Annotated in this window: 223 protein-coding genes, 4 tRNA genes, 1 other RNA gene, 5 pseudogenes and 1 riboswitch (1 of these 234 running past the window's edge); of the genes and pseudogenes, 115 read left to right on the plus strand and 118 right to left on the minus strand. The window is 53.5% G+C overall.

The window, feature by feature from the left end; genetic code table 11:
* Positions 1–84: 84 nt before the first annotated feature.
* Both yqhD and dkgA read left to right on the plus strand, forming a co-directional pair.
* Positions 85–1,248, plus strand: coding sequence for an alcohol dehydrogenase (gene yqhD / locus OGY35_RS05145; RefSeq protein ID WP_286631594.1), 1,164 nt, complete (start codon positions 85–87; stop codon positions 1,246–1,248).
* Positions 1,249–1,352: 104 nt separating this feature from the next.
* Complete coding sequence (gene dkgA / locus OGY35_RS05150) at positions 1,353–2,180, plus strand: 2,5-didehydrogluconate reductase DkgA (RefSeq protein ID WP_286631595.1); 828 nt, start codon at positions 1,353–1,355, stop codon at positions 2,178–2,180.
* A gap of 47 nt (positions 2,181–2,227) precedes the next feature.
* Here dkgA and OGY35_RS05155 read toward each other — a convergent pair whose 3' ends face one another.
* The 6 genes from OGY35_RS05155 to OGY35_RS05180 form a co-directional block, all read right to left on the minus strand.
* Positions 2,228–2,632 carry a carboxypeptidase-like regulatory domain-containing protein gene (locus OGY35_RS05155; protein ID WP_286631596.1) on the minus strand — a complete coding sequence of 135 codons (405 nt, stop codon included), beginning with the start codon at positions 2,630–2,632 and terminating at the stop codon, positions 2,228–2,230.
* Between the two features lie 120 nt (positions 2,633–2,752).
* Entirely contained in the window at positions 2,753–4,924 is a 2,172-nt protein-coding gene (locus tag OGY35_RS05160; protein ID WP_286631597.1) for a YgiQ family radical SAM protein, read from the minus strand.
* Positions 4,925–5,033: 109 nt separating this feature from the next.
* Entirely contained in the window at positions 5,034–6,446 is a 1,413-nt protein-coding gene (gene ftsP, locus OGY35_RS05165) for a cell division protein FtsP (RefSeq protein WP_152406040.1), read from the minus strand.
* Between the two features lie 122 nt (positions 6,447–6,568).
* On the minus strand, positions 6,569–7,306 hold the full coding sequence (plsC, locus tag OGY35_RS05170; RefSeq protein ID WP_042324229.1) for a 1-acylglycerol-3-phosphate O-acyltransferase: 738 nt from the start codon (positions 7,304–7,306) through the stop codon (positions 6,569–6,571).
* 267 nt (positions 7,307–7,573) lie between these two features.
* Positions 7,574–9,832, minus strand: a complete 2,259-nt coding sequence (gene parC, locus OGY35_RS05175; protein ID WP_286631598.1) for a DNA topoisomerase IV subunit A — start codon at positions 9,830–9,832, stop codon at positions 7,574–7,576.
* 130 nt (positions 9,833–9,962) lie between these two features.
* A complete protein-coding gene (locus tag OGY35_RS05180; protein WP_152406042.1) occupies positions 9,963–10,355 on the minus strand; it encodes a YgiW/YdeI family stress tolerance OB fold protein in 393 nt (130 codons plus the stop codon).
* Between the two features lie 152 nt (positions 10,356–10,507).
* Between OGY35_RS05180 and qseB the strand changes: the two genes are divergently transcribed.
* From qseB to OGY35_RS05200, 4 genes are all read left to right on the plus strand, one after another.
* The gene (gene qseB / locus OGY35_RS05185) at positions 10,508–11,173 is read left to right on the plus strand and encodes a quorum sensing response regulator transcription factor QseB (RefSeq protein ID WP_152406043.1); all 666 of its coding nucleotides are present in this window, start codon (positions 10,508–10,510) and stop codon (positions 11,171–11,173) included.
* Positions 11,164–12,513, plus strand: coding sequence for a quorum sensing histidine kinase QseC (qseC, locus tag OGY35_RS05190; RefSeq protein WP_286631761.1), 1,350 nt, complete (start codon positions 11,164–11,166; stop codon positions 12,511–12,513). The genes qseB and qseC overlap by 10 nt, the downstream gene beginning before the upstream one ends.
* Positions 12,514–12,621: 108 nt before the next feature.
* Complete coding sequence (locus tag OGY35_RS05195; protein ID WP_178823310.1) at positions 12,622–13,203, plus strand: NAD(P)H-dependent oxidoreductase; 582 nt, start codon at positions 12,622–12,624, stop codon at positions 13,201–13,203.
* Positions 13,204–13,233: 30 nt separating this feature from the next.
* Entirely contained in the window at positions 13,234–13,548 is a 315-nt protein-coding gene (locus tag OGY35_RS05200; RefSeq protein ID WP_046496927.1) for a putative quinol monooxygenase, read from the plus strand.
* 54 nt (positions 13,549–13,602) lie between these two features.
* Here OGY35_RS05200 and OGY35_RS05205 read toward each other — a convergent pair whose 3' ends face one another.
* From OGY35_RS05205 to OGY35_RS05220, 4 genes are all read right to left on the minus strand, one after another.
* The gene (locus tag OGY35_RS05205) at positions 13,603–14,787 is read right to left on the minus strand and encodes an aminotransferase-like domain-containing protein (RefSeq protein WP_178823314.1); all 1,185 of its coding nucleotides are present in this window, start codon (positions 14,785–14,787) and stop codon (positions 13,603–13,605) included.
* A 176-nt stretch (positions 14,788–14,963) separates the two neighbouring features.
* Entirely contained in the window at positions 14,964–16,154 is a 1,191-nt protein-coding gene (locus OGY35_RS05210; protein ID WP_286631599.1) for a glycoside hydrolase family 88 protein, read from the minus strand.
* Positions 16,155–16,177: 23 nt separating this feature from the next.
* Positions 16,178–17,446 carry an oligosaccharide MFS transporter gene (locus OGY35_RS05215; RefSeq protein ID WP_286631600.1) on the minus strand — a complete coding sequence of 423 codons (1,269 nt, stop codon included), beginning with the start codon at positions 17,444–17,446 and terminating at the stop codon, positions 16,178–16,180.
* 10 nt (positions 17,447–17,456) lie between these two features.
* The gene (locus OGY35_RS05220) at positions 17,457–19,277 is read right to left on the minus strand and encodes a DUF2264 domain-containing protein (RefSeq protein WP_286631601.1); all 1,821 of its coding nucleotides are present in this window, start codon (positions 19,275–19,277) and stop codon (positions 17,457–17,459) included.
* A 171-nt stretch (positions 19,278–19,448) separates the two neighbouring features.
* Between OGY35_RS05220 and OGY35_RS05225 the strand changes: the two genes are divergently transcribed.
* Positions 19,449–20,297 (plus strand): helix-turn-helix transcriptional regulator, encoded by an 849-nt coding sequence (locus OGY35_RS05225; protein WP_371895856.1) that lies wholly within the window; start codon positions 19,449–19,451, stop codon positions 20,295–20,297.
* 47 nt (positions 20,298–20,344) lie between these two features.
* Here OGY35_RS05225 and parE read toward each other — a convergent pair whose 3' ends face one another.
* The 5 genes from parE to nudF are packed head-to-tail and all read right to left on the minus strand — an operon-like array spanning position 20,345 to position 24,749.
* The gene (gene parE / locus OGY35_RS05230; protein ID WP_152406051.1) at positions 20,345–22,237 is read right to left on the minus strand and encodes a DNA topoisomerase IV subunit B; all 1,893 of its coding nucleotides are present in this window, start codon (positions 22,235–22,237) and stop codon (positions 20,345–20,347) included.
* Positions 22,238–22,264: 27 nt separating this feature from the next.
* Positions 22,265–22,846: an esterase YqiA gene (gene yqiA / locus OGY35_RS05235; protein WP_042324257.1), complete on the minus strand. Its 582-nt coding sequence runs from the start codon at positions 22,844–22,846 to the stop codon at positions 22,265–22,267.
* A complete protein-coding gene (gene cpdA, locus OGY35_RS05240; RefSeq protein ID WP_152406052.1) occupies positions 22,846–23,673 on the minus strand; it encodes a 3',5'-cyclic-AMP phosphodiesterase in 828 nt (275 codons plus the stop codon). The genes yqiA and cpdA overlap by 1 nt, the downstream gene beginning before the upstream one ends.
* A 24-nt stretch (positions 23,674–23,697) precedes the next feature.
* Entirely contained in the window at positions 23,698–24,120 is a 423-nt protein-coding gene (locus tag OGY35_RS05245; protein ID WP_042324260.1) for a DUF1249 family protein, read from the minus strand.
* Positions 24,117–24,749: an ADP-ribose diphosphatase gene (gene nudF, locus OGY35_RS05250; protein ID WP_046496890.1), complete on the minus strand. Its 633-nt coding sequence runs from the start codon at positions 24,747–24,749 to the stop codon at positions 24,117–24,119. The genes OGY35_RS05245 and nudF overlap by 4 nt, the downstream gene beginning before the upstream one ends.
* A 205-nt stretch (positions 24,750–24,954) precedes the next feature.
* On the opposite strand from nudF, the gene tolC reads away from it, so the two are divergent.
* The 3 genes from tolC (at position 24,955) to OGY35_RS05265 (ending at position 28,417) form a co-directional block, all read left to right on the plus strand.
* Positions 24,955–26,436 carry an outer membrane channel protein TolC gene (tolC, locus tag OGY35_RS05255; protein WP_178824897.1) on the plus strand — a complete coding sequence of 494 codons (1,482 nt, stop codon included), beginning with the start codon at positions 24,955–24,957 and terminating at the stop codon, positions 26,434–26,436.
* A gap of 149 nt (positions 26,437–26,585) precedes the next feature.
* On the plus strand, positions 26,586–27,251 hold the full coding sequence (locus tag OGY35_RS05260) for a DUF1190 family protein (protein WP_046496880.1): 666 nt from the start codon (positions 26,586–26,588) through the stop codon (positions 27,249–27,251).
* A gap of 5 nt (positions 27,252–27,256) precedes the next feature.
* On the plus strand, positions 27,257–28,417 hold the full coding sequence (locus tag OGY35_RS05265) for a glutathionylspermidine synthase family protein (protein WP_152406055.1): 1,161 nt from the start codon (positions 27,257–27,259) through the stop codon (positions 28,415–28,417).
* A gap of 34 nt (positions 28,418–28,451) precedes the next feature.
* Here the strand turns inward: OGY35_RS05265 and ygiD are convergent, their stop codons facing one another.
* Positions 28,452–29,240, minus strand: a complete 789-nt coding sequence (ygiD, locus tag OGY35_RS05270; protein ID WP_286631602.1) for a 4,5-DOPA-extradiol-dioxygenase — start codon at positions 29,238–29,240, stop codon at positions 28,452–28,454.
* A gap of 132 nt (positions 29,241–29,372) precedes the next feature.
* On the opposite strand from ygiD, the gene zupT reads away from it, so the two are divergent.
* Complete coding sequence (gene zupT, locus OGY35_RS05275) at positions 29,373–30,146, plus strand: zinc transporter ZupT (RefSeq protein ID WP_152406057.1); 774 nt, start codon at positions 29,373–29,375, stop codon at positions 30,144–30,146.
* Positions 30,147–30,165: 19 nt separating this feature from the next.
* Here the strand turns inward: zupT and OGY35_RS05280 are convergent, their stop codons facing one another.
* Together OGY35_RS05280 and ribB are read right to left on the minus strand one after the other, a co-directional pair.
* Positions 30,166–30,342: a hypothetical protein gene (locus OGY35_RS05280; RefSeq protein ID WP_178824522.1), complete on the minus strand. Its 177-nt coding sequence runs from the start codon at positions 30,340–30,342 to the stop codon at positions 30,166–30,168.
* 212 nt (positions 30,343–30,554) lie between these two features.
* Complete coding sequence (ribB, locus tag OGY35_RS05285; RefSeq protein ID WP_046496857.1) at positions 30,555–31,208, minus strand: 3,4-dihydroxy-2-butanone-4-phosphate synthase; 654 nt, start codon at positions 31,206–31,208, stop codon at positions 30,555–30,557.
* A 105-nt stretch (positions 31,209–31,313) separates the two neighbouring features.
* Positions 31,314–31,463, minus strand: a riboswitch (FMN riboswitch).
* A 132-nt stretch (positions 31,464–31,595) separates the two neighbouring features.
* On the opposite strand from ribB, the gene ubiK reads away from it, so the two are divergent.
* Positions 31,596–31,892, plus strand: a complete 297-nt coding sequence (ubiK, locus tag OGY35_RS05290) for a ubiquinone biosynthesis accessory factor UbiK (protein ID WP_152406058.1) — start codon at positions 31,596–31,598, stop codon at positions 31,890–31,892.
* A 33-nt stretch (positions 31,893–31,925) separates the two neighbouring features.
* Here the strand turns inward: ubiK and glgS are convergent, their stop codons facing one another.
* The 4 genes from glgS to OGY35_RS05310 all read right to left on the minus strand — a co-directional run bounded on the left by glgS (position 31,926) and on the right by OGY35_RS05310 (position 38,030).
* The gene (gene glgS / locus OGY35_RS05295; protein WP_080343280.1) at positions 31,926–32,132 is read right to left on the minus strand and encodes a cell surface composition regulator GlgS; all 207 of its coding nucleotides are present in this window, start codon (positions 32,130–32,132) and stop codon (positions 31,926–31,928) included.
* Between the two features lie 164 nt (positions 32,133–32,296).
* Positions 32,297–33,730: a bifunctional D-glycero-beta-D-manno-heptose-7-phosphate kinase/D-glycero-beta-D-manno-heptose 1-phosphate adenylyltransferase HldE gene (hldE, locus tag OGY35_RS05300; RefSeq protein ID WP_152406059.1), complete on the minus strand. Its 1,434-nt coding sequence runs from the start codon at positions 33,728–33,730 to the stop codon at positions 32,297–32,299.
* Positions 33,731–33,781: 51 nt separating this feature from the next.
* Positions 33,782–36,619 (minus strand): bifunctional [glutamate--ammonia ligase]-adenylyl-L-tyrosine phosphorylase/[glutamate--ammonia-ligase] adenylyltransferase, encoded by a 2,838-nt coding sequence (gene glnE / locus OGY35_RS05305; protein WP_286631603.1) that lies wholly within the window; start codon positions 36,617–36,619, stop codon positions 33,782–33,784.
* A gap of 109 nt (positions 36,620–36,728) precedes the next feature.
* Entirely contained in the window at positions 36,729–38,030 is a 1,302-nt protein-coding gene (locus tag OGY35_RS05310) for a CYTH domain-containing protein (protein WP_286631604.1), read from the minus strand.
* Between the two features lie 241 nt (positions 38,031–38,271).
* Here OGY35_RS05310 and OGY35_RS05315 point away from each other — a divergent pair, with 241 nt between their 5' ends.
* Both OGY35_RS05315 and OGY35_RS05320 read left to right on the plus strand, forming a co-directional pair.
* Positions 38,272–38,892 carry a TIGR04211 family SH3 domain-containing protein gene (locus OGY35_RS05315; protein ID WP_152406062.1) on the plus strand — a complete coding sequence of 207 codons (621 nt, stop codon included), beginning with the start codon at positions 38,272–38,274 and terminating at the stop codon, positions 38,890–38,892.
* A 65-nt stretch (positions 38,893–38,957) separates the two neighbouring features.
* On the plus strand, positions 38,958–40,199 hold the full coding sequence (locus OGY35_RS05320; RefSeq protein WP_286631605.1) for a multifunctional CCA addition/repair protein: 1,242 nt from the start codon (positions 38,958–38,960) through the stop codon (positions 40,197–40,199).
* 104 nt (positions 40,200–40,303) lie between these two features.
* On the opposite strand, the gene bacA is transcribed toward OGY35_RS05320, so the two are convergent.
* Positions 40,304–41,125, minus strand: a complete 822-nt coding sequence (bacA, locus tag OGY35_RS05325) for an undecaprenyl-diphosphate phosphatase (RefSeq protein ID WP_042998185.1) — start codon at positions 41,123–41,125, stop codon at positions 40,304–40,306.
* A gap of 231 nt (positions 41,126–41,356) precedes the next feature.
* Positions 41,357–41,722 (minus strand): bifunctional dihydroneopterin aldolase/7,8-dihydroneopterin epimerase, encoded by a 366-nt coding sequence (gene folB / locus OGY35_RS05330; RefSeq protein WP_042324296.1) that lies wholly within the window; start codon positions 41,720–41,722, stop codon positions 41,357–41,359.
* Positions 41,723–41,828: 106 nt separating this feature from the next.
* Between folB and plsY the strand changes: the two genes are divergently transcribed.
* Entirely contained in the window at positions 41,829–42,446 is a 618-nt protein-coding gene (gene plsY, locus OGY35_RS05335) for a glycerol-3-phosphate 1-O-acyltransferase PlsY (protein WP_042324298.1), read from the plus strand.
* Positions 42,447–42,479: 33 nt separating this feature from the next.
* On the opposite strand, the gene ttdR is transcribed toward plsY, so the two are convergent.
* Positions 42,480–43,412: an L-tartrate utilization transcriptional activator TtdR gene (gene ttdR / locus OGY35_RS05340; protein ID WP_286631606.1), complete on the minus strand. Its 933-nt coding sequence runs from the start codon at positions 43,410–43,412 to the stop codon at positions 42,480–42,482.
* A 210-nt stretch (positions 43,413–43,622) separates the two neighbouring features.
* Here ttdR and ttdA point away from each other — a divergent pair, with 210 nt between their 5' ends.
* The 10 genes from ttdA (at position 43,623) to ureG (ending at position 51,704) form a co-directional block, all read left to right on the plus strand.
* The gene (ttdA, locus tag OGY35_RS05345) at positions 43,623–44,534 is read left to right on the plus strand and encodes a L(+)-tartrate dehydratase subunit alpha (RefSeq protein WP_094464815.1); all 912 of its coding nucleotides are present in this window, start codon (positions 43,623–43,625) and stop codon (positions 44,532–44,534) included.
* Complete coding sequence (gene ttdB / locus OGY35_RS05350) at positions 44,531–45,136, plus strand: L(+)-tartrate dehydratase subunit beta (RefSeq protein ID WP_042324302.1); 606 nt, start codon at positions 44,531–44,533, stop codon at positions 45,134–45,136. Before ttdA ends, ttdB begins: the two co-directional genes overlap by 4 nt.
* A gap of 48 nt (positions 45,137–45,184) precedes the next feature.
* Positions 45,185–46,648, plus strand: a complete 1,464-nt coding sequence (locus OGY35_RS05355) for an anion permease (protein ID WP_286631607.1) — start codon at positions 45,185–45,187, stop codon at positions 46,646–46,648.
* Positions 46,649–46,771: 123 nt separating this feature from the next.
* Positions 46,772–47,596: an urease accessory protein UreD gene (locus OGY35_RS05360; protein ID WP_286631764.1), complete on the plus strand. Its 825-nt coding sequence runs from the start codon at positions 46,772–46,774 to the stop codon at positions 47,594–47,596.
* A gap of 10 nt (positions 47,597–47,606) precedes the next feature.
* Entirely contained in the window at positions 47,607–47,909 is a 303-nt protein-coding gene (locus tag OGY35_RS05365) for an urease subunit gamma (protein WP_152406067.1), read from the plus strand.
* A gap of 9 nt (positions 47,910–47,918) precedes the next feature.
* On the plus strand, positions 47,919–48,239 hold the full coding sequence (locus OGY35_RS05370) for an urease subunit beta (RefSeq protein ID WP_286631608.1): 321 nt from the start codon (positions 47,919–47,921) through the stop codon (positions 48,237–48,239).
* Positions 48,232–49,935, plus strand: coding sequence for an urease subunit alpha (ureC, locus tag OGY35_RS05375; RefSeq protein WP_286631609.1), 1,704 nt, complete (start codon positions 48,232–48,234; stop codon positions 49,933–49,935). Before OGY35_RS05370 ends, ureC begins: the two co-directional genes overlap by 8 nt.
* A gap of 9 nt (positions 49,936–49,944) precedes the next feature.
* Complete coding sequence (ureE, locus tag OGY35_RS05380) at positions 49,945–50,403, plus strand: urease accessory protein UreE (RefSeq protein ID WP_152406070.1); 459 nt, start codon at positions 49,945–49,947, stop codon at positions 50,401–50,403.
* Positions 50,403–51,077: an urease accessory protein UreF gene (locus OGY35_RS05385; protein ID WP_286631610.1), complete on the plus strand. Its 675-nt coding sequence runs from the start codon at positions 50,403–50,405 to the stop codon at positions 51,075–51,077. Before ureE ends, OGY35_RS05385 begins: the two co-directional genes overlap by 1 nt.
* A gap of 9 nt (positions 51,078–51,086) precedes the next feature.
* Complete coding sequence (gene ureG, locus OGY35_RS05390; protein WP_152406072.1) at positions 51,087–51,704, plus strand: urease accessory protein UreG; 618 nt, start codon at positions 51,087–51,089, stop codon at positions 51,702–51,704.
* 133 nt (positions 51,705–51,837) lie between these two features.
* On the opposite strand, the gene tsaD is transcribed toward ureG, so the two are convergent.
* A complete protein-coding gene (tsaD, locus tag OGY35_RS05395) occupies positions 51,838–52,851 on the minus strand; it encodes a tRNA (adenosine(37)-N6)-threonylcarbamoyltransferase complex transferase subunit TsaD (protein ID WP_286631611.1) in 1,014 nt (337 codons plus the stop codon).
* A 227-nt stretch (positions 52,852–53,078) separates the two neighbouring features.
* On the opposite strand from tsaD, the gene rpsU reads away from it, so the two are divergent.
* From rpsU to OGY35_RS05420, 5 genes and pseudogenes are all read left to right on the plus strand, one after another.
* A complete protein-coding gene (gene rpsU / locus OGY35_RS05400; RefSeq protein ID WP_001144069.1) occupies positions 53,079–53,294 on the plus strand; it encodes a 30S ribosomal protein S21 in 216 nt (71 codons plus the stop codon).
* A gap of 236 nt (positions 53,295–53,530) precedes the next feature.
* Positions 53,531–55,276: a DNA primase gene (gene dnaG / locus OGY35_RS05405; protein WP_286631612.1), complete on the plus strand. Its 1,746-nt coding sequence runs from the start codon at positions 53,531–53,533 to the stop codon at positions 55,274–55,276.
* A gap of 171 nt (positions 55,277–55,447) precedes the next feature.
* Positions 55,448–57,295 carry an RNA polymerase sigma factor RpoD gene (gene rpoD / locus OGY35_RS05410; RefSeq protein ID WP_046495899.1) on the plus strand — a complete coding sequence of 616 codons (1,848 nt, stop codon included), beginning with the start codon at positions 55,448–55,450 and terminating at the stop codon, positions 57,293–57,295.
* A 197-nt stretch (positions 57,296–57,492) separates the two neighbouring features.
* Positions 57,493–57,768 (plus strand): annotated as a pseudogene (tnpA, locus tag OGY35_RS05415) (IS200/IS605 family transposase); the annotation flags it as partial.
* Between the two features lie 270 nt (positions 57,769–58,038).
* Positions 58,039–58,488: a YuaE family lipoprotein gene (locus OGY35_RS05420; RefSeq protein ID WP_286631614.1), complete on the plus strand. Its 450-nt coding sequence runs from the start codon at positions 58,039–58,041 to the stop codon at positions 58,486–58,488.
* A gap of 33 nt (positions 58,489–58,521) precedes the next feature.
* Here OGY35_RS05420 and mug read toward each other — a convergent pair whose 3' ends face one another.
* Entirely contained in the window at positions 58,522–59,028 is a 507-nt protein-coding gene (gene mug, locus OGY35_RS05425) for a G/U mismatch-specific DNA glycosylase (RefSeq protein ID WP_286631615.1), read from the minus strand.
* A gap of 125 nt (positions 59,029–59,153) precedes the next feature.
* Here mug and OGY35_RS05430 point away from each other — a divergent pair.
* Positions 59,154–59,229: transfer RNA gene (locus tag OGY35_RS05430), tRNA-Ile, on the plus strand.
* Between the two features lie 774 nt (positions 59,230–60,003).
* On the opposite strand, the gene OGY35_RS05435 is transcribed toward OGY35_RS05430, so the two are convergent.
* The 8 genes from OGY35_RS05435 to tssD form a co-directional block, all read right to left on the minus strand.
* Entirely contained in the window at positions 60,004–60,252 is a 249-nt protein-coding gene (locus tag OGY35_RS05435) for a hypothetical protein (RefSeq protein ID WP_286631616.1), read from the minus strand.
* On the minus strand, positions 60,252–60,731 hold the full coding sequence (locus tag OGY35_RS05440; protein WP_286631617.1) for a DUF2778 domain-containing protein: 480 nt from the start codon (positions 60,729–60,731) through the stop codon (positions 60,252–60,254). The genes OGY35_RS05435 and OGY35_RS05440 overlap by 1 nt, the downstream gene beginning before the upstream one ends.
* Positions 60,728–61,210, minus strand: coding sequence for an Hcp family type VI secretion system effector (locus tag OGY35_RS05445; protein WP_286631618.1), 483 nt, complete (start codon positions 61,208–61,210; stop codon positions 60,728–60,730). The genes OGY35_RS05440 and OGY35_RS05445 overlap by 4 nt, the downstream gene beginning before the upstream one ends.
* 535 nt (positions 61,211–61,745) lie before the next feature.
* Entirely contained in the window at positions 61,746–61,949 is a 204-nt protein-coding gene (locus tag OGY35_RS05450; RefSeq protein ID WP_286631619.1) for a hypothetical protein, read from the minus strand.
* Between the two features lie 35 nt (positions 61,950–61,984).
* A complete protein-coding gene (locus OGY35_RS05455; RefSeq protein WP_286631620.1) occupies positions 61,985–62,419 on the minus strand; it encodes a hypothetical protein in 435 nt (144 codons plus the stop codon).
* Between the two features lie 21 nt (positions 62,420–62,440).
* Positions 62,441–62,872 (minus strand): Shiga toxin A subunit, encoded by a 432-nt coding sequence (locus OGY35_RS05460; RefSeq protein ID WP_286631621.1) that lies wholly within the window; start codon positions 62,870–62,872, stop codon positions 62,441–62,443.
* Positions 62,869–63,237: a tlde1 domain-containing protein gene (locus OGY35_RS05465; RefSeq protein WP_286631622.1), complete on the minus strand. Its 369-nt coding sequence runs from the start codon at positions 63,235–63,237 to the stop codon at positions 62,869–62,871. Before OGY35_RS05465 ends, OGY35_RS05460 begins: the two co-directional genes overlap by 4 nt.
* Before the next feature lie 11 nt (positions 63,238–63,248).
* Positions 63,249–63,740 (minus strand): type VI secretion system tube protein TssD, encoded by a 492-nt coding sequence (gene tssD / locus OGY35_RS05470; protein ID WP_286631623.1) that lies wholly within the window; start codon positions 63,738–63,740, stop codon positions 63,249–63,251.
* A gap of 702 nt (positions 63,741–64,442) precedes the next feature.
* Here tssD and OGY35_RS05475 point away from each other — a divergent pair.
* Positions 64,443–64,555: transfer RNA gene (locus tag OGY35_RS05475), tRNA-OTHER, on the plus strand.
* Between the two features lie 85 nt (positions 64,556–64,640).
* On the opposite strand, the gene OGY35_RS05480 is transcribed toward OGY35_RS05475, so the two are convergent.
* Positions 64,641–64,979 carry a DUF1889 family protein gene (locus tag OGY35_RS05480; RefSeq protein WP_152406402.1) on the minus strand — a complete coding sequence of 113 codons (339 nt, stop codon included), beginning with the start codon at positions 64,977–64,979 and terminating at the stop codon, positions 64,641–64,643.
* 85 nt (positions 64,980–65,064) lie between these two features.
* Positions 65,065–65,829, minus strand: a complete 765-nt coding sequence (locus OGY35_RS05485; RefSeq protein WP_286631766.1) for a siderophore-interacting protein — start codon at positions 65,827–65,829, stop codon at positions 65,065–65,067.
* A 227-nt stretch (positions 65,830–66,056) separates the two neighbouring features.
* On the opposite strand from OGY35_RS05485, the gene OGY35_RS05490 reads away from it, so the two are divergent.
* Positions 66,057–66,617 (plus strand): PadR family transcriptional regulator, encoded by a 561-nt coding sequence (locus tag OGY35_RS05490; RefSeq protein ID WP_152406078.1) that lies wholly within the window; start codon positions 66,057–66,059, stop codon positions 66,615–66,617.
* On the opposite strand, the gene OGY35_RS05495 is transcribed toward OGY35_RS05490, so the two are convergent.
* Positions 66,614–68,179: a methyl-accepting chemotaxis protein gene (locus tag OGY35_RS05495; protein WP_152406079.1), complete on the minus strand. Its 1,566-nt coding sequence runs from the start codon at positions 68,177–68,179 to the stop codon at positions 66,614–66,616. The genes OGY35_RS05490 and OGY35_RS05495 overlap by 4 nt on opposite strands.
* Before the next feature lie 310 nt (positions 68,180–68,489).
* Positions 68,490–70,010 carry a methyl-accepting chemotaxis protein gene (locus OGY35_RS05500; RefSeq protein WP_286631624.1) on the minus strand — a complete coding sequence of 507 codons (1,521 nt, stop codon included), beginning with the start codon at positions 70,008–70,010 and terminating at the stop codon, positions 68,490–68,492.
* A 431-nt stretch (positions 70,011–70,441) separates the two neighbouring features.
* Here OGY35_RS05500 and ygjG point away from each other — a divergent pair, with 431 nt between their 5' ends.
* On the plus strand, positions 70,442–71,833 hold the full coding sequence (gene ygjG, locus OGY35_RS05505) for a putrescine aminotransferase (RefSeq protein WP_286631625.1): 1,392 nt from the start codon (positions 70,442–70,444) through the stop codon (positions 71,831–71,833).
* Positions 71,834–71,870: 37 nt separating this feature from the next.
* Here ygjG and OGY35_RS05510 read toward each other — a convergent pair whose 3' ends face one another.
* From OGY35_RS05510 to OGY35_RS05535, 6 genes are read right to left on the minus strand one after another with little or no spacing between them, the layout of a single operon-like run.
* Positions 71,871–72,791, minus strand: a complete 921-nt coding sequence (locus tag OGY35_RS05510) for a DUF1861 family protein (protein ID WP_286631626.1) — start codon at positions 72,789–72,791, stop codon at positions 71,871–71,873.
* Positions 72,791–73,849, minus strand: coding sequence for a glycoside hydrolase family 130 protein (locus OGY35_RS05515; protein WP_286631627.1), 1,059 nt, complete (start codon positions 73,847–73,849; stop codon positions 72,791–72,793). The genes OGY35_RS05510 and OGY35_RS05515 overlap by 1 nt, the downstream gene beginning before the upstream one ends.
* Positions 73,830–75,416, minus strand: a complete 1,587-nt coding sequence (locus OGY35_RS05520; RefSeq protein ID WP_286631628.1) for an alpha-glucosidase — start codon at positions 75,414–75,416, stop codon at positions 73,830–73,832. The genes OGY35_RS05515 and OGY35_RS05520 overlap by 20 nt, the downstream gene beginning before the upstream one ends.
* 11 nt (positions 75,417–75,427) lie before the next feature.
* Positions 75,428–76,255, minus strand: a complete 828-nt coding sequence (locus tag OGY35_RS05525) for a carbohydrate ABC transporter permease (protein WP_286631629.1) — start codon at positions 76,253–76,255, stop codon at positions 75,428–75,430.
* Positions 76,256–77,122 carry a carbohydrate ABC transporter permease gene (locus tag OGY35_RS05530; protein WP_178823252.1) on the minus strand — a complete coding sequence of 289 codons (867 nt, stop codon included), beginning with the start codon at positions 77,120–77,122 and terminating at the stop codon, positions 76,256–76,258. It lies immediately after the preceding gene.
* Positions 77,123–77,131: 9 nt separating this feature from the next.
* On the minus strand, positions 77,132–78,394 hold the full coding sequence (locus OGY35_RS05535; protein ID WP_286631767.1) for an ABC transporter substrate-binding protein: 1,263 nt from the start codon (positions 78,392–78,394) through the stop codon (positions 77,132–77,134).
* A gap of 286 nt (positions 78,395–78,680) precedes the next feature.
* Here OGY35_RS05535 and OGY35_RS05540 point away from each other — a divergent pair, with 286 nt between their 5' ends.
* The 4 genes from OGY35_RS05540 (at position 78,681) to OGY35_RS05555 (ending at position 84,312) form a co-directional block, all read left to right on the plus strand.
* Positions 78,681–79,670, plus strand: a complete 990-nt coding sequence (locus OGY35_RS05540) for a LacI family DNA-binding transcriptional regulator (protein ID WP_353655475.1) — start codon at positions 78,681–78,683, stop codon at positions 79,668–79,670.
* Positions 79,671–79,699: 29 nt separating this feature from the next.
* A complete protein-coding gene (locus tag OGY35_RS05545) occupies positions 79,700–81,088 on the plus strand; it encodes a phosphohexomutase domain-containing protein (RefSeq protein ID WP_286631631.1) in 1,389 nt (462 codons plus the stop codon).
* Positions 81,085–82,155, plus strand: a complete 1,071-nt coding sequence (locus OGY35_RS05550) for an ABC transporter ATP-binding protein (protein WP_286631632.1) — start codon at positions 81,085–81,087, stop codon at positions 82,153–82,155. Before OGY35_RS05545 ends, OGY35_RS05550 begins: the two co-directional genes overlap by 4 nt.
* A gap of 138 nt (positions 82,156–82,293) precedes the next feature.
* Complete coding sequence (locus OGY35_RS05555; RefSeq protein ID WP_286631633.1) at positions 82,294–84,312, plus strand: oxidoreductase; 2,019 nt, start codon at positions 82,294–82,296, stop codon at positions 84,310–84,312.
* Between the two features lie 56 nt (positions 84,313–84,368).
* On the opposite strand, the gene OGY35_RS05560 is transcribed toward OGY35_RS05555, so the two are convergent.
* From OGY35_RS05560 to rlmG, 3 genes are all read right to left on the minus strand, one after another.
* On the minus strand, positions 84,369–84,785 hold the full coding sequence (locus OGY35_RS05560; protein WP_286631634.1) for a helix-turn-helix domain-containing protein: 417 nt from the start codon (positions 84,783–84,785) through the stop codon (positions 84,369–84,371).
* Positions 84,782–85,096: a type II toxin-antitoxin system HigB family toxin gene (locus OGY35_RS05565; RefSeq protein WP_286631635.1), complete on the minus strand. Its 315-nt coding sequence runs from the start codon at positions 85,094–85,096 to the stop codon at positions 84,782–84,784. Before OGY35_RS05565 ends, OGY35_RS05560 begins: the two co-directional genes overlap by 4 nt.
* A gap of 205 nt (positions 85,097–85,301) precedes the next feature.
* Positions 85,302–86,438, minus strand: a complete 1,137-nt coding sequence (rlmG, locus tag OGY35_RS05570) for a 23S rRNA (guanine(1835)-N(2))-methyltransferase RlmG (RefSeq protein ID WP_286631637.1) — start codon at positions 86,436–86,438, stop codon at positions 85,302–85,304.
* 86 nt (positions 86,439–86,524) lie between these two features.
* Between rlmG and OGY35_RS05575 the strand changes: the two genes are divergently transcribed.
* From OGY35_RS05575 to sstT, 4 genes are all read left to right on the plus strand, one after another.
* Positions 86,525–87,028, plus strand: a complete 504-nt coding sequence (locus OGY35_RS05575) for a M48 metallopeptidase family protein (protein ID WP_152406083.1) — start codon at positions 86,525–86,527, stop codon at positions 87,026–87,028.
* 69 nt (positions 87,029–87,097) lie between these two features.
* Positions 87,098–88,096, plus strand: a complete 999-nt coding sequence (locus tag OGY35_RS05580; RefSeq protein ID WP_152406084.1) for a Gfo/Idh/MocA family protein — start codon at positions 87,098–87,100, stop codon at positions 88,094–88,096.
* A 269-nt stretch (positions 88,097–88,365) separates the two neighbouring features.
* Entirely contained in the window at positions 88,366–89,331 is a 966-nt protein-coding gene (locus tag OGY35_RS05585) for a TerC family protein (protein WP_152406085.1), read from the plus strand.
* Between the two features lie 252 nt (positions 89,332–89,583).
* Complete coding sequence (sstT, locus tag OGY35_RS05590) at positions 89,584–90,828, plus strand: serine/threonine transporter SstT (RefSeq protein ID WP_286631638.1); 1,245 nt, start codon at positions 89,584–89,586, stop codon at positions 90,826–90,828.
* Between the two features lie 16 nt (positions 90,829–90,844).
* Here the strand turns inward: sstT and OGY35_RS05595 are convergent, their stop codons facing one another.
* The 3 genes from OGY35_RS05595 to uxaC all read right to left on the minus strand — a co-directional run bounded on the left by OGY35_RS05595 (position 90,845) and on the right by uxaC (position 94,476).
* Complete coding sequence (locus tag OGY35_RS05595; protein WP_061076238.1) at positions 90,845–91,399, minus strand: YgjV family protein; 555 nt, start codon at positions 91,397–91,399, stop codon at positions 90,845–90,847.
* A gap of 162 nt (positions 91,400–91,561) precedes the next feature.
* The gene (locus tag OGY35_RS05600; RefSeq protein ID WP_152406087.1) at positions 91,562–93,049 is read right to left on the minus strand and encodes a UxaA family hydrolase; all 1,488 of its coding nucleotides are present in this window, start codon (positions 93,047–93,049) and stop codon (positions 91,562–91,564) included.
* A gap of 14 nt (positions 93,050–93,063) precedes the next feature.
* Positions 93,064–94,476 (minus strand): glucuronate isomerase, encoded by a 1,413-nt coding sequence (gene uxaC, locus OGY35_RS05605; protein WP_178827502.1) that lies wholly within the window; start codon positions 94,474–94,476, stop codon positions 93,064–93,066.
* Positions 94,477–94,946: 470 nt separating this feature from the next.
* Between uxaC and exuT the strand changes: the two genes are divergently transcribed.
* From exuT to OGY35_RS05660, 11 genes are all read left to right on the plus strand, one after another.
* Entirely contained in the window at positions 94,947–96,248 is a 1,302-nt protein-coding gene (exuT, locus tag OGY35_RS05610) for a hexuronate transporter ExuT (RefSeq protein WP_152406089.1), read from the plus strand.
* Between the two features lie 137 nt (positions 96,249–96,385).
* Entirely contained in the window at positions 96,386–97,162 is a 777-nt protein-coding gene (exuR, locus tag OGY35_RS05615) for a transcriptional regulator ExuR (RefSeq protein WP_061076235.1), read from the plus strand.
* 338 nt (positions 97,163–97,500) lie between these two features.
* Positions 97,501–98,163, plus strand: a complete 663-nt coding sequence (gene yqjA / locus OGY35_RS05620; RefSeq protein WP_042998225.1) for a DedA family general envelope maintenance protein YqjA — start codon at positions 97,501–97,503, stop codon at positions 98,161–98,163.
* Positions 98,164–98,166: 3 nt separating this feature from the next.
* Positions 98,167–98,550, plus strand: a complete 384-nt coding sequence (gene mzrA, locus OGY35_RS05625) for an EnvZ/OmpR regulon moderator MzrA (RefSeq protein WP_152406090.1) — start codon at positions 98,167–98,169, stop codon at positions 98,548–98,550.
* A gap of 148 nt (positions 98,551–98,698) precedes the next feature.
* The gene (locus OGY35_RS05630; protein WP_152406091.1) at positions 98,699–99,067 is read left to right on the plus strand and encodes a DUF1090 domain-containing protein; all 369 of its coding nucleotides are present in this window, start codon (positions 98,699–98,701) and stop codon (positions 99,065–99,067) included.
* Positions 99,068–99,099: 32 nt separating this feature from the next.
* The gene (locus tag OGY35_RS05635; protein ID WP_042325238.1) at positions 99,100–99,405 is read left to right on the plus strand and encodes an ElaB/YgaM/YqjD family protein; all 306 of its coding nucleotides are present in this window, start codon (positions 99,100–99,102) and stop codon (positions 99,403–99,405) included.
* 2 nt (positions 99,406–99,407) lie between these two features.
* Entirely contained in the window at positions 99,408–99,812 is a 405-nt protein-coding gene (locus OGY35_RS05640) for a phage holin family protein (RefSeq protein ID WP_042325334.1), read from the plus strand.
* Positions 99,802–100,095: a YqjK-like family protein gene (locus OGY35_RS05645; protein ID WP_152406092.1), complete on the plus strand. Its 294-nt coding sequence runs from the start codon at positions 99,802–99,804 to the stop codon at positions 100,093–100,095. The genes OGY35_RS05640 and OGY35_RS05645 overlap by 11 nt, the downstream gene beginning before the upstream one ends.
* 444 nt (positions 100,096–100,539) lie before the next feature.
* Positions 100,540–100,932 (plus strand): DoxX family protein, encoded by a 393-nt coding sequence (locus OGY35_RS05650; RefSeq protein ID WP_040073926.1) that lies wholly within the window; start codon positions 100,540–100,542, stop codon positions 100,930–100,932.
* A gap of 69 nt (positions 100,933–101,001) precedes the next feature.
* On the plus strand, positions 101,002–101,991 hold the full coding sequence (locus tag OGY35_RS05655) for a glutathione S-transferase family protein (protein WP_286631640.1): 990 nt from the start codon (positions 101,002–101,004) through the stop codon (positions 101,989–101,991).
* Positions 101,992–102,275: 284 nt separating this feature from the next.
* The gene (locus OGY35_RS05660) at positions 102,276–102,647 is read left to right on the plus strand and encodes a DUF805 domain-containing protein (RefSeq protein ID WP_286631641.1); all 372 of its coding nucleotides are present in this window, start codon (positions 102,276–102,278) and stop codon (positions 102,645–102,647) included.
* Positions 102,648–102,704: 57 nt separating this feature from the next.
* Here OGY35_RS05660 and yhaJ read toward each other — a convergent pair whose 3' ends face one another.
* Positions 102,705–103,601, minus strand: a complete 897-nt coding sequence (gene yhaJ, locus OGY35_RS05665) for a DNA-binding transcriptional regulator YhaJ (RefSeq protein ID WP_042325229.1) — start codon at positions 103,599–103,601, stop codon at positions 102,705–102,707.
* A 104-nt stretch (positions 103,602–103,705) separates the two neighbouring features.
* Between yhaJ and OGY35_RS05670 the strand changes: the two genes are divergently transcribed.
* On the plus strand, positions 103,706–104,407 hold the full coding sequence (locus tag OGY35_RS05670) for a pirin family protein (RefSeq protein ID WP_152406095.1): 702 nt from the start codon (positions 103,706–103,708) through the stop codon (positions 104,405–104,407).
* 18 nt (positions 104,408–104,425) lie between these two features.
* On the plus strand, positions 104,426–104,587 hold the full coding sequence (locus OGY35_RS05675) for a protein YhaL (RefSeq protein ID WP_042325225.1): 162 nt from the start codon (positions 104,426–104,428) through the stop codon (positions 104,585–104,587).
* A 101-nt stretch (positions 104,588–104,688) separates the two neighbouring features.
* Here OGY35_RS05675 and OGY35_RS05680 read toward each other — a convergent pair whose 3' ends face one another.
* The 13 genes from OGY35_RS05680 to garP all read right to left on the minus strand — a co-directional run bounded on the left by OGY35_RS05680 (position 104,689) and on the right by garP (position 121,965).
* The gene (locus tag OGY35_RS05680; RefSeq protein WP_286631642.1) at positions 104,689–106,002 is read right to left on the minus strand and encodes an L-cysteine desulfidase family protein; all 1,314 of its coding nucleotides are present in this window, start codon (positions 106,000–106,002) and stop codon (positions 104,689–104,691) included.
* 21 nt (positions 106,003–106,023) lie between these two features.
* Positions 106,024–107,355: an SLC5/6 family protein gene (locus tag OGY35_RS05685; RefSeq protein ID WP_152406097.1), complete on the minus strand. Its 1,332-nt coding sequence runs from the start codon at positions 107,353–107,355 to the stop codon at positions 106,024–106,026.
* A 485-nt stretch (positions 107,356–107,840) separates the two neighbouring features.
* On the minus strand, positions 107,841–109,205 hold the full coding sequence (gene tdcG, locus OGY35_RS05690) for an L-serine ammonia-lyase (protein WP_152406098.1): 1,365 nt from the start codon (positions 109,203–109,205) through the stop codon (positions 107,841–107,843).
* Between the two features lie 85 nt (positions 109,206–109,290).
* A complete protein-coding gene (gene pflB / locus OGY35_RS05695) occupies positions 109,291–111,585 on the minus strand; it encodes a formate C-acetyltransferase (protein ID WP_286631643.1) in 2,295 nt (764 codons plus the stop codon).
* A gap of 33 nt (positions 111,586–111,618) precedes the next feature.
* Positions 111,619–112,827, minus strand: coding sequence for a propionate kinase (gene tdcD / locus OGY35_RS05700; RefSeq protein ID WP_178824150.1), 1,209 nt, complete (start codon positions 112,825–112,827; stop codon positions 111,619–111,621).
* Between the two features lie 31 nt (positions 112,828–112,858).
* The gene (tdcC, locus tag OGY35_RS05705; RefSeq protein WP_152406100.1) at positions 112,859–114,190 is read right to left on the minus strand and encodes a threonine/serine transporter TdcC; all 1,332 of its coding nucleotides are present in this window, start codon (positions 114,188–114,190) and stop codon (positions 112,859–112,861) included.
* A gap of 34 nt (positions 114,191–114,224) precedes the next feature.
* On the minus strand, positions 114,225–115,214 hold the full coding sequence (gene tdcB / locus OGY35_RS05710) for a bifunctional threonine ammonia-lyase/L-serine ammonia-lyase TdcB (RefSeq protein ID WP_286631646.1): 990 nt from the start codon (positions 115,212–115,214) through the stop codon (positions 114,225–114,227).
* Between the two features lie 99 nt (positions 115,215–115,313).
* A complete protein-coding gene (gene tdcA / locus OGY35_RS05715) occupies positions 115,314–116,252 on the minus strand; it encodes a transcriptional regulator TdcA (protein WP_042325209.1) in 939 nt (312 codons plus the stop codon).
* Between the two features lie 1,007 nt (positions 116,253–117,259).
* Positions 117,260–117,636: RNase P RNA component class A (gene rnpB, locus OGY35_RS05720), an RNA gene on the minus strand.
* A 32-nt stretch (positions 117,637–117,668) separates the two neighbouring features.
* Complete coding sequence (garK, locus tag OGY35_RS05725) at positions 117,669–118,814, minus strand: glycerate 2-kinase (protein ID WP_286631648.1); 1,146 nt, start codon at positions 118,812–118,814, stop codon at positions 117,669–117,671.
* A 97-nt stretch (positions 118,815–118,911) separates the two neighbouring features.
* Positions 118,912–119,802, minus strand: a complete 891-nt coding sequence (gene garR / locus OGY35_RS05730; RefSeq protein ID WP_286631649.1) for a 2-hydroxy-3-oxopropionate reductase — start codon at positions 119,800–119,802, stop codon at positions 118,912–118,914.
* 29 nt (positions 119,803–119,831) lie between these two features.
* On the minus strand, positions 119,832–120,602 hold the full coding sequence (gene garL, locus OGY35_RS05735) for a 2-dehydro-3-deoxyglucarate aldolase (RefSeq protein WP_046487582.1): 771 nt from the start codon (positions 120,600–120,602) through the stop codon (positions 119,832–119,834).
* A gap of 28 nt (positions 120,603–120,630) precedes the next feature.
* Positions 120,631–121,965 carry a galactarate/glucarate/glycerate transporter GarP gene (gene garP, locus OGY35_RS05740; RefSeq protein ID WP_152406104.1) on the minus strand — a complete coding sequence of 445 codons (1,335 nt, stop codon included), beginning with the start codon at positions 121,963–121,965 and terminating at the stop codon, positions 120,631–120,633.
* A 382-nt stretch (positions 121,966–122,347) separates the two neighbouring features.
* On the opposite strand from garP, the gene garD reads away from it, so the two are divergent.
* The 7 genes from garD to OGY35_RS05775 all read left to right on the plus strand — a co-directional run bounded on the left by garD (position 122,348) and on the right by OGY35_RS05775 (position 130,818).
* Entirely contained in the window at positions 122,348–123,919 is a 1,572-nt protein-coding gene (gene garD, locus OGY35_RS05745) for a galactarate dehydratase (RefSeq protein ID WP_152406105.1), read from the plus strand.
* Between the two features lie 355 nt (positions 123,920–124,274).
* Complete coding sequence (locus OGY35_RS05750) at positions 124,275–125,534, plus strand: ABC transporter substrate-binding protein (protein WP_286631653.1); 1,260 nt, start codon at positions 124,275–124,277, stop codon at positions 125,532–125,534.
* 80 nt (positions 125,535–125,614) lie between these two features.
* A complete protein-coding gene (locus OGY35_RS05755; protein WP_152406112.1) occupies positions 125,615–126,559 on the plus strand; it encodes a carbohydrate ABC transporter permease in 945 nt (314 codons plus the stop codon).
* Between the two features lie 10 nt (positions 126,560–126,569).
* Positions 126,570–127,394, plus strand: a complete 825-nt coding sequence (locus tag OGY35_RS05760) for a carbohydrate ABC transporter permease (protein ID WP_286631655.1) — start codon at positions 126,570–126,572, stop codon at positions 127,392–127,394.
* 11 nt (positions 127,395–127,405) lie between these two features.
* Positions 127,406–128,518 (plus strand): ABC transporter ATP-binding protein, encoded by a 1,113-nt coding sequence (locus OGY35_RS05765; protein ID WP_286631657.1) that lies wholly within the window; start codon positions 127,406–127,408, stop codon positions 128,516–128,518.
* A gap of 104 nt (positions 128,519–128,622) precedes the next feature.
* On the plus strand, positions 128,623–129,879 hold the full coding sequence (locus OGY35_RS05770) for a Gfo/Idh/MocA family protein (RefSeq protein ID WP_286631658.1): 1,257 nt from the start codon (positions 128,623–128,625) through the stop codon (positions 129,877–129,879).
* Positions 129,880–129,897: 18 nt separating this feature from the next.
* Positions 129,898–130,818 carry an ROK family protein gene (locus OGY35_RS05775; RefSeq protein WP_286631659.1) on the plus strand — a complete coding sequence of 307 codons (921 nt, stop codon included), beginning with the start codon at positions 129,898–129,900 and terminating at the stop codon, positions 130,816–130,818.
* 39 nt (positions 130,819–130,857) lie between these two features.
* On the opposite strand, the gene agaR is transcribed toward OGY35_RS05775, so the two are convergent.
* Positions 130,858–131,628 (minus strand): transcriptional repressor AgaR, encoded by a 771-nt coding sequence (gene agaR / locus OGY35_RS05780; RefSeq protein WP_046487608.1) that lies wholly within the window; start codon positions 131,626–131,628, stop codon positions 130,858–130,860.
* A gap of 321 nt (positions 131,629–131,949) precedes the next feature.
* Positions 131,950–132,753, minus strand: a complete 804-nt coding sequence (locus tag OGY35_RS05785; RefSeq protein ID WP_152406117.1) for a DeoR family transcriptional regulator — start codon at positions 132,751–132,753, stop codon at positions 131,950–131,952.
* Between the two features lie 251 nt (positions 132,754–133,004).
* Here OGY35_RS05785 and kbaZ point away from each other — a divergent pair, with 251 nt between their 5' ends.
* The 12 genes from kbaZ (at position 133,005) to OGY35_RS05845 (ending at position 143,447) form a co-directional block, all read left to right on the plus strand.
* Positions 133,005–134,300: a tagatose-bisphosphate aldolase subunit KbaZ gene (kbaZ, locus tag OGY35_RS05790; protein WP_152406118.1), complete on the plus strand. Its 1,296-nt coding sequence runs from the start codon at positions 133,005–133,007 to the stop codon at positions 134,298–134,300.
* Positions 134,301–134,318: 18 nt separating this feature from the next.
* Positions 134,319–134,792 (plus strand): PTS N-acetylgalactosamine transporter subunit IIB, encoded by a 474-nt coding sequence (agaV, locus tag OGY35_RS05795; RefSeq protein ID WP_152406119.1) that lies wholly within the window; start codon positions 134,319–134,321, stop codon positions 134,790–134,792.
* A 10-nt stretch (positions 134,793–134,802) separates the two neighbouring features.
* Positions 134,803–135,582: a PTS N-acetylgalactosamine transporter subunit IIC gene (gene agaW / locus OGY35_RS05800; protein WP_061076209.1), complete on the plus strand. Its 780-nt coding sequence runs from the start codon at positions 134,803–134,805 to the stop codon at positions 135,580–135,582.
* Positions 135,572–136,450, plus strand: a complete 879-nt coding sequence (gene agaE / locus OGY35_RS05805) for a PTS N-acetylgalactosamine transporter subunit IID (RefSeq protein ID WP_046487621.1) — start codon at positions 135,572–135,574, stop codon at positions 136,448–136,450. The genes agaW and agaE overlap by 11 nt, the downstream gene beginning before the upstream one ends.
* A 16-nt stretch (positions 136,451–136,466) precedes the next feature.
* Positions 136,467–136,901, plus strand: coding sequence for a PTS galactosamine/N-acetylgalactosamine transporter subunit IIA (agaF, locus tag OGY35_RS05810; protein WP_286631662.1), 435 nt, complete (start codon positions 136,467–136,469; stop codon positions 136,899–136,901).
* A complete protein-coding gene (nagA, locus tag OGY35_RS05815) occupies positions 136,898–138,031 on the plus strand; it encodes an N-acetylglucosamine-6-phosphate deacetylase (RefSeq protein ID WP_286631663.1) in 1,134 nt (377 codons plus the stop codon). The genes agaF and nagA overlap by 4 nt, the downstream gene beginning before the upstream one ends.
* A gap of 295 nt (positions 138,032–138,326) precedes the next feature.
* Positions 138,327–139,481 carry an AgaS family sugar isomerase gene (locus OGY35_RS05820; protein ID WP_152406121.1) on the plus strand — a complete coding sequence of 385 codons (1,155 nt, stop codon included), beginning with the start codon at positions 138,327–138,329 and terminating at the stop codon, positions 139,479–139,481.
* A gap of 12 nt (positions 139,482–139,493) precedes the next feature.
* Positions 139,494–140,369 carry a tagatose-bisphosphate aldolase subunit KbaY gene (kbaY, locus tag OGY35_RS05825; protein ID WP_286631664.1) on the plus strand — a complete coding sequence of 292 codons (876 nt, stop codon included), beginning with the start codon at positions 139,494–139,496 and terminating at the stop codon, positions 140,367–140,369.
* 188 nt (positions 140,370–140,557) lie between these two features.
* On the plus strand, positions 140,558–141,034 hold the full coding sequence (agaB, locus tag OGY35_RS05830; RefSeq protein WP_046487632.1) for a PTS galactosamine transporter subunit IIB: 477 nt from the start codon (positions 140,558–140,560) through the stop codon (positions 141,032–141,034).
* 53 nt (positions 141,035–141,087) lie between these two features.
* Positions 141,088–141,894: a PTS galactosamine transporter subunit IIC gene (agaC, locus tag OGY35_RS05835; protein WP_046487635.1), complete on the plus strand. Its 807-nt coding sequence runs from the start codon at positions 141,088–141,090 to the stop codon at positions 141,892–141,894.
* The gene (gene agaD / locus OGY35_RS05840; protein WP_042325161.1) at positions 141,884–142,675 is read left to right on the plus strand and encodes a PTS galactosamine transporter subunit IID; all 792 of its coding nucleotides are present in this window, start codon (positions 141,884–141,886) and stop codon (positions 142,673–142,675) included. The genes agaC and agaD overlap by 11 nt, the downstream gene beginning before the upstream one ends.
* A gap of 52 nt (positions 142,676–142,727) precedes the next feature.
* Positions 142,728–143,447 carry a galactosamine-6-phosphate isomerase gene (locus OGY35_RS05845; RefSeq protein WP_286631668.1) on the plus strand — a complete coding sequence of 240 codons (720 nt, stop codon included), beginning with the start codon at positions 142,728–142,730 and terminating at the stop codon, positions 143,445–143,447.
* 58 nt (positions 143,448–143,505) lie between these two features.
* Here the strand turns inward: OGY35_RS05845 and rsmI are convergent, their stop codons facing one another.
* Positions 143,506–144,366: a 16S rRNA (cytidine(1402)-2'-O)-methyltransferase gene (rsmI, locus tag OGY35_RS05850; protein WP_152406124.1), complete on the minus strand. Its 861-nt coding sequence runs from the start codon at positions 144,364–144,366 to the stop codon at positions 143,506–143,508.
* Positions 144,367–144,430: 64 nt separating this feature from the next.
* On the opposite strand from rsmI, the gene OGY35_RS05855 reads away from it, so the two are divergent.
* From OGY35_RS05855 to dolP, 4 genes are all read left to right on the plus strand, one after another.
* Positions 144,431–146,485, plus strand: coding sequence for a penicillin-binding protein activator (locus OGY35_RS05855; RefSeq protein WP_286631669.1), 2,055 nt, complete (start codon positions 144,431–144,433; stop codon positions 146,483–146,485).
* Positions 146,443–146,838 (plus strand): YraN family protein, encoded by a 396-nt coding sequence (locus tag OGY35_RS05860; protein WP_046487646.1) that lies wholly within the window; start codon positions 146,443–146,445, stop codon positions 146,836–146,838. The genes OGY35_RS05855 and OGY35_RS05860 overlap by 43 nt, the downstream gene beginning before the upstream one ends.
* Positions 146,839–146,906: 68 nt before the next feature.
* Entirely contained in the window at positions 146,907–147,497 is a 591-nt protein-coding gene (gene diaA / locus OGY35_RS05865; protein ID WP_042325150.1) for a DnaA initiator-associating protein DiaA, read from the plus strand.
* 9 nt (positions 147,498–147,506) lie between these two features.
* Complete coding sequence (gene dolP / locus OGY35_RS05870) at positions 147,507–148,082, plus strand: division/outer membrane stress-associated lipid-binding lipoprotein (RefSeq protein ID WP_152406126.1); 576 nt, start codon at positions 147,507–147,509, stop codon at positions 148,080–148,082.
* A 133-nt stretch (positions 148,083–148,215) separates the two neighbouring features.
* Here the strand turns inward: dolP and OGY35_RS05875 are convergent, their stop codons facing one another.
* Complete coding sequence (locus tag OGY35_RS05875) at positions 148,216–149,253, minus strand: permease (RefSeq protein WP_286631672.1); 1,038 nt, start codon at positions 149,251–149,253, stop codon at positions 148,216–148,218.
* 108 nt (positions 149,254–149,361) lie between these two features.
* Positions 149,362–149,997 (minus strand): NAD-dependent epimerase/dehydratase family protein, encoded by a 636-nt coding sequence (locus tag OGY35_RS05880; RefSeq protein WP_152406128.1) that lies wholly within the window; start codon positions 149,995–149,997, stop codon positions 149,362–149,364.
* 128 nt (positions 149,998–150,125) lie between these two features.
* Between OGY35_RS05880 and yhbO the strand changes: the two genes are divergently transcribed.
* Positions 150,126–150,644 (plus strand): protein/nucleic acid deglycase, encoded by a 519-nt coding sequence (gene yhbO / locus OGY35_RS05885; RefSeq protein ID WP_042325142.1) that lies wholly within the window; start codon positions 150,126–150,128, stop codon positions 150,642–150,644.
* Here yhbO and OGY35_RS05890 read toward each other — a convergent pair.
* The gene (locus tag OGY35_RS05890; protein WP_178826395.1) at positions 150,624–151,067 is read right to left on the minus strand and encodes a YhbP family protein; all 444 of its coding nucleotides are present in this window, start codon (positions 151,065–151,067) and stop codon (positions 150,624–150,626) included. The two genes, yhbO and OGY35_RS05890, sit on opposite strands and share 21 nt — an antisense overlap.
* Before the next feature lie 52 nt (positions 151,068–151,119).
* Between OGY35_RS05890 and OGY35_RS05895 the strand changes: the two genes are divergently transcribed.
* On the plus strand, positions 151,120–151,422 hold the full coding sequence (locus OGY35_RS05895) for a GIY-YIG nuclease family protein (RefSeq protein WP_152406404.1): 303 nt from the start codon (positions 151,120–151,122) through the stop codon (positions 151,420–151,422).
* Here OGY35_RS05895 and OGY35_RS05900 read toward each other — a convergent pair.
* Both OGY35_RS05900 and ubiT read right to left on the minus strand, forming a co-directional pair.
* On the minus strand, positions 151,409–151,912 hold the full coding sequence (locus OGY35_RS05900; RefSeq protein WP_152406130.1) for a GNAT family N-acetyltransferase: 504 nt from the start codon (positions 151,910–151,912) through the stop codon (positions 151,409–151,411). The two genes, OGY35_RS05895 and OGY35_RS05900, sit on opposite strands and share 14 nt — an antisense overlap.
* Positions 151,906–152,430 carry a ubiquinone anaerobic biosynthesis accessory factor UbiT gene (gene ubiT, locus OGY35_RS05905; protein WP_178826391.1) on the minus strand — a complete coding sequence of 175 codons (525 nt, stop codon included), beginning with the start codon at positions 152,428–152,430 and terminating at the stop codon, positions 151,906–151,908. Before ubiT ends, OGY35_RS05900 begins: the two co-directional genes overlap by 7 nt.
* A 220-nt stretch (positions 152,431–152,650) precedes the next feature.
* On the opposite strand from ubiT, the gene ubiU reads away from it, so the two are divergent.
* The 3 genes from ubiU to OGY35_RS05920 all read left to right on the plus strand — a co-directional run bounded on the left by ubiU (position 152,651) and on the right by OGY35_RS05920 (position 155,707).
* Entirely contained in the window at positions 152,651–153,646 is a 996-nt protein-coding gene (gene ubiU / locus OGY35_RS05910) for a ubiquinone anaerobic biosynthesis protein UbiU (RefSeq protein WP_152406131.1), read from the plus strand.
* An 8-nt stretch (positions 153,647–153,654) separates the two neighbouring features.
* Entirely contained in the window at positions 153,655–154,533 is an 879-nt protein-coding gene (locus OGY35_RS05915) for a U32 family peptidase (protein WP_502872694.1), read from the plus strand.
* 166 nt (positions 154,534–154,699) lie between these two features.
* On the plus strand, positions 154,700–155,707 hold the full coding sequence (locus OGY35_RS05920) for a luciferase-like monooxygenase (RefSeq protein WP_286631674.1): 1,008 nt from the start codon (positions 154,700–154,702) through the stop codon (positions 155,705–155,707).
* Between the two features lie 87 nt (positions 155,708–155,794).
* Here the strand turns inward: OGY35_RS05920 and mtr are convergent, their stop codons facing one another.
* The 12 genes from mtr to OGY35_RS05980 all read right to left on the minus strand — a co-directional run bounded on the left by mtr (position 155,795) and on the right by OGY35_RS05980 (position 169,573).
* A complete protein-coding gene (mtr, locus tag OGY35_RS05925) occupies positions 155,795–157,039 on the minus strand; it encodes a tryptophan permease (protein WP_286631675.1) in 1,245 nt (414 codons plus the stop codon).
* Positions 157,040–157,182: 143 nt separating this feature from the next.
* On the minus strand, positions 157,183–159,075 hold the full coding sequence (deaD, locus tag OGY35_RS05930) for an ATP-dependent RNA helicase DeaD (protein ID WP_152406135.1): 1,893 nt from the start codon (positions 159,073–159,075) through the stop codon (positions 157,183–157,185).
* The gene (yrbN, locus tag OGY35_RS05935; protein WP_010723222.1) at positions 159,068–159,148 is read right to left on the minus strand and encodes a protein YrbN; all 81 of its coding nucleotides are present in this window, start codon (positions 159,146–159,148) and stop codon (positions 159,068–159,070) included. The genes deaD and yrbN overlap by 8 nt, the downstream gene beginning before the upstream one ends.
* Positions 159,149–159,254: 106 nt before the next feature.
* Positions 159,255–160,139, minus strand: a complete 885-nt coding sequence (gene nlpI, locus OGY35_RS05940) for a lipoprotein NlpI (protein ID WP_152406136.1) — start codon at positions 160,137–160,139, stop codon at positions 159,255–159,257.
* 109 nt (positions 160,140–160,248) lie between these two features.
* Positions 160,249–162,384 (minus strand): polyribonucleotide nucleotidyltransferase, encoded by a 2,136-nt coding sequence (gene pnp / locus OGY35_RS05945; protein WP_152406137.1) that lies wholly within the window; start codon positions 162,382–162,384, stop codon positions 160,249–160,251.
* A gap of 244 nt (positions 162,385–162,628) precedes the next feature.
* Positions 162,629–162,898, minus strand: coding sequence for a 30S ribosomal protein S15 (gene rpsO / locus OGY35_RS05950; RefSeq protein ID WP_000059465.1), 270 nt, complete (start codon positions 162,896–162,898; stop codon positions 162,629–162,631).
* Positions 162,899–163,047: 149 nt separating this feature from the next.
* On the minus strand, positions 163,048–163,992 hold the full coding sequence (gene truB, locus OGY35_RS05955; protein ID WP_286631677.1) for a tRNA pseudouridine(55) synthase TruB: 945 nt from the start codon (positions 163,990–163,992) through the stop codon (positions 163,048–163,050).
* Positions 163,992–164,393, minus strand: a complete 402-nt coding sequence (gene rbfA, locus OGY35_RS05960) for a 30S ribosome-binding factor RbfA (protein ID WP_042325117.1) — start codon at positions 164,391–164,393, stop codon at positions 163,992–163,994. Before rbfA ends, truB begins: the two co-directional genes overlap by 1 nt.
* A gap of 213 nt (positions 164,394–164,606) precedes the next feature.
* The gene (gene infB, locus OGY35_RS05965) at positions 164,607–167,297 is read right to left on the minus strand and encodes a translation initiation factor IF-2 (RefSeq protein WP_286631678.1); all 2,691 of its coding nucleotides are present in this window, start codon (positions 167,295–167,297) and stop codon (positions 164,607–164,609) included.
* A 24-nt stretch (positions 167,298–167,321) separates the two neighbouring features.
* Positions 167,322–168,809 (minus strand): transcription termination factor NusA, encoded by a 1,488-nt coding sequence (nusA, locus tag OGY35_RS05970; RefSeq protein ID WP_046487985.1) that lies wholly within the window; start codon positions 168,807–168,809, stop codon positions 167,322–167,324.
* 27 nt (positions 168,810–168,836) lie between these two features.
* Positions 168,837–169,289: a ribosome maturation factor RimP gene (gene rimP / locus OGY35_RS05975; RefSeq protein ID WP_043001756.1), complete on the minus strand. Its 453-nt coding sequence runs from the start codon at positions 169,287–169,289 to the stop codon at positions 168,837–168,839.
* A 207-nt stretch (positions 169,290–169,496) separates the two neighbouring features.
* Positions 169,497–169,573, minus strand: a tRNA-Met gene (locus OGY35_RS05980).
* 298 nt (positions 169,574–169,871) lie between these two features.
* Here OGY35_RS05980 and argG point away from each other — a divergent pair.
* Entirely contained in the window at positions 169,872–171,215 is a 1,344-nt protein-coding gene (gene argG, locus OGY35_RS05985) for an argininosuccinate synthase (protein ID WP_286631680.1), read from the plus strand.
* A 60-nt stretch (positions 171,216–171,275) separates the two neighbouring features.
* Here the strand turns inward: argG and OGY35_RS05990 are convergent, their stop codons facing one another.
* The 7 genes from OGY35_RS05990 to OGY35_RS06020 all read right to left on the minus strand — a co-directional run bounded on the left by OGY35_RS05990 (position 171,276) and on the right by OGY35_RS06020 (position 178,018).
* Positions 171,276–171,956 (minus strand): oligogalacturonate-specific porin KdgM family protein, encoded by a 681-nt coding sequence (locus OGY35_RS05990; RefSeq protein ID WP_152406141.1) that lies wholly within the window; start codon positions 171,954–171,956, stop codon positions 171,276–171,278.
* A gap of 190 nt (positions 171,957–172,146) precedes the next feature.
* A complete protein-coding gene (locus OGY35_RS05995; protein WP_178823968.1) occupies positions 172,147–172,842 on the minus strand; it encodes an RraA family protein in 696 nt (231 codons plus the stop codon).
* A 14-nt stretch (positions 172,843–172,856) separates the two neighbouring features.
* Positions 172,857–174,155 (minus strand): C4-dicarboxylate transporter DctA, encoded by a 1,299-nt coding sequence (gene dctA, locus OGY35_RS06000; RefSeq protein ID WP_152406143.1) that lies wholly within the window; start codon positions 174,153–174,155, stop codon positions 172,857–172,859.
* Between the two features lie 85 nt (positions 174,156–174,240).
* A complete protein-coding gene (locus tag OGY35_RS06005) occupies positions 174,241–175,122 on the minus strand; it encodes an amidohydrolase family protein (protein WP_152406144.1) in 882 nt (293 codons plus the stop codon).
* Positions 175,123–175,148: 26 nt separating this feature from the next.
* Complete coding sequence (locus OGY35_RS06010) at positions 175,149–175,874, minus strand: PIG-L deacetylase family protein (RefSeq protein WP_152406145.1); 726 nt, start codon at positions 175,872–175,874, stop codon at positions 175,149–175,151.
* A 28-nt stretch (positions 175,875–175,902) separates the two neighbouring features.
* On the minus strand, positions 175,903–176,958 hold the full coding sequence (locus OGY35_RS06015) for a 4-oxalomesaconate tautomerase (protein WP_152406146.1): 1,056 nt from the start codon (positions 176,956–176,958) through the stop codon (positions 175,903–175,905).
* 160 nt (positions 176,959–177,118) lie between these two features.
* On the minus strand, positions 177,119–178,018 hold the full coding sequence (locus tag OGY35_RS06020) for a LysR family transcriptional regulator (RefSeq protein WP_178826919.1): 900 nt from the start codon (positions 178,016–178,018) through the stop codon (positions 177,119–177,121).
* A gap of 322 nt (positions 178,019–178,340) precedes the next feature.
* On the opposite strand from OGY35_RS06020, the gene OGY35_RS06025 reads away from it, so the two are divergent.
* From OGY35_RS06025 to OGY35_RS06035, 3 genes are read left to right on the plus strand one after another with little or no spacing between them, the layout of a single operon-like run.
* The gene (locus tag OGY35_RS06025) at positions 178,341–179,351 is read left to right on the plus strand and encodes a LacI family DNA-binding transcriptional regulator (protein WP_286631682.1); all 1,011 of its coding nucleotides are present in this window, start codon (positions 178,341–178,343) and stop codon (positions 179,349–179,351) included.
* Positions 179,352–179,364: 13 nt separating this feature from the next.
* Entirely contained in the window at positions 179,365–180,492 is a 1,128-nt protein-coding gene (locus OGY35_RS06030) for a mandelate racemase/muconate lactonizing enzyme family protein (protein ID WP_286631683.1), read from the plus strand.
* A gap of 12 nt (positions 180,493–180,504) precedes the next feature.
* Entirely contained in the window at positions 180,505–181,728 is a 1,224-nt protein-coding gene (locus OGY35_RS06035) for an MFS transporter (protein WP_152406150.1), read from the plus strand.
* 98 nt (positions 181,729–181,826) lie between these two features.
* On the opposite strand, the gene loiP is transcribed toward OGY35_RS06035, so the two are convergent.
* The gene (gene loiP, locus OGY35_RS06040; protein WP_286631684.1) at positions 181,827–182,585 is read right to left on the minus strand and encodes a metalloprotease LoiP; all 759 of its coding nucleotides are present in this window, start codon (positions 182,583–182,585) and stop codon (positions 181,827–181,829) included.
* A 293-nt stretch (positions 182,586–182,878) separates the two neighbouring features.
* On the opposite strand from loiP, the pseudogene OGY35_RS06045 reads away from it, so the two are divergent.
* Positions 182,879–183,169: pseudogene (locus OGY35_RS06045) on the plus strand (transposase); the annotation flags it as partial.
* A gap of 643 nt (positions 183,170–183,812) precedes the next feature.
* Here the strand turns inward: OGY35_RS06045 and OGY35_RS06050 are convergent.
* Positions 183,813–184,475, minus strand: a complete 663-nt coding sequence (locus OGY35_RS06050) for a winged helix-turn-helix transcriptional regulator (RefSeq protein ID WP_286631685.1) — start codon at positions 184,473–184,475, stop codon at positions 183,813–183,815.
* Positions 184,476–184,878: 403 nt separating this feature from the next.
* Between OGY35_RS06050 and OGY35_RS06055 the strand changes: the two genes are divergently transcribed.
* The 8 genes from OGY35_RS06055 (at position 184,879) to OGY35_RS06090 (ending at position 192,155) form a co-directional block, all read left to right on the plus strand.
* On the plus strand, positions 184,879–185,409 hold the full coding sequence (locus tag OGY35_RS06055) for a fimbrial protein (protein ID WP_286631687.1): 531 nt from the start codon (positions 184,879–184,881) through the stop codon (positions 185,407–185,409).
* Positions 185,410–185,471: 62 nt separating this feature from the next.
* Entirely contained in the window at positions 185,472–186,149 is a 678-nt protein-coding gene (locus OGY35_RS06060) for a fimbrial biogenesis chaperone (RefSeq protein WP_286631689.1), read from the plus strand.
* 50 nt (positions 186,150–186,199) lie between these two features.
* The gene (locus OGY35_RS06065; protein ID WP_286631768.1) at positions 186,200–188,740 is read left to right on the plus strand and encodes a fimbria/pilus outer membrane usher protein; all 2,541 of its coding nucleotides are present in this window, start codon (positions 186,200–186,202) and stop codon (positions 188,738–188,740) included.
* 8 nt (positions 188,741–188,748) lie between these two features.
* Positions 188,749–189,699, plus strand: coding sequence for a fimbrial protein (locus OGY35_RS06070; protein ID WP_178826363.1), 951 nt, complete (start codon positions 188,749–188,751; stop codon positions 189,697–189,699).
* 20 nt (positions 189,700–189,719) lie between these two features.
* On the plus strand, positions 189,720–190,241 hold the full coding sequence (locus OGY35_RS06075; RefSeq protein WP_286631691.1) for a fimbrial protein: 522 nt from the start codon (positions 189,720–189,722) through the stop codon (positions 190,239–190,241).
* A 43-nt stretch (positions 190,242–190,284) separates the two neighbouring features.
* The gene (locus OGY35_RS06080) at positions 190,285–190,794 is read left to right on the plus strand and encodes a fimbrial protein (RefSeq protein WP_286631692.1); all 510 of its coding nucleotides are present in this window, start codon (positions 190,285–190,287) and stop codon (positions 190,792–190,794) included.
* A 39-nt stretch (positions 190,795–190,833) separates the two neighbouring features.
* Positions 190,834–191,505, plus strand: coding sequence for an EAL domain-containing protein (locus OGY35_RS06085; RefSeq protein ID WP_286631694.1), 672 nt, complete (start codon positions 190,834–190,836; stop codon positions 191,503–191,505).
* Between the two features lie 2 nt (positions 191,506–191,507).
* Positions 191,508–192,155, plus strand: a complete 648-nt coding sequence (locus tag OGY35_RS06090; protein WP_178823018.1) for a helix-turn-helix transcriptional regulator — start codon at positions 191,508–191,510, stop codon at positions 192,153–192,155.
* Positions 192,156–192,208: 53 nt separating this feature from the next.
* Here OGY35_RS06090 and OGY35_RS24540 read toward each other — a convergent pair.
* Both OGY35_RS24540 and OGY35_RS24545 read right to left on the minus strand, forming a co-directional pair.
* A pseudogene (locus tag OGY35_RS24540) lies at positions 192,209–192,324 on the minus strand (hypothetical protein); the annotation flags it as partial.
* 47 nt (positions 192,325–192,371) lie between these two features.
* Positions 192,372–192,494 (minus strand): annotated as a pseudogene (locus tag OGY35_RS24545) (hypothetical protein); the annotation flags it as partial.
* A gap of 82 nt (positions 192,495–192,576) precedes the next feature.
* Here OGY35_RS24545 and OGY35_RS06100 point away from each other — a divergent pair.
* Both OGY35_RS06100 and OGY35_RS24550 read left to right on the plus strand, forming a co-directional pair.
* The gene (locus OGY35_RS06100) at positions 192,577–193,215 is read left to right on the plus strand and encodes a winged helix-turn-helix transcriptional regulator (RefSeq protein ID WP_286631696.1); all 639 of its coding nucleotides are present in this window, start codon (positions 192,577–192,579) and stop codon (positions 193,213–193,215) included.
* Between the two features lie 211 nt (positions 193,216–193,426).
* Positions 193,427–193,554 (plus strand): annotated as a pseudogene (locus OGY35_RS24550) (phage integrase family protein); the annotation flags it as partial.
* A gap of 318 nt (positions 193,555–193,872) precedes the next feature.
* On the opposite strand, the gene OGY35_RS06105 reads toward OGY35_RS24550, so the two are convergent.
* The 6 genes from OGY35_RS06105 to rlmE all read right to left on the minus strand — a co-directional run bounded on the left by OGY35_RS06105 (position 193,873) and on the right by rlmE (position 199,455).
* A tRNA-Leu gene (locus tag OGY35_RS06105) sits at positions 193,873–193,959 on the minus strand.
* A gap of 9 nt (positions 193,960–193,968) precedes the next feature.
* Positions 193,969–194,301 carry a preprotein translocase subunit SecG gene (gene secG / locus OGY35_RS06110; RefSeq protein ID WP_046488020.1) on the minus strand — a complete coding sequence of 111 codons (333 nt, stop codon included), beginning with the start codon at positions 194,299–194,301 and terminating at the stop codon, positions 193,969–193,971.
* Between the two features lie 226 nt (positions 194,302–194,527).
* Positions 194,528–195,865 (minus strand): phosphoglucosamine mutase, encoded by a 1,338-nt coding sequence (gene glmM / locus OGY35_RS06115; RefSeq protein WP_152406151.1) that lies wholly within the window; start codon positions 195,863–195,865, stop codon positions 194,528–194,530.
* Positions 195,858–196,706 carry a dihydropteroate synthase gene (folP, locus tag OGY35_RS06120; RefSeq protein ID WP_286631698.1) on the minus strand — a complete coding sequence of 283 codons (849 nt, stop codon included), beginning with the start codon at positions 196,704–196,706 and terminating at the stop codon, positions 195,858–195,860. The genes glmM and folP overlap by 8 nt, the downstream gene beginning before the upstream one ends.
* An 88-nt stretch (positions 196,707–196,794) precedes the next feature.
* Complete coding sequence (ftsH, locus tag OGY35_RS06125; RefSeq protein WP_152406153.1) at positions 196,795–198,726, minus strand: ATP-dependent zinc metalloprotease FtsH; 1,932 nt, start codon at positions 198,724–198,726, stop codon at positions 196,795–196,797.
* Between the two features lie 99 nt (positions 198,727–198,825).
* A complete protein-coding gene (rlmE, locus tag OGY35_RS06130) occupies positions 198,826–199,455 on the minus strand; it encodes a 23S rRNA (uridine(2552)-2'-O)-methyltransferase RlmE (RefSeq protein ID WP_042291855.1) in 630 nt (209 codons plus the stop codon).
* 126 nt (positions 199,456–199,581) lie between these two features.
* On the opposite strand from rlmE, the gene yhbY reads away from it, so the two are divergent.
* Positions 199,582–199,875: a ribosome assembly RNA-binding protein YhbY gene (gene yhbY, locus OGY35_RS06135; RefSeq protein ID WP_041686369.1), complete on the plus strand. Its 294-nt coding sequence runs from the start codon at positions 199,582–199,584 to the stop codon at positions 199,873–199,875.
* Between the two features lie 145 nt (positions 199,876–200,020).
* On the opposite strand, the gene greA is transcribed toward yhbY, so the two are convergent.
* The gene (gene greA / locus OGY35_RS06140; protein ID WP_042325084.1) at positions 200,021–200,497 is read right to left on the minus strand and encodes a transcription elongation factor GreA; all 477 of its coding nucleotides are present in this window, start codon (positions 200,495–200,497) and stop codon (positions 200,021–200,023) included.
* 246 nt (positions 200,498–200,743) lie between these two features.
* Between greA and dacB the strand changes: the two genes are divergently transcribed.
* Complete coding sequence (gene dacB, locus OGY35_RS06145; RefSeq protein ID WP_286631699.1) at positions 200,744–202,177, plus strand: serine-type D-Ala-D-Ala carboxypeptidase; 1,434 nt, start codon at positions 200,744–200,746, stop codon at positions 202,175–202,177.
* Between the two features lie 93 nt (positions 202,178–202,270).
* Here the strand turns inward: dacB and cgtA are convergent, their stop codons facing one another.
* From cgtA to rplU, 4 genes are all read right to left on the minus strand, one after another.
* Positions 202,271–203,443, minus strand: a complete 1,173-nt coding sequence (gene cgtA / locus OGY35_RS06150; protein WP_042325080.1) for an Obg family GTPase CgtA — start codon at positions 203,441–203,443, stop codon at positions 202,271–202,273.
* Positions 203,444–203,458: 15 nt separating this feature from the next.
* A complete protein-coding gene (locus OGY35_RS06155) occupies positions 203,459–204,424 on the minus strand; it encodes a DMT family transporter (protein WP_152406155.1) in 966 nt (321 codons plus the stop codon).
* 129 nt (positions 204,425–204,553) lie between these two features.
* Positions 204,554–204,811 (minus strand): 50S ribosomal protein L27, encoded by a 258-nt coding sequence (rpmA, locus tag OGY35_RS06160; RefSeq protein ID WP_003861831.1) that lies wholly within the window; start codon positions 204,809–204,811, stop codon positions 204,554–204,556.
* Positions 204,812–204,830: 19 nt separating this feature from the next.
* Positions 204,831–205,142 (minus strand): 50S ribosomal protein L21, encoded by a 312-nt coding sequence (rplU, locus tag OGY35_RS06165; protein ID WP_042325074.1) that lies wholly within the window; start codon positions 205,140–205,142, stop codon positions 204,831–204,833.
* A gap of 257 nt (positions 205,143–205,399) precedes the next feature.
* Here rplU and ispB point away from each other — a divergent pair, with 257 nt between their 5' ends.
* Positions 205,400–206,371 carry an octaprenyl diphosphate synthase gene (gene ispB, locus OGY35_RS06170; RefSeq protein ID WP_286631703.1) on the plus strand — a complete coding sequence of 324 codons (972 nt, stop codon included), beginning with the start codon at positions 205,400–205,402 and terminating at the stop codon, positions 206,369–206,371.
* Between the two features lie 227 nt (positions 206,372–206,598).
* Complete coding sequence (gene sfsB / locus OGY35_RS06175; protein WP_178823014.1) at positions 206,599–206,886, plus strand: DNA-binding transcriptional regulator SfsB; 288 nt, start codon at positions 206,599–206,601, stop codon at positions 206,884–206,886.
* 54 nt (positions 206,887–206,940) lie between these two features.
* Here sfsB and murA read toward each other — a convergent pair whose 3' ends face one another.
* The 7 genes from murA to mlaF all read right to left on the minus strand — a co-directional run bounded on the left by murA (position 206,941) and on the right by mlaF (position 211,746).
* Positions 206,941–208,200: a UDP-N-acetylglucosamine 1-carboxyvinyltransferase gene (murA, locus tag OGY35_RS06180; protein WP_152406158.1), complete on the minus strand. Its 1,260-nt coding sequence runs from the start codon at positions 208,198–208,200 to the stop codon at positions 206,941–206,943.
* 52 nt (positions 208,201–208,252) lie between these two features.
* On the minus strand, positions 208,253–208,507 hold the full coding sequence (gene ibaG / locus OGY35_RS06185; protein WP_042325065.1) for a BolA family iron metabolism protein IbaG: 255 nt from the start codon (positions 208,505–208,507) through the stop codon (positions 208,253–208,255).
* Positions 208,508–208,630: 123 nt separating this feature from the next.
* Positions 208,631–208,927, minus strand: a complete 297-nt coding sequence (gene mlaB, locus OGY35_RS06190) for a lipid asymmetry maintenance protein MlaB (protein WP_152406159.1) — start codon at positions 208,925–208,927, stop codon at positions 208,631–208,633.
* Positions 208,928–209,563, minus strand: a complete 636-nt coding sequence (gene mlaC / locus OGY35_RS06195) for a phospholipid-binding protein MlaC (RefSeq protein ID WP_152406160.1) — start codon at positions 209,561–209,563, stop codon at positions 208,928–208,930.
* 18 nt (positions 209,564–209,581) lie between these two features.
* Complete coding sequence (mlaD, locus tag OGY35_RS06200; protein WP_152406161.1) at positions 209,582–210,139, minus strand: outer membrane lipid asymmetry maintenance protein MlaD; 558 nt, start codon at positions 210,137–210,139, stop codon at positions 209,582–209,584.
* Positions 210,140–210,143: 4 nt separating this feature from the next.
* Positions 210,144–210,926, minus strand: a complete 783-nt coding sequence (gene mlaE, locus OGY35_RS06205; RefSeq protein WP_042325057.1) for a lipid asymmetry maintenance ABC transporter permease subunit MlaE — start codon at positions 210,924–210,926, stop codon at positions 210,144–210,146.
* Between the two features lie 7 nt (positions 210,927–210,933).
* Positions 210,934–211,746, minus strand: coding sequence for a phospholipid ABC transporter ATP-binding protein MlaF (gene mlaF, locus OGY35_RS06210; protein WP_152406162.1), 813 nt, complete (start codon positions 211,744–211,746; stop codon positions 210,934–210,936).
* Between the two features lie 208 nt (positions 211,747–211,954).
* Between mlaF and OGY35_RS06215 the strand changes: the two genes are divergently transcribed.
* From OGY35_RS06215 to yrbL, 12 genes are all read left to right on the plus strand, one after another.
* On the plus strand, positions 211,955–212,932 hold the full coding sequence (locus OGY35_RS06215; protein ID WP_286631704.1) for a calcium/sodium antiporter: 978 nt from the start codon (positions 211,955–211,957) through the stop codon (positions 212,930–212,932).
* A 14-nt stretch (positions 212,933–212,946) separates the two neighbouring features.
* Positions 212,947–213,933, plus strand: a complete 987-nt coding sequence (kdsD, locus tag OGY35_RS06220; protein ID WP_042325051.1) for an arabinose-5-phosphate isomerase KdsD — start codon at positions 212,947–212,949, stop codon at positions 213,931–213,933.
* A gap of 20 nt (positions 213,934–213,953) precedes the next feature.
* On the plus strand, positions 213,954–214,520 hold the full coding sequence (gene kdsC / locus OGY35_RS06225) for a 3-deoxy-manno-octulosonate-8-phosphatase KdsC (RefSeq protein ID WP_046488128.1): 567 nt from the start codon (positions 213,954–213,956) through the stop codon (positions 214,518–214,520).
* Positions 214,517–215,092: an LPS export ABC transporter periplasmic protein LptC gene (gene lptC / locus OGY35_RS06230; protein WP_178825901.1), complete on the plus strand. Its 576-nt coding sequence runs from the start codon at positions 214,517–214,519 to the stop codon at positions 215,090–215,092. Before kdsC ends, lptC begins: the two co-directional genes overlap by 4 nt.
* Entirely contained in the window at positions 215,061–215,615 is a 555-nt protein-coding gene (gene lptA, locus OGY35_RS06235) for a lipopolysaccharide ABC transporter substrate-binding protein LptA (RefSeq protein ID WP_042325045.1), read from the plus strand. The genes lptC and lptA overlap by 32 nt, the downstream gene beginning before the upstream one ends.
* Positions 215,616–215,621: 6 nt before the next feature.
* A complete protein-coding gene (gene lptB, locus OGY35_RS06240; RefSeq protein WP_042325043.1) occupies positions 215,622–216,347 on the plus strand; it encodes an LPS export ABC transporter ATP-binding protein in 726 nt (241 codons plus the stop codon).
* A gap of 47 nt (positions 216,348–216,394) precedes the next feature.
* A complete protein-coding gene (gene rpoN / locus OGY35_RS06245) occupies positions 216,395–217,828 on the plus strand; it encodes an RNA polymerase factor sigma-54 (protein ID WP_286631705.1) in 1,434 nt (477 codons plus the stop codon).
* Between the two features lie 22 nt (positions 217,829–217,850).
* Positions 217,851–218,138, plus strand: a complete 288-nt coding sequence (gene hpf, locus OGY35_RS06250; protein WP_003025078.1) for a ribosome hibernation promoting factor — start codon at positions 217,851–217,853, stop codon at positions 218,136–218,138.
* A 115-nt stretch (positions 218,139–218,253) separates the two neighbouring features.
* A complete protein-coding gene (gene ptsN, locus OGY35_RS06255; protein ID WP_046488143.1) occupies positions 218,254–218,745 on the plus strand; it encodes a PTS IIA-like nitrogen regulatory protein PtsN in 492 nt (163 codons plus the stop codon).
* A 33-nt stretch (positions 218,746–218,778) separates the two neighbouring features.
* Positions 218,779–219,633, plus strand: a complete 855-nt coding sequence (gene rapZ / locus OGY35_RS06260; protein WP_012908509.1) for an RNase adapter RapZ — start codon at positions 218,779–218,781, stop codon at positions 219,631–219,633.
* Positions 219,630–219,902, plus strand: coding sequence for a PTS phosphocarrier protein NPr (gene npr / locus OGY35_RS06265; protein WP_152406165.1), 273 nt, complete (start codon positions 219,630–219,632; stop codon positions 219,900–219,902). Before rapZ ends, npr begins: the two co-directional genes overlap by 4 nt.
* 197 nt (positions 219,903–220,099) lie before the next feature.
* On the plus strand, positions 220,100–220,732 hold the full coding sequence (yrbL, locus tag OGY35_RS06270; protein WP_178825897.1) for a PhoP regulatory network protein YrbL: 633 nt from the start codon (positions 220,100–220,102) through the stop codon (positions 220,730–220,732).
* Positions 220,733–220,739: 7 nt separating this feature from the next.
* Here the strand turns inward: yrbL and mtgA are convergent, their stop codons facing one another.
* The 4 genes from mtgA to mnmL all read right to left on the minus strand — a co-directional run bounded on the left by mtgA (position 220,740) and on the right by mnmL (position 225,697).
* Positions 220,740–221,459, minus strand: coding sequence for a monofunctional biosynthetic peptidoglycan transglycosylase (gene mtgA, locus OGY35_RS06275; RefSeq protein WP_178825895.1), 720 nt, complete (start codon positions 221,457–221,459; stop codon positions 220,740–220,742).
* Positions 221,456–222,109 carry an isoprenoid biosynthesis glyoxalase ElbB gene (gene elbB, locus OGY35_RS06280; RefSeq protein ID WP_152406168.1) on the minus strand — a complete coding sequence of 218 codons (654 nt, stop codon included), beginning with the start codon at positions 222,107–222,109 and terminating at the stop codon, positions 221,456–221,458. The genes mtgA and elbB overlap by 4 nt, the downstream gene beginning before the upstream one ends.
* A 228-nt stretch (positions 222,110–222,337) precedes the next feature.
* Entirely contained in the window at positions 222,338–224,674 is a 2,337-nt protein-coding gene (arcB, locus tag OGY35_RS06285) for an aerobic respiration two-component sensor histidine kinase ArcB (protein WP_178825893.1), read from the minus strand.
* 93 nt (positions 224,675–224,767) lie between these two features.
* Complete coding sequence (gene mnmL / locus OGY35_RS06290; protein ID WP_286631707.1) at positions 224,768–225,697, minus strand: tRNA modification radical SAM protein MnmL/YtqA; 930 nt, start codon at positions 225,695–225,697, stop codon at positions 224,768–224,770.
* A gap of 686 nt (positions 225,698–226,383) precedes the next feature.
* Between mnmL and gltB the strand changes: the two genes are divergently transcribed.
* Positions 226,384–229,433 carry the 5' portion of a glutamate synthase large subunit gene (gltB, locus tag OGY35_RS06295; protein ID WP_286631709.1) on the plus strand. It continues 1,411 nt past the right edge of the window, so only the first 3,050 of its 4,461 coding nucleotides appear in the window; the start codon lies at positions 226,384–226,386; its stop codon lies beyond the right edge, outside the window.

The following is a 229,433-nucleotide window of genomic DNA, read 5'->3' on the forward strand; positions in this document are numbered from 1 at the left end:
GAGGATAGCCGCGCACGACCACAATGTTCTCCATCCGGCAGACCCCGCCTGCCCTCTTTTTTTACCCACATAAGGGAACGAGCAATGAACAACTTTAATCTGCATACCCCGACTCGCATTCTGTTTGGTAAAGGTGCGATTGCTGAACTGCGCGCACAAATCCCTCAGGACGCACGCGTGCTGATCACTTATGGCGGCGGCAGCGTGAAAAAAACCGGCGTGCTGACGCAGGTACAGGACGCACTGAAAGGTCTGGACGTCCGTGAATTTGGCGGCATCGAACCTAACCCGTCGTATGAAACACTGATGAACGCCGTAAAAATCGCCCGTGAAGAGAACGTAACCTTCCTGCTGGCCGTCGGCGGTGGTTCGGTCCTTGATGGCACGAAATTTATCGCCGCTGCCGCTCACTATGCGGATGGCGTTGACCCGTGGCACATCCTGCAGACCAGCGGTAGCGACATCAAAAGCGCAATCCCGATGGGGTCCGTGTTAACGCTGCCGGCAACCGGTTCTGAGTCCAACAAAGGTGCGGTCATCTCGCGTAAAACCACGGGCGACAAGCAGGCCTTCCATTCCGCACATGTGCAGCCGGTCTTTGCGGTACTGGATCCGGTTTACACCTACACCCTGCCGCCGCGTCAGGTGGCCAACGGCGTGGTTGATGCATTTGTGCATACCGTTGAGCAGTACGTTACGTATCCGGTTGATGCAAAAATTCAGGATCGCTTCGCGGAAGGCATTCTGCTGACCCTGATCGAAGACGGTCCGAAAGCGCTGAAAGATCCGGAAAACTACGATGTTCGCGCGAACGTGATGTGGGCAGCGACTCAGGCGCTGAACGGCCTGATTGGCGCGGGTGTGCCGCAGGACTGGGCAACCCACATGCTGGGCCACGAACTGACGGCGATGCACGGTCTGGATCACGCCCAGACGCTGGCGGTGGTTCTGCCTGCATTGTGGAATGAAAAACGCGATACCAAACGTGGCAAACTGCTGCAATATGCTGAGCGCGTATGGAACATCACCGACGGTTCTGACGATGAGCGTATTGATGCAGCGATTGCAGCCACCCGTGATTTCTTCGAGCGACTGGGCGTCCCGACTCGCCTGTCAGGTTACGGCCTTGACGGCAGTTCTATCCCGGCCCTGCTGGCGAAACTGGAAGAACACGGCATGACGCAACTGGGTGAACATAAAGACATAACCCTGGATGTCAGCCGCCGCATTTACGAGGCAGCCCGCTAAGCTTTTTTCACCTCTGGCTTTCGTTTTTGGGCATTTCGTCCAGACTTAAGTCACCCCACATCACCGGAGCGCCCCTCCGGTGATGAGCACATGAAGGAGGAAAAATGGCAAACCAAACCGTAATTAAGCTTCAGGATGGCAACGTAATGCCCCAACTGGGGTTAGGCGTATGGAAAGCCGGTAACGACGAGGTCGTCTCCGCCATTCATAAAGCACTGGACGTCGGCTATCGGTCCATAGACACCGCTGCCGCATACAAAAATGAAGACGGCGTCGGCAAAGCGTTAGCCAGCGCAGGTCTCCCCCGCGATGAGTTATTCATCACCACCAAGCTGTGGAATGACGATCAGAAACGCCCCCGCGAAGCGTTGATGGAGAGTCTGGAAAAACTCCAGCTCGATTATCTCGATCTGTATCTGATTCACTGGCCGGTTCCGGCAATCGATCACTATGTTGCCGCCTGGCAAGGCATGATCGAGCTGCAAAAAGAGGGGCTGATTAAGAGCATCGGCGTGTGTAACTTTCAGGTCAACCACCTCCAGCGACTGATTGACGAAACGGGCGTCACGCCGGTGATTAACCAGATAGAACTGCATCCGCTAATGCAACAGCGTCAGCTGCACGCGTGGAATGCGACGCATAAAATCCAGACGGAATCCTGGAGCCCGCTGGCGCAGGGTGGCGAAGGCGTTTTCGATCAAAAAATCATTCGCTCCCTGGCGGATAAATACGGTAAAACCCCGGCGCAGATAGTCATCCGCTGGCATCTGGATAACGGTCTGGTGGTTATCCCGAAATCCGTCACGCCGTCGCGTATCGCCGAGAACTTCGACGTCTGGGATTTCCGTCTCGACAAAGACGAACTGGGCGAGATTGCGAAGCTCGATCAGGGCAAACGCCTGGGTCCCGACCCGGATCAGTTCGGCGGTTGATTCCCTTCTTTCAGGCCCGGCTTAGCGTCGGGCTTTCATGCTGTTCGCTACAGGCATGACACCTCGCCGGGTTTGTCCGCCAATGTACACGTCACGTTGAACTTTCTGCCCTCAAGCGCGTGCGGCCCACCAAAAGCGCCGCCCAGATCGGTTTCATAGTCCTTGCCATTCGCACTCATGTGTAATGCAGAGCGAAAATACCAGTCCACCGGGCCTATTGGCACAAAGAAGGTCCATTTATAGGCAGCCGGGAAGGTAAAACGTCCATCACCATCAGAGTGTGTTTGAACGGACTCCCCACTGCTCACCAGGGTCAGTTGCGCCCCCTGTACCGGTTTGCCGGTACTATCGACAAGCTGTCCTGCCACTTCAGGCTGTATCTGGTGATGTACCACGCAACCGCTTTGCAGCAAGGCGATCGCCATCACCCCTGCCATCATCCCTGCTTTCATCTCCGTCTCCTGATTCAGATACTGTTTGCCCACTACAGATGAAAAAATGGCTGCATCAGCAGCCACATTTATCAAACGGTGTAACCGACCCGGTAAGTTTGACGTTACCGGGCAATCGCATTATCGCCCGGCGACTTTTGCCCGCTTTTTGTTGGCGGCCGGTGTCTGACGCTGATGCGCTACCGGCGTGTGCTTGGTCAGCGCCGGACGGGTATTACGGTTCTGGCGACGCGCTTCGCGCATCTCTTCCAGCGTTGGTGCAGGCACCAGGCACTCGCGGCGTCCGCCAATCAGATGCTTTTTACCCATCTCTTCCAGCGCCTGACGGATCGTTGGCCAGTTTGCCGGATCGTGGTAACGCAGCAGCGCTTTATGCAGACGACGCTGCTTATCGCCCTTCGGCACCACCACATCTTCACTCTTATAGCCAATTTTACCCAGCGGGTTTTTGCCGGTGTAATACATGGTGGTCGAGTTTGCCAGCGGCGACGGATAGAAGTTCTGCACCTGATCGAGACGGAAGCGATGTTTCTTCAGCCACAGCGCCAGATTCACCATATCTTCGTCACGCGTCCCCGGGTGCGCGGAGATGAAATACGGGATCAGATACTGCTCTTTCCCTGCCTGCTTCGAGTAGAGATCGAACAGTTCCTTAAAGCGGTCATAGCTGCCCATGCCCGGCTTCATCATCTTCGACAGCGGCCCTTCTTCGGTATGCTCAGGCGCAATCTTCAGATACCCCCCGACGTGATGACTCGCCAGCTCTTTGATATAGCGCGGGTCTTCGACCGCGATGTCGTAACGCACACCGGAAGCGATCAGGATCTTCTTGATGCCTTTCAGGTCACGCGCACGGCGATAAAGGTTGATCGTCGGCTCGTGATTGGTATCCATATGCGGACAGATATCCGGATAGACGCACGACAGGCGACGGCAGGTCTGTTCCGCACGCGGCGACTTGCAGCGCAGCATGTACATGTTGGCCGTCGGACCACCGAGATCGGAGATCACGCCGGTGAAGCCCGGAACGGTATCGCGGATCGCTTCGATCTCATTAATGATCGAGTCTTCAGAGCGGCTCTGAATAATGCGCCCTTCATGCTCGGTGATCGAACAGAACGAGCACCCGCCAAAGCAGCCGCGCATAATGTTGACAGAGAAGCGAATCATCTCATAGGCCGGAATGCGGCTGTTGCCATATGCCGGGTGCGGCACGCGCTTATACGGCAGGGCAAAGACGCTGTCCATCTCTTCGGTTGACAGCGGGATCGCCGGCGGGTTGATCCAGATGTAGCGATCGCCATGCTTTTGCATCAGCGCACGCGCGCAGCCTGGGTTGGTTTCATGGTGCAGGATCCGCGAGGCGTGCGCATACAGCACTTTGTCGCCCTTCACTTTTTCAAAGGACGGTAGCAGAACGTAGGTCTTTTCCCACGGCTTCGGACGCGCAGGCTGCACGGTAACGGCTTTCGCTTCCTGCTTTTTCGGCGCGACCGGTTTGTTGTCGGCGCACGGCAAATCTTCGCCATACGGATGCGGGATCGGGTCGATTTTCCCCGGCGTATCCAGACGCGTAGAATCGACGCCGCTCCAGCCTGGCAGCGCGTCTTTCACCATAACCGCGGTATTACGCACGTCGCGGATCTGGTTGATGGTTTCGCCCATCGCCAGACGGTGCGCCACTTCCACCAGCGGACGCTCGCCGTTGCCGAACATCAGCATGTCGGCTTTGGAATCCACCAGCACGGAACGGCGCACGGTATCGGACCAGTAATCATAATGCGCGGTACGGCGCAGGCTCGCTTCAATGCCGCCAAGGATCACCGGCACATCTTTCCACGCCTCTTTGCAGCGCTGGGTATAAACCAGCGTGGCACGATCCGGGCGCTTGCCCGCTACGTTATCCGGGGTATAAGCATCGTCATGGCGCAGGCGGCGATCGGCAGTGTAGCGGTTGATCATCGAGTCCATATTGCCAGCGGTTACGCCGAAGAACAGGTTCGGTTTGCCCAGACGCATGAAATCGTCTTTGCTGTTCCAGTCCGGCTGCGCAATGATGCCAACACGGAAGCCCTGCGATTCCAGCATACGACCGCAAATCGCCATACCGAAACTCGGGTGATCGACATAGGCGTCACCGGTAACCAAAATAATGTCGCAGCTATCCCAGCCAAGTTGATCCATTTCGTCGCGTGACATCGGCAAAAAAGGAGCGGGACCAAAACAGGCCGCCCAGTACTGAGGCCAGGAGAAGAGATCTCTGTCTGGCTGGATCAGGGATATTGCGCTCATAGTGCTTCCAAAAATGGTAAAAAAATAATCAAAGGCCGGCGATTATATGCCGGAACGAAAGAGAAATCGAAGGATAATCTCTCTCGCGTATCAGCGAGAGAGAGGAGGATTACGCCGCTGGATTCACCAGAATCTGCCCAATAGAACCGCGGTCCGCCATTTCCAGCGTCTGGCTGTTGAAGTAGAACGGGAAATGCGCCCAGGACGGCTGTCCGTACCAGACCAGCAGCTCTACCTGCCCATCCACCCAGACGGTATCTTTCCAGCCCCTGTCTTCCGGGAACGGCATCGCACCGTTGACGTTACGCACGAGGAACGACACCCCTTCGATGTGGAACGACTGCGGCATATCGGCACGCACCGTCCAGCGTTCCCAGGAGCCCTGCTGCGCGGTGATATCAATGCGGTTGACGTCCCATAACTGGCCGTTGATACCCGGATCGTCGCCCAGGCTGATATCGCGACTGCGAATCGGCGTACCGCTCATGATCTCGGTCGGCAGCAGACGCATCGGCAGGCTGTCGGTCACCAACGGCAGCAGGCCGGTTGGGCGCAGCGTTAACACCAGCGTGGAAACCAGAATGCTCGACGGTTCAAAGAAACCGCGGATCCGGTCAACGATGCTCGCCGCTTCACCGCAGGTAATCGACACTTCATCACCATTGGTCATATCGACCAGAATTTCACGGCGCTCGCCGGGCGCCAGCGACAGCTGTTTTACCGACACCGGCGCGGGCAAAAAGCCCTGATCGCCGGAGATGACATGCAGCGCGCGACCGTCGCTCATTTGCAGCTGGTAACGCCGGGAGTTAGAGGCATTCAGCAGACGCAGGCGCACCCAGCCGCGGGATACCTCGACATAAGGACTTTGCACCCCGTTGACCAACAGCGTATCACCGACAAAACCACCGCTGCCGGGTTCGCTGTACTCCGGCGTGCCAAAGTTATCCAGTCGCTTGTCCTGAATAATGATAGGGAAGTCGTCGACGCCGTAATGATTCGGGATCGGCAGCGATTTACTCACCTCATCTTCGACCAGCCACATCCCGGCCAGGCCGTTGTAAACCTGCTGAGCGGTACGGTTCGGCGTATTGGCGTGATACCACAGCGTGGCGGCGTTCTGACGGATGGGCAGCACGGGTGCCCAGTCTGCGTTTGGCGACATCATGCGAGCCGGACCGCCCATCAGCGGACCCGGAACCTGCAAACCGGCGATAGTCATAGAGACATTTTCCGCCAGACGGTTACTGTAGATAAGCTTAACGTCATCCCCTTTCCAGACGCGGATCGTCGGTCCGAGGTAACGCCCGTTAATGCCCCAGACCGGCGCACGCGTGCCCTGGGTAAATGACCAGTGCGAACGCTGCAGCGTCATAAACAGCGGCTGGCCCCGGCGGGATTCCAGTAGCGGCGGAACGGGCAGCGGCTGTTGCTGACCGGCAGCATTGGCCCTCAGCGGAACAGCACCGGCACACAGCGCGATCCCCGATGCCTGAATGAACTGACGCCGACTGAATGACATATAAGCTCCATGTAAAACTGGCTAAATTACGGGCAGGAACTCGTTTCCTGCAAAAACTCGTCATACTCCAGGCTGCATGTGCGTTAGCTTGCAGCGCGAATGAGTAAGCATTTATCGCTGAATCAAACTTTCCCGGCGGCTTCGCGCTCGGCGACTTCCTGATCAAGTTCAGCAATCTTTTGTTCCATCAACGAGCGGCAGTGCGCGGCCAGTTCACGAACCTGATCTTTACCATACTGACTGGTGTCCACCGGCGGCAGCATTTCCACAATCACCAGACCATTCTTCAGGCGATTCAGGTTAATTTTATTCGAGGTATTGGAAACGCACACCGGAATAATCGGGACGCCAGCAGCAATCGCGGCATGAAAAGCCCCGGTTTTAAACGGCAGCAGACCACGGCCCCGGCTGCGAGTGCCTTCCGGAAACATCCAGATGGAGATACGACGCTTTTTAAAATGGTTCACCACTTCGGCAATCGTGCCGTGCGCTTTTGCACGGTTATTACGGTCGATCAACAGGTTTCCCGTCAGCCAGTACAGTTGACCAAAAAATGGGATCCACAGCAGGCTTTTCTTCCCAACGGTCACGGTTGGCGGCTGCACGATATTCGCGGCGGTCACCATATCGTAGTTATTCTGATGGTTAGCGATGTAGATAGCGTTACCGTAGCTTTCCGCATCCGCGGGTTTACGGCACTCAACTTTCAAGCCGAACACCGGCGACAGACGACCAAACATGTGCCCGAATGTCGCGACGTGTTTTGGGTTACGCGGGCTGAGTAAGCAGTAAAGAGAACCGAAAACACAAACCAGAATGGAATAGATAACGGTAATAATAAGTCGAAAAATAAATAGCATAACAACCTCTGAAGGCCTAAGAGCCCGGGATTCTACGTCACCTGCTATCAGGTTAGGGTATTGTTAATGTGGCTCTCTGGAAAACTGTATTGTTAATCGCGACTCACGAATAAACAACGGTTTTACGGGAAATTTTACTGTAATCCGGCAGGAACGAATGGCACGTCCCTTGTGGACAGGATAACGACGCACACGTTTTATCCGGTCCACAAGGGGCATCTGCGTAGGCCGGAGAAGGCAAAGCCGCCATCCGGCATTTCACGCAAATTACTCTTCGCTGTCACCACTGCCGGCACGACGCGGCGAATCAATGTCGATGCGATCGATGCGCTGCAAACCGCGCATCAACGTCCCGCGACGACCACGTTCGCCGGCCACTTTCTGCAACTCTTCAGGACGCAGCTTAATTTTGCGTTTCCCGACGTGAATGGTCAGCGTGCTTTGCGGCGGCAGCACATAGAGCAGCGCCAGCGCGTCATCACCCCGCGCCGCTTCTGCGGACGGAATGTTGATTATCTTGTTCCCTTTACCTTTCGACAACTGCGGCAGATCGCTGACCGGGAACATCAGCATACGTCCAGCCTGGGTAATCGCCAGCAGCATGTCCGTTTCATCTTCAATCACCACCGGCGGCATAACGCGGGCATTTTCCGGAAGCGTAATGAGCGTCTTACCGGCACGGTTACGCGCCACCAGATCGTTGAACGTACAGACGAAACCGTAACCCGCATTTGATGCCATCAACAGTTTCTGCTCATCGCCTTCCATCAGCATATGCTCAACGGTCGCGCCCGGCGGTAGCGTCAGTTTACCGGTCAACGGCTCACCCTGACCGCGCGCCGACGGCAGCGTGATCGGGTCAATGGCGTAACTGCGCCCGGTGGTATCGATAAACACCACCGGCTGGTTGCTCTTGCCTTTCACTGCCGCTTTAAAGCTGTCGCCCGCTTTGTAGTTCAGCCCCTGCGCGTCGATGTCGTGACCTTTGGCGCTACGCACCCAGCCCATCTGCGACAGCACGATCGTCACCGGCTCAGACGGCAGCATGTCGTGTTCGCTCATCGCTTTCGCTTCTTCGCGCTCGCGCAGCGGTGAGCGACGGTCGTCACCATAGGCGTCGGCATCCGCCTGCAACTCTTTCTTCAGCAGGGTATTCATTTTGCGTTCAGAGGCGAGAATCGCCTGCAGCTGATCGCGCTCTTTCGCCAGCTCATCCTGCTCACCGCGAATCTTCATCTCTTCCAGTTTGGCGAGATGACGCAATTTCAGTTCGAGGATTGCTTCGGCCTGCGTTTCGGTGATACCAAAACGCGACATCAGCGCTGGCTTCGGCTCATCTTCCGTACGGATGATCTCAATGACTTCGTCGATATTGAGAAACGCCACCAGCAAACCTTCCAGGATATGCAGGCGTTTGAGGACTTTCTCCAGACGATAGTTCAGGCGACGGCGCACGGTATCACGACGGAACGCCAGCCATTCGGTGAGGATCTCCAGCAGGTTTTTCACCGCCGGACGCCCGTCAAGACCGATCATATTGAGGTTAATGCGGTAGCTCTTTTCCAGATCGGTGGTGGCAAACAGGTGGTTCATCACCTGCTCCATGTCCACGCGGTTGGAACGCGGCACCACCACCAGACGAGTCGGGTTTTCGTGGTCTGACTCATCGCGCAGATCGTCAACCATCGGCAGCTTTTTATTGCGCATCTGGGCCGCGATTTGCTCCAGCACGCGCGCGCCGGAAACCTGGTGCGGCAGCGCAGTAATCACCACCGCGCCGTCTTCTTTCTTCCACACCGCGCGCATGCGCACGGAGCCGCGTCCATTCTCATAAATCTTACGAATTTCAGCGCGCGGGGTAATGATTTCCGCTTCAGTCGGGTAGTCCGGGCCGTGGACAATATCCAGCAGCTCGTCCAGCGTCGTTTTCGGCTGTTCAATCAAGGTGATCGCAGCTTTCGCCACTTCGCGCAGGTTGTGCGGCGGAATATCCGTCGCCATGCCGACCGCGATACCGGTTGTGCCGTTAAGCAGGATATTCGGCAGACGCGCGGGCAGCATTTTCGGCTCCTGCATCGTCCCGTCGAAGTTTGGCACCCAGTCAGCGGTTCCCTGTCCGAGTTCGCTCAGCAGCAGCTCAGCGTATTTTGACAGGCGGGATTCGGTATAACGCATCGCGGCGAAGGACTTCGGATCGTCAGGCGCCCCCCAGTTCCCCTGACCATCGACCAGCGGATAACGGTAAGAGAACGGCTGCGCCATCAGCACCATGGCCTCATAGCAGGCGCTGTCCCCGTGCGGGTGGTATTTACCCAACACGTCGCCAACGGTACGGGCGGATTTTTTAAATTTAGCGCTGGCGTTCAACCCCAGCTCTGACATCGCATAGACGATGCGGCGCTGAACGGGTTTCAGACCATCACCAATAAACGGCAACGCCCTGTCCATGATGACGTACATGGAGTAATTCAGATAGGCGTTTTCCGTGAATTCATGCAGCGCAAGGCGCTCTGCCATATCGCTCATTAATCGTGATTCCTCAACTGTAAGCCCGCCAGATACCCGGTATCTTTTCAGGCAATATTGCCGCAGATACTACCTTATCTGACGCGTTGAGTCACAAAGAAAAGGGCCGCGAACGCGGCCCTGACGGGGATTATTTGCTGACTTTACTGATTTGCTTCACGTCAATTTCAACGGAATTCCAGTCTTTGTCCACTTCACCCTGAATTTCAACGGTATCCTGCGGGGTGACCGTCACGCCGTTCCAGCGTTTGTGGTCGATATCGACATTGATGGTGCCTGTCGCGTCTTTAAACAGATAGAGGTCATCGGAAATACGTTCAACGATGTTGCCACGCAGCGTCACCCAGGTGTCATCACGCAAGGATTTCGCACTTTCTACCGTCGTGCTACTGCCGTTTGGTCCCTGGAAGCCGCCGCTCTGCGTTTGTGTCGCGGACGGGCCAGAAAAACCACCCTGCTGCGCGGCCAAAACCGGTGCAGAGCAGAGCGCCATAACGGCAACAATTGTAGCCAGTTTTTTCATGATCATTTCTCCCTTTGATGTCACTTGATATCCATTAAACAGGCTAATCCTTAACGAGTTCTTAAGGCAAAAAAAAGTCTCATTTTTACTGTACATCGCGTGCGACATCGCGGTTTACTTGCCGCTATGGCGACGGGCGCAAGGATGAAACGATGCGAATTTTACTGATTGAAGATGATGCGTTAATTGGCGACGGCATTAAAACCGGGTTGAGTAAAATGGGCTTTAGCGTCGACTGGTTTACGGAAGGTCGTCAGGGAAAAGAAGCGCTCTACAGCGCACCTTATGATGCGGTGATCCTCGACCTCACGCTGCCGGGGATGGACGGACGCGATATTCTGCGCGACTGGCGTGAACAGGGAAAGCGTGAACCGGTGCTGATCCTCACCGCACGCGACGCACTGGCCGAGCGTGTGGAAGGACTTCGCCTCGGGGCAGATGATTATCTGTGTAAGCCCTTTGCGCTGATTGAGGTCGCTGCCAGGCTGGATGCGCTGATGCGCCGTGCCAGCGGTCAGGCCAGCAGCGAACTGCGCCACGGGCTGGTGACCTTAACGCCCGGCGATCGGGTCGCGACGCTGGCGGGTGAGCCGCTCATACTCAAGCCAAAAGAGTTCGCGCTGCTGGAGTTGCTGATGCGCAATGCCGGGCGCGTGTTGCCGCGCAAGCTCATCGAAGAGAAGCTGTATAACTGGGACGAAGAGGTCACCAGCAATGCCGTTGAAGTGCATGTTCACCATCTGCGGCGCAAACTGGGCAGCAATTTTATTCGCACCGTTCACGGCATTGGCTATACGCTTGGTGAGGCATCATCGTGACCCGGCAACTCAGCCTGCGCGTCAGGCTTACCCTCATCTTTCTGATTCTGGCAGCCATTACCTGGGCGGCATCAAGTTTTGTCGCCTGGAAGAAGACGACCGATAACGTCGATGAACTGTTTGATACTCAGTTGATGCTCTTCGCCAAGCGCCTGATTACGCTTGATATCAATGAACTGCACGCCACCGAACGGATGGCGCATACGCCGAAGAAATTCAAGCACGGCCACGTTGATGATGACGTGCTGACCTTTGCCGTCTATACCACGGACGGCAAGATGGTGCTGCACGATGGCGACAATGGTCAGAACATCCCCTATAGCTACCGTCGGGAAGGATTTGATGACGGCCAACTCAACGGCGATGACGACAAATGGCGTTTTATCTGGCTGACCTCCGCCGATGGTAAGTACCGCATCGTGGTCGGCCAGGAGTGGGAATATCGTGAAGACATGGCGCTGGAGATTGTGACGGCGCAACTGGTCCCCTGGCTTATCGCCCTGCCGCTGATGCTGTTGATACTGATTATGTTGTTGCATCGGGAGCTCATGCCGCTGAAAAAGCTGGCACAGGCGTTGCGACTGCGCGATCCACAATCCAGCGAACCGCTCAGTTCACATGGCGTTCCGAGTGAGGTGCGCCCGCTGGTCGAATCGCTCAACCAGCTTTTTACCCGCACCCATAACATGATGGTACGCGAGCGACGCTTTACGTCAGATGCCGCTCACGAACTGCGCAGTCCGTTAACGGCGCTGAAAGTCCAGACGGAGGTGGCGCAACTTTCTGATGACGATCCGCTGGCGCGGCAGAAAGCCCTGATGCAACTCCATACGGGTATCGATCGCGCCACGCGCCTGGTCGACCAACTCCTGACGCTTTCTCGTCTCGACTCGCTGGATAACCTGCAGGATGTCGCCACACTTTCTCTTGAAGAGCTCCTTCAGTCCGCGGTGATGGACATCTGGCAACCCGCGCAGCAGGCGCATATTGATGTGCGTTTGCAGATCAATGCTCGCAATGTGACGCGCACCGGACAACCGCTGCTGCTCAGTCTGCTGGTGCGAAATCTGCTGGATAACGCCATCCGCTACAGCCCGAAAGGCAGTGTGGTTGATGTTACGCTTGACGCCAGACAGTTTACCGTCAGAGATAACGGCCCCGGCGTCACCGCAGAAGTCCTGCCCCATATTGGCGAGCGCTTTTATCGCCCGCCGGGCCAACACGCTACCGGCAGCGGCCTGGGCCTGTCGATTGTCCGCCGCATTGCCGCCCTGCACGGAATGACGGTGTCGTTTGGCAATGCGCCAGACGGTGGTTTTACCGCGACAGTACGGTGGTGATCGTCAATTATTGCGCCGAACGCAAAAGACTTTGCACATTTTGCTAATTTCACCGAATCGCCTGTTGACGTAAAATTAGCGTCAAACGCATTCCCGAGAGGCTAAAAAATGAGCAACATCCTGATTATCAATGGCGCAAAAAAATTCGCGCACTCTAACGGTCAACTGAATGACACGTTAACGGAAGTCGCTGACGGCACCCTGCGTGACCTCGGGCATAGCGTCAAAATCGTCCGTGCTGACAGCGATTACGACGTGAAAGAAGAAGTACAGAACTTCGTCTGGGCTGACGTGGTTATCTGGCAGATGCCGGGTTGGTGGATGGGTGCGCCGTGGACTGTGAAAAAATACATTGATGACGTGTTCACCGAAGGTCACGGCACACTGTATGCCAGCGATGGTCGTACTCGCTCAGATGACTCGAAAAAATACGGTTCCGGCGGTCTGATTCAGGGGAAAAAATACATGCTCTCCCTGACCTGGAACGCGCCGATGGAAGCCTTCACCGATAAAGATCAGTTCTTCCACGGCGTGGGCGTCGATGGCGTTTATCTGCCATTCCATAAGGCGAATCAATTCCTTGGAATGGAAGCGCTGCCGACCTTTATTACCAATGACGTCATTAAAATGCCGGATGTACCACGTTATGTTGCAGAATATCGCGAGCATCTGCAGGCGATTTTTGGTTAACTAGTAACCTGGAATTAGAAGGAGTTAACCATGCTTACAGTTATTGCTGAAATCCGTACCCGTCCGGGACAACATCACCGTCAGGCCGTCCTGGATCAGTTTGCGAAAATCGTTCCTGTCGTACTGAAGGAAGAGGGCTGCCACGGCTACGCGCCGATGGTTGATCATGCGGCAAACGTGAGTTTCCAGACCACGGCGCCTGACTCAATCATCATGATTGAGCAGTGGGAAAGCATCGCGCATCTTGAAGCGCACCTGCAAACCCCGCACATGAAAGCCTACAGCGAAGCCGTTAAGGGCGACGTGCTGGATATGAATATTCGTATTCTGGAATCCGGTATTTAAACATACCGCGTTGTGCCGGGTCCGCCATCAATGTCAGACCCGGCAAAAGCGGCCTCAGGGCAGCGCTTTTTTCAGTCTCCGCACCGCTTCTTCCAGTTCATCCGCCGTTGGCGTAGCAAAAGACATACGTAGCGTACGTTTATCCGGATTATTGCAGAAGAAAAACTCTCCCGGCACGAACACCACTTTTTCCTGCAAAGTACGGGAAAGCCACGCCGTGGTATCGAAATCGTAACGGAACGTCCCCCACAGGAACATCCCCCCCTGCGGCATATGGAATGAGATATGCTCACCCAGTTCGCTGCGAATCGCATCCGCCAGCACATTGCACTTCTCACGATACGCCTGACGAATGATCTGGATTTGATCTTCCAGACGGCCTAACGTCAAATAGCTGGCCGCCATCGCCTGCGAATGCGCACTGGTATGCAGATCGGTTGCCTGTTTAACAATGGTCGCTTTTTGTCTGATCCATTCCGGCAGCACCACCCAACCCACGCGCAGGCCAGGGGCCAGAATCTTGGAAAAGGTCGAGGTATAAATCACCTGCTCAGAGCACCCGCTCTCCTGGGCATGCTGGAACAACGTTTTATAGATCTCATTGGTGAAATTGATTTCGCCGTAGGGATCATCCTCGATGATGGCAAAGTCATGCTGTTTCGCCAGTTGAACCAACTTCTGGCGACGGGAATCACTCAGAACCACGCCGCCGGGGTTACCGAACGTCGGCACGATATACACGAACTTGATCGTGTTGCTCTGTAGCAACACTTCCAGCTCGTCCACGATCATGCCGTCTTTATCGGTGCCAACAGACAGCATATCCGCCTGTGACAGTTGCAGAACCTGCAATGCGGCAAGATACGTCGGGCGTTCGAGCACCACTTTATCGCCCGGATTGATCAGCGTTCTCGCCAGAATATCCAGCGACTGCTGTGAACCATTGGTCACCAGAATAGCTTCAGATGTAGCCTGAATGCCGCGCTTCTGGCACAACTGAGCGATCGCTTCCCGCAGCGGCGGATAACCTTCGCTCAGGCCGTACTGGAACGCATTCAGAAACTGGCTTTCCATCATGTTGCGTGTGGCCATTTCCAGCCCTGTTTTATCAAACAGTTCCGGGCTGGGAATGCCGCCGCCTAGCGAGATCAGGCCTGGCATTTTGCTATGTTTGAGTAATTCCCTGATAGCGGAGGGTTTAAGGGCGTCGACGCTCTTAGACAGATGTGTGTTGTTCATCCTGTTTCCTTATTATGTATTTTTGGCGTCCATCCCCGGTTGTTGCCTTATCCTAAATCCGCGTTCTCGCCTCGATTGAGCCTAATAGACCTCTCTGGCAAGATCAATCAGATATCATAATGGCAAAAGGGTAAGCTCCCATGGCTTACCCTTTTGATCGACAGTGAAATTCACGCTTACCAGTACAGCTTCCAGCACTGGGTAAATCGCACCAGCGCCTCCACGTAGAAGTAATCTCCCCAACTGGCACACTCATCCACCCCTTTATTGCTTGAGAGGTGATACACCGAGTGTTTCAGCAAACCGTTACCCTTTTCCTCTTTCGCCATCAAATAGTGTTTCGTTAGCGACGACATGACAGCCATCGCCCACTGCTGGTAACATTCGCGATCCGGGTCGGTAACGGGTAGATGTTTAATCAATTCCAGCAGGCCGCAGACCGCAATGGCCGCCGAGGAGGAATCACGCAGCGCATCGGTTCCGACCAGCGCCAGATCCCAATGGCAGACGGCGTCTTCCGGCAGGCGATTGAGGAAGTAGTTGGCCAGTTTTTTCGACAGCGCCACCTTCTGCGGGTCGCCGGTGTAGATATAGCTCAACAGGAAACCATAAATACCCCACGCCTGACCGCGCGACCAGCACGAGTCATCGGCATAGCCTTGCTGTGTGTTTCCGTAGCGCGGCGCGCCGCTGTGCACATCCATGTAGTAGGTATGGAAGGTGGACGCGTCTTCACGAATTAAATACGTCTGCGCCTGCGCGACGTGCGCCTTCGCCGCGTCCGCAAACCGCGGATCGCCAGTCTGCTCGCTCGCCCAGTACAACAGGGGCAAATTCATGTTGCAGTCAATGATCATCCGCCCGGCCTGTTCCGGGTCGCTCAGATCGCCCCACGCCTGAATGATCTGCGCTTTCTCGTGAAAACGTTCCAGCAGCGCTTCTGCTGCCAGCAGCGAAAACCCGCGCGCATCGCGATTTCCCGTCAGGCGCCAGGCCGCCACGCAGGAAAGGGTGTACAGGAAGCCCAGGTCGTGGGTGTTGGTGTCGTGACGTCCGGCAATTCGCAGACCAAAAGAGCGGACGTGCTTTTCCGCCATGTCCCGGAACACCGCTTCACCACTCATCTCCCAGGCCAGCCATAGCTGCCCGGTCCAGAAACTGGTCGTCCACTCGACATTATCCGTTAATGGGTAATATCCCTTCACACAGGTTTCGGCAGGAAAGTGGTCACCGAATTCCGTTAAATGACGACGAATCAGTTCGAGGACATGTTCACGCGCGCTGCGCATTTCATCCTGAAATGCCCCGGCATCGATCGGCCGGCCGGGAAAAGCGCACAGGCGTTCCTCAACGATGTGATTTAACATATTTCGGTTCCTTATGACGTAAATTATCTTGTCGCGTTATTTTCAGCGATATCAAGGGCAGTATTATTTTTTCGTTTACTCTGGCATGCCGATAAGGTAAATGCCGAAATAAGCGTAAAGACCAGGGCGATAATCCCCATGATGATGTAGGTTTTCTCAAAACCAATACGGTCATACATTAATCCGGCAGGTGAAGAGACCACCACATTGCCGACATACAGCATCGCCTGATATCCCAGTAAATACATGGTTGCATTGACCCGTTTATCAAAATGCTCTGCGATATATTTAAAGACCGAGACCAGTAATAAACAGATCTCCAGACCATATAACGGTTTAAGCACAGAAATTAACAGGTGAGAATCGCAGAGACCGGAAATCACCAGTCGCGCGCCTACCAGTGCGCCGACAATCAGCAGTCCGCGTTTGGCACCGATAGCATTAATAAATAAAGGGATCACCATGTACATGACGAATTCCATACCCGACTGCACGGTGCCCAGATAGCCAAAAACCGCATTGCCTTCGTGGATGTCAGAGAAGAAAGTCACAAAGTAGCGGGAGAACTGCTGCTCGGCGATAAACATCATCCACGCAACGCCCGCCACATACAGGCAGAATGCCCAGAACTTACGGTTTCGCAGCAGAGCGTAGACATCTGCCGGGACGATTTTCTCTTTGGTCAGCACATCAGCGGCATTGGCGCCATTGACGTTCACCTTCAGACTCAGCAGAACCATCAGCATCACCACCGACGTCACGCTGCCCATAATGAAGTTATAAGCCGGAGAAAGGTTAAACAGCAGTCCCGAGAACGATGATGCCACCGCCCAACCGAGTGAACCCCACATCCGAATCTGCCCAAATTCCATACCGTTAAGGCGGCTGTAGCGATCGGAATACGATTCACAGGCCGCCACGCCGGCATACCAGGCAAAACTCAGGTAAATCGCGCCAACAATAATCCCCAACAAAGTTTGAGAAAGTAATAATGGCTGGTAAACATAAATAAAGAAGGGAGCCATTAATGCCGACATACCCACGACAAAATAGAGCAGATATTTACTCATCCCAATTTTATCGAGAATATAGCCGTAAATAGGTTTCAGGATAACCGAGAAAATACCATTCACGGCAAAGACAGTGCCTATTACCGTACCGCTAAGCTGTGCTTTCTGCCCCAGCCAAATCGCTAACAAACCGATGCTTGCCGACCAGGTAAAGAAATAGAGAAAGATAAAACTGCTGATTTTATAGTATTCCGTTCGGTAACCCGGTGAACGTATATTCATACCACCCTCGCTATAAAGAGAACGACAACTGGCGTGCAGATTCAGGTTCGCGAATCACGACCCGGTGAGTATTAATGTGCAATTGCGGAATGGCGGCGTATTCTTTGTGTTGCCCGGATGCACTGACCGCACAGCAGAGCCAGCTTTCTCCGGGCGCAATCTCTGTTGAGAGCACCGGGATCGCGGCACATTCGGCAAACATAATGCTGCTGTTTGGCGGCGTGATGATGCTGTCCGGGCGGCGCGACATCACCGGCGACAGATCCACAATCGTGCTGCTGCCGTTGCTGGCGGCAATCACACATCCACGCCCGTTCAACTGGTGCTCCGCTTTCATCACCGCAAAGCCCCCTTCCACCGTTTGCAGTACCCGCGCGCTGTTGATGCGGTGCAAACGGATGTGCCATTCACCGAACGGCACCAGCCAGGTCTCTATCGTCACGTCATGCCAGGGCGACCAGCGCGAGAAAATGAAGCGCTCATCGACGCGGACTTCGTCGCAGTCGCGGCGACCCCGGAAGTAGTTATCGCCGTCGGCCAACAGCAGCATGGAATCGCACGCCGCATGCTTGATACCAAAACGCCCGCGCTCAATAGTGAAACCAAAACGGCTGGAATAGGCAAACTTCGTGTATTTCGCCTCGGTATTAACGTAGTTATTCAGCTCCAGCTGGCCGGATGTCAGCATGGTGACAAGCCCGGAATACTCACTGTGCTGAAGAATTTGTCCAGCGTGCGGGATCGCGCGCGTTTGCGCCAGTGGTGGCAGGGGTTGCTCCTCTGCCAGCCAGAACGGGTGATTTTCCGGCAGCGCGAGGATCAGAAAGACCTTCAGCGCCCAGTAAGGAGAACCGGGCGAATTGTAGTCCTCGCACATCGCCAGATTTGGGTAAGCGAAGCCTAACGTCAGGATCCCGTCACGATCAAAAATAGGCCGTTGCTGCCACCAGCGTAAATGTCGCAGGATCACCCCTTTAATGACGCCCGGCGTGAGTACATCCAGCTCAGCAAACGCCACCGCACTCCAGAACGCGACCATCGCAAATCGATAGGTCAGGCTGCGACCGAACGGCACCGAAGCCCCGTCGGCTGCCGACATATAGATAAAGTCTTCGGCAAACCGCCGGGCACGTTCGCGCAACGTGGCGGCGCGAGCGGTATCTTCCGGATTCAGCGTGGCATACAGCAAGCCATAAAAATGGAAGGCCATCGAGATGTAGTAATCCTGGGGTCGTCCGGGACCATCGGAATACCAGCCGTCACCCAGATAGTAGGCCTCCATCAGCGCAAAGCGACGATCGATAGCCGTCTGATCGAACGGCAGTCCGGCACGTTTAAAACCGAGCTGAACGATGATGGCAAAGTAGTTCCAGTTGCTGTCCGGCATCTGCGCATCGGTTATCTGATTCAGCCAGCGATGCAGGTTTTCTTGTTCCGAGGGGCTGAACGCCGCCGTTAACCGGGTCTGTAGTAGCGCCAGACCCAGCCCATACGCTGCCATCTCCACCAGACGCTGATCGTAAGGCCCGGTGTCGCCCCAGTAGTGTGGACTCTGCGGATCGGTACCCAGCCTGATCGCCTGAATGTACTTGTCGGCAAACGGGGCCTCAGCACCTCCTGCCATCAGCGGGAAGAGCCCCCACAGCGCTCTCGAAAGCCCTTCCATACAGGCAATATCCGCACTGTAATGCGCACAGGTATCGCCCAGTGAAAACTGGGCCTGCCCTGCGGGAAACTGCTTATCCAGCGCCCCCAAAATGACGTTAACCGCACGCGTAACCTCTTCACGGGATGACAATGGATTTGATTTTTCTTCAGTTGCCGACCACATACTCTGCCCCTCTGAATAAAGTGGCTAAAGCATAGTGAATCACGCATTGGCAGAAATGTTACCTCAATCACACCCGACACATTCTTTTGAAACGGTGATTGAGAAAATTTAAAAATAGAGTTTATAAAGGTAATCAGCCGGGTAAAAATTTAATTCTGTTGCACTATGAGCATGAACGCACCGCTTTATTCAGAACGTCTGGAGCTTATCACCCTAAACGATGCTATCGCGTCGTTTAGTCGCCTGTTTGCCAACACGGTCCGCTACCACCACTGGCATCAATGTCTGGAAATGCTGTACGTGGAAGAAGGTTTCGGCGTGGTCACGGTCGATCATAAGCAGTACACCATGCGGCCAGGGCGGATGTTCTTTTTCCCACCGTTTACCCTGCACAAAATCATGGTTGATGAGCAGGCGCAGAATAGCTACCGACGCACCATTATTCATCTCGACCCGCATGCGGTATTGAAGGTGCTGCGTGATTTCCCGCTCAATCAGCAACGCCTGCAAAACCTGACGATTCGCGGCGGTGAAGCCTGGGTGATCGACGCTAGTGAGATCCATGCACACATCGATTTCCTCTTTAGTCGTTACGAGAAAATAGCGGCGTTGAAGCCGCTCAACACCGAGCACGTTGCCTGCCTGTTATTAAGCTTATTCAGCCTGTTACCTGAAGATAAGTGCAGTATGCAGGAAATCGCCACCGGCATCGCCAGCCAGGTGATGTTCTGGCTCGATGAAAATTACACGCACAAATTCAGCCTGAGCGTGCTGGCAGATGAACTGGGAAAATCGAAAAGCTACGTGTCGCGGCGCTTCCATGTTGAGACCGGGGAAAGCATTCTCGACTATCTCAATACATTACGTTTGAGAAAAGCCTGCGAAGCGCTACTTCACAGTGAAGCGAGCGTGCGGGAGATTGCGAACAAGGTAGGATTTTCAGAGGTGACGTACTTTATCAGCGCGTTTGGTAAGGGTATCGGTGAAACGCCGTTGCAGTACCGTAAACGGCATAAATGACAGTGCCGGAGGGCGCGCGAATGACGCCACCCGGCACAACAACACCATTAGCCGTCAAGATCCGCAAGGTCGCCTTTTTCCTGCAACCAGTTACGACGGTCTTCGGAGCGTTTCTTCGCCAACAGCATATCCATCATGGCGTTGGTGCGCTGATCGTCCTCATCATCAATGATGAGCTGAACCAGACGACGGGTGTTGGGATCCAGCGTGGTTTCGCGCAACTGCATCGGGTTCATTTCACCCAGCCCTTTAAAGCGCTGTACGTTCGGCTTGCCTTTCTTGCGCTTCAACTGCTCCAGTACGCCCGCTTTTTCTTCTTCCGTCAGCGCGTAATAGACCTCTTTGCCGAGGTCGATACGGTACAACGGCGGCAGCGCGACATAGACGTGTCCGTGTTTCACCAGCGTACGGAAATGCCGCACAAACAGCGCGCAGAGCAGCGTGGCGATGTGCAGCCCATCGGAGTCCGCATCCGCCAGGATACAGATCTTGCCGTAACGTAATTGGCTCAGATCGTCGCTGTCCGGATCGATACCGATCGCGACAGAAATATCGTGTACTTCCTGCGAGGCCAGCACTTCATCAGAAGAGACTTCCCAGGTGTTCAGGATCTTACCCTTAAGCGGCATGATCGCCTGATATTCACGATCGCGCGCCTGCTTGGCGGAACCGCCCGCCGAGTCCCCTTCCACCAGGAACAGTTCGGTACGATTCAGATCCTGTGCAGTGCAGTCCGCCAGTTTCCCCGGCAGTGCCGGACCGCTGGTCAGTTTTTTACGCACCACTTTCTTCGCCGCGCGCAGTCGACGCTGGGCGCTGGAAATAACCATCTCCGCCAGCAGTTCGGCTGACTGGACGTTCTGGTTCAGCCACAGGCTGAAGGCATCTTTCACCACGCCGGAAACAAATGCCGCACACTGACGTGACGACAGACGCTCTTTGGTCTGTCCGGCAAACTGCGGATCTTGCATTTTCACCGACAGCACGTAGGCGCAGCGATCCCAGATATCTTCTGCCGAAAGCTTCACGCCGCGCGGCAGAATGTTGCGGTATTCGCAGAACTCACGCATCGCATCGAGCAACCCCTGGCGCAGACCGTTCACGTGCGTCCCGCCCTGCATGGTCGGGATCAGGTTCACGTAGCTTTCGGTCAACAGTTCGCCGCCTTCCGGTAGCCACAGCAGCGCCCAGTCGACCGTTTCCGTGTCACCGGAAAAATTGCCGATGAACGGTTTTTCCGGCAGCGTAGGCAGGCCGTTTACCGCTTCACCCAGATAGTCGTTCAGACCATCCTGATAGCACCAGCGCTGTTCGCTGTTATTGACTTCATCTTTAAAGGTGATTTCAACGCCAGGGCACAGCACGGCTTTGGCTTTCAGTACGTGCGTTAAGCGAGAGACGGAAAAGCGCGGACTGTCGAAAAAGGTTTCGTCAGGCCAGAAGTGGACGCTGGTGCCGGTATTGCGCTTACCGCAAGTGCCAACGACCTGCAAATCCTGAACCTTATCACCGTTCTCAAACGCAATGTTATACACCTGGCCATCACGACGCACGTTCACTTCCACGCGCTTCGACAGGGCGTTAACCACGGAGATCCCTACGCCGTGCAGGCCGCCGGAGAACTGGTAGTTCTTGTTCGAGAACTTCCCACCTGCGTGTAGCCGACAGAGGATCAGTTCAACGGCCGGAACGCCCTCTTCCGGATGAATGTCCACGGGCATGCCGCGACCGTCATCGATAACTTCCAGAGATTGATCGGCATGTAAAATCACATCCACGCGTTTCGCGTGGCCCGCCAGTGCTTCATCCACACTGTTATCAATCACTTCCTGCCCAAGATGGTTGGGGCGGGTCGTATCGGTATACATCCCTGGGCGACGGCGTACCGGCTCAAGCCCAGTGAGTACCTCAATGGCATCAGCGTTATAAGTTTGCGTCATGGTTTTAATAGCAATTCGAAATGATTGTCAGCAACTGTGCAGTCCAAGGAAATCGACAATCGGGTTGAAATAATCTTCGAAGCCCGTGAATGCATGGTTTCCACCTTCAATAACAGTCTGGCGGCAAGAGGCGTAATACGCCACTGCCTGGCGGTAGTCCAGCACTTCATCTCCCGTCTGTTGCAGCAGCCAGATTAAATCCGACGCTTCCAGCGGGTCGATCTGCATGACTTTAAGATCGTAAATATGGCGTGACTCTAGCACATATTGCTGCCCCGTGTAGGGGTTCTCGTTCTGACCGAGGTAGTCGATCAACAGTTCAAATGGCCGGACCGCCGGGTTGACGACAACCGCGGGCAACATAAAACACTGCGATAGCCAGGTGGCGTAATAACCGCCTAACGACGATCCCACCACGCCCAATGCCTCACCGCCGTGCTCCAGCACGATAGATTCCAGCATCTCTGCGGCATCAGCCGGATACGGCGGCAACTGAGGCACAATCATCTCAACATGGGGATACTGTTCACGCAGCCAGTTTTTCAGCAGGCAGGCCTTCGCGGAACGGGGCGAGCTATTGAAGCCGTGCAGATAAAGAAGCGTAGACATCAGTAGCCTTCAGAAGCGGTATCAGGTCGGAACTCAGCACCCTGCAAACGACAGACGTCCGTTTTCAACGTACCGTCGGCAAAGAGCTCCAGCGTACGCCAGCCCGGAGCGATGTTATCAAGGGTAAAGTTCGCACAATGAGGTTTAAACTGGACGCAGGTAGAAGGCGTCGCCAGCAGACGGCGGCCATTCCAGTCGAGATCCAGTTCCTGATGAATATGCCCACACAGCAGATACTTCACGCGCGGGTAATTCACCAGCACGTTGTCCAGTTCTGCCGCGTTACGCAGGCTGTGTTGATCCAGCCAACTGCATCCCGCAGGCAATGGGTGATGATGCAGAAGCAGCAGAGTGTGGCGCTCAGGAGCCTCAGCCAGTTTGCGCTCCAGCCACTCGAGCTGAAATTCACTCAGTTCGCCGTGAGGCACGCCAAAGACCTGACTGTCCAGCAGCAGGATTTGCCACTGGTCGCCAATCATGACGCACTTTGCCGGGGAGATCCCCGCCTCTTGTAACGCGCTGTACATCGCGGGCTGAAAGTCATGGTTACCGGGCAACCAAACGCAAGGCGCGCGAAAGCTTGCGATGCCTTCAGCAAAATGCTGATAGGCCGCAGCGGTTTGATCCTGAGCTAAATCACCTGTTGCCACAATCAGATCGTATTCCTGCCTGTCGGCATGGATGGCATCCAACACGGCCTGGTAGCTTTCCCAGGTGTTTACGCCCAACAGCGTTTCGTGCTTTTCGGCAAACAGGTGAGTATCAGTAATTTGTAAGATCCTGACCCTGGCCTCACCAGCCAGAGAAAGGTTTAACAGGCTTTCCAAATGGTGTCCTTAGGTTTCACGACGCTAGTAAACCGGAATCGCCATCGCTCCATGTGCTAAACAGTATCGCAGCCAGTCGGCCAGAAACTGATTAATTTGATGCTTTTCGTCGCGTTGATGCAACTTTTTATTTGGATAATCATACCGTGCTTTGAAGCGAAAGATCTGCTGACTTGAACACACTTCGGCGACCATGGCGTCATGGTAGAGCCGCACTGTGAGCGACGGCAGGCTCCAGTAAGTGATGGTCGGCGCCGTCTGTTCGATGGTCACCAGCGTGGTGTATCGGGTCGATTCAACGATCGTTAACCGATATTGTGCGTTGCCCACCTGGTAACTTACCGTTTCGCCAGGCGCATCATTGCGCGGCAGCAGGCGTCGCAGCTGCGAAAAGTTCGTTTCGCAAAGACGCATCATTTCAGGGAAGTCAGGTGTATAGCGCTTCATTTTTTCCACTCGTTTATTAACTCTTTATAGTGCAGTTGCAGCCATTGCAGGGCGATGACCGCAGACGCGTTATCAATTTTCCCCTCTTCAACCCAACGGTAGGCCTGTTCCCGGCTTACCACATGAACCCGAATGTCTTCGTTTTCATCAGCCAGACCGTGAATCCCGTTTGCGGTCGTGGCGTCCACTTCACCCACTATAATTGACGAGCGCTCACTGGTGCCACCAGGGCTTGCCAGAAAACTGAGTACCGGTTTCGTCCGTTTCACCTCGATGCCAGCCTCTTCCATCGCTTCACGGCGGGCCACATCGTCAACGCTTTCACCCTCTTCGATCATCCCTGCCACCATTTCCAGTAGCCACGGCGTTTCACTGGTGTCATACGCCGCGATGCGCACCTGTTCGACCAGCACCACTTCGTCCCGCTCAGGGTCAAAGGGTAGCAAGACCGCCGCATGACCGCGCTCAAAAATTTCTCTACGCACTTCCTGGCTCATTTCACCGTTGAACAAGCGGTGGCGGAAGCGATAAAGATCCAGCGAAAAAAAACCGCGATATAGCGTTTCTCGTGCAATAATTTCTACATCGTTTTTGGAGAAAGTTACTGGCGAGTTGCCTGATTTACGCATTGTGCCGTCCTGTACCAATAATGATTTAAATGTGAATATCATAGGCGTTTGACTGCCGTTTCATCGACCTTGTGGTAAATTGGTGCAAATTAACGCCTGATGGCACATAACGCCAACTTTTTGCAGTGGCGGATTCTGCTAGAATCAGCAATTATTTTTTAAAATTTGATCAGCGCTAAATACTGCTTCACAACAAGGAATGCAAATGAAGAAATTGCTCCCCATCCTTATCGGCCTGAGCCTGTCGGGGTTCAGCACACTGAGCCAGGCAGAGAACCTGATGCAAGTTTATCAGCAAGCACGCCTGAGCAACCCGGAATTGCGTAAGTCCGCCGCCGATCGCGATGCTGCATTCGAAAAAATTAACGAAGCACGTAGTCCCTTACTGCCTCAACTGGGCTTAGGTGCCGATTACACCTACAGCAATGGCTATCGAGATGCTAATGGCGTGAACTCGAACGCCACCAGCGCGTCCCTGCAATTAACGCAGACCCTTTTCGATATGTCGAAATGGCGTGCGCTGACCCTGCAAGAAAAATCAGCGGGTATTCAGGACGTGACCTTCCAGACGGACCAGCAAACGCTGATCCTCAACACCGCGAGCGCCTATTTTAAAGTGCTGAACGCCATTGACGTTCTCTCTTACACCCAGGCGCAGAAAGAGGCGATTTATCGTCAGTTGGATCAAACCACCCAGCGTTTCAACGTGGGTCTGGTGGCAATCACCGACGTGCAAAACGCCCGTTCGCAATACGATACCGTGCTGGCGAACGAAGTCACTGCCCGTAACGATCTCGACAATGCGGTAGAAGAACTGCGTCAGGTCACCGGCAACTACTACCCGGAACTGGCATCGCTGAACGTTGACAGCTTCAAGACCGACAAACCGCAGGCGGTGAACGCCCTGCTGAAAGAAGCAGAAAACCGCAACCTGACGCTGTTGCAGGCCCGTCTGAGCCAGGATCTGGCGCGTGAGCAGATTCGCCAGGCGCAGGATGGCCACCTGCCAACGCTGGATTTAACCGCCTCTACCGGCGTGTCTGACACCTCGTACAGCGGCTCTAAAACGCGTGGCGCGACAGGCTCTCAGTATGACGACAGCAACATGGGCCAGAATAAAATCGGCCTGAGCTTCTCGCTGCCGATTTATCAGGGCGGAATGGTTAACTCGCAGGTGAAGCAGGCACAATACAACTTCGTTGGTGCCAGCGAGCAACTGGAAAGCGCCCACCGCAGCGTGGTGCAGACCGTACGTTCATCCTTCAATAACATCAATGCGTCAATCAGCAGTATTAACGCGTACAAACAAGCGGTTGTTTCCGCCCAGAGCTCATTGGATGCGATGGAAGCGGGCTACTCCGTGGGTACACGTACCATCGTTGATGTGCTGGATGCGACCACCACGCTGTACAACGCTAAGCAACAACTGGCGAATGCGCGTTATAACTACCTGATCAACCAGCTGAATATTAAGTCAGCGCTGGGTACGTTGAACGAGCAGGATCTGGTGGCGCTGAACAACACACTGGGCAAACCGATTTCCACCTCGCCGGAACACGTCGCGCCCGAAACCCCGCAGATGGACGCTAACGCCGACGGCTATGCCGCTAACGCAGCAGCGCCCGCCGCGCAACCGGCGTCAGCACGTTCTTCCAGCAGCAACGGTAGCAATCCGTTCCGTAATTAAACGCGATGACGGGGCTTCGGCCCCGTCTGAACGTAAGGCAACGTAAAGATCTCACCATTGGGCCGCATTCCAGCCTCTTCTCGCTTCATTTTCAACCACTCATCCTCTATCCTGAGCAGTATTAACCACTGGGTCCAGGAAAGACGAAAATGAAACGGACAAAATCCATCCATCACGCCTCGTTCCGCAAAAGCTGGAGCGCGCGCCATCTGACGCCTGTCGCGTTAGCCGTTACCGCTGTGTTTATGCTGGCGGGTTGTGAGAAAAGCGATGAAACCGTGTCGCTGTATCAGAATGCGGATGACTGCTCGGCAGCCAATCCGGGCAAAAGCGCGGAATGTACCACGGCGTTCAATAACGCGCTGAAAGAAGCGGAACGTACCGCGCCGAAATATGCCACTCGCGAAGATTGTGTCGCCGAGTTCGGTGAGGGCCAGTGCCAGCAAGCCCCTGCTCAGGCAGGCATGGCGCCAGAAGCGCAGGCCCAGCAGTCCAGCGGTAGTTTCTGGATGCCGCTGATGGCGGGCTATATGATGGGCCGCATGATGGGCGGCGGCGCGGGCTTTGCGCAGCAGCCGCTGTTCAGTTCGAAAAACCCGGCCAGCCCGGCTTACGGTAAATACACCGATGCAGGCGGTAAAAACTACGGCGCAGCGCAGCCTGGCCGTACGATGACGGTGCCTAAAACCGCCATGGCACCGAAACCTGCGACCACCTCTACCGTGACGCGCGGCGGCTTTGGCGAATCGGTTGCCAAACAGAGCACCATGCAACGTAGCGCAAGCGGCACCTCCACGCGTTCAATGGGTGGCTGATACGCATGGAAAGAGTCAGTATTACCGAGCGTCCGGACTGGCGCGATAAAGCCACTGAATACGGTTTCAATTTTCACACCATGTACGGCGAACCGTACTGGTGTGAAGACGCCTATTACAAGCTCACGCTGGCCCAGGTTGAAAAGCTGGAAGATGTGACCGCCGAGTTGCACCAGATGTGTCTCAAGGTGGTCGAGAAAGTGATTGCCAGCGACGAGCTGATGACCAAATTCCGTATTCCTAAGCACACCTGGGGCTTTGTTCGTCAGTCCTGGCAAACGCATCAGCCGTCGCTCTACTCGCGTCTCGATCTGGCGTGGGATGGCACTGGTGAACCGAAGCTGCTGGAGAACAACGCCGATACCCCGACCTCGCTGTATGAAGCGGCGTTTTTCCAGTGGATCTGGCTTGAAGATCAGATCAATGCGGGCAATCTGGCGGAAGGTAGCGACCAGTTTAACAGCCTGCAGGAAAAGCTCATCGAGCGCTTCGCCGAGCTGCGTGAGCAGTACGGCTTCCAGCTTCTGCATCTAACCTGCTGTCGCGATACCGTTGAGGATCGCGGTACCATTCAGTATCTGCAGGATTGCGCAGCTGAGGCGGAGATAGCCACTGAATTCCTCTATATCGAAGATATTGGACTTGGTGAAAAAGGTCAGTTCACGGATCTACAGGATCAGGTGATTGCCAACCTGTTCAAGCTCTATCCGTGGGAGTTTATGCTGCGCGAGATGTTCTCCACCAAGCTCGAAGACGCTGGCGTGCGCTGGCTGGAGCCGGCCTGGAAGAGCATTATCTCCAATAAGGCGCTGTTGCCGCTGCTGTGGGAAATGTTTCCAAACCATCCGAACCTGCTTCCCGCGTATTTCGCCGAAGACGACTATCCGCAGATGGAAAAATTCGTCGTGAAACCGATCTTCTCGCGTGAAGGCGCAAACGTCTCCATCATCGAGAACGGTAAAACGATCGAAGCGGTGGAAGGGCCGTATGGTGAAGAAGGCATGATCGTGCAGCAGTTCCATCAGTTGCCGAAGTTTGGCGACAGCTATGTGCTGATCGGCAGTTGGTTAGTCAACGATCAGCCTGCCGGGATCGGCATCCGCGAAGACAGAGCGCTGATCACCCAGGATCTGTCCCGCTTCTACCCGCATATTTTTGTTGAGTGATCGCTGAGGCCCGGTTGTGACCGGGCCTGCATTGCTATCCTATCTGTACCGACAGCATACTCAGGCTGCCCATCTCTATACCATCAACGGGGATCGTCACCGGCTCTTTGCCATCCCACGCGCCAAGCGTATACAGTAGCGGCAGATAGTGATCCGGCGTCGGGTTTGACAGTGAACCGCCTTCGTGATCGAGGTAATTCACCAGTGGATGCTGCGCAACCGGTCCTTGCCAGCTCAGGTTCGCTTTGACAAAATCATTGAACGAGGTTGCCCACGGATACGGAGTATTATCGCCGTGCCAGCGCGCCGTACGCAGGTTATGCACTACGTTACCACTGGCCACCAGCATGATGCCTTCATCACGCAGCGTCGCCAGTTTGCGTCCAATCTCAAAATGCCAGGCCGCCGGTTTGGTGCTGTCGATGCTCAACTGCACCATCGGAATATCAGCATCCGGGTACATCTTGATCAACACGCCCCAGGAACCGTGGTCAAACCCCCAGGCCTCTTTGTCGAGCGCGACCGGTACCGGGGAAAGCAAATCAACCAGCTGCTGCGCCAGCTCAGGGGAGCCAGGCGCCGGGTAATGCGTGTCGTACAAGGCCTGCGGGAAACCGCCAAAATCATGAATGGTCTTTGGCGCTTCCATTGCAGTGACGCCAGTACCACGGGTGTACCAGTGAGCAGACACCACCACAATCGCTTTTGGACGCGGCAATGTCTCCCCAAGCCGCTGCCAGGCACGGGTATACAGGTTATCTTCCAGAACGTTCATCGGGCTGCCGTGTCCCAAAAACAATGCTGGCATACGAATTGAAGACATGATGATATCCTTACTCAGGGAGTCATTTTGATGGTCTTACCATACCCTCTTTCGGTGAATGAAGAACTCTGATAACCATGATGATCATCATCAGTTATTTTGAAGGTCAGTGAGATGTATAAGGAGTCATTGATGTCAGTACCTTTAATTCTGACCTTACTGGCGGGGGCCGCCACGTTTATTGGCGCGTTTCTTGGCGTACTGGGGCAAAAACCCTCCAATCGCCTGCTGGCGTTTTCACTCGGGTTTGCCGCCGGGATCATGTTGCTGATCTCCTTAATGGAGATGCTGCCCGCCGCGCTGGGTACAAAGGGAATGCCACCGGTTCTGGGCTACGGCATGTTTATCATCGGCTTGCTGGGTTACTTTGGGCTGGATCGTCTTCTTCCGCACGCTCACCCGCAGGATCTGGTGCAAAAAAGGACGCAGCCAATTCCGGGCTCGATCAAACGCACGGCCATTCTGCTCACGCTCGGGATCAGTTTACACAACTTCCCGGAAGGGATTGCCACCTACGTGACCGCAAGCAGCAACCTGGAGTTGGGATTCGGCATCGCGCTGGCGGTTGCCCTGCATAATATCCCGGAAGGTCTGGCCGTCGCCGGGCCAGTCTATGCAGCCACCGGTTCTAAACGCACCGCTATTTTCTGGGCGGGCATTTCCGGGATGGCGGAAATACTGGGCGGCGTGCTGGCATGGCTGATTCTTGGTAACCTGGTATCACCCGTCGTCATGGCCGCCATAATGGCCGCCGTCGCGGGCATCATGGTTGCGTTGTCGGTGGATGAACTGATGCCGCTGGCAAAAGAGATCGACCCCAATAACAACCCCAGCTATGGCGTTCTGTGTGGAATGTCAGTCATGGGGCTGAGTCTGGTCGTACTTCAGGCGATGGGGATCGGGTAACGGAGAGGGCAGGAAGCGATTATTCCTGCTCTTTCGTCATAACGCGTTTTTCATCATCATGACGCAGTAATTTATTGCGGATTTCCAGAAGCGCATCGCGATCCTGCCGAAACGCTTTACAGTAGCGCTTCATGTGGCAAAAATACCCCACGACCACCAGAACAATTAAGACAATCCAGTACCAGGCGATAAACATCCTTTTACCCTTTAAATTTAACATTAACAAATATTTAGCGTTAAAATTTAACATACCTATTAGTAGGTAGGATTATATACTGGCACAGTATGAAATCGAAAAGATGATTTCGATCATAGAGAAAAAGATTGGATGTTTATTAACCGGCAGGATGTTTGAAAAAGCGGAATTTGCCGGATAAGGTGCTTGCACCGCTATCCGGCAAGGCTGAATTAACTGGCTTTGCGTTCGTGCGCCTGACGGTAAGCCACCAGGTCTTCGATCGTCACTACAGCCATATTGTGTTTGCCCGCAAATTCGATGCATTCTGGCGCGCGCGCCATGCTGCCATCATCATTGGTCAGTTCACACAGTACACCTGCAGGTTTGTAGCCAGCCAGCGTCACCAGATCGATGGTCGCTTCGGTGTGGCCACCGCGAGTCAATACGCCGCCCGGCTGAGCGCGCAGCGGGAAGACGTGTCCCGGACGGTTCAGATCGGAAGGTTTTGCGCCATCGGCAATTGCCGCGCGAACGGTGGTCACGCGATCGGCCGCCGAAACGCCGGTCGTGACACCTGTCGCTGCTTCAATGGTCACGGTAAAACCGGTGCCATAAGCGCTGGTGTTATTTTCCACCATCATCGGCAGATCGAGTTGTTTACGACGATCTTCGGTGATGCACAGGCACACAATACCGCTACCGTGACGGATGGTCAGCGCCATCTGCTCAACGGTCATGGTCTCTGCCGGGAAAATCATATCGCCTTCGTTTTCACGATCTTCGTCGTCCAGCACCATCACACCGCGGCCTTCGCGCAGCGCAGACAGAGCGTGTTCGACACGTTCAAAAGGCGTACCAAAAGAGGAAAGTAGCGTCTGATTCATGGTAAAAAAACCTCACTAAAATTATGGTTACCAGAATCAGGGCAGTCTTAGGAGTACCGACAAGCGGCAAAAAAATAACGTGAGCGGGTCCATGCCCGACTGGATCGTTACTCTCTCCCATCCGGACTCTAACCGTCGGCCCCGGAATTACACCGGATCTGCTGACCTTTTCACCGTGGTGAAAAGCGCTCGCGGGCTTTCAACCTGAGTTGATTTACCGCCGGTGGGGAATTTCGCCCCGCCCTGAGAATAAGCGGGTTAACTATAACGCTATTGATTACCTTCATCAACGCCTTTACCCGCATTAACATCACACAATTCTGGTTTATGCCTCACGCAGATCGCACTACAATGGGCGGTAACACTTACCAGTTCAGGGAAACCACTATGATTGACCCGAAAAAAATTGAGCAGATTGCTCGCCAGGTTCACGAATCGATGCCAAAAGGGATCCGGGAGTTCGGGGACGATGTCGAGAAGAAGATCCGTCAAGCGCTGCAATCTCAGCTGACGCGTCTCGATCTGGTGAGCCGAGAAGAGTTTGATGTTCAGACTCAGGTGCTGTTACGCACCCGTGAAAAGCTGGCGCTGCTGGAGCAACGTTTGAGTGAGCTGGAAGCGCGTCAGACCACTGAAGAAGTCAAACCTGCGCCCGCCATCCCGCCGGTAGAACCGCAAGCGTAAAAACAGCAACGGGCCGCAAGGCCCGTTGACATATCAATGTTCCACTTCTAACTTTCTGGCGTTCATGGCCTGCTGGCAGTAGTGCGCGTAGCGTTTGCAAAACCAGCTGCGGTGCTCCTCATCCATATTGCCGGTAACGGCCTGGATATCAACAGGGCGACCTTCAGCCTGCATTCTGGCAAAACTCCGCGCCAGGAAATCGAAATTGTTCATCGAATAAACACTGTTGTTCATTAGCATATCCTCCAGTCGGTGAATCTCTGTTAAGGTCATATGCTTTTTTCTGATACCAGTATTTACCGGGACGCGTAGCAGGTTTGTACATATTGTGCGCAAATCAGTTGCCTGAGTTCACACTTTAGGAACACAGGTGATGACCGATTTCCAGACATCACCTTCAGCCATTATTTATCGCTGTCTTTCTGGATTTTCTTGATGATATTGGTGGTTGAGCAACCGTCTTCAAAGTTGAGCACCAGCACTTCACCGCCGTTGGCCCACACCTCTTTACTGCCCGCAATGTCTTCCGGCTTATAGTCACCGCCTTTGACCAGCAGATCCGGCAATACGCCCGCGATCAGGCGTTGCGGCGTGTCTTCTTCAAAAGAGACCACCCAGTCAACGGCTTCCAGCGCGCCCAGCACGATCATCCGCTGCTCAAGCGGATTCACCGGACGCGTTTCCCCTTTCAGGCGTTTCGTCGAGGCATCGCTATTGACCGCGACGATTAACCGATCGCCCAGCTTACGCGCGTTTGCGAGATAGGAGACGTGGCCTGCGTGCAGAATGTCAAACACCCCGTTAGTCATCACCACTTTCTCACCGCGCTTACGCGCGCTGGCAACGGCCTGTTTCAGTTCTTCTTCGGTCATCACGCCAAAGCCGGTTTCCGCACGACCACGCACCGCGTTTTCCAGTTCGATAGGCGAAACGGTGGACGTTCCCAGTTTGCCAACCACCACCCCCGCCGCCGCATTGGCAAAGAAGCAGGCTTCTTCCAGCGAATTGCCCGCCGCCAGCGTCGCCGCCAGCACGCCAATGACGGTGTCGCCCGCACCGGTCACGTCATACACTTCCTGCGCCTGCGTTGGCATATGCAGCGGGGCTTTCCCCGGTTGCAGCAGCGTCATTCCCTGCTCAGAACGGGTGACCAGCAAAGCGGAAAGTTCGAAATCGGCAATCAGCTTCATGCCGCGTTCAACAATCTCTTCTTCGCTTTTGCATTTTCCCGCAACCGCCTCGAATTCAGACAAGTTAGGCGTCAGCAGCGTCGCACCGCGATAACGCGCAAAATCGGTCCCTTTCGGGTCGATCAGCACCGGCACACCGGCTTTACGCGCCAGGGCAATCATCTGCTGTACGCTGGCCAGTGCGCCTTTCGCGTAGTCAGACAGCACCAGCGCCCCAATTGAGCTGAGTGCCTGATTGATGCGCTCATGCAGCGGCTGCGGATCCACGCCTTCGAAGCCTTCTTCGAAATCCAGGCGAATCAGTTGCTGGTTACGCGAAAGCACACGCAGTTTGGTGATGGTCGGATGGGTCGGCACAGAAACGAAGTCGCATTTCACGTTCACGTCCGCCAGCGTTTTGCTGAGCGCACGCGCGGCATCGTCGATACCGGTCAGTCCGACCAGACGCGAATTCGCTCCCAGAGAGGCAATGTTCATCGCCACGTTCGCCGCACCGCCCGGACGTTCTTCGATGGTATCCACTTTCACCACCGGTACCGGCGCTTCGGGTGAAATACGGCTGGTGGGACCGTACCAGTAGCGATCCAGCATCACATCACCGACAACCAAGACTCCTGCACGTTCAAACTCTGGCAGCGTTACTTTCATTCCTGTCTCCTGAGAGATTCAAAATTTTGCGCGCGATAATAGCACACTTCGTCAGGCAACCAGCCACTTCTGCCAGCTTGCCCGTACCAGTGAACGTTCCGCCTCAAAACACGTTTGCGCCACATGGCCCGGCTGTTCCTGTAAAGCCAGATGATGCAGTTCATCGCGCAGCGTGGTATAGGCGTGGGTCAATGCCATCGCCTCCTGCTCGTCCATGATGTCGTTTTGCGCTAACAGCTCCAGAATGCGCACATTATCCGACCAGCGGGTGAGTTTGGGTTTGTCATGGGCATAACGTAGCACCAGATATTGCGTGATAAATTCGATATCCGTAATACCGCCTTCATCGGCTTTAATATCAAAGCGATCGCGATGCTTATTGCCCAGATGTGCGCGCATTTTTTCGCGCATCTCACGCACCTCGGTCTGCAACGTTTTGCCGTCGCGAGGCAGCGTCATGATATCGCGGCGCACCGTGTCAAACTGCGAGGTCAGTTGCGGGTCGCCATAAACAACACGTGCGCGCACCAGCGCCTGATGCTCCCACGTCCAGGCCTCATTCTTCTGATAATCCGCAAAGGATTCGGCGGAGGTCACCAGCATCCCCGCCGCCCCTGACGGCCGCAGTCGGGCATCGACTTCATACAGGATGCCTGAAGAGGTGCGGGTACTGAAGAGGTGCATAATGCGCTGCGCCAGCCGCAGGTAGAACTGCCGTCCGTCAATTTCGCGCTCGCCGTCGGTCATCACGTCAATGGGGCAGTCATGCAGGAAGATCAAATCGAGATCGGAGCTGTAGCCCAGCTCCCAGCCGCCCAGTTTGCCGTAGCCCACCACCGCAAAGCCGCGCCCTTCCCGCTCGGCAAGATGCGTCGGTTGCCCGTAGCGCGACACCATTTGCAGCCACGCCTGCTGCACAACGGCATCAATCATCGCTTCCGCCAGCCAGGTCAGGTGATCGCTGACTTTCATCACCGGCAGCGTACCGGCGATATCCGCGGCGGCAATACGCAACAGTTGCGTTTGCTTGAACTGACGCAACGCTTCCAACTGTTGCTCTTCGTCATCCTCCGGGACGCGCAGTAAATACTGGCGCAGCTCGTCGCGATAAGCGTCGGTTGCCGTTGGCTGATAGAGCGTATTCGGGTCGAGTAGTTCATCGAGCAGCAGCGGATAACGCGCAAGTTGGCTGGCGACCATCGGCGACGCCGCGCAGAGCGAAATCAGATGCTTCAGTGCGCCGGGGAATTCACTCAGCAACTCGAGATAGGTGGTGCGGGTGACAATCCCCACCAGCAGCGGCGTAATGCGCGACAGCGGGAGGGAAGCATCCTGGCGCGTGCAGACATCGCTAAGCAGGTGCGGCATCAGGTGGTCGAGCACCTGACGCCCACGTGGACCAATGGTGCGTTTATCCAGCTCTTTACGAAAATCGGCAATCAACGCCAGCACGCGCATACGATCGTCATCCGTGAGATGCGACAGCACCGGTGGCGTATCATCCTCCTGCAAGGCGTCCTGCCACAGCTCGCGCCACTGTTCCGAGAGCGCGTCTTCCTGCGTTTCGGTTTCGTCATCGCCGATCAGCTCGTTAAACACGCGGCGGACGTTCGCCATATGCCCCTCAAGCGTTTCGGTCAGTTGCTGCCAGTCATCAGCATTCATTCCCCAGGCCAGTCGCGCCCGGTTAAGTTCATCGCCCGGCAGCGTCTGGGTTTGTTCATCGTTAATGCTTTGCAGCAGGTTTTCCAGACGACGCAGGAAGAGATAGGCCTGTCGCAGTTGCTCAGCATCGTTCTCCGACAGCAAATGCAGTGCGGCGATCGCGCTTAAAGTCGGCAGCAGTGAACGGGATTGCAGCGACGGCTCGCGCCCGCCGCGAATCAACTGGAACACCTGCACGATAAACTCGATTTCGCGAATGCCGCCCGCGCCGAGCTTGATGTTATCTTTCAACCCCCGGCGACGGACTTCACGTGCAATCATCCCCTTCATATTGCGCAGCGACTGAATCACGCTGAAGTCGATGTAGCGACGGAAGACGAACGGGCGCAGCATAGCGCGCAGTTCCTCGACATAGCGCCCATCGGTATCGCCCATAATCCGCGCCTTGACCATCGCGTAGCGTTCCCAGTCGCGCCCCTGTTCCTGGTAGTAATCTTCCAGCGCCGCAAAGCTCAACACCAGCGGACCGCTGTCGCCAAACGGACGCAGCCGCATATCTACCCGATAGACAAAGCCATCCTGGGTGGGCTGATCCAGCACCTTGATCAGCCGCTGCCCCATGCGGGTAAAAAACTGCGCGTTATCCAGTTCTCGGCGTCCGCCCTGGGTGGAGCCGTGCTCTGGCCAGGCAAAGATCAGATCGATATCCGAGGAAAAATTCAGCTCGCCACCGCCCAGTTTGCCCATGCCTAATATCAGCAGCGGTTGCGGGATGCCTTCCTGACTGCATGGCGTTCCCCATTCGCGACAGCAAGCGTCGTACAGCCAGTCGCGCGCACTGACAATCAGCGTTTCGGCAAGATGGCTTAGCTGTTGCAGAATGTCGGTATCATCCACCAGCGACAGCGCCTGTGCCCAGGCAATGCGCACCATCACACGGCGGCGAAACAGACGCAGTACATGCATCAACGCCGCTTCATCGTTCACCGTTGCCAGCGCCACCTGTAACCATTCGCCATACCGTTGCCATTCATCGGCCTGCGGCGGGGCGCTTTCCAGCTCCGCCAGCCAGTGTGGATGCGCAATCACACCATCCTGCACAAAATCACTCAATGTAAGTACTGACTTCGCCTGAGCGCTAAGCTCAGTCTCAGGTAAGGACGCTGGCAGCCGCTCGACAACGGTCGGCCAGTACTGCTGTAACGGGGAAGAAAGCGGCTTCATTTAAGGGGTATCCTTTGAATGATGCCGGATAGCGGCATTTTGCCTTATCCGGCCTACAAAACATGTCGATCCGTAGGCCTGATAAGCGCAGCGCCATCAGGCACTCCAGTTATCGTTTTCCGCTGTGCAGCCAGAACGGTTCCTGGTTGTTCGCCTCATTGCGGAAATGTTCAATTTCAATATGTTGACCGGTGGCAATCGCGTGAAGCAATCCTTGCCAGTTCTCAAGCCAGGCCTGAACCACCGCCGCGTCGTAATACCCCGCCAGCAGCAAAACGGTATCAATATCGCGGCGTAAACGCGGCAACTGATCGCGATACTGGTCGCCCAGCGGTTGCCCAAATACGCTTTTCAGCTCAGCGGCGGTACGCGAAAGATGGATATCCGCAAAGCGCTTGAAAGAGTCCGCCATTTTAGCCTGCGCCTTTGCGTCCAGAAACGGCTGCCAGGCTTTGGTCACCAGCCACTCGGTTAGCGCCAGTTTCGCCATTGCCGTTTCGGTGGTGTAAACCGCCGTCACAGCAGAAACGGCCGACGCGATAGTAGCTTCCGACTGGGTTAACAGATCACGTAAGTGAGCGCTCGCTTTACGCGGAACCATACCGCCAAATAGCATCAGGGTGTGACGAACCAGACCCATCGCGGCCAACACGTCCGCCTTCGCCGCCTTATTGCCGCGAACCCAGAGTTCTTCATGGTACTGCCATTGTGCCAGCGCCAGCTCCAGAGAGGCTTCCAGCCCGTGTTCCACGCTGGCTTTCGCGGGCACTTTCAGCACCGCTGTCGGTTTACTCTCGCGTGGGGGATTCCCCTGCGCCAGATGATAACCGCGCGCCGCTTTACTCAGGCTACCCTGGCGCAGGCCCGTCTGGCTCACCAGCTGATTTGCCAGCTTCAGCACCGCTCGGGTGTCGCCGCTCAGTAGTTCAAGCTCCAGCTCGCAAATCGGCTCAGCCAGTTCACCCGCTTTCACTTCGCCTAAATCGAGGGCAATTTCAATCTGGCTGCCATCCACCGTCAGCAGCCATTTTTCACGTTCAAAATCGGTGCTGAACAGCGGCTGCACGCGGGAGACGAGATCGACAGGTAGCTCACCGTTTGGCCACACTTGCGGCGGAAATTGCGTTAAATCCAGCGCAGGTTCGTTCAGAGGGACATTGTATTCCGGTCGCTGGTGTAAACCGCCGGTCACTCGCCCGGCAATTTTCATGGTCATCTCGTAGCGCCCCTTCTCCCCACGAATACGCAGCCCCATGTCGTGACCGCGCAGCCACTTATCCTCGGTCTCATAGTAAATATTCAACAATGGGCTGGGCGCATGATGCTCGCCTCCGAGCGTATTCAGATGGTCACGCAGCGCGTTCACTGCCTCGTGATTAACGATAAATTTTAATTCAATTTCCTGAGCCATGGCCTTGTACTTACCGGTTATGTCACATAAGAGAGAATCACGACGAACTTACGGTGATCTTTTTTGTCAGTAGATAGTATTTTGCGCCAAATTGCCATGCAACGGGCAATTTGACGGGCGTAAAAGTTTTGAAGTAGCGGTAAAGCGGACACAGATGATTCCGATTGATGTCGAATGCTTTGCGTAGAGACACTGATACCACTACTATCGTTCCACTTTCTATGACAATAACGACAGCCTGATGCCAAAATTACGCCTGATTGGATTTATGTTACTCGCACTTAGCGCTACTGCCGTGTCACACGCCGAAGAAAAGCGCTATGTCTCTGATGAACTGAACACCTGGGTCCGCAGTGGTCCGGGGGATAATTATCGCCTCGTCGGCACGGTCAATGCGGGCGAAGAAGTCATACTGTTACAAACTGACGCCAGCACGAACTACGCGCAGGTCAAAGACAGCACCGGGCGGACAGCCTGGATCCCAATGAAAGAGCTGAACAGTACGCCAAGCCTGCGCACCCGCGTGCCGGATCTGGAAAATCAGGTCAAAACGCTGACCGATAAGCTCAACAATATCGACACCACCTGGAATCAACGCACGGCTGACATGCAGCAGAAGGTGTCGCAGAGCGACAGCGTGATCAACGGGCTGAAAGAAGAGAACCAGAAGCTGAAGAACGAGCTGATTGTGGCGCAGAAGAAGGTCAGCGCCGCAAATCTGCAGCTTGATGATAAGCAACGTACCATCATCATGCAGTGGTTTATGTATGGCGGCGGCGTGCTGGGACTCGGCCTGCTTCTTGGTTTGATCCTGCCGCACATGATCCCAAGCCGGAAACGCAAAGACCGCTGGATGAACTAAATCGCCTTCTCCGCCGCACTGTCATATGATTAAGGGATTGTATTTCCCTGGAGAGGTGGTGTGGCGTGAAGATTTATCTGGTCGGTGGTGCGGTTCGGGATACGCTGTTAGGGCTACCGGTTAAAGATAAAGATTGGGTGGTGGTTGGCGCCACACCGCAACAAATGCTCGACGCGGGCTACCAGCAGGTAGGTCGCGATTTTCCTGTTTTTCTCCATCCGCAAACCCACGAAGAGTATGCCCTTGCGCGTACCGAGCGTAAGTCCGGCTCGGGGTATACCGGATTCACCTGTTATGCCGCACCCGACGTCACACTGGAAGACGACCTCCAGCGACGTGACCTGACGATTAACGCCCTGGCGCAAGATGATGACGGCCAGATTGTCGATCCCTATCAGGGACGTCGCGATCTGGATAAACGCCTGTTGCGCCATGTCTCACCCGCCTTTAGTGAAGATCCGCTGCGCGTACTGCGCGTGGCGCGCTTTGCCGCTCGCTATGCACATCTTAGCTTCCGTATTGCTGACGAAACCATGGCGCTGATGCGCGAAATGACGCACGCCGGTGAGCTGGAGCATCTGACGGCAGAACGCGTCTGGAAAGAGACCGAAAACGCGTTAACCACGCGCAACCCACAGGTCTATTTCCAGGTCTTACGCGACTGCGGCGCGCTGCGTGTGTTGTTCCCGGAAGTCGATGCGCTGTTTGGCGTCCCGGCCCCGGAGAAGTGGCATCCGGAAATCGATACCGGAATTCATACTCTGATGACGCTGTCGATGGCGGCGCTGCTCAGCCCAGCGGTTGACGTGCGTTTCGCTACGCTGTGTCACGACCTCGGTAAAGGTCTGACGCCGCCGGAGCTCTGGCCGCGTCACCACGGACACGGCCCGGCGGGCGTCAGGCTGGTCGAGCAGTTGTGCCAGCGCCTGCGCGTACCGAATGAAATTCGTGATTTAGCCAAACTGGTGGCGGAGTTCCACGATCTCATCCACACCTTCCCGATACTGCAACCTAAAACCATCGTGAAGCTGTTTGATTCGATCGACGCCTGGCGTAAACCGCAGCGCGTGGAACAGATTGCGCTCACCAGCGAAGCCGACGTACGCGGACGGACGGGATTTGAAGCCGCGGATTATCCGCAGGGACGTTTACTGCGCGAAGCGTGGGAAGTCGCGCAGTCTGTCCCCACCAAAGACGTTGTCGAGGCCGGATTTAAAGGCATTGAGATTCGTGAAGAGCTGACCCGACGTCGGATTGCGGCGCTGGCCCACTGGAAAGAGACCCGTTTCCCGAAGGCGGTCAGTTAAGGCGTGAATGCCGGATGGCGATGCGCTTATCCGGCCTACGGTATCGCATCTCAACGCGTCGGCCGGATAAGGCGTTTACACCGTCATCCGGCATGAGAAATCTGTCAGAAGAACACTACGTAAACCGCCGCGGCGACGATAAAGCGGTAGATAGCAAATGGAATGAACGAGATCCGCTTAATCAGTTGCAGGAAGGTCTTGATGGCAACCAGTGCGACCACGAAGGCGGTGACAAAACCGACGGCAAACATTGGGATATCGGCCGCCGTCAGGAACGACCAGCTTTTATAGAGATCCAATGCGGTGGCGCCCATCATCATCGGTACTGCCAGCAGGAATGAAAACTCAGACGCCGCGTAACGGCTCACGCCCATCAGCATCCCGCCGGAAATGGTCGCCCCGGAGCGGGAGAACCCCGGCCACAGCGCCAGACACTGGAAGCAGCCAATCATGAATGCCTGACGGTAAGTCATATCATCCAGACCCGGCGCGCGCGGTTCTTTCGGCTTCAGACACTCTGCGGCGATCAGCAGTAAACCGCCCACCACCAGCGCATACATCACATTCACCGGGTTAAACAGCGATTTGATCGTATCGTGGAAGACCAGTCCCAGCACCACGGCCGGGATCATCCCCAGCAGAATGTGGATCAGCGTTAAACGACCTTTACTTTCCCCTTCACGCTGTAGCGGACGACCAAAGTGAATGCCGATCAGGCCAAACAGACGCCGCCAGAACATCACCACCACCGCAAGAATGGATCCCAACTGGATCACCACCTCAAACGTCTTTGCCGTGTCGCCCTCAAATCCCAACAGATGGCCCACAATGATCATGTGCCCGGTACTGGAAACTGGCAAAAACTCCGTCAATCCTTCGACCACACCCAAAATTGCCGCAATCAGCAGCGAGTGCATATCGCTCATCAATAAACCCCTAAATAGAAAAATCTACTGCACAAAAAGATCGCGTTTTATACCTAAATAATTCGAGTTGCGGGACAAAGCCCAAAGGGCTTTGAACAGCGCTAGCGCTGGCCCCGAAGGGGCGAGTCTCAGGATGAGACGAGTAACTCAGCAGCCAACGCACATGCAACTTGATGTATGACGGGTATAGGACTCTTTTATATCCGTTTGGTTTAACAAATATGAAGATAATTATTTTTCTTTCAGATTATTGCTACGCTCAATGATTACGCCCACATTGGCCGCGCGCGCCACCGCGCCTGGCTTACTCAGCTTGATGCGCACCCACGGCGAGTTAAAGCGCGTAAGCAGTAGCTCGGCCACCTCTTCGGCAACACGTTCCACCAGCGCAAAACGCCCACCTTCAACATGGCTAACGATCGTCTCGGCGATATCCGCATAGCTCAGGCAGTCGGCGACGTCGTCACTTTTTGCTGATTTTCGGTTATCCCACGCCATTTCGATATCGAACACCAGTTTCTGTTCAATCGTCTGTTCCCAGTCGTAAACACCAATAGTGGTGATTACCGAAAGTTGCTCTATAAATACAATATCCATCACGACCTGCCTGCTTTTTGGCTAACCCGGATACCACTTCCGGCGAAATATGCGTATTATCCACAGAAGTAGCGTTTTACACGACATTTTCAAAACGGAACAGCTTATGAGTGCAATCGCGCCTGGAATGATCCTCTTCGCGTACCTCTGCGGCTCCATTTCCAGTGCCATTCTGGTCTGCCGCATTGCTGGCTTGCCCGACCCGCGTAGCAGCGGATCCGGTAACCCTGGCGCGACCAACGTGTTACGAATCGGTGGCAAGGGAGCAGCCGTAGCGGTCCTGATTTTCGATGTCCTGAAAGGGATGTTGCCCGTCTGGGGCGCGTATGCGCTGGGCGTCAGCCCGTTCTGGCTGGGCCTTATCGCTATCGCCGCCTGTCTGGGGCATATCTGGCCAGTATTCTTCGGTTTCAAAGGTGGGAAAGGCGTGGCGACGGCCTTTGGCGCTATCGCACCTATCGGTTGGGATCTCACCGGCGTGATGGCGGGCACCTGGTTGCTCACCGTTCTGTTGAGCGGCTATTCATCGCTGGGGGCAATTGTCAGCGCGCTGATTGCACCGTTTTATGTCTGGTGGTTCAAACCGCAGTTCACCTTCCCGGTCTCCATGCTGTCGTGCCTGATTTTGCTGCGTCATCATGACAACATCCAGCGTCTGTGGCGCCGCCAGGAGACAAAAATCTGGACCAAACTGCGCAAGAGACGCGAGAAAGATCCCGAGTAAGGTTGGCCGGAAAATGGCGTTGTCCAGCCCGGCCTACAGCACCTGATAGCCTTCGTCCGGCTTGCCTAATCGTTGCTGGCACCATGCCGCCAGAAACTCCACGCAGACCCTGAGCTTCACGCTGCGATACAGCGACTCCTGATAAACCGCCCAGATGTTGGCGCTCTGCGCGTACTCCGGCAACACTCGCACCAGTTTGCCGCTCGCCAGAAACGGTTGCACATCCCACTCTGAACGCAGCATGATGCCTTTGCCTTCCAGCGCCCATTGCAGAACGACCTCACCGCTGTTGGAAGAGAGATGCCCGCTCACTTTGACCGATTTTTTCGTCGTGCCATTTCCCAGTTCCCATATTCCGTGAGTCATGTCACGCTCTTTTGTCACCAGACAATCGTGGTGACTTAATTCCTGCAAGGTTTTTGGCTCAGGATATTTCTGTAAATATCCGGGGGAGGCACACAATATTCTTTTATTCTTTGTTAACAAATGCGCAATATAATAATCAGGGATTTCATCGTTAATGCGAATATCAAGATCGATATTATCCTGAACCAAATCAATTTGCCGATCGAAGAGTTCAAAATGAACCTGTAACTCAGGATAATTGCGCATCAGTTCGGTAATGGCAGGCGCAATGTGACTACGGCCAAACCCGAAGCTACAACCAATACGAATCATCCCTTCCGGGCGCGTTTTGATTTGCGTCACTTCATCTATCAGGCGCTGATATTGCGTGAGGATCGCCAGCGCCTGTTCATAACAGCGTTGACCACTTTCCGTCAGCGCCACACCGCGCGCAGAGCGGTTAAGCAGCGTGGTGTCGAGCGTGGTTTCCAGGATCTGAATTCGCTTCGTCACAAAGGCAGGCGTTTGTCCGAGGGTGCATGCCGCTGCGCTAAAGCTGCCCGTATGGACAATTTCCACCAGCACCTGAAGGTCTTTGGCTAAGGGCCAGTTTTTGAGCATTTTTCGGGTTATCCATGAAGTTGATACCTCAAGTGTAATTCGCAATCTACGGTTAATCTCTGCCTTTGCTCAATTTTCATCATCTTTCTTCAGCATCATTCACGAACTGTTAATTGCATATACACAGTGGCAAATAATATAAAACCACACATTTAATGGTAGTTTGTGAAAGAGAATTTATTTCCAGAAAATAAAAGAACTGGAGTTGACATGATGAGCAATCAAAATAATCAAAATGCGGTTAATACGCTGACGGAAATAGTCGCCAACTTTACCGCCATGATATCCACCCGTATGCCCGACGATGTGGTGGACAAATTAAAACAGCTGCGGGACGCCGAAACATCAAAGATGGGGCAAATCATCTACCACACGATGTTCGACAACATGCAGAAAGCTATCGATCTTAACCGTCCGGCCTGCCAGGACACCGGTGAGATCATGTTCTTCGTGAAGGTCGGTTCCCGTTTCCCGCTGCTGGGTGAGTTGCAAAGCATTCTCAAGCAAGCGGTGGAAGATGCCACAGTGAAAGCGCCGCTGCGCCACAACGCCGTAGAAATTTTTGACGAAGTGAATACCGGTAAAAACACCGGTAGCGGCGTACCGTGGGTAACCTGGGATATTGTGCCCGACGGCGATGACGCGGAAATTGAAGTCTATATGGCCGGTGGTGGTTGCACGCTGCCGGGGCGCTCCAAAGTACTGATGCCTTCCGAAGGTTATGAAGGCGTAGTGAAATTCGTCTTTGAAAACATCTCGACGCTGGCCGTCAACGCCTGTCCGCCGGTGCTGGTCGGCGTGGGTATCGCCACCTCCGTTGAAACCGCCGCCGTGCTGTCGCGCAAAGCGGTACTGCGCCCAATCGGCTCCCGCCATCCGAATCCAAAAGCGGCAGAGCTTGAGCTGCGTCTGGAAGAAGGGCTAAACCGGCTGGGCATTGGTCCGCAAGGGCTCACCGGCAACAGTTCCGTGATGGGCGTGCATATCGAATCCGCCGCGCGTCACCCGTCAACCATTGGCGTCGCCGTCTCCACCGGCTGCTGGGCGCACCGCCGCGGCACGCTGCTGGTCCATTCTGACCTCTCCTTCGAAAACCTGTCTCACACCCGGAGCGCGTTATGAAAAAGATCCTCACAACCCCGATCAAAGCCGAAGACCTGGAAGACATCCGCGTTGGCGATGTGATCTATCTGACCGGTACGCTGGTGACCTGCCGCGACGTCTGCCACCGCCGACTGATCGAACTGAAGCGCCCGATCCCCTACGACCTCAATGGCAAAGCGATTTTCCATGCCGGGCCCATCGTGCGTAAGAACGGTGAAAAATGGGAGATGGTCTCCGTCGGCCCGACCACCAGTATGCGTATGGAAGCCTTTGAAAAAGAGTTCATTGAGCAGACAGGCGTCAAACTGGTGGTGGGTAAAGGCGGCATGGGACCGCTGACGGAAGAAGGCTGCCAGAAATTCAAGGCGCTGCACGTAATCTTCCCGGCAGGTTGTGCGGTGCTGGCCGCCACCCAGGTGGAAGAGATCGAAGAGGTGCACTGGATGGAGCTCGGTATGCCGGAATCGCTGTGGGTTTGTCGGGTGAAAGAGTTCGGTCCGCTGATTGTCTCTATCGACACCCACGGCAACAACCTGATCGCCGAAAACAAAAAACAGTTCGCCGAGCGTCGCGGTCCCATCGTCGACGAAATCTGTGAACACGTGCATTACATCAAATAACCCTTCCGGAGAGGCCTGCGCCTCTCCCTCTTTCGCAGGGATACGACAATGGCACCTTTATCTGGTTGGTGGCGATATCTGGCTCCGCTGGTGGTCATCGCCATTATTGCTGTTTTGCCCGTCCCCACCGGTCTTGAGAGCCACACCTGGCTCTACTTTGCGGTCTTTACCGGCGTCATCGTGGGACTCATTCTGGAACCTGTACCCGGCGCAGTCGTGGCGATGATTGGGATATCGATTATCGCAGTCCTCTCGCCGTGGCTGTTGTTCAGCCCGGAACAGCTCGCCCAGGACGGCTTCAAATTTACCTCCAAAGCGCTCTCGTGGGCGGTTTCTGGTTTTTCTAACTCGGTTATCTGGCTGATTTTCGCCGCCTTTATGTTTGGCACCGGGTATGAAAAAACCGGCCTCGGTCGGCGTATCGCGCTGATGCTGGTGAAAAAAATGGGGCACCGCACGCTGTTTCTCGGCTATGCGGTGATGTTCTCAGAACTGATCCTTGCCCCTGTTACCCCCTCTAACTCCGCACGCGGCGCAGGGATCATCTACCCGATTATCCGCAACCTGCCGCCACTCTATAACTCACAACCCAACGATCCCAGTGCCCGCTCCATCGGCTCTTACATTATGTGGATGGGGATCACCGCCGACTGTGTGACCAGCGCCATTTTCCTGACGGCAATGGCACCAAACCTACTGCTGATTGGCCTGATGAAGACCGCCTCTCATACGGCGCTCAGTTGGGGTGACTGGTTCTTAGGCATGCTGCCGCTGAGCATTTTGCTGGTTCTGCTGGTACCGTGGCTTGCCTATGTGCTGTATCCACCCGTGCTGAAGTCGGGCGATCAGGTGCCGCGCTGGGCGGAGTCGGAACTGAAAGAGATGGGGCCGCTCTGCTCGCGTGAGAAAAAGATGCTGGTGCTGATGGTAGGCGCACTGGTGCTGTGGATCTTCGGCGGAGACTATATCGACGCAGCCATGGTCGGTTACAGCGTCGTCGCTCTGATGCTGGTGCTGCGCATCATCTCCTGGGATGACATCGTCAGTAATAAATCGGCGTGGAACGTCTTCTTCTGGCTGGCCTCGCTCATCACTCTCGCAACCGGACTGAACAACACCGGCTTTATCACCTGGTTTGGCAAGCTGCTGGCCAGCGGGTTGAGCGGCTACTCACCGGTGCTGGTGATGATCGCGCTGATCGTGGTGTTCTGGCTGTTACGTTACTTCTTTGCCAGTGCAACGGCCTACACTTCCGCGCTGGCGCCAATGATGATCGCTGCCGCGCTGGCGATGCCGAAAATTCCATTACCGGTATTCTGCCTGATGGTCGGTGCGGCTATTGGTCTGGGCAGCATTCTCACCCCGTATGCGACCGGTCCAAGCCCTATCTACTATGGTAGCGGTTATCTGCCGACGGTTGATTACTGGCGGCTGGGGGCAATTTTCGGTCTGATTTTCCTGGTGCTGCTGCTGGCGACTGGGTTGCTCTGGATGCCTCTCGTTTTGCTTTAACCTCGTTGGGGCGGCAGGGCTGTCGCCCCCTTTTTCCATAAGCGTCTCATATGACCGTTTTCCCCCTCTGCTGAGGCATACTTTTTACTATGCAAACACCCTCACGCTGATAAGGGAAACGCTCTGGATACCGTTGCGCACAAGATACCAACACGGGGCTGGCAGGCCGAACTCGACCTGCGGTTTAGCCATACCGCGCATAAAACGGTGCTCACTCGCGCACACCACGTCGGTCCCCTGACGGTTCAACGGCCGTTTTATCCGCAAGACGATGTTTGCCACCTCTATTTACTCCATCCTCCCGGCGGCATTGTCGGCGGTGATGAACTCCAGATTTCCGTCACGCTGGACGAAAACAGCCATGTATTAATCACCATGCCCGGTGCGGGCAAGTTTTATCGCAGCGCAGGTCCGCTGGCACGACTGCACCAGACGTTTACGCTGGCCCCGAACGCGACGCTGGAATGGCTGCCACAGGATACGATCCTGTTCCCGGGCGCTAACGCCAGCCTCTGCTCCATATTTCATCTCACCGCCGAAAGCCGCCTGCTGGGCTGGGATCTGCTCTGCTTCGGGCGACCGGTCATGCAAGAGACGTTCAGCCACGGCGCATTGCACAACCGCCTGGAAGTCTGGCGTGACGGGCAGCCGCTGCTCATCGAGCGCCTGACGCTGCGTGATGGGGATCTCGCGGCCATCGCCAGTCAACCGTGGAGTGGCACCCTGCTCTGTTATCCGGCCACGGAACAGATGCTGGACGGCGTGCGCGAACGTCTGGCTCCGCTCGGTGATTATGCCGGGGCAACGCTCGCCGACCTGCTGCTGACGGTCCGTTTTCTGGCAGACGACAACCTGATCGTTCAGCGCGTCATGCGTGAAATCTGGCAGTTTTTGCGCCCGCTGTTAACCCAAAAGCCACCGCACCCGCCGCGCATCTGGCAAACCTAAGAGACTCCCTATGGAACTGACTCCCAGAGAAAAAGACAAGCTGTTGCTCTTTACCGCCGCGCTGGTCGCGGAGCGCCGACTGGCGCGCGGGCTGAAGCTGAATTACCCGGAATCGGTGGCGCTCATCAGCGCATTCATCATGGAAGGGGCGCGCGACGGCAAAAGCGTCGCCGCGCTGATGGAGGATGGCCGCCACGTTCTGAACCGTGAACAGGTGATGGAAGGCGTTCCGGAGATGATCCCGGATATCCAGGTTGAAGCGACCTTTCCGGACGGTTCGAAGCTGGTCACCGTTCACAGTCCGATCGTCTAAGGAGCAACCATGATTCCAGGTGAATACCGGATCGCGACAGGAAACATTGCGATCAACGCAGGGCGTGAAACGCGCACGATCGTGGTGGAGAATCATGGCGATCGCCCTATTCAGGTGGGATCGCACTACCACTTTTACGAGGCCAACCCGGCGCTCCGCTTTGCCCGCGAATCCGCGCTGGGTTTTCGTCTGAATATTCCGGCGGGGACAGCGGTACGTTTTGAGCCGGGGCAAAAGCGAGAGGTCGAGCTGGTACGCGTGGCGGGCGCACAGCGTATTTTTGGCTTTCGCGGCGACGTCATGGGTGCGCTGGAGGTGAAACATGGCTGAAATTTCCCGACAGGCTTACGCCGACATGTTCGGCCCGACCACCGGCGATAAAGTACGTCTGGCGGACACGGCTCTGTGGATCGAAGTGGAAAACGATCTCACCACCTATGGCGAAGAGGTGAAATTCGGGGGCGGCAAAGTGATCCGCGACGGCATGGGCCAGGGGCAGATGCCGTCTCAGGATTGCGTGGATTTGGTGATCACCAATGCGCTGATCGTCGATCACTGGGGGATCGTCAAAGCGGATATCGGCATTAAAGACGGCAGGATCTTTGCGATTGGCAAAGCCGGGAATCCGGATATTCAGCCTGACGTGACGATCCCAATCGGCGTCGCCACCGAAGCGATCGCCGGCGAAGGCAAGATCGTGACGGCGGGTGGCGTGGATACCCATATTCACTGGATCTGTCCGCAGCAGGCGGAAGAAGCGCTGGTCTCCGGTGTGACGACAATGATTGGTGGCGGCACCGGACCGGCTGCCGGCACCAATGCCACCACCTGCACGCCGGGACCGTGGTATATCGCCCGAATGCTACAGGCGGCGGACACATTGCCCGTCAATATCGGCCTGCTGGGCAAAGGCAATGGCTCTCATCCCGATGCGCTGCGCGAGCAGGTTGCCGCTGGCGCCATCGGCCTGAAAATCCACGAAGACTGGGGTGCGACGCCTGCGGCTATCGACTGCGCGCTGACCGTAGCCGATGAGATGGACATTCAGGTAGCACTGCACAGCGATACATTAAACGAATCGGGCTTTGTCGAAGATACGCTGGCAGCGATTGGCGATCGCACCATCCACACGTTTCACACCGAAGGAGCCGGCGGCGGGCATGCTCCGGATATCATCACTGCCTGCGCGCATGCCAACATTCTTCCCTCTTCCACCAACCCGACACTGCCCTACACCGTCAACACCGTTGATGAGCATCTCGACATGCTGATGGTTTGTCACCACCTGGATCCGGATATCGCCGAGGATGTCGCCTTTGCCGAATCACGGATCCGTCGGGAGACCATCGCCGCCGAAGACGTGTTGCATGACATTGGCGCGTTTTCGCTGACCTCATCGGACTCTCAGGCAATGGGACGCGTGGGGGAAGTGATCCTGCGCACCTGGCAAGTGGCGCACCGGATGAAAGTGCAACGTGGCCCGTTAGCGGAAGAAACGGGTGATAACGATAATCTGCGCGTGAAGCGCTACATTGCCAAGTACACCATTAACCCGGCGCTGACTCACGGCATCGCCCACGAAGTCGGTTCGATTGAGGCCGGGAAGCTGGCGGACCTGGTGCTCTGGTCCCCCGCCTTTTTCGGCGTGAAGCCAGCCACAATCGTGAAGGGCGGCATGATCGCCTGCGCGCCGATGGGTGACATCAATGCCTCCATCCCCACGCCGCAACCGGTGCATTACCGCATGATGTTTGGCGCGCTCGGCGCGGCACGTCATCATTCCCGGCTGACCTTTCTGTCACAGGCGGCGGTGGAAAACGGCGTCGCACAGCAACTCAATTTGCAAAGCCAAACTGCCGTGGTGAAAGGCTGCCGGACGGTGAAAAAAGCCGACATGATCCACAACAGCCTGCAACCCAATATCACCGTGGATGCCCAGACCTATGAGGTCCGTATCGACGGTGAACTCATCACCAGCGAACCCGCTGACGTTCTGCCAATGGCGCAGCGTTACTTTTTATTTTGAGGAGCCGAGATGCTGTTATTGACGCAACGCGTTGACACCCCAGCGCACGTCACCGCCACGCTGACGCTGCCAATTGATATCCGCGTGAAGAGTCGGGCGAAAGTACAACTCAATGACGGGCGCGAGGCGGGGCTGATGCTGCCCCGTGGCCTGCTGCTGCGCGGCGGCGACTGCCTGAGCACTGAAGACGGCACGGAAGTGGTGGAAATCATCGCCGCCAGCGAGGCGGTGTCGGTGGTGCGCTGTGCCGATCCGTTCCTGCTTGCGAAAGCCTGTTATCACCTCGGTAACCGCCACGTCCCATTACAAATTCTGCCGGACGAACTGCGCTATCACCACGATCACGTGCTGGATACGATGCTGCGCCAGTTCAAACTGCAGGTGACGTTTGCGCATTTGCCGTTTGAACCTGAGGCCGGGGCGTATGCCAGTGAATCTCATGGTCATCACCACAGCCATGCGCACTGATGCGTGATGCACTGCAGCAATTGCGTCTACTGCAACTCGCCAGCAGCAGTCTGCCGGTGGGATCGTTTACCTGGTCACAGGGGTTGGAGTGGGTAGTTGAGACCGGTTGGGTGAACAGCGTGGACACCTTCGCGCACTGGCAAACCCGGCAGATGGAAAACAGCGTTTTCACCGTCGACCTGCCGCTGTTCGCCCGGCTGTATCACGCCTGCGAACAGGATGATATTGATGCCGCGCGACGCTGGACGGCGTATCTGCTGGCCTGTCGGGAAACCCGCGAGCTACGGGAAGAAGAGCGCAGCCGGGGCGCGGCGTTCACCCGACTGGTCGTCGACTGGCAGCCAGAATGCCCGCAGCCATGGCGCACGCTATTTGCCGACAGTCAGCTCTGCGGTATGGCCTGGCTGGGCGTGCAGTGGCGCATTCCGCTGCCCGACCTGGCCTTAACGTTCGGATACAGTTGGATTGAGAGTGCGGTGATGGCCGGTGTCAAACTGGTGCCGTTTGGTCAGCAGGCGGCCCAGCGGCTGATTATTACGCTTTGCTCGCAGTATGCCGAGGGCATGGCGCAGGCGCTGGCGTGCCCGGACGACGGTCTGGGATCCGCCACGCCGCTGGCAGCCATCGCCTCTGCACGCCATGAAACGCAATATTGCCGTTTATTTCGCTCCTGAGGAGAGACAATGAGTGAGTACAAACATCCCCTGCGCGTTGGCGTAGGCGGCCCGGTGGGTTCCGGTAAAACCGCCCTGCTGGAAGCGTTATGCAAAGCGATGCGCGACCGCTGGCAACTGGCGGTGGTCACCAACGATATCTACACCAAAGAGGATCAGCGCATTCTCACCGAAGCTGGCGCGCTGGCACCGGAACGCATTGTCGGTGTGGAAACCGGCGGCTGTCCGCACACCGCCATCCGCGAAGATGCCTCGATGAATCTGGCCGCGGTGGACGCGTTAAGCGAAAAATTCGGCAATCTGGATCTGATTTTTGTTGAGAGCGGCGGCGACAACCTGAGCGCCACCTTCAGCCCGGAACTGGCGGATCTCACTATCTACGTGATCGATGTGGCCGAAGGGGAAAAGATCCCGCGAAAAGGCGGACCGGGGATCACCAAATCGGATTTCCTGGTGATCAACAAAACCGATCTCGCTCCCTATGTAGGCGCGTCGCTGGAGGTCATGGAACGCGACACGCTGCGCATGCGTGGCGAGCGCCCGTGGACGTTTACCAATTTAAAATCGGGTGACGGTCTGGCAACAATTATTGCGTTTCTGGAAGACAGAGGAATGCTGCGGGTGTAGTGCGGGTGTATGCGGTGTATTGCCGGGTGGCGGCTTCGCCTGACCCGGCCTACGGCCTTGTCGATCCGGTAAACGCAGAGAATAGATTCGCAGGCCCGGTAAGCGCAGCGCCACCGGGCAGGACAGAAAGCGCTTATGCCGCAGGCAGCTCCGCCAGCGACCAGCGCGGACGTACGGTCACGCCGAGATCCGCCGTGGCCCCCGCTTTAAAGCGCACCATGCCGGCATAGGCAATCATCGCCCCGTTGTCAGTACAAAATTCCGGACGGGCATAGAACACGTCGCCACGACGTTTTTGCATCATCTCCGCCAGCTTCGCCCGCAGCGTACGGTTGGCGCTGACGCCGCCCGCCATCACCAGACGCGTAAAGCCGGTCTGATCCAGCGCCCGCTTGCACTTGATCATTAGCGTATCTACCACCGCGTCTTCAAACGCCCGGGCGATATCGGCACGAGTTTGATCATCATCGCCGTTATTGCGAATCGTATTCGCCGCAAAGGTTTTCAACCCGGAGAAGCTGAAATCCAGCCCCGGACGATCGGTCATGGGCCGCGGGAAAACAAAACGTCCGGCGGTGCCCTGCGACGCCATTTTCGACAGCATCGGGCCGCCAGGATAGTCGAGCCCCAGCAGCTTGGCGGTTTTATCGAACGCTTCACCGGCAGCGTCGTCAATCGATTCACCGAGCAACGCATACTGCCCAACGCCCGTCACGCTGATAAGCTGGGTATGTCCCCCCGATACCAACAGCGCCACAAAGGGGAATTCTGGCGGGTTATCTTCCAGCATCGGTGCCAGCAGATGCCCTTCCATATGATGTACAGGGATAGCGGGCACATTCCATGCAAACGCCAGCGAACGACCGACGGTTGCGCCGACGAGCAGCGCGCCAACCAGACCCGGTCCTGCGGTATACGCCACCGCATCAATCTCTTTCGCACTCAGTCCCGCCTCTTTCAGCGCCGCCTGAATCAGCGGCACCGTTTTGCGGACATGATCGCGGGAGGCCAGTTCAGGCACGACCCCGCCGTAGTCAGCATGTAATTTCACCTGACTATACAATTGGTTGGCTAACAGACCTTTTTCGTCGTCGTAAATGGCGATGCCGGTTTCATCGCAGGATGTTTCAATTCCCAGTACACGCATGACTTGTTTCTACCTCACGTTATTACCGCGCAGTGTAGGTCGAATGCGGGTAGATGTATACCCTCACTCCCGATTTCGTGTATACTCTTCCCCCTTATAAAAGTCCCTTTCAAAATCGCATCGGTGCTTTACAAAGCAGCAGCAATTGCAGTAAAATTCCGCACCATTTTGAAATAAGCTGGCGCTGATGCCAGCGGCAAACCGAATTTATCAAAGGTGAGAGTTACATGCCGGTAATTAAAGTACGTGAAAACGAGCCGTTCGACGTAGCACTGCGTCGCTTCAAGCGTTCCTGCGAGAAAGCAGGCGTTCTGGCGGAAGTTCGTCGTCGTGAGTTCTATGAAAAACCGACTACCGAACGCAAACGCGCCAAAGCTTCTGCTGTGAAACGTCACGCGAAGAAACTGGCTCGCGAAAACGCACGCCGCACTCGTCTGTACTAATCTCTGTCGGGGGCTGAGGCTCTCGATTCAGACCGAGTTGTAGTTGTAAGGCCGTGCTTCCGAAAGGAATGCGCGGCTTATTTTCGTTTATGCATTAGCATATACACAAAATCATTCATGATGCGTCAAGGCGGCAAGGGAGTGAATCCCCGGAGCTTACTTAAGTAAGTGACAGGGGTGAACGAGCGTAGCCAACGCCGAGGCAGCTTGAAGGATGAAGTGTATAAAAGGGGCATATGGCTGGACGAATCCCACGTGTATTCATCAATGACCTGCTGGCAAGAACCGACATCGTCGATCTCATCGACGCGCGGGTAAAGCTGAAAAAACAGGGCAAAAATTATCACGCGTGTTGTCCGTTCCATAACGAAAAGACCCCCTCTTTCACCGTAAACGGTGAAAAACAGTTTTATCACTGCTTTGGATGCGGCGCGCACGGCAACGCTATCGACTTCCTGATGAACTACGACAAGCTCGAGTTCGTGGAAACCGTCGAAGAACTGGCGGCTATGCATAACCTTGACGTCCCGTTTGAAGCAGGCACAGGCCCCAGTCAGATAGAGCGCCATCAACGGCAAAGCCTGTATCAACTGATGGATGGCCTGAACACGTTTTATCAGCAATCTCTGATGCAACCCGCCGCTACCCCTGCGCGCCAGTATCTGGAAAAGCGAGGACTCAGTAGTGAAGTGATCGCGCGTTTTGCTATTGGCTTTGCGCCCCCCGGTTGGGACAACGTCCTGAAACGGTTTGGCGGCAATAGCGAAAATCGCCAGTCACTGGTGGATGCGGGTATGTTGGTCACCAACGATCAGGGACGCAGTTACGATCGCTTCCGCGAACGGGTGATGTTCCCCATCCGCGATAAGCGTGGTCGGGTGATAGGTTTTGGCGGTCGTGTGCTGGGTGATGCGCTACCGAAGTACCTCAACTCCCCGGAAACCGATATTTTCCATAAGGGCCGCCAACTGTATGGCCTTTATGAAGCGCAGCAGGATAACGCCGATCCGCAACGTTTGTTAGTGGTGGAAGGCTATATGGATGTGGTGGCGCTGGCGCAGTATGGTATTAACTATGCCGTGGCTTCGCTGGGCACCTCAACCACCGCCGATCATATTCAGCTCCTGTTCCGCGCCACGAACAACGTTATTTGCTGTTATGACGGTGACCGTGCAGGACGAGACGCCGCCTGGCGCGCGCTGGAAACCGCACTGCCGTACATGACGGATGGTCGTCAGCTACGCTTTATGTTTTTACCTGATGGCGAAGACCCCGATACGCTGGTGCGTAAAGAGGGGAAAGCGGCATTCGAAGCCCGGATGGAGCAGGCCCTGCCGCTCTCCGCGTTTTTGTTTAATAGCCTGCTGCCGCAGGTGGACCTGAGCACGCCGGACGGGCGAGCGCAGTTGAGTACGCTGGCGCTACCGCTTATCACTCAGGTACCGGGTGAAACATTACGCATTTATCTGCGACAGGAATTGGGCAACAAGCTTGGCATTCTGGACGACAGCCAGCTTGAACGATTAATGCCAAAATTGTCCGAAAGTGGGACTTCCCGACCCGCTCCGCAGCTAAAACGCACGACCATGCGTATACTGATAGGACTGCTGGTGCAAAATCCGGAACTGGCGCCGCTGGTGCCACCGTTAAGCGGTCTGGACCAGAATAAGCTGCCTGGACTTGGCTTATTCGCAGAACTGGTCAACACTTGTTTGTCCCAGCCAGGGCTAACCACCGGACAGCTTTTAGAACACTATCGTGGCACAAATGATGCGGCCACCCTTGAAAAATTGTCGATGTGGGACGATATAGCAGATAAGGATATTGCTGAAAAAACCTTCACCGACTCACTCAACCATATGTTTGATTCGATGCTTGAGCTGCGCCAGGAAGAGCTAATCGCCCGCGAGCGCACACACGGTTTAAGCAGCGAAGAACGCCGGGAGCTCTGGACACTGAACCAGGAACTGGCGAAGAAATGAATTGAAACAGACAAAAGTATTTAACGGCTTAAGTGCCGAATAGCGATCGGGAAGCCCCCGACAGCCGCACTGAGAGGCAGCGGCCACAAATATAAGTACGCCCTCGCTTTAAATGTTGGCAGCAACGGCTTGCTGACTCTAATCAAACGAATTAAGTGTGGATACCGTCTTATGGAGCAAAACCCGCAGTCACAGCTGAAGCTTCTTGTCACCCGTGGTAAGGAGCAAGGCTATCTGACCTATGCCGAGGTCAATGACCATCTGCCGGAAGATATCGTCGATTCAGATCAAATTGAAGATATCATCCAAATGATCAACGACATGGGTATTCAGGTGATGGAAGAAGCACCGGATGCCGATGATCTGCTGCTTGCTGAAAATACCACCAGTACCGACGAAGACGCGGAAGAAGCGGCTGCGCAAGTTCTGTCCAGCGTAGAGTCTGAAATCGGTCGTACCACTGACCCGGTTCGCATGTACATGCGTGAAATGGGTACCGTTGAACTGTTGACCCGCGAAGGCGAAATCGATATTGCGAAACGCATCGAAGACGGGATCAACCAGGTTCAGTGCTCCGTTGCCGAATATCCAGAAGCTATTACCTATCTGCTTGAGCAGTACGATCGCGTTGAAGCTGAAGAAGCCCGTCTGTCCGATCTGATCACCGGCTTTGTCGATCCAAACGCGGAAGAAGATCTGGCCCCTACCGCCACTCACGTCGGATCTGAGTTATCTCAGGAAGACATGGATGACGATGAGGACGAAGACGAAGAAGACAGCGACGACGACAGCAGCGATGACGACAACAGCATCGATCCTGAGCTGGCGCGCGAGAAGTTCGGCGAACTGCGTACGCAGTACGAAGTCACGCGTGACACCATCAAAGCGAAAGGTCGTAGCCACGCCGATGCCCAGACTGAGATCCTGAAGCTGTCTGAAGTATTCAAGCAGTTCCGTCTGGTACCAAAGCAGTTTGACTACCTCGTGAACAGCATGCGCGTCATGATGGACAGGGTTCGTACCCAGGAACGTCTGATCATGAAGCTCTGCGTTGAGCAGTGCAAAATGCCGAAGAAGAACTTCATCACCCTGTTCACCGGCAATGAAACCAGCGAAACCTGGTTCAATGCGGCTATCGCGATGAACAAGCCGTGGTCCGAAAAACTGCACGATGTGGCCGATGACGTTCATCGTGGTCTGCAGAAACTGCGTCAGATTGAAGAAGAAACCGGCCTGACCATCGAGCAGGTCAAAGACATCAACCGTCGCATGTCCATTGGCGAAGCGAAAGCGCGTCGTGCGAAGAAAGAGATGGTTGAAGCAAACTTACGTCTGGTTATCTCTATCGCCAAGAAATACACCAACCGTGGTCTGCAGTTCCTGGATCTGATTCAGGAAGGCAACATCGGTCTGATGAAAGCGGTCGATAAGTTTGAATACCGTCGTGGTTACAAGTTCTCCACCTATGCAACCTGGTGGATCCGTCAGGCGATCACCCGCTCTATCGCGGATCAGGCGCGCACCATCCGTATTCCGGTGCATATGATTGAGACCATCAACAAACTCAACCGTATCTCCCGCCAGATGCTGCAAGAGATGGGTCGCGAGCCGACGCCGGAAGAGCTGGCTGAGCGTATGCTGATGCCGGAAGACAAGATCCGTAAAGTGCTGAAGATCGCCAAAGAGCCGATCTCCATGGAAACCCCTATCGGTGACGATGAAGATTCGCATCTGGGTGATTTCATCGAGGATACCACCCTCGAGCTACCGCTGGATTCTGCCACAACGGAAAGCCTGCGTGCGGCAACGCATGACGTGCTGGCTGGCCTGACCGCGCGTGAAGCGAAAGTCCTGCGTATGCGTTTTGGTATCGATATGAACACCGACCACACGCTGGAAGAAGTGGGTAAACAGTTTGACGTTACCCGCGAACGTATTCGTCAGATCGAAGCGAAGGCGCTGCGTAAACTGCGTCACCCGAGCCGTTCTGAAGTGCTGCGTAGCTTCCTGGACGACTAATCGTTCATCGCGCTGGATTAATATTTAAGGCCACAGCTTGCTGTGGCCTTTTTTTGCCTATGGAAAACCCCCTGCCAGGTGGGGGTTCCGGAAAGCTTTCAGCTTTAAGTCAGTGATTAAAACCCCTTTTGATTTGTTAAAACATCTTGCGGTCTGGCAACTGCAAAAGTTCAACAAGGAATCAAAAGGGGGTCCCAATGAGGGACGAAAAGAGCTTAGCGCACACCCAATGGAACTGTAAATATCACATCGTTTTTGCGCCAAAATACCGAAGACAAGTGTTCTACGGAGAGAAACGCAGGGCGATAGGTAGCATCTTAAGAAAGCTGTGTGAGTGGAAGAACGTACGGACCCTGGAAGCTGAATGTTGCGCAGATCACATCCATATACTTGTGGAAATCCCGCCCAAAATGAGCGTATCTGGCTTCATAGGATATCTTAAAGGGAAAAGCAGTCTGATGCTTTATGAGCAGTTATCGCTCCCTTATCCGGGCAGCCCGTTTACGGGCCGTAAGTAACGAAGTCTGATGCAAATGTCAGATCGTATGCGCCTGTTAGGACGCGGCTGGTAACAGAGTCTTATAGGCGCATCAGAAAAACCCCCGACTATGCCGGAGGATATTTATTTATCCTCTGAATTCCAGCGTGTGAAAATCATCCCAATCCCAACAGTAATAAACTCGCATTGCTATTGTTCCGTTTCCTCTTATAATCAATACCTAAGATAATTCTCAAGCAAATAAATGAGTATGCCCTACTCTTCTGCAGGAACTGATAATAAAATGAAAAACACATGGCTTCTGATGGTATGCATCGTGCTGACTGCTTGTGTCAATAAACAGCAAAACGCGCCTAAATCGCTGGTCACGCCCGTAGCAGAGCCGGTTGTACAACAACCTCAGGCTACGGCGAATGAAGACAGGATGAAAAGCAGTTCTTTGACAGCCAACGAAACCTGCATACGCTCATTAAACGCCCTTCGCTCCTACAGCCCGAAAAACTGGGATAAATACAGCGGCGCGATGGCGGAGCTGAACAAGAAAAATAGTCTGTTCCTTTCAGTGAAGGAGGACCTGAACCCTCAGTTGAATGATCTTGTCATTAACGCCTACGAATCCAGAATGAAAACACTGTGCTACCGCATTGAGAGCGCGCTGGGTCAGGCGATGATTGCCCAGGTTGACCCGATGTAATGGAATAGAGGATCCGGACAGCCACTGTCGGGATCATCTCCCCCGCACGATCAGCGCTTCATCCAGTTCCCTGAATGCTTCCACCAGTTTATCCAGCGTAATGCGGCTCAACCCGCTGGTATTCGGCAACACCCACACCTGCGTTGCGCCAATGGTTATGCTCTGTTTTCCCCACTGTACGCCGCGCTGGCTGAAGCCTTGCTCAAATGCCTGCTTACCCAGAATCGCCAGGGCATGCGGTTGGTACTGCTCAATTTTAGCAATCAGGCTACGTCCACCGTCGTGCAACTCCTGACGCGAGACTTCATTAGCCTGCACCGTTGGCCTGTCAACCAGTTTGGTGACACCGCAGCGAAAATCCAGCAGGTGTTCTGCCTCTTCGGGTTTGAGCTGGCGATCGGTAAAACCGGCCTGATGAATCACCTTCCAGAAACGGTTCGCCGGATGCGCAAACGGAAATCCCGTCCCGGCAGAAGAAAGCCCCGGATTGATGCCGCAGAACACGACCCGCAACCCCGGCGCTAAAATGTCCTTAACCATAACGACTCCACTACATAACATCGTAAGAAAAGTATAACGGATTGAAAATACGTTGTTTAATAAAACAGCATACGTACGGTTATGGCTGGATTGCACGCCGGAGTTACTTTATAATTCACCGCCACGGCCCCTTAGCTCAGTGGTTAGAGCAGGCGACTCATAATCGCTTGGTCGCTGGTTCAAGTCCAGCAGGGGCCACCAGACACCGCAAGGGCTGGCGCTAAATGCGCTGGCCCTTTGTTTTTCCCGGGGATATGCCGGGGATATTCCAGAAAAGTAACCATAGTGATTTATGGTTAATTTATGACCGGTCATACGTTACGCCTCACTTTCTGCTACAAACTCAAACAACTTTTTTTTCCATCACGATTTCTACCGCACAAAATACGCAGAAAAGGCGCGCTTTGGGTGCGTAACTGTCTGCGTACCTGCTTCTCGTTCTAAAGCCTGGTATTTATCACCGTAACCTCACCATTGGCGAGGTTAGTCACCGATGAAGCGCGACCTTTTTGTTTTCGCCGGTTGGGGCTTTTCCTCAGACTGAGGAGAAGGGGGCGGTGTCGCCGTATACCTCTTATTCCGTCAAGAACAGTCCAAATTTTTGCGCTCTATCTTCGCCGCGGCTCTGGCTTTTTCCAGTGGTACTCTGGGGATCTAACCTTCTGCATAAAACGTTCGCGCCGGACTGCATCCCCAGCGATCACCCTCGCCAGCCCGCGGTACAGATAAGGCGTGAGCTCTGCGTTATCCCTCTCGATAAGCGCGGCCACAATGACGGCTTTTTGCCTGGCTGAAATGCTCATGATTTTTCTTTGCCTCCACTCTGCAGTAATGCCCTACGCAAACAGGATCGCAGCTCGATCCGGATACGTAAAAAAACTTAGCATTTCTTAACATGGAAAATTGCGAATTCGCAGGGGTGAAAGGCCAATAAACGGGCCTTGTTTTGTCATCTTCCGCGTCAGTTTAAACCGATCACTTGCGTAATCTTTTCATTGCCAGAAACGCCACCAGCCACACCAGCAGGAAGGTTATTGCGGCACTGCCAAGTATTATCACGTTGCTGTAAATGTTATCCCACTCAGCACCGGGAACCGGGCCGGCGATCTTGTCGTATAGAGCAAATAGACCACCAGCAGGGACAAGCGCATACATCAGGATAAGCACCACAGCGTATACAGCGAAAGATAGCAGCCACATCAGGGCAATATGAATAGCTTTCATCAGTAAACCTGTACCGTGCCGTAACCGGTCAACGTTGCGCTTACCTGCATCGTAGGGGTTCTCAAGAGCGCCTCCCGCAGTACAGCAAAATGCGCCGGGCCAGGCAGCGTTATACAGCCTTCGCTAACGCCTTTATAGCCTGCCGGGTGTAACCGGAAATGGCCGCGCTCCACCTTGTCTATAAACGTCCAGTCATCAATTTTTCCATCCTCCCGATACAGCGCAAACCAGACCGATCGATCTGAACCGGTGTACTGCGTAGCTGCCCAATCCTGAATCATCGTTCTGAGGCCTCCAGTCGGGCGGCTGACAATATAGTATTTGCCAGGCGGTAACGGGCCTGCATTCGGAACATTCACGGAGCCAGGGTTATTTCTGTGAGTACCCTCGTAGCCTGAATACGCGGGAAAGAAACCAATACCCGGACAACTGAGGTTTGATAAACCGTTTCCGTTCAGCCTGAACGTACACTGGATCATCGTTCGTTCCATGAGTCAGAGAAAATGATATTCCCGTCGCAATGCTTCCAGGTGATTTTGTCGTAGCGGAGGGCGATCCCCTCGAGGTGATTGTGTTTCTCAGTGCTTTCGTTTTTGCAGTTGTGCATCAGCGGGCATACAGAAACGATTTTGACGCTTTCCAACAGCATATTGAAGTATTCCACCTCCTGACCTGCATCGTTAATTTTGTACCACTTAAATTCGGCGCTCTTGAGCGTCTGGCCGGTGGCAACAGCCTTGTAAAGATAGGGGCTGGAGTAATCAAACTCCTTTTCAAAATTGAGCGCGCTATGTACCCGCGTGCCGGTGATCTTGCCCGTATTATTGTCGGTAGGCAGGAACAAACCGTGACCGAACCCGAGCACTTCTATGCTTCCCTTGCGATCCCTTACATCAACACCGCCTTTAATATCCGCGCCGCCGTCGTCTTTAAGCCATAAATAAGCCGGTATAGCCATTTTATTAATTCCATTTAGTTGAAAAATAAACCAAACCTTACAGCTACTGAATTTGACAAAATGTAATTTTTTATAAACCCAGAAACCTCGATAAATTATTGCTATGAATAATTCATATAAATAATTGCACTCAATCTATTAAGCGGGGGGCATGGAAATGCAAAAAACCCGTCGTTTTCCGCGCGTGCGTCGCCTCGAGGATGGGAGATGCCACGGAGTACCTTTAGTAATTTAGTGGCTCAACTTGAGCCGCTATTATCGTAGCGGCGGTCAATTCCCGCATCACAGATAAAAAACACTATATAGACACAGAAAAAACGTCGGTTTTGATTCATTATTTTTCACGGTTTGATTCATCGTTTGCACCCTGGCATTTCTAAGTCTCACAAACTGCGAATTCGCAGTTTAAAACCTGAGGAATTCTTAGGGGAAAATCATTGCGAATTCGCCGAGGGTAAAGGCCTGTAAACGGGCCATACTGAATCACCTGATAATCTTTTCACCGAGAAAAACAACCATGCTGGCAACCAGCGCGTTAGACACTACATATAGTGAAATAGTTATCCTCCACGCGGTCGGGGTAAGGTTCTATCTTCTCTGTCGGGAGATAATTTATCAGGTCCGTGACGGTATATTTCAGACTTTCGGCCAGCGGGTCGAGCATCCCCGAAAGCATCAGCACGAACGTAATAGCCAGAAACGCCAACAGGCGCAACGACCACTTAGCCGGGCGTGACATCGCAACTCCCTGAGGCGTTCCCAGTCACCGTAATTTTATGGATCTTTTTGCTCCTCTAGCGCCTTGTCTGCCGCGCTCCCAACTTTTTCACATAGTAACTTGCTGTGATCCGGACAGTTTTTCTGAGCACGTCTGGCAACCGCCTCTAAATCCCCACTGTCTAGCGTGGTGTCGATGTGATTAAGCACCCAATCACCAAAGGCGAGATTTTTTTTCACCAGCTCATCGAGCGCCGATAACGTGTTCCACTTATCCACCAGCAAACGGATCACCGCCTCAGAATTACCCTCAGCTATGCTCCCGTCGTCGCATTGCCCGTAATGGCTGTAATTGTCGCTAACCGCCTGCCAACTGCTGAGACTATCCACGGCAAGATCTGCCGCCTCGGCATCAGCTGGGGTGCAATCTTTTGCCATTGCGTTACTCATGGTCAGCAGGAAAAGCACTGCAACCAGGGCCCGTGGATTCATTAGGAATGATGCCTCGCAATTTCAAAATTCTCGCGAAATTGTGAGATAACCATTGTGCCGGATTGAACATTCATCATCATTCAGTAGCGCTGAAACAATGAAAACATCTTTTTTTCCTTCGGTGCTGGTATAGGTATATTGCACAGTCAAATTCATGGCATGCTTATCATGATAAATGCTGAAGTATTCATTTTCAGATAGCCCATTTCCAGCGACGCTATCAGTCTTAGCCATCTGCCGCGCAAATACCTCAGATACAGGCGTAATACTCAATATTTCGCTGCTGGTTTTTCCACGCGCAATAGCTGTGGGATCAATCCCCAGATCATTAGTGATAGCGGAGAAAAGACGCTGCTCAACATAACGCCCCCTTGTTGCGCATTCGCTCCCGGGCGTGGCGGCAAATACACATACTGGCGTGACGGCAAGCATTAATAAGCCTGCACGAATCATCTGACAACCTCCAGCAATGAACCATGATCCTGGCTTACCAATAGCCGTGTAGATGGACTCATGATTATGCACCCCTCTGACGCAAAACCGGCAATACCGATCCGCTTATCACCATGCATACGGAAAGTGCGCATATCACGAGAATAAGAATCGCCACTGACATGAACCAGGGTGATTGTGAGCGGCCCTTTGCTTGTGCCCGTACTGCTAATTTTCCACGTTCCCCGTGGAATTGGCCCCATTCCCCGTACGTGTTCACGGTCAGGGTTGTTTTTGTTGGTCAGGGATCCAGAGTAACCCGTTTCGATCAACGTACCGTCTTTGAACAATTCGCCTGTGCTCTGCTTATATTTCCAGTTTGCCATGAGTAATCTCCTTATGCGGTTTTACGTTCTGTCCAGCTGTCAGCATGTTGAACATTCCCATCAGCATAATTCCAGATTATTTTCTCGTACCGTAGACCAACATGCTCAATATGACCGTGCCTTTCAAAAGCAGGGTTTTTAATATCAAACATAATTGGCACGACATGGCACACCTTCACATTTTCAAGCTGAACATTGAAATATTCCTGTTCCATACCATTATCGTTAATGCGGTAAAACCTGAAAATAGCTTTTGCCAAACTCCGGCCTGTTGTTAGTGCGCGGTATAAAAGCGGGGATGATGAATCAATTTCTTTTTCAAATGTATACGCCTCATGCTGGCGCGTCCCGGTGGCTGCTCCTGTCGTATCGTCAGTGGGGATAAAAACATCATGCTGCATGCCCACCAGCTCAATGCTTCCTCCACGCCCATTTACATCGACACCGCCTTTTAGTAGCTTCCCGTCTTCCTCATAAAGCCATAAATAAACTGGTATAGCCATTTTCGATTAACTCCTTTTAGTTGAGGGATTAATATGAAGTTACAGCCACTTTATTTAACAAAATGTAATTTTTTATAAAATTGGAAACCTCGATAATTTATCAGCATGAATAATTCGTATAAATAATTGCTCTCAATCTGTTTAGTAATTTAGTGGCCCAACTTGAGCCGTTATTATCGTATCGGCGGTCAGTCACCGCATCGCAGGTAAAAAACATTATATAGAAACGAAAAACGTTAGTTCAGTGGGTTCTGTTAGCTCACGACGCTATAATCCGCACTGGTGCTGGTTTTATGTAAACTGACAAACGATAAAACACCGTTGGTTCAGCCTTCTAATTTAGCAGTTCACAACACTCCACCATCACGATGCTAAACATATCTAAGATTGATGGTATTCGTTTTTTGTTCAATTCCGCTTTTTCTCGATCGGGGTGCAACATATCTTGGGATATTTTCTGGCCAGCAGGGTGTGTCACAACAGGCTTTCACTGCGACATTTCACCAGGGCCAAAAATGAGATATATCGAGTTTTTTGCAAAAACTAGGTTTTTATGTCCGAATGCCGCTAATAATGCGGGTATAGCCATTCACGCTATATTTTCGGATAGAGGCTTTTTCAGGCTCAATCAAAATCCAGATCAGGACTCTCGCCGAGCAGGTGTACGACATTGCCGCATCCCCCACAATTCGTCATTTGACTGGCATAATGGTTGATAGCCACGATCTGCATTATCAGATCGTCCAAATAGTGATTTATATCACCTAAAACTCATAATCGCTTGGTCGCTGGTTCAAGTCCAGCAGGGGCCACCAAATTCAATGAGTTACAACAGCGCGGAAGTAAGAGAAAGGGATGCTCTTCCCCTACAGGCAAGAGCATCAAGACAGGTTGTTGACTTCACGCGCGCTCAACTTCGACCAGTTCCTGAAGCTGCTCACGCATATACAGTGAAAAATACTCAGGGTTTTTAATCAATACCCGCTCTCCGGACTCAAACTTTTCAGCCCATCCGGCTAATTTCTGCGTAAAACCGGGGTTCCACCCCTCCTGTTCCCCCCGGGCCGTGACGTCTGCTGCGCTAGCCGGGAATCCCAGTTCTTTCAGATACTTCAAAATTCCTTTCGCCGTGCTTTCATCCATAGGTTCAGGTGAAGAGGCCGAAGTGTTCATACCGTTAATGAAATCTAATGCTTTATCAATGACTGCAGGCATACTTTTATCCTTAAAATTTACCATGTAAAACACAAGACTACCCTATGACCTTAAACCGATTTCAGCGTCAAAGAAATCATTAAATTTCATTGTCCCGACGGCGCTCACTTTACTTGTTGTGCCAGTAAGCCGCTGCACGGACTAACTGCTGATCAAACGGTTCCTGCTCAAAGCGCTGGCTGAGTTTTTTCACCACTTTCCCTTCCCCGGTGATCCAGATGAAGTAATCTTCTTCCGGCACCTCAATCTGCACCAGTCGCGCGGCAACCGCCTGCTCATCGTGTCCCAGCCATTCAATGGCAAACCCGTCCAGATGCGCGAGATAATCCTGATATGCCGGATCGGCGACGCTCACCAGCGCGGTCACCGTCGGTTTTACCGGTAAGCGACTCAACGCCTCAAGACGACGACGCAGCGCCGGCATGCCTGACTCATCGCAAACATAAACCTGATATGCGTAATCTTCCGGCACCACCAGTGAACCGCGTGGACCACCGATCGTTAACGTATCGCCTGCGCGCGCCTGTAACGCCCAGGAACTTGCCACGCCGCCGTCGTGGATAAAGAAATCCAGCGCCAGTTCATGACGGGCTTCATCGTACAGCGGCGTATAGTCGCGAGAAACTGGACGTACGCCCTCGCCCCAGACAATGCCCTCTTCCGTCACGGTTGGCGGAACAAAATGGCTGCCAGGTTGCGGGAAAAACACCTTGCTGTGATCGTCAAAACCGCGCGAGCTAAAACCTTCCAGTGCATCGCCGCCGAGGACAATACGCTGAAAACCCGTGCCAATACGTTCTACGCGCAAAACGGTAAGTTCGCGAAAGCGCAGTTCATTGCGCACGCGCTGAGGGTAACGTGAAGTTTTATCCATCATCTTTTGGCCTTAGTGTAATAATCAGATATATCGAAATAAATTTTCAAATGATAATGATTGTTAATCACCAGGATTGCAAGTCATTTTTTGATAGTTTCTGGAAGATTACACCGCAAAATATTTATCGTTAAAATTCATACAATTAATAAAAATATCAACATTGAACTTGTCATAATTTATGATTTAGATATAAATTAGATATATCTAAACAACATCAGGAGATTATCATGCGACATCATCATGAAGGTTGCTGTAAAGGCGAAGGGCATCATCACGACGGTTGCGAACATCGTCACGGCAGAGGCGGTGGAGGTGGACGGCGTCAGCGCTTTTTTGGTCATGGGGAGCTGCGTCTGGTGATTCTGGACATTCTTTCCCGCGAGGCCAGTCACGGCTATGAGCTGATCAAAGCCATCGAAAATCTGACGCAGGGCAACTATACGCCGAGTCCTGGGGTTATCTATCCAACACTGGATTTCCTCCAGGATCAGGCCTTTATTACGATAAGCGAAGAGGAGGGTGGACGTAAAAAAATCACCCTCACCGACACCGGCGCACAGTGGCTGGAAGAGAATCGTGAACATCTCGGTCACATCCAGGAACGCGTTAATGCGCGCAATGTCGGCTTTGAGTTGCGTAAGAACCCGCAGATGAAGCGAGCGCTGGAAAACTTCAAGGCGGTGCTTGATCTGAGGGTAAATCAGGGTGACATCAGCGACGCGCAGCTTAAAAAGATCATTGGAGTGATCGACCGCGCGGCGCTGGAAATCACTCAGCTTGATTAAGCAGGCAAGGCATCGCCTTCGCGAACGCGGAACACTTTCACCATCTCTTTTAAGTGTAACGCCTGCTCGTTCAGTGACGCCGCTGCCGCAACGGACTCCTCAACCAGACAAGAGTTCTGTTGCGTGGTGGCGTCAATCAGGCCAATCGCGCTGTTGATCTGCGAGATACCCTCGGTCTGTTCACGACTGGCCTGGCCGATCTCCCGTAGGATCACATCCATCTCTTCAACGTTGTTTACCATGCCGTTAATCAGGGCATTAGCCTTCTCGACCAGTTGCATCCCTTCCTGGGTCTGGCCGGTGGAATCCTCAATCAGATGACGAATCTCGCTGGCAGAAGACGCGCTCTTCTGCGCCAGTTGGCGTACCTCTCCCGCTACCACGGCAAATCCGCGGCCATGCTCACCGGCTCGCGCAGCTTCAACCGCCGCATTCAGCGCCAGAATATTAGTCTGAAAGGCAATAGAGTCAATCAGGTTGATGATGTCTGACATCCGGTTAGTCGTTTCATTAATCACGCGCATTTTCTGCGTCACCTGATTCATCATCTCGCCATTGTTCTTCACGACGGTCGCCGCCCCCGCTGAGAGTTTCGTCGCTTCTCCGGTATGTTCGGCGGTATTTTTGACCGTGGCAGTGATCTGCTCCATCGACGCTGCGGTCTGCTCGACGGAGCTCGCCTGTTCTTCGGTACGCGCAGCCAGATCCTGGTTTCCGGCGACAATCTGCGCTGCCGCGCTGGAGATATTCTCTGAGCCGTTCTGAACCTCCTGGACTATCTCCAGCAGACGAGTTTTCATTACCATCAGCGCATGCAGCAGTTCGCCGGTCTCATCTTTCTGCGTGGTAATGATATTGCGGGTCAGGTCACCCTCGGCAATCGCTTCGGCAAACTGCACCGCTTCATTCAGCGGTCGGGTGATGGAACGCACGATATACCAGCCCATGATACAGCCCGCGGCAATGCCGATGAGCGCCAGTGCGCTAAGCAGCGCCCGGTTCGTGTTAAAGTCGCTTTCCACCTGTGCGCCAGCGCGCAGCATCTGCCTGTCTTCAATGGCGATCAATGCCTGAACTTTAGCTTTATAGTCCTGCTGTACATTAACCGTCGTGGTCATCATCTCCTGCATCGCCGCCTGTCGGTTATGGTTTTGCAGTTCCTGCAGAATGCGAAATCGGGAGGCGAGATACTGCTCACGCACATCGCGGATCCCAGCGATGACATTCTTCGATTCGGCATTCAACGGCGCGGCGTTCAGTTCATCCAGCAGCACCGTGATTTGCTCGCTTATGGCGTCGAGTTTTTTCTGTGACGTCTGGGCCCACCGCCCCTCTTCGTCCATCAGCATCAGTTGCTGCGTGCTGACAAAATCCTGGAAATGATCGACAAGCTTGTTGGCTTTTACCGTGATGGGATAATCATTGGTAATGATGTTTTGCATACCACTGTTGGCGCGGTCCAGGCTAAATAAGGAAAGGCCCGAACTCACCATCATCAGTACAATAAACAATCCAAACGCGATAAATAATTTTGAGCGAATTTTCATGTTACGCAAAAACATATATTCTCCCTGGAGATAGTTTTCTTCAGACAGATTCCTTTATCGGTAACAATTTCACTAACTTTATGAATTTGATCGCTTTTTATTATCAATAATTGCTGGTAAATAGTTTTTAACGATGAATAGAGGCAGACCGATCGTTATATAAACGATTTTTTATAATGTCTAAATAGCCAAAAGAGGGAAACTGAAAGAGGTTAATAAAATAGAGAAATAACCCGTAGGTGGTAATATTTAATATGCTGTTAACATTATTATTACAATAACGCTTACCGTTACAGGCAAGCGTTGATGAGGATAAAGGAAAGGATTAGTGCAGCACCGTCACGGCATCTTCCAGACGGCTGGCGCGGTGTTTCACCATGGCGGACACCTGGGCGCTCTCTTCAACCAGTTCGGCGTTCTTTTGTGTAATGTGGTTAAGTTCATCCACCGCACGCGTCAGGCTGGTCAAGCCATCGGACTGTTCCAGTGTGGAATGGCTAATCTGTGCAATCAACTGGGTGACGTTCTGAACCTGAGAGACAATATCATCCATCGTGCGCCCCGCCGCATGGACCTGCTGGGAGCCAGACTGCACTTTATCCGCACTGGCATCGATCAGCTTGCGAATATCGTTCGCCGCGCTGGCGCTGCGACTGGCCAGATGGCGTACTTCACCCGCCACAACGGCAAACCCTTTCCCCTGCTCACCCGCCCTGGCCGCTTCAACCGCGGCGTTTAGCGCAAGGATATTCGTCTGAAAAGCGATGTCGTTGATAAGCGTAGTGATGGTACCGATGCGCTGCGTGCTGTTGGCGATGTCATCCATGGTTTTAATCACGGTGTCCATCGCCTCGCCGCCCTGCGTCGCCGCGTTACTGGCAGCAATCGACAGCTTATCGGCTGCGGACGCGGTTTCTGAGTTTTGTTTAACCGACGCCGCCATTTGATTCATGGTGGTCACCGTCTGCTGCACGTTATCGACCGTCTGACGGGTGTGCTTATTCAGATCGTCATTACCTTTCGCCAGCGTTTCGCTGCCGTTTCTGACGCTCGACACCTGGCTTGAAACATCGTTGATTAGCCAGCGACACATCAGACCAAGCTGTCCGACAGCGCGTAGCATCAATCCCAGTTCGTCGCTGCGGTTCAGATGCGCCACGCTGTTCCGCTCACCGGTCGCCACCTTCAGCGCCTGTTTCGCTACATTCTCAATCGGGCGAACAATCTGCCACTCAAATGCAGCCGTACCCAGCAGCATCACCAGCGCGCACATCAGTTGTGCGGACCATAACGCACCGGACAGTTGCAGCGTCGCCGCCAGCACGCCATAAATGAGCACCATCACGCAACGAACCCGCCAACGCACCGGCATTGCCAGCAGTTTCCCGAGCCATCCTTTACGCACCACCAACCCCTTGTGGATCCGGCGCGAACAACGGCCTTCATTGAGCGCCTGATATAAAGGCTCAACGGCGGCGATCTCCGCGTCCGTCGCGCGGGTACGGATCGACATGTATCCCGTCACGTTCCCCTCGCGTACCATCGGTACCGCGTTCGCCCTTACCCAGTAATGATCGCCATTTTTACGGCGGTTCTTGACGATGCCGCTCCACGGCTCGCCCTGCTGCAGGGTGTACCACATGTCGGCAAAGGCCGCTTTCGGCATATCCGGGTGACGCACCAGGTTATGAGGTTGCGCCAACAATTCATTGATCGAATAACCGCTGATATTGACGAAGGTATCGTTGGCGTGAGTGATGTAACTGTGGAGATCGGTAGTCGACATGAGGGTCGTATCGTCATCCAGCGGTGTATTTTGCTGGGTGACGTAGAGATGAGAAGACATAGTCGCGTCCTGTGCTAGTTATCTGGCTGTTAACTTTTTTGTCAGATGTTATTTCGGCGCTAACAGATTTATCTTTAGATGTTAAATTTGATTTAGATCGCAATTTGCGATTAAACCTCACGATTTGTATGAATTCTAATTGATTGATTTAAAATACTTTCAGTTTGAAACTATAAAATCCCCCTGAAAGATACGCACTGTTACTGCACAATTTTTGCACTATTTCCGCGCAGTCGCCCCTTCTGAAGCCACTCTTGCACGGTATTCACTCTGCGCAAAAACTCAGCAACTGTTAACAAATGAGATTAAATGTTGCGCAATAACTCTTCTCCCTGGTGTTTATCCCGATTTTCGTCAGCGCCGCCGGGATGGCGCAATCCCTGCAATACTTAAATCGGTATCATGTGATACGCGAGCCCCGGGAGCATATTTTGAACAGGTTACCTTCCAGCGCATCGGCTTTGGCCTGTAGCGCGCACGCACTGAATCTCATTGAGAAGCGAACGCTTGATCATGAGGAGATGAAAGCACTTAACCGAGAGGTGATTGATTACTTCAAAGAGCATGTCAATCCGGGATTTTTAGAGTATCGCAAATCTGTTACCGCCGGCGGGGATTACGGAGCCGTAGAGTGGCAAGCGGGAGGTCTGAATACGCTTGTCGACACCCAGGGACAGGAGTTTGTCGACTGCCTGGGAGGTTTTGGAATTTTCAACGTGGGGCACCGTAATCCAGTTGTGGTTTCCGCCGTACAGAATCAACTCGCGAAACAACCTCTGCATAGTCAGGAGCTGCTTGACCCGCTGCGGGCCATGCTGGCAAAAACCCTTGCTGCCCTGGCACCCGGAAAACTGAAATACAGCTTCTTTTGCAACAGTGGCACGGAATCGGTCGAAGCGGCGCTGAAACTGGCGAAGGCCTACCAGTCACCACGCGGCAAATTTACCTTCATCGCTACCAGCGGCGCGTTCCACGGTAAGTCGCTGGGCGCGCTGTCCGCCACCGCCAAATCCACTTTCCGCAAGCCGTTTATGCCGCTATTACCGGGTTTCCGTCATGTGCCGTTCGGTAATATTGAGGCTATGCGTACCGCGCTCAGCGAGTGCAAAAAAACCGGAGATGATGTGGCAGCGGTGATTCTGGAACCTATCCAGGGTGAAGGCGGCGTGATCCTGCCACCACAGGGTTATCTCACCGCCGTGCGTAAACTCTGTGACGAGTTTGGCGCGCTGATGATCCTCGATGAGGTCCAGACCGGCATGGGGCGAACCGGCAAGATGTTTGCCTGTGAACATGAGAACGTGCAGCCTGACATTCTCTGCCTCGCAAAAGCGCTGGGAGGCGGCGTGATGCCGATTGGCGCAACGATCGCCACCGAAGAGGTTTTTTCAGTACTGTTCGATAACCCGTTCCTGCACACCACGACCTTTGGCGGTAACCCGCTGGCCTGTGCGGCCGCGCTGGCGACCATCAATGTCCTGCTGGAACAAAACCTGCCGGCACAAGCGGAACAGAAAGGCGATATCCTGCTGGACGGTTTCCGCCAACTGGCGCGGGAGTACCCCGATCTGGTGCAGGACGCGCGCGGGAAAGGGATGCTGATGGCAATCGAGTTTGTCGACAATGAAACGGGCTACCGTTTCGCCAGCGAGATGTTCCGCCAGCGGGTACTGGTTGCCGGGACGCTAAACAACTCGAAAACGATCCGCATCGAACCGCCGTTAACGCTGACGATCGAGCAGTGCGAACAGGTACTAAAAGCCGCGCGTAAAGCGCTGGCGGCACTGCAGGTGAACCAGAATCAACTGGCGACAGAGCAGTAAACCCACGCCCCCTACGGCTGCGTAGGGGGCGTTATTTTTATCCTCCCGCAAACGGCGAGGGAATATCCCGCCACTGCACTTCGCAATCACTGGTACCGCAAAACAGCCGCCTACCTTGCCCCTGCTCTTGCGTTTCCAGCAAACCGGAGGGAAAGACCACGTCCTGTAAATCGTCACGTTTACACTCTCCGGGCAGAAAATCATCGCGACAGGCCACGATGTTCATCGCGCTGCTAACGCCACGCTGATAGTCAAAGGTAAAACATGCAGCATAGTAGTGTCGGTTCCCCTGCTCATCGAAACGTGCCACGTGCGCCAGCGCGCCAATGTGACCCGAGGGTAACAAATGGGCTTCGTTAACGCCGCACCAGCAGAACATATCAACATGCGGAATTAGCGTAGCCTGCGCAATGGTCTGCGTACCAAGTTCACTTAACGTGGAGAGAATCATCCAGCCAATGGTGCCCCGTCCGCCGGGATCGCCCTGCGGACGGGTAAATACCAGAATTCGTCCGTCGGGCAGTTCAACCAGTCGGATATCCTTCATCCCCCATGGTCCGACGGTCAGGGGCCGCAGTGCGCGAACCGACGGGCCGACAAAGAACCGCGTTCGCCAGCGCATCCCTTTGCCCTCCTTCGCGGGTACCACTTCCACGCCGCCCAACAGCAACTCGCCGCCAATGCGGCTGACGAAAGGATCCTGGAGCCGGAACGTCGGCATCTCATCCAGCAACGTGGCATGGTTGCCGCCATCCCAGGCGAAAAAACGCACCTGCGCATCTTCGCTATCGCGCGCCTCAACGCGCGCGGCTATGCACCATCGTCCTTCATCAAGAAAGGGGGCTGTGGGGTTATAGGCATCCAGACCCGCTACGCCGTGGAAGACAATTTTTCCACGCCTTCCGCTCTGCGGCTGCGCCCGATAACGCTGATAGAGCGCCTCCACGTCATCGCGCATTATGCCAGCCCAAGATGTTGCCAGAGCGCGTCCATCGGCAGGGTCGCCAACGCGGTACACTCGTCCGCCGCGCCATACCAGACGTGCAGCGTGTTATTACGAATCAACGCTCCACAGGTAAAGACCACATTGCCGAAAAAGCCTTCCCGCTCATAAATCGCCGTCGGCTCCAGCAGCGGCACCGGCGATTTGGCGAGAATCTTCATAGGATCGTCGAGATCGAGTAGCAACGCCCCCAGGCAGTACCGCTGCGCGGCATCCACCCCATGATAGATCTCCAGCCAGCCGCGATCGGTTTTAATCAGCGGCGCGCCGCCGCCGGACTTGCGTGAATCCCATTCGTCCCCGGAACGCCCCAGCAGATGTCGGTGATTGCCCCAGTGCAGCATATCCGGCGACTCGCAGATCCAGATCTCCGGATGACCAAAGTGACACGGTGCGGGACGCGTCAGCGCCATGTAGCGTCCACCAACCTTTTCCGGAAAGAAACAGACATCGCGGTTATCCGGGCAGAGAATTAGCCCCCGTTTTTCCACGGTGATGAAATCACGGGTGGTCGCCAGCGCGGTGGTGATCCCCAGCGAAGAAACCGCCGAATAGTTGATATACCAAAGGTCATCTATTTGCGTAATACGCGCATCCTCGCAGCCAAACTCCTCGTAGCGGCTGTCGGCAATAATAAACGGCTGCGAATCAATGGTGTAATGCACACCGTCGACGCTGCGCGCCAGGCGCAAATGGGACATTGAGGTTAACCAGACCTGCGCCGGATCGCTTTTGAGCACGATGGTGCGCGGATCGCTAAAATCGAAGCGATCGTCGCCGCGATCGAAGGTTTTGGTGGTTTGCCGCCAGCCTTCTGCCTGCTGCTTCAGCAGCGGAACCACAATCTGCTGCTGATTATCATTAATCACGCTTTCCGCGACGCGCAGCAGCAGAATAATTTCGCCGTTACATTCGGTGACACCGGTATTAAAGACACATTCAACCTTGCGCCCCGGCAGTGAAGGCACCACGTCTTTCGGGGTAATAAGCGGATTACTGCTGTGTCTGTTCATGAACGCTCCTTTTCATCACAATTTGGTTTTTGTCCAGCCACTGGCCGTCGATGCCGTACAGCACTCCGGCAGGAATATCCCGCCAGGGATTCCGTACCGGCGCGCCAAAATTGATTGCTACCCACACGCACTCCTGCTCCGTTTCGCGGGTGAACCATACGCAACTCGCCGTCAACCCAAGTTCACTGGACGCCCCTTCACAGAGGGCCGGCGTGGCCACCCGCAGCGCGATCAGCGCCTGATATTGTCGCCATAGCGACGCTGGCGTCTGCCGCTGACGTTCAGCATTGATGAGTGGATAGTCCTCGCAAACGGGCATCCACGGGGCGACGGTAGAAAAGCCGGCAAACGGTGCATCGGACCACAGCAGCGGCGCACGCGAACTGTCGCGGGAGTGTTTCACCGCCAGCGCCAGCGCCTGAGCCTCATTCGCCCCCTGCTGTAACGCGGTTTGGTAATGGGTTTTGCCCTGAATATCGAAGAGTTGCTCTACGGAGAGAGAAGAATAATTCGGCATGCCCAGCTCTTCGCCCTGATAAATAAACGGCACTCCGCGCGCGGTAAGCTGTAATGCCAACACCGCCAACGCGCGCGCGGTATCACGCGGTCCTTCGCCAAAGCGACCGATCATACGTGGCATATCATGGCTGGAGAAAAACAGCGTAGGCAGCCCGGACTGCTGCGCCTGCGTGGCGTTAATTGCTTCGCACAATCGAGCGATATCAAAGGTTTTTTGGCTGCCGATATTGAAGTTAAACACCACGTCCATCAGCTCAGGGCTTTGATAACGCGCCAGAACATCCAGCGCCTCGCTGCCAATTTCGCCAATTAAAAATGTCTCCCCCTGCTGGCGCACATAACGACATAGCCGACGCAACGTCTCGAGAATGCCCGGCTGGTTGATATCGAAATGGTGCTGCTGCTCGCCATTTTCCTGCGGGTTATCCGGGCCAATGCCGTCGGTGGTCAGGAAGTTGATAACGTCAAAACGGAAACCGTCGACGCCCTGCGCTTTCCAGAAATCAACAACCCGGTAAATTTCACGCTCCACGTCAGGGTTCGCCCAGTTGAGATCGACCTGCTCGGGGGCAAACTTGTGATAGTAGAACTCCCCGGTATCCGGCTCGGCGGTCCAGGCGCTGCCGGAGAAAAATGACTGCCAGTTATTCGGCTGCCTGCTGAACAGGAAGTAGTCGCGATAGCGGCTGGCCGAGTTGTTCCACGCGTCGCGAAACCACGGATGCGACGACGAAACGTGGTTAACCACCAGATCGATAATCACTTGAATTCCGCAGGCATGGCAACGCGCCACCACCTTACGAAAATCCTCAAGCGTGCCAAAACGCGCGTCGACCGCGCAGTAATCGCTGATGTCGTAGCCGTTGTCCACCAGCGGCGAGGGATAAAACGGCGTGATCCAGATGGCGCCGACGCCCAGTTCGTACAGGTAGTCCACCTTCGACAGCAGGCCAGGAAAATCACCCATGCCGTCACCGTTACCATCGCAAAACGAGGGCAGATAGATTTGGTAGCAGGTACACGCCTGCCACCAGGGTTGCTTGTTCACCGGTTCATTCCTTATTTCAGTGATAACGACATGCCCTGCAGGAAGTATTTGCGAAAGAGGATAAACAGCACCACCACCGGCAGCATCTGCACCACAGCCCCTGCCATTACCGGGCCAAGATAGACGCCGTAAGATTTGCTGAAGGTTGCCAACAGCACCGAGAACGGCATCTTTTCGACGTCGCGCATGACGATCAGCGGCCAGAGGAAGTTGTCCCACGAGCTTGAGAAGGTAAACAGCGCGACGATCGCCAGAATGGATTTGTTCAACGGCATCATCACGTGGCGCAAAATGCCCCACAGGCTGGCGTGGTCGAGGCGCGCGGCATACAGATAGTCGTTTGGCGTGCCTTTAAAGCTCTGCGAGACCATAAAGATCCCCCACGCGCTCATGGCGTATGGCAGGATCATCGCGCTGTAGCGGTTCACCATCCCCAGTTCGCGCATCAGCACAAACTGCGGAATGATGAACATAAAGACCGGGAAAACCATTTGGACGATCAGCAGGTTACGAAACGCATTTTTGCCGCGGAACTCGGTTTTCGCCAACGCGTAGCCCACCAGCATGGAGGTGACGGTGACGCAGAAGGTTATGGCGAAAGAGACAAACAGCGAGTTAAACAGCGTGCGTAAGAAAGGCTTGTCGGCCCGGTTGCTGTTATCAAACAGGAAGATGTAGTTTTCCAGCGTCAGATGACCGGAGAACAGACCGGTAGTGTAGATCTCCGCCGTCGGCTTCAACGACGAAACGGTCATCCAGATAAACGGATAGAGCCAGCTTAACGCCAGAATAAACATTACCGCGTGAATCACCAGGCTCAGGGGAGTGAGTTTTTTCATTCACACAATCTCGATATTTTTTTCAAACAGTTTACGGAACAGCCAAATCGCTACGAAACTGCAGCCCGCGACAATAATGGACATGGTCGCCGCCCACGTCGGCTTCATATTCTGGAAAGCGGCTTCATACATCACCACCATCGGGCTGGTGGTGCTATTCAGCGGGCCGCCGCCGGTAATTAAATAGGGCTCGGTGAAGATACTGAAAGCCACGGTAATCGCCAGCACCATGACCATGACAATTTGCGGATTCATCATCGGCAGCGTTATTGCCCAACCCAGTTTAAAACGCCCGGTTTTATCGAGCATTGCCGCGCTGTAAATATCGCCAGGAATCGCCTGCATCCCTGAATAAAGAATTAATCCGTAATAGCCGACAAATTTCCAGGTCACAATCAACGCGATGGAAAGCATTGCGCAATCCGGATTAGTAAACCACGGAACGGAAATACCGAAATGCGCGCGTAAAAATTGGTTCACTGGGCCATATTCGCTAAACAATTTAGAAAAGACGATGGAATAGGCCACCCCGGAAGAGATATTGGCGAGTAAAAAACTCAGCGCAATAAATCCCTTGCCATAGTTAATGCGTCGTAATCCCGCCGCAAATAAGAGTGAAGCAGCAAAAACAATCGGTACGTACCACATTAAAAAGCGACAAATATTCCACATCGACGTCCAGAATAGTTTATCGTTCACGACGCCAGTCAGGTTTTGCAGCCCCGAGAACCGGGGCGTTCCAATAAACTGCCACTGGGTGACGCTCAGCACCGCCAGCCAGGCCAGCGGATAAAACCAGAACAGCAATGAATAACCTATCCAGGTGGAGGCCAGCAGGCCTCCGGTACGGGAATCATATCCAGCCATCACGCCCCCTTATTGCGCCAGCAGAGCGTTAACTTCCTGCTGTGACTGGTCCAGCGCTTTTGCCGGGGCTTCGTTGTTGAAAATCACCCGTTCAAGCATCTGCGTCATACTGCGTTGAATTTCTGTGGTTTGCGTGGTCGCCACCGGAGGCAGGGCCACGTCAACGTAAGAGGCAATATCTTTCTCCAGCGGATTTTTCGCAAAATAGTCAGTAAACAGCGGATTACTCATCAAGTCGGCGCGTGCAGGCGGCATACCGGTCAGTTCAAGCCAGGTGCGATCATGCGCGGCGTTGCCAAAGACCCATTGCATAAACGCCCAGGCCTCGGTTTTGTGCGTGCTGGAGCTGAACATCACCATGCCCTTGCTGTCGCCGAAGGTGTGCGGATGGGCGGCGCCGTTTTCGGTCAGCATCGGGCCAATCTGAATGGTTTTCAGCACCTCCGGGTACTGTTTCCGGTAGCGGGCAAGATCCCACGGGCCGCGGGCAGAGGCCAGAACCTGGCCGGTCGCCAGCGGATCGTCAGCGGAGGTGAAGTCGTAGCTGCTCCACTTGCTGTTAAACACTTTCCCCATAAATGTCAGCACCGACTGACCGTCCGGGTTATTAAAGGCCGCTTTTTTATCAGCAATATAGGTTTTCCCACCGCTCTGCGCGTAATACAGGGGAATAAAGTCGAACCAGCGTTCCCACCAGTTCTTACCGGCAGTAAGCTGCATCACGTAGCCGTGGTTGTCCGCCGCCCGGCGTTCTGCCAGTTGATAAAGCTCGTCATAGCGGGTCGGTGCATGGTCGAAACCGTACTTTTTCAGCAGGTCGCCGCGCCACCACCAGACGATAGGATTAACGTATATCGGCAGGACGTTCTGCTGGCCGTTGAGCTTCCACGCCGGGAGAAGCGATGCCATCTGGCGCGTTTTCACCAGGTCATCAAAACCTGGCATTTTGGACAGGTCCTCAATTTGCCCGACATCCACCAGTTGGCTTGCGAAGCCAATAAAAATATTGCTGGAAATATCCGGTTCGGTACCCGAAGCCAACGCGTTCATAATCGCTTCTTCCGAACTGTTGGCGGCAGGAATAGTAGTAAATTGTACGGGGGTATGGGCAGGGTCTTTATTCCACTCCGTTACCATTTTATTCCAGAAGGCTTCTTCATTTTCGTTAGGCGCCACCCACATTTTTATCGCTGTTTTCGCCCCGGCCTGTTCATCTTTTTTCTCATCAGGTCCACAACCAGAAATATATAGACTAAGTAATATTGATGCCATCAATTTAGCAACCGCTGCAACTTTCACGATATATCTCCCTAACTCTCAATAAGTGTTATTGGCTTACCGCTACCCTGCTTTTGAATATTGCGTACGCTAACACCCCTTATTTATGTTTAACGTTAAACAAATCACAAAACTATTTTTGTTTAACGATAAACTCAGCCACCAATATCAGAAAAGAATAAGCATAAACATCATGAATATTAAAAATAAAAACACGCCACCAGACAAATATAATAAAAGGCAAACGGCAAAAATAACCATTAAATCATTAGCGAAGGAAATGGGAATATCCCATACCACAATCTCAAACGCATGGAATAACCCAGAAAAACTCTCCGTCGAACTGCGTGAACGCATTTTATGTTATGCCCGGGAAGTGGGCTTTCAGGGGCCGGACCGGTTGGCCCGCGCGCTGCGTACCGGCAAGTCAGACACCATTGGCGTCATCTTCAACGATTCGATGAGTTACGTGTTTATCGACCCGCACGATATCAAACTGATGCGCGGCATTGCCGTTCGCTGTGAAGAGCAAAATATTAATCTCGTGCTGGTCCCGTTGCAAAAAGGGGCCGCTAACGCAACGCCGTCGCTTACTACGCTGGTCGATGGTTATATTCTGAATGCCACCCACAATAGCGCCGCCATTATTCAGCAGACGCTGGCTCGCCATCTTCCGGTGGTCACCCTCGATTTCGAATTACCAGAATACAGCAGCGTATCGATTGATAACGCCAGCGCGATGCGGGATATCACCCGCTATTTGCTCGACAAAGGACACCGCCATTTCGGCATTATCGCCTTCTCCTCGCGTCCCGGCGCGCAGGGTATGCGCCATCTGGCACGCGCGGTCACTGGCGATAACACGCTGATGCTAACGCGCGTCAACGCCTGCCGCACCGTCTTTCGTGAGCAGGGCATTCCGCTTTCTACCTGCTGGCTGTATGAAACGCAGCATGATGAACAGCACGGCGAACTGGCCGCCGAGGCGCTGCTGAGCGCCCATCCCGATATCAGCGCGCTCATTTGTTTATCCGATCGCTTCGCGCTGGGCGCCGTTAACTACTGCCAGCGCCAGCGTCTCGCTATTCCACAGCAGGTGGCGATCAGCGGTTTCGACAACATCATTCCCGACGCCAACGGTATTGGCCTCACCACCATTGATCAGAACGCGGAACGTAAAGGCGAAATCGCCGTGGAATTACTCCTCAATAACGGGCCCGTCATCCATCACGCACTGGAATACCAGTTGATCGTGCGGGAAACGGCCTGAGTGCACTTTGCTTAACAGAAGAGTGGATTATGGATGAACTGACCTGTTTTAAAGCTTATGACATTCGTGGTGAAGTGGGCGTCTCTCTCACGCCGGATATCACCTTTCGCATTGGCCGCGCCTACGCCGCCTGGCTGCATCCCAGACGCGTGGTGGTCGGCGGTGATATCCGCCTGAGCTCCGAAACGTTGAAGGCGGCGTTGGCCGAAGGGCTGACCGCCAGCGGCGTCGACGTTATCGACATTGGGCTGTCGGGTACTGAGGAGGTCTACTTCGCCACCCGCGAGCTACGGGCTGATGGCGGTATCCAGGTCACCGCCAGTCATAACCCCGCGCAATACAACGGCATGAAGCTGGTGCGCGAAGAGGCGCGCCCTGTCAGCAACGACAACGGGTTGCTGGCAATCAAAGCGCTGGCTGAACAAAATATTTTTCCCCCTGTCGTGCATCGCGGTGTGGTGATCCCTTACGACAATCGTCCGGCCTGGGTTCACTGCCTGACGCGCTTCCTTCATCGCCCTCCAGCTCGCCCGCTGCGGATCGTGACCAATGCCGGGCACGGTACCGCTGGCCCGGCGCTGGATGCGCTGGCGGAAGGTCTGGCGCAGGCAGGCGTGCAGGCAGATTTTATTCGTCTGCACCATCAGCCGGATGGTCATTTCCCGGCTGGTGTGCCGAACCCGATGCTGCCCGAAAATCGGCAGGCGACACGCCAGGCGGTGATTGCGCATCAGGCCGATTTCGGGATCGCCTGGGACGGTGATTTCGACCGCTGTTTTTTCTTTGATGAACAGGGGGAATTTATCGAGAGCTACTATCTGGTCGGGCTGTTCGCGCACCACTTCCTGCAGCGTTTTCCCACCAGTCCGGTGATCCTCGACCCGCGACTGACATGGAACACGCTGGAAATGGTGACCCGCTGCGGCGGCCATCCCATCATCAGTAAAACCGGCCATGCCTTTATCAAAGCGCGGATGCGCGAAGAGGACGCCATCTACGGCGGAGAAATGAGCGGGCACCACTACTTTCGCGAGTTTGGCTACTGCGATAGCGGAATGATCCCGCTGGTGCTGATGCTGCAAATTATCGGCAACAGCAGTCAACCGCTTTCCCGATGGATTGCCGACGCCCGGTCGCGCTTCCCGGTCTCTGGCGAGATCAATCTGACCGTTGGCGATCCGGCGGCGATCCAGAAAGCGGTTATTGCACACTATCAATCCGCTGCCCCTGAACGCGACGACTGCGATGGCATAAGCCTCGCCTTCGCCGACTGGCGCTTCAATTTACGCGCCTCCAATACAGAACCCCTGCTGCGGCTCAACGTGGAGACACGGGGCGATACCGCCCTGCTCGCGCAAAAAACCGATGAAGTATTGACGTTGATTGCCGCCCAATCCGGCGCTAAGGAGACGCTATGACCGCCCTTTCCCTCAGGAATATTCATAAAAAATATGACAAGACCACCATCATTGAAAATCTCTCGCTGGAGATCGCCTCCGGGGAATTTATCGTTCTGGTCGGACCGTCCGGCTGCGGTAAATCCACGCTGCTGCGCATGATTGCCGGGCTAGAAACCCCCGACGGCGGCACGCTGATGATGGGTGATACCGACGTCACCCACCTGGCGGCAGGTAAACGCAACCTCTCAATGGTGTTTCAGTCTTACGCTCTTTATCCGCACATGACGGTGCGGGAAAATCTCTCCTTTGGCCTGCGAAATATCCGCACACCGGCGGATGAAATCGCCCGACGGATAGCGCATGCCGCCGCGATGCTCAAGCTAGACGAGATGCTGGACCGGCTTCCGCAGAATCTCTCCGGCGGCCAGCGCCAGCGCGTGGCGATTGGGCGCACCATCGTTCAGCAGCCGGAGCTGTTTCTGTTCGACGAACCACTGTCGAACCTGGACGCCGCGCTGCGCGTGGAAATGCGCCAGGAGATCCTGCAGCTCCACCACACACTGAAAAACACCATGATCTACGTCACCCACGATCAGGTGGAGGCAATGACGCTTGCGGACCGCATCGTAGTGCTCTATAAGGGAAAAATTGAGCAGGTAGGGACGCCGCTCGAACTGTATAACACGCCGGCGAATCTCTTTGTCGCCGAATTTATCGGCACGCCTAAAATCAATATCCTGCCCGCCGTCTGGCGACAGGGCGCGCTGCATCTTGCCGATGATCTTCGCTTTCTGCTTTTGCGCCAGCCGGTAGGTGCACGCGACGGCGACAAGATGTTCGTGGCTATCCGCCCGGAGCATCTGCAGTACCAACAACCGGGCGACTTTAGCCTTAACGGGCGAACCCGTCTTTGCGAACTGCAGGGTGACTCTACGCTGGTATGGCTGGAGGTGGCAGGGCAATCGCTATGTCTGAAATCCTTCCAGCAGTTGAGTTTCCCGGCGCAAACCGCATTAACCCTGACCATGCAGGAGCAACATCTTCATCTTTTTGATTCGATTGGTAAACGCGTGGCTTTCGTCTGATGAGCGCCCCCTGTAACCGGGGGCTTTTTTTGAATCCCATCACAATCATTGCATTCCCCTTTTCCCTTTTACCCGTCGACGGCTAAATTAGTAACTCATCCGACCACATAACAATAATTTTACATACTGGACAATCTTATGAGCTATCCGTCGCTGTTCGCCCCGCTTGATCTCGGCTTTACTCAGCTTAAAAACCGCGTGCTGATGGGCTCAATGCACACCGGGCTGGAAGAGTATCCTGATGGTGCTGAACGACTGGCGGCCTTCTATGCCGAACGCGCCCGGCATGGCGTCGCGCTGATTGTCACCGGCGGTATTGCGCCTGCGCCGTCTGGCGTCACGATGGAGGGCGGCGCTACGCTCAACGATGCCCGGCAGGTGCCACACCACCGCATCATTACCGATGCTGTTCATAACGAAGGCGGGAAAATCGCGCTACAGATCCTGCACACCGGGCGCTACAGCTATCAGCCGCAACTGGTGGCCCCGTCAGCAATTCAGGCCCCCATCAACCGGTTTACTCCGCACGCCCTGAGCCACGAAGAAATTCTGCAACTGATTGAGGACTTCGCCCACTGCGCTCAACTGGCGCGGGAAGCCGGTTACGACGGCGTCGAAATCATGGGTTCAGAAGGCTATTTGATTAACGAGTTTCTCACCCTGCGCACCAATCAGCGCGACGACGATTGGGGTGGCGATTACACCAGCCGCATGCGCTTTGCCGTTGAGGTGGTACGCGCAGTCCGCCAGCGGGTGGGGAATGACTTTATTATTATCTACCGCCTGTCGATGCTCGACCTGGTGGAAAACGGCGGCACCTTCGCAGAAACTGTGCAACTGGCGCAGGCCGTCGAAGCCGCAGGCGCGACCCTTATCAACACCGGAATTGGCTGGCATGAAGCGCGCATTCCCACCATCGCTACGCCGGTGCCGCGCGGTGCCTTTAGCTGGGTCACGCGTAAACTGAAAGGCCACGTTTCGCTGCCGTTGGTCACCACCAATCGCATTAACGATCCGCAGGTTGCCGATGAGATTCTGGCGCGCGGTGATGCCGACATGGTGTCGATGGCGCGCCCGTTCCTCGCGGATGCCGAGCTGTTATCGAAAGCCCAATCGGGGCGTGCCGATGAGATTAATACCTGCATCGGCTGTAATCAGGCGTGTCTGGATCAGATCTTCGTCGGTAAAGTGACCTCATGCCTGGTGAATCCACGCGCCTGTCACGAAACCAAAATGCCCATTGTTGCAGCCACCGCGCTTAAAAATCTGGCCGTCGTCGGTGCGGGTCCGGCGGGCCTCGCCTTTGCCATCAATGCGGCGGCACGTGGCCATCACGTCACCCTCTTTGATGCGCAGGGCGAAATCGGCGGACAGTTCAATATCGCCAAACAGATCCCCGGTAAAGAGGAGTTTTATGAAACGCTCCGCTATTACCGCCGGATGATCGACGTCACTGGCGTCACCCTGAAACTGAATCATTATGCGGTGGCAGACGATCTGCTGGCATTCGATGAGGTGATCCTCGCCAGCGGGATCGAGCCACGCAGGCCACCGATAGACGGCATTGATCATCCGAAGGTCTTAACCTATCTCGACGTGTTGCGCGATAAAACCCCGGTGGGGAGTCGGGTAGCCATCGTTGGCTGCGGAGGGATCGGCTTTGATACCGCGATGTACCTGAGCCAGCCCGGTGAACCGACCAGTCAGAGCATTGCTGATTTCTGTGTGGAATGGGGCATCGACACCAGCCTGCAACAGGCCGGTGGATTACGTCCGGAAGGCCCGCATCTGGCTCGCAGTCCGCGTCAGATAGTGATGCTCCAGCGTAAGGCCAGCAAACCCGGAGAGGGACTGGGGAAAACCACCGGCTGGATCCATCGCACTACGCTGCTTTCACGCGGCGTGAAGATGATCCCGGCAGTCAGCTATCAGAAGATCGACGACGCCGGTCTGCACGTGTTGATCGGTAACGAAGCACGAACGCTGGAGGTCGATAATGTCATTATTTGTGCCGGTCAGGAGCCACGCCGCGAACTGGCCGAACCGCTGCATGCGGCGGGAAAAACCGTGCACGTCATCGGCGGCTGTGATGTGGCGATGGAACTGGATGCTCGTCGGGCCATTGCCCAGGGCACCCGTCTGGCGCTGGGAATTTAACGCGTTACCCGGCCACGCTATGCGTGCCGGGCAGCCAATCGGCGCAAATATTGGATTCAATCAATAAATAGCGCGGGTGATATACCAAACCGCGCGGCTAATTTCTTCGCATGTTCCAGTGTTAACTTTCTCTGCCCATTTAACACCCGCGACACCATCGACTTGCTGCCTATCTCCGGAAGATCTGACATGTTCAATCCGTGCTGGTCCATCAAAACACGGATGATCGATACTCCGGCAGGCATTGTTTCCAGTAACGCATTAAACTCCGCAAATTCCGGCGCTGATTTTTCCCAGGCGCTGATTTTGGTGCAAACGAGATCCAGCAACGGGTTATCAGGATCGTTAAGCAACAGATGATCGATAAACTGCATCGCATCTGCGTACTGTTCTTCGTTATGGATCCCCGCTAAAAAAGGCGCAACGGCAGTCAGCTTTTCACCTGCTTTCAGGATTTCTGAAATCACCATCATTTTTTCCCCTTGGTACGATGCATTGCGGTGAAAGCGTCATATTCTTTATGTGTAAGCACATGTCGTATATAGCATTTTTGCGAGGTGAAAAAGAGTAAGACCACCACGCGTAACGCATTTCGGCCAATATTGATCACATAGTGTTTATCAAGATACTTAAAATTATCCAGAGAAGGAAAAACCGCTTTCAAAGCTGCAGGGGTTCTAAAGTAACCCTTAGAAAGGACATTCCCCAGCGCGACTAACTCCGATGTATGCTGCGGATATTTTTCAGCAGCATCTCGCAATGCTTTCAGTGTTATCAGGTGCATTCTTCATCACATCCGTTGACAAATTGGCAATATCATAACACGAGTTGCCATAATGGCAACTCGCAGTATTGAACGAATCAGCCTGACGTTACACCAGAAATAGTTGAAAGCCTTTTAACACAGTATTTAGAGGAAGGATGAATGTTGCGTTTGCGGGCATCCTTCCAGAAAAAACCCGGCCATGCTATGCGTGCCGGGTATTCTCTTAGCGACGGCGGCCGACTTTCACCGCTTTGAGCACCACAAACTTATTGTTGGTGGCGACGGTGGTGCAGTTGCCGAAGATCTTCTTCAGCTTGTGGAAGTAGTCGAGATGACGGTTGGCGACGATATACAGCTCGCCATTGATCTTCAGGCAACGACGGGCGTGGTGGAACATTTCCCAGGCAATGTTATCCGTCAGCGCATGCTTCTGATGGAACGGCGGATTGCACAGTACGGCAGTAAAGCGGAAAGGCTCAACCCCGGACAGCGCGTTGTTAATCATAAACTCGCAGCGATCGATGGCCTCAGGGAGGTTGGTTTCCACATTCAGACGGCTGGAAGCGACCGCCATCGGAGATTCATCGACAAAGACCACGTTAGCCTGTGGATTTTTTTCCAGCAGCGTCAGGCCAATCACCCCGTTGCCGCAGCCGAGATCGACAATCTCCCCTTCCAGATTCTCTGGCAGGTTCTGCATAAAGAAGCGCGCACCAATATCCAGCCCGGTGCGGGAGAAAACGTTGGCATGGTTGTGGATGGTCCAGTCGGTGCCTTCCAGTTTCCAGCTTAGTGTCTCCGGTGCTTCGGCCAGAGCCGGTTCACTGAAAGTGCAGTTGATGAGACGCGCCTTTTTCCACGCCAGCGTGGTGGTCGTTGGACCGAGCACTTTCTCAAATAACTCCAGCGTGGAGTTATGGATGTCACGCGCCTTCGCGCCGGCAATGATGCGGGTTTGCGGGGTCACCACTTTTCGCAGCGCACGCAGCTGTTGCTCAAGCAGCGCCAGCGTTTTTGGCACTTTGATGAGTACCACGCCCGGTGCCTGCGGATACTCCGCCGTGCTGTCGAGAAACTTGACGCTGGACTCCGCGATATCGTTATGGCGTAAATTTTCCCGCGTCGCCAGTTCGCTTAAATAAGAATCACCAATGCTGTACGGCGACTGCTCCGCCAGCGCACAGCTCAGCGCACCGAAGGTATCGTTCAGGATCAGCACCGGGCCGCGAATCTCCGTATCGTCCAACTGTTGCAGCAGATACTCATCCGCCGCTTCCCACGCCAGCAGTGGGTTAACGTCGTCCGTTTCCGGGAAACGTTTTAGTGTCAGTGAACGGAAACCGTTGTCTGTGTGGCTCATCGGCCCTCCTGAATGGTAAAATTTCGGCGTATCCCTTAAAAGGGTGCGTGAGTATACAACAATTTTGTTAATTGGCGTGGACTGAGATGAACGAACTGAACTACCTCCAGGGCTACCCGGAGAACCTGCTTTCACAGGTGCGCACGCTGATTGCCGAGCAGCGACTGGGCACGGTGCTGGAAAAGCGCTATCCGGGAACGCATGATTTCGCGACGGATAAAGCGCTGTGGCAATACACCCAGGATCTGAAAAGTCAGTTTCTGCGTAATGCCCCGCCGATCAACAAAGTGATGTATGACAATAAGATCCACGTACTGAAAAATGCGCTTGGTCTGCACACGGCAGTCTCTCGCGTGCAGGGCGGCAAGCTAAAAGCGAAAGCCGAGATCCGCGTCGCCACCGTGTTTCGCAACGCGCCAGAACCCTTTTTACGGATGATCGTCGTACACGAACTGGCGCATCTGAAGGAAAAAGAGCACAACAAAGCGTTTTATCAGCTTTGCTGCCACATGGAACCACAGTATCACCAGTTGGAATTTGATACGCGCCTCTGGTTGACGCAGTTGTCGTTAAAGGAAACTGCGCAGTAGCGCACTGGCTTTGTCATAAAGGCGTGCTAAATTGACGAAAGAATCCCTTTATGGAGCCTGAAGGCATTTATGATACGTTTCGCAGTGATTGGCACAAACTGGATCACCCGTCAGTTTGTGGATGCCGCCCATGAGACCGGCAAATATAAATTAACCGCAGTTTATTCCCGCAGCCTCGAACAGGCGCAAACTTTCGCTAATGATTACCTCGTCGAGCATCTGTTTACCTCGCTGGATGCAATGGCGCAGAGCGATGCGATTGATGCGGTGTACATTGCCAGTCCGAACTCGCTGCACTTTCCCCAGACCCAACTGTTTCTGAGCCATAAAAAGCATGTGATCTGCGAAAAACCGCTGGCGTCGAATCTGACCGAAGTGGAAGCCGCTATCGCCTGTGCGCGGGAAAATCAGGTGGTGCTCTATGAAGCCTTTAAAACCGCCAGTCTGCCTAATTTCCTGCTACTACAGCAGTCGCTGCCGAAAGTCGGTAAGGTGCGCAAAGCGTTCCTCAATTACTGCCAGTACTCTTCGCGCTATCAGCGCTATCTCGACGGCGAAAACCCGAACACCTTTAACCCTGCCTTCTCCAACGGATCGATCATGGACATCGGTTTCTACTGCCTGGCCTCCGCCGTGGCGCTGTGGGGAGAACCGCACAGCGTACAGGCCTGCGCCAGTTTGTTGGAAAGCGGCGTCGATGCCCATGGCGTCGTGGTGATGGACTACGGTGATTTCAGCGTCACTCTCCAGCATTCCAAAGTGAGCGACTCCGTTATCGACAGCGAAATCCAGGGTGAGGCCGGATCGCTGGTGATCGAAAAAATCTCCGAATGCCAGAAGGTCTGCTTTGTTCCACGCGGCGGGAAAACCCAGGACCTTACCCAACCACAGCACATCAATACTATGCTGTATGAGGCACAGGCGTTTGCAGAACTGGTGGACGCCAATGAAGTGAATCATCCAGGATTGTCGAACAGTCGCATCACGGCAAAACTGCTGACCGAGATTCGTCGCCAGACCGGCGTCATCTTCCCGGCAGATGACGTCAGCCGTGCGGCCACTGCGTAAAACATTGTAAAACAGATGTTACAGGCCATTGACGGAATGCGTGGCCTGTCATATTTTGTTACCTGCAAAGGGGAGTAACTTCATTGTCGGTCGATCGTCATTACGATGTGTGAGAAACCACATCCGGTCACCGGGCAACGAAAAAGGAATGCGTTAACGCATTCTTTTTTTGTTGTAAGTGAGACCTTGCCGGAAGGCGAGGTCTATGCATAAAAAAGCAGCGGCTGACGTCTTCCGACGTTGGCCTTTTTTATGCGTAAGGAATATTTATGAATACTGTCGGCACACCGTTGTTATGGGGCGGATTCGCTGTTGTTGTGGTGATTATGCTGGCTATCGACCTCTTTTTGCAGGGGCGTCGTGGCGTACATACGATGACCATGAAGCAAGCGGCCGCCTGGTCCCTGGTCTGGGTCACGCTCTCGTTGCTGTTTAACGCTGCGTTCTGGTGGTACCTGGTACAAACCGAAGGCCGCGCCGTCGCCGATCCGCAGGCGCTGGCGTTCCTCACCGGTTATCTGATTGAAAAATCTCTCGCCGTCGATAACGTCTTTGTCTGGCTGATGCTGTTCAGCTACTTCTCGGTGCCGCCAGCACTGCAGCGTCGGGTACTGGTGTACGGCGTGTTGGGCGCAATCATCCTGCGTACGGTAATGATTTTTGCCGGCACCTGGCTCATCACCCAGTTCGACTGGATCCTGTACCTTTTTGGCGCGTTCCTCCTGTTTACCGGGGTGAAGATGGCGCTGGCGAAAGAGGACGATTCCGGAATCGGCGACAAACCGCTGGTACGCTGGCTGCGCGGACATCTGCGTATGACCGATACCATCGAAAACGAACATTTCTTCGTGCGTAAAAATGGTCTGCTGTATGTCACGCCGCTGATGCTGGTGCTGATTCTGGTGGAACTGAGCGACGTTATTTTTGCGGTCGACAGTATTCCCGCCATCTTCGCCGTCACCACCGACCCGTTCATCGTGCTGACCTCAAACCTGTTCGCGATCCTCGGTCTGCGTGCAATGTACTTCCTGCTGTCAGGGGTTGCAGAGCGGTTCTCAATGCTGAAATACGGTCTGGCGGTGATCCTGGTATTTATCGGCATCAAGATGCTGATCGTCGACTTCTACCATATCCCGATTGCGATTTCGCTGGGCGTGGTATTTGGCATCCTGGTCGTGACGTTACTGATCAATGCCTGGGTCAACTATCAGCATGATAAGAAACAGCAGGCGTAATTCTGTCGAGCCGGGCGGCGCTAGCGCGTCCCCGGCCAATAGACAATCCGCTGTCTACATTTTGCAGAACATGTCACATCATTGTTAATGTTAAGTTATAAAATATGATCGCAGCATAAAATCCAGCATATTTCGCTTCCAGAAGCTTTATCTTTCCTTATACTCAACCAGGCAAACACTTTGTTACATCCGGAAAGAGGCGTCCATAGAACGCGCAAAGGATGAGCAACAACACAATGAAAGGATGATGAAATGACTACGCAACGTTCTCCGGGGCTGCTGCAGCGTTTGGCTCAAGGAAGCCTGGTAAAACAAATTTTGGTCGGTCTCGTACTGGGGATCTTACTGGCATGGATTTCAAAACCGGCGGCTATTGCCGTGGGTTTGCTCGGCACACTGTTCGTCGGCGCGTTAAAAGCCGTTGCCCCGGTGCTGGTTCTGATGCTGGTGATGGCGTCTATCGCTAACCATCAGCACGGGCAAAAAACCAGCATCCGCCCGATTCTGTTTCTCTATCTGCTGGGGACATTTTCTGCCGCGCTTGCCGCGGTGGTCTTCAGTTTTGCCTTCCCTTCAACGCTGCATCTGACCACCAGCGCAAATGATATTGTGCCGCCGTCGGGCATCGTGGAAGTCCTGCGCGGTCTGCTGATGAGCATGGTCTCCAACCCTATTGATGCACTGCTGAATGCCAACTATATCGGCATCCTGGTGTGGGCGGTCGGCCTCGGTTTTGCCCTGCGTCACGGCAACGACACCACCAAAAATCTGGTCAATGACATGTCGGATGCCGTCACCTTTATGGTGAAACTGGTGATCCGTTTTGCACCGATCGGTATTTTTGGCCTGGTCTCTTCCACGCTGGCGACCACCGGTTTCGCTACGCTGTGGGGCTACGCGCAACTGCTGGTCGTGCTGGTTGGCTGTATGGCTCTGGTTGCGCTGGTCATCAACCCGCTGCTGGTGTTCTGGAAAATTCGTCGCAACCCGTATCCGCTGGTCTTTGCCTGCCTGCGTGAAAGCGGCGTCTACGCCTTCTTCACCCGCAGTTCTGCGGCGAATATTCCGGTGAATATGGCGCTGTGTGAAAAGCTGAATCTGGATCGCGATACCTATTCCGTTTCTATCCCGCTGGGCGCAACCATCAATATGGCGGGCGCAGCGATCACCATTACGGTGTTAACGCTGGCGGCGGTGAATACGTTGGGGATCCCGGTGGATCTGCCCACCGCGCTGCTGCTGAGCGTCGTCGCCTCTCTGTGTGCCTGTGGCGCATCGGGCGTCGCGGGCGGCTCGCTGCTACTGATACCGCTGGCGTGTAATATGTTTGGTATCCCTAACGATATCGCCATGCAGGTTGTTGCCGTTGGCTTTATCATCGGCGTGTTGCAGGATTCCTGTGAAACCGCGCTGAACTCGTCAACTGACGTTCTGTTTACCGCTGCGGCCTGTCAGGCTGAAGACGAACGTCTGGCAAATAATCCTCTGCGCAGCTAAGCGCCTGCCCCTTCCGTCATCTGGCGGAAGGGTTCTCTTCCTGCACGCTTTTCTCAATTTTGAACGGATCGATTCCCCGGCGTTTCATGCGCCAGAAGCGGATAATGTTCAGCCCGTTCATCACCAGAAAACTGCCTTCAATCAGCGTACCGCCAATCGATCCCAGCCAGAAGTTATGCACCACCCAGCAGGCTGTCGCACACCACATCACGCAGCGCACCGTTAATCCCTTACAGCGGAACAGCGCCCAGGTACTGGCGAGCGTACCGATGATGGGCAGAATTTCCATCGCGTGCTGTAGCTTCGCCAGCCCAAGCACCAGTGTGAGGATAATAAACAGCGCCATCACCCACAGTTTACGGGTGCGCATGGACACCAGGGTACGCACGGTGTTGAGTTCTGCGCTCATCCCGGCGGGCCAGGCGCCCATCAGAAAGAAGTGTACGCCTATTGTGGCGCTATAGACGGCAAGCTGGAGTCGGAAACGGCGCTCATCGCGGTTGAAAAACGTGGTAATGCCAATCAGAAACGCGAGTACACCTACGCCCTGAGCCAGCCAATACGCGGTCATGGGGGATCCTTGTCAGGAAATACAAAAACAAACGACGCTTCATCATATGAAACGTCGTTTTTAAAATCCAGACTCACGTGATTACCCGAAAGATTCCGTGCCACAGCAAGGCAAGACGGCCAGTTCGGTCATTCCCGCTGCGATGCGAAAGATAATGGGTAATTACAATGTTACGCCGCTTTTAAAGATAGCCAGTTCGCGGAAATCATTGCGTTCGTTGCAGGTCTGCTTGCCGTTGGCAAAATCGACGATGGTATCAACGAACTCATTCAGCAGTTGTGGCATCGCTTTGCCGTGGATCAGTTGGCCAGCATCAAAGTCGATCCAGTGCTTTTTCTTCGCGGCCAGTTCGCTGTTGGTGGCGATTTTCACCGTCGGCACAAACCCGCCGTAAGGAGTACCGCGACCGGTGCTGAATAACACCATATGGCAACCGGCACCCGCCAGCGCACTGGTAGCAACCGCATCATTACCCGGCGCGCTCAGCAGATTCAGCCCGTGAGTTTTCAGACGTTCGCCGTAGCGTAGTACGTCAACCACCTGACTGGAGCCCGCTTTCTGCGTGCAGCCCAGCGACTTATCTTCCAGCGTGGTGATCCCACCGGCTTTGTTACCCGGCGAGGGGTTCTCGTAAATCGGCTGGTTATGGGCAATAAAGTACTGCTTGAAGTCATTGACCATGGTGACCAGTTTGCCGAACGTCTCTTCGTCACGACAATGACTCATCAGCAGTTGCTCCGCTCCGAACATCTCCGGCACTTCAGTCAGAACGGTGGTACCGCCGTTGGCAATCATATAGTCAGAGAAACGGCCAAGCATCGGGTTTGCGGTGATCCCGGAAAGCCCGTCAGAACCGCCACACTCCAGACCAAACTTCAGCTCGCTCAGTTTCCCTGGCTCGCGCCTGTCGTGACGCATCACTTCGTAAAGCTGATGGAGGTGTTCAAGCCCGGCCTCCACTTCATCGTCCTGATGCTGACAAATCATAAAGTGCACGCGCTCAGGATCGAACTCGCCGAGCGTTTCGCGGAAGGCATCCACCTGGTTATTTTCACACCCCAGGCCAATCACCAGCACTGCGCCCGCATTCGGGTGACGGACCATGTTTTGCAGCATGGTACGGGTATTGATGTGATCGTCGCCAAGTTGCGAGCAGCCGTAGGTGTGGCTGAACAGGAAGACACCGTCGGTACCCTCGGCATCGTTGGTCTCTTTCAGGAAACGGTTCTGGATCTGGCGTGCAATCCCGTTGACGCAGCCAACGGTAGGCAGGATCCAGAGTTCGTTTCGTACCCCGACCTCCCCACTGGCGCGACGATAAATCTGCACGTCGCGATCCGCAGGTTGGGCAGGAAGATCCTGAAAATCAGGTTGATAGCTATACTCATCCAAATCGCTCAGATTGGTGCGAGTATTGTGGGCGTGAATATGTTCACCCGCCGCAATGTCCGCCAGAGCATGGCCGATAGGCTGGCCATACTTAATCACGTACGTTCCTTTCTTGATGTCACTCAAGGCAAATTTATGTCCGCGAGTGACATCCTGGCGAAGCGTTACGGTGTGGTTATCCACAGTGACTTCAGTTCCCTGCGCCAAATCAGCCAGCGCGACCGCAACGTTATCCTGCACATGGATTTTGATGTATTGCATATCAACCCCGGACCTTAGTTCAGTTCAATGGCGAAGTAATCACGCGCATTGTTAAAGCAAATATTTTTCACCATCTCACCCAGCAGTTGACTATCCGCCGGGGCTTCACCGGCCTGCACCCAGCGACCAATCATCTGGCACAGAATGCGGCGGAAGTACTCATGACGGGTGTACGAGAGGAAGCTGCGACTGTCGGTTAACATGCCGACAAAGCGGCTCAACAGACCCAGTTGCGCCAGTTGCGTCATCTGACGTTCCATACCGTCTTTCTGATCGTTGAACCACCAGCCGGAACCGAACTGCATTTTTCCTGGCATCCCTTCACCCTGGAAGTTGCCGATCATCGTGCCCAACACTTCGTTATCGCGTGGGTTCAGGCAGTAAAGGATGGTTTTCGGCAACAGGTTCTCTTCATTCTGCTTGCTGAGCAGTTTTGACAGCTCTTCAGCCATCGGACGGTCGTTGATAGAGTCAAAACCCACATCCGGCCCCAGCAGTTTGAACTGACGCAGGTTGTTATTGCGCAGAGCACCAATGTGGTACTGCTGTACCCAACCACGACGCGCATATTCCGCGCCCAGGAACACCAACACCGCGGTTTTGAACTGTGCCACTTCATGCTCGCTCAGCGTCTCGCCCGCCAGACGGCGTGCCAGAATACTATCCAGTTCCGCTTCGCTGGACTCGGCAAACAGCACCACGTCCAGCGCATGGTCGGAGACTTTGCAACCGTGCGCCGCGAAGTGGTCAAGACGTTTGGTCAGCGCGCTTTGCAGATCGGTAAAGCGACGGATGTCGGTGTCAGACACTTCACCCAGTTTTGCCATGTAATCGTTGAAGGTCGCCTGTTCAATATTGAAGGCTTTATCCGGACGCCAGCTCGGCAAGACTTTCACCGAGAAACTGCTGTCTTTTGCGACCGTTGCATGATGCTCCAGCGAATCAATTGGATCGTCAGTGGTACCAACCATTTTCACGTTCATCTGCTGCATGATACCGCGGGCGGAGAACGCATCCTGCGCCAGCAGTTCATTGCACTGATTCCAGATCTCGTCCGCCGTTGATGGAGAGAGCAATTTGCCGGTCACGCCAAACGGACGACGCAGTTCAAGGTGTGTCCAGTGGTATAACGGGTTGCCGATAGTATGCGGAACCGTCGCCGCCCACGCGTCAAACTTCTCGCGATCCGAGGCGTCGCCGGTACACAGGCGCTCAGCGACACCGTTGGTGCGCATGGCGCGCCATTTGTAATGGTCACCTTTCAGCCAGATGTCATACAGGTTATTGAATCGGTAGTCTTCGGCGATTTGCTGCGGCGGCAGATGGCAATGGTAATCGAAGATAGGCTGGTCTTTGGCGTAATCATGATACAGACGGCGGGCAAATTCAGTATCAAGTAGAAAATCTTCTGTCATAAACGGGGTCATTTTCGTCTTCCTCTCAACGAGTGCGTCTGATTGCTTATAGAGCGATGCTGACAAAGTTATCACACCAATTTCCATAGCCTGTAGATATTTTCGTGAGATAGATCAATAAATGCTGACAAATTATTTACCCTCAAAGAGGTAAATACCGTTCCAGGCCGCGCCAGCTCTGGTGTCGCCTAATTGAAATAATAACCATGCTAAGATTCACACTTTTGTGATGGCACTCACCTTTTAAAGTTGTATGACAAGTTATCTTTCTGCCGTCGCGATACATAAGCAGACGGAATGCAAAATTACCGATGATTCATCATCGGATTCACCGGTACGGAAACCGAATTAGCAAAATTTATTTATGGCAACGTTCGGGCGTACCGGCTTTTTTGGGTTACCCCGTCGTAAACAGCATCCTCTGCCCCAGGCAGGAAGATGACCGCGCTCCTTGCGGAAATAACAAAACGATGAGGTTTTACATGCGTAAAATTAAAGGGTTACGTTGGTACATGATTGCACTGGTGACGCTTGGCACCGTGCTGGGTTACCTGACGCGTAACACTGTGGCGGCAGCTGCGCCAACTCTGATGGAAGAGTTGCACATCTCCACCCAACAGTACTCCTATATCATCGCAGCCTATTCTGCTGCTTACACTGTCATGCAACCTGTTGCCGGCTATGTGCTGGACATACTGGGCACCAAAATAGGCTATGCGATGTTTGCCGTGCTATGGGCCGTTTTCTGTGGCGCAACCGCGCTGGCAGGAAGCTGGGGTGGCCTGGCGCTGGCGCGTGGCGCTGTCGGTGCGGCAGAAGCCGCGATGATCCCGGCGGGTCTGAAAGCCAGTTCCGAATGGTTCCCGGCGAAAGAGCGCTCCATTGCGGTCGGCTACTTTAACGTCGGCTCCTCTATCGGTGCGATGATTGCTCCGCCGCTGGTTGTCTGGGCGATTGTGATGCACAGTTGGCAGATGGCCTTCATCATCTCTGGCGTCCTGAGCTTCATCTGGGCGATGTCCTGGCTTATCTTCTATAAGCACCCGCGTGACCAGAAAAAACTAACGGACGAAGAGCGCGACTACATTATTAATGGTCAGGAAGCGCAGCACAAAAACAGCACCCAAAAGAAAATGTCGCTCGTGCAGATCCTGCGTAACCGCCAGTTCTGGGGTATCGCCCTGCCGCGTTTCCTTGCTGAGCCAGCCTGGGGGACATTTAACGCCTGGATCCCGCTGTTCATGTTTAAAGTCTATGGCTTTAACCTGAAAGAAATTGCGATGTTTGCCTGGATGCCGATGCTATTTGCCGATCTTGGTTGCATCGTGGGCGGTTACCTGCCGCCGCTGTTCCAGCGCTGGTTTGGCGTCAACCTGATTGTCTCACGTAAAATGGTCGTTACATTGGGCGCCGTGCTGATGATTGGCCCAGGGATGATCGGTCTTTTCACCAGCCCATACATCGCCATCATGCTGCTGTGTATTGGTGGTTTTGCTCACCAGGCACTGTCCGGGGCGCTGATTACACTCTCATCTGACGTCTTTGGTCGTAATGAAGTGGCAACGGCGAACGGCCTGACCGGGATGTCCGCCTGGCTGGCAAGCACGCTGTTTGCCCTGGTGGTCGGCGCGCTGGCGGACACCATCGGCTTCAGCCCGCTGTTTGCGGTCCTGGCCGTGTTCGACCTGCTCGGTGCGCTGGTTATCTGGACCGTGCTGCAAAACAAACCGGCCAGTGACGTAGATTCCGACTCGCAGTTCGATAAACCGGCGGCGCAGAGTTAGCCTGCCGACGGATAACACGTAAGCAAACCAGGCCGCCTGCTGGCACTCGCAGGCGGCTTTTTCGTTTCTGCGTGTGGAGCCAACCTCGCGAAAGTGGTATAACAAATACAGTCTGCCGTATCATGCCTGGAGTGCATATGGAAATCACCGAACCACGACGTTTGTATCAACAACTTGCTGCTGATTTAAAAGAGCGCATCGAACAGGGCGTTTACCTGGTGGGTGATAAATTGCCTGCAGAGCGTTTTATTGCCGATGAAAAAAACGTCAGCCGTACCGTGGTTCGTGAAGCCATCATCATGCTGGAAGTCGAAGGATTTGTTGAAGTCCGTAAAGGTTCCGGGATTCACGTGATTTCTAATCAGCCGCGCCACCAGCAGGCCACTGACGAGTCGCTGGAGTTTGCCAACTACGGTCCTTTTGAATTGCTACAGGCGCGCCAGCTTATTGAAAGCAACATTGCGGAGTTTGCTGCCACGCAGGTCACCAAGCAGGACATCATGAAACTGATGGCAATCCAGGAACAGGCGCGCAACGAGAAATGTTTCCGCGACTCCGAATGGGATCTGCAATTCCACATTCAGGTGGCGTTAGCCACGCAGAACTCAGCGCTGGCCGCTATCGTAGAAAAAATGTGGACTCAGCGCAGTCACAACCCGTACTGGAAGAAACTGCACGAACACATTGATGCGCGTACCGTGGATAACTGGTGTGACGACCACGATCAAATCCTTAAGGCGTTGATCCGCAAAGACCCGCATGCGGCAAAACTGGCGATGTGGCAGCATCTCGAAAACACAAAAATCATGCTGTTCAATGAAACCAGCGACGATTTTGAATTTAATGCCGACCGTTACCTGTTTGCCGAAAATCCGGTGGTTCATCTCGATACGGCGGCTAACGCAACAAAATAAAATTTCTTGATTCGACAGGCGCGCCGCTGCGCCTGTCAGTAAGCGAAAGGTATAAAGTGTCAGCCTGTGTAAATCCTCTCGCCACCCTCTCCTGCGATCAGCAGAATCACACTTCACGGACGTGTAATTTCTATAACGGACTACGTTGACCTTTGTTACAATTAGATGCAATTCGAATTTATGTTTGTTAGTGCTTGCTTAATTCATAACTTTTAACAGGGAATAGTTCAGGCCGCGGCTTTGCGCCGTCCGCACACCATGCAAAACATTAACAATGATGCGGCGTAGCAAACTTCTGAACCCGGCGTGACGTTAACCAATTCGACCTGGAATACTGAATGGAACTTTTGACTCAATTACTGCATGCCCTGTGGGCGCAGGATTTTGAAACACTGGCCAATCCTTCCATGATTGGCATGCTGTATTTTGTTTTATTTATGATTCTGTTTCTGGAGAACGGGTTGCTGCCAGCCGCCTTTTTGCCCGGCGACAGCCTGCTGGTTTTAGTGGGCGTTCTGATTGCTAAAGGCGCAATGGGCTTTCCGCAAACCATTTTGTTGCTGACCGCGGCGGCAAGCCTCGGTTGCTGGCTGAGCTATATTCAGGGCCGATGGCTGGGCAATACCCGCATCGTACAAAACTGGTTATCGCACCTGCCCGCCCACTATCACCAACGCGCCCACCATTTATTCCATAAGCATGGTCTTTCCGCCCTGCTTATTGGCCGTTTTATCGCATTTGTTCGTACCTTGCTGCCTACCATCGCGGGTTTGTCCGGCCTGAATAATGCCCGTTTTCAATTTTTCAACTGGATGAGCGGGTTACTGTGGGTGCTGATTTTAACCAGTCTGGGTTATCTGTTGGGTAAAACGCCGGTATTCCTGAAGTATGAAGATCAGTTAATGTCTTGCCTGATGCTGTTACCCGTGGTGCTGCTGGTTTTTGGCCTGGGCGGTTCGCTGGTCGTCCTGTGGAAAAAGAAATACGGGAATCGAGGGTAAGGGATGCTGAAACCGCGCATAACGCTTAAACAACTGGCCTGGAGTACCGCCTTTCTGCTGGCGATAAGCGCCACGCTGTTGGTCTGGTCTGCGATTCGTCAGCAAGAATCAACGCTTGCGATCCGTGCCGTTCACCAGGGAGCCAGCATGCCGGACGGTTTCTCGATCTGGCATCACCTCGACGCTAACGGTATTCGTTTCAAAAGCATTACACCGAAGAATGACACTCTGCTCATCACTTTCGATTCCAGCGCCCAGAGTGCCGCAGCCAAAGCGGTTCTCGACAAAACGCTGCCCAACGGCTACATCATTGCCCAACAGGATGATAACAATCAGGCCGTCCAGTGGTTGTCACGTTTACGAGAGCCCCCGCATCGGGTAGGGTAATCTCCAGGAATCCGAATCATATCACCCACTTTGGTGATTTCAGCGATTAATGTCTATGATTAATGAGGCGATGGGGTCACCCTGTCGCTTTATCACTGGATCATCGTTTCTGAATTCATGGGGACGAGTCACAATGGAAGGTTCAAGAATGAAATACCGCATCGCTTTCGCAATTTCCCTTTTCGCTCTCAGTGCCGGCAGCTACGCCAACACCCTCTGCCAGGAAAAAGAGCAGGATATTCAACGGGAAATCAGCTACGCCGAAAAACACAACAACCAGAACCGTATTAATGGGCTGAAAAAAGCGCTCAGCGAAGTCAGGGCCAACTGTACTGACAGCAAGCTGCGCGCCGATCATCAGGAAAAAATTGCGGAACAGAAGGAAGAGATTGCCGAACGTCAGCGCGATCTCGCTGAAGCGAAGCAAAAAGGCGATGCGGACAAAATTGCCAAACGCGAGCGCAAGCTGGCGGAAGCCCGGGCTGAACTCAAAGAGCTCGAGGCTCGCGACTACTAAGCATCAGACCACTTACTCACCTGGAGAATACTATGTCGAAAGAAAACACATCGGAACATCTGCGCGCTGAGTTGAAATCCCTGGCCGATACGCTGGAAGAGGTGCTGAACTCCTCTGGGGATAAATCGAAAGAAGAGTTGAGTAAGATCCGCAGCAAAGCCGAGCGCGCGCTGAAAGAGAGCCGCTATCGCCTCGGTGAAACGGGCGATGCCATTGCCAAACAGACGCGTGAAGCCGCTGCGCGTGCTGACGACTATGTGCGCGAAAATCCGTGGACCGGCGTCGGGATTGGCGCGGCAGTGGGCGTCGTGCTGGGCGTTCTGCTGTCGCGTCGTTAATGATGGCGGATCCTCATCACGCACAAGGGCCCGGGAAAAGCGTTCTGGGTATCGGGCAGCGGATTGTCACTATCCTCGTTGAGATGGTGGAAACCCGGTTGCGTCTGGCAGTGGTCGAGCTGGAAGAAGAAAAGGCTAACCTCTTTCAGCTCCTGCTGATGCTGGGACTCACCATGCTCTTCGCTGCATTTGGTTTGATGAGCCTGATGGTGTTAATCATCTGGGCCGTCGACCCGCAGTATCGGCTCAATGCGATGATCGCCACCACGGTCGTTCTGCTGGCTCTGGCGCTGATTGGCGGAATATGGACGCTGCGCAAAGCGCGGCGCTCCACCTTGTTACGCCATACCCGCCATGAACTGGCGAATGACCGGCAATTGCTCGAGGAGGAGAGTCGTGAGCGGTAAAGGTGAACGTGCACAACGTAAGGCCCGGCTGCTTCGTGAGATCCAACAGCAACGGCTGGATCTTTCAGCCAGTCGTCGTGACTGGCTGGAAGCCACGGGCGCTTACGATCGCGGCTGGAACACGCTGCTGAGTTTGCGCTCGTGGGCGCTGGTTGGCAGCAGCGTGATGGCGGTCTGGACGATTCGCCACCCTAACCTGCTCGTGCGTTGGGCAAGGCGTGGGGTCGGCCTCTGGAGCGCATGGCGGCTGGTCAAAAAGACGCTGCGCTCGCCTGTCGCCTGATGGCGCTTCTCTTATCCGACTCTCGCACTCAATATGTAGGCCAGATAAGGCGTAGCCGCCATCTGGCTTACGCACTCGACCTCTCCCTACTTCGCCGTATGGCGCTTCTCTTATCCGACTCTCGCACTCAATATGTTGGCCAGATAAGGCGTAGCCGCCATCTGGCTTACGCACTCGACCTCTCCCTACTTCGCCGCATGGCGCTTCTCTTATCCGACTCTCGCACTCAATATGTAGGCCGGATAAGGCGTAGCCGCCATCCGGCAACTGCAATACCGCGCCACTACAAAATCAAAATTTTTGAAGATTACTGACAGTTTTCCTTGCTAACAATTCTCATTCTTCACGCTTATGATTCTCTCCATCGACAGCAATGACGCGGAACACCGCGAAATTGCACTAAAAAACAAAATCAGCAGTCTGTGTGGTTTCCTGGAGAGAAGAATGAAAAAATTAGAAGATGTTGGTGTACTGGTAGCGCGTATTCTGATGCCAATCCTGTTTATTACCGCAGGTTGGGGAAAAATCACCGGTTACGCCGGTACTCAACAGTATATGGAAGCGATGGGCGTTCCGGGATTCCTGCTGCCACTGACCATTTTGCTCGAGTTTGGCGGCGGTCTGGCGATTCTGTTCGGTTTCCTGACCCGTACCACCGCGCTGTTTACCGCAGGCTTCACGCTGCTGACCGCGTTTATCTTCCACAGTAACTTTGCTGAAGGCGTTAACTCGCTGATGTTCATGAAAAACCTGACCATCGCTGGCGGTTTCCTGCTGCTGGGTATTACCGGTCCGGGCGCATTCAGTATCGACCGCGTACTGAACAAAAAGTGGTAAACGCTCTATAATGAATGAAAAGAACGAGGGGATTTTCTCCTCGTTTTTGCTATCTGAGGGAAAGAAATCATGGGACAACTGATCGACGGCGTCTGGCATGACACCTGGTATGATACCAAATCCACCGGGGGAAAATTTCAACGTTCTGTATCGGCATTCCGTAACTGGCTCACCGCGGATGGCGCGCCTGGCCCTTCCGGCGAGGGCGGTTTTGCTGCGGAAAAAGACCGCTATCACCTGTATGTTTCACTCGCCTGTCCATGGGCGCACCGTACGTTAATCCTGCGTAAGCTCAAGGGACTGGAGCCGTTTATCTCGGTCTCAGTTGTGAATCCATTGATGCTGGAAAACGGCTGGACTTTTGACGATGATTTCCCGGCGGCCACGGGTGATACCTTATATCAGCACGAATTTCTGTATCAGCTTTACCTGCACGCCGATCCCCATTACAGCGGTCGCGTGACCGTGCCAGTGCTGTGGGATAAAAAGAACCATACAATTGTCAGCAATGAATCCGCTGAAATTATTCGCATGTTCAATACGGCGTTTGATGCGCTGGGCGCAAAAGCCGGGGACTACTATCCCCCTGAACTGCGCAATAAAATCGACGAACTGAACAGCTGGATTTATGACAACGTTAACAATGGCGTCTATAAAGCGGGTTTTGCCACCAGCCAGCAAGCCTATGACGACGCCGTAGAAAACGTCTTTACCGCGCTGGCGCGACTGGAGCAGATCCTCGGCCAGCATCGCTATCTGACGGGCAATCGGCTAACAGAGGCGGATATTCGTTTGTGGACAACGCTCGTCCGCTTTGATCCGGTGTACGTCACGCATTTCAAATGCGACAAGCATCGCATTAGCGACTATCTCAACCTGTATGGTTTCCTGCGCGATATTTACCAGATGCCGGGCATCGCGGAAACGGTCAATTTTGACCATATTCGCAACCACTATTTCCGCAGCCATAAGACCATTAATCCGACGGGCATTATTTCCATTGGCCCGTGGCAGGATCTCAACGAACCACACGGGCGTGACGGCCGTTTCGCTGAGTGAATCCAGGTACCCTTCAGGGTGCCTCAGTCCGCTGACAAAGAAGGAAAAACGGGGTTTTTCCTTCTTTGTGGTTATCAGCCGAAAATCAATGAATTGATTTTCCTGGCGTTTAATTAGGCGCTCTCTGCTTGTCCAGTATCGGGATGAGGTTTGTCATCACTCTCCAGGCACCTTTCAGGGGGCCTTATTAATTCATTATTCAAATATTTACCATCTAATCATTCGCAACTACTCTTATTTTGATTGCTTTTAAAACAAGTGATTGTCATAAGGTTGAGGCGAAAATGGACTGGTATATAAACGTTTTACGCAATTATGTCGGTTTCGGCGGTCGGGCCCGCCGCAAAGAGTTCTGGATGTTTATTCTGGTCAACATCATCTTCGCGTTCGTACTGGGCGTTCTGGATAAGATGTTTGGCTGGCAGCGTGCCGGAGGAGAAGGGGTACTGACGACGATTTACGCGATCCTCGTCTTTTTACCCAGTTGGGCCGTTCAGTTCCGGCGTCTGCACGATACCGATCGAACCGCCTGGTGGCTGTTATTGTTAGTGATTCCTGTCATCGGCTGGCTGGTGATCATCATCTTTAGCTGTCAGGACGGCACGCCCGGCGAAAACCGCTTCGGACCTGACCCTAAACAAAACGACATGCGTTGAGTGGCTTCGGGGCAATCGGTTTGCCCCGAATATGATAATCCTGAAGAAAAGCGTCGTTTATTTCCTGGCAAACAGTTTTGGAATTTCACGCAGACACCAGGCTTTAGCTTCACCCATACTGTCTCGCCGCCAGGCCATAATGATGTCAATCTCGCTGGTCGATTCCGGACTGACCACGCGCAGTCGCCCTTCGGCAATATCCTGTTCCACCAGCGGATAAGGCATCGTCGCCACCCCTAATCCTGCCAGCAACGCCTGACGCTTGTCTTCGATGGTACTGACGGTGAGGCGCGCTTGTTTATCCAACAGTTGTACCGTTAATACCGGACGTTCACGCGCGGTATCCGCGACCGCGACGCCGCGATACTTCACGCGCGTCACTTCCGACAGCGGTTCCGGCTCCTGATGAATCGGGTGATCCGGTGCGGCAACATAGACGTTCATCAGGGTATAAAGCTTGCGGGAGTTAATTTCAGACGACGAGCGAAAGTGCATGTCCGGGGCCACCACGATATCCGCCCTGCCCTGTTCCAGCCGCTCCCATGCCCCTGCCAGCACTTCGGTGATCACCGAAAGCTGCGTATTGGCTTTGAGGGCCAGTTTATCGATGAGCGGGAAAAAGGCCGGGGTTGGCACCAGCGCCTCGGTCACAATCGTCAGATGCGTCTCCCACCCTCGCGCCAGCGCCTCAGCGTCCGTGGTGAGCTTATCAGCCGCCTCCAGCAGCACGCGCCCTCTTTCCAGCAGCATGCGCCCAACGTTAGTAAATTTTGTACGATGCCCGGAGCGGTCAAACAGCACGACATCCAACTCTTCTTCCAGCTTCTGCATGGTGTAGCTGAGCGCAGACGGCACGCGTCCCAGTTCATCTGCCGCTGCAGCAAAGCTACCGCGGCGATCTATCGCGTCCATTACGCGTAATGCCTCAAGCGTTAATGCCCTTTCTTTGGCCATATCGTTCTCATTCAGGAAATTTGAACATACCGGGCAGAATATCTGGCTAACAATGCAGCGTCCAGCCCCTTAACATAAAAGGAAGTAAAGAGAGGTCAAGAACTATGATTACTACCCGAACAGCCAAACAATGCGGACAAGCAGACTACGGATGGCTGCAGGCCCGTTACACCTTCTCCTTTGGACACTATTTCGACCCGAAACTGCTGGGTTACGCGTCGCTGCGCGTGCTCAATCAGGAAGTGCTGGCGCCCGGCGCGTCTTTTCAGCCGCGCACCTGGCCAAAGGTGGACGTGCTCAATCTGATTCTCGAGGGCGTTGCTGAGTACCGTGACAGCGAAGGCAACCATGTGCAGGCCCAGGCGGGTGAAGCATTACTGCTCGCGGCCCAGCCAGGCATCAGCTACAGCGAGCATAATGTCAGCAAAGACAAGCCGCTTACGCGTATGCAGCTGTGGCTCGACGCCTGTCCTGAGCGCGAGAATGCCCTGGTGCAAAAGATGAAACTGACAAAGGCTAAACAGCAGTTGATCGCGTCACCCGACGGCGAGAACGGTAGCCTGCAGCTGCGCCAGCAGGCGTGGGTACACCAGATCGAGCTGAATCAGGGCGAGTCGCTGAGTTTTCAGCTCCACGGCCCGCGCGCCTACCTGCAGTCGATTCACGGCACCTTTCACGCCGTTACTCACGATGAAGCGCGCGAAGCGCTGACCTGTGGCGACGGCGCCTTTATTCGTGATGAAGATAACATAACGCTCGTTGCCGATACGCCGTTGCGTGCTTTGCTGATAGATTTGCCGGTGTAATGGGTAATGGAGTTACGTATGAGTAAGAAAGCGAAAAAACAGGCCCCGACCGTCAAATCCGACGTTGCACAGACGCCTCCCGCTCCTCGTGCTTTTGGCTACGAGGAGATGTTGACCGAGCTGGAAGCGATTGTTTCCGATGCCGAAGTTCGGTTAGCTGAAGAGGACGAAATCGCCTGAGGCCCGTTGCCGGATGACGGCGCAAGCGCCTTATCCGGCCTACAAACGTGTTTTACCGTAGGCCCGATAAGCGAAGCGCCATCGGGCACTCAAACATCCGGTTAATGCGCTTTACGCGCCATGATCTCAATAATCTGTTTGTCCGTTTGCTGCATTGAATGACATGCCAGCGCGCACAGGTTAGCAATAGACTGTTCCACGTTGTGCGCCACAATCCCCTCGTTACCCGTGACCGCCGTATCGTCCAGCGCCATCAGCACCGCCTTCCACGCCGCAGAGGCACTGGTAGAGACTTTCATCGCGCAACTGTTGGATGCCCCATCGCAAATCATTCCACTTACATCGCCAATCATGCTGCTGATCGCCATCGAAATCGTGCTGTAGCGTCCTTCATCGACCAGCCAGGCCATCCCTGCCGCAGCGCCCATCGCGGCGGTTGTTGCCGCACACAGCGCCGACAGACGCGGGAGCTGATGGTGTATATAGATAGCACTCAGATGAGAAAGCATCAGCGCACGCGCCAGTTTCTCGTCGTCCGCGCCAAAGTGCTCGGCGACAACCATCACCGGTACCGTGGCGGTGATCCCCTGATTGCCTGAGCCGGAGTTGCTCATGGCAGGCAGCGTCGCCCCGCCCATGCGCGCATCCGACGCCGCGCTGGTCCGGATGAGGATCGCCGTCGAGAGATCGTTTGCCAACAGACCGCGCGCGCACTGCTTTTCCATCGTTGCGCCAATGTGCAGTCCCCAGTTTCCCCGCAGCCCTTCCTGCGACAACGCGCCGTTGAGTCTGGCGGCGTCGAGAATAAAACGGATGGCGTCAAACGGCACCGTATTCACAAACGCCAGAATCTCTTCCAGCGAGGTCTCAGAAAGCACCGCCAGCGGCGATTCCTGCGCCTCGCTGTTGGCATTCGCTTGTTGAGAAAACTTCACGCCGGTGTGGGTTTCGATACGCACAATATGGGTATGACCGCCAACAATAGTGACGCACACCCAGCCGTCCTGGCTATAGACCTTCGCCCGGGAAAACAGGATGTCGTCACAGGGCTGCTGCAACATCACCGATACCTTGCCGGCTTTCAGCATCGCCTTCGCATCGTCAATCGCCTGTGCAGAGGCATCTTTCAACACCTCCAGTCCGGCGCTGGGGTCTCCCCCCAGCGCCCCCAGCGCAGCGGCAATGGGCAACCCAACCATGCCGGTTCCCGGCACCGTCACCCCCAATCCGTTTTTCATCAGATTGGGCGAGACCCAGGCATCGATTCGCTCCACCGCACCATTCAGTTCAGAGGCCGCCACCGCCGCAGCCAGCGCAAGGGAAACGGGTTCCGTACAGCCCAGCGCCGGTTTCACCTCCTCCTGTACTGCGCGGATGAAACGCGACCACAACGGATTTTTTATCGTCTCAGACATAACAACAACCTTCAGGATAAATCAGGAAAAAGCCAGGAACGGAGATACGCACAGCAGCAAACCGGTGACGATAATCAGATACAGCGACGCCCCTTTGTATTTGTGCAGTGCAGGAACTTTGTAGACCAGCCAGGCGGGGATCAAACATCCCACCATGCCGAAAATAGGGCTACAAATCGACGTAAAACTCAGAACCGGCGCGTTGAGCACAATAGCGCTCCAGGCCAGTAAAATGGCAAACAGCATGATGCCGCGCTGCACCAGCGTTTCATTGATCTTCTCAGCAGGCAGTTTGCGGCGCAGGATGTTCATCGCAATCCCCTGCGTGGCTTCGCGGAAACCTAAGTAGACGCCAAAGAATGCAGTCATCACGGCGAAAATGTTCAGGATGACACTCACGACTTTCACCCAACCGGCGCCTGCGCCGCTGATGAACTGTGCGGCAATCGCCAGAGCGGAAATATTCTGCTCATAGGCTTTAACCGCTTCATCGTGTCCCATTGCCAGCGTAAAGGAGACGGCGTAGAAGAAGACGGTGACAAACAAAATGCCGAAGGCAATGTTCATGGCGCGTAGCGCTTTATGACGTGCTACCTCGACGGATTTCTCACGGGAGCGGTAGGAGATCACCATCGGGCTCAGGGTCTGGATAAACAGGATCGAGGTCAGGGTAAACGGCAGCGTGATAATCGCGTTCTTCACCAGCAACCCCATCGGCGGCAATGCGCCAATATTGTACAGATGCCACATGCCAACCATCGACACACCCAGTGCCGCCACGACCAGCAGTTTGGTCAGCACCATACCGGTAGAGATTTTGAACAGCAGTTTCTCACCGCGCGAGGAGATAGCAACGAGAATGCAGATCAGCACCAGGCCATAGAAGGGATTATCGGACAGAAGCCCTTCTGTCACACCAAAGGTATGCAGATAGGAAGCGCTGTCGTTGGTGATGGCCGTGGAATAGACGAACATCCAGATGACCAGCATCACGAAGTACAGCGCGCCTAACAGGATGCCCCAGTTTTTCCCCAGATACCCGCTGATGACGCTGGGATAGTCTTTGCATTCCGGGGATTCCGCCAGCGTATTAATAAACAGCCGCTGGAACAGGTACATGGCGGGATAACCGATAATCGATGAGAGCAAAAAGACCCACAGTCCCATCAAACCGACCTGAACCGGGAGAAAAACAATCCCCGCGCCAATCGCCATCCCGATACTCATAATTACCCAACCGGTGTCGGTGCTGTCGAATTTAATCGCTTCCCGCCACTCACTCTCTGTCATGCCAGCCCGGCGCGCTGGGGCGCTGGCGTCGAGAATGACACTACTGTTCGTTGCCGTTTCCATAAAACTCTCGCTCATTATGTAGGGTACATTTTTATTTTTTGTCGTGCCGCATCAAGGCGATACGCGGTACGGGATATGCAGGCGAGTCATTAGAATGGAAAAAAGCATACGCTCAGATTCAGAGAAAAACGTCACAAAATAACCCTGATATTTTCGATAAGTTAAGAAATATTTTCTATTAAAAAACACTACTGTGTTATTTTTTTCTAACATTGAAGAAGATCACAACAAAAAAGCACACCGAAGTGTGCTTTTAGATGACTGACAATGGATGAAATGCCCGATGGCGCAAGCTTATCGGGCCTACAAACGGTGAACGTGTAGGCCGGATAAGGCGACAGCCGTCATCCGGCAAAAACAACTAAATGCCCGATGGCGCAAGCTTATCGGGCCTACGAACGATGAACGTGTAGGCCGGATAAGGCGATAGCCGTCATCCGGCAAAAACAACTAAATGCCCGATGGCACAAGCTTTCTGGCGTTAGCTAACTGCACACCACTTTGATAGCCAGGCCGCCGCGCGATGTTTCGCGGTACTTATCGTTCATGTCCTTACCCGTCTCGTACATGGTCTCGATGACTTTATCCAGCGAGACGCGCGGCTCAGAGGTGCGGCGCAGTGCCATACGTGCGGCGTTAACGGCTTTAACCGCGTTGATCGCATTGCGTTCAATACACGGAATCTGTACCTGCCCGGCCACCGGATCACAGGTTAAGCCAAGGTTGTGCTCCATCGCGATTTCCGCCGCGATGCAAACCTGCGCCGGACTGCCGCCCAGCAGTTCAGTCAACCCCGCGGCGGCCATTGAACTGGCCACGCCGATTTCCCCCTGACAGCCGACTTCCGCCCCGGAGATTGACGCATTCATTTTGTACAGCGCCCCGATGGCCCCGGCCGCCAGCAGGTAACGAGCAATGGAGTTGGCATTCAGCGGGCGACGGAATTTATCGTAATAAGCCAATACCGCAGGAATAATACCGCATGCGCCATTGGTTGGCGCAGTCACCACGCGCCCGCCTGCCGCATTCTCCTCACTGACCGCGAGCGCAAACATGTTGATCCAGTCGATGACGTTCATCGGATCGCTGGAGAGACTGTCATTGGAGACCAGCAAACGGCGTAGCGCCACCGCGCGACGCGGCACATTCAGCGGACCGGGTAAAACCCCTTCGGTATTCATCCCGCGTTCAATGCCACCCTGCATCACATCCCAGATCTGGGCGAACCCGGCATCAATCTCCGCCTTACTGCGCAGCGCCAGTTCGTTTTGCATCATCAGTCCGGAGACCGAAAGGCCGTTGTGCTCACACAGTTTCAGCAATTCTCTGGCGGAATGGAAATCATAAGGGACCGGCGTTTCTACGTCGTGCGCCTGACCAAAGCGCTCTTCCTCCACGATAAACCCGCCGCCAATGGAGTAGTAGGTTTTACTCAACAGCGTGTCCTGGTTTTCCCAGGCGGTGATCCGCATTCCGTTCTCGTGCCGTGGTAGCGTTTCTTCATGAAAAATAATGCTCTCGGCAACCGGGAAATCAACGACATGCGTCCCCTCAGCAACCGGCAATCGACCGGTACGGGTCACCTCGCCAATAAACGCGGGGATGGCGTCAATGTTGACGCTTTGCGGACTGTTCCCGGCCAACCCCATCATAATGGCGGTATCAGTCGCATGGCCTTTTCCGGTCAGCGACAGCGAACCATACAGATCAACCGACATGCGCGTCGTGCGCGATAAGCGTCCACTGCTGACCAGTTGATCGATAAAACGTTTTCCTGCATTCATCGGACCTACGGTATGGGAGCTGGAAGGACCAATGCCAGGTTTGAAAATATCGAATGCGCTAATCATTTTTACACCCTCGGACTCGTTCAGTGGAGACCAGGTTTTCATACGCATAGTGAATCGGGGCGATCCGCAGACCGCCCCGATAACGTTACATCGCCTGGGTGAAAGTACGCGAAATGACGTCCTGCTGCTGCTCACGGGTGAGCGCGTTGAAGCGCACAGCGTAGCCGGAGACGCGGATCGTCAGGTTCGGATAGTTTTCCGGATGTTCAATGGCATCCAGTAACATCTCCTTGTTCATTACGTTAACGTTCAGGTGCTGCCCACCTTCCACGTGTGCTTCATGATGGAAGTAACCATCCAGCAGCCCGACCAGGTTGGTCTTGCGCACCGGATCCTCTTTCCCAAGTGCCGCAGGCACAATCGAGAAGGTGTACGAAATCCCGTCCTTCGCGTAGGTAAACGGCAGTTTCGCGACCGAAGTCAGCGAGGCAACCGCGCCTTTGCGATCGCGTCCGTGCATCGGGTTAGCGCCCGGCGCGAATGGCGTCCCGGCGCGACGTCCGTCCGGGGTATTCCCGGTTTTCTGCCCGTACACCACGTTGGAGGTAATGGTCAGAATCGACTGCGTCGGTACCGCGTTCCGGTAGGTTGGCAACACTTTAATTTTCTTCATAAAGCGTTCAACCAGATCGCAGGCGATGCTGTCCACGCGCTCGTCGTTATTTCCGTATTGCGGATATTCCCCTTCAATCACGAAATCAACTGCCAGCCCGTTATGGTCACGAACCGGTTTCACCGTTGCATACTTGATGGCAGAGAGCGAATCCGCCGCCACCGACAGTCCGGCAATACCGCATGCCATCGTGCGATAAACGTCGCGATCGTGAAGCGCCATCAGCGACGCTTCGTAACTGTACTTGTCGTGCATGTAGTGGATGATGTTCAGCGCGCTGATGTACTGCACCGCCAGCCAGTCCATAAAGTGATCCAGACTGTCCATCACGGTGTCGTAATCCAGCACGTCGTCCAGCAGCGGCGCGGTTTTCGGCCCCACCTGGATTTTCAGCTTCTCATCCACACCGCCGTTGATCGCATACAGCAGCGTTTTGGCGAGGTTGGCGCGCGCACCGAAGAACTGCATCTGTTTACCGATCACCATCGGGCTCACGCAGCAGGCAATCGCGTAGTCATCGCTGTTAAAGTCGGTACGCATCAGATCGTCGTTTTCATATTGCAGCGACGAAGTGACGATAGAGACCTGCGCGGCATACTTTTTAAACGCAATCGGCAGCGCTTCTGACCACAGCACGGTGAGGTTGGGTTCCGGTGCCGGTCCCATCGTGTGCAGCGTATGCAGGTAACGGAAGGCGTTTTTGGTCACCAGTGTGCGACCATCCAGCCCCATCCCGCCGATCACTTCCGTCGCCCAGATCGGGTCGCCGGAGAACAGCGTGTCAAACTCCGGCGTACGCAGGAAGCGCACCATGCGGATCTTCATGATGAAGTGGTCGATCAACTCCTGCGCCTGTTGCTCTGTGAGGATCCCGGCGTTAAAGTCGCGCTCGATATAAATATCGAGGAACGATGCGGTGCGGCCCAGCGACATCGCGCCGCCGTTTTGTGATTTCACTGCCGCCAGATAGGCGAAGTAGACCCACTGTACCGCCTCTTGCGCGTTACGCGCCGGACGAGAGATATCGCAGCCATATTTCGCCGCCATCTCCTGCATTTGCAGCAGCGCGCGACGGTGCTCCGCCAGTTCTTCACGCAGACGAATCGTGGCTTCCAGACTCTGTCCCCACTCCAGATTCGACTGGAGATCGGCAAACTGCAGTTCACGCTCACGAACCAGATAGCGGATGCCGTACAGCGCTACGCGACGGTAATCACCGATAATACGCCCACGACCGTAGCCGTCCGGCAAACCGGTCAACACACCGGATTTACGGCAACGCAGCATGTCCGGAGAATAGGCGTCAAAAACGCCCTGGTTGTGCGTTTTACGCAGCTCAGTGAACAGGTATTCGAAGTTCGGATCCATTTCACGACCATAAGCATCGAACGAGCTTTTGATCATGTTGACGCCGCCAAACGGATGCAGCGCGCGCTTCAGCGGTTTATCCGTTTGCAGACCGACTATCTTCTCCAGTTCTTGCTCGATGTAACCCGCATCGTGTGCAGTAATGGTGGTCGTAATATTGGTATCGAAATCGACTGGCGCATGCGTCGCGTTTTCGATACGAATGCCCGCCATCACCTTTTCCCACAATGCGGTGGTTGCAGGCGTTGCGTCAGCGAGGAAGGATTCATCCCCTTCATAAGGCGTATAGTTGTGCTGAATAAAATCACGGACATTAATTTCTTCTTTCCAGTCCGTACCTTTAAAGCCAAGCCATGCTTCGGCATACAGCATATCGCTGGTATCGATATCTACCTTCATGAAAAATAATCTCTCTACAGAACTACAAATAAATTAGGCGTATTCCATGGCTGCATTAATGCGGCCTAATTGAATCGCATCGAGCGCAATCATTTTTTCTTCGTTCGTCGGGATCACGGCGCAATTAACCCGGGCATCACGGGTGGAAATAATGCGTTCGCCATGAGAATTCGACAGGTTATTTCTGTCGCTGTCGATATTCACCCCCAGTACCGCCAGATGTTCAACCACCAGGCGACGAATTAATACCGAGTTCTCACCAATACCGCCGGTAAAAATAATGCCATCCAGACGATGTAACGAGGCAGCATGACCGGCAATATGACGGGCAATTCGGTGAACAAAGGTTTTAATCGCCAGTTGTGCGCGCTCATGCCCTTCATGCCAGGCTTTTTCCAACACCCGCAGGTCAGACGACAGGCCAGAAATCCCAAGCAAACCGGACTCTTTATTCACTACCCGCTCCAGATCGCTCAGAGTCTGATGGGTTTCACTGGCTACCCACGCCATCGCGCCGAAGTCCACGTCGCCGCTGCGTGTGCCCATCATCAGCCCTTCCAGTGGCGTCATCCCCATAGAGGTGTCGACGCTGTGTCCATTACGGACGGCGCAAATTGACGCACCGTTGCCGAGGTGGGCAATCACCAGGCCAGAGTCCTGTTCGGGCAGCGTTAGCAGTTCATGGGCACGTTGAGAAACATAGCGGTGCGACGTTCCGTGAAAACCATAGCGTCGCACGCCCAGTTCTTCGAAATACTTCCACGGCAGACCATACAGATAAGCCTCTGGCGGCATGGTCTGGTGGAAGCTGGTATCAAATACCGCCACCTGTGTGACGCCGGGGAACAGATGCTGTGCGGATTCAATCCCGCTCAGGTTCGCGTAATTATGTAACGGTGCCAATGGTGAAACACGGCGAATATTGTCAATCACCTCATCGGTAATAATGGCTGACTCGGTAAAGATATTTCCACCGTGCGCAATGCGGTGGCCAATTAAGGCCACGCTGTCATTTAAATTACGTTTTTCCAGTTCAAACGCAATCGCCTTTAATGCGCCTTCGTAGCTGTGGTGAGCCAGTGTGACTGGCTCACCTCCATTTACAGATAAGAACGCATTTTCCGAATTAATACCATCCGCAATGCCTGCCATTAATACATCGCAGTTATTTGCATCCAGTACTGAAAACTTAATTGAAGACGATCCACAATTAATGACCAGAACTATCGGAAACTCATTCATTTCACTACTCCGCTCATCCTGAGCTTAAGGATTAAAACAGTTTGTACACGATATTCAGAATGGTCAGCAGACCAATGATGGTGACAAACACGTTATCCAGACGACCACGGTATTTCGCCAGCGACGGTGCCTTACGAATGGCATACATCGGCAGCAGGCACAGCAGTGAAGCAATAATCGGTGCACCCATCGCTTCAATCAGGTCCAGAATGTTCGGGTTGGCGTAGGCAACAACCCAGGTGGAACCCATGATGAAGATCATGCTGATGGTGTTGAGCTTGCCAGAGGACACCTTCGTTTTATCGCCTTTATAACCGAACTTCAGCACCAGACCGTTCAGCCCTTCCAGCGTTCCCAGATAGTGACCGAAGAAGGATTTAAAGATGGCAACCAGCGCAATAATGGACGCGCCATATTCCAGCACAGTGGCAAAAGTCGATTTCGTACCGGACAGGGACGCGAAATGGTTTGCCAGATAAGACAGTACCGGAATGTTTTGCGCTTTCGCATCCGCCATATTTGCCGGAGAGAGCGTGAACAGGCAGCTAAAGGCGAAGAACATGACCACGGCCACCATCAGCATGCTGGCGCGAGAGATGATCTGAGAACATTTCTGCTCGGTGTATTCACGACCAAAATCTTTCTCGTACTCTTCACGTTTCGAGACCACGAAAGACGAGACGATCGGCGAGAAGTTGAATGAGAACACCATGATGGAGATCCCCAGCCACACGGTGACCAGAATGCCATCGTGACCGGTTAACGCGATATTGCTGATATCGACCTGATCGATCACCGCAGAGTTCCAGTAAGGGATCAGCGACAGCGAGATCAGCACCAGGCTGGCAATGAACGGCCATACCAGGTAGCTCATCACTTTAACCATCAGATCCTTACCAAACCAGATAACGAACGCCATCAGCAGCAGCAGGAACAGGGCCACAAAGCCGCGGTTCAGCGCTGGCATCTGCAACTGGTTTTCCCAGAACGTCATAAACGTGTTGGTAATGGTGACGCCATAAATCCACAGCAGCGGACAAATCGCGAAGAAATAGAGGAACGTGATAACCACGCCGCCCGTCTTACCAAAGTGCTCTTCTACCGTTTCCGTGATGTTGCCAGACGGGTTTGACCCGGACAGACACAGACGCGCCAGCGCGCGGTGGCAATAAAAGGCGATGGGGTACGCCAGTACCAACATCAAAAGAATGGGGATTAAGCCGCCAAATCCTGCGCGGATGGGGAAGAACAACACCCCGGCGCCGATGGCAGTACCAAATAAACCCAGTGTCCAGGTGGTGTCCGATTTACGCCAGGACGACTGTTTTGTCTGGCTGGATACAATGCTGTCAGTAGTACTCATATCCTATCCTCAACGAAGAGATTAATAGCCGGATTTACGCGTCAGCTAAACCCGTAATTTGCGATACACGAGAAAGATCGATATTTCCGCCAGAAATGATGCTGACCGTTTTTCTGTTCTGGATATAACCATCTAATTTCCCACTTAATAAAGCAGCACATGCCAGTGCACCTGCACCTTCGGTCACCACTTTATTACGTTGAATTAAAGCAATCATGCTGTTGCGAATTTCGTCTTCGCTGACCAGGACAATGTCATCCACTAATTCACGCACAATTTCGTAGGTTAAATTACCCGGGCGGGAAACATCACAACCATCCGCCAGGGTGCCGGTCGTTCGGTGCGTGGTTATTTCTCCAGCCTGATAAGACGCCGCCATGCCGTGCACGTTTTCGGACTGCACGCCAATCACTTTAATGGTCGGGTTAATTGATTTAATGGCGATAGCAATACCTGCAATTAAACCGCCGCCGCCGATAGGAACAATCACGTTATCGACGTCATACAGGTCTTCCATAATTTCCAGACCGATAGTGCCCTGGCCGGCAATGACTTTCGGATCGTCATATGGCGGAATAAAAATACGCCCTTCCATTTCGACAATCTCACTGACCTTGGCGATGGTGTCGTTGAAGTTGTCGCCGTGCAGCACCACTTCCGCAGAGTAATCGCAGGTGGCGGCCACTTTCGACTTCGGCGCGCCTTTTGGCATCACCACTTTGCCATCAATACCCAGCATTGCGCAGGAGAGGGAAACCCCTTGTGCGTGGTTACCCGCTGAACAGGCGACAACGCCTTTGCGTTTTTCTTCATCCGTCAATGAGCTGAGTTTGTTAAATGCGCCACGAATTTTAAATGAACCGGTACGCTGCATGTTTTCAAATTTAAGGAATATTTCCCCTTTGCACCGCTCACTAAAATAGTTTGAGCGAGGCATGCCTGTTTTATATATTTTCCCCGCCAGTCTTTTTTTTGCTTCGAGGATATCTTCAATGGCAACCGGGAGATCGTAAGTAATGTGCATTGTAACCTCTTACCTGATAGTAAAGTAATAGATAGCCGTAACCAACGTCTGATATTAAGATCGATGGTGTGAATAAAGGATTAAATTAAATTTAATCGGTTAGTTGATTTCAATTAATTGCTTTCGCCTGCAACCTTTATAAGATGAATATTCTTTGGCTAATTCAACCAAAACAGAAGCAGCTTTTTTAATACGATAGTTTTTTGACCATATTGCGGCATAGCGCGCAATGGGTAACGATTCTTCTACAGGGAGAGTAATAAACTGGTTTGAACCAAAAGGTGCGGCCATATCGCACGGAATCACTGTCAGAAAATCAGCATTGAGAACAAGATTATAAATGGTCACAACAGAGTCAGTTTTAACGATGTTTTCAATGCTGATGCCATTTCTTTGCAGGGTGGTGAGGAGTTCGCTGTAGTAGCCCATATTCGTTTGTGGCAACACCCACTGTTCGTTCTGCAACGATTCCAGTGTGGTGGTGCCGGTGCATGTTCGGGACTTATTCGCCACCAGCACGAACTCCGACTCAAAGAGCGGCTCGACGTGCAGATCCTGCAATTTCATTTCGTCGCTGAGCGTACCAATCGCGAAGTCCAGTCTCCCGTCGCGGATCGCTGGCAGGAATGAGGAGAGTTGCGCCTCATACATGGAGACCTGCGATTTTGGGTAGACCTCTTTAAACTTCTGGATCATATCGGACATAAAGGTAAAACCAATCAGCGAAGGAAACCCGAATGAGATATCAACCACCGTGTTGTCGGTCATGCTGTTCATCTCATTCACCATGTTTTTCATCTCACGGGTGATGGATTCGGACCAGGAAAGTAAAACCTGCCCGGCATGGGTTAAGGTGACACCGGTATTTTTGCGGACCACCAACTCAACGCCGAAATAAGCTTCAATATCGTTAATGATTTTACTGACAGCCGGCTGAGTTAACCCTAATTCTTTTGCCGCAGAACCGATAGAACCGCTTCTGATTACTTCCTGAAAGACCACCAACTGCTGTGTTTTTGGGAGAGCAAACGTATTCATATCGACCTGCGTTAATAACTTTGTTGACGGCGTGAAGTGTAACAAATTACGTGAAGCAGGATATGTGCGACTACTCACAAATTGCCTTCACCTATATTTAAAGGGGTTATTATAAAATAAATAACTTGTTTAAATTCAATTAATTACATAAATACCATGTCACTTTAGTCTGATTTTTGTCAAAAAAAGAGGGGGGGATAACAATATTTTATGGCGATAACACACGTTATTTTCACCTCAGGTTTAAAAATGAGGAATGACGATATTTCAAGCAATTATCGCGCAGTTAATGGCCAAATTATTCATTAAATTTAATAAGTAATTTATCAAATATAATTATACTCAGGACATAAGTTGAGATAAATAACGTTATACATCACGTTTTTTTGCCTTATTTGTTTATAAAGAAACATTGAATTTATCATTAATTAAATATAAGCATACAAATAGTTATCATTTACAACAATGCATTAACACTGACATTTTTCATTTTTTCAGAGTGTAATTTTATCTAAGAGAACGTTTGCTTTTCATTTCTCCCGACAAACTAACCACTGGCAGCGTTTTGTGTTGCCGCTCACAGAACCAGAAATCTCTTATTTGTGAGCAGCTCAAAACCATGCCGGATGGCGATGCTATCGCATCTTATCCGGCCTACAGGAGCTACAGGAGCGGGGTCGACGTTCGTAGGCCTGATAAGCGAAGCGCCATCAGGCAACAGCGTTGTTGCAGCCTGTAAAAGCAAAAACCCGCCGAAGCGGGTTTATACATTATGAGGTGAAGCTGACCGATAAGGCGCTTTCTTTCGGGTATAGCGTCGTGGACAGTCATTCTGCGAGCAGCTCAAAACCATGCCGGATGGCGATGCTATCGCATCTTATCCGGCCTACAGGAGCTACAGAAGCGGGGTCGACGTTCGCAGGCCTGATAAGCGAAGCGCCATCAGGCAACAGCGTTGTTGCAGCCTGTAAAAGCAAAAACCCGCCGAAGCGGGTTTATACATTATGAGGTGAAGCTGACCGATAAGCCGGGTTCTGTCGTGGACAGTCATTCATCTAGGCCAGCAATCGCTCACTGGCTCAAGCAGCCTACCCGGGTTCAGTACGGGCCGTACCTTATGAACCCCTATTTGGCCTTGCTCCGGGTGGAGTTTACCGTGCCACGGACTGTTACCAGCCGCGCGGTGCGCTCTTACCGCACCCTTTCACCCTTACCTGATCCCACTCGCGTGGGCCATCGGCGGTTTGCTCTCTGTTGCACTGGTCGTGGGTTTCCCCCCCAGGCGTTACCTGGCACCCTGCCCTATGGAGCCCGGACTTTCCTCCCCTCCGCCTGTCTCCCTCGAAAGGGACGACGACGAAGCGGCGACTGTCTGGTCAGCTTCGGCGCGCAGTATAGAGGGTTTGCACGCCCTTGTCACCCCGCACTGCGCATTCCCACCGCCAGCGTCGCCGCAATGTTTCGCGATGCCCGGTAAATGTTGTCAAATGCGCCGCGAAAAGCCTCTTCCAGAGTACTAATACTGGTTAATACGCTGAATACGGCATCGATCCCATATTGATGCACCACGCCGACATCCCGCGTCAGACTGCCCGCAATACCAATCACCGGCTTGTGGTATTTCTTCGCTACGTTCGCCACGCCAACCGGCACTTTGCCGTGAATACTCTGGCTGTCGATGCGCCCTTCACCAGTAACAACCAGCGTACAGTCGTGAATATGTTCTTCCAGATTGAGCGCCTGGGTGACTATCTCAATCCCGCTTTTCAGCTCCGCGCCGAGGAATGCCATCAGCGCCGCCCCCATGCCACCTGCCGCGCCTGCGCCAGGCACGTTTTTCACATCCACACCCAGCGATTTTTTAATGATGTCTGCGTAGTGAGCCAGATTGCGGTCCAGTTCGAGGATCAACGCCTCCGTCGCCCCTTTTTGCGGACCAAAGATCCGCGAGGCACCCAGCTCGCCCACCAGCGGATTAGTCACGTCACAAGCGACGCGGATAGCACAGTTTTTTATACGCGGATCCAGACCAGACACATCAATGGTGTTGAGACTATTCAGGCTGCCGCCGCCGTAGCCCATTTCAGTTCCGTTGGCATCACACAACTTCGCCCCCAGCGCCTGAACCATCCCGGCTCCACCATCATTGGTCGCGCTCCCGCCAATGCCGATAATAATATTGCTCGCCCCACTGTCCAGCGCCTGCAAAATAAGCTCCCCGGTGCCGCGCGAAGTGGTAATCAGTGGGTTACGTTTATCGGGGGGAACCAGCGCCAGTCCGCTGGCTGCCGCCATTTCAATAAATGCGGTCTTTCCATCGCCTGACATGCCCCAGCTGGCATTCACTTTTTCACCCAGCGGTCCGGTCACCAAAGCGGAATGTGCAGAACCGTGCGTGGCGGCAATCATGGCTTCAACCGTCCCCTCACCACCATCGGCGACCGGAACGGAAACATACTGCGCATCGGGGAAAATTTCCCGAAATCCTTTTTCTATCGCCTGCGCTACCTCAGTAGCTGAAAGGCTTTCTTTATAAGAGTCTGGGGCAATTACGATTTTCATGATGATCGCCTGTTACTGCACAACGCCGGATGGCGTTTTACTTATCCGGCCTACAATCCAGGCCCGGATCGCGACGCGCCATCCGGGCACAAGGTCATTAGCGAGTGACTTCCACTTTCGCCAGTTTTTCGTAATAGCACGCCAGCGCACTGTGGTCGGCGGTTCCCAGGCCGTCAGCACGCAGCGCCTGCATCATCTCCATGACTGCCGCAGTCAGCGGAAGCTGAGCACCAACACCGTGAGACGTATCCAGCGCGTTAGCCAGATCTTTAATGTGCAGGTCGATACGGAAACCTGGCTTGAAGTTACGGTCCATCACCATCGGCGCTTTCGCATCCAGTACGGTACTGCCCGCCAGGCCGCCACGGATCGCCTGATAGACCAGATCCGGATTCACACCGGCTTTGGTTGCCAGCGTCAGCGCTTCGGACATCGCCGCAATGTTCAGCGCCACAATCACCTGGTTTGCCAGCTTGGTGACGTTACCCGCACCGATGTCACCGGTATGAACAACGGAACCCGCCATGGCTTTCAGCAGGGGGTAGTACTTATCGAAAATCGCCTTGTCGCCGCCAACCATCACCGACAGCGTGCCGTCGATAGCCTTTGGTTCACCGCCACTCACCGGCGCGTCCAGCATATCGATGCCCTTGGCTTTCAGCGCGTCGCTGATTTCACGGCTCGCCAGCGGCGCGATAGAACTCATATCGATCAGCACTGTGCCCGGTTTTGCCCCTTCGATAATGCCGCCTTCGCCCAGCGCAACCTCTTTCACATGCGGAGAGTTCGGCAGCATGGTGATGATGACATCACACTGCTCAGCAATCGCTTTAGCGTGAGGAGCGGTTTCTGCGCCTGCCGCGATAACGTCAGCGATCGCTTCAGGATTACGGTCAGAAACCACCAGCGAGTAACCTGCTTTCAGGAGGTTTTTACTCATTGGTTTACCCATGATACCCAGGCCAATAAAACCAACTTTCATAGTCATATCAATAATCTCTCTTGTTTCGGTGGTGGTTATTTCTTAAAGGAGTCAGCCAGCTTCTGCGTGGCGGAACGGAACACGCCCAGGTCGCTACCGACGGCAACAAACGTAGCGCCCCATTCCAGATAGCGACGTGCGTCGGCATCGACCGGTGCCAGAATGCCGCTCGGCTTGCCGTGCGCTTTCGCGCGGGCAAAGATGTGCTGAATGGCTTTTTGCACCTCAGGATGAGACGCATTGCCGAGGTGGCCTAACGCCGCAGCCAGATCGCTTGGGCCAACGAAAATGCCGTCGACGCCTTCGGTGGCAGCGATAGCATCGACATTATCCACGCCCTGCTGGCTCTCAATCTGCACAATGATGGTGATGTTCTTGTTGGACTGCGCGAAGTAATCCGGGACGGTGCCAAACATGTTGGCGCGATGCGATACGGACACCCCGCGGATCCCTTCTGGCGGATAGCGCGTTGATGCAACGGCATTCACCGCCTCTTCTTCCGTTTCAACAAACGGGATCAGGAAGTTGTAAAAACCGATATCCAGCAGGCGCTTGATAATGACCGGCTCATTGGTTGGTACACGCACAACCGGCGCGCTGGCACTGCCTTTCAGCGCCATCAACTGCGGAATAAAGGTAGAGACATCGTTTGGCGCATGTTCGCCATCCAGCACCAGCCAGTCGAAGCCCGCCAGTCCTAAAACTTCGGTACTGATTGGGCTTGCCAGCGCTGACCAGCAGCCGATCTGAATCTGATGCGCAGCCAGCGCTGCTTTGAACTTGTTCGGGAAAATGTCGTTATTCATCACTTTTACCTTGTCACTTAACCGTTAATTATTTCTGCAGTTCCATACGTTTAATGTCACCGACAATAAACAGGTAGCACACCATTGCCATTAGCGCGGAACAACCAACGAATACCAGCGCAGCGTTGAAGGAGTGCAGTTCACTTACCAGGTAACCGATAACCAGTGGCGTTACGATGGATGCCACATTGCCAAAGACGTTAAATACTCCGCCGCACAGGCCAACAATCTCTTTCGGCGCGGTATCCGAGATAACCGGCCAGCCCAGAGCGCCAAATCCTTTACCAAAGAAGGCCAGCGCCATCAGCGTCACCACCAGCGCGGTGTTGTCGGTGTAGTTGCACAGAATGATGGTGGAGGCCAGCAGCATTCCCAGCACAATTGGCAGCTTACGTGCAACGGTGATAGAAAAACCGCGCTTAATCAGATAGTCCGAGAACACACCGCCCAGCACGCCGCCGGCGAAACCACACAGTGCCGGAATCGAAGCCACCAGACCCACTTTCAGGATCGACATCCCTTTTTCCTGCACCAGGTAAATCGGGAACCAGGTCAGGAAGAACCAGGTGATGGTGTTGATGAAATACTGTCCGAAGAACACGCCGAGCATCATGCGGTTGGTCAATAACTGCTTGATGTAATGCAGTTTCGGACCACTGGCCACTGCGCTGCCAGGCTTTTTGTGGTCCATATCCACGACCGCACCGTTTTCAGAGATGAACTTCAACTCTTCTGCGGACATCCGCGGGTGGTCAGTGGGGTTATGAATCAGTTTGACCCACAGCGCCGTCAGGACAAACCCGATGACGCCCATCACGGTAAAGACGTGCTCCCAGCCCCAGGCAAAGGTCAACCAGCCCAGCAGCGGCGAGAACAGTGCCAGTGAAAAATACTGAGCAGAGTTAAAGATGGCCGACGCGGTTCCACGTTCTTTGGTCGGGAACCAGGCCGCGACGATACGGGCGTTTGCCGGGAACGAAGGCGCTTCCGAGAAACCCAACATAAAGCGCATAAAGAACATCGAAACTCCCGCCCAGGCCAGCGGGAACATATCCACGAAGCCTTGCAGGAAGGTGAACAACGACCAGAAGAACAGGCTGTAGGTGTAAACTTTTTTCGAGCCAAACTTATCGAGCAGCCAGCCGCCAGGGATTTGCATCAGCAGGTAGGCCCAGCCAAATGCAGAGAAGATGTAACCCATTGACACGGCGCTCAGTTGCAACTCTTTGGCGACTTCGGTTCCGGCAATGGATAGCGTCGCCCGGTCCGCATAGTTAACCGCTGTGACAATAAAAATTATCAGCAGAATTAAATAGCGTGTATGCATACCTTTCTTTTTTTCTTCAACTGTATCCAGGATCATTTTATTTACCTCAGGAACTTAAGCAGACATATTTATTATTATTTATTGATGACAGACGCTATCGCTTATTAATTAATGCAGATACTCATTTCGTGATTCAGTATAATCAGGCGGGAAGCATTAAGCATTGTGCAGATGCTCACTAACAATTCCCATTACAAATAATATCTTGAGCATATGCACATAACGCTGGGCGCTGATGCACATATTTACGCTTTACTACCCCTGATAGCAGGGCTTTCACCATAACGAGTGATCTGGATCACATTCTTAATTTTGAACTCCTGACATCCTTATTTCACGACAGGACATCCTTATTTTAATAATCAGATTCGTAGAACCCTCTATATTAATATCACCCCCGGCTGGAGAATACTGGACAATGGCCAACATCGAAATCAGACAAGAATCGCCGAGCGCATTTTATATAAAGGTCCACGAGACAGATAATGTGGCGATCATTGTTAATGACAATGGTTTGAAAGCCGGGACGCGTTTCCCGGATGGACTGGAGCTTATTGAGCATATTCCACAGGGACATAAAGTCGCGCTGGTGGATATTCCGGTTCATGGCGAAATCGTACGTTATGGTGAAGTGATCGGCTACGCCGTGCGCGACATTCCGCGTGGAAGCTGGATTGATGAATCCATGGTTGAGCTGCCGAAAGCCCCGCCGTTGAATACCCTGCCGCTGGCGACCAAAGTACCGGAACCACTGCCGCCGCTGGAAGGCTATACCTTTGAAGGGTACCGCAACGCCGATGGCAGCGTGGGCACCAAGAATCTGCTCGGCATCACCACCAGCGTGCACTGCGTGGCGGGCGTGGTGGATTACGTCGTCAAAATCATCGAGCGCGATCTGCTGCCTAAATACCCGAACGTCGATGGCGTGGTGGGACTTAACCACCTGTACGGCTGCGGCGTGGCAATTAACGCCCCTGCTGCGGTGGTACCTATCCGTACTATCCATAACATCTCACTGAACCCAAACTTTGGCGGTGAAGTGATGGTCATTGGCCTGGGCTGTGAAAAACTACAGCCGGAACGTTTGCTGGAAGGCACGGACGATGTGCAAAGTATTCCGGTAGATAGCGCCAGCATCGTCAGCCTGCAGGACGAGAAGCACGTGGGCTTTCGCTCCATGGTCGATGATATCCTGCAGGTTGCTGAGCGCCATCTGGCCAAGCTGAACCTGCGCCAGCGCGAAACCTGCCCGGCCTCTGAACTGGTCGTCGGAATGCAGTGCGGCGGCAGCGATGCGTTTTCCGGCGTGACGGCAAACCCGGCGGTGGGCTATGCCTCTGACCTGTTGGTACGCTGCGGGGCCACGGTGATGTTCTCTGAAGTCACCGAAGTCCGTGACGCGATTCATCTGCTGACGCCTCGCACCATCAACGAAGAGGTCGGTAAACGTCTGCTGGAAGAGATGGCCTGGTACGATAACTATCTCGATATGGGGAAAACTGACCGCAGCGCTAACCCCTCTCCGGGTAACAAAAAGGGCGGTCTGGCGAATGTAGTGGAAAAAGCGCTGGGCTCAATTGCGAAATCCGGCAAAAGCGCGATTGTCGAGGTGCTCTCTCCGGGCCAGCGTCCGACCAAACGCGGTCTGATTTATGCTGCGACACCAGCCAGCGATTTTGTCTGCGGCACACAACAGGTGGCTTCCGGGATCACCGTGCAAGTGTTCACCACCGGTCGGGGCACCCCATATGGCCTGATGGCCGTGCCGGTCATTAAGATGGCGACCCGTACTGAACTGGCAAACCGCTGGTACGACTTAATGGATATCAATGCGGGCACCATCGCCACAGGCGAAGAGACCATTGAGGACGTCGGCCAGAAGCTGTTCGAGTTTATTCTTGATGTCGCCAGCGGCCGTAAAAAAACCTTCTCCGACCAATGGGGACTACACAACCAGCTGGCGGTGTTTAACCCGGCACCAGTGACCTGATATTTTCGAAACGAAAGCAACCGGGAAAACGGGGAGTGCTCCCCGTTTTTCTTCCCGTCCCCGAAAGATAAAGTGATAGTGCTCGCAGTTTTGAAGGTTAATTTTTCACCCGACATTTTTCGATTTTCACCGGTAGAAAAATCCTAAGCTGTTGAAAGAAAGCGCAACACCTGAAGTCTCCCTTTCTGCCCTCTTTTCGTTTTGATAAAAGAGAAACCTACCGAAAGCGCCACCGGTTTTAATGCGATAATCCCCTCATTTTTCCCCCTTTGACTTTCCCCTTTGTTAAACAGAATATTCAATGGCTTCTGTAATTTACCTCACCGACATTCTGACCCGAATAAAGAGGGAAGTTATGTATAACTTAAATAAGAATAATGTCACCCTGGCATGCCTTTTTACATGTTTACTGACGGCACCGGCTATCGCCAGTGCTGAAGGTCAGACGACAGATAAACCCGTTAAATTACGCTACACGCTGTGGGATCGAAATCAACTTCCCGGCGAACAGCAACTGGTTAATGAGTTTGAAAAAAATAACCCCGGTGTGAAAGTTGAAATCGAGTTAACGCCTTATGATCAATATTTCATAAAACTCAGTTCAGCGGTCGGGGGAAATGTTGCGCCGGATGTATTCTGGATGAATATGCCGAATTTTCAGCAGTACGTTAAAAACGGTATGCTGGAACCACTGACCCCTTATTTAAAAGATAAATCATCGCCCAACCTTGATGACTTTGTGAAAAGTTCCGTCGATGCTTATCAGTTCCAGTCAAAACAATACGCTATACCTCGTGATATCGACGCCATTGCCGTCTGGTATAACAAAAAAATGTTTGATCAGGCGGGCGTGGCTTATCCCGATAAAAACTGGACGTGGGACGATTTAAAACAGAAATCAGAACAGCTACGTAAAAAACTGGATCAACAATCTTATCCACTGGCAATGGAATTCAGCAGCGGTCAGGACAGCTATTTTAACCTGCTGTTACAGGCCGGCGATAAGATTGTCCTGCCCGAGGGTAAAACGGATGTTGCCAATGACAACGCGATCGCGGTGTATCGCGACGTTCAGGGTATGCTGAAAGCGGGACTGATCCAGCCCCCAGGTGAAATGGAAGCATCCGATGTCTTCCAGTCCAGCAGAGTCGCAATGGTCTACGCGGGCTCATGGTGGGCGCTACCCTTCTCACAAAACGAACTGATCAAAGATCATATTGGCGTAGTCCCGATGCCCAAAATGGCAGAACAGGCTGGCGTCTCGCATAGCCTGGCATTCGCCATGTCGGCCAAAAGCCAACATAAAGAAGCGGCCTGGAAGTTCATTGAATTTATGAGTTCTGAACATGCCCAGCAAACGCTGGCCGCGGGTAAAGTGGTGATTCCGGCCAATCAGAAAGTCGCCAAAGCGTGGGCTGAAGGCTTTAAGGATATCGATGTCTCCGCCTATATCGATTCACTGGCGTTTTCCCATAAATATCCCACTGCTGGTTCCAATACCGCGAAATGGAATAGCATTCTTAACGATGGGCTGAAGAAAGTCTGGATGGGGAATGATCCGCAACAAGTGATGCCCGGTGTTGCAAAACGCGTTGAGCGTGAAATGCAGAAATAATATTGAGGGAGCCCGGCTCCCTCTCACCTCTCCTGCGTAAACCCATTTATTGTTTGTAAAGTGAGCATCCCGGAGTCTGTATGAGCTATTCAGATGAAGCGACATCTCCGCCGTTATCGGCCAGGGAACCCAATAAGAAATCCCTGACCCGACTGGAAAAAGAAGAACGTTTCTGGGGGTGGATAATGATTCTGCCGCTACTGGCGGGATTAGTTATTTTTTACTTTACGCCGTTCTTCCAGAACGTATTTTACAGTTTTACCGATCTGGGCGAATTTCAGATCTGGACGACAATCAGTCTGGATAATTACATTAATTTATTCAGCGATGATGAATTCCGCTCAGCCATATTTAACACGCTGGCCTACGTCTTTATTTGTGTACCGGCGATCACGGTACTGTCTTTACTGCTGGCCATTGGTTTAAACCAGGCGATTCGCGGTCAATGGTTGTTCCGCACGCTGTTATTTCTTCCGGCCGTCACAATGCCAGCCGCCATTGCGATGGTCTGGCAGTGGTTGATGAACCGTAATTTCGGTTTGCTCAATCAGATCCTGGCCTATTTCGATATCCCTGCCATCGGTTGGCTGTCCGATCCGGATATTGTCCGTCTGAGCGCGTCACTGGTCATTATCTGGTCGGCTATCGCCCTGAAGATGATCATTCTGCTCGCCGGACTGCAGGGGATCCCCAGGCAAATCTATGAAGCTATGTCTCTGGATGGCATCAGTAAACTGCGCGGCTTCTGGTCAATTACCCTGCCGTTGATGATCCCGACGCTGTTCTTTGTTCTGGTGATCTCGTTTATCGAAACGCTGCAAATATTCGATGTGGTGTATCTGCTGTTTGGCAGTTCTTCCATGGTGGACGATCAGACCATGACCATCGCTTATCTCTTTTATAAATATGCCTTTATCTACCATGAAAAAGGGTACGCCTCAGCGATTGCCGTGGTGATTTTCGTTATCACGATGGTACTGACCCTGCTGCAAGTATGGATAGGCAAACGGCTTAAGGCACAGTAAGGCAACCACTATGTTCATGACAAAACGTGATAAATGGCTGATTTATGGCCTGATGATCCTGGCAACGCTGGTCACGGTGGTTCCCTTTCTCTGGATGGTCATCACCTCGTTTAAAACCCAGGCGGAAAGTATTGCCTTTCCGCCAATCCTGCTGCCCGCCAATCCGGGGTTTCAGGCGTACGATAAAATCTTGCATGAGATGCCGTTTGGCAGCTTTTATTTTAACTCGATCGTTTCCACGCTGGTCATCGTCATCTTACAGACGCTGATTGCCGCGATGGCGGCGTATGGCTTCTCACGCCTGCGTTTTAAAGGGCGCGATATCCTCTTTATGCTCTGCATTTCGATTCTGATGGTCCCCGGACAGATCTTTTTGATCCCGCAGTTTTTAACGATCGAAAAAATAGGCCTGCTGAACTCGATTCCCGGTCTGGTGCTGCCGGGGTTATTCAGTATTTATAGCGCTTTTTTATTGCGTCAGTTTTTTCTGTCCGTACCGAAAGAACTGGAAGAAGCGGCAATTATGGATGGATATAACCACTTAACGATCTTTTTCAAAATCATGCTGCCGCTGATTAAACCCGGGCTTATCGCCTGCGTCATTATTAACGGGTTGTGGAGCTGGAATAACTTAATGTGGCCGCTCATCGTCAATACGTCGATGGACAAAATGACGCTGCCAGTAGGACTGGCCTCGCTTTCCGGCCGTTCAGGGGTGGAGTACCCCATGCTCATGGCTGGGGCGTTACTCGCGATTATCCCCATGTTGTTACTTTATATTTTCTTCCAGCGCTATTTCATTCGTGGCATCGCCGGTGCCGGAATTAAAGGATAAGGGGCATTGTTATGTCAGGCATTCAATTACAGTCAGTAGGCAAAATCTATCCGAATGGCTTCCAGGCGATTCATGGCGTTGATCTTGAAATTCATGATGGCGAATTTATGGTTTTTGTCGGGCCGTCCGGCTGCGCAAAATCAACGTTGCTGCGCATGATCGCCGGACTGGAAGATATTACTCAGGGTCATATTTCAATTGGCAAACGGTGCGTCAACGATCTGCTGCCAAAAGAGCGCGGCGTGGCGATGGTCTTTCAAAATTACGCCCTCTATCCCCACATGACTATCTACAAAAATATGGCGTTCAGCCTGCAGGGCAAAATGAACAAGCAGGAGATTGATGTTCGCGTACGGGATGCCGCGCGCAAACTGGAAATCGAAACGCTACTCGACAAAAAGCCCGGTCAGCTTTCAGGGGGACAGTGTCAGCGCGTGGCCGTTGGCAGGGCCATTGTTCGTAAGCCTGAAGTGTTTTTGTTTGATGAGCCACTGTCCAATCTCGACGCCAAACTGCGCGTGTCGATGCGCGTGCGCCTGACGGAACTTCATCGCCAGCTGCGTCACGAAGGCGTGAACGCGACGATGGTGTATGTCACCCACGATCAGATTGAAGCAATGACCATGGGAGACCGCATTTGTGTACTCAACGGCGGACGGATTATGCAGGTCGACACCCCGGGCAATATCTACCATCAGCCAAAAAATAAATTCGTAGCGGGTTTCATCGGTAACCCGGCAATGAATATTCATCTCCTGGCACTCGATCCCGATACGCGCGGACTCCGTCTGGATGATGCGCTGATCCTGCCCTTAACCGCACGACTCGCCTCCCAACTGGTGGAGTATCCGCACGACAGCGTCTGGTTTGGCATCCGGCCAGAGGCGATTCAGTTGGCGCAGCACAACGATCCTGCGGCGTTCGACGCCCGGGTAACCAACGTGGAAAGAATGGGCAATGAAGATCTCCTGCATTTCAATATCGGCGCACAGCTAATGATCTTGCGAGTCAATTCGTCACCGGACTGGAACCCTCTCCCCGGCGAATCGATCAAGGTGAAATTCAATCTTGACGCCGCTTTTTTATTCGACAAGCAGGATGAAGAAAATTTAGCCAGGTCCTGATGTCGCGTACGTCATTGGCTGGCGCAAAAAATATCCGTTTGTTTTTTCATGCCCCACGACGCAGAACAACGCGAATTCAGGCGAGGGCAAAATGAGAGGTTTATATGTGTGCAAAGAAAGTGACCGTATTAGTGGTTGGCGCAGGCGCGCGCGGCGAAATATATTCTCGTTACGCGCTTGAACATCCGGACCGTATGCAGGTTGTCGGCGTGGCAGAGCCCAGAGAGGCGTATCGCCAACAATTTGTCGCTCAGCATAATATTGAGCAGGAAAATATCTTTAACGACTGGAAAGCGGCGGCGGCTCGTCCGCGAATGGCAGACGTCGTGCTGATCTGCACTCAGGATACAATGCACAAAGAGCCTGCCATCGCGTTTGCCGACCTCGGCTATCATATTTTGCTGGAAAAGCCTCTCGCCCCCACGCCGGAAGATTGTCGCGCCATCATTGCTGCGGTGAAGCGCAACAACGTTTTATTGGGTGTCGCCCACGTTCTGCGCTACACCCGCTACACGCAGAAACTCAAGTCCCTGCTCGACAGCGGGGTGATTGGCGATATTGTCAGCATGCAGCATCTCGAGCCGGTGGGTTACTGGCACCAGGCGCACTCTTTCGTGCGCGGTAACTGGCGTAATGAAGCGGAATCGTCGTTTATGCTGCTACAAAAATCCTGCCACGATATGGACTGGATCCGCTACATCATGGGCGACCACTGTCAGGATGTGACCTCATTTGGCAACCTGAGCCATTTCGTGAAGGAGAACCAGCCGGAGGGTGCCGCCGATCGCTGCCTGGATTGCCAGGTTGAAGCGACCTGCCCCTGGTCAGCCTGCAAAATTTATCTTGGCGAGGATCACAAATGCACGCCGCATTTCCGTCGCGTGTTGACGGCGGATCCCACAGAGGAAAACGTCCGCCAGGCGCTGCGCGAGGGGCCGTATGGCCGCTGCGTTTATCGCTGTGATAACGACGTGGTGGATCATCAGGTGGTCAACTTGCGCTTCGCCCATCAACAAACCGTCACGTTCACCATGACCGCCTTTACCCGCATGGAAGATCGAAAGACGCGGCTTTTCGGTACGAAAGGTTATCTCGAGGGCAATGGCGAGCAGATCCGGGTGTTTGATTTCCTGACGGACCGCGAGACGGTCTACGCGATCGAAGAGATCGCCGCAGGCACACAAACCCAAATGGGAGGCCACGGCGGCGGTGACTACTATCTGATGGATCGCTTTATTCACGCCGTGATAGCGGGCGATCAAAGTATGATTCTCTCCGGCCCCGATGAAGCACTGGAAAGTCACTTAATGGTCTTTGCCGCAGAGCGCGCTCGCAAGGAAAACTGTCTGGTTACACTGTGAAGTTCGAGGAGATGTGGCATGTTTTACGGTGTTGATATTGGTGGCACAAAAACTGAAATTGTCGCCTTTGATAAGGAAATGCAGGTTTGCTGGCGCAAGCGCGTGGCCACGCCGGTTCAGGATTACGAACTCTTTCTCTCGACTTTTACCTCGCTTATCGATACAGCCGACTGGGCAACGGGGATGCAGGGCAAAATCGGTATTGGCATGCCCGGATTGATGGACAGGCATACCGGAAAGCTGCTGTCGTCGAATGTCCCCTGCCTGACCGGGCGTCAGGTGATGAACGATCTGGCGCATCGACTCAACCGCTCGGTGGCGCTGGATAATGACTGTTGCTGCTTCGCGCTGTCGGAAGCGCATACTCATCAGGCTCGTCAGTTCTCACGAATTTTTGGTGCGATTATCGGCACCGGCATGGGGGGAGGACTGGTGATCGACGGGCAGTTATATCGTGGGCGCAATCGGATGGCCAGCGAGTTTGGCCATCTACCGCTACCCGCCACCTTTATGCGTCGCTATAACCTGCCGGAAATCAAGTGCGGCTGCGGCCTACAGGGCTGTCTGGAGCGCTACCAGTCCGGGCCCGGTTTACTCTGGCTGCATAAGCACTTAAGCGGTGAGCAGCTCAAAATGGAGACGCTGCTGGAAAACTACCGTCATGGCAACGCCAGCGCCGTCGCCACCGTTGAGGCGTGGATTGATATGCTGGGCTGTACGCTGGCGCAACTGCAGCTCATTCTGGACGTCGACGCCTTTGTTCTGGGGGGAGGTGTCTCCAACATTGAGGAAATTTACACCCTACTGCCGGGTGCCATGTCGCGCTACCTCTTCCCCGGACTGGCTCCCGCTAACGTCTTCCCGGCCGTGCATGGCGCGTCCAGCGGCGTACGCGGTGCTGCTCTGTTGCTGGTCGAACAGGATGCGCTGATGCACTAAGACGTCGCCGGCAAAAACGCGTTTTGCCGGCGACGTCCCTTATTCATCCACGATAACGACATCCACCCCCATCTGGCTGAGCGCCTGATGGTAATGCGCCGGGATACCGCTGTCGGTAATCACCCGATCAATACCGTTGATTTCACTGATCATGCAAAAACTCTTGCGGCCGAACTTACTGGAATCCGCCACCACCGTGACCTCCTGCGCCACCTGACACATCACCTGGTTAAGGTGCGCTTCTCCCGGATGCGGCGTGGTGATCCCGGCTTCCAGACAAAATCCATCGACGCCCAAAAAAAGCTTATCAAACCGATACTGTCTGAGCTGATGTTCCGCCGAAGGGCCATACAGCGAGTAAACGCTTTGCCTGACATTTCCCCCCAGGATCATGACATCCACACGTTCAAAATTGGCCAGTTCCCAGGCAATGTTCAGCGCGTTGGTCATCACCACCAGATCGCGGCGACTTTTCAGCAGCGGAGGAATAAGCGTAGTGGTCGAACCGGAATCAAGAATCAACGTGTCACCATCTTTCACAAAGCTGGCCGCCTTTTCCGCAATGCGCGATTTCACATCGCGGTTCAGTCGATCTTTATCCTGCAAGGGACGATCGAGGGCAAAATGTTGATTTAACACGGCTCCGCCATAGGAGCGCATGACGCAGCCTTTCTGCTCGAGATAACGTAAGTCATTGCGGATCGTGACGCTTGAGACGCCGAAATGCACACTGAGGGGTTCGACACGAACGCTGCCTTGATCGCATAACAGGTCAATTATTTGCTCGCGACGTCTTAAGTTATCCAGCATTGCTTTTGCTCCATTGCATGTTGTTATGTTTTAGCGATTTATCGCTTTCGTTTTCTTTTAAATATATTAAATCAGAAGACTTAAGGCGAATTTGTGAACACGTCTACAGCGCGGATTTTGGCAAAAACACCTCGTTTTCTTTCGTTTTATCTAAACCGAAAATGGGAAAGGCGAAAGATCGAAAAGCGTGCAGGACAGGTGAGCGGGAGACTGGGACGAAAAATCAGTGAAAAAACGAAAGCGGGTTCGTAAAAAACCCGCTGACATTTTTCTTTTTGTTTAATTGAAGGACATCACAATTTTGAATTTTAACGACGCCACCTAAACGATAATGACCTCAACGCCGCTGCGATGAAACTCCTTCAGGCTCTCTTCCGGGATGCCTTCATCGACGATGATGGTATGAATACGTTGAGTATCAATAATTTTATGCAGGCTCGAGCGGTTAAATTTGCTGGAATCGGTGACCACGATAATCCGTTCCGCCACTTCACACATCCGGCGATTCAGTCGGGCTTCGTCCTCGTTGTGGGTACTGACGCCCCGCTCTAAATCAATGGCGTCGACGCCCAGAAACAGCATATCGAAGTGATAATTCTGCAACGATTGTTCGGCCTGGTCGCCGTAAAACGACTGCGACTGCCGACGCAGATGACCACCGGTCATCAGCAGCTCCACTCCATCCGCTTCCAGTAAAGCATTAGCGACGTTCATCCCGTTGGTCATCGCTATCACATCGGTATGCTGACGCATCAGGCGCGCAATTTCATACGTCGTCGTGCCGGAGTCCAGGATCACGCGGTGACCCGGTTTGATAAGCCCCACGGCCGCTTTGGCGATACTGCGTTTCACCGCCGTGTTCAATGAACTTTTATCTTCGACGGAAGGCTCCGCGCCCGGCGTATTACTGTCGCAAATCAACGCGCCGCCATAGGCGCGAACGGCGATCCCCTGCTTTTCCAGGAACGCCAGATCGTTGCGGATCGTCACCGTGGAAACGCCGAACAATCCCGAAAGATCGTTCACCTGTACGCTTCCTTGCTGCCGCAACCGCTGGATAATCTGCTCACGTCTTTCGCTGGTGCCTGACACCCGCTTTTCTCCAGAAGCATCGGTATTGCTCATAAGAAATCCTTTGGCTAATTCTTTCGTTTCATTTCGTTTTGCCTATTAACGCCTTTCTTTTATCGGAATGCAAGCCGAAAAAAACCGCCCGGAAGGGTGAAAATGTCGGCTGAATGCTTTCATTATGTTTCTTTTGTGAAACAGATCGGAAAACTATTATCTTTCGTTTTATTTTTATAAGACCATGATGCAGTATCAATTGAAACAAAACGAAAGATTGCAAGTCGCAGTTACCCGATCTGGAGAGGAAAGTGAAACATCTGACTGATATGGTGGAGCAGCATAAACGAGGTAAGGCAATCGGAATTTACGCCGTTTGTTCCGCGCATCCGCTGGTACTGGAATCCGCAATACGTTACGCGCAGGCAAATCACTCGCCGCTGCTGATTGAAGCAACCTCGAATCAGGTTGACCAGTTTGGCGGTTATACAGGCATGACCCCAACCGATTTTCGCCATTTTGTCTGCCAACTGGCTGACTCGCTTGGCTTCCCTCAGGAACAATTGATTCTGGGGGGGGATCACCTCGGTCCCAACCGTTGGCAAAATCTGGCCGCAGAACCGGCAATGGCCCATGCCGATGAACTGATCAGAAGCTATGTCGCCGCTGGATTCAAAAAAATCCACCTCGACTGCAGCATGTCCTGCCAGGGCGATCCCGTACCCTTGACCGATGCCATCGTCGCGGAACGCGCCGCGCGCCTGGCGAAAATAGCCGAAGAGACCTGCATCGCCCACTTTGGTGAGTCGGATCTCGTCTATGTGATTGGCACTGAAGTGCCGGTACCGGGCGGTGCCCATGAGACGTTAACCGAACTGGCAGTGACCACGCCCGAGGCCGCGCGCGCAACGCTGGAAGCCCATCGTCACGCCTTTGAAAAACAGGGACTCGACGATGTCTGGCCGCGCATCATCGCGCTGGTGGTGCAACCCGGCGTTGAGTTCGACCATACCCACATCATTGATTATCAACCGCAGAAAGCCGTCGCGTTAAGCAAGATGGTAGAGGCGTATGACACGCTGGTCTTTGAAGCGCACTCCACAGACTATCAAACGCCGCAGTCACTGCGCCAGTTAGTGAAAGATCACTTTGCCATCCTGAAAGTCGGCCCGGCCCTGACCTTCGCCCTGCGCGAAGCGCTGTTCTCGCTGGCCGCCATTGAAGAAGAGTTGCTCCCGGCAAAAGCCTGTTCCGACCTGCGTCATGTCCTTGAGAGCGTCATGCTCGATCGTCCGGAATACTGGCAGAGTCACTACCACGGCGATGGCAACACCCGTCGTCTGGCGCGCGGCTACAGCTATTCCGATCGTGTTCGTTACTACTGGCCAGACAGCCAGATTGATGACGCATTTGAACGACTGGTGCGCAATCTGGCGGATGAGCCGATTCCACTGCCGCTCATTAGCCAGTATATGCCGTTACAGTACGTAAAAGTGCGCGAGGGAGATCTCAATGCCACACCGCGAGAACTCATCATCAACCACATTCAGGACATACTGCAGCAGTACCATGCCGCCTGCCAGGGCGTAACGTCCCAGAACAAATAACAAAAAGAGGAATACGCTATGCCAAATATTGTACTCAGCCGTATCGACGAAAGGCTCATTCATGGCCAGGTCGGGGTGCAATGGGTCGGATTTGCGGGGGCAAATCTGGTGCTGGTTGCCAACGATGAGGTGGCGGAAGACACCGTGCAGCAAAACCTGATGGAGATGGTGCTGGCGGAAGGGATCGCCGTACGTTTCTGGTCACTGCAAAAAGTGATCGACAACATTCACCGCGCCGCTGACCGACAGAAGATTTTGCTGGTCTGCAAATCACCCACCGACTTCCTCAGGCTGGTCGAAGGTGGGGTTCCTGTTACACGAGTCAACGTAGGAAATATGCACTACGCCAATGGCAAACAGCAGATTGCCAAAACGGTCTCTGTCGACACGACCGATATTACGGCGTTTAACGGCCTGAAAGCCGCCGGGGTGGAATGCTTCGTTCAGGGCGTTCCGACAGAACCCGCGCAGGATCTCTTTAAACTCATCTGAGGCCTTCACCATGGAAATTAGTCTGTTACAGGCTTTTGCATTAGGTATCCTCGCCTTTATTGCGGGCCTGGATATGTTCAACGGATTAACACACATGCACCGCCCGGTGGTGCTTGGGCCGCTGGTCGGCCTGATTCTGGGCGATCTGCATACCGGTATTTTAACCGGCGGTACGCTGGAGCTGGTGTGGATGGGGCTCGCCCCGCTGGCGGGCGCGCAACCGCCAAACGTCATTATCGGCACCATCGTGGGTACGACGTTCGCCATTACGACAGGGGTGAAACCGGATGTCGCCGTGGGCGTTGCCGTGCCGTTTGCTGTGGCAGTACAGATGGGGATTACGTTCCTGTTCTCCGTGATGTCAGGGGTGATGTCCCGCTGCGATCGCATGGCGGCGAATGCCGATACTGCCGGCATTGAACGGGTTAACTATCTGGCGTTACTGGCGTTGGGGATTTTCTATTTTCTCTGCGCGTTCCTGCCGATTTACTTCGGTGCAGAGCACGCGAAAACAGCCATTGATGTCCTTCCGGAACGTCTGATTGACGGCCTCGGCGTCGCGGGCGGCATCATGCCAGCCATCGGCTTTGCCGTGCTGCTGAAAATCATGATGAAAAACGTCTATATCCCTTACTTTATCATCGGTTTCGTGGGGGCCGCCTGGCTCAAGCTGCCGGTACTGGCTATCGCCGCCGCGGCGCTGGCCATGGCGCTGATCGACCTGCTGCGTAAATCACCTGAACCGACCCAACCTGCGGCCCAGAAAGAGGAATTCGAAGATGGCATCTAATCAACAAACTCTTCCGACTGTTTCCGACAGCGAAGAAACGCTGCTTTCCGGCGTAAATGAAAACATCTATGAAGATCAGAGCATTGGCGCAGAGCTGACCAAAAAAGATATCAACCGGGTCGCCTGGCGTTCCATGCTGTTGCAGGCGTCGTTTAACTATGAACGTATGCAGGCTTCCGGTTGGCTATATGGTCTGCTGCCTGCACTGAAAAAGATCCACACCAATAAACGCGACCTGGCGCGCGCCATGAAAGGTCACATGGGTTTCTTCAATACCCATCCCTTCCTGGTGACGTTTGTGATTGGCATCATCCTGGCGATGGAACGCTCAAAGCAGGACGTTAACAGTATTCAGAGCACCAAAATTGCCGTGGGCGCACCGCTCGGCGGGATTGGCGACGCGATGTTCTGGCTAACGCTACTGCCTATTTGCGGCGGCATCGGGGCCAGTCTGGCCTTGCAGGGCTCCATCCTCGGCGCGGTGGTCTTCATTGTGCTGTTTAACGTGGTCCATCTGGCTCTGCGTTTTGGCCTGGCGCACTATGCTTACCGTATGGGGGTCGCCGCCATTCCACTCATCAAGGCCAATACGAAGAAAGTGGGCCACGCGGCGTCTATCGTCGGGATGACGGTGATCGGCGCCCTCGTCGCGACCTATGTGCGCCTGAACACTACGCTCGAAATCAAGGCGGGTGATGCCGTCGTCAAGCTCCAGGCTGACGTTATCGACAAGCTGATGCCCGCCTTTTTACCGCTGGTCTATACCCTGACGATGTTCTGGTTGGTCCGTCGCGGCTGGAGTCCGCTGCGCCTCATCGGTATCACCGTGGTGCTGGGTGTCGTCGGCAAGTTCTGTCACTTCCTGTAAAGCAAAGAGGTCTTCGATGTTAGGTATTATTTTGACGGGGCACGGTGGGTTTGCCAGCGGTATGGAAAAAGCGATGAAACAGATCCTTGGCGAGCAGTCGCAGTTTATCGCCATCGACTTTCCGGAAACCTCCACCACCGCACTGCTCACCTCGCAGCTTGAGCAGGCGATTGAACAACTGGACGGCAAGGAAGATATCGTTTTCCTGACCGACCTGCTCGGCGGCACACCGTTTCGCGTCGCCTCAACGCTTGCGATGCTGAAACCGGGCCGGGAAGTGATCACCGGTACTAACCTGCAACTGCTGCTGGAGATGGTGCTGGATCGCGAAGGGCTCAGCAGCGAAGCATTTCGTGTGCAGGCGCTGGAGTGCGGACATCGCGGCCTGACCAGCCTGGTGGATGAGCTGGGCCGCTGCCGCGAGGAGCACCCCATCGAGGAAGGAATATGACGCAAGTTTTGCGTGCCAGACGCCTGCTCACCGAACAAGGATGGCTGGACGATCACCAGTTGCGCGTTGCAGAAGGCATCATCACGGCCATCGAGCCGATTCCGGCGGGCGTTACCGTGCGCGATGCCGAGCTACTGTGTCCCGCCTATATCGACACCCACGTCCACGGTGGCGCGGGGGTCGATGTGATGGACGATGAACCGGATGCGCTCGACAAGCTGGCGATGTACAAAGCGCGTGAAGGGGTTGCCAGTTGGCTCCCCACCACCGTCACCGCGCCGCTAAAGACGATTCACCGCGCGCTGGAGCGTATTGCTCAGCGCTATCACGGCGGTGGAGCTGGCGCACAGGTGCTGGGAAGTTACCTGGAAGGGCCGTACTTCACACCGCAGAATAAAGGCGCCCATCCCCCGGAACTGTTTCGGGAGCTGGACCTTGCGGAGCTGGATGCGCTGATCGCCATTTCGCAACAGACCCTGCGCGTGGTGGCGCTGGCACCGGAAAAACCGGGGGCGTTGCAGGCGATTCGCCATCTCAGGCAGCAGGGCGTGCGGGTGATGCTGGGGCATAGCGCGGCAAGCTGGGCGCAAACCCGTGCCGCCTTTGACGCGGGCGCGGACGGACTCGTGCACTGCTACAACGGCATGACCGGGCTTCATCACCGGGAGCCCGGGATGGTCGGCGCAGGACTCACCGATCCACGGGCGTGGCTGGAACTTATCGCCGATGGACACCACGTCCATCCGGCGGCCATGAAGCTCTGTTGCTGCTGTGCAAAAGAGAGGCTGGTGCTGATAACCGATGCGATGCAGGCCGCCGGTATGCCCGACGGAAACTACACGCTGTGCGGTGAAAAAGTCGAAATGCACGGAGGTATCGTGCGAACCGCATCCGGTGGCCTGGCGGGCAGTACGTTGTCGGTTGATGCGGCAGTGCGCAATATGGTCGAACTGACAGGTATCGCCCCTGAGGATGCTATCCATATGGCCTCGCTCCATCCAGCGCGTCTGTTGGGGATCGAGAACCACTCAGGATCGTTAGCCCCAGGCAAACGCGCCAGCACGATCGCCCTCGATAGCGGACTGCATTTACAACAGATTTGGATTCAGGGTCAGCTCCTCCCCCTTTGACCCTTTTTTCCTCCCTGGCCTTCGATCATGAATCGTAAGGCCTTTCTTTTCCTTTCGATTAAGAAAACCCCCATTCCTGGATGGTGGCAGAGAATCATTACAGATCAATAAGATAAAAAACCTCTCCGTACAATCGATCACACTTTTCGTTTTATTTCATTTTGCATTATTGAACTTTCGATTTCTTTCCTATAAATTTTAATCAATCGATCATGTGAACAAGTGAAACGAAACGAAAGATAGCGACATTTTGCCAGCGTCTGATGTGGAATTCACAAGACTAAGGACTTACGTTATGCCAGAAACCTATACCCCTGCTGCTGCAACAACCGGAACCTGGACTGAAGAAGAGATCCGCCAGCAGCCTGCCAGTTGGATCCGCTCGCTGACGAACATTGACGCGATTCGTACCGCGATCGACAATTTTCTCGCGCCACTGCTACGTAAAGGCGATCTGCGGATCGTCCTCACCGGGGCTGGCACCTCGGCATTCATTGGCGAGATAATCGCGCCCTGGCTTGCCAGCCACACCGGGCAAAACATCAGCGCAGTACCGACCACCGATCTGGTCACCAATCCGATGGATTATCTGAACCCGGCTCATCCGCTGCTGCTGGTCTCGTTTGCCCGTTCTGGCAACAGCCCGGAAAGCGTTGCGGCAGTGGAACTGGCAAACCAGTTCGTCCCTGAGTGCTACCACCTTTCGATCACCTGCAATGAAGCAGGCAGCCTGTACCAGAACGCCGTTGCAAGCGATAACGCCTTTGCCCTGCTGATGCCGACAGAAACGCACGATCGCGGGTTTGCGATGACCAGCAGTATTACCACTATGATGGCCAGTTGCCTGGCGGTGTTCGCACCGAAACTCATCAACAGCCGGACCTTCCGCGATGTCGCGGATCGCTGCCAGACTATCCTGTCGTCACTGGGTGATTTCAGCCACGGCGTGTTTGGCAATGGTGCCTGGAAACGGATCGTCTATCTCGGTAGCGGTGGATTACAGGGTGCTGCGCGTGAGTCAGCCCTGAAAGTACTTGAGCTGACCGCCGGTAAGCTGGCCGCGTTTTACGACTCGCCAACCGGCTTCCGTCACGGTCCGAAATCACTGGTGGATAACGAAACGCTGATCGTGGTGTACATCTCCAGCCACCCTTACACACGGCAGTACGATCTCGATCTGCTGGCGGAGCTGCGTCGCGATGGTCAGGCAATGCGCGTTATCGCTATCGCGGCCGAAAGCGATTCCATCATCGAATCTGGCCCGCACATTCTGTTACCCCCCGCGCGTCATTTTATCGATAGCGAGCTGGCTTTCTGCTACCTGATGTATGCCCAGGTCTTTGCGCTCACCCAGTCCATTAATGTCGGTAATACGCCGGATAACCCTTCCCGCAGCGGTACGGTCAACCGCGTCGTGCAGGGCGTCGTTATTCACCCGTGGCAGGCTTAAGAGGATCCGATCATGAGTATCATTTCTACGAAGTATCTCCTGCAGGATGCTCAGGCAAAAGGCTACGCCGTACCGGCCTTCAACATTCATAACGCCGAGACTATCCAGGCGATCCTCGAAGTGTGTAGCGAAATGCAATCACCGGTGATCCTCGCCGGTACGCCAGGCACCTTTAAACATATCGCGCTGGAGGAGCTTTACGCGCTGTGCACCGCCTACTCCACCACCTACGGTATGCCGCTGGCGCTGCATCTCGATCATCATGAATCACTGGACGACATTCGCCATAAGGTGAACGCCGGAGTACGCAGCGCCATGATCGACGGTAGCCATTTCCCGTTTGAGGAAAACGTGAAGCTGGTGAAATCGGTTGTCGATTTCTGCCACGCCCGCGATTGCAGCGTAGAAGCGGAGTTGGGACGACTGGGTGGCGTCGAAGATGACATGAGCGTTGATGCAGAAAGCGCCTTTCTGACCGATCCGCAAGAGGCCAAACGCTTTGTTGAGCTGACCGGCGTCGACAGCCTTGCTGTCGCCATCGGCACCGCACACGGCCTCTACACCAAAAAACCGAAAATCGATTTCCAGCGCCTGGCTGAAATCCGTGAAGTGGTGGATATTCCGCTGGTGCTGCACGGTGCGAGCGATGTGCCTGACGAGTATGTACGCCGCACGATAGAGCTGGGCGTCTGTAAGGTTAACGTCGCTACCGAACTGAAAATTGCCTTCGCCGATGCCGTGAAAGCGTGGTTTGCTGACAACCCACAGGGCAACGATCCGCGCTATTACATGCGTGTCGGTATGGATGCGATGAAAGAGGTCGTGAGAAGTAAAATCACGGTTTGCGGTTCGGCTAACAAATTAGTGGCTGATTCCGATTTAACTTAAAAAAATACTGTTTCAACATCATATACAGAAGCGTTATCTGATTAATATCAGGTAGCGCTTTCTGACCAGATAGCGGGGGAGAATAAAGAGATTACATCACGCTGAACAAATTCATGAATGCGTTAAGGTAACAATAATATATTTCAACAAGTTCTGTCATTCTATTATTTTATGGTGAGGATTTAAGAATGGGTAGTCCAAATATCCTGTTAACGCGTATTGATAACCGACTGGTGCATGGTCAGGTGGGCGTCACCTGGACATCGACAATCGGTGCCAATCTGCTGGTTGTCGTGGATGATGATGTCGCTCAGGATGAGATTCAGCAGAAATTAATGGGCATCACCGCAGAAACCTACGGTTTCGGCATCCGTTTCTTTTCTATAGAAAAAACCATCAATGTCATCGGTAAGGCCGCGCCGCACCAGAAGATATTCCTGATTTGCCGCACCCCGCAAACGGTCAGAAAGCTGCTCGAAGGCGGTATCACGCTCAACGACGTGAACGTCGGCAATATGCACTTCTCGGAAGGTAAAAAGCAGATTAGCAGCAAGGTTTATGTCAATGAGCAGGATCTTCAGGACCTGCAGTTCATTAAGAAACACGGCGTAAACATTTTTATTCAGGATGTCCCTGGCGATCAAAAAGAAGCGATCCCGGAGTAAATAACAAGCCAATGTTTTCATATTAAAGGGACTTATTTACATGAGGTGTCAAAATGCATGAAATAACACTTTTACAAGGGATATCCCTTGCTGCATTAGTCTTCTTTCTGGGAATCGATTTTTGGCTGGAAGCCCTGTTCTTATTCAGACCGATAATTGTCTGTACGCTCACTGGCGCCATCCTTGGCGATATTCATATTGGTTTGATCACCGGCGGTCTGACCGAACTGGCCTTTGCCGGTCTGACGCCCGCCGGCGGCGTACAACCGCCAAACCCCATCATGGCGGGGTTGATGACCACGGTGATCGCCTGGTCTACCGGCGTGGATGCCAAAACCGCCATCGGCCTCGGCTTGCCGTTCAGCCTGCTGATGCAATATGTGATTCTGTTCTTCTATTCCGCCTTCTCCCTGTTCATGTCCAGGGCCGACAACTGCGCGAAAGAAGCCAATACCCGCGCATTTGCACGTCTGAACTGGCTGACAACGCTGATTGTCGCCTGCTCATACGCCATTATCGCGTTTCTGTGTACCTATCTGGCGCAGGGTGCCATGCAGGCGCTGGTGAAAGCCATGCCAGCCTGGCTGACTCATGGTTTCGAAGTCGCGGGGGGGATTCTGCCTGCCGTCGGTTTTGGTCTGCTGCTGCGCGTGATGTTCAAAGCGCAGTACATTCCTTACCTGATCGCCGGCTTCCTCTTTGTGTGCTACATCCAGGTCAACAACCTACTCCCGGTCGCCGTCCTCGGCGCGGGCTTCGCCGTGTACGAATTTTTCAATGCCAAAGCTAAACAGCAGGCGCAACCCCAGCCTGTCGCCCGTAAAAATGATGATGAAGAGGATTACAGCAATGGGATCTGAAATCAGTAAAAAAGACATTACCCGTCTTGGCTTCCGCTCTTCCCTTCTTCAGGCGAGCTTTAACTATGAAAGGATGCAGGCAGGCGGCTTTACCTGGGCGATGCTGCCGATTCTGAAAAAAATCTATAAAGATGATAAGCCGGGTCTGAGTGCGGCCATGAAAGATCATCTGGAATTTATCAATACCCACCCGAACCTCGTCGGATTCCTGATGGGCTTACTGATCTCAATGGAAGAGAAAGGGGAAAACCGCGACACCATTAAAGGTCTGAAAGTGGCGCTGTTTGGCCCTATTGCCGGGATTGGCGATGCCATTTTCTGGTTCACCTTGCTGCCGATTATGGCGGGGATTTGTTCCTCTTTCGCCAGCCAGGGCAACTTACTGGGGCCGATTCTGTTCTTCGCCGTCTATCTGATGATCTTTTTCCTGCGCGTCGGCTGGACTCACGTCGGCTATTCGGTCGGGGTAAAAGCCATTGATAAGGTGAGGGAAAACTCGCAGATGATCGCCCGTTCGGCGACGATCCTCGGGATCACGGTGATTGGCGGTCTGATCGCCTCCTACGTTCATATCGATGTCGTGACCTCTTTTGCCATCGACAGCACGCACAACGTGGCACTGCAAAAGGACTTCTTTGATAAGGTCTTCCCGAACATTTTACCGATGGGCTACACGCTGCTGATGTACTACCTGCTGCGGGTGAAAAAAGCGCATCCGGTATTGTTAATCGGCGTCACCTTTGTGCTTTCTATCGTCTCTTCCGCACTTGGCATTTTGTAAACCGCACGGGCGCGACGGTACGTGCGCCCCTCGTCAAAAGGATGACTGACAGATGCAATACATACAGTACTGCGACCATTATGACGCACTCAGCGATCGCGCCAGCGAACGGTTAATTCAGGTAATACAGAACAAACCTGACGCGACGATCTGCCTGGCGACCGGCGCGACGCCTGAACTGACCTATCGTTTCCTGGTCGAGAAAATACAGCAGCGTCATGTTGATATCCGCAACGTGACCTTCGTGAAGCTTGATGAGTGGGTGGGAATGCCCTTACACACGCCGGGCACCTGTGAATCTTTCCTGCAACAGCACATCGTGCAACCGCTTGGCCTACGCCCGGAACAGCTGATCGGTTTTCAGTCAGAAAATATCGACGAGACGGAGTGCGAGCGCGTGACGGATTTGATTGCCAGCCGGGGCGGTCTCGATTTATGCGTATTGGGCATCGGCAAGAACGGTCATCTGGGGCTGAACGAACCGGGAAGCACGCTGGAACCGTTTTGCCATATCAGCAGGCTTGATGAACAAACGCGTCACCACGACATGCTTAAATCGGCCGGTCGTCCCGTGACGCACGGTATCACTCTGGGCCTGAAGGAGATCCTCAATGCAAAGGAAATATTGCTGCTGATTGCCGGAGAAGGAAAACAGGCCGCTGTTGAAAAATACCTGACCACTGCCGTGACGACTGCAATTCCGGCCTCGTTTTTGTGGCTGCATGACAATACGACATGTTTACTGGATGGCTCGCGTTATTCAGATCGATAACCCTCCCTCTCATTCTGACACGCTGTAGTTTTTCTTTTGCTGCAGCGTGTTTCCCGGATTATCCCTGCTGCTCCAGCGCATATTTGTACAGCGCGTTCTTTTTTACGCCGTGGATTTCTGCCGCCAGCGCTGCGGCTTTCTTCAGCGGCAACTCGGCCTGTAACAACGTGAGGGTGCGCAGGGCATCGGCAGGCAGTTCGTCTTCCTGCGCCTTGTGTCCTTCCACAATCAGCACCATCTCGCCTTTACGCCGGTTCTCGTCCTCTTTAACCCACGCCAGCAGTTCACCCACCGGTGCGCCGTGAATTGTCTCCCAGGTTTTGGTCAGCTCGCGCGCCAGCACCACGTAACGGGATTCGCCCCACACCGCGACCATATCTTCCAGGCTGTCCAGCAGGCGATGCGTGGACTCATAGAAAATCAGCGTGCGCGGTTCGGTTTCGATAGCTTTCAGCGCGTCACGACGTCCTTTTGATTTCGCGGGTAAAAAGCCTTCATAGCAGAAGCGGTCGGACGGCAATCCCGCCGCGCTTAAAGCGGCAATCGCCGCACAAGGCCCTGGCAATGGCACGACACGGATGCCCTGCTCACGACAACTGCGTACCAGGTGGTAACCCGGATCGTTAATCAGCGGCGTCCCGGCATCGGAAACCAGCGCGATGTTCAGCCCTTCTTTCAACTTCGCCACCAGCGTGTCTGCTTTTTGCTGCTCGTTATGATCGTGCAGGGCGAACAGTCGGGCATTAATCGCGAAATGCTGCAATAATAATCCGGTATGGCGAGTATCTTCAGCGGCAATTAAATCAACAGCTTGTAACACTTCGAGCGCACGCTGGGTAATATCAGACAAATTCCCGATAGGAGTAGGTACAATAAAGAGTTGGCCGCGAGAATTATCCGCCGATTCGTGTTGTGTCATTGTGTCGTCCGTATTGCCGATTTAATATTGAGCATTGCGTATAAAAAATATCACTGGATACAGTATGGTACCCTTAACATTCTCTCGTTTAAAAGCCGCGCGCTGTCTGCCCATCGTTCTGGCAGCCCTGATTTTCGCCGGCTGTGGCACCCAGGCGCCCGATCAGAGCACTGCCCATATGCAGGGCACAGCGCAAGCTGATTCCGGCTTTTATCTGCAACAGATGCAGCAAAGCGCAAATGATAGCAAGACCAACTGGCAATTACTCGCCATTCGTGCACTGCTGAAAGAAGGCAAAAGCCAGCAGGCTATCGAACTGTTTAACCAACTGCCGCAGGATCTGAATGATGCCCAGCGCCGGGAACAGTCGCTGTTAGCCGTTGAAATCAAACTGGCGCAGAAAGATTTTGCCGGGGCGCAGGCGCTACTGGAAAAGCTTACCCCGTCTGATTTTGAGCAAAATCAGCAGGCGCGCTACTGGCAGGCGCAGATTGACGCCAGCCAGGGCCGCCCATCACTCTCGCTGCTGCGCGCCCTGATTGCGCAGGAACCCCTGCTTGGCGAGAAGGATAAGCAGAAAAATATGGACGCCACCTGGCAAGCATTGTCTGCAATGACGCAGGAGCAGGCCCAGGCATTGGTTATCAATGCTGATGAAAACGTGTTGCAGGGCTGGCTGGACCTACAACGTGTCTGGTTTGATAACCGCAGCGATCCGGACATGATGAAAGCGGGCATTGCCGACTGGCAAAAACGCTATCCGCAAAATCCGGGAGCAAAACTGCTGCCAACCCAACTGGTCAATGTGCAGAGCTTTAAACCCGCCTCGACCAGTAAAATCGCCCTGCTACTACCGCTGAACGGTCAGGCAGCCGTATTTGGTCGCACCATTCAACAGGGCTTTGAAGCCGCCAAAAATCTTGGTACGCAGCCTGTCGACGCACAGCCCGCCGCGCAACCGGCCCCGGTCGCAGCCCCAACGCCGGCGGACCCGCAGCCGCAGGCGACCGATGGCGTCGCCAGTCCTTCCCAGGCTTCAGTGAGCGATTTGACCCATGACGAGCAGGCCGAACAGCCCGTGCCGGTCAGCGCACCGCAGACAACGCCTGCACAGCCAACCACCGCAAGCGCGGCGGCAAATCCTTCCGCAGAACTGAAAATTTATGACACCAGCGCCCAACCGCTCGATCAGATCCTGACGCAGGTTCAGCAGGACGGCGCGAGTATCGTGGTCGGCCCGCTGCTGAAAAACAACGTCGACGAACTGCTAAAAAGCAACACTCCATTGAACGTGCTGGCACTTAACCAGCCGGAATCGGTGCAGAGCCGCGCAAACATCTGTTACTTCGCCCTCTCACCGGAAGATGAAGCGCGTGATGCGGCGCGCCATATCCGTGAACAGGGCAAACAGTCGCCGCTGCTGCTGCTCCCGCGTAGCGCGCTTGGCGATCGTGTTGCTAACGCCTTTGCCCAGGAGTGGCAAAAACTGGGTGGCGCTACGGTGCTGCAACAGAAATTTGGCTCGACGGCGGAACTGCGTATGGGCGTCAACGGCGGTTCAGGGATAGCGTTAACCGGTAGCCCGGTCGCTGCCAGCGCACCGTCTCAACCTGGCGTCACTATTGGCAATTTAACCATTCCGGCTGCGCCAACGGATGCCCAGATTAGCGGTAACGGTGGTCGCGTGGACGCCGTGTATATTCTGGCAACACCTAATGAGATAGCCTTCATCAAGCCGATGATCGCCATGCGCAACGGTAGCCAGAGTGGTGCAACGCTGTACGCCAGTTCGCGTAGCGCGCAGGGGAATGCCGGTCCTGACTTCCGTCTGGAAATGGATGGCCTGCAGTACAGCGAGATCCCGATGCTGGCGGGCGCGAACCCGTCGCTGATGCAGCAGGCGCTCGGCGCAGTGCATAATGACTACTCGCTGGCGCGCATGTACGCAATGGGCGTGGATGCCTGGTCGCTGGCGAACCATTTCTCCCAGATGCGTCAGGTGCAGGGCTTCGAAATTAATGGGAATACCGGCGCGCTGACCGCCAGTCAGGACTGTGTGATTAACAGGAAGTTATCATGGCTCCAGTACCAACAAGGGCAGATTGTCCCCGCCAGTTAACGAGCAAACAGGCCGGTGACGCGTGGGAAACCACCGCGCGTCGCTGGCTGGAGCGCAAGGGACTGCATTTTATCGCCGCCAACGTGCATGAACGCGGCGGCGAGATCGATCTGATCATGCGTGATGGCAAGACGACCGTCTTTATTGAGGTCCGCTACCGACGCTCTACCACGTTCGGTGGCGCCGCTGCCAGTGTGACGCGCAGCAAGCAACGTAAATTATTACAGGCTGCCCGCTTGTGGCTCGCGCGCCACAATGGGAGTTTTGATACTGTGGATTGCCGGTTCGATGTGTTAGCCTTCACCGGAAATGATGTTGAGTGGTTCAGGAATGCCTTTACTGACTGCTCATAATTGAAGATTCAGAACAGACCCATTGGGCAAATAAAAATAGCCTAATAGGTCAGCTCTTAAGGATTAGCGTGTTAGACAGAATTAAAGTCTGCTTTACCGAAAGCATTCAAACTCAAATTGCAGCGGCAGAAGCCCTCCCGGATGCTATCTCTCGCGCCGCCGTGACGCTGGTTCATTCACTGCTCAATGGCAACAAAATTCTCTGTTGTGGTAATGGGACATCCGCTGCCAACGCACAGCATTTTGCGGCCAGCATGATCAACCGCTTTGAGACAGAACGCCCCAGTTTACCCGCGATTGCACTAAATACGGATAATGTGGTCTTAACAGCGATTGCTAACGACCGTCTGCATGACGAAGTGTATGCAAAACAGGTTCGGGCGTTGGGTCATGCTGGCGACGTCTTACTGGCCATCTCGACGCGCGGCAACAGCCGCGATATCGTTAAGGCTGTGGAAGCTGCCGTCACGCGAGACATGACGATTGTGGCACTGACCGGGTATGACGGGGGTGAACTGGCTGGACTCTTAGGGCCACAGGATGTTGAGATCCGCATCCCTTCGCACCACAGCGCACGCATTCAGGAAATGCATATGCTGACGGTAAACTGCCTGTGCGATCTGATCGATAACACGCTTTTCCCCCACCAGGATGATTAAGGAGTACACATGAAGGCTTTATCGCCAATCGCAGTCCTTATTTCTGCTCTGCTATTGCAAGGTTGTGTAGCCGCCGCAGTGGTCGGTACCGCCGCCGTTGGCACCAAAGCAGCAACAGACCCACGTAGCGTAGGCACTCAGGTGGACGATGGAACCCTGGAAGTGCGCGTTAACAGTGCACTGTCGAAAGATGCACAGATCAAGAAAGAAACGCGCATTAACGTGACGGCTTATCAGGGTAAAGTGTTACTGGTCGGTCAGTCGCCGAATAGTGAGCTCTCCGCACGGGCTAAACAGATTGCGATGGGCGTCGACGGCACCACCGAGGTCTATAACGAGATCCGTCAGGGCCAGCCGATTGGCATGGGCACCGCGTCAAGTGACACCTGGATCACCACCAAAGTGCGCTCTCAGTTGCTGACCAGCGACCAGGTTAAATCATCCAACGTGAAAGTGACGACCGAAAACGGCGAAGTGTTCCTGTTAGGCCTGGTGACCGACCGTGAAGCGAAAGCGGCTGCGGATATCGCCAGCCGGGTTAGCGGCGTGAAGCGCGTGACCACGGCGTTTACCTTCATCAAGTAATCCCCCAGGCCTGATTAGGCGCTTTAGCGTCGACATCAGGCCATATGTACCGGATGGCGGCGTGACCGCCTTATCCGGCCTACAGAGTGTATTATCGTAGGCCGGGCAAGCGAAGCGCCCCCGGCATTCCTGTTTATATCAACGCAATACTTCCCACTATCACGCCAGAGATCACCACCAGCGCCGCCGTTAACCACAGCGCTTTTGCCGGGAATGCTTTACGCAGCATAATCAGCGACGGCAGGCTGACGGCGGGTAATGTCATCAGCAGCGCAAGCGCTGGCGCAGTTCCCATCCCTGCCAGCATCATCGTCTGTACAATCGGGATTTCTGCCGCGGTCGGGATCACAAACAGACAGCCAGCCACCGCCAGCGCAATCACCCACAGCAGGCTGTTATCGATAGCCCCATCCGCATGTGGAAACAGCCAGACGCGCGCAGCACCCAGTACCAGCACCGCCAGGATGTAGACAGGAATAGTGCTCCAGAACAGCGTCCACAGCGCGCGGCCCCAGCGGACAAAGAACCCGTCCTGTGCGTCCGGTTGCGTGATTTCCACCGGCAACTCAGCCTGCGCAGGCTCTTTCACCCATTTCTGCACCAGCGTTGCCACCACCAGCACCATTGCCAGTCCGGCAACCAGGCGGATAGCCGCAAAATGCCAGCCGAGGACGAAGCCCATAAACACCAGCGTCGCCGGGTTTAACAGCGGATTCCCCATCCAGAATGCCAGCGCCCCGCCCATCGAAACCTGCTGGCGACGCATCCCCGCCGCCACCGGTGCGGCACAGCAGGTGCACATCATGCCGGGCAGAGAGAAAAGCGTCCCGAACAGCGTGCCGCGAAAACGCGTTTGCCCGAGCGTACGTAACAGCCAGTCACGCGGGATCAGAACCTGAATCAGCGAACCAAGGATCACCCCCAATACCGCGGCCTTCCAGACCGCAATGAAATAGACCATCGCATAGTCCCAGGCCGCCTGCCACGGGTTCGCATCAGCCTGCGCCAGAATGGATTTACCGATACTGTGAGTTTCTGCGGCTGTGAAGGCTTTCCCGTAATAAGGCTGCCATTTCACATACCAGAGACCGACGATGACGACGAGAAAGAAAAGAGCGGGCTTCCACCATTGAAACGGTGTTGCCGCCTGAGATGAAGACTGACCAGCCATAGCATTCCCCAGGGCGTGTGAGAGTAATTAGCCGGGAATATACGCCTTTGGGAAATGTTTGGAAATGTTAAATTGACCGGGTGAATTGTCCGGCCTGCACCTCACGCGTCAGGCGGCCCTCTCCCGCAACTGGGACGAGGTCAGGATCGTCACCCCTTCGTGTTCAGGCGCCAGCGCGTCTGCCAGCATTGCGCGCGCCACGTCCCGCGCATCAATCGACTTCCAGTTGCCGGGCAGCAGTCGAAATAACGGCGCAAAAAGGGTTTCGCTGAATCGCTGTCTGGTGCGGTCGCCGAGCAGCATCGACGGGCGCGCAATCGTCAGCTTCGGCCACGCCTGCGCAATCAGCGCCTCTTCCATCTCCCCTTTTACGCGGTTGTAGAAAAACGGCGAACGGGCGTTGGCCCCCATCGAACTCACCACCAGCATGTGCTGCGCGCCCAGACGGCGGCCGGTCAAGGCGGTGTCGACCACCAGCGTATAGTCGGCATGAATAAATGCCTCTTTGCTGCCGGCTTCGCGCCGGGTCGTGCCCAGACAGCAAAAAACGATATCGACAGGATCGGAAACCTGCGCCAGCGCATCGCTCAGTTGCGGATCGTGGGGATTATAGACGCCAGGCATGTCCGCCAGCGGGCGCCTCGTCGGTGCGGCTATCGAATGGATCTTCGGTTCATTAAGCAGCATCCGCAGTAAATGCCCGCCAACCAACCCGGTCGCCCCGGTAATCAGTACCTGACTCATCCTCACTCCTTTCCAGAATAGTCCGCCTTGCGCCCTCAGTCTCATCGACCAGGCTTATTAGTTCACAGTGTAATTATCCATCATCATGGAAAAATTGCCTTATCCAATGCCACTATCGCGGAGGACGCATGAGTAAGAAGATTGCCGTTTTGATCACTGATGAGTTTGAGGATTCAGAATTCACCTCACCTGCGGCAGAATTTCGCCAGGCAGGGCATGAGGTCATTACGATTGAAAAACAGGCGGGTAAAACGGTGAAAGGTAAAAAAGGCGAGGCCAGCGTCACCATTGATAAAGCGATTGATGAAGTCCGGCCTGCTGATTTTGATGCTCTGCTGTTACCTGGCGGTCATTCACCGGATTACCTGCGAGGTGACGATCGCTTCGTCACCTTTACGCGCGATTTCGTGAACACCGGTAAACCGGTCTTCGCCATCTGCCACGGGCCACAGTTACTGATCAGCGCCGATGTTATTCGTGGTCGTAAACTCACAGCGGTGAAGCCAATCATTATCGATGTGAAAAATGCGGGGGCGGAATTTTACGATCAGGAAGTGGTGGTGGATAAAGACCAACTGGTCACCAGCCGTACTCCTGACGATCTGCCTGCGTTCAATCGTGAAGCATTACGTATCCTCGGTGCCTGACTGACGTAACCAAATCAACTTTTTGCCAAAGCCCAGGGTGTTGTCGGTGAATTTGAGTTCATCCAGGCGGATTTCCCATACCGGCGCGGACAGCATTCTGGCGACCGGGAAGCGGCGAAGATAGGCCTGTCGTGCCGCGTCGCTTTCTTCTCCTGCCAGTTGACGGATCTCGCCTTTAAACTGTACGCCGCGAATCAAGGCGACCGTTTTCGGTTGACCATTGACGGTCCCGGCAACGGGGGCTCGCGGGCCTGACATCTGCGCATGACGCGTTTTCTCTTCCGTCAGCAGATAAAAAACCACCTTTTTGGCGTCGAAGAGATAAAACGCATTGGCACACCACAGTTCACCTTCGTGATGTACGCACCAGGTCACAACATGTTGTTTTGTCAGCCAACGACCGATCGCAGTGAGTGTTTCCATCTCGGTTCTCTTTTATACTGGATGCCAGAAACGTAACACGCCGAAGGCTATGATGACACCCTGGTATCTTTATCTGATCCGCACCGCCGACAATGCCCTGTATACCGGGATCACGACCGACGTGGCGCGCCGCTACCAGCAACATCAACGTGGCAAAGGCGCGAAGGCGCTACGGGGAAAAGGGGAGTTGACGCTGGCGTTTTCCGCACCGGTTGGCGATCGTTCACTGGCGCTACGCGCAGAATACCGGGTCAAAAAACTCACCAAGCAACAGAAAGAACGGCTTGTCGCAGAAGGCGAAGGGTTTGCAGCGTTACTGAACGACCTGCAAACCCCGACGCTTAAAAACGATTAAAGTGATCGTGATACTCGACCAGTCCCGTGACGCCGCTTAGCGCGTCTTCCGCTAAACGATGTACCTGAAACGCGCTTTCGGTGCCCGGCCAGCGGCAATGCAGATCGTAATGGGCGGCAAGTTCGAAACCAAAGCGGCTATACAGTGCCGGTTCACCCAGGGTGACCACGGCGGCGTAGCCAAATTCGTTGAGTGAATCCAGCCCTTCATAGACCAGTTGGCGCGCCAGCCCCTGCCCACGGTAGTTTTCATCGACTGCCAGCGGTGCCATGCCGACCCACTGCAGATCTTCGCCCTGTACATCGACGGGGCTGAATGCCACGTAACCCACCACCTGGCCTTCATCGTCTGTGGCGACCAGACCGAGCGTCAGAAAACCATCTTCACGCAGGGAGTGTACCAGTTCCGCTTCCGCATCGCTTTCGAATGAACGACGCAGCAGGGCATCAATGCCGGGTGCGTCAATGGGAATTTCTACTCGAATCAGCATGGTTCACCTACCGATGTCTGTTTGGTTTCTGGCGAGTATTTCATGCCCGCCTCAACAAAATCCGCCAGTTGCAGCAGCATAACGCGCAACGCTTTGGGCATCTGCTCCAGCTCAATGGCATCCATCAGGTTCTTAACATACAACCCTAACTCCGTATCCCCTTCAATCACCAGCCGGCGCTGGAAGAAGAGCGTATCCGGATCCTGCTTACGCGCGGCGATCATCAACAGATCGCTGGCATCAGCGCTAAAACTCACGTCGGCTTGCGCATCCTCGCTGACGATCAGTTTGTCATTCTCGACCGAGGTATACCATTTCAGGCCGATATCGCGAACCGTAATGCTTAACCAACGGCCTTCAAGGAACGCCAGCTCCCCGTCAGCCAGGGCCTGGCGAAACTGCCAGCTCAGGACCTGTTCCAGAACCTGGCGCTGCAGTGCAAAGGGCGTCAGTTTAACTGGCACACTCATCAGAGACGGACCGAAATGTACTAAGCGTGAACGCAGCTTATCTAACACGAGCTTTACTCCCTGTTTCAATTATCCTGCTATTCTGCCATATCAGATAAACGACATAGCGGCGTAAATCAACAATTGCGTGCGAAATCCCTAACTCTTTATTGCTGATATCAATACGACTTTAACTGCCTTAAATCAAAAATTGTCGCAGCAAGGTTAACTAAAATCCTTGTTCGTTAACAATTATGCGTCCCAGGCGGCGCAATCTTCAGGATAAATTATGGAGCTGCTCTGCCCTGCCGGAAATCTCCCGGCGCTTAAGGCGGCCATCGAAAACGGCGCGGATGCCGTTTATATCGGGCTTAAAGATGATACCAACGCCCGCCACTTCGCCGGCCTTAACTTTACCGAGAAGAAATTGCAGGAAGCGGTGAGCTTTGTCCATCAACACCGCCGCAAATTACACATCGCCATTAACACGTTTGCGCATCCGGACGGCTATGCCCGCTGGCAGCGTGCGGTGGATATGGCTGCGCAACTGGGGGCGGATGCGCTGATCCTCGCGGATCTCGCTATGCTCGAGTATGCCGCAGTTCGTTACCCGCATATTGAGCGCCATGTCTCTGTTCAGGCCTCGGCTACCAATGAAGAAGCGATCAACTTTTATCACCGCAATTTTGATGTTGATCGCGTCGTCCTGCCGCGCGTGCTCTCTATCCATCAGGTGAAACAGCTTGCCCGCGTGACGCCGGTGCCGCTGGAGGTTTTTGCTTTCGGCAGTCTGTGCATTATGGCCGAAGGCCGCTGTTACCTCTCATCCTATTTGACCGGTGAATCCCCCAATACAGTAGGGGCCTGTTCCCCTGCCCGCTTTGTGCGCTGGCAGCAAACGCCCCAGGGGCTGGAATCACGGCTGAATGAAGTGCTGATCGACCGCTATCAGGACGGGGAGAACGCCGGTTATCCGACGCTGTGTAAAGGTCGCTATCTGGTCGACGGCGAGCGTTATCACGCACTGGAAGAACCGACCAGCCTGAACACGCTGGAGCTACTGCCGGAACTGCTGGCGGCGAATATTGCCTCGGTGAAAATCGAAGGTCGTCAGCGCAGCCCGGCCTATGTCAGCCAGGTTGCGAAAGTGTGGCGTCAGGCGATCGACCGCTGCATAGCCGACCCGCAGAACTATGCGCCGCAGGCAGACTGGATGGAGACGCTCGGCGCGATGTCCGAAGGCACTCAGACGACGCTTGGCGCCTATCACCGTAAATGGCAGTGAGAAAAGCAATGAAATATTCCTTAGGGCCGGTGCTTTACTACTGGCCGAAAGAAACGCTGGAAGACTTTTATCAGCAGGCAGCCACCAGCAGCGCTGATGTTATCTATCTCGGCGAAGCGGTGTGCAGCAAACGCCGCGCCACCAAAGTCGGCGACTGGCTGGATATGGCGAAATCGCTCGCCGGTAGCGGTAAGCAGGTGGTGCTTTCGACGCTGGCGCTGGTGCAAGCCTCTTCTGAGTTGAACGAACTGAAGCGCTATGTCGAAAATGGCGACTTTCTGCTGGAAGCCAGCGATCTTGGCGTGGTGAATATGTGCGCCGACCGCAAGCTACCGTTTGTCGCCGGACACGCGCTGAACTGCTACAACGCCGTCACGCTGCGCCTGCTGCTCAAACAAGGGATGATACGCTGGTGCATGCCGGTGGAGCTTTCCCGCGACTGGCTGATAAACCTGCTCAATCAGTGTGATGAACTGGGGATTCGCCAGCAGTTTGAAGTGGAAGTCCTGAGCTATGGGCATCTGCCGCTGGCTTACTCCGCCCGCTGCTTTACCGCCCGCTCGGAAGATCGTCCGAAAGATGAGTGCGAAACCTGCTGCATCAAGTACCCTAACGGCCGCGACGTACTCTCCCAGGAAAATCAACAGGTGTTCGTCCTCAATGGCATTCAGACCATGAGCGGCTATATCTACAACCTCGGCAACGAACTGACGTCAATGCAGGGGCTGGTGGACATCGTGCGCCTGTCTCCGCTGGGCACGGAGACATTCGCAATGCTCGACGCCTTCCGCGCTAACGAAACGGGGCGCGCTCCACTACCACTCGCTGCACACAGCGACTGCAACGGCTACTGGAAACGTCTGGCCGGTCTGGAATTGCAGGCCTAATGCCTCTCTGCCGGATGGCGGCATAACTGCCTTATCCGGCCTACTCCAGGCCTGATCATCAGGTATTTTCTGTCCGCCACGCGTTTTATAAAGCTCACTTTGTTAACTACGGTTATCATTTTTTAATGCACTATTAAAAAATATGCCGATGACAAAGTGAGCCATTATGACCGACAAAACCATTCCTTTCTCGGTGCTGGATCTGGCACCGATCCCCGACGGATCTTCAGCAAAAGAGGCATTCTCACACTCGCTGGATCTCGCACGCCTCGCAGAAAAAAGAGGCTATCATCGCTACTGGCTGGCGGAACACCACAACATGACCGGTATCGCCAGCGCGGCAACCTCAGTGCTGATTGGCTATCTGGCCGCGAACACTCAGACTTTGCATCTCGGTTCCGGCGGCGTCATGCTCCCCAACCACTCACCGCTGGTGATCGCCGAGCAGTTCGGTACGCTGAACACGCTCTATCCGGGACGCATTGATCTCGGCTTAGGACGCGCGCCGGGTAGCGATCAGCCGACGATGCGGGCGCTGCGCCGTCATATGGGCGGTGATATCGATAACTTCCCTCGCGACGTCGCTGAACTGGTGGACTGGTTTGATGCGCGCGATCCCAATCCGCAGGTACGCCCGGTTCCTGGCTACGGCGAGAAGATCCCGGTCTGGCTGTTAGGCTCCAGCCTCTATAGCGCGCAGTTAGCCGCACAGCTTGGTCTGCCGTTCGCTTTTGCCTCCCACTTCGCGCCGGATATGCTGTTCCAGGCGCTGCATCTGTACCGCACTCAGTTCAAGCCGTCAGCGCGGCTGGAAAAACCGTATGCGATAGTGTGCATCAATATCATTGTCGCCGACAGTAACCGTGATGCGGAGTATTTGTTCACCTCGATGCAGCAAGCCTTCGTGAAGTTGCGGCGTGGCGAAACGGGCCAGCTCCCGGCACCGATTCAAAATATGGATCAGTTCTGGTCGCCATCAGAACAGTACGGTGTGCAGCAGGCGCTGAGTATGTCGCTGGTGGGGGATAAAGCGAAAGTAGGACACGGGCTGGAGTCTATTCTGCGTGAAACCCAGGCGGACGAGATTATGGTTAACGGGCAGATTTTTGACCATCAGGCGCGTCTGCATTCGTTTGAACTGGCGATGGATGTGAAAGAGGAACTGTTGGGGTAGTTTTGTCGTTTGCCGGATGGCGACTGCGTCTTATCCGGCCTACAGGTTCTTGTAGGCCCGGTAAGCGCGCGCCACCGGGCAAAATAATTACTGATAAACCGGCAACAGATTAAAGCTCGACAGGATGTGTACCAGCGCGTTACCCACCCCGAAAACCAGAATCAGGACAATCATCGGCTTACCGCCCCAGACGCGGAATTTCGGGCTACCGAAGCGCTGACGTGATTTACGTGCCAACAATGCCGGCACAATCGCGGCCCAGATGGTCGCAGCCAGTCCTGCATAGCCAATGGCATACAGGAATCCGTTCGGCCACAGCAGTCCCCCGACGATCGGCGGAACAAAGGTGAGCAGCGCCGTTTTGAAGCGTCCTGGCGCCGAATCGTCAAAACCAAACAGATCGGCCAGATAGTCAAACAGTCCCAGCGTGACGCCGAGGAATGAACTCGCCACCGCAAAGTTAGAAAACACCACCAGCAGCAGATCCAGACTACGACTGTTCAGCACGCCGCTCAGCGCCTGCACCAGCACATCAATATTGCCGCCTTTCTGCGCAATGCCGATAAACTCTGGGCGCGGAATGTTCCCCATCGTCCCCAGCAACCAGACGGTGTACAGCATCAGCGCCAGCAGCGTCCCGTAGACCAGGCACTTCACAATGGTGCGAGGGTCTTTACCGTAGTATTTCATCAGGCTCGGGACGTTACCGTGATAGCCAAACGACGCCAGACAGAACGGCAGCGTCATCAACAGATACGGCGTATAAGAGGCGTTACTTTCCGCGACGTTAAACAACGTAGTCGGCGTAACGTGCCCAAGCAGACTGCCGAAAGTCAGGAAGAAAGTAATGACCTTCGCACCCAGCACGATAGCCGTCATGCGACTCACCGCTTTGGTGCTCAGCCACACCACAAACGCCACCAAAAGAGCAAAGCCAAAACCTGCCGCACGGGCGGGCACGTTCAGCGACATCTCGCTGAACGTATGGTGCAGAATCGAACCGCTCGCCGAAATATAGGCGTAGGTCAGGATATAGAGTACGAAGGCAATAGAGATACCGTTGACCACGTTCCAGCCTTTGCCCAGTAAATCTTTGGTGATGGTGTCGAAGCTCGAGCCAATTCGGTAGTTGAGGTTTGCTTCCAGGATCATCAGACCGGAATGCAGCATGCAGAACCAGGTAAAGACCAGCGCCGCCATTGACCAGAAAAACCAGCTACCTGCCATAACCACCGGTAAAGAAAACATCCCTGCGCCGATAATGGTGCCGCCGATAATCACCACGCCGCCAAGCAGCGAAGGTGATGTCTGGGTGGTGGTTAGTGTTGCCATTTAGCGATTTCTCCAGCGAATAATGTTGTGACCGCATTTTAGTGTGTTGCACTGTACCAGTACAATAGTACAAATGAAATAAAAAAAGCCCCGATGATTTTATCGGGGCTGTATCTATTACTTTACGTCAGTAAACGAAAGGTTTACGCGTCACGACGACGGCTGGTACCGTCTTCACGACGTGGCGCACGACTACCTTCACGACGTTCGCCGCTGAAACGACGACCATCACCACGACCGCCTTCACGACGCTCACCGCCGAAACCGCGACCGCCTTCACGACGTTCGCCGCCGAAGCTACGACCACCGCCACGACGTTCAGTGTGCGGCTGGGCATCGCCCACTAACTGCATGTTCATCGGTTTGTTAAGGATGCGGGTACGCGTAAAGTGCTGCAGTACTTCACCCGGCATACCTTTCGGCAGTTCGATGGTGGAGTGCGAAGCGAACAGCTTGATGTTACCAATGTAACGGCTGCTGATGTCGCCTTCGTTGGCGATCGCGCCAACGATATGACGCACTTCTACGCCGTCATCACGACCCACTTCAATGCGGTACAGTTGCATATCACCAACGTCACGACGTTCACGACGCGGACGGTCTTCACCGCTGCGTTCTGGACGGTCGCCGCGCGGGCCACGATCGTTACGGTCACGCGGACCACGATCGTCACGGTCACGGAATTCACGCTTCGGACGCATCGGCGCATCTGGCGGAACGATCAGAGTACGTTCGCCCTGTGCCATTTTCAGCAGAGCGGCAGCCAGCGTTTCGATATCCAGCTCTTCGTCTTCCGCTGTCGGCTGCAGTTTAGCCAGCAGCGCACGGTACTGATCCAGATCGCTACTTTCCAGCTGTTGCTGTACTTTGGCCGCAAATTTTTCCAGACGGCGTTTGCCCAGCAGATCTGCGTTCGGCAGTTCAACTTCCGGAATGGTCAGCTTCATGGTGCGTTCGATGTTACGCAGCAGACGACGCTCGCGGTTCTCAACGAACAGCAGCGCACGGCCTGCACGACCCGCACGACCGGTACGGCCAATACGGTGAACGTAAGACTCGGAATCCATCGGGATATCGTAGTTTACCACCAGGCTGATACGCTCAACGTCCAGGCCACGGGCCGCAACGTCGGTCGCAATCAGGATATCCAGACGACCATCTTTCAGACGTTCCAGCGTCTGCTCACGCAGCGCCTGATTCATGTCGCCGTTCAGCGCGGCGCTGTTATAGCCGCTACGCTCCAGCGCTTCAGCCACTTCCAGCGTCGCGTTTTTGGTACGAACGAAGATAATCGCCGCATCAAAATCTTCCGCTTCCAGGAAACGCACCAGCGCTTCGTTCTTACGCATACCCCAGACAGTCCAGTAGCTCTGGCTGATGTCCGGACGGGTAGTGACGCTGGACTGAATGCGCACTTCCTGCGGCTCTTTCATAAAGCGACGGGTAATGCGACGAATCGCTTCCGGCATGGTGGCAGAGAACAGAGCGGTCTGATGACCTTCCGGGATCTGCGCCATGATGGTTTCAACGTCTTCGATGAAGCCCATGCGCAGCATTTCGTCAGCTTCATCCAGAACCAGACCGCTCAGTTTAGAGAGGTCCAGGGTGCCGCGTTTCAGGTGATCCAGCAGACGACCCGGCGTACCGACGACGATCTGCGGCCCTTGACGCAGGGCGCGTAACTGCACGTCATAACGCTGGCCGCCGTACAGGGCAACCACGTTCACGCCGCGCATGTGTTTAGAGAAATCCGTCATGGCTTCGGCAACCTGAACCGCCAGTTCGCGGGTCGGTGCCAGCACCAGGATTTGAGGTGCTTTCAGCTCAGGATCAAGATTGTTGAGCAGCGGTAAGGAGAACGCTGCAGTTTTACCGCTACCGGTCTGGGCCATGCCCAGTACGTCACGACCGTTCAGCAAGTGTGGAATACACTCAGACTGGATCGGTGATGGTTTTTCGTAACCCAGATCGTTAAGGGCTTCAAGGATAGGAGCCTTCAGGCCCAGATCTGCAAAAGTGGTTTCGAATTCAGCCATGTAGTACGTGTGCCTCAAAATTAATGGCGGCCAGTCTACATAACTCATCATGAAATTGATCTGCAATTTTCATTGAAAAGTGTGAACCGGCTCAAAGTAGGTGTATTAACGAACAACAACGCCCTCACCCGTGAAGGTGATGGCAATCAAAAAAGATTACGGGCTGATGTGTACGTCAGCTATTGCTGGTCCGATTCTGCCAGGTCATCTTGGTCCTGGCCCAGGAGCGATAATTCCAACAATGCATATCGGTGCTCAACAAAGTTATGAACGTTGTTAGCCACCGCCAATTTGAACAATGCCGTAGCGTTGTCCAAATCCCCCAGACTTAGGTAGTACTTACCTAAATAGAAGTTGGTTTCACTGAGATGCTCAGCGAGCGAGGTGTTATCCGTTGCGTCCGCCTTGAGCTTTTCCATCAGCGATGCTTCGCTAAGGTTGCCCAGGTAGAACTCGACAATGTTCCATCCCCATTGTTCTTTATCCGATTTCTCGAAGCGCTGTTTCAGCGCGACTTTTGCCTGCTTCTCATCGAGCTTCTGCTCAGCGAGATAAAGCCACAGGCTGCGGAAAGGATCATTGGGATCGTCTTGATAAAACGCCAGCAGATCATCTTGCGCTAACTTGTCGCGACCGCCGTAATACAATGCGATACCGCGATTTAAGTGCGCGTAGTTGTAAGTTGGATCAAGCTCAAGTACAGAATCAAACGCTTCATAGGCAGCATCAAAATTGCCTGCCTGCGTTAAATAAATGCCTAAGTAATTGAATACTTCAGGCATATCGGGTCGGATTGCCAACGCTTGTGAAAAATCATTTCGCGCTAATGCCCTCAGACCGAGACTATCATACAACACTCCGCGCTCATATAAAAGCTGTGCGCGTTCGTCATCGGTTAAAGCCCGACTGGCAAGAATTTGTTCCATGCGTGCCAGAATCACTTCCTGCTGCAAAGTCGGTTGCAATGGTACTGCGAGGACTTCACTCTTACGCCAGGTGGAATTACTGCATCCAGCCAGCGTGAGTGCTGTTGCCACGAAACACCAGCGCAAAAAAGGCGTCATTTCCCACTCCCGAAGACAACGATTAATTGAACGTCCTGTTCCCCGGTTGCTAACAAGGCGTCCTGCCAGGTTAAAAGCCCTCCGCAACCGCGGAGGGCAAATGGCAACCTTACTCGCCCTGCTGGCTAGCCGGAGCTTCCGGTGCAGCCGCTGGCTGAGATTGTTCAGTTGCTTCTTTAATGCTCAAACGTACACGGCCCTGGCGATCGACTTCCAGAACTTTAACCGGTACTTCCTGGCCCATCTGCAGGTAATCGGTCACTTTCTCTACGCGCTTATCCGCGATCTGAGAGATGTGAACCAGACCTTCTTTACCGCCGCCGATGGCAACAAATGCGCCAAAGTCAACGATACGGGTCACTTTACCATTGTAGATACGACCGACTTCGATTTCTGCCGTGATCTCTTCGATACGACGGATAGCATGTTTCGCTTTCTCACCGTCGGTCGCCGCGATCTTCACAGTACCGTCATCTTCGATTTCGATGGTGGTGCCGGTTTCTTCGGTCAGCGCACGGATCACAGAACCGCCCTTACCGATCACATCTTTGATCTTGTCCGGGTTGATCTTGATGGTGTGGATACGCGGAGCGAACTGAGAGATGTCGCCGCGCGGCGCGTTGATCGCCTGTTCCATCACGCCCAGGATGTGCAGACGCGCACCTTTAGCCTGGTTCAGTGCAACCTGCATGATCTCTTTGGTGATACCTTCAATTTTGATATCCATCTGCAGTGCAGAGATACCGTCGCGGGAACCCGCTACTTTGAAGTCCATATCGCCAAGGTGGTCTTCGTCGCCCAGGATGTCAGACAGTACGACAAAGTTGTCGCCTTCTTTCACCAGACCCATTGCGATACCCGCAACAGCAGCTTTGATTGGCACGCCTGCATCCATCAGGGCCAGGGAAGCGCCGCACACGGAAGCCATGGAAGAAGAACCGTTAGATTCGGTGATTTCAGACACCACGCGAACGGTGTACGGGAATTTGTCAGCTTCCGGCATAACAGCCAGCACGCCGCGCTTCGCCAGACGACCGTGACCAATTTCACGACGCTTTGGAGAACCGACCATGCCGGTTTCACCTACGGAGTACGGAGGGAAGTTGTAGTGGAACAGGAAGTTGTCAGTGCGCTCGCCCATCAGTTCGTCAAGAACCTGCGCATCACGTGCGGTTCCCAGCGTTGCGGTAACCAGCGCCTGCGTTTCACCACGGGTGAACAGTGCAGAACCGTGAGTACGCGGCAGTACGCCAGTGCGCACGTCCAGGCCACGGATCATGTCTTTTTCACGGCCATCGATGCGCGGCTCACCGGCCAGTACACGGCTACGCACGACATTTTTCTCGATCGCGTGCAGGATTTCACCCAGTTCGTTAGCGTCCAGGGTTTCGTCTTCAGCAACCAAAGTCGCGATGGTTTCAGATTTGATCACGTCAACCTGAGCATAACGCTCTTGTTTGTCGGTGATACGGTAAGCATCGCTCAGGCGAGATTCAGCCAGTGCAGCAACGCGCGCGTTCAGCGCTTCGTCTACAACTTCCGGCTGCCAGTCCCAACGCGGTTTACCCGCTTCTTTCACCAGATCGTTGATCGCCTGGATAACCACCTGCTGCTGATCGTGGCCGAACACCACGGCGCCCAGCATTTGATCTTCGCTCAGCAGTTCCGCTTCGGATTCAACCATCAGTACGGCAGCTTCGGTACCGGCAACCACCAGATCCAGCTTGCTCTCTTTCAGCTCGTCCTGAGTCGGGTTCAGTACGTACTGGTCATTGATATAACCCACACGTGCCGCACCGATTGGGCCGTTGAACGGAATACCGGACAGAGACAGTGCAGCAGAGGCACCAATCATCGCCACGATATCCGGGTTAACCTGCGGGTTAACGGAAACGACGGTCGCGATGACCTGAACTTCGTTCACGAAACCTTCCGGGAACAGCGGGCGAACCGGGCGGTCAATCAGACGCGCGATCAGGGTTTCGCCTTCGCTTGGACGACCTTCACGACGGAAGAAGCTACCTGGGATACGACCAGCAGCGTAGGTACGCTCCTGATAGTTAACGGTCAGCGGGAAGAAGTCCTGACCCGGCTTCGCTTTTTTCTGGCCGACAACGGTAACAAATACCGCAGTGTCGTCCATGCTAACCATAACAGCGGCAGTAGCCTGACGGGCCATCATGCCGGTTTCCAGCGTAACGGTATGCTGACCGTACTGGAATTTACGAACGATCGGATTAAGCAAAATAATATCCTTTCAAATTTTAGGCGACACAAACTGAATCGCCGTTAATACCCGATCTTCTGCGCATCCTCGCGACTAATGACAACCCTAACCCATACGATATTGGGTAAAGCCTCTCATTAGCCGCGCGAACCTCTGCAACGGAAGATCATTCATAGCAACAATACAATAGTTTCCAGTGAATTGCTGCCATCTGCTTGAAAAAAGGGGCCATGAAGGCCCCCTTTTACGAAACTCGCAAGAATTAGCGACGCAGACCCAGACGCTCGATCAGCGCGGTGTAGCGTGCAACATCTTTACGTTTCAGGTAGTCGAGCAGTTTACGACGCTGAGAAACCATGCGCAGCAGACCACGACGGCTGTGGTGATCTTTTTTGTGCTCTGCAAAGTGGCCCTGCAGGTGGTTAATCTGTGCAGTCAACAGCGCAACCTGAACATCGGTAGAACCGGTGTCGTTTGCATCACGACCGAACTCAGAAACGATTTTAGCTGTAGCTTCAGTACTTAGAGACATTTTAAAACTCCAAAGTATTAAGTATGAAAGGACGCCGATCTCTAATTCAGCGTTCCCAGTGTACGCCGTGCGAACTGTTAAAAAATTCACGCAACGTTAAGCGGCAGTATTCTACTCGTAGCGCCTTCTTATCGCAAGACGAACCCGTGCTACGCCGGATACTCCACCACTAATCGGCGAGGAGCCACGCGACCTTCGTCGTCGATCTCGCCCATGCCGATAAATTTACCGTCATCACCTTCCGTAACACGAACCAGCCCTTCCAGCGGCGCGCCGTTCGTGCGAACGGGGTTGCCGTTCTTAAAGTAAACTGAAGAGGTTAACGGCAAATTAACAACAGGATAGTCCGAAGCCGGACTGTCCATTGGCATCAGCAGCGGATCAAGCCACTGTGCTGCCGGAATCCCCTGTTGTTCAGCCTGTTCGACCATTTCACGCAGACGCTCCAGCGTGACCATCCGATCCACCGGATATTTGCTGACCGTCAGGCGACGCAGGAAGATCACGTGCGCGCCGCATCCCAGCTTCTCACCCAGATCGTCAATAATGGTGCGAATATAGGTGCCTTTCGAGCAGTGCACTTCCAGCTCCAGTTCATCCCCTTCATGGCGGATAAACAGCAGCTCGTAAACGGTAATCGGTCGGGCTTCGCGCGGCACTTCAATGCCCTGACGCGCGTATTCGTACAGCTTTTTACCCTGATACTTCAGCGCCGAATACATCGACGGCACCTGTTCGATATCGCCGCGGAACGTATCCAGCGCGGCGGCCAGCTGTTCAGGGGTGAAGGTGACCGGACGCTCCTGCACAATTTGCCCATCGGCATCGGAGGTGTCTGTACGCTGCCCCAGACGGGCAATCACCCGATAACGCTTGTCGGAATCCAGCAGATATTGCGAAAACTTGGTCGCTTCCCCGAGGCAAATCGGCAGCATACCGGTCGCTAGCGGATCCAGCGCCCCGGTATGCCCGGCGCGGTTGGCGTTATAGATGCGTTTGACTTTTTGCAGTACGTCATTGCTGGACATGCCCTGCGGCTTATCCAGCAGCAGCACACCATGAATGTCGCGACCACGACGACGAGGACGACTCATTAGTCCTCCTTGCTGTCGTCCGGGTTTACACGACGTTCTTCGTCATGTTTAACCACGTTGGTCACCAGGTTGGACATCCGCATCCCTTCCACCAGCGAGTTATCGTAGAAGAAGGTCAGTTCCGGCACGATACGCAGACGCATCGCTTTACCCAACAGGCTACGGATGAAGCCAGACGCTTCCTGTAACGCTTTGATGCCCGCTTTAATCGCGTTTTCATCTTTGTCATTCAGGAAGGTGACATACACTTTGGCATACGCCAGATCGCGGGACATTTCGACACCCGACACGGTGGTCATCATGCCCAGACGCGGGTCTTTAATTTCACGCTGCAGGATGATTGCGATCTCTTTTTGCATCTCCTGTCCTACGCGCTGCGGGCGACCAAATTCTTTCGCCATAATAAATTCTCCAGACAAAAAAGGGGCCTTGAGCCCCTTTTAAAAATTATTGCCGGGTGGCGCTTTGCTTACCCGGCCTACGCAAAACAATCTTCTAAGTATTTTGGGTTGCAACAAGGCGGCAAGCGCGTGAATCCCCGGAAGCATAGATCACTATGCGACCGGGGTGAACGAGCGCAGCCAACGCAGTGGCGGCCCAAAAGACGACGAAGATTACGCGATGGTACGCTGAATCTCGATGATCTCGAACACTTCGATCATATCGCCAACGCGAACGTCGTTGTAGTTCTTCACGCCGATACCACATTCCATACCGTTACGGACTTCGTTAACGTCATCTTTGAAGCGGCGCAGGGATTCCAGCTCGCCTTCGTAGATAACCACGTTGTCACGCAGTACGCGGATTGGGTTGTGACGCTTAATCGTCCCTTCGGTAACCATACACCCTGCGATGGCACCAAATTTCGGAGATTTAAATACATCACGAACTTCAGCCAGACCGATGATCTGCTGTTTCAGTTCCGGAGACAGCATACCGCTCATCGCCGCTTTCACTTCGTCGATCAGGTTATAGATGACGGAGTAGTAGCGCAGATCCAGGCTTTCAGATTCAATCACTTTACGTGCAGAGGCATCCGCACGAACGTTGAAGCCCACCAGAATCGCGTTGGACGCAGCGGCCAGGGTCGCGTCGGTTTCGGTGATACCACCGACACCAGAACCGATGATCTTCACTTTCACTTCGTCGGTAGACAGTTTCAGTAAGGAGTCGGAGATCGCTTCCACAGAACCCTGAACGTCGGCCTTCAGCACGATGTTCACTTCGTGAACTTCGCCTTCGGTCATGTTGGCGAACATGTTCTCGAGCTTAGATTTCTGCTGACGAGCCAGTTTCACTTCACGGAATTTGCCCTGGCGATACAGCGCAACTTCACGTGCTTTCTTCTCGTCACGTACGACAGTCACTTCGTCACCGGCAGCCGGAACACCGGATAGCCCCAGGATTTCCACCGGAATGGACGGACCCGCTTCCAGCACTTCCTGACCCAGTTCGTTACGCATCGCGCGAACGCGACCGTATTCGAAGCCGCACAGTACGATGTCGCCTTTGTGCAGCGTGCCTTCACGCACCAGTACGGTAGCAACCGGACCACGACCTTTATCCAGGAAGGATTCAATGACCGCACCGCTTGCCATCCCTTTACGTACCGCTTTCAGTTCCAGAACTTCGGCCTGCAGCAGGATTGCATCCAGCAGCTCGTCGATACCGGTACCTGCTTTTGCAGACACGTGCACAAACTGGCTCTCACCGCCCCACTCTTCCGGCAGGATGCCGTACTGGGACAGTTCGTTTTTAACGCGATCCGGATCGGCTTCCGGCTTATCGATTTTGTTCACTGCAACCACAACCGGCACACCCGCCGCTTTCGCGTGCTGGATAGCTTCGATGGTCTGCGGCATCACGCCATCGTCTGCGGCCACAACCAGAACCACGATATCCGTTGCCTGCGCACCACGAGCACGCATGGAGGTAAACGCGGCGTGACCCGGGGTGTCCAGGAAGGTGATCATACCGTTGTCAGTTTCAACGTGGTAAGCACCGATGTGCTGGGTAATGCCGCCCGCTTCGCCAGAGGCCACTTTCGTTGAACGAATGTAGTCCAGCAGAGAGGTTTTACCGTGGTCAACGTGACCCATGATAGTCACAACCGGCGCACGCGGTTCAGCCGCAGCACCTGTGTCACGGTCGCTCATTACCGCTTCTTCCAGCTCGTTCTCACGACGCAGGATGACTTTGTGGCCCATCTCTTCGGCAACCAGCTGTGCGGTTTCCTGGTCGATCACCTGGTTGATGGTCGCCATTGCGCCCAGCTTCATCATCGCTTTGATGACCTGGGAGCCTTTAACCGCCATCTTGTTCGCCAGATCGCCAACGGTGATGGTTTCGCCAATCACAACGTCACGGTTAACCGCCTGCGCTGGCTTCTGGAAGCCCTGCTGCAGTGCGGAACCTTTACGCTGTTTGCCGCCTTTACCACCGCGAACCGCGGCACGCGCTTCTTCACGGTCGGCTTTGGATTCAGCGTGTTTGTTGCCTTTCTTCGCCGGACGCGCCGCTTTCGTGCTGCGACTACGGCCACGACCGCCTTCTACTTCACGATCGTTTTCGTCTTCGGCCTGGCGAGCGTGCTGAGAAGTGGTGACATGATAATCGCTCTTATCTTCTTCCACTTTTTCCTGCTCGGCCCATACGCCCGCGTTCTCTTCCGCCATACGGCGAGCTTCTTCCGCAACGCGGCGCGCTTCTTCTTCAAGCTTGCGACGTGCTTCTTCTTCCGCTTTACGCTTCAGCTCTGCAGCTTCATTCTCACGGCGGGCTTTCTCGGCCTGGGCGGTTTTGGTCATATCGTCAGTCTGTTGATTGCTCACTTTGTCTTTTTCCGCAGCTTCACGTTTCGCTTTATCAGCGGCGTCACGCTTAGCTTGTTCTGCGGCCTCACGGTCAGCTTTTTGTTGCGCCTCGCGTTTGGCCATTTCTTCTGCCTCACGACGGGCTTGCTCTTCCGCTTCACGCTGCGCTTGCTCTTCCGCAGCAAGGCGTTCGGCCTCTTGCGGATCACGTTTCACAAAGGTGCGCTTCTTGCGGACTTCGATTTGTACCGATTTGCTTTTTCCACCGGTACCAGGAATATTCAGGGTGCTACGCGTTTTACGCTGCAGCGTAAGCTTATCCGGGCCAGAACCATTTTCACGGTTCAGGTGCGCCAGTAAAGTCTGTTTTTCTTGTGCGGACACAGAGTCATCAGCAGACTTCGGGATACCGGCATCAGCAAATTGCTGTACCAGGCGATCCACGGAGGTCTGTATCTCTGCGGCCAGCGCTTTTACGGTTACATCTGTCATGCTGTTCCTTCCTGCTACAGTTTATTACGCTTCGTCGCCGAACCAGCAAATATTACGGGCAGCCATAATCAGCTCACCGGCTTTTTCGTCGGTCAACCCTTCGATATCAGCCAGATCATCAATGCCCTGTTCGGCGAGATCTTCCAGCGTACAAACACCACGGGCAGCCAGTTTGAAGGCCATATCGCGATCTAATCCTTCCAGATTCAGCAGATCGTCAGCCGGCTTGTTATCACCGAGGCTTTCTTCCTGGGCCAGTGCCAGAGTGGTCAGTGCGTTTTTAGCACGCTCGCGCAGTGCTTCAACGGTCGGCTCATCAAGGCCGTCAATTTCCAGCAGTTCTTTCATTGGCACGTAGGCCAATTCTTCCAGAGTTGCGAACCCTTCTTCAACCAGAACTGTGGCGAACTCTTCATCAATATCGAGATATTTGGTGAAGGTATCGATCGCGGCATGTGCTTCAGCCTGATGTTTAGCCTGGAGGTCATCAACGGTCATCACGTTGAGTTCCCAGCCGCTTAATTGCGAAGCCAGGCGGACGTTCTGACCATTACGTCCAATTGCTTGCGCCAGGTTACCGGCTTCAACGGCGATATCCATGGTGTGTTTATCTTCATCCACCACGATAGACGCAACGTCAGCAGGCGCCATAGCGTTAATGACGAACTGCGCCGGGTTATCATCCCACAGGACGATATCGATGCGCTCACCGCCCAGTTCGGTCGAGACCGCCTGAACGCGCGCGCCGCGCATACCGACACACGCACCGACCGGGTCGATTCGCTTGTCGTTGGTTTTCACTGCGATTTTCGCGCGAGAACCAGGATCACGGGCAGCGGCTTTAATTTCGATCACTTCTTCGCCAATTTCCGGCACTTCAATGCGGAACAGTTCGATCAGCATTTCCGGCTTGGAGCGGGTGACGAAAAGTTGCGCGCCGCGTGCTTCCGGGCGAACAGAGTAGAGAACGCCACGAATACGGTCGCCTGGGCGGAAGTTTTCACGCGGCAGCATATCTTCACGCAGGATCACGGCTTCAGCATTGCTGCCCAGATCCAAAGAGATGTTGTCGCGGTTCACTTTCTTCACCACGCCGGTGATGATTTCACCTTCGTGTTCACGGAACTGATCGACAACCATCGCGCGTTCAGCTTCACGAACCTTCTGCACGATAACCTGTTTTGCCGTCTGGGTCGTGATACGGTCAAAAGTCACAGATTCAATCTGATCTTCAACGTAATCGCCCAGGTTCAGGCTTTCGTCTTCATAACGCGCGGCTTCCAGCGTGATTTCTTTCGTCGGCTGGGTCACTTCTTCCACGATCACCCAGCGACGGAAAGTGTCAAAATCACCGCTTTTACGATCGATTTCTACGCGAACGTCAATCTCTTGTTCATATTTTTTCTTTGTCGCTGTAGCCAGCGCACTTTCCAACGCTTCAAAAATTTTCTCGCGTGGCAGCGCCTTTTCATTGGATACGGCTTCAACAACAGCCAAAATTTCTTTGTTCATCGCGGGCTTTTCACCTCATCCAGACTGTTAAAAGTGGGGAACCAGGTTCGCCTTCTGGATATTACTCAGCGCGAACACTTCATCTTTTCCTTCGACTGTGACAGTGATCATTTCACCATCTACCGCTTTGATAACGCCCTGCCATTTACGGCGGTTCTGTACCGCCATGCGGAGTACCAGCGAAACTTCTTCACCCAGGAAACGCACATAGTGTTCAGCAGTGAACATTGGGCGGTCGAGACCCGGTGAGGAGACTTCCAGGTTGTAAGCCACAGTAATAGGATCTTCAACGTCCAGTACTGCGCTCACCTGATGGCTCACATCAGCACAATCATCAACATTGATGCCATCTTCACTATCAATATAGATGCGCAGTGTGGATGTGCGACCGCGAATAAATTCGATGCCGACCAGCTCATAACCTAAGGCTTCAACTGGTGCTGTAATCATCTCTGTTAATTTTTGCTCTAATGTGGACAAGCCCACCCCCAAGACATAAAAAAAGGGCCTAAAGCCCAGTTATTCTGTAGTCAGATAACAAAAAACCCCGATAAATCGGGGCTTTAGATAACTGAACCCTATAACCGCAACTGCGGTCTGGAGAACCTTCCGAAAGAATTTTTTTCAAATCCAGCTACGAAGGCCATAGTCTTCACAGTATATTTGAAAAAGAACTCTTAGGGAAAGTGGTTGCGGGGGCCGGATTTGAACCGACGACCTTCGGGTTATGAGCCCGACGAGCTACCAGGCTGCTCCACCCCGCGCCTGAAACGTGGCAAATTTTACTCGTTTTGGGTAAAAGATGCAAATACTGTTGGGATTTGGTACCGAGGACGGGACGTAAAATCTGCGCGTATTATATTGATTAACTCCCCATTGTGTCAACCTTGTTAACGACATAACCTGAGACGTCGTCGTCAGCGTTATTTGTGGAAAAAAGCACGAAACTCTTCCTGTCTCCGTAAAAAGATGATTAAATGAAAACTCATTTATTTTGCATAAACATGCACTGAAAGCAGAAAGCCGATCTCACCATCAGTCTATCAAGCAGGGTTTTATTTTATGACGACGATTCTCAAGCATCTCCCGGTAGGTCAACGTATTGGTATCGCTTTTTCCGGCGGCCTGGACACCAGCGCGGCACTGCTGTGGATGCGACAAAAAGGGGCTGTCCCATATGCATATACTGCGAACCTGGGTCAACCAGACGAGGAGGACTATGATGAGATCCCTCGTCGTGCAATGGAATACGGTGCAGAGAACGCTCGCCTGATCGACTGCCGTAAACAGCTGGTTGCTGAAGGTATCGCCGCGATTCAGTGTGGTGCATTCCATAACACCACCGGCGGGCTCACTTATTTCAATACTACACCGCTGGGCCGTGCAGTCACCGGCACCATGCTGGTTGCAGCGATGAAAGAAGATGGCGTCAATATCTGGGGCGATGGCAGCACCTATAAAGGAAACGACATCGAGCGTTTCTATCGCTATGGCCTGCTGACCAACGCCGAATTGCAGATTTACAAACCATGGCTGGATACCGACTTTATCGATGAGCTGGGCGGCCGTCATGAGATGTCCGAATTTATGATTGCCTGTGGATTCGACTACAAAATGTCCGTCGAAAAAGCCTACTCCACGGACTCCAACATGCTCGGCGCGACGCACGAAGCCAAAGACCTCGAATTCCTGAACTCCAGCGTCAAGATAGTCAACCCGATCATGGGCGTGAAGTTCTGGGATGAGAACGTGAAGATCGCAGCGGAAGAAGTCACCGTGCGTTTCGAACAGGGCCACCCGGTCGCGCTGAACGATAAAACCTTCAGTGATGATGTGGAAATGATGCTGGAAGCGAACCGTATCGGCGGACGTCACGGTCTGGGGATGAGTGACCAGATTGAAAACCGTATAATCGAAGCCAAAAGCCGTGGCATTTACGAAGCCCCGGGGATGGCGCTGCTGCATATCGCCTACGAGCGTCTGCTGACGGGTATTCACAACGAAGATACCATCGAGCAGTATCACGCCCACGGTCGTCAACTGGGTCGCCTGCTGTATCAGGGCCGTTGGTTCGACTCTCAGGCACTGATGCTGCGTGATGGTCTGCAGCGTTGGGTCGCCAGCCAGATTACCGGTGAAGTGACTCTGGAACTGCGTCGCGGCAACGACTACTCGATCCTGAATACCGTGTCCGACAACCTGACCTACAAGCCAGAACGTCTGACCATGGAAAAAGGTGACTCCGTGTTCTCACCAGACGATCGTATTGGGCAACTGACCATGCGTAACCTGGACATCACCGATACCCGCGAGAAGCTGTTTGGCTATGCACAGTCCGGCCTGCTTTCAGCCTCTTCAGCAACAGGTTTGCCTCAGGTCGAAAACCTGGAAAACAAAGCGAAGTAACGGGTTTAAAATCTGAAAAAGGCCGCGAAAGCGGCCTTTTTTTGGGTCGTGTCGCCTACATCAGAATGTATATTGCAACCCTAAGCGATATCGACTTTCGCGATCGTCTCGTATCGGGGATACCGCAACATTTCCCACCTCGACATAGGGCGTCCATTGCGCAGAGGCTTTCCATGCAATTCGGCCATTATATTCATAATCCTCTTTCTTATTATCATACTTGATTGCGTCGCTGTGCTTATAGACGTAATTGGTTTCAAAGGTGAGCGTGTTCCACCGATATCCCAGCCAGATATCGCCTCGGTTAATATGTTCGTCATCTTTGCCCGCGCTGGTATCCCGCGCATACTCATAACGATACCGTGCGGAAAGATAGAACCCCGAATCAAAGTTATACCAACCGCGTAAGTACGGTTTATAGATTGTTTTAGACGACGTGGTTTCGAACTCTACTCCGGGTTGTAAATCGATTACCGGAGTCAGTTTGTACGTGTAATTGAGCGAGTATTCGCTACCGTTGTCGACAATATCTGAAAACGGTTTATCTGTTGAATCTCCACCCGATTTAAATTTCCCTTCAACAAAGAATCCCACACCATTCGCAAACCGATGCGAAACCTGAATCCTGTCACGGTGAACTTTATTATCGTCGAGATACTCATGCCTGAAATCAAGCATGACCGCAGTCGAAGAAAATGCTGTCGTGAATAAAAAGAGGCTTAATACAATATTCCTTTTCATAATATTACCCTGTGATATTTATTTTTTAAAAATACCAATTTCAGAATTGGTTGCAGGGGAAATACGCAGCCGTAATTAAACCGTTGCCAGATAACGTCAATAATTCTATTGACTCACGTTCTTAAACGACCAGACGTATTTATGCTTATCATCACTCAATAAGGAGACGTTTCCTTTACAGCAACAACCGTTAACGCCAGATATCTTCAATAATTTCACATTGCTTACTGGCGAGATCCCTGTCCACCCAACTGCGGTCAGCGTTACCCGCCCGGGTTGCCAGCAATTTTTTACTGTCAAAAAGCTGATATTTTTCAGCTTCTGCCAGAAGTGCTCGCGCATCTTGTCGGGCAATAACAATTACGCCATCACCATCGCCGACAATGATATCCCCCGGCATTACCGACATACCGCCGCAGGATATCGGCACATTAATCTCCCCCGGTCCGTCCTTAAAAGGACCCGCAGGCGTACTTCCCGTCGCGTAAACCGGAAATTCCATCGCCTGAATACTGTATAAATCACGCACAGGACCATCCAGAACGATCCCGCTGGCCTTACGCGTTTGGGCATACGTAATCATGATCTCACCCATCAGCGCCTGGCTATTACCGCCATCATTGGAGACCACCAGCACATCACCCGGTGTCAGGATATTTAATGCCTTATGGACCATTAAGTTATCACCGGCACGGGCTTTCACTGTCAGTGCCACCCCAACCATGTTGTCTTTACATGGCAAAGACAGTCGACGGATAGTGCTGTTCATCGCACTGAGTCTTCCCATGCAGTCGGCAATATTCGCGGCCGGGATAGCTTTAAATGCAGCAATCAGCTCCGGGTCCGGAAGATGACGCTGAGTAAATACTCTGAATCCATTGCTCATACTCTTTCCTCCTTTTATTTGAGGGTCTCAGAGCGATATTCCACCGCTGAGTTTTTTGACTGCGTATTAAGCGTCTGGCGCATTTGTTCTTTATCAAGAACACCGTCCCATGCAGACACCGCAATGGCTGCAATACCGTTACCGATCAGGTTGACAATCGCCAGTCCGGTTCCGACAAAACGGTGGATACCCAGAATAAGAACCATCCCGGCGACAGGCACGACGGGCAGAACAATCAGGGTACTGGTTAACATGACAAATGCCGCACCCGTCACGCCTGCCGCGCCTTTAGAGGTCAACATCGCAACAAGGATCAAGATCATCTGGCTGGAGAAGGAAAGTTCCGTATTCGTCGCCTGGGCGATAAACAGGATGGCCATCGTCATATACAGGTTGGTGCCATTAAGATTGAACGAATACCCTGACGGTATGACAAGCGCCACTACCGGTTTTGGGCACCCCATCCGTTCCACTTTTTCCATCAGGTGAGGTAAGACGACCGATGAAGAACCCGTCCCCAGAATGATCAACAGTTCTTCTTTGATAAACCGGAGATAAGCGAACAGGCTGAAACGGCAGACGCTGGCGACAGCACCATAAACAACGACCACAAAAACAATCAGCAGCAGATAGAATCCGAAGACCATTTTGACCAGCGGGATCAACGACGCAAGCCCATAGGCGCCGATGGTATACGCAATGGCGCCAAATGCCCCAATTGACGACAGTTTGGAGATCAGATGCACATTATGGAAAAAGACGCGGGACGCACTTTCAACAAACTGAAATACCGGACGCCCTTTCTCACCGATGGCTGACAAAGAATAACCAAACAGAATAGACACCATCAGAATGGCCAGCACATTCCCCGAAGAGAAGGCGCTTACAAAGGTTGATGGGATAATCCCCATCACGAAAGTCACCACGTTCACCTCTTTGGCGCTCTCGGTATATTTGCTTATCGCTGAGGTATCCAGAGTGGAAAGCTCAACATTAAATCCGGCGCCAGGCTGGATAACATGGCCGCCAATCAGACCGATAATTAAGGCGACAATCGACATGACCGCAAAATAGATCAATGCCTTGCCGCCCACCCGACCCAGTTCTTTCATATCGCGCATCCCGGCAATGCCGGTGACGACGGTACAAAAAATGATCGGGCCAATGATCATGGCGATCAACTTAATGAAGCCATCGCCTAATGGCTTCATTTTTACTGCCAGATCCGGAAAGAAATAGCCAAGAGAAACACCAATCACAATCCCAACTATTACCTGAAAATAAAGTTCTTTATAAAATGGTTTGCTGGTCATCTTATTCACCTCCACATTTCAATGTGGCTTCAGTAACCTCTGAACACTCAAATCCGTATAAAAAGTCACACGCCTCTGGTCGAGCTTATGCCTCAACAGGCGTAAAACCATAGATACGGACGGGGTTTTCGACGAGCAGTTTGCGGCGCATGTGCTCATCCTCACAGAAATCCAGCATCAGATTGACCAGTTCACCGTCGTTAGGCATGTCGTTACTGATATTGGGATGTGGCCAGTCGGTTCCCCACAACACCCGATCCGGGGCGGTTTCAATCAATGCGCGGGCAAAAGGAATGGCATCATTGAACGGTCGAATGCCAGCAGAAATACGCTCCGAGCCGCTGACTTTAACCCATGCAAACGGATTGTCTCGCATGAGGTGCAGTAACTGCTGGAAGGGTTTTTGCTCAAGACCTGACGCGGTTTTCGCGCGGCCCATGTGATCGATAATGAACGGAATATCAATTTTGCTAATCACGTCGGAATAGGTAACGATATCCTGCGCGTCCAGATGCAGCACGACATGCCAGCCAAGGTCTTTAACACGGTGCAGAACCGAGAAAAAACGAGGGAGATCGGGTGCGCCGCCAAGGTGTTGAACGAAGTTAAAACGAACCCCTCGCACCCCACCAGTATGGAGCCGCTCCAGTTCGGCATCACTTTCATCGCCATTGACCATGGCAACGCCGAGATAACGTCCTTTGCTTCGGGCGATAGCATCCAACATCGCGCGGTTATCAGTACCATGGCAGCTGGCCTGGACAATCACGGCCCGGCTGATACCCAGCCAGTCATGCAGCGCCATCAGCTTTTCAAACGGCGCATCTTCCGGGGTGTATTTCCGGTTTGGCCCGTAGGGGAAGATGCTACCAGGACCAAAAACATGGCAATGCGCGTCACACGCACCGGGCGGTAATATCGCCCTCGGTTTAATCGGGTTGGGATCGGGTGATTTGCAGCTTTTCATGGGGCCTCCTTGGGCATTATTTTTCATCAAGAAAACTGGGCGGTAACCTGCGGGAAAATGCGCTGATAACCTTCGGCGTATTTAATTTTCAAATCTGAATTTCTCGACGCCTGCACGCCGCGCTGCAACGCGACTCGGGTGTAGTACTCCCAGAGATGTTCCTGCGCCGCCATGGACTCCATCGCTTCACGCTTGGTTTGCCAGACGTCGCTGATATCCAACAGCACTTCTGGCTTCCATTCACATTGCTCGGGTTGATGAGGTTCAAACAGAAAGACGGGCGGTGCGCCAATCACGGGCTTTTCAGGATGGTGGCCGTGCGCCTGGGCGACGATACGCGCTTCCTGAGCGATATGCGTCGCCATTGGGTGGTCGAAGTTGTAGGGATCTTTCAACGAATGCGTCAGCACAAACTCAGGTTTGAGTTCACGATACAAATCAGCGAGGGCAAACAGAACGTCATCATTGACTCGCATGGGATAGTCACCGACATCCATAAAATGGATCGTTCTGGCCCCCAGGATCCCAGCAGCCTTCCGCGCTTCCTTCTCCCTTTCCTGTTTTACAGTGGTCATCTCCATGCCTGGCTGACGCCAGAGTTTGGCGGATTCACCACGTTCACCAAACGACAGGCAAACAATATGCATGTCCCAGCCACGAGCGGCATATAGCGCAATGGCACCACCCGCACGCCAGACAAAATCAGCGGAGTGAGCGCTGACGACCAACGCGGTTTTAGGTTGCGTATTCATATTTCTTCCTTCTGTGAGAGCTAACAAATCAAGGAACGAGCACGTCGCCACGCATGATCAACCGTGCCGTTCGCATCAATGCGGCCTGCGCCACAGAGCCATCCTCATTCAGGTGCAGATACACCGTTAATTCGCCGGAAGGATGCTCGATGGACAGGCGTTGTTCAGTGCCACCGGAAAGTTGTGATACGGCGTGAGCGACGGAACCCGGCATAACGGCAGCGGTAGCAACGGTGACGGCACCGAGGACGCCAATGGCGGCATGGCAGGTATGAGGGATGAAGGTTCTGGTGCAGAGCGCGCCGCCAGATTGCGCTCTGGCAACCATGCTGATTTTCGGCACCGACTTATTGGCTAAATCAGTGATACCCATCAGCTTGCCGGCTTTCAAACGCAGGTTTTCAATACGCGCCGCCAGCGCGCTATCCGCATTAAGCCGATCTTTCGTTTCATAACCGGTTATCCCCATATCGCTGGCAGCAACAATAATGACCGGCATGCCGTTATCGATGCAGGTCACCCGGATGCCATCAATGACATCGCACAGTTGACCCGTGGGGAGTAAGGCGCCGCAGACCGAACCTTCCGTATCAAGAAAATTCTGCAACACCGGGGCGGAGGTTCCGGGAACACCGTCAATACTGACGTCCCCTTCATAACAAGGATGTCCACCGGGCGTTTGTAGGGTCACTTCAGCGATCATGTTGGTATTGAGTGTACGGATACGCAGCACCGTTTGATCGCCCTGCGCGGCAATCAGCCCCGCCTCCAGCGCCGCCGGCCCTGCCGCGGCCAACATGTTTCCGCAATTGGGCGTGGTATCCACACGCCGTTCGTTGATGGCGACCTGGGCAAACAAAAAGTTGATATCAGCCTCTGCATCGGGGGCCAGCGAGATAATGCCAACTTTACTCGTCAGCGTCGTGGCACCGCCAAGACCATCAATTTGTCTTTCATCAGGAGAGCCCATCACTGACAGAATTAAACGATCGCGTTCGGCAATCTCCTCCGGCAGATCTTTCGCCAGGAAAAACGGTCCTCTTGATGTGCCACCGCGCATAAACCAGCAGGGTAATGTCTTCATGATCTTCTCGCTTCGTCATAACCATCAGGTCTGTGAGGACTAAGCTAACAACGAAGATGGCTATGAAAAAGATGCAAACGGTTATAGCTGAATTGCATTTTTTGCATAGAAGTCGGGAAGCATGACCTCGTGATGACCACCAATGTCGGCAAGAAAAGATTCAGGATAATCGCTGACTGATAATCCGTTGCTGGAGAAGCAGTTCCATCGTCCGCTGGGCGAGAGAAGAGAAATGATGCTGGTTCGATGTGGCCAGGATGACCCGGTTCAGGATAGGGGGCGTAATGGGAACAGCCGTTAATCCTTCAGGGCGGTAATCAACTTCCAGTGAATTCGCGGGTAATACCGCGTACCCAAATCCTCTGGACACCAGTCCCAGCATTGAGGGAACCGTGTCAATCTCCAGGACGACATTCAGACTGACATCATGACGGGCGCATTCTATTTCGACCAGATTGCGCAGCATTTGCTGTCGGTTAGGGATAATAAGGGGATAGGTGCTGAGTTCACGCAGTGGAATATTCTTGTTGCTGGCAACAGGCGAATGACTCGGCGCAATAAGACATAATTTTTCAGTCCAGAGATGCTGATATTTCAGGCTGCGTTCAGGAGAGGGGTTATAAAGTATTGCAATATCCAGTTCCCCCAAAATTAACCGTTTTTGCAGCCAGTACGTCAGGTTTTCGGTAATCGCCAGGGAACAGTCAGGAAATTCAGCAAGAAAATCGGTGACCAGACCCACGGTTAAGAGTTTCCCCAGTGTAGGAGGCATGCCAACCGTCACTTTGCCCTGGTATATACCATCACCGGTACTCAACGCCTGCTCGGCGATTTCAACCTGCCGCAGAATACCTTTGCCGTGCTCCAACAGTTGCCGGCCTTCGGCGGTCAGCGTCACGCCACGACCGTTACGTTTAAGCAAGGTTTTCCCCAGTTCCAGTTCTAACTGACGTACCTGTCGGCTAACCATCGACTGAGATTGATCCAGTGTCTGGGCCGCTTGGCTGAAACTGCTTTGCTCCGCTACCCGGATAAAACTGCGTAATTTCTTTAAATCCACACATCCCTCCTGCGCCGTGTCATGTCATTCTGAAAAGAAAACAGAGAATTAAAGCGACAAAGGTAATCCAGGCAATCGACTAACATACCTCTGGGCGGAGGTTACGCCGCTAAAAAAATCAGGATTCTCCGACGTACCAGGCCGTCCTCTTGCTCTCTGATGGCACCATGATCCCAAACGTGAAGCCGTCATCATGTGATCTATCACTGATACTGATGATCCTCCTTCTTTTGATAACCATTACACGATCTGCGATCAAAATCACAGACGATCCTTCATCTGCCTGTATATTTAGGTAATCGATTACCTAAAATTAAACACAATGAAAAAGAAACTACTAATTAAAGATGTTGCAAACATGGCGGGTGTATCAACGGCAACAATCTCCCGTTTTCTTAATGGGAAATATCAGTCTATGAGCGAAACCACCCGCCAGAAGATTGCCAGTACGATCGAAAGCATTGGTTACCAACCCAATAACATTGCCAGGTCGTTACGTCGTCAGGAAAGTAAAACTATCGCCGTTATTATGGCAGATATTTTTAACCCGTACTCTATGGATGTATTACGCGGCATTGAGGAATATTGCTCGCAGGAAGGATACAAAATATTTATTTGCGATGCGAAAAACTCAGGAGTCAGAGAACGTAACTACATTGAAGAGATGGTTAACCGGGGAGTGGATGGGTTTATCCTCAACACTACCGGCGAAAACGATCTTTTTATTAAGGGCATTTCTTTAGAACACCCTGTCGTATTAATCGGCAGAAAGATAAAAAACAGCAACATCAGCAGTGTCGCGGCAGATAACGCCCAGGGTGTTAAGCTTGCCCTTGAACATCTGCTGAATACTCATTGCAGTCGTGTCAGTTATTTAACACCAACACCAGGGAATGTCTCACCACGTATTGAAAGAGTTGACACTTTCGAACGTTTTGCCACATTAAGCGCTTATTCGCATATTGCCTTTGAATGCATCCAGTTCGATGTCGTCGATCGCGAACACGTGACAAAAGCACTGGAAACGTTGACTCCTCGTTCCTCACCAAACCACACCATCATCACTGGGAACGGGTTGCTGTCATTGTATGTGGTGCAGGCGGCTAAAGCGCTAAGTAAGCGGATCCCGGAGGATTTCTCGCTGATCGGTTTTGACGAGACCGAATGGTCGGAGATCCTCAAAAACCCGCTGACTGTCGTGGCGCAACCAACCTATGACATTGGCTGTAGTGCAGCGAAAAAAATAATCACCACGCTCAGAAAAGAAAATGAAAGCAATGAAGAAAGGATCACTCTCTTGCCATTTTCACTGATTGTCAGAGAAACCGCCTGACGGATGAGAGGATATGATGAAAATTAGATCAATCAATACCCGGGTAATTACTGACGAGTTGCCAGAGAAATTTGGCATGTCGCAATGGTTCTGGAATAAACGAGCAATATGCATCGTTGAAATAGAAACCGATGAAGGTATCACCGGCTGGGGCGAATGCTTTGGCCCGGCACAGGCGAATGCCGCGTTGATTAACGAGCTATTCGCTCCGCTATTAAAAGGCAAAAACCCGCTACAGCGCCGGGTAATATGGGAAGAGATGTACAATCGCACGCGGGAATTTGGCAGAAAAGGCATTGCCATTACCGCATTATCAGGAATTGATATTGCACTGTGGGATATTTTTGGCAAAGCCACCGGTAAACCCATTGCTGAACTGCTGGGTGCCGATCTTGAAACACCCATTACCGCTTACGCTTCCAGCTTTTATTATTCGCCCACGGATGATTTCCGGCAAATTGCAATAGACGCCAGAAGCGGCCTGGATGAAGGCTATCAACATTTTAAAATGAAAGTCGGCGCCCTGACGCTGCCAGAAGATATTAAGCGCGTTGCACGCGTGCGCGAACTCATTGGCCCTGACGTTACGCTCGCCGTGGATGCTAACCGTGCTTATACCACTCATGAAGCGCTGAAATTCGCCCAGGCGATTGAACAATATGACATTAGCTGGTTTGAAGAGCCGATCTTGCCCGACGATACGGCGGCATATCACCAACTTAAACAACAGTTCCCGATAAAACTCGCGGCTGGGGAATCGGAATTCACCCGTTTCGGTTTCCGTCGTTTCCTTGAGGCCGATTGCGTAGATATCGCGCAACCTGACGTCGCCGCCTGCGGCGGTATCAGCGAAATCCTTAATATCGCCGCCCTTTCCACCGCCTATGGTGTTGAGTGCTATCCGCATCAGTGGGGATCAGGCATCTCGCTCGCAGCCACGCTGCACGTGATGGCGGCGCTACCCGCCGCAGTACCACGGATGGCAAAAGAGCCGGCACGGCTGGAGCTCGATCGCGCACCCAATATTTTCCGTGACAAGTTAACCGATCTGGATATTGGTCCAGTCATGACCGTGCCTGATAAACCAGGGCTGGGTATCGAGATCGATCCTGACATGCTTGACCATTACGCGCTGAAATAAAAGGTAGAGAAAATGTTTAAATCAAAATGGTTCAGAATTGGCGTCACGCTGATGGTAGGGCTATTTGTTGCCTACCTTGATCGTTCAAACCTCTCTATCGCACTGCCGGGCATGGAGAAAGAACTCGGCATTGATGGCGCAGCCACAAAGAGTCTCGCATTAACGGGGTTTCTGATTGGCTATGCGCTGGCTAACTTTTTTGGCGGCTTTCTGGCGAACCGTCTGAATCCCAAAATTACCATTGTCACCATGGTGTTCCTGTGGTCGGTAGTTCAGATTATGACCGCCTGGATCAGCTCAGCAGCGCTACTGATTGCATTCCGAATTATTCTGGGTATTGCCGAAGGCATTTACTGGCCACAGCAGTTTCGCTTCGCCAGGGCCTGGTTTAATAAAGATGAAATCACGCGCGGCACAAACCTGATCCAGTTTTACGGTCAATTTCTGGCGCTGAGTCTGGGCTTTATCATTCTGACCCCGATCTTCGATCACCTCGGCTGGAAATGGGTGTTTTACATTACTGGCGGCATGGGTGTCTTTATTGTGGTGCCAATGTTCCTCGCATTCCTGAAAAACAGCCCGGACAAGGCTTCAGCTCCAGACGAACCAGCGGAAGAACCGGAACCCGCTGGGGGTAAAATAAGCTTCAGCGATCTCGGCGGTGCACCGTTCCTGCTGCTGGTGTTCAGCTATTTTGCTAATGGCATGCTGTTCTGGGGGATCACACTGTTTATTCCAATGGCAGTGTTGTCACTGGGTTTCAGCGGATTTTCACAAGGTGTAGCAAGCGCGTTACCTTATTTTCTGGCGATTCTGCTGGCAATCCCGGTGTCGTGGTACAGCGATAAAACGCAAAAACGCGGGCTCATTGCGGCCTGCGGGCTTGGCTCAGCAGGGCTGTTTTTAATCGCGTTGCCATTTATCGACAGTCCGTTCGGCAAACTGGCGCTGATCACCTTAGCCATCGCCTGGTTCACCAGTTGCTACACCACCAATATCTGGTCAATTATCACTTCCAGCGTGAAGAAATCAGCGGTGGGACCAGCGGCAGGGGTCATAAACGGTGTGGGAGCAGGTCTCGGGGGAACGACAGCCGGGTTTGTTGTACAGTATCTGCAATCCTGGAGCGGATCGTATGTGCCAGGGTTCACGGTACTTGGCGTTGTCGCAATCCTGGGCGGGCTCAGCGTTTACACCTACAGCCGGATTATGGCGGCGCGTCCGGTTATCGCATAATGGTAGAAACATAAAGCGGCAGTCGTGACACCACGACTGCCGCTTATTTCTTTTCAGAACGCCCCGGATTCACGACGTTCTCTGCAAAAAACGCGGGATTATTTATCTGCAGCGATGCGGTCGCGGATATTCTGCGCACGTTCCTCTGAAGGTGGATGCGAATCAAACAGTGATGCTTCATGACCTGCAGACAACTTCGCCAGTTTTTCAAAACTGGTGACCAGTCCCACTGGATTGATATTTCGTTTTTTCAACAAATCGTATGCAAAGTTATCAGACTCAGTTTCCTGACTGCGCGAGAAGGCTGAATTAACGATCCCTTCCGTCACATCGCCAAGTTGAGATTTCGATAATGCTGCAGCAGCACCGCCAGAAGCTGAAATGGCATCACGAGCCGCGACGGTAGAATAAGCAGTCTGCATAGCTTTGCGGGAATGTCCGAGAGCCACGTGACCGAGTTCGTGACCCAGCACCGCTTTGATTTCGTCATCAGTCATCATATCCATCAAACCGCTGTACACACGTACACAGCCATTGGCCATCGCCCATGCGTTGACATCTTTGACCATATAAACTTTGTAATTGACTGGCGTGTTATTAATACTGTGTCCCAGCGAGTTGGCTATTTTGACCAGTCGCTTGTTATAAGGGCTAGAAGCGGGAGCAACAGCGTTTTGACTATCCATTTCCTGGCAAGCCGCGTCAGCCAATGCTTTTGCATCTGCATCGCTGAGCGTCGCCGCTTTATATGCAGTCATACCAGCAGAGGTCAACTGGTTGATATCCATATTTTTGCAACCAATAAGCAGAGTCGCTGTCGAGATCGCCAGTGCTAACATGATTTTGTTTTTATTCATATTGTAAAATCTCATCCAATGAAATTGTAATACCTGAAGCCATCCACTCAGGTATAATATTCAGGCTTCAGGAGTGAAGCTGCATAATATTATTAACGCTATTCATCTACGTGACCATAAACCCCTAAGAATTTTCCAAAAATCACGCCAATGAAGAATATCACTCTTGATTTTGAGTTTAAATCTGCCCCGCTTATTTTCAGACTTTTACGCTTAAATCTCTCTCCTGAAAATAGTGTCTGGTTAAACGGCAGCATCCGGTCTTTTCCCCCTTTATCGGGAGGCTATTCGCCATGGAAAAGAACCGTTATACCGAAGAACAGACAGCTTTCGCACTGAAACAGACCGAAACCGACACCCGCGTCGGGAAGTCAGCAGAAAGATGGGGATTTCTGAGGCCACTTTTTATAACCAGGAAAAGAAATTAGCTGGTCTGGGCCTGACGTAACTGCGTCGTCTGCAGCAGATTGAGGATGAAAACCAGTGGTTAAAGAAACTGGTTGCTAATCTGGATTTGGATAAGGAGATGTTGCTGGAGGTATTGAAGCAAAATTCTGAGGCCGGTTCAGAAGCGCCAGGCGGTGCATCACCTGGATCTTTTCGACATCCTGACGGCACATTTCACCTCGCCACGAGTCGGCTAACACGAGGAATAATGCGAAAGGGATTACGTTCTTTCCGGTTTCAATCCCCTGGAAATGTAGTAGTAAACCATAATTGAGACAACCCAAGTCATTACCCTTTCTCTTTTTCTGGCCCGTAATAAATAATGGACGCCTTCATTGTACCTGTTGCTTTTTGGCTATCAGTTGCGCTATCACTTCAATGACTCAGTATTACTGTATTTTTCCGCCCTCTTGCATCAGATCCGAAAAAAGTTAAATTCGGATCTGTGCATATCGACTTAAAAAGTTTTTTGTTTGACGCTCTAACCAGAAATGATTTGAGAACACGCCAGGCTGAATGGAAAGAGAATATATGATTGCTGCCGGTTGCCGGTAACTCGCCATTATTGATCACTTAGCAGAAGATTACAGCACTAACCTGCATACCAGGGTGTCGACGAGGAAGTAAATTAATTAATGCTATCCCAGGCCGGAGCGCATTAGCCAGAAGTGTGAATAACCTGACAAAGGTAAAATGAACGAGGGAGATTATCCTGTAGATGTATATAGCACATATTTAAAGCTCATAATGAATTTCTTCCCTCCCTCGCAACAGGTATATCTAATACTTTTTCGGTAAATGCTTGATTGTCACTAGCACCCCTCGGTTAAGCTCAATGTATCCAGCGTCGCGCAAATCCGCCAGGATCCGCATAATGCCGCTACGTGACAGATACGTCCGGCCTTTTATGTAATTTGCTGCTGTAATGCTGCTGCGGATCTGGTCTGGTTCGGACATTAGCTCCTGCAACTGAAATCGGATAATTTCATAAGAAGACATCTGCGAGATAAGCGTACAGTGTTCATAAACCCTCGAAACGGTGTAAAGTAGAAATTTACACATACTTTCCCAGAGCAGATTTCTTTCTATAAGTAAATTAAACCTTTCCAGTGGAAGTTGGCTTATCAAGGCGTTTTCCGTCACACGCACATATAAATTTTCTGACTGGGAAAAAGGATTGCTGACACCGAGAATAAAGGTCGCGTTTTCGGAGTTAAGAATCATCCCATCACCTCTGCGATTCAGTGTCACGCCCCCCTGATGCAGCAAATAACATGTGCGCTTGTTACCTGTATAAAAACGAAGAATTTCTCCTCTTGCGCACTTGAATGACGTTGCAAATGGCGATATTTGCTCAATGATTTTATCTATCTCAGCTTCCGGTTTTATGGCTTGTGTAGATGGTGCCAGGGGAAGTGTGGCTATAGTGATTTTAGTATTCATTACCTTAACTCCAGACTTACCTTTATCGTCACGCTTCTGCCACAATTATCAATCCGAACATGTACTAAATAAATATTTAATAGGTACAAAAATAGACTGAATAATTAACAAGACCACAACACATCCATTTGTTCAAAGCTTGATGATTTAATGCGTGTTAATTATCTGTTAAGTATGGAGTCTAAAGCTAGAATAAAAACAATTTGAGTTTGAATAAATAGTTTTATAAATTGCACTCAGGCAACCAAGCAAATAAAGCAAAGCAAGCAAGTAAATAGCTTTGTGTTCTGCCTGCTGTAAAATAGAAATGAAATGACTGGCGTAAAATATATGGTTGTAAGGCCATCTGGATGCTGCTGTCTGAATTTCAGAAATTAATAGTGTTACTAAGGATATTTAATTTATGAAAAAAAATATTATCGCGACTGCTGTCGCTGTTACCGCTGTTCTGTCTGTGTCTAACGCATTCGCAATTTCCGGCACCGTGAACTTCAACGGCGAAATTCTGGATGCAGCATGCACCGTTGACGTGGGTTCTCAGAACCAGACCGTTGAGCTGGGCAGATATAACAAGTCTGAATTTACTACTGCTGGCAACAAGACTGCAGCAACGAAATTCGATATCGTTCTCAAAAACTGCCCGACTACAGTGACCTCTGCGTCCGTCCGCTTCGACGGTACCCCTGACGCGATGAATTCCACTCTGCTGGCTGTCGATAGTTCTGTTGCCGGGGCTGCTACGGGGGTTGCTATCCATCTGATGACCGCTGACAAGGCTGACCTGCCGCTGCACGGTTCTAACGGTTACCGCTATACCCTGACCAGCACCGCAGACAACATCCTGGACTTCTACGCGCAGTACCAGTCTACAGTTGCTGCAGTCACTGCCGGTCCGGCAAACTCGGTAGCTAACTTCTCCGTGGTCTACAACTGATTCCCCTGCTGGAAAAGTAACGGGGGCCGGCAGTCCGGCCCCTTTTTTAATCGAGGTATAAAATGCACTTTCTGAGTAAAACTTTAATTGCCTGTGCGATTCTTTCCGCTGGTATTTCAGGGGCCAATGCCGGAGTGGTTATTGGCGGGACTCGCGTAATTTATGACGGCAATAAAAAAGAATCCTCTGTTAGCGTCAATAACCCGGACACAACGCCGTATTTAATTCAGTCGTGGGTGGAAACGCAAAATGGGGGGGCTGAGAAAGCTCCTTTTATTATTACTCCGCCCTTATATCGTCTGGATAAAGATCAGCAGAACGTGGAGCGTATTGTATTAGCCGGTTCAGTTGCACAGGATAAAGAGTCGCTCTACTGGCTGAATATCAAAGCCATTCCGGCAGCTTCGCGCAAAGACAATACCCTGCAAATTGCGGTGAAAACCCGTATCAAACTGATATACCGTCCGGCGGCGCTGAAGGGCGTTATTCCGGAAGAGCTGGCAGATAAATTAACCTGGCAGCGCAGCGGAAATCAGATCCAGGTGACCAACCCCACCAGTGTGGTGATGAACTTCAACGAAATTAACGTCAACGGTAAAAAGCTGGAAAACGTGACCTACGTTTTGCCGGGTTCAACTGCACGCTTTGATTTGCCGAATGGTGTTAACGGCGGGGCGGTGACCTTCAAAATAATTAACGACTACGGCGGCATTGGAAACGTTCATAACGCCACGCTGTAAACCGCCCCGGGGAAAGGACACCTGTTTCGTACCGACGGAGTAACGTTGTGATAAGTGAAAATAAGCAGGCATTTTTATTTAATCCTGCTCGCCTTGCCTTTTTAATCACTTTAGCGCTCGGTGCAGCCTCAGAAGCCGCCCAGGCACGTGATTATTTTAATCCCGAGCTGATTGAGCTGGATTCTCCGGGTATGAAAGGTGCCGATCTATCGGCGTTTGAATCCGGCTCGCAGTTGCCCGGCACCTATCGTGTCGACGTGATCATCAGCGAGCAGATTATCGATACCCGCGAGATCAGCTTCGACGCTGTAAAAGGGGCGGATGGCGAAGAGTCGCTGCAGCCGTGCCTGAGCGTTGCACTGCTGAAAAGCTGGGGCGTGAAGACCGAGCTGTTCCCTGAACTGACTTCTGGTGGCGAATGCGCGAAGCTAAACGCAATTCCGCAGGCCTCAGCCGAATTCCAGTTCAGCACCCAGCGTCTGGTGATCAGTATTCCGCAGGCAGCCCTATCGCCGCAAGCGCGTGGCTACGTGCCGCCAGAGATGTGGGATGAAGGGATCACCGCCGCGATGCTCAACTACAGCCTGAACGGATCGAACAACCGGGCGCGTAACGGTAATGGCAGCGATTCCAATAGCCAGTACGCCAACCTGCGTCCGGGGTTTAACATCGGACCGTGGCGGCTGCGTAACTACACCACCTGGACCCGTGACAGCAGCGGCAGCGACAAATGGGACACGGTCTACACCTACGGTCAGCGGGCGATTATCCCGCTGAAGGCACTGCTCACCACCGGTGACAGTTCCTCGCCAGCGGACGTGTTCGACAGTATTCCGTTCCGCGGGGCGCAACTGGCCTCTGACGACGACATGATGCCGGATTCGCTGAAAGGTTATGCGCCAGTGGTTCGCGGGATTGCGCGGACCAACGCGCAGGTCGTTATTCGCCAGAATGGCTACCAGATTTACCAGAGCTACGTGGCGCCGGGTGCCTTTGAAATCACCGACATGTACCCGACCGGCGGCGCGGGCGACCTCGACGTCACCGTGAAAGAGAGCGACGGCAGCGAGCAGCACTTTACCGTGGCCTTTGCCTCTCTGCCGGTTCTGCAGCGTGAAGGGCGCTTTAAGTATGCGGTGACCGGTGGTCAGTACCGCTCGTATAACAGCGACGTGGACAAAACCCCGTTCAGCCAGCTGACCGGTATTTACGGCCTGCCGTATGGCCTGACCCTGTACGGTGGCTTCCAGGAGTCGAGCAAGTATCAGTCTCTGGCTGCGGGTATTGGTAAAAACATGGGCGATTTCGGTGCGTTCTCCACCGACCTGACCCAGGCGAGGTCAAAACCGCAGGATATTGATAAGAGTAACGGCCAGTCCTGGCGGATCCGCTACAGCAAAAACTTTGTTGAGACGGGTACCAACTTCGCCATTGCCGGTTACCGCTATTCGACCAGCGGCTACTACGGCATGCAGGAGGTGCTGGATTCTTACGGTGACAGCAGCGCGCTACAGGACCGTCGTCGCAACCGCGCCGAGCTGACCATGAGCCAGAATATTGGCCAGAGTCTGGGCTCGCTGATGCTGAGCGCCGTGCGTGAGGATTACTGGAATAGCGGTAAGACCATGGAGTCGTACAGCGCCGGTTATAACAACTCGTGGAACAGCGTGAGCTACGGGATCACCTATACCTACAGTAAAAACGGTAGTACCGACAGTTACGGCCATGCGACCAGCTACGACAAGGATCAGCAGATTGCGCTGAACATCAGCGTGCCGCTGGAGAAATTCCTGCCGCGTACCTGGGCCAACTACAGCATGAATGTCAGCAAGAACAACGGCACCACACACAACGTAGGGCTGAACGGCACGGCGCTGGAAAACAACGCCCTGAGCTGGAACGTGCAGCAGGGTTACGGCACCAATGATGTGGGTTATTCCGGCAACGCTAACGCGGATTACAAGGGTACCTACGGTGAAGTCACTGCAGGTTACGGCTACGACAGGGACAGCGATCGTCTGAACTACGGCCTGCAGGGCGGGATCATTGCCCATGGCGACGGCGTGACCTTCTCGCAGCCGCTGGGTGAAACCAACGTGCTGGTAAAAGCACCTGGCGCGAAGGGGGTGAGCATTCAGAACCAGAGCGGGGCGAAAACTGACTGGCGCGGCTATACCGCCGTCAGCAACCTGACGCCGTACCGTAAGAACGACGTGGCGTTGATGACCGATACGTTGCCGGATGACGTGGAGCTGGAACTGACCAATAAAACCGTTATTCCAACCCGTGGCGCGGTGGTCAGGGCGGATTATGTGGCAAACGTGGGGATGCGGGTGTTAATGACGCTGACGCAGTCTAATGGAATGCCAGTGCCGTTTGGTGCGATTGCGACGATTAACGATCGGAGAAACGACCAGGCATTTATCGTCGGCGGCAATGGACAGGTATATCTGACAGGATTAGAAGAATCCAACGCTTTGAAAGTGAAGTGGGGTGATGGTGCAGAGAATGAATGTCAGGTTACATATCATCCTTCTAAAACCCAATCTGTTAATGGCTTAATCGTTACAGAGTCGCGTTGTGATAAATGAGAGATAAAATGAAAATCGCAAGAATAGTAAATATATTGCTGCTTATCTTATTAATAACTTGTGTAAAAAACACTTTTGCAAGCTGTACAAAAAATGGTTATGTTTCAGGGACGATTTATTTCGGCAATGTGCTGGTTCAACGTGACGCTCCTGTAGGAAGCATTATTGCTACGGCAAGTGTTACAATGCCTACAGGAGTAAATCTTCTGACTTGTTACAGTGGCAATACATATTATTTAATGAATTATAAAGGGGGGCGCGTAGTATATGGTTTTACCAATTACTACGAGACAGGTATAGGTGGCGTGGCAATATCAATAGTAGATAGCGGTGGTGTATATGCTACCAATCCGGCCAGCCCGGTATATCAGGGAACAGCCACGGTTTATTCTGGTCGCACCTACACTGCAACCTTAAAAAAAGTTGGGGATATTTCCTCTGGTACACTTTCGGCAGAGAAAATTCTTTCCGCATATCTTGATTCTAATTCTGCAATCATTTACACCGATATTTATATGGGTGCCGGGAGCGTTACACAAGTCGCTTGTTCGATAACAACGCCAAGCCTAACTTTTCCGATTGGTGATGTATTAGTATCTGGATTCAGTAGTAGCGTAGGAACCGTCCCCGTCGGTGCCCAGAATACGCAAAATCTTGGCCTGAACTGCGATGCCGGAGCCAACATTAACGTTATGCTCCAGGGTACCCAGAACCCGGACGTCAGCACGACCAGCGTATTAGCCTTAACCGGCCAGGGAAATGCCGACGTGGCAAAAGGTGTCGGCGTACAGCTGTTATATAACGGCGCGCCGTTAGTACTCAATAACCGTATTGTGCTGAAACGATCGGCAGGCGGCCAGGAAACCTTCCCGATCACCGCCCGTTATTATCAGACCCGGACCAGTGTTGCCACGGGCAAAGCAAACGCATCCGCGACCCTTGATTTAACGTACCAGTAATAACCGCAGGAATAATTGAAATGGCAAAAATAACCCTTTTCGCCGCGGCTTCGCTCGGCTTAATGATGGCAGGCCACAGCGCATTTGCCGGTGATACCGTGACCATGAATATTACCGGCAACGTAGTGGCTTCTCCGTGCGTGGTGAACGGCGGCACCGGCAACATCGACGTCGATCTCGGTAATATTCAGGCAACCACCCTGGCGGCACCTTCCTCTTCCTCCCCGGAAGTGCCGTTCGATATTAAATTAACCAGTTGCCCGACCGGTACCTCCGGCGTGGTGGCGACCTTCGCCGGTACCAGCGATCCCGTGGCTGGCGCAGGCTATTACACTAACACCGGGACGGCGACGAACGTGGCGGTGGCCTTAATTCAGGCCAGTAGCGGCACCCTGAAGGGGAACGGTTCGACCATCACCCAGAGCGTGCAGGCTGACCGTACCGTGACCATGTCGATGAAGGCGAAGGCTTACTCCAGCGCGGGTGGCGCTACACCGGGCACCATTAAAGCCGTGGTGACGGCAACCTTTACCTATCAGTAACCCGTCAAATGCCCCGGAATGCTGGGGCGAAAAGGTGACAGCTATGTTCAAGCCCGGCCTGAAAACCGCCTTCTGCTTAACGTTATTCTCCACTGCTGTGCAGGCAGATCCCTCAGTATCCGTTTCCGGGAACGTTGTCGCCAGCCCCTGTACGGTGGATACCGGCACGGTCAATAAAACCGTGGAATTAGGCACGCTGCAGCGGCGCGATCTGCAAACAGCAGGCGAAGGCGGGGAGTGGCAGGACTTCGACCTGCTGCTCACCAACTGCCCGGCAGGTACCGCCACCGTTACCGCTCTGCTCAGCGGTACGGTGGATACCCAGGACGCCACGGCCTGGAAAAACAGTGGATCCAGTACCAACATGGCGCTGCGTATCGCCAGCCGTGACCATAACACGACCTGGGCTCCGGGGAGTTCCCTGCGGCAGAGCGTCAGTATCAGTACCCGATCGGCATCCTTCCCGCTGTCGGCCAGGATGTTTACCCCGCAGGGCAGTGCGACAGCGGGTACATTTCAGTCTGTGATGAACGTCGATTTTACCTGGCAGTAGAGCGCTCCCTGGCAGGGATAATTATGTTGAAGGTGCACTATGTATCGCTTACCGTTTGAAAGTGCGGTGCTCGGGATCCGTTTTCAGCCCATTTATTCTGTGGCTGAAAAAATGATTAAGGCGTGGGAGGTATTAAGTTTACTGCAACCCGGAATTAATCATGAGCAGTACTTTGCCTCACAGTCCGATCTTGCCTGTCTGAATCTTTTATGCTGGCAGTTGCAGATCGTTGAAAAAATGAAAAACAGAAAAACGTACTATTTAAACGTTCCCGCTCGGATACTCTGTTCTTCACAAGCTACTGAACAACTCCTCCCGTGGCTGCGGGAGGGGATTGTTCTTGAGGTTCAGGATCCTGAGAATTTTATTTCGTTATCATACTCCGGGCGCCAGGCCTTTTATGCCTGTGCCAGGATGATACAATCCATGGGCGCAGAGCTGTGGCTGGATGATATTTTACCGGAGCAGTATGGTTATCTGGAAGCTGAGCTGGCGCGATTCGACGGGGTGAAAATTGACAAAAGCGTATTACAGGAACCCTCATCCTTAAGCCTGTTTATTATGCTTTGCGCCCGGCACGTTAACTCCGTACTTGTGGAAGGTGTGGAAAACAGTCAGCATTTTAAAATAGCGGAACGAGGCGGTTGCCATTTCCTTCAGGGATTTATGTGGCCTGAAGAGCGGTTTTTCATCAGCTATACACCAGGTTAAAAATGCTTAATATTTTAATAAAAGATCCCGATATGATATTCCGCCGGGGCATGATGTATTTTCTCAAAGAATTCTACCTGATGAGATTCAGGTGTGACGTTGAGTTCATGACTGACTACACGCCTGAGAATATTGCCACCGCTGATGTGATTATTCTCTCCATGTGTAATGGTGAACGTTACACCTGTATACCGGAGCTACGGGACCGCCGCAAGGGTATTATTATTGGACTGGTAGATGAAAATGATAATGGACAAAAATCGCCGTCCTGCTTTGGCGATATTGTGTATATTACACGACGAGAATCTCTTGAGGTTCTTACGCAGAAAATTTATATCGCTTGGTTTAAGTGGGTAATCAGCAACGTATTCCCTCAGCCCCCGTCTTGTCCGGATTGTAATCACCGTACTTTATCTCTTCAGCAACGAGATACGATGGCACTGTTTTACGAAGGACTTTCGATAGCTCAGATCGCAAAAATAAAGAATATGAGCTATAAAACGGTCGCTACCCATAAATACCTTGCCATGCGTAAATTCAATCTGGATCGTGATTACGATTTGTTAAGATTTTTAGACGTTTTTCTCAAAAATGACCTGAAACGGAGAAGCTACCGTAAAAAAGGAATTACAGGAAGGGATGACAGATAATACGCCCACTCCCGTAAAGAAAGAGAGGTCAGAACAGAAGAAATAAAACCGTCCCCACTTAAATCGTATTCATCAGCGTTCCTGGCTTTCACGCGCATGATCTATCTGGTTTCACTTTAGTTTCGCCATTCAGGTACACAGCACTGTGGATTTTAGGGGCATCGGCTAGTCGCACCTTAAATCCACTTCGTCGGCGATCGCCAGAATTCCGCGTCACTGCTTGATGCGCGTCTGCTGGCAGTCAATAGTGTCAGGGCGTTTCATCATCTTCAGCATGTGCGGACTGGCGTACTTCAGCGGGATATCCCGTTACGGCAGGATTTTACCGACCTCCATCAGCAGGAAGGTTTCATAATTTATGAGAGCCCCGTCTGTTGTGACGCTACACTTAGTTTAACGTGGATCATATGACAGGAATTTTATGGCTACCGACGTGCCACCCTCGTTGATTTTACAGCCTTCAGAATTCGTCCCGTTGCTGGCTGAACACCTCATGCGCAATGCTGAAGTAAAGCGTATCCTTCCACGTCGCCGGTTAGGATACCAGGTTGGTGGAGAACGCTTCTGCTATCTGATAATCAGGGGCAACGGCACCCTTCACCGGACCCGCGACGATCGCCTGATGGGCACCGTCACGGCACCAGCACTGCTGGGTCTGGCTAACCTGTACCGGCTGGAGACGGATGCCTATATCAAAACGCAGGTCCCCTGTGATATTGCCATTCTCAGGATGGCAGATGTGCACGCCATCATCTGCGCAAATCACCTCTGGGAGCCTGTCGCGAAGCATATGATGGTTGTGGCCGGTAAATTGTTCAGCTCTCACGAGCAGCTCACTGCCCCGTCCGCCTATCAGATTGTGCGTGCCCAGCTCTACGAGCTGCTTAACGAAAATCCGGGGATCAGAGAGAACATAACGGCAGCGCAGTATATTCGTGACAAATCACATTTATCGCGCAGTGGGATCATGCGCATACTCGCAGCCCTGAAAGAGGGCGGGTTTATTGAACTGGACAGAGGGGTGCTTAAAAATATTATAAAGCTCCCGGAAAAATTTTAATTTATATCTCACGACATCCGGAAATTGTCAGAGACGGATCTTCTGCTCCCGCCCCACCGCCCGTCGGCCCATGTACACAAAATTTAGCCAACCAGCGCATCGATATGGAAAATAAACTCCGCGAGTTGTGTGATTTTCCTGATACCACTGAAGGGGAGTATTCTTTTATATTACCAGTCCTTCCTGAGCGCCCCCGGTTTCCGCCGCGCAGTTGCCGCTATTTATTGGCTATCCGGCAACACTGGTGCTACGCCAGATGGCCCTCGTTCAGGATGAACGACCAAAATATCTGCTGCACCGGAAGTGAGCGCTCTGCTCCTTTATGTGCCTTATCTGCACTTGCAAACGCCAGTATTTCGAGCCGTTGGTGTGAACCAGGAAGTGCATTCCAGTGGCACCAGATGGCTTTACTGGATTATCACCTGTGATTTACCCGTTCTGACCTTAGCATCCGTGATGCGCCTTAGGTTTTCCTCTGTCCACCGGTACAAGGTTTACCTTTGTGAAGGCGGTACCAACATTTAGACCAACAAGGATTGATTGATATCGATTGAATTAAGTTGACGTTGAGAGAGTATAAAACGGGGAGAAAACCAGTCACTACGCGGATTTTAGATACAAAAATGGACGTCCGTTGACGTCCATTTTTTTGAATATTGGTACCGAGGACGGGACTTGAACCCGTAAGCCCTATTGGGCACTACCACCTCAAGGTAGCGTGTCTACCAATTCCACCACCTCGGCACTGAGATCTTACTGCGGGATATCGCTGGTCGGCTTAGCCGGAGCAGCTGGCTGAGGCTGTTCGGTCTTCGCCGGCGCACTCAGATTTTCCCACTCACTTCCTTTATTGGTTTTGTTGCTGTTGATATTGCCCAGCACCAGACTGATGATAAAGAACAACGTCGCCAGCACAGCCGTCATACGGGTCATGAAGTTACCAGAACCACTTGAACCAAACAACGTCCCGGAAGCGCCTGCTCCGAAGGAGGCTCCCATATCAGCGCCTTTACCTTGCTGCAGCATGATCAAGCCCACAAGGCCAATTGCCACAATAAGGAAAACTACCAAAAGAGCTTCGTACATAATCAACCTGTTCCTTGCGGAGTTGCCGCATACCAATGCTTCTAACCAATAAAGCAGGATTTTTACTGTTTCCCACTGAAGCGGGTGTGAATACTAACCAAAGCGAATGACCTTCGCAAGGGCAATTTTAGTGCATTGTATCAACTGCGGAAAAAAACAGCAAAAGCCGAGTTTCTCGTGAGTAAAAAGGCGGCAAATACCGCCTTTTTATGCAGTTAAGTCTCTCTCACACCGCTTTGACCGCATCCGCAATGCGATGGGCAAACTCGGTCACCTGCGCTTCATCTTCACCTTCTACCATGACGCGAATTAACGGCTCGGTACCCGATTTGCGCAGCAGGACGCGCCCACGATTGCCCAGCGCAGACTCCACTTCCGCAGTCACCGCCTTCACCGTGTCATTTTCCAGCGGGTCGCCGCTGCCAGCGGTGTAACGCACGTTCACCAAAATCTGTGGGAACATTGTCATGCCGCTGCACAGATCGTGAAGACTCATGTGATTACGCACCATCGCGGCGACCACCTGCAGACCTGCAACAATGCCGTCACCGGTAGTCGTTTTATCCAGCAGAATGACGTGGCCAGAGTTTTCCGCTCCGATACGCCAGCCTTTTTCCTGCATTTTTTCCAGCACGTAGCGGTCACCTACTTTCGCGCGGGTAAACGGAATACCGAGCTGCTTCAGTGCCAGTTCCAGCCCCATATTGCTCATCAGCGTCCCGACAGCACCACCGCGCAATTGTCCCTGACGCAGCGCTTCACGAGCGATGATGTACATGATCTGATCGCCATCGACTTTATTACCTTCATGGTCAACCATGATCACACGATCACCGTCGCCATCCAGCGCGATCCCCAGGTCGGCTTTTTCCGCGATCACTCGGGCCTGCAAGGCACGTACATCGGTGGCGCCGACTTCTTCGTTAATGTTCACGCCGTTTGGCTCACAGCCAATAGTAATGACCTTCGCACCCAGTTCACGCAGTACGTTCGGCGCAATATGGTAGGTTGCCCCGTTGGCACAATCCACCACGATTTTTAATTCGTTCAGGCTCAACTCGTTCGGGAATGTGCCTTTGCAAAATTCAATGTAGCGACCCGCGGCATCGACAATGCGACTGGCTTTGCCGAGCTCCGCGGAGTCCACACAGGTGATCTCTTTTTCCATCTCGGCTTCGATGGCCTCTTCGACCGCATCGGGCAGTTTGGTCCCGTCGATGGAGAAGAATTTGATACCGTTGTCATAGAACGGGTTATGCGATGCGGAGATCACAATCCCGGCCTCAGCGCGGAAAGTGCGCGTCAGATATGCAACTGCAGGGGTCGGCATCGGGCCCGTAAACGACGCGGACAACCCTGCTGCCGCCAGGCCAGCTTCAAGCGCTGACTCCAGCATGTAACCGGAAATACGGGTGTCTTTGCCGATGATGATTTTACGCGAACCGTGGCGCGCCAGGACCTTACCGGCCGCCCAACCCAGCTTCAGCACAAAATCAGGCGTAATCGGCGCATCGCCCACGCGTCCACGGATCCCATCAGTTCCAAAATATTTACGGTTACTCATAGCGTTTGTTTTCCTTTGCGGACAATGTGGCTTCCACCACACGCATCGCTTCTACGGTTTCTTTGACGTCATGGACACGAATGATCTGCGCCCCCTGCATAGCAGCAATGACCGCACAGGCAAGGCTACCGCTCAGACGCTCTGATGGCCCCACGTTGAGCAGTTGGCCCACCATCGATTTACGTGACATTCCCACCAGCAGCGGCAGGTTAAAATGGTGAAACTCAGCCAGTCGCGCCAGTAATGTATAGTTGTGGGAGAGATTTTTACCGAAACCGAATCCCGGGTCGAGCAACAATTTCTCTTTTGCGATGCCTGCCCTTTCACAACGTGTTATTTGCTCAATAAAGTAGCGATTCACATCCGCAAACACGTCCTCATATTTGGGCGCTTCCTGCATGGTCTTCGGCTGGCCTTGCATATGCATCAGGCAAACCGGTAAACCGGTTTCTGCCGCCGCCTCCAGCGCACCAGGTTCAGAGAGCGAGCGAATGTCGTTAATGATGTGAGCGCCCACTCTTGCCGATTCGCGGATCACCTCAGGTTTTGAGGTATCGACAGAAATCCAGACTTCAAAACGTTGGGCAATCGCCTCAACTACCGGGATAACACGCGCCAGTTCCTCTTCCACACTCACATCCGCCGCACCGGGACGCGTAGACTCACCGCCGACATCAATGATGGTCGCTCCAGCATTAATCATCAGATTGGCATGTTTCACAGCTTCAATCAGCGTGTTATGCGTTCCACCATCTGAGAAGGAGTCCGGCGTGACGTTAAGGATCCCCATCACATGAGGATGGCTGAGATCCAGTGAGGTGCCCTGGGCATAGAGTTTCATGGTGTTATCCCTGGTATGAATTGATAAGAAAAAACCCCGGAGCAAGCCCCAGGGTTTTCAATAAAACGCAGTCATCAACAACGGTAACTTATTTGTCGCCTAACTGTTCTGACATGGTATTACCTGGGTTCGGCGTGCGCGGTTCATCAACCGGACGCGGTGCACGAGGTGTGCCATTATTGTCAGAATTGTTAGAGCCCGGTTCTTCCCAGCCAGCAGGCGGGCGAACATCGCGGCGAGCCATCAGGTCATCAATCTGCGGCGCATCGATGGTCTCATATTTCATGAGCGCATCTTTCATGGCATGCAGGATGTCCATGTTGTCATTCAGGAGCTGACGCGCACGATTGTAGTTACGTTCAATCAGTGCTTTCACTTCCTGGTCGATGATACGCGCGGTTTCATCGGACATATGTTTCGCTTTTGCAACGCTACGACCGAGGAAAACTTCACCCTCTTCTTCCGCGTACAGCAGCGGACCGAGTTTGTCGGAGAAGCCCCACTGAGTCACCATGTTACGCGCCAGGTTGGTTGCAACCTTAATGTCGTTCGACGCACCGGTAGAAACATGTTCAACACCGTAGATGAGCTCTTCTGCCAGACGGCCACCGTACAGCGTGGAGATCTGGCTTTCCAGTTTCTGACGGCTGGCGCTGATCGCGTCGCCTTCAGGCAGGAAGAAGGTCACACCCAGCGCACGTCCGCGCGGGATAATCGTTACTTTATGTACCGGATCGTGTTCCGGTACCAGGCGACCGATAATCGCGTGGCCAGCTTCGTGGTAAGCGGTCGATTCTTTCTGCGCTTCCGTCATCACCATGGAGCGACGTTCCGCACCCATCATGATTTTGTCTTTCGCTTTTTCGAACTCAACCATCGACACGACGCGCTTGTTGCCACGAGCAGCAAACAGCGCCGCTTCGTTCACCAGGTTCGCCAGATCTGCACCCGAGAAGCCCGGCGTACCACGGGCAATGATTGCCGCGTCGATATCCGGCGCCAGCGGTACACGGCGCATATGCACTTTCAGGATCTGTTCACGACCACGTACATCCGGTAAGCCGACCACAACCTGACGGTCGAAACGGCCTGGACGCAACAGCGCAGGGTCAAGAACATCCGGACGGTTAGTTGCCGCGATAACGATAATACCTTCGTTACCTTCAAAACCATCCATCTCAACCAGCATCTGGTTCAGGGTCTGTTCACGTTCATCGTGACCGCCACCCAGACCCGCACCACGCTGGCGACCTACGGCATCGATTTCATCGATGAAGATAATGCACGGTGCCGCTTTCTTGGCCTGTTCGAACATGTCACGCACACGAGATGCACCGACGCCGACGAACATTTCCACGAAATCAGAACCTGAAATCGTAAAGAATGGGACCTTCGCTTCACCTGCAATGGCTTTCGCCAGCAAGGTTTTACCGGTACCCGGAGGACCGACCATCAGGACGCCTTTCGGGATTTTACCGCCCAGTTTCTGGAAGCGGCTCGGCTCGCGCAGGTATTCAACCAGTTCCGCCACTTCTTCTTTCGCTTCGTCACAGCCTGCAACGTCGGCGAAAGTGGTTTTGATCTGATCTTCCGTCAGCATGCGCGCTTTGCTCTTACCGAACGACATGGCACCTTTGCCACCGCCGCCCTGCATCTGACGCATAAAGAAGATCCAGACGCCGATCAACAGCAGCATCGGGAACCAGGAAATGAAGATGGAAGCCAGCAGGCTCGGTTCTTCTGGTGGTTCACCAACAACCTTGACGTTCTTAGTCAGCAGGTTATCAAGCAGCTTCGGATCGTTTACCGGAATGTAAGTCGTGTAACGGTTACTATCTTTCTTGGTAACGTTGATCTCACGTCCGTTGATACGTGCTTCACGAACCTGGTCGTTGTTGACCTCTTGCAGGAAGGTAGAGTAATCCACCTTACGGCCATTAGACTCGCTGGGCCCAAAGCTCTGGAATACTGACATCAGCACAACGGCAATGACCAGCCAGAGTATTAGGTTTTTCGCCATGTCACTCAAGGGATTAACCTCTTATTACAACTGTGTTAAAAACAGCGTCAGGATACTCTATATCCAGCGTCTTTCAAACTTTCGTCTGAAATCGACCAGTTATGGTTTACGCCCGGTCGCTACAATATACACTTCACGCGAACGTGCGCGAGAAGAGTCCGGCTTACGAACTTTCACCTTCGTAAACAGGGAGCGAATTTCCCTTAGATACTCATCGAAACCTTCGCCCTGGAACACCTTCACTACAAAACTGCCACCCGGCGCTAGTACATCACGGCACATTTCTAACGCCAGTTCCACCAGATACATGGCACGGGGGATATCCACCGCCGGTGTTCCGCTCATGTTTGGTGCCATATCGGACATGACAACCTGGACTTTACTGTCACCCACGCGTTCCAGCAGCGCCTTCATGACAAGTTCATCACGAAAGTCGCCCTGAAGAAAGTCCACACCAACGATAGGATCCATAGGTAAAAGATCACAAGCGATGATACGGCCTTTGCCGCCAATCTGCGAGACCACATACTGTGACCAGCCTCCTGGCGCGGCACCGAGATCGACTACCGTCATCCCCGGCTTAAAAAGTTTGTCACTTTGCTGTATTTCATCAAGTTTAAACCAGGCACGGGAACGCAACCCCTTTTTCTGTGCCTCTTGAACATATTTATCGCTAAAGTGTTCCTGAAGCCAGCGACTCGAGCTGGCAGAACGCTTCTTACCTGTCATTTAACTTTCCCATCGGGGCAGAACATCGTTGCCATACGGCGTAAATTTCCACGCACTATTTGGCGATATATGGGAGATGGCGGTAGAATGACCCGTTTTCAATCCCAACGTAAGCAAAAATATACGATGAATCTGAGTACTAAACAAAAACAGCACCTGAAAGGTCTGGCACATCCGCTCAAGCCGGTCGTTATGCTTGGCAATAATGGTTTGACCGAAGGGGTACTGGCCGAGATTGAACAAGCGTTAGAGCACCATGAACTTATCAAGGTGAAAGTCGCGTCTGAAGATCGCGAAACAAAAACCTTGATCGTGGACGCTATCGTGCGCGAAACCGGCGCCTGTAATGTACAGGTCATCGGTAAAATGCTGGTGCTTTATCGCCCGAGTAAAGAACGCAAAATCTCGCTGCCACGCTAAGAATATCCTAAAGTCGAACACAAAACCTGTGTAAAACGAGGGATTTCCCGCAAGCAGGAGAGCAAAATGCCACGCTCTCTTCGTTGATAAAAGGCCGCTATGCGGCCTTTTTCCTTTCTTTACAATACATCAACATCTTGAGCACTTACAGGTATTCTACCTTAGTGACCTCATATTCCACTTCGCCGCCCGGGGTTTTGATCACCACGACGTCATCCTGTTCTTTGCCAATCAGGCCACGCGCAATCGGCGAGTTGACGGAAATCAGGTTCTGTTTGAAGTCCGCTTCATCATCACCCACGATGCGCCAGGTCTGCTCTTCGTCGTTATCGAGATTCAAAACGGTGACTGTGGCACCAAAGACAACGCGACCGTTATTCGGCATTTTAGTGACATCGATGACCTGTGCATTCGACAGCTTCGCTTCGATGTCTTTGATTCGACCTTCGCAGAAACCCTGCTGTTCACGCGCCGCGTGATATTCCGCATTCTCTTTCAGATCGCCGTGCTCGCGCGCTTCGGCAATAGAGGCAATAATTTCAGGACGGCGCACAGATTTCAGAAAATCCAGCTCTTCGCGTAATTTTTCTGCACCACGTAAGGTCATCGGAATCGCTTGCATTTGTTATACCTCTTGAACATTCCTGTAGGGGGCGATCGCTCCGCCCCGGCTGTTAAGCCTGCCCCGGTATGGCGTCATACCCGGGCCAGAAGCAAAAAAATACCGACCCGGAAGCAAGGTCCAGGTCAGCTACAATTCTTAATTTGATGTTCATTTTACCCTGGAGTTCCCTATGGGTCATCGTTTACTTTGCAGGGCATTGCGCCGTAGTATGACGGCTTGTTTCCAGGTTGTTAGCGCGAGATTATGCGATTTCCCAGATTTATCATCGGATTGACTACCAGCGTAGCGTTCAGCGTCCAGGCCGCGAACGTTGACGAGTACATCAACCAGCTCCCTGCCGGAGCCAACCTTGCACTCATGGTCCAGAAGGTCGGCGCCCCGACCCCCGCGATTGATTATCATAGTCAGCAAATGGCGCTTCCTGCCAGTACGCAGAAAGTGATCACCGCGCTGGCGGCCTTAATTCAGCTCGGCCCGGACTTCCGCTTTACCACCACGCTGGAGACCAAAGGTAGCGTCGATGAGGGCGTTCTGAAAGGCGACTTAGTTGCGCGATTTGGTGCCGATCCGACGCTAAAACGCCAGGATATTCGGAATATGGTGGCGAACCTGAAAAAATCAGGCGTCACGAAAATTACCGGAAACGTCCTTATTGATACCTCTGTTTTTGCCAGCCACGATAAAGCGCCAGGGTGGCCCTGGAACGACATGACCCAGTGTTTCAGCGCGCCGCCAGCGGCCGCGATTGTCGACAGGAACTGCTTCTCAATTTCGCTCTACAGCGCGCAAAAAGCGAACGATTTGGCCTATATTCGCGTGGCGTCTTACTACCCTGTCACCATGTTCAGCCAGGTTCGCACCCTCGCGCGCGGCTCGGCAGAGGCGCAATATTGTGAGCTGGACGTGGTTCCGGGCGATTTAAACCGCTTCACGCTGACCGGTTGTCTGCCGCAGCGTGCTGACCCTCTCCCACTGGCATTTGCCATTCAGGACGGTGCAAGTTATGCCGGGGCGATCCTGAAAGATGAGTTAAAACAAGCCGGTATCAGCTATGACGGGACATTATTGCGCCAGACGCAGGTCAACGAACCGGGTACCGTTGTGGCAAGCAAGCAGTCTGCGCCACTGCACGATCTGCTTAAGATTATGCTGAAAAAGTCGGACAACATGATTGCCGATACCGTCTTCAGGATGATTGGCCACGCGCGGTTTAACGTGCCGGGAACGTGGCGTGCAGGCTCCGATGCCGTGCGGCAGATCCTGCGCCAGCAAGCGGGAGTGGATATTGGCAACACAATTATCGCCGACGGCTCCGGTCTGTCGCGCCATAACCTGATTGCCCCTGCCACCATGATGCAGGTGCTGCAATACATCGCACAGCACGATAACGAACTGAACTTCATCTCAATGCTACCGCTGGCGGGCTATGATGGCTCTCTGCAATACCGTGCGGGTCTGCATCAGGCGGGCGTCGACGGTAAGGTCTCGGCGAAGACGGGGTCGTTGCAGGGTGTGTACAACCTGGCGGGCTTTATTACCACCGCAAGCGGGCAGCGGATGGCGTTTGTGCAGTATCTGTCGGGTTATGCAGTAGAACCTGCCGATCAACGTAACCGTCGCATTCCGCTGGTTCGCTTTGAAAGCCGGTTGTACAAAGATATTTATCAGAATAACTAGGTGGGTATTTTGCCGGATGGCGCTAGCGCTTATCCGGCCTACAGATGATGTATGCCCGGTAAGCACTAGCGCCACCGGGCATTGAAACGGGAATTAACGCTTATAGATGAACTCGACGCCTTCTTCGTCGTCTTCGTCCCAGTCGTCATCCCAGTCGTCTTCTGCTTCTTCTTCCACTTCCGCGATTTGCTGGCGATGATAGTCATCCCACATGAACTCGACTTTCTCTGGCTGCTTCGCTTCTTCCGCCTGAGTAATCGGGTTCTCGATGATAAAGGTCATCACATCCCAGCAGAGATCCTTCACGCCCAACTGGCTGGCGGCAGAGATCAGATAATATTTATCTTCCCAGCCCAGCGCCTGCGCGATGGCTTTGGCTTTCTCTTCCGCTTCGGCTTTATCCAGCAAATCGATCTTGTTGAACACTAACCAGCGCGGTTTGGCAGCCAGATCCTGACTGTATTTTTCCAGTTCACCAATGATGATCCGCGCATTCTCAACCGGATCGGAACCGTCGATCGGATCGATATCAATGAGGTGCAGCAGTACGCGGCAACGTTCAAGGTGTTTCAGGAAGCGAATCCCCAGACCGGCACCTTCCGCAGCACCTTCAATCAGCCCCGGGATGTCCGCGACCACGAAGCTCTTTTCGTTATCCATACGGACAACGCCAAGACTTGGCACCAACGTAGTAAACGGATAATCCGCTACTTTAGGTTTCGCCGCAGAGACCGCGCGGATAAAGGTTGATTTACCGGCATTTGGCATCCCCAGCATGCCCACATCCGCCAGCAGCATCAACTCCAGCAACAGGTCACGCTTGTCACCCGGCGTCCCCATCGTTTTCTGACGCGGTGTGCGGTTGACTGAAGATTTAAAACGGGTGTTACCCAGACCGTGCCAGCCGCCTTTTGCGACCATCAGACGCTGACCGTGTTTGGTCATGTCACCCATGGTTTCGCCCGTGCCCTGGTCTATCACACGCGTACCTACCGGTACTTTAATGGTGACATCTTTCCCTCGTTTACCGGTACAGTCACGGCTGGCGCCATTCTGACCACGCTCTGCGCGGAAAGATTTCTCAAAACGGTAGTCGATCAGAGTGTTCAGGTTTTCGTCGGCTTCCATCCAGACGTCACCACCATCACCACCGTCGCCGCCGTCCGGGCCGCCTTTCGGGATATATTTCTCACGGCGGAAGCTAACGCAACCATTACCGCCATCGCCTGCAACGACCAGAATCGTTGCTTCATCAACAAACTTCATTTTACTCTCCGTAAATCATTCGCCTGAGCGGGGCTGCGATACCACCGATTCATGCTTACGTAATCCGCCCCAAATACGATGACCAATGGCGGAGTACATCGCGCCCGCAACCACGACAAACGCACCGAGATAACCTAGAAGGTTTAACATCGGTCTGGCGAAGAAATCGGGCCAGGCCATAGATAAAAGATCTGAAAATAACAGCGTAAACAGCGGGGTGAGCGTGATTAATGCGCTCACCTGAGCTGCCTGCCAACGCGCCATCGCTTCCGCCAGGGCGCCATATCCTACCAGCGTATTCAGCCCACAAAAAATCAAACAGGCAAGCTGCCAGTCACTGAGCTGGGCTATTACGCCGGGCTTTGCCAGCGGCAACAGCGCTATCGTACATAAAGTGTACAGTAAAAACAGGATCTGCGGTGATGCCAGACGCCGCAATAACACCTTTTGCGCGACGCCATAACTGACCCAGACCATGGCCGCACCGACGCCAAAAATAACACCCCAGGTGTAATCGGTCAGTTTGGTAAAAATTTCTATCAGACTGGTGTTGAAGAACATCACCAGCCCGCTTAACAGCATTATCGCGCCAACAATCTGCGTACCGCGCATCTTCTCTTTAAGGATAAATACGCTCGCGACCATCATACCCACTGGCGACAGTTGACCAATCACCTGCGAAGCCGTCGGGCTTAAATACTGCAGGGAAGAGCTGAACAGGATGAAGTTCCCAAAGAGTCCAGCGGTGGCAATCGCCAACAGGATCAGCCAGCGCGACTTGCGAAAAATTCGCAGCGGCGGAAGCCTGCGCTTCGCGGTCAGAATCGCCCCGAGGCCAACGCTCGCGATTAAAAAACGGTAAAACACGATGGTAGAGGGTTCCATCACCTCCAGCACCTGCTTCATAGCAATTGGCAAAGCCCCCCAACACACTGCGGTTGTGAGCGCCAAAAGAATACCAATGCCAGCCTGCTGCTTCATGCCCGTTTTCCCTGCAAGGGCTCGTTATCCGGTACAAAGCGGTTTCACGAGCATATTTACCGGTCGTCGAATGTAAAAAGCCCCGCAACAGGGTGCGGGGCTTTTATCCGTTACCGGACCACGAAAAACTTACTCAGCAACGATGCTGATGTATTTACGGTTGTTCGGGCCTTTAACTTCAAATTTCACTTTACCGTCTGCTTTAGCAAACAGAGTGTGGTCACGACCGCAACCTACGTTGGTGCCAGCGTGGAACTTGGTGCCACGTTGACGAACGATGATGCTACCCGCCAGAACGGATTCGCCACCGAAACGCTTAACGCCCAGGCGTTTAGCTTCTGAATCGCGACCGTTACGAGTTGAGCCGCCAGCCTTTTTATGTGCCATTTAAATCTCTCCTCAGGTCTTAGGCGCTGATGCCAGTAATTTTCACATCAGTGAACCACTGACGATGGCCCTGCTGCTTACGATAGTGTTTACGACGACGAAACTTAACGATTTTAACTTTCTCGCCACGACCGTGAGCAACAACTTCAGCTTTGATTACGCCGCCATCAACGAAAGGAACGCCGATTTTGACTTCTTCACCGTTTGCGATCATCAGAACTTCAGCGAATTCGATAGATTCGCCAGTTGCGATGTCCAGCTTTTCCAGGCGAACGGTCTGACCTTCGCTTACTCGGTGTTGTTTACCACCACTTTGGAAAACCGCGTACATAAAAAACTCCGCTTCCGCGCACACCTTTCAATGATTCAGAGTGCGCTATAAATATTCACAATAGGGCGCGAATATTACGCAAAACGTGAGCCTTTGACAAGTGCTACAGTCAATACATGAAGAAAAAAAACACAACGTGTATGGTAACGTTTATCTGCGGCGTTTTTTCAGTACAATCAGCATATATTTCTAACCCTAAACCCTAAGTTACCTTGCCACATGATGAGGTAAACGGGGCGAAAAGCCCGGCTTTTGCGATGAATTTAGAAAAAATCAATGAGTTAACCGCGCAAGATATGGCGGGTGTCAATGCGACAATCCTTGAACAGCTTAATTCCGACGTCCAACTGATCAATCAGTTAGGCTATTACATTGTGAGCGGTGGCGGTAAACGTATTCGCCCGATGATTGCCGTACTCGCGGCGCGCGCCGTTGGCTATCAGGGACACGCCCATGTCACGATCGCGGCATTGATCGAATTTATCCACACCGCCACCCTGCTTCATGACGATGTGGTGGATGAATCCGATATGCGTCGGGGCAAAGCCACAGCGAACGCTGCATTTGGCAATGCTGCCAGCGTGCTGGTTGGCGATTTTATCTATACCCGAGCTTTCCAGATGATGACCAGCCTCGGCTCACTGAAGGTGCTGGAAGTGATGTCTGAAGCCGTGAACGTCATTGCTGAAGGTGAAGTCCTGCAGTTAATGAACGTTAACGACCCGGACATTACGGAAGAAAGCTATATGCGCGTGATCTACAGTAAGACAGCGCGACTGTTTGAAGCGGCGGCGCAGTGTTCCGGTCTCCTCGCAGGCTGTAGCGAAGCCGAGGAAAAAGGGTTGCAGGACTATGGTCGCTATCTGGGAACGGCTTTCCAGTTGATTGACGATCTGCTGGACTACAACGCCGATGGCGAACAACTCGGTAAAAATGTCGGTGATGACCTGAACGAAGGCAAACCTACGCTACCGCTGCTGCATGCGATGCGTAACGGCACGCCAGAGCAGGCGCAAATGATTCGCCACGCCATTGAACAAGGAAATGGCCGACACCTTCTGGAGCCGGTACTGGACGCGATGAACGCCTGTGGTTCACTGGAATGGACACGCCAGCGCGCAGAAGAAGAGGCTGACAAAGCCATCGCCGCACTGAAGGTACTTCCTGATTCCCAATGGCGCGAGGCGTTGATCGGTCTGGCGCATATTGCCGTACAGCGTGATCGCTAATGACGACGCAATCATCCCGCCACATCGCGCGGGATGATTCACATAAGTTCCAATAAAACCCGCGCAATCTCACTTCTCTATTGCAACTCACGCAATAAATCTTAATAAATTCTGAATATTTAAACTCTTTACATGAACATATTAGAACATCAATTCTCTGAGCGTATAGTGTCTTTTGCAAATTGATTGTGCAAATCAACGATGAATGACCATGAGCGAGGGGATAAATGGAGAGCAAACTCATTGACTGGCATCCGGCAGATATCATTGCTGGATTACGTAAAAAAGGGACCTCAATGGCTGCCGAATCGCGCAGGCATGGATTAAGTTCCTCCACGCTGGCAAACGCCTTAACCCGACCGTGGCCGAAAGGCGAGCTGATCATAGCGAAAGCGCTCGGAACGGAGCCCTGGGTTATCTGGCCGTCACGCTACCATGATGCCAGAACACACGAATTCATCGACAGGACGCGTCTGATGCGGGCGGCGCGCCGGGATAAGTCAGATGTAAAGTAACTCGCTAAACAGTAGCCCCGGCGCAGCGCATCGGGGCTACTCAATGACACACAATTATTCGGCTTTCACGCGCTCGATGTTAGCGCCCAGCGCACGCAGTTTATCTTCGATGCGCTCATAACCGCGATCGATATGATAAATACGATCAACGACCGTCGTCCCTTCCGCAATACATCCCGCCAGCACCAGACTGGCAGAAGCACGCAGATCCGTCGCCATCACCTGCGCGCCGGAGAGCTTATCGACACCGTGACAAATCACAGTATTGCTTTCAATTTCCGCATGGGCACCCATACGGCTCAGCTCAGGCACGTGCATAAAGCGGTTTTCAAACACGGTTTCCGTGATGAAGCCAGTCCCTTCCGCCACCAGATTCAACAGCGTGAACTGGGCCTGCATGTCCGTCGGGAATGCCGGATGTGGAGCGGTGCGCACGTTGACCGCTTTCGGACGTTTGCCGTGCATATCGAGGCTAATCCAGTCTTCACCCACTTCGATATCCGCACCGGCATCGCGCAGTTTCGCCAGTACCGCATCCAGCGTATCCGGCTGCGCGTTACGGCAGATAATTTTGCCACGAGAAATCGCCGCAGCCACCAGGAACGTCCCGGTTTCGATACGGTCTGGCAATACGCGATAAACACCGCCACCCAGGCGTTCTACGCCTTCGATGGTGATACGATCGGTCCCCTGACCGGTAATTTTCGCCCCCAGCGCAATCAGGAAGTTGGCGGTGTCGACAATTTCCGGTTCACGGGCGGCGTTTTCAATGATGGTGGTGCCTTCCGCCAGCGTCGCGGCGCACATGATTGTCACCGTTGCGCCAACGCTGACTTTATCCATGACGATATGCGCGCCCTTCAGACGACCATCAACAGAAGCTTTCACATAGCCTTCTTCCAGCGTGATCGTCGCGCCCAGTTGCTCCAGACCGGTAATATGCAGATCAACCGGACGTGCGCCAATAGTGCAACCGCCAGGCAGTGAAACCTGACCCTGACCAAAACGGGCGACCAACGGCCCCAGCGCCCAAATCGATGCGCGCATGGTTTTCACCAGATCATACGGTGCGCAGAAGACATTAACGTCGCGGGCGTCGATGTGCACGGAGCCATTGCGTTCCACTTTCGCACCGAGCTGGCTCAGCAGCTTCATCGAGGTATCAACGTCCTTCAGTTTCGGGACGTTCTGGATCTCTACCGGCTCTTCCGCCAGCAACGCCGCAAAAAGGATCGGCAGAGCGGCGTTTTTCGCGCCAGAAATTGTGACTTCGCCCTGGAGCCGGGTTGGCCCCTGTACACGAAATTTATCCATGATGTTGTTCTCAGTTAAAATTCATCGTCGTTACCGGTGCTTCACCCGTAACTCAAAAACCGTTTAGTTTACGATCGCGCGCCCACTCTGCTGGGGTATACGCTTTGATCGACAGGGCATGAATGCGGTTGTCCGCAATGTATTCCATCAGCGGCGCATAAACCGACTGCTGTTTCTTCACCCGGCTCATGCCGTCAAACATCTCACCCACGGCAATAACCTGAAAGTGACTGCCATCGCCAGAGACGTGGACTTCCTGGAGGGAGAGTGCGTTCATCAGCACGCTCTGAATTTCATTATTTTCCATGGGCTCTTCATTCGTCAGATTGTGAAAACAGCCCAACATCTTAGAGCAAAGTTGCGCTGTCATAAATAAGCAAAAAGCCTCGCGGGTAAATCCAGCGAGGCTATAGATAATAACGTACTGATATCACTGACGCGGGAGCACGTCAGCAGGTAAGTTATAGAGTTCCGCCAGGGTGAAGACTTTGTCGTTCACCCCCGTCAGAGACACGTTGTTGCCCTGCTTTTTCGCCAGACTGATGAGATGGACCAGCAGCGCCAGTCCCCCCGTATCCACTCGGGAAATCTGGCTGAGATCGATGCAGGTCACGCCGGTCATCGCCTCAACGCGCGCATCCCACAAGGGATTCAGCACGTCCTGGTCCAGCTCTCCCACGAGCGCCAGCCTGTCACCGTCACGCATCCAACTGAGTGACTGAGTCATTTACTTCTTCTCTTCCAGAGTGATTTTTTGCTGCGCAATAGATTTCAACTGCGCCGTCAGTCCATCGATCCCTTTAGTACGCAGCAGATCGCTCCACTCGTTCTGTTTGGTGGTGATCATGCTGACGCCTTCGGCGATCATGTCATAGGCCTGCCAGTGACCCGTCTGGGTATTTTTACGCCACTGGAAGTCCAGACGTACCGGAGGACGACCGTTTGGATCGAGAATCGTCACGCGAATAGGAACGATGGTCGCATCACCCAACGGTTGTTCCGGGGCAATCTGATACGTCTGACCGTGATACATTGCCAGCGCCTGGCCGTAGGCCTGTTTCAGGTATTCGCGAAACGCGGCGAAATAGGCATCACGCTGAGCCGGAGTCGCCTCTTTGTAATAACGACCCAGCACCAGCGCGCCGGCGTATTTCACCTGGACATACGGCAGCAGTTCCTGGTCAACCACATCGCGCAGATAGTCCGGATTCGAACGGATTTTCGGCTGTTCGTTTTTCAGGCGGTCGAAGGTTTTCTGCGCCGCTTCATCCATCAACTTGTAAGGGTTGGTCTGATCGGCTGCAATGGCGGTGCTCAGCGGTGCAATCACCAGTAGAGCCACCATCATTAAACGTTTAATCATAATTCGATTCTCCTGAGATTAATTCGTTGTGCCCGCAGGCCCAGTGGCTTCATTATGACCTTCGGTCGGCGCCGATGCATCGCCAGAATTCTTATTGTCATCGCCTTTACTGTTGCTGTTGTAAAGGAACTGACCAATCATATCTTCCAGCACCATCGCGGATTTAGTGTCCTGGATCGTGCCGCCATCCTTGAGGATAGACGTTCCGAGCTCAGGATCTTCAAAACCAACGTTCAGCGCCAGGTACTGTTCCCCCAGCAGACCGGACGTCCGGATGCTCAGTGAACTGGTATCAGGGATGTTGTTATAGCGCTCTTCGATGTCCAGCGTCACACGGGGTAAATAGGTCTTCGGGTCTAAGGAAATATCCGCCACGCGGCCGACCACCACGCCACCGATGCGCACCGGCGAACGCACTTTCAGACCGCCGATATTATCGAATGTCGCGTAAATCGTGTAGGTCGGTTCTGTGCGCATAGAGGTCACGTTGGCCGCCTTCAGGCAGACAAACAGCGCGGCCAGCAATGCGGCTAACAAAAAGATCCCCACCCAAATTTCATTTTTTTTCGTTTGCATGAACTCAATTCCCAAACATCAATGCGGTCAGTACAAAGTCCAGACCCAGAACGGCCAGCGACGAGTGCACAACGGTGCGTGTGGTTGCCCGGCTAATGCCTGCCGAGGTCGGAATCGCATCATACCCATTGAACAATGCAATCCAGGTTACCGTAATGGCGAACACCACGCTTTTAATCAAACAGTTGACCAGATCCAGACGCCAGTCGACGGCATTCTGCATCGCAGACCAGAAGAAACCGGCGTCAATCCCCTTCCAGCTTACGCCGACCAGAGAACCGCCCCAGATCCCTACGGCCACAAACAAAATCGTCAGCAGCGGCAGCGAAATCACGCCCGCCCAGAAACGCGGGGAGATCACCCGACGCAGTGGGTCGACGGCCATCATTTCCATACTGGAAAGCTGCTCCGTGGCGCGCATCAGGCCAATTTCAGCGGTCAGAGCGGAACCCGCACGACCGGCAAACAGCAGCGCGGCGACGACCGGACCGAGTTCACGTAGCAGCGACAGCGCCACTAACATCCCCAGACTGGTTTCCGCACTATAGGTGGTGAGTACCAGATAGCCCTGCAACCCCAGCACCATGCCGATAAACACGCCAGAAACAATAATGATCAGCATCGACAAGACGCCCACATTATAAAGCTGGCGCACCAGCAGCGGCGCATGTTTACGAAATTCCGGTTTGCCGACCAGCGCATTGAACAACATTAACCCAGCGCGCCCGAACGTTCTGAGGGTTTTAATCCCCTTATGTCCCAGCGTCGCCAGTGCATTTAACAGCATGAGTGGCTTAACTCCCTGTTCCGAGTAAATCAGAGTGATAATCGCCCGCAGGATAGCGAAACGGGACCGGCCCGTCTGCAATGCCATCCAGGAACTGACGTACGCGCGGGTCGTCATTCTCTTGCAGCGCTTGCGCGCTGCCGTGGGCCACAATCTTTTTGTCCGCCATAATATAGGCGTGATCGGCAATGCTCAGAACCTCCGGCACATCGTGAGAGACCACGACGCAGGTCACGCCCAGCGCATTGTTTAATTCTGAAATCAGTTTGACCAGCACGCCCATGGTGATCGGATCCTGACCGACAAACGGTTCATCAAACATGATGAGATCCGGTTCCAGCGCAATGGCGCGCGCTAACGCCGCCCGACGGGCCATCCCTCCGGACAGTTCTGAAGGCATCAGTTTTGCCGCACCGCGCAGACCGACGGCTTCCAGTTTCATCATCACCGTGCTTTTCAATAACGACGGGGGAAGCGTGGTATGTTCGCGTAACGGATATGCCACGTTATCAAACACGTTCATGTCAGTGAACAGCGCCCCTGACTGAAACAGCATACTCATCCGTTTGCGTACCGTGTAGAGGCGCGAGCGAGACATTTCAGGGATGTTCTCACCATCAAACAGGATCTCTCCCTTATCTGGCAGAATTTGTCCGCCGATCAGGCGCAGCAGCGTCGTTTTACCGATCCCCGATGGCCCCATGATCGCGGTGATCTTGCCACGCGGTACGGTCAGAGAGATGTTATCGAAAATGCAGCGATCGCCGCGCGTAAAGCTGACATCGCGCATGTCGACTAAATTCGCCACAGACTGACCCATTGATTCATCCTTCGTGTTGCTTGTTGATCTCAGCATGGCGTGGAATTTAGCCATGAACCCAACATATTTACAGAATATTACCCGCGCTGGTTAGCGAAAGCTGGCATTTGTTTTACTTTTTAGCTGCATAAAGTCAAAATTAAGACTTCGTAACGGTTTCCAGACAATCCCGGTGGACCGGCGAGTATACCTGAAGAAAGGACTTTAGATGCTTTTAGCAACGGCGCTGTTAATTATTGGTTTATTATTGGTCGTCTACGGCGCCGACCGCCTGGTTTTTTCCGCGTCAATCCTATGCCGAACCTTCGGGATCCCGCCGCTGATCATTGGTATGACGGTAGTCAGTATAGGCACATCTCTGCCTGAAATTATTGTTTCTGTCGCCGCCTCCCTGCACGGGCAGGTAGATTTAGCCGTTGGCACCGCGCTCGGATCCAACATAACCAACATTTTGTTGATCCTCGGACTTGCCGCGCTGATCCACCCTTTTACCGTGCATTCCGATATTCTACGTCGCGAATTACCGCTAATGTTACTGGTTAGCGTCGTAGCCGGATCCGTACTGTATGACGGACAACTCAGCCGCACCGATGGTATCTTTCTTTTACTATTAGCCGTGTTATGGCTGTTGTTCATTGTTAAAATCGCCCGTCTCGCTGAGCGTCAGGGCAATGACAGTCTCACGCGGGAGCAGGTTGCTGAATTGCCGCGCGAAGGCGGGCTGCCGGTGGCGTTTTTATGGCTGGGCATTGCGCTGATTATCATGCCAATGGCCACCCGAATGGTGGTGGATAACGCCACCGTGATTGCCAATTACTTCGCGATGAGCGAACTGACGATTGGCCTGACAGTAATCGCGATCGGCACCAGCCTGCCTGAACTGGCAACCGCCATCGCGGGCGTGCGCAAAGGTGAGAACGATATCGCGGTGGGCAATATTATCGGCGCGAACATTTTTAACCTCACCATTGTCCTCGGCCTCCCCGCCCTGATTACGCCGGGTGAGGTGAACCCGTTGGCGTTCAGCCGTGACTACAGCGTGATGCTGCTGGTGAGCATCATCTTTGCATTACTTTGCTGGCGGCGTCCCCGCCAGTCCGGTCGCGGCGCGGGCGTGCTGTTGACCGGCGGTTTTATCGTATGGCTGGCGATGTTGTATTGGCTGTCGCCGCTTCTCGTTGGATAACTGGAAACAGACATATGTCGCACTTAGCGTTACAACCGGGTTTTGACTTTCAGCAAGCCGGCAAAGAGGTTCTGGCGATTGAACGTGAAGGCCTGGCGGAACTCGATCAGTACATCAACCAGGATTTCACTCTCGCCTGTGAAAAAATGTTCAATTGCACCGGCAAAGTGGTGGTGATGGGCATGGGGAAATCGGGGCATATTGGCCGCAAAATGGCCGCGACCTTTGCCAGCACCGGTACCTCTTCATTCTTCGTCCATCCGGGTGAAGCCGCCCACGGCGATCTGGGGATGGTGACCTCGCAGGATGTGGTGATTGCCATCTCCAACTCTGGAGAATCCAGCGAGATCGCGGCCCTGATTCCGGTCCTTAAGCGACTGCAGGTTCAGCTTATCTGCATCACCGGTCGACCAGAAAGCAGCATGGCACGTGCTGCGGATGTCCATCTGTGTGTTAAAGTACCGCAAGAAGCCTGCCCGCTTGGACTGGCACCAACGAGCAGCACCACCGCCACGTTAGTGATGGGCGATGCCCTGGCGGTGGCGTTATTAAAGGCGCGCGGCTTTACCGCAGAGGATTTTGCCTTGTCGCATCCGGGCGGTGCGCTGGGGCGTAAACTGCTGCTGCGCGTTAACGATATTATGCATACGGGCGATGAGATCCCGCATGTCACCAAAGATGCCAGTCTGCGCGACGCGCTGCTGGAAATCACCCGCAAGAACCTCGGGATGACCGTGATTTGCGATGATGCGATGAAGATCGACGGTATCTTCACCGACGGTGATTTACGTCGCGTCTTTGATATGGGTGTTGACGTACGCCAACTCGGTATTGCCGACGTGATGACGCCAGGGGGCATTCGCGTGCGTCCAGGAATTCTGGCGGTCGATGCCCTGAACTTAATGCAGTCCCGCCATATCACCTCCGTGATGGTTGCCGATGGCGACCAGTTACTCGGTGTGTTACATATGCATGATCTCCTGCGTGCAGGCGTTGTGTAGAAATTCAAGGATAAAGAGAAATGAGCAAAGCAGGTGCGTCGCTTGCGACCTGTTATGGACCCGTCAGCGCGGACGTCATCGCCAAAGCAGAGAATATCCGTCTGCTGATTCTTGATGTCGATGGCGTACTGTCGGATGGCCTGATTTATATGGGCAACAACGGTGAAGAACTGAAAGCTTTCAACGTCCGTGACGGTTACGGGATTCGTTGTGCGCTGACGTCTGATATCGACGTCGCCATCATTACCGGACGAAAAGCTAAACTAGTAGAAGATCGGTGTGCCACACTGGGGATCACGCATCTGTATCAGGGGCAGTCGGACAAGCTGGTCGCCTTTCACAGTCTGCTGGCAAAACTGGCGATTGCGCCGGAAAACGTGGCCTACGTCGGGGATGATCTGATCGACTGGCCAGTGATGGAAAAAATTGGCCTGAGCATTGCCGTTGCGGATGCGCATCCGTTACTGCTTCCGCGCGCGGATTACGTCACCAAAATCGCGGGCGGACGCGGCGCGGTACGCGAAGTCTGTGATTTACTATTACTGGCGCAGGGTAAGCTTGATGAGGCCAAAGGGCAATCGATATGAGTAAAGCCAGACGTTGGGTTATCATTCTACTGTCGTTGGCCGTGCTGGTGCTGATTGGTATTAACCTGGCCGATAAAGACGACACGGCTCAGGTGGTGGTGAATACGAGCGATCCGACCTACAAGAGCGAGCACACGGACACCGTTGTCTACAGTCCGGAAGGCGCACTGAGCTATCGTTTGATCGCCCAACATGTTGAATATTATTCCGATCAGGCCGTTTCGTGGTTCACGCAACCCGTGTTAACGACGTTTGATAAGGACAAGATCCCGACGTGGTCAATCAAGGCTGATAAAGCCAGGCTGACCGAGGATCGAATGCTGTATCTTTATGGTCACGTTGAAGTCAACGCGCTGGTGCCTGACGCTCAACTTCGCAGAATTACCACCGATAACGCGCAGATCAATCTGGTGACGCAGGATGTTACCTCTGAAGACCTTGTCACGTTATACGGAACTACATTTAACTCCAGCGGACTGAAAATGCGCGGCAACTTACGCAGCAAGAACGCCGAGCTGATTGAAAAGGTTAGAACCTCCTATGAAATTCAAAACAAACAAACTCAGCCTTAATCTTGTGCTTGCCAGCTCACTTCTGGCCGCCAGTATTCCGGCGTTCGCCGTCACCGGTGATACCGAACAGCCGATCCACATTGAATCGGACCAGCAGTCTCTGGATATGCAGGGCAACGTCGTGACCTTCACCGGCAATGTCATTGTGACCCAGGGCACCATCAAAATTAACGCCGATAAAGTGGTCGTTACCCGTCCTGGCGGTGAAGAGGGCAAAGAGGTCATTGACGGCTTCGGCAACCCGGCCACCTTCTATCAAATGCAGGACAACGGTAAGCCGGTAAAAGGCCATGCGTCGAAAATGCATTATGAGCTGGCGAAAGATTTTGTCGTGCTCACCGGCAATGCGTACCTGGAACAGCTCGACAGCAACATCACCGGGGACAAAATTACTTATCTGGTGAAAGAGCAGAAAATGCAGGCCTTCAGTGAGAAAGGCAAGCGTGTGACCACTGTTCTGGTTCCGTCGCAGTTGCAGGACAAAAACAAAAACCAGGCCCCGGCTCAGAAGAAGAGTAACTAATTCGCTATGGCAACATTAACTGCAAAGAATCTGGCGAAGGCCTATAAAGGCCGCCGCGTCGTGGAAGATGTCAGCCTGACCGTCAACTCGGGCGAGATTGTCGGTCTGCTTGGGCCAAACGGTGCGGGTAAAACCACCACCTTTTACATGGTCGTCGGTATTGTGCCGCGCGATGCCGGTAACATCATCATTGATGATGAAGACATCAGCCTGCTGCCGCTACACGCCCGCGCACGCCGCGGGATTGGCTATCTGCCGCAGGAAGCCTCGATTTTCCGCCGTCTGAGTGTGTTCGACAACCTGATGGCAGTACTGCAAATTCGTGACGATCTCTCTAGCGAACAGCGTGAAGACCGTGCGAACGAGCTGATGGAAGAGTTTCACATTGAGCATCTGCGCGACAACATGGGTCAGTCGCTCTCCGGGGGGGAACGTCGCCGTGTGGAAATCGCCCGCGCGCTGGCCGCCAATCCAAAATTTATCCTGCTGGATGAACCATTTGCCGGCGTTGACCCCATCTCCGTTATCGATATCAAACGCATTATTGAGCATCTGCGTGACAGCGGCCTCGGCGTGTTGATTACCGACCATAACGTCCGCGAAACGCTGGCCGTGTGTGAGCGGGCCTATATCGTGAGCCAGGGACACCTGATTGCGCACGGTACGCCGACAGAAATCCTGCAGGACGAACACGTTAAGCGCGTATACCTTGGGGAAGACTTCAGACTCTGATAGGGTAGAAGTTTGTGACGTCATAGCGGGAGAAGACGACTCTGAACATGAAGCAAGGTTTGCAACTCAGGCTGAGCCAACAACTGGCGATGACGCCGCAACTACAACAGGCGATTCGTCTGTTGCAGTTGTCCACGCTGGAACTGCAGCAGGAACTCCAGCAGGCGCTGGAAAGTAATCCGCTGCTGGAGCAAACCGATCTTCACGACGAAGTTGATACCCGCGAAACTCAGGACAGTGAATCGCTGGATACCGCCGACGCCCTCGAACAAAAAGAGATGCCGGAAGAGTTACCGCTCGACGCCAGCTGGGATGAAATCTATACCGCCGGGACGCCATCGGGCACCAGCGGTGACTACATCGACGATGAACTGCCCGTTTACCAGGGAGAAACCACACAGACCCTGCAGGATTATCTGATGTGGCAGGTAGAACTTACCCCGTTCTCCGATACCGACCGCGCGATCGCCACCTCGATTGTTGATGCCGTTGACGACACTGGCTATCTCACCGTTTCGCTGGACGATATCCTCGAAAGCATGGGCAATGAAGAGGTGGGTCTTGACGAGGTTGAAGCCGTTCTCAAACGTATTCAGCGGTTTGATCCTGTTGGCGTGGCGGCAAAAGATCTGCGCGATTGTCTGCTGATCCAGCTCTCACAGTTCGACAAAGCGACGCCTTTCCTTGAAGAAGCCCGGCAGATCATCAGCGATCATCTCGATCTGCTGGCGAACCACGACTTCCGCACCCTGATGCGCGTCACGCGCCTCAAAGAAGAGGTGCTCAAAGAGGCGGTCAATCTGATTCAGTCGCTCGATCCCCGCCCCGGTCAGTCGATCCAGACCGGTGAGCCAGAATACGTGATCCCGGATGTACTGGTGCGTAAGCATAACGGTCACTGGACGGTCGAGCTCAACGGCGACAGCGTTCCCCGCCTACAGATTAATCAGCACTACGCCGCAATGTGCAGCGGTGGACGCAATGACGCCGACAGCCAGTACATCCGCAGCAATTTGCAGGACGCAAAGTGGTTGATTAAGAGTCTGGAGAGCCGCAACGATACCCTGCTGCGCGTCAGTCGCTGCATCGTTGAACAGCAGCAAGCCTTCTTTGAGCAAGGCGAAGAGTTTATGAAACCGATGGTGCTGGCGGATATCGCCCAGGCCGTTGAGATGCACGAGTCGACCATTTCTCGTGTGACCACGCAGAAGTATCTGCACAGTCCACGCGGCATTTTTGAACTGAAGTATTTTTTCTCCAGCCATGTGAATACCGAGGGGGGTGGCGAAGCTTCCTCCACGGCGATCCGCGCACTGGTGAAGAAGTTGATTGCGGCGGAAAACCCCGCGAAGCCCCTGAGCGACAGCAAGCTAACATCGATATTGTCGGAACAAGGTATCATGGTGGCGCGCCGCACCGTTGCGAAGTACCGAGAGTCTTTATCCATTCCGCCGTCAAACCAGCGCAAACAACTGGTTTGACCCAACCGATAAGGAAGACACTATGCAGCTCAACATCACTGGAAACAACGTCGAGATAACAGAAGCCCTGCGTGACTTTGTGAATACCAAGTTCGCCAAACTCGAACAGTATTTCGACAGGATCAATCAGGTCTATATTGTGTTGAAAGTGGAGAAAGTCACCCACATCTCGGATGCAACACTGCATGTAAACGGTGGCGAAATTCACGCCAGCGCGGAAGGTCAGGATATGTACGCGGCCATTGATGGCCTGATTGATAAGCTGGCAAGACAGCTCACTAAACACAAAGATAAATTGAAACAACACTAATTGTCCGGGCAGTTAGCGGGTGCAGGACGGCCTGTTGTGCAGAACAACAGGCCATTTGTACAGTTAGCGCTCCGAACTTGTCCCGCCGTTGTGGGGCAGGTTCTTAGGTGAAATTATGATAAATAACGATACGTCTCTACAACTGAGCAGTGTACTTAACCAGGAATGTACGCGCAGTGCCGTTCACTGCCAGAGCAAAAAACGCGCGCTGGAAATCATCAGTGAACTGGCGGCAAAACAGCTCAGTTTACCGCCGCAGGTCGTTTTTGAAGCGATCCTGACGCGCGAAAAAATGGGCAGTACCGGCATCGGCAATGGGATCGCCATCCCGCACGGTAAGCTGGAAGAAGATACCCTGCGCGCCGTCGGCGTGTTTGTGCAACTGGAAACGCCAATCGCCTTCGACGCGATTGATAACCAACCCGTTGATCTGCTTTTTGCTCTGCTGGTGCCTGCGGATCAAACCAAAACGCATCTGCATACGTTATCACTGGTGGCTAAGCGCCTGGCGGATAAAACCATCTGCCGTCGGCTGCGCGCCGCACAAAGCGATGAAGAGTTGTATCAAATCATCACTGACACCGAAGGTGGTCAGGATGAAGCGTAACTCCCCTTTTGCCGTGGTGAGGAGAAACAGTACATGGTACTGATGATCGTCAGCGGTCGTTCAGGGTCAGGTAAATCTGTTGCCCTGCGCGCGCTGGAAGATATGGGCTTTTACTGCGTGGATAACCTCCCCGTGGTGCTGTTACCCGATCTGGCTCGTACGCTTGCCGAACGCCAGATTTCGGCAGCGGTCAGCATTGACGTACGCAATATGCCAGAGTCGCCAGAAATTTTTGAGCAGGCAATGAACAACCTGCCCGAGGCGTTCTCGCCGCAGCTGCTGTTTCTTGATGCCGATCGCAACACGTTGATTCGTCGCTATAGCGATACGCGTCGTCTGCACCCCCTCTCCAGCAAAAACCTGTCGCTGGAAAGCGCCATCGATCAGGAAAGCGACCTGCTGGAACCACTGCGTTCTCGCGCCGATCTGATTGTCGACACCTCAGAAATGTCGGTACATGAACTGGCAGAAATGCTGCGAACTCGCCTGTTGGGTAAACGCGAGCGTGAACTGACCATGGTGTTTGAGTCCTTCGGCTTTAAGCATGGGATCCCCATCGATGCCGATTACGTCTTCGACGTACGCTTCCTGCCGAACCCGCACTGGGACCCGAAACTGCGTCCGATGACCGGTCTCGACAAACCCGTTGCCGCCTTCCTCGACAGGCACACAGAAGTACACAATTTTATCTACCAGACTCGCAGCTATCTTGAGCTATGGTTACCCATGCTGGAGACCAACAACCGTAGCTATCTGACCGTTGCTATCGGTTGTACCGGCGGGAAACACCGTTCGGTGTATATTGCAGAACAGCTGGCAGACTACTTCCGCTCACGCGGTAAAAACGTACAGTCACGCCATCGCACGCTGGAAAAACGCAAAACATGACCGTGAAGCAAATTGTTGAAATTACGAATAAGCTGGGCATGCATGCCCGGCCAGCAATGAAGCTCTTTGAATTAATGCAGGGATTTGATGCGGAAGTCCTGCTACGAAATGATGAAGGCACGGAAGCGGAAGCCAACAGCGTCATCGCTTTGCTGATGCTGGACTCCGCCAAAGGCCGACAAATTGAGATCGAAGCCTCGGGTCCGCAAGAGGTCGAAGCGCTGGCCGCCGTCATCGCCCTTTTCAATTCGGGATTCGACGAAGACTAAGCTTTCACGTCCGACGGATAGCTTCACAGAAAACGCCACCCGGCGTTTTTTATTTTTTACCCCCTTAACTGTACAATTCGTGCGCTTTTTCACTTAAGGATTATCTTAAGAAAACCTTAAGACAAGTCGTTTAGGTTTCATTTAACTTGAGTGTTCATACTGGATTATTGTCAGTAAATATTTCCAGGATATCACTCATGATTCGTTTATCAGCAGAGACTCCCCTGGGCACCGGACGACATCGTAAGTGCTATGCGCATCCGGATGATGCTCAGCGTTGTATTAAGATTGTTTACAACAGTGGCCAGGGCGGCGACAAAGAGACACAGCGCGAGCTGAAGTACTACGCGCACCTCTCTCGCTACCTGAAAGACTGGAGCGGTATCCCGCGCTATTACGGCACGGTAGAGACCGACTGCGGAACGGGTTATGTTTACGATGTGATTGCCGATTACGACGGCAAGCCGTCCATCACTCTCACCGAATTTGCCCGCCAATGTCGTTACGAAGACGACTTTGTCGTGCTACGTCAACTGCTGAAGAAGCTAAAACGCTACCTGCGTGACAACCATATCGTTACCATGACGCTGAAACCGCAGAACGTTCTCTGTCACCGTATCAGCGAATCGGAAGTGGTGCCGGTGGTTTGCGATAACATTGGCGAAGGAACGTTGATCCCGCTGGCGACCTGGTCAAAATGGTTCTGCCGTCGTAAGCAGGAAAGATTGTGGCAGCGTTTTATCGCCCAACCGGTCCTGGCCGTCGCGCTGGAAAAAGATGCCCAACCGAAAGAACGCGGCGGATTGTCGCTCTCTTCGCGCGAGGCTTAATGCCGATTTAATGCAGGTGATGACGGGTCATAAATGACTCCCCGCCCAACTGCCGCATTTGACGCAGTATCCACGCCTGACGGCTACGCACATAGCCTGAGGGCGCAGCGGCCTTAAAGCGCAGAGGATTGGGCAACACAGCAGCAAGCAGCGCCGCTTCTGACTGGGTTAATCGGCTGGCCGGTTTGCCAAAATAGCGCTGCGCCGCGGCTTCCACGCCAAATACGCCATCACCAAATTCCGCGATATTCAGGTAAACGGTGAGGATCCGCTTCTTACTCCAGACGGTCTCAACGCCGACCGTAAGCCCGGCCTCAAGTCCTTTGCGTAGCCAACTGCGCCCATCCCAGAGAAAGAGATTCTTAACGGTCTGCTGTGACAACGTCGAGGCACCGCGAATGCGGTTTTCATTACGTTCGTTATGTGACAGCGCCTTCTCGATGGCGGCGACGTCAAAGCCCCAGTGGTCCGGGAAGGTCTGGTCTTCTGCGGCAATCACCGCGAGTCCCATCCACGGTGAGATCTCATCCATGCTCACCCAGTCGGAATGGGCAACATAGCCAAAATCGCCCTGTAGCCAGGCGCCTATCTGCCGCTCGACCATCACCGCCGAAAAGGGAACGGGGACTATGCTGAACAACGCAATGCCACCTCCCCAGAACACAGCAAGGACGATCGCGACACGCCACATCACCCGCCGCAGAAAGGCGAAAACCCCTTTTTTCATTCCGCCAGAACCAGCACGCGTGATACCAGTTTTTCGATACCCATTGCCGCCTGAGCGATATCCTGCGCCAGCATATAGGCAGGCGTAGTGACGATTTTATTGTCTTCATCAACGACGATATCGTCGACCGGGCACGGCACATGCTCCGCCCCCATCTCTTCCAGCACTTCTGCCGTATCAATATCGGTCCCGATAGTCAAACGCAGCGGGAAGTCGAAGATTTTCGGCAGCATTGCCGGGGCGATGCACATAAAACCCAGCGGCTTACCAGACTGGTGCATCGCCAACGCGAGCCCGGCTAAATCCGGATCAACCCGGCATTCGCTGCCCTGACTGGCGAAGTTGCTCAAATTTTTAGCCGCGCCGAAACCACCGGGAACAATCAGCGCATCCAGGTCCGTCGAGACGGCCTGAGAAAGCGGACGAATATTGCCACGCGTAATACGAGCCGCTTCAATCAGCACATTGCGGGTTTCCGCCATCGGTTCGCCCGTCAGATGATTAATGACATCAACCTGCGCTTTGTCGGGCGCGAAGCAGACGGCCTGCGCACCGCTGCGGGCAATAGCCAGCAACGTCAGTACGGCTTCATGAATTTCAGCACCGTCATACACACCGCATCCACTAAGAACTACGCCAATTTTTTTCATTCAAATGTCCTTTTCACCACTTTCTGCAGCACATTAATAATTGTGATTAAAATGCTACGCTTCACACATTTAACTGATTCATGTAACAAAGCATTTAAGATTTGCTATCTTAACTGCGTGCGGCCCGAATTTAAGCGCTGCGCCTTTTAAATCACAATTATAACTTACGGCGCAGCCACGATTTCCCTGGTGTTGGCGCAGTATTCGCGCACCCCGGTCAAGCCGGGGTCATTTTTTTCCAGCGTTTGCCACCCAGGCTTTTAACACCGCAACGTCGTGTTGCCACTCCTGCTTCATCTCTTCAATCCATTCGCCCACGTTATCTTCCCATGCAGGAAGATCGGGTGACTGGATCTGCTGCCCCAGTTGTTGCAGATGACGAAGGCCAACAGAACCAGCAGCCCCTTTAATTTTGTGCCCTTCTTCAACCACACCTTTCTTATCACGCGCGGTCAGATTGGATTCCAGAACGCTTAAATAGCCTGGCATCATCTTCTCGAAGACTGCCAGCCCATCGGTAATCAGTTTCGGCCCCACCAGCTCTATGTACTGTTCCAGCATCGGAATATCTAATAGCGCTTGCGATTTACTGCTCTCTTCAGATTTCACCGTGCACTCCTCTTCGTCTTGGGTATCCCAGTACTTCTTAATCATGGCGGTTAACGCCGGTACCGATAGCGGCTTGCTCAGCACGTCATCCATACCCGCATCCAGATACTCTTTTTTATCTTTCAGGACGTTCGCCGTAAGCGCCACCAGTGGCGGCAGATCTTCACGCGTATAGCGCTGGGTTAGTTCGCGCGAAATATCGAGGCCGGTCATATCCGGCAACTGAATATCCAGCAACACCAGGTCATACTCACCCGGCGTGAACATCTCCAGCGCCGCTTTCCCGGTCATGGCGACATCCACGCTGTTGCCGAGTTTTTCCAGCACCGAGCGTGCCACAATGACGTTCAGTTCGATATCTTCCACCAGCAGGACGTTCAATGCCGGCAGCGGCAAATCATCATCCTCAAATGCATCTTCAACTTCTTCCGCCACCGCAGGCGCATTGACGGTCAAGGTAAAGATCGAGCCTTTGCCTGGCTGACTTACCACGGTGATGTCCCCGCCCATGTTTTTCGCCAGACGTCGCGAGACCGCCAGACCGATGCCCGTACCGGTCGCCGGTTTTCCGCCGTGGCTGTCTTTCACCTGATAATACATGGCGAAGATTTTATCCTGCTCATCCTGCGGAATGCCGATGCCGGAGTCTTCCACTTCAAAGTGCAGAATGCTGCCTGCGTCGTAACGGACGCGCACGGTCACCTGACCCTGCTGGGTAAATTTCACTGCGTTGCTGATAAGGTTCCACAGGATCTGCCGCAGACGCGTTCCGTCGGTCACGACTTTATGCGGCAGCGGCAAGGTCGGGTCGAGCACAAAACGCAATCCTTTCTGCTGCACCTGCAGGCCAGAGAGGTTCTCCAGATCGGCCAGGAAGCTGGTGAAATCCACCGGCTGGTTATCCAGTTGAACTTTGCGCCGCTCCATCTTATCCATATCAATGATATCGTTGAAGATATTCCCCAACGTCACGGCGGAGACATGGATAGTTTTCAGGTATTTTTCCTGCTCGGTCGTCAGTTCAGTATCCAGCAGAATACGGCTCAGGCCGACAATTCCGTTCAGCGGCGTACGCAGTTCGTGACTGATGGTGGAAATAAAGGTCGTTTTATCGCGACTGGCGCGTTCAAGTGCATCCTGATAGCGCTTGCGCTCGGTAATATCACGACCAAATCCCATCAGGCCATGACGTTTACCCACGCGATCATAATAAGGTACTTTGCGGATTTCAAAACAGGCTTTGCGCCCGTCCGGATAATCGAGCCATTGCTCATAGGTCAGCGACACATTATGGCGGAAGACTTTTTCGTCAGTCTCAATGACCTTTTCGGCCGCTTCCGGCGAGTACACATCGGCAGGCTTTAAATGCACCAGTTGCTTTTCGCTTTTGCCGGTAAGCAATTCCATCGCCCGGTTACAGCCGGAAAACTCTTTATCTTCATTGCGATAAAAAACCAGATCTGGCGAGGCATCCAGAAAGGAACGTAAGAAAGAGGATTGCTGTTCAAGCTGAATCTGCGCCTCTTCGCGCTCTTTGATCTCAACTTTGAGCTGTTCAAACGTTGACTGGCGTTCCGCCTCCGCCTTTTCGCGGTCGGCAATCTCCTGATTCAACTGCGAAATATTATCTTTCAGTTGGACGTTAAGCTTGAGGTCGCGTTCGCGCATCTCTTCCAGCTTTTGCACCAGTCGGGATAACCGCTGACGGGACTCCTCCAGTTGCTCCACCACCACTGACAAAAAATAGACCGCCCAGGGGGTGATTAACAAACCAAAGAAAATGGAGCGAATGACATCGATCTGTTCGACCCGACCATGCAGCACCATGGTGACCGCCATCTGCACCACAATTGCCAGCACAACGAGCGCTAACGCCAGCAACAGCGAAAAGCGCACCAGACCCAATTTCATCATCAGGTCCACATAGTACTGCGCCAGCATACGAATTTGCTTCATCAGGGATTTCCTTTACGACAACCTGGCACAATAATACTCAATTCTGCGCAAGACGTTAGAGAATGTGCAAGAAATCCGTAGGCCCGTCATAGTTCAGACGTCAGGCGAAACCCATGGCCGCCCAAGCGCAGAACCCTGTACGCCATGAGTATTCAAATAACGATCCAGTTCGACCATCCCGGTCCAGCGGTTTTCACACCACAGCGGTGCCAGCAGCGTGGGGCGGCGTGCGCTGGCAGAAATACGATGATAAATCACCCCCGGCGGCGTATGGCGGATCATCTCGCCTGCGGTTTGCGTGTAGTCCGCCAGTTCAATCCCGTTCAGACGCCCCGCCTCCCATGCTCTGGCCATAATGCTGCCCTTCACGATGTGCAGCGGGTGCAGTTTGATGCCATCCACTCCCGTCTCCACCACCCGCTCAAGTGTTTGCAGGCATTCCGCCTGCCCTTCTCCCGGCAGGCCGACAATAAGATGCGAACAGACTTTCAGTCCGCGCTCACGCGCAAGGCGGGTCGTGCGCTGATAGCAGGCAAAATCGTGCCCGCGATTGATACGATGCAGGGTTTTGTCATGCGCGGTTTGCAATCCCAGCTCCAGCCACACTTCATAACCCTGATCTTTATATTCGCAGAGCAGATCGAGAACCGCCGCCGGTACGCAGTCGGGACGCGTCCCCACGCACAAGCCAACAATACTGGCCTGGCTAACTGCCTGCTGATACATCGAACGCAACACCTGCACTTCAGCAAAGGTACTGGTGTAGGCCTGGAAGTAGGCCAGATAACGTTTCGCCCGATTAACCCGATGCGCCTGGTGCGCGAGCTGTTCCGCGATCGAATGATGCTGCTGCGCTTCATCCGCAAAAGAAGCAACATTACAGAAGGTGCAGCCGCCGCGTCCGATGGTGCCATCGCGATTTGGGCAGCTAAATCCACCGTGGAGCGTCAGTTTATGAACCTTTTGTCCATAACGACGAGAAAGATCCCCACCAAACATATTGACTAATTTCTGTAACTGCATAATCTGATAGACCGCGCCTTGAAAAGAGGCCAAAGCCTGCCATTTTTAGCCCTTGTCGGCGATGACCTGGATCAATCGCCCCGGCAGGCTTTTATCAATTGCATATCCAGTCAAAATAAACGATATTTCATTCACAACCCAGCCAATTACTTTTCCTTATCTCCGGCCATTTTTTTTATCTTCTGACGTCGATTGCGCAAAAACAGTGACATAAAACGTCCTATCGCAACAAACCAGCATGAAACACTGCATATAACGGTGAATAAAGCGGAGACATGAGCTAACAGGCGGTTATGACAGTGAGACAGATCACACTCCCCGCCTCGTTTCCAGTACGTTAATTCAATGTCAAAATGATATTATTCTTAATACTTTCATCAAGATATATGCTCTATAGCACATTATTAGAGAAATAAGATTGCCATTTGACCTGTGTGTGGATTCCCGATAACGTGGAAATCCGCTGGAAGCTTTCTGGATGAGCGGTGTGCTCATCATATTTATGCAGTAATTGAGATTCCCTCTGACAGCAAGTCCTCAAACTTGTTTGACCTAAGCGAAAAGGATAAAGAGGGCGAATGCGAGGTAAGCGTATGACACGCAAACCCCGTCGCCATGCTCTTGGTGTGCCCGTGCGCAAACGGTATCGGAAGGGGGTCCCGCAGAGCCTGGGGAGGTTCACTGATATGTTGTACGATAAATCCCTTGAGAAGGATAACTGTGGTTTCGGCCTGATCGCCCACATAGAAGGCGAACCTAGCCACAAGGTAGTGCGTACCGCCATACACGCACTGGCCCGAATGCAGCACCGTGGCGCAATCCTCGCCGATGGTAAAACGGGCGATGGTTGTGGTCTGCTGCTGCAAAAACCTGACCGCTTTTTCCGCATCGTTGCCGAAGAGCGCGGCTGGCGTTTAGCCAAAAACTACGCGGTCGGTATGATCTTCCTGAACAAAGATCCTGAACTGGCCGCTGCATCTCGCCGTATTGTCGAAGAAGAGCTTCAGCAGGAAACCCTGTCGATTGTTGGCTGGCGCGATGTGCCGACCAACGAAGGTGTACTGGGTGAAATCGCCCTCTCCTCCCTGCCGCGTATTGAACAAATTTTTGTGAATGCCCCTGCGGGCTGGCGTCCGCGTGATATGGAACGTCGTCTGTTCATCGCCCGTCGCCGTATTGAAAAACGACTGCAGGAAGACAAAGACTTCTACGTCTGTAGCCTGTCAAACCTGGTCAACATCTATAAAGGTCTGTGTATGCCGGCGGATCTGCCGCGCTTCTACCTGGACCTCGCGGACCTGCGTCTGGAATCGGCCATCTGTCTGTTCCACCAGCGCTTTTCCACCAACACCGTGCCGCGCTGGCCGCTGGCGCAGCCGTTCCGCTACCTGGCGCACAACGGTGAGATCAACACCATTACCGGTAACCGCCAGTGGGCCCGCGCCCGTACCTATAAATTCCAGACCCCGCTGATCCCGGATCTGCACGACGCCGCGCCGTTCGTTAACGAAACCGGCTCCGATTCCAGTTCCATGGATAACATGCTGGAACTGTTGCTGGCGGGGGGGATGGATATCATCCGTGCCATGCGCCTGCTGGTGCCGCCGGCCTGGCAAAACAACCCGGATATGGATCCGGATCTGCGCGCCTTCTTTGACTTTAACTCCATGCACATGGAGCCGTGGGACGGTCCGGCGGGTATCGTCATGTCCGACGGGCGTTTCGCCGCCTGCAACCTCGACCGTAACGGTCTGCGTCCGGCGCGTTATGTCATCACCAAAGACAAGCTGATCACCTGCGCGTCTGAAGTCGGGATCTGGGACTACCAGCCTGACGAAGTGGTCGAAAAAGGTCGCGTCGGCCCGGGCGAACTGATGGTTATCGACACCCGTGGCGGCTGCATTCTGCATTCGGCCGAAACTGACGACGACCTGAAAAGCCGCCATCCGTATAAAGAATGGATGGAGAAGAACGTCCGTCGCCTGGTGCCGTTTGAAGATCTGGCTGACGATCGGGTGGGCCAGCGTGAACTGGACGACGACACGCTCGCCAGCTACCAGAAACAGTTTAACTACAGCGCCGAAGAGCTGGATTCCGTACTCCGCGTGCTGGGTGAAAACGGTCAGGAAGCGGTCGGCTCAATGGGTGACGATACCCCGTTTGCCGTACTTTCCAGCCAACCGCGCATTATTTACGACTACTTCCGCCAGCAGTTTGCTCAGGTGACTAACCCACCTATCGATCCGCTGCGTGAAGCACACGTCATGTCGCTGGCGACCAGCATCGGTCGCGAGATGAACGTCTTTTGCGAAGCGGAAGGACAGGCGCACCGTCTGAGCTTTAAGTCGCCGATCCTGCTGTACTCCGATTTCCAACAGCTCACCACGATGAAAGAAGAGCACTATCGCGCTGACCGGCTGGATATCACCTTCGATGTAACGCAAACCACGCTGGAAGAAACGGTCAAAGCGCTGTGCGATACCGCCGAGCAGATGGTTCGCAGCGGCACCGTTCTGCTGGTGCTGACGGATCGTAATATCGGCAAAAATCGTCTGCCGGTACCGGCTCCAATGGCGGTCGGCGCGGTACAGACGCGGCTGGTAGAACAGAGCCTGCGCTGCGATGCCAACATCATCGTCGAAACCGCCAGCGCCCGTGACCCACATCACTTCGCCGTGCTGCTGGGCTTTGGCGCAACGGCCATTTATCCGTACCTCGCGTACGAGACGCTGGGCCGTCTGATAGACACCCAGGCGATCGCCAAAAACTATCGTACCGTGATGCTGAACTACCGTAACGGCATCAATAAAGGGCTGTACAAGATCATGTCCAAAATGGGCATTTCGACCATCGCCTCCTACCGCTGCTCCAAACTGTTTGAAGCGGTGGGTCTGCATGATGATGTCGTTGCGCTGTGCTTCCAGGGCGTGGTCAGCCGTATCGGCGGCGCGGGTTTTGCTGACTTCCAGCAGGATCTGCTGAACCTGTCTAAGCGAGCCTGGCTGGCGCGTAAACCGATTACGCAGGGCGGCCTGCTGAAGTATGTGCACGGCGGCGAATACCACGCCTACAACCCGGATGTCGTACGTACTCTGCAACAGGCAGTTCAGAGCGGTGAATACAGCGACTATCAGGAATACGCAAAACTGGTCAACGAACGTCCCGCGACGACGCTACGCGATCTGCTGGCGATTAAGCCCGGCGACGAGGCGGTCAGCATTGAGGCGGTCGAACCGGCAAGTGACCTGTTCAAACGTTTTGATACTGCGGCAATGTCGATTGGCGCACTGAGCCCGGAAGCACATGAAGCGCTGGCCGAAGCGATGAACAGCATCGGCGGTAATTCTAACTCTGGTGAAGGTGGCGAAGATCCGGCGCGCTACGGCACCAATAAAGTGTCGCGCATCAAACAGGTGGCTTCCGGTCGTTTCGGCGTCACGCCGGCGTACCTGGTTAACGCCGACGTCATTCAAATTAAAGTCGCTCAGGGCGCGAAGCCCGGCGAAGGCGGTCAGTTACCGGGTGACAAAGTGACCCCGTACATCGCTAAACTGCGCTACTCGGTGCCGGGCGTGACGCTGATCTCCCCGCCGCCGCACCACGATATCTACTCTATCGAGGATTTAGCACAGCTGATTTTCGACCTGAAGCAGGTTAACCCGAAAGCGATGATCTCCGTGAAGCTGGTTTCTGAACCGGGTGTCGGCACCATCGCCACCGGCGTAGCGAAAGCCTA

The organism is Citrobacter sp. Ct235, assembly GCF_030332305.1.
GTDB lineage: Bacteria > Pseudomonadota > Gammaproteobacteria > Enterobacterales > Enterobacteriaceae > Citrobacter_A > Citrobacter_A telavivensis.

Bases quoted from the DNA above. Each gene is read 5' to 3' on its own strand.
- yqjA (WP_042998225.1), top strand. From the start codon at position 97,501: ATGGAACTTTTGACTCAATTACTGCATGCCCTGTGGGCGCAGGATTTT.
- parC (WP_286631598.1), bottom strand. From the start codon at position 9,832: ATGAGCGATATGGCAGAGCGCCTTGCGCTGCATGAATTCACGGAAAAC.
- OGY35_RS05435 (WP_286631616.1), bottom strand. From the start codon at position 60,252: ATGAAAGCTATTCATATTGCCCTGATGTGGCTGCTATCTTTCGCTGTA.
- OGY35_RS05440 (WP_286631617.1), bottom strand. From the start codon at position 60,731: ATGATCCAGTGTACGTTCAGGCTGAACGGAAACGGTTTATCAAACCTC.
- OGY35_RS06050 (WP_286631685.1), bottom strand. From the start codon at position 184,475: ATGAATACTAAAATCACTATAGCCACACTTCCCCTGGCACCATCTACA.
- mzrA (WP_152406090.1), top strand. From the start codon at position 98,167: ATGCTGAAACCGCGCATAACGCTTAAACAACTGGCCTGGAGTACCGCC.
- OGY35_RS05580 (WP_152406084.1), top strand. From the start codon at position 87,098: ATGATACGTTTCGCAGTGATTGGCACAAACTGGATCACCCGTCAGTTT.
- OGY35_RS06070 (WP_178826363.1), top strand. From the start codon at position 188,749: ATGAAAATCGCAAGAATAGTAAATATATTGCTGCTTATCTTATTAATA.
- OGY35_RS05755 (WP_152406112.1), top strand. From the start codon at position 125,615: ATGAGCTATTCAGATGAAGCGACATCTCCGCCGTTATCGGCCAGGGAA.
- OGY35_RS05535 (WP_286631767.1), bottom strand. From the start codon at position 78,394: ATGGCATCAATATTACTTAGTCTATATATTTCTGGTTGTGGACCTGAT.
- ibaG (WP_042325065.1), bottom strand. From the start codon at position 208,507: ATGGAAAATAATGAAATTCAGAGCGTGCTGATGAACGCACTCTCCCTC.
- OGY35_RS05630 (WP_152406091.1), top strand. From the start codon at position 98,699: ATGAAATACCGCATCGCTTTCGCAATTTCCCTTTTCGCTCTCAGTGCC.
- bacA (WP_042998185.1), bottom strand. From the start codon at position 41,125: ATGAGCGATATGCACTCGCTGCTGATTGCGGCAATTTTGGGTGTGGTC.
- OGY35_RS05915 (WP_502872694.1), top strand. From the start codon at position 153,655: ATGAAATATTCCTTAGGGCCGGTGCTTTACTACTGGCCGAAAGAAACG.
- OGY35_RS05655 (WP_286631640.1), top strand. From the start codon at position 101,002: ATGGGACAACTGATCGACGGCGTCTGGCATGACACCTGGTATGATACC.
- agaF (WP_286631662.1), top strand. From the start codon at position 136,467: ATGTTAGGTATTATTTTGACGGGGCACGGTGGGTTTGCCAGCGGTATG.
- ttdR (WP_286631606.1), bottom strand. From the start codon at position 43,412: ATGCTCAAAAACTGGCCCTTAGCCAAAGACCTTCAGGTGCTGGTGGAA.
- tdcA (WP_042325209.1), bottom strand. From the start codon at position 116,252: ATGAATACGTTTGCTCTCCCAAAAACACAGCAGTTGGTGGTCTTTCAG.
- OGY35_RS05770 (WP_286631658.1), top strand. From the start codon at position 128,623: ATGTGTGCAAAGAAAGTGACCGTATTAGTGGTTGGCGCAGGCGCGCGC.
- OGY35_RS05195 (WP_178823310.1), top strand. From the start codon at position 12,622: ATGAGCAACATCCTGATTATCAATGGCGCAAAAAAATTCGCGCACTCT.
- ispB (WP_286631703.1), top strand. From the start codon at position 205,400: ATGAATTTAGAAAAAATCAATGAGTTAACCGCGCAAGATATGGCGGGT.
- OGY35_RS05225 (WP_371895856.1), top strand. From the start codon at position 19,449: ATGAACGCACCGCTTTATTCAGAACGTCTGGAGCTTATCACCCTAAAC.
- zupT (WP_152406057.1), top strand. From the start codon at position 29,373: ATGTCAGTACCTTTAATTCTGACCTTACTGGCGGGGGCCGCCACGTTT.
- murA (WP_152406158.1), bottom strand. From the start codon at position 208,200: ATGGATAAATTTCGTGTACAGGGGCCAACCCGGCTCCAGGGCGAAGTC.
- mlaD (WP_152406161.1), bottom strand. From the start codon at position 210,139: ATGCAAACGAAAAAAAATGAAATTTGGGTGGGGATCTTTTTGTTAGCC.
- lptB (WP_042325043.1), top strand. From the start codon at position 215,622: ATGGCAACATTAACTGCAAAGAATCTGGCGAAGGCCTATAAAGGCCGC.
- OGY35_RS05635 (WP_042325238.1), top strand. From the start codon at position 99,100: ATGTCGAAAGAAAACACATCGGAACATCTGCGCGCTGAGTTGAAATCC.
- ribB (WP_046496857.1), bottom strand. From the start codon at position 31,208: ATGAATCAGACGCTACTTTCCTCTTTTGGTACGCCTTTTGAACGTGTC.
- pflB (WP_286631643.1), bottom strand. From the start codon at position 111,585: ATGAAGGTAGATATCGATACCAGCGATATGCTGTATGCCGAAGCATGG.
- lptA (WP_042325045.1), top strand. From the start codon at position 215,061: ATGAAATTCAAAACAAACAAACTCAGCCTTAATCTTGTGCTTGCCAGC.
- yqiA (WP_042324257.1), bottom strand. From the start codon at position 22,846: ATGTCTACGCTTCTTTATCTGCACGGCTTCAATAGCTCGCCCCGTTCC.
- parE (WP_152406051.1), bottom strand. From the start codon at position 22,237: ATGACGCAAACTTATAACGCTGATGCCATTGAGGTACTCACTGGGCTT.
- OGY35_RS05785 (WP_152406117.1), bottom strand. From the start codon at position 132,753: ATGAGCAATACCGATGCTTCTGGAGAAAAGCGGGTGTCAGGCACCAGC.
- OGY35_RS05600 (WP_152406087.1), bottom strand. From the start codon at position 93,049: ATGCAATACATCAAAATCCATGTGCAGGATAACGTTGCGGTCGCGCTG.
- OGY35_RS05445 (WP_286631618.1), bottom strand. From the start codon at position 61,210: ATGGCTATACCGGCTTATTTATGGCTTAAAGACGACGGCGGCGCGGAT.
- OGY35_RS06215 (WP_286631704.1), top strand. From the start codon at position 211,955: ATGCTTTTAGCAACGGCGCTGTTAATTATTGGTTTATTATTGGTCGTC.
- OGY35_RS05485 (WP_286631766.1), bottom strand. From the start codon at position 65,829: ATGGATAAAACTTCACGTTACCCTCAGCGCGTGCGCAATGAACTGCGC.
- mug (WP_286631615.1), bottom strand. From the start codon at position 59,028: ATGGTTAAGGACATTTTAGCGCCGGGGTTGCGGGTCGTGTTCTGCGGC.
- ttdB (WP_042324302.1), top strand. From the start codon at position 44,531: ATGAAAAAGATCCTCACAACCCCGATCAAAGCCGAAGACCTGGAAGAC.
- garD (WP_152406105.1), top strand. From the start codon at position 122,348: ATGGCCAACATCGAAATCAGACAAGAATCGCCGAGCGCATTTTATATA.
- OGY35_RS05540 (WP_353655475.1), top strand. From the start codon at position 78,681: ATGGGAATATCCCATACCACAATCTCAAACGCATGGAATAACCCAGAA.
- OGY35_RS05210 (WP_286631599.1), bottom strand. From the start codon at position 16,154: ATGTTAAATCACATCGTTGAGGAACGCCTGTGCGCTTTTCCCGGCCGG.
- OGY35_RS05310 (WP_286631604.1), bottom strand. From the start codon at position 38,030: ATGGCTCAGGAAATTGAATTAAAATTTATCGTTAATCACGAGGCAGTG.
- hldE (WP_152406059.1), bottom strand. From the start codon at position 33,730: ATGAAAGTAACGCTGCCAGAGTTTGAACGTGCAGGAGTCTTGGTTGTC.
- OGY35_RS05555 (WP_286631633.1), top strand. From the start codon at position 82,294: ATGAGCTATCCGTCGCTGTTCGCCCCGCTTGATCTCGGCTTTACTCAG.
- rapZ (WP_012908509.1), top strand. From the start codon at position 218,779: ATGGTACTGATGATCGTCAGCGGTCGTTCAGGGTCAGGTAAATCTGTT.
- tdcC (WP_152406100.1), bottom strand. From the start codon at position 114,190: ATGAGTACTACTGACAGCATTGTATCCAGCCAGACAAAACAGTCGTCC.
- agaD (WP_042325161.1), top strand. From the start codon at position 141,884: ATGGGATCTGAAATCAGTAAAAAAGACATTACCCGTCTTGGCTTCCGC.
- OGY35_RS05750 (WP_286631653.1), top strand. From the start codon at position 124,275: ATGTATAACTTAAATAAGAATAATGTCACCCTGGCATGCCTTTTTACA.
- ureG (WP_152406072.1), top strand. From the start codon at position 51,087: ATGAGTGAGTACAAACATCCCCTGCGCGTTGGCGTAGGCGGCCCGGTG.
- OGY35_RS06025 (WP_286631682.1), top strand. From the start codon at position 178,341: ATGAAAAAGAAACTACTAATTAAAGATGTTGCAAACATGGCGGGTGTA.
- mlaB (WP_152406159.1), bottom strand. From the start codon at position 208,927: ATGACTCAGTCACTCAGTTGGATGCGTGACGGTGACAGGCTGGCGCTC.
- rlmE (WP_042291855.1), bottom strand. From the start codon at position 199,455: ATGACAGGTAAGAAGCGTTCTGCCAGCTCGAGTCGCTGGCTTCAGGAA.
- ftsH (WP_152406153.1), bottom strand. From the start codon at position 198,726: ATGGCGAAAAACCTAATACTCTGGCTGGTCATTGCCGTTGTGCTGATG.
- OGY35_RS05385 (WP_286631610.1), top strand. From the start codon at position 50,403: ATGCGTGATGCACTGCAGCAATTGCGTCTACTGCAACTCGCCAGCAGC.
- dolP (WP_152406126.1), top strand. From the start codon at position 147,507: ATGAAGGCTTTATCGCCAATCGCAGTCCTTATTTCTGCTCTGCTATTG.
- yhaJ (WP_042325229.1), bottom strand. From the start codon at position 103,601: ATGGCCAAAGAAAGGGCATTAACGCTTGAGGCATTACGCGTAATGGAC.
- rpmA (WP_003861831.1), bottom strand. From the start codon at position 204,811: ATGGCACATAAAAAGGCTGGCGGCTCAACTCGTAACGGTCGCGATTCA.
- mtgA (WP_178825895.1), bottom strand. From the start codon at position 221,459: ATGAAAAAAGGGGTTTTCGCCTTTCTGCGGCGGGTGATGTGGCGTGTC.
- OGY35_RS05890 (WP_178826395.1), bottom strand. From the start codon at position 151,067: ATGGAAACACTCACTGCGATCGGTCGTTGGCTGACAAAACAACATGTT.
- OGY35_RS05990 (WP_152406141.1), bottom strand. From the start codon at position 171,956: ATGAAAAGGAATATTGTATTAAGCCTCTTTTTATTCACGACAGCATTT.
- nagA (WP_286631663.1), top strand. From the start codon at position 136,898: ATGACGCAAGTTTTGCGTGCCAGACGCCTGCTCACCGAACAAGGATGG.
- garK (WP_286631648.1), bottom strand. From the start codon at position 118,814: ATGAAAATCGTAATTGCCCCAGACTCTTATAAAGAAAGCCTTTCAGCT.
- ureE (WP_152406070.1), top strand. From the start codon at position 49,945: ATGCTGTTATTGACGCAACGCGTTGACACCCCAGCGCACGTCACCGCC.
- OGY35_RS05530 (WP_178823252.1), bottom strand. From the start codon at position 77,122: ATGGCTGGATATGATTCCCGTACCGGAGGCCTGCTGGCCTCCACCTGG.
- dnaG (WP_286631612.1), top strand. From the start codon at position 53,531: ATGGCTGGACGAATCCCACGTGTATTCATCAATGACCTGCTGGCAAGA.
- OGY35_RS06055 (WP_286631687.1), top strand. From the start codon at position 184,879: ATGAAAAAAAATATTATCGCGACTGCTGTCGCTGTTACCGCTGTTCTG.
- OGY35_RS05565 (WP_286631635.1), bottom strand. From the start codon at position 85,096: ATGCACCTGATAACACTGAAAGCATTGCGAGATGCTGCTGAAAAATAT.
- OGY35_RS05315 (WP_152406062.1), top strand. From the start codon at position 38,272: ATGCCAAAATTACGCCTGATTGGATTTATGTTACTCGCACTTAGCGCT.
- OGY35_RS05560 (WP_286631634.1), bottom strand. From the start codon at position 84,785: ATGATGGTGATTTCAGAAATCCTGAAAGCAGGTGAAAAGCTGACTGCC.
- yhbO (WP_042325142.1), top strand. From the start codon at position 150,126: ATGAGTAAGAAGATTGCCGTTTTGATCACTGATGAGTTTGAGGATTCA.
- tssD (WP_286631623.1), bottom strand. From the start codon at position 63,740: ATGGCTATACCAGTTTATTTATGGCTTTATGAGGAAGACGGGAAGCTA.
- npr (WP_152406165.1), top strand. From the start codon at position 219,630: ATGACCGTGAAGCAAATTGTTGAAATTACGAATAAGCTGGGCATGCAT.
- OGY35_RS05160 (WP_286631597.1), bottom strand. From the start codon at position 4,924: ATGAGCGCAATATCCCTGATCCAGCCAGACAGAGATCTCTTCTCCTGG.
- argG (WP_286631680.1), top strand. From the start codon at position 169,872: ATGACGACGATTCTCAAGCATCTCCCGGTAGGTCAACGTATTGGTATC.
- OGY35_RS06080 (WP_286631692.1), top strand. From the start codon at position 190,285: ATGTTCAAGCCCGGCCTGAAAACCGCCTTCTGCTTAACGTTATTCTCC.
- OGY35_RS05670 (WP_152406095.1), top strand. From the start codon at position 103,706: ATGATTACTACCCGAACAGCCAAACAATGCGGACAAGCAGACTACGGA.
- ftsP (WP_152406040.1), bottom strand. From the start codon at position 6,446: ATGTCATTCAGTCGGCGTCAGTTCATTCAGGCATCGGGGATCGCGCTG.
- agaW (WP_061076209.1), top strand. From the start codon at position 134,803: ATGGAAATTAGTCTGTTACAGGCTTTTGCATTAGGTATCCTCGCCTTT.
- infB (WP_286631678.1), bottom strand. From the start codon at position 167,297: ATGACAGATGTAACCGTAAAAGCGCTGGCCGCAGAGATACAGACCTCC.
- folB (WP_042324296.1), bottom strand. From the start codon at position 41,722: ATGGATATTGTATTTATAGAGCAACTTTCGGTAATCACCACTATTGGT.
- OGY35_RS06010 (WP_152406145.1), bottom strand. From the start codon at position 175,874: ATGAATACGCAACCTAAAACCGCGTTGGTCGTCAGCGCTCACTCCGCT.
- OGY35_RS05525 (WP_286631629.1), bottom strand. From the start codon at position 76,255: ATGAAAAAACTCACTCCCCTGAGCCTGGTGATTCACGCGGTAATGTTT.
- tolC (WP_178824897.1), top strand. From the start codon at position 24,955: ATGAAGAAATTGCTCCCCATCCTTATCGGCCTGAGCCTGTCGGGGTTC.
- folP (WP_286631698.1), bottom strand. From the start codon at position 196,706: ATGAAACTCTATGCCCAGGGCACCTCACTGGATCTCAGCCATCCTCAT.
- OGY35_RS05215 (WP_286631600.1), bottom strand. From the start codon at position 17,446: ATGAATATACGTTCACCGGGTTACCGAACGGAATACTATAAAATCAGC.
- OGY35_RS05460 (WP_286631621.1), bottom strand. From the start codon at position 62,872: ATGATTCGTGCAGGCTTATTAATGCTTGCCGTCACGCCAGTATGTGTA.
- mlaC (WP_152406160.1), bottom strand. From the start codon at position 209,563: ATGATTAAACGTTTAATGATGGTGGCTCTACTGGTGATTGCACCGCTG.
- rbfA (WP_042325117.1), bottom strand. From the start codon at position 164,393: ATGGCGAAAGAATTTGGTCGCCCGCAGCGCGTAGGACAGGAGATGCAA.
- ptsN (WP_046488143.1), top strand. From the start codon at position 218,254: ATGATAAATAACGATACGTCTCTACAACTGAGCAGTGTACTTAACCAG.
- nlpI (WP_152406136.1), bottom strand. From the start codon at position 160,139: ATGACGCCTTTTTTGCGCTGGTGTTTCGTGGCAACAGCACTCACGCTG.
- OGY35_RS05480 (WP_152406402.1), bottom strand. From the start codon at position 64,979: ATGGTAAATTTTAAGGATAAAAGTATGCCTGCAGTCATTGATAAAGCA.
- OGY35_RS05820 (WP_152406121.1), top strand. From the start codon at position 138,327: ATGCCAGAAACCTATACCCCTGCTGCTGCAACAACCGGAACCTGGACT.
- ubiK (WP_152406058.1), top strand. From the start codon at position 31,596: ATGATTGACCCGAAAAAAATTGAGCAGATTGCTCGCCAGGTTCACGAA.
- dctA (WP_152406143.1), bottom strand. From the start codon at position 174,155: ATGACCAGCAAACCATTTTATAAAGAACTTTATTTTCAGGTAATAGTT.
- ureC (WP_286631609.1), top strand. From the start codon at position 48,232: ATGGCTGAAATTTCCCGACAGGCTTACGCCGACATGTTCGGCCCGACC.
- OGY35_RS05455 (WP_286631620.1), bottom strand. From the start codon at position 62,419: ATGAATCCACGGGCCCTGGTTGCAGTGCTTTTCCTGCTGACCATGAGT.
- garR (WP_286631649.1), bottom strand. From the start codon at position 119,802: ATGACTATGAAAGTTGGTTTTATTGGCCTGGGTATCATGGGTAAACCA.
- OGY35_RS05550 (WP_286631632.1), top strand. From the start codon at position 81,085: ATGACCGCCCTTTCCCTCAGGAATATTCATAAAAAATATGACAAGACC.
- kbaY (WP_286631664.1), top strand. From the start codon at position 139,494: ATGAGTATCATTTCTACGAAGTATCTCCTGCAGGATGCTCAGGCAAAA.
- tsaD (WP_286631611.1), bottom strand. From the start codon at position 52,851: ATGCGTGTACTGGGAATTGAAACATCCTGCGATGAAACCGGCATCGCC.
- OGY35_RS05920 (WP_286631674.1), top strand. From the start codon at position 154,700: ATGACCGACAAAACCATTCCTTTCTCGGTGCTGGATCTGGCACCGATC.
- OGY35_RS05775 (WP_286631659.1), top strand. From the start codon at position 129,898: ATGTTTTACGGTGTTGATATTGGTGGCACAAAAACTGAAATTGTCGCC.
- glmM (WP_152406151.1), bottom strand. From the start codon at position 195,865: ATGAGTAACCGTAAATATTTTGGAACTGATGGGATCCGTGGACGCGTG.
- agaE (WP_046487621.1), top strand. From the start codon at position 135,572: ATGGCATCTAATCAACAAACTCTTCCGACTGTTTCCGACAGCGAAGAA.
- OGY35_RS05180 (WP_152406042.1), bottom strand. From the start codon at position 10,355: ATGAAAAAACTGGCTACAATTGTTGCCGTTATGGCGCTCTGCTCTGCA.
- plsC (WP_042324229.1), bottom strand. From the start codon at position 7,306: ATGCTATTTATTTTTCGACTTATTATTACCGTTATCTATTCCATTCTG.
- arcB (WP_178825893.1), bottom strand. From the start codon at position 224,674: ATGAAGCAAATTCGTATGCTGGCGCAGTACTATGTGGACCTGATGATG.
- cgtA (WP_042325080.1), bottom strand. From the start codon at position 203,443: ATGAAGTTTGTTGATGAAGCAACGATTCTGGTCGTTGCAGGCGATGGC.
- kdsD (WP_042325051.1), top strand. From the start codon at position 212,947: ATGTCGCACTTAGCGTTACAACCGGGTTTTGACTTTCAGCAAGCCGGC.
- OGY35_RS06030 (WP_286631683.1), top strand. From the start codon at position 179,365: ATGATGAAAATTAGATCAATCAATACCCGGGTAATTACTGACGAGTTG.
- OGY35_RS05650 (WP_040073926.1), top strand. From the start codon at position 100,540: ATGAAAAAATTAGAAGATGTTGGTGTACTGGTAGCGCGTATTCTGATG.
- ubiU (WP_152406131.1), top strand. From the start codon at position 152,651: ATGGAGCTGCTCTGCCCTGCCGGAAATCTCCCGGCGCTTAAGGCGGCC.
- OGY35_RS05585 (WP_152406085.1), top strand. From the start codon at position 88,366: ATGAATACTGTCGGCACACCGTTGTTATGGGGCGGATTCGCTGTTGTT.
- OGY35_RS05855 (WP_286631669.1), top strand. From the start codon at position 144,431: ATGGTACCCTTAACATTCTCTCGTTTAAAAGCCGCGCGCTGTCTGCCC.
- sstT (WP_286631638.1), top strand. From the start codon at position 89,584: ATGACTACGCAACGTTCTCCGGGGCTGCTGCAGCGTTTGGCTCAAGGA.
- tdcB (WP_286631646.1), bottom strand. From the start codon at position 115,214: ATGCACATTACTTACGATCTCCCGGTTGCCATTGAAGATATCCTCGAA.
- rpsU (WP_001144069.1), top strand. From the start codon at position 53,079: ATGCCGGTAATTAAAGTACGTGAAAACGAGCCGTTCGACGTAGCACTG.
- OGY35_RS05495 (WP_152406079.1), bottom strand. From the start codon at position 68,179: ATGTTTTTGCGTAACATGAAAATTCGCTCAAAATTATTTATCGCGTTT.
- OGY35_RS05355 (WP_286631607.1), top strand. From the start codon at position 45,185: ATGGCACCTTTATCTGGTTGGTGGCGATATCTGGCTCCGCTGGTGGTC.
- rplU (WP_042325074.1), bottom strand. From the start codon at position 205,142: ATGTACGCGGTTTTCCAAAGTGGTGGTAAACAACACCGAGTAAGCGAA.
- yrbN (WP_010723222.1), bottom strand. From the start codon at position 159,148: ATGAAAATTGCAGATCAATTTCATGATGAGTTATGTAGACTGGCCGCC.
- hpf (WP_003025078.1), top strand. From the start codon at position 217,851: ATGCAGCTCAACATCACTGGAAACAACGTCGAGATAACAGAAGCCCTG.
- OGY35_RS05205 (WP_178823314.1), bottom strand. From the start codon at position 14,787: ATGAACAACACACATCTGTCTAAGAGCGTCGACGCCCTTAAACCCTCC.
- OGY35_RS06005 (WP_152406144.1), bottom strand. From the start codon at position 175,122: ATGAAAAGCTGCAAATCACCCGATCCCAACCCGATTAAACCGAGGGCG.
- truB (WP_286631677.1), bottom strand. From the start codon at position 163,992: ATGAGTCGTCCTCGTCGTCGTGGTCGCGACATTCATGGTGTGCTGCTG.
- OGY35_RS05220 (WP_286631601.1), bottom strand. From the start codon at position 19,277: ATGTGGTCGGCAACTGAAGAAAAATCAAATCCATTGTCATCCCGTGAA.
- uxaC (WP_178827502.1), bottom strand. From the start codon at position 94,476: ATGACCCCGTTTATGACAGAAGATTTTCTACTTGATACTGAATTTGCC.
- OGY35_RS06085 (WP_286631694.1), top strand. From the start codon at position 190,834: ATGTATCGCTTACCGTTTGAAAGTGCGGTGCTCGGGATCCGTTTTCAG.
- OGY35_RS05245 (WP_042324260.1), bottom strand. From the start codon at position 24,120: ATGAAGCGCTATACACCTGACTTCCCTGAAATGATGCGTCTTTGCGAA.
- secG (WP_046488020.1), bottom strand. From the start codon at position 194,301: ATGTACGAAGCTCTTTTGGTAGTTTTCCTTATTGTGGCAATTGGCCTT.
- loiP (WP_286631684.1), bottom strand. From the start codon at position 182,585: ATGAATAAAAACAAAATCATGTTAGCACTGGCGATCTCGACAGCGACT.
- OGY35_RS05595 (WP_061076238.1), bottom strand. From the start codon at position 91,399: ATGACCGCGTATTGGCTGGCTCAGGGCGTAGGTGTACTCGCGTTTCTG.
- dkgA (WP_286631595.1), top strand. From the start codon at position 1,353: ATGGCAAACCAAACCGTAATTAAGCTTCAGGATGGCAACGTAATGCCC.
- OGY35_RS05500 (WP_286631624.1), bottom strand. From the start codon at position 70,010: ATGTCTTCTCATCTCTACGTCACCCAGCAAAATACACCGCTGGATGAC.
- tdcG (WP_152406098.1), bottom strand. From the start codon at position 109,205: ATGATTAGCGCATTCGATATTTTCAAACCTGGCATTGGTCCTTCCAGC.
- OGY35_RS05510 (WP_286631626.1), bottom strand. From the start codon at position 72,791: ATGCGCGATGACGTGGAGGCGCTCTATCAGCGTTATCGGGCGCAGCCG.
- OGY35_RS05685 (WP_152406097.1), bottom strand. From the start codon at position 107,355: ATGGAAACGGCAACGAACAGTAGTGTCATTCTCGACGCCAGCGCCCCA.
- OGY35_RS06155 (WP_152406155.1), bottom strand. From the start codon at position 204,424: ATGAAGCAGCAGGCTGGCATTGGTATTCTTTTGGCGCTCACAACCGCA.
- dacB (WP_286631699.1), top strand. From the start codon at position 200,744: ATGCGATTTCCCAGATTTATCATCGGATTGACTACCAGCGTAGCGTTC.
- OGY35_RS05465 (WP_286631622.1), bottom strand. From the start codon at position 63,237: ATGGCAAACTGGAAATATAAGCAGAGCACAGGCGAATTGTTCAAAGAC.
- OGY35_RS05260 (WP_046496880.1), top strand. From the start codon at position 26,586: ATGAAACGGACAAAATCCATCCATCACGCCTCGTTCCGCAAAAGCTGG.
- agaV (WP_152406119.1), top strand. From the start codon at position 134,319: ATGCCAAATATTGTACTCAGCCGTATCGACGAAAGGCTCATTCATGGC.
- OGY35_RS05860 (WP_046487646.1), top strand. From the start codon at position 146,443: ATGGCTCCAGTACCAACAAGGGCAGATTGTCCCCGCCAGTTAACGAGC.
- OGY35_RS05895 (WP_152406404.1), top strand. From the start codon at position 151,120: ATGACACCCTGGTATCTTTATCTGATCCGCACCGCCGACAATGCCCTG.
- sfsB (WP_178823014.1), top strand. From the start codon at position 206,599: ATGGAGAGCAAACTCATTGACTGGCATCCGGCAGATATCATTGCTGGA.
- OGY35_RS05265 (WP_152406055.1), top strand. From the start codon at position 27,257: ATGGAAAGAGTCAGTATTACCGAGCGTCCGGACTGGCGCGATAAAGCC.
- rlmG (WP_286631637.1), bottom strand. From the start codon at position 86,438: ATGAGCCACACAGACAACGGTTTCCGTTCACTGACACTAAAACGTTTC.
- OGY35_RS05545 (WP_286631631.1), top strand. From the start codon at position 79,700: ATGGATGAACTGACCTGTTTTAAAGCTTATGACATTCGTGGTGAAGTG.
- OGY35_RS05370 (WP_286631608.1), top strand. From the start codon at position 47,919: ATGATTCCAGGTGAATACCGGATCGCGACAGGAAACATTGCGATCAAC.
- kdsC (WP_046488128.1), top strand. From the start codon at position 213,954: ATGAGCAAAGCAGGTGCGTCGCTTGCGACCTGTTATGGACCCGTCAGC.
- rpoD (WP_046495899.1), top strand. From the start codon at position 55,448: ATGGAGCAAAACCCGCAGTCACAGCTGAAGCTTCTTGTCACCCGTGGT.
- OGY35_RS05760 (WP_286631655.1), top strand. From the start codon at position 126,570: ATGTTCATGACAAAACGTGATAAATGGCTGATTTATGGCCTGATGATC.
- nudF (WP_046496890.1), bottom strand. From the start codon at position 24,749: ATGCGTAAATCAGGCAACTCGCCAGTAACTTTCTCCAAAAACGATGTA.
- OGY35_RS05675 (WP_042325225.1), top strand. From the start codon at position 104,426: ATGAGTAAGAAAGCGAAAAAACAGGCCCCGACCGTCAAATCCGACGTT.
- lptC (WP_178825901.1), top strand. From the start codon at position 214,517: ATGAGTAAAGCCAGACGTTGGGTTATCATTCTACTGTCGTTGGCCGTG.
- OGY35_RS05200 (WP_046496927.1), top strand. From the start codon at position 13,234: ATGCTTACAGTTATTGCTGAAATCCGTACCCGTCCGGGACAACATCAC.
- OGY35_RS06075 (WP_286631691.1), top strand. From the start codon at position 189,720: ATGGCAAAAATAACCCTTTTCGCCGCGGCTTCGCTCGGCTTAATGATG.
- yqhD (WP_286631594.1), top strand. From the start codon at position 85: ATGAACAACTTTAATCTGCATACCCCGACTCGCATTCTGTTTGGTAAA.
- mlaF (WP_152406162.1), bottom strand. From the start codon at position 211,746: ATGGGTCAGTCTGTGGCGAATTTAGTCGACATGCGCGATGTCAGCTTT.
- OGY35_RS06100 (WP_286631696.1), top strand. From the start codon at position 192,577: ATGGCTACCGACGTGCCACCCTCGTTGATTTTACAGCCTTCAGAATTC.
- OGY35_RS05365 (WP_152406067.1), top strand. From the start codon at position 47,607: ATGGAACTGACTCCCAGAGAAAAAGACAAGCTGTTGCTCTTTACCGCC.
- ttdA (WP_094464815.1), top strand. From the start codon at position 43,623: ATGATGAGCAATCAAAATAATCAAAATGCGGTTAATACGCTGACGGAA.
- tdcD (WP_178824150.1), bottom strand. From the start codon at position 112,827: ATGAATGAGTTTCCGATAGTTCTGGTCATTAATTGTGGATCGTCTTCA.
- nusA (WP_046487985.1), bottom strand. From the start codon at position 168,809: ATGAACAAAGAAATTTTGGCTGTTGTTGAAGCCGTATCCAATGAAAAG.
- OGY35_RS06015 (WP_152406146.1), bottom strand. From the start codon at position 176,958: ATGAAGACATTACCCTGCTGGTTTATGCGCGGTGGCACATCAAGAGGA.
- exuR (WP_061076235.1), top strand. From the start codon at position 96,386: ATGGAAATCACCGAACCACGACGTTTGTATCAACAACTTGCTGCTGAT.
- OGY35_RS05765 (WP_286631657.1), top strand. From the start codon at position 127,406: ATGTCAGGCATTCAATTACAGTCAGTAGGCAAAATCTATCCGAATGGC.
- rpsO (WP_000059465.1), bottom strand. From the start codon at position 162,898: ATGTCTCTAAGTACTGAAGCTACAGCTAAAATCGTTTCTGAGTTCGGT.
- OGY35_RS05515 (WP_286631627.1), bottom strand. From the start codon at position 73,849: ATGAACAGACACAGCAGTAATCCGCTTATTACCCCGAAAGACGTGGTG.
- OGY35_RS05900 (WP_152406130.1), bottom strand. From the start codon at position 151,912: ATGCTGATTCGAGTAGAAATTCCCATTGACGCACCCGGCATTGATGCC.
- garL (WP_046487582.1), bottom strand. From the start codon at position 120,602: ATGAATAACGACATTTTCCCGAACAAGTTCAAAGCAGCGCTGGCTGCG.
- agaR (WP_046487608.1), bottom strand. From the start codon at position 131,628: ATGCTGGATAACTTAAGACGTCGCGAGCAAATAATTGACCTGTTATGC.
- OGY35_RS05995 (WP_178823968.1), bottom strand. From the start codon at position 172,842: ATGAGCAATGGATTCAGAGTATTTACTCAGCGTCATCTTCCGGACCCG.
- plsY (WP_042324298.1), top strand. From the start codon at position 41,829: ATGAGTGCAATCGCGCCTGGAATGATCCTCTTCGCGTACCTCTGCGGC.
- greA (WP_042325084.1), bottom strand. From the start codon at position 200,497: ATGCAAGCGATTCCGATGACCTTACGTGGTGCAGAAAAATTACGCGAA.
- elbB (WP_152406168.1), bottom strand. From the start codon at position 222,109: ATGAAAAAAATTGGCGTAGTTCTTAGTGGATGCGGTGTGTATGACGGT.
- garP (WP_152406104.1), bottom strand. From the start codon at position 121,965: ATGATCCTGGATACAGTTGAAGAAAAAAAGAAAGGTATGCATACACGC.
- OGY35_RS05420 (WP_286631614.1), top strand. From the start codon at position 58,039: ATGAGTATGCCCTACTCTTCTGCAGGAACTGATAATAAAATGAAAAAC.
- ygiD (WP_286631602.1), bottom strand. From the start codon at position 29,240: ATGTCTTCAATTCGTATGCCAGCATTGTTTTTGGGACACGGCAGCCCG.
- glnE (WP_286631603.1), bottom strand. From the start codon at position 36,619: ATGAAGCCGCTTTCTTCCCCGTTACAGCAGTACTGGCCGACCGTTGTC.
- deaD (WP_152406135.1), bottom strand. From the start codon at position 159,075: ATGGCTGAATTCGAAACCACTTTTGCAGATCTGGGCCTGAAGGCTCCT.
- OGY35_RS05155 (WP_286631596.1), bottom strand. From the start codon at position 2,632: ATGAAAGCAGGGATGATGGCAGGGGTGATGGCGATCGCCTTGCTGCAA.
- OGY35_RS05575 (WP_152406083.1), top strand. From the start codon at position 86,525: ATGAACGAACTGAACTACCTCCAGGGCTACCCGGAGAACCTGCTTTCA.
- OGY35_RS05680 (WP_286631642.1), bottom strand. From the start codon at position 106,002: ATGTCTGAGACGATAAAAAATCCGTTGTGGTCGCGTTTCATCCGCGCA.
- mnmL (WP_286631707.1), bottom strand. From the start codon at position 225,697: ATGCAGTTACAGAAATTAGTCAATATGTTTGGTGGGGATCTTTCTCGT.
- rsmI (WP_152406124.1), bottom strand. From the start codon at position 144,366: ATGACACAACACGAATCGGCGGATAATTCTCGCGGCCAACTCTTTATT.
- exuT (WP_152406089.1), top strand. From the start codon at position 94,947: ATGCGTAAAATTAAAGGGTTACGTTGGTACATGATTGCACTGGTGACG.
- rpoN (WP_286631705.1), top strand. From the start codon at position 216,395: ATGAAGCAAGGTTTGCAACTCAGGCTGAGCCAACAACTGGCGATGACG.
- glgS (WP_080343280.1), bottom strand. From the start codon at position 32,132: ATGCTAATGAACAACAGTGTTTATTCGATGAACAATTTCGATTTCCTG.
- qseB (WP_152406043.1), top strand. From the start codon at position 10,508: ATGCGAATTTTACTGATTGAAGATGATGCGTTAATTGGCGACGGCATT.
- OGY35_RS06090 (WP_178823018.1), top strand. From the start codon at position 191,508: ATGCTTAATATTTTAATAAAAGATCCCGATATGATATTCCGCCGGGGC.
- mtr (WP_286631675.1), bottom strand. From the start codon at position 157,039: ATGGCAACACTAACCACCACCCAGACATCACCTTCGCTGCTTGGCGGC.
- OGY35_RS06060 (WP_286631689.1), top strand. From the start codon at position 185,472: ATGCACTTTCTGAGTAAAACTTTAATTGCCTGTGCGATTCTTTCCGCT.
- OGY35_RS06035 (WP_152406150.1), top strand. From the start codon at position 180,505: ATGTTTAAATCAAAATGGTTCAGAATTGGCGTCACGCTGATGGTAGGG.
- OGY35_RS05640 (WP_042325334.1), top strand. From the start codon at position 99,408: ATGGCGGATCCTCATCACGCACAAGGGCCCGGGAAAAGCGTTCTGGGT.
- mlaE (WP_042325057.1), bottom strand. From the start codon at position 210,926: ATGCTGTTAAATGCACTGGCGACGCTGGGACATAAGGGGATTAAAACC.
- OGY35_RS05280 (WP_178824522.1), bottom strand. From the start codon at position 30,342: ATGTTTATCGCCTGGTACTGGATTGTCTTAATTGTTCTGGTGGTCGTG.
- OGY35_RS05450 (WP_286631619.1), bottom strand. From the start codon at position 61,949: ATGTCACGCCCGGCTAAGTGGTCGTTGCGCCTGTTGGCGTTTCTGGCT.
- OGY35_RS05875 (WP_286631672.1), bottom strand. From the start codon at position 149,253: ATGGCTGGTCAGTCTTCATCTCAGGCGGCAACACCGTTTCAATGGTGG.
- agaC (WP_046487635.1), top strand. From the start codon at position 141,088: ATGCATGAAATAACACTTTTACAAGGGATATCCCTTGCTGCATTAGTC.
- agaB (WP_046487632.1), top strand. From the start codon at position 140,558: ATGGGTAGTCCAAATATCCTGTTAACGCGTATTGATAACCGACTGGTG.
- OGY35_RS05880 (WP_152406128.1), bottom strand. From the start codon at position 149,997: ATGAGTCAGGTACTGATTACCGGGGCGACCGGGTTGGTTGGCGGGCAT.
- yrbL (WP_178825897.1), top strand. From the start codon at position 220,100: ATGATTCGTTTATCAGCAGAGACTCCCCTGGGCACCGGACGACATCGT.
- OGY35_RS05845 (WP_286631668.1), top strand. From the start codon at position 142,728: ATGCAATACATACAGTACTGCGACCATTATGACGCACTCAGCGATCGC.
- yhbY (WP_041686369.1), top strand. From the start codon at position 199,582: ATGAATCTGAGTACTAAACAAAAACAGCACCTGAAAGGTCTGGCACAT.
- OGY35_RS05660 (WP_286631641.1), top strand. From the start codon at position 102,276: ATGGACTGGTATATAAACGTTTTACGCAATTATGTCGGTTTCGGCGGT.